This window comes from Ruegeria sp. CH8 (genome assembly GCF_056536985.1).
Genome location: NZ_JBQFQR010000008.1, coordinates 1 through 229085 on the forward strand (window position 1 = coordinate 1; position 229085 = coordinate 229085).

At 57.1% G+C, this 229085-nt stretch carries 216 protein-coding genes, 5 tRNA genes and 2 pseudogenes; 110 read left to right on the forward strand and 113 right to left on the reverse strand.

From position 1 onward, the window contains the following. Positions 1-109 precede the first annotated feature (109 nt). The 6 genes from ACR0ER_RS10635 to ACR0ER_RS10660 all read left to right on the forward strand — a co-directional run bounded on the left by ACR0ER_RS10635 (position 110) and on the right by ACR0ER_RS10660 (position 3834). Complete coding sequence (locus ACR0ER_RS10635; RefSeq protein ID WP_480769089.1) at positions 110-607, forward strand: DNA-methyltransferase; 498 nt, start codon at positions 110-112, stop codon at positions 605-607. Then, positions 604-975: a DUF5681 domain-containing protein gene (locus ACR0ER_RS10640; RefSeq protein ID WP_480768897.1), complete on the forward strand. Its 372-nt coding sequence runs from the start codon at positions 604-606 to the stop codon at positions 973-975. The genes ACR0ER_RS10635 and ACR0ER_RS10640 overlap by 4 nt, the downstream gene beginning before the upstream one ends. A gap of 4 nt (positions 976-979) precedes the next feature. Then, positions 980-1369, forward strand: a complete 390-nt coding sequence (locus ACR0ER_RS10645) for a DUF5681 domain-containing protein (RefSeq protein ID WP_480768898.1) — start codon at positions 980-982, stop codon at positions 1367-1369. A gap of 121 nt (positions 1370-1490) precedes the next feature. Next, positions 1491-1736, forward strand: coding sequence for a DUF3489 domain-containing protein (locus ACR0ER_RS10650; protein ID WP_480768899.1), 246 nt, complete (start codon positions 1491-1493; stop codon positions 1734-1736). Beyond that, positions 1733-2137 carry a DUF2924 domain-containing protein gene (locus ACR0ER_RS10655; RefSeq protein WP_480768900.1) on the forward strand — a complete coding sequence of 135 codons (405 nt, stop codon included), beginning with the start codon at positions 1733-1735 and terminating at the stop codon, positions 2135-2137. The genes ACR0ER_RS10650 and ACR0ER_RS10655 overlap by 4 nt, the downstream gene beginning before the upstream one ends. After that, the gene (locus ACR0ER_RS10660; protein ID WP_480768901.1) at positions 2134-3834 is read left to right on the forward strand and encodes a recombinase family protein; all 1701 of its coding nucleotides are present in this window, start codon (positions 2134-2136) and stop codon (positions 3832-3834) included. The genes ACR0ER_RS10655 and ACR0ER_RS10660 overlap by 4 nt, the downstream gene beginning before the upstream one ends. A gap of 351 nt (positions 3835-4185) precedes the next feature. Here the strand turns inward: ACR0ER_RS10660 and ACR0ER_RS10665 are convergent. The 40 genes from ACR0ER_RS10665 to ACR0ER_RS10860 all read right to left on the reverse strand — a co-directional run bounded on the left by ACR0ER_RS10665 (position 4186) and on the right by ACR0ER_RS10860 (position 51480). Further along, positions 4186-4275: transfer RNA gene (locus tag ACR0ER_RS10665), tRNA-Ser, on the reverse strand. 676 nt (positions 4276-4951) lie between these two features. Next, positions 4952-5530, reverse strand: a complete 579-nt coding sequence (locus ACR0ER_RS10670) for a hypothetical protein (protein ID WP_480768902.1) — start codon at positions 5528-5530, stop codon at positions 4952-4954. A 13-nt stretch (positions 5531-5543) separates the two neighbouring features. Further along, the gene (locus tag ACR0ER_RS10675; RefSeq protein ID WP_480768903.1) at positions 5544-8963 is read right to left on the reverse strand and encodes a DUF6519 domain-containing protein; all 3420 of its coding nucleotides are present in this window, start codon (positions 8961-8963) and stop codon (positions 5544-5546) included. A gap of 12 nt (positions 8964-8975) precedes the next feature. Then, positions 8976-11165: a hypothetical protein gene (locus tag ACR0ER_RS10680; protein ID WP_480768904.1), complete on the reverse strand. Its 2190-nt coding sequence runs from the start codon at positions 11163-11165 to the stop codon at positions 8976-8978. After that, positions 11162-14197, reverse strand: a complete 3036-nt coding sequence (locus tag ACR0ER_RS10685) for a baseplate J/gp47 family protein (RefSeq protein WP_480768905.1) — start codon at positions 14195-14197, stop codon at positions 11162-11164. Before ACR0ER_RS10685 ends, ACR0ER_RS10680 begins: the two co-directional genes overlap by 4 nt. Beyond that, a complete protein-coding gene (locus tag ACR0ER_RS10690) occupies positions 14194-16746 on the reverse strand; it encodes a putative baseplate assembly protein (protein ID WP_480768906.1) in 2553 nt (850 codons plus the stop codon). Before ACR0ER_RS10690 ends, ACR0ER_RS10685 begins: the two co-directional genes overlap by 4 nt. Then, positions 16743-17105 carry a GPW/gp25 family protein gene (locus tag ACR0ER_RS10695; RefSeq protein ID WP_480768907.1) on the reverse strand — a complete coding sequence of 121 codons (363 nt, stop codon included), beginning with the start codon at positions 17103-17105 and terminating at the stop codon, positions 16743-16745. The genes ACR0ER_RS10690 and ACR0ER_RS10695 overlap by 4 nt, the downstream gene beginning before the upstream one ends. A gap of 5 nt (positions 17106-17110) precedes the next feature. Next, positions 17111-17431, reverse strand: a complete 321-nt coding sequence (locus tag ACR0ER_RS10700) for a hypothetical protein (RefSeq protein ID WP_480768908.1) — start codon at positions 17429-17431, stop codon at positions 17111-17113. A 12-nt stretch (positions 17432-17443) separates the two neighbouring features. Beyond that, a complete protein-coding gene (locus ACR0ER_RS10705) occupies positions 17444-17953 on the reverse strand; it encodes a phage baseplate assembly protein V (RefSeq protein ID WP_480768909.1) in 510 nt (169 codons plus the stop codon). Beyond that, positions 17950-19080 carry a hypothetical protein gene (locus tag ACR0ER_RS10710; RefSeq protein WP_480768910.1) on the reverse strand — a complete coding sequence of 377 codons (1131 nt, stop codon included), beginning with the start codon at positions 19078-19080 and terminating at the stop codon, positions 17950-17952. The genes ACR0ER_RS10705 and ACR0ER_RS10710 overlap by 4 nt, the downstream gene beginning before the upstream one ends. Before the next feature lie 16 nt (positions 19081-19096). Next, positions 19097-19459 carry a hypothetical protein gene (locus tag ACR0ER_RS10715; protein WP_480768911.1) on the reverse strand — a complete coding sequence of 121 codons (363 nt, stop codon included), beginning with the start codon at positions 19457-19459 and terminating at the stop codon, positions 19097-19099. Further along, positions 19456-20109 (reverse strand): hypothetical protein, encoded by a 654-nt coding sequence (locus ACR0ER_RS10720; protein ID WP_480768912.1) that lies wholly within the window; start codon positions 20107-20109, stop codon positions 19456-19458. Before ACR0ER_RS10720 ends, ACR0ER_RS10715 begins: the two co-directional genes overlap by 4 nt. Then, positions 20106-21860 (reverse strand): eCIS core domain-containing protein, encoded by a 1755-nt coding sequence (locus ACR0ER_RS10725; RefSeq protein ID WP_480768913.1) that lies wholly within the window; start codon positions 21858-21860, stop codon positions 20106-20108. The genes ACR0ER_RS10720 and ACR0ER_RS10725 overlap by 4 nt, the downstream gene beginning before the upstream one ends. A 199-nt stretch (positions 21861-22059) precedes the next feature. After that, entirely contained in the window at positions 22060-22455 is a 396-nt protein-coding gene (locus ACR0ER_RS10730) for a hypothetical protein (RefSeq protein WP_480768914.1), read from the reverse strand. A 266-nt stretch (positions 22456-22721) separates the two neighbouring features. Beyond that, entirely contained in the window at positions 22722-22955 is a 234-nt protein-coding gene (locus ACR0ER_RS10735; RefSeq protein WP_480768915.1) for a hypothetical protein, read from the reverse strand. Further along, positions 22952-24838, reverse strand: coding sequence for an ATP-binding protein (locus ACR0ER_RS10740; protein ID WP_480768916.1), 1887 nt, complete (start codon positions 24836-24838; stop codon positions 22952-22954). The genes ACR0ER_RS10735 and ACR0ER_RS10740 overlap by 4 nt, the downstream gene beginning before the upstream one ends. After that, entirely contained in the window at positions 24835-26181 is a 1347-nt protein-coding gene (locus tag ACR0ER_RS10745) for a Pvc16 family protein (protein ID WP_480768917.1), read from the reverse strand. Before ACR0ER_RS10745 ends, ACR0ER_RS10740 begins: the two co-directional genes overlap by 4 nt. A 742-nt stretch (positions 26182-26923) precedes the next feature. Next, complete coding sequence (locus ACR0ER_RS10750; RefSeq protein WP_480768918.1) at positions 26924-27604, reverse strand: hypothetical protein; 681 nt, start codon at positions 27602-27604, stop codon at positions 26924-26926. 49 nt (positions 27605-27653) lie between these two features. After that, the gene (locus ACR0ER_RS10755) at positions 27654-28169 is read right to left on the reverse strand and encodes a phage tail protein (RefSeq protein ID WP_170332420.1); all 516 of its coding nucleotides are present in this window, start codon (positions 28167-28169) and stop codon (positions 27654-27656) included. 27 nt (positions 28170-28196) lie between these two features. After that, complete coding sequence (locus tag ACR0ER_RS10760) at positions 28197-30485, reverse strand: phage tail sheath family protein (RefSeq protein WP_480768919.1); 2289 nt, start codon at positions 30483-30485, stop codon at positions 28197-28199. 526 nt (positions 30486-31011) lie between these two features. Then, positions 31012-31914 carry an FAD:protein FMN transferase gene (locus ACR0ER_RS10765; RefSeq protein ID WP_480768920.1) on the reverse strand — a complete coding sequence of 301 codons (903 nt, stop codon included), beginning with the start codon at positions 31912-31914 and terminating at the stop codon, positions 31012-31014. Beyond that, on the reverse strand, positions 31911-32426 hold the full coding sequence (locus ACR0ER_RS10770) for a nitrous oxide reductase accessory protein NosL (RefSeq protein ID WP_480768921.1): 516 nt from the start codon (positions 32424-32426) through the stop codon (positions 31911-31913). Before ACR0ER_RS10770 ends, ACR0ER_RS10765 begins: the two co-directional genes overlap by 4 nt. Then, positions 32423-33244, reverse strand: coding sequence for an ABC transporter permease (locus ACR0ER_RS10775; protein ID WP_170381871.1), 822 nt, complete (start codon positions 33242-33244; stop codon positions 32423-32425). Before ACR0ER_RS10775 ends, ACR0ER_RS10770 begins: the two co-directional genes overlap by 4 nt. Continuing rightward, positions 33241-34134: an ABC transporter ATP-binding protein gene (locus ACR0ER_RS10780; RefSeq protein WP_480768922.1), complete on the reverse strand. Its 894-nt coding sequence runs from the start codon at positions 34132-34134 to the stop codon at positions 33241-33243. The genes ACR0ER_RS10775 and ACR0ER_RS10780 overlap by 4 nt, the downstream gene beginning before the upstream one ends. Continuing rightward, entirely contained in the window at positions 34124-35380 is a 1257-nt protein-coding gene (locus tag ACR0ER_RS10785) for a nitrous oxide reductase family maturation protein NosD (protein WP_480768923.1), read from the reverse strand. The genes ACR0ER_RS10780 and ACR0ER_RS10785 overlap by 11 nt, the downstream gene beginning before the upstream one ends. 3 nt (positions 35381-35383) lie before the next feature. Further along, positions 35384-37291 (reverse strand): TAT-dependent nitrous-oxide reductase, encoded by a 1908-nt coding sequence (gene nosZ / locus ACR0ER_RS10790; protein WP_480768924.1) that lies wholly within the window; start codon positions 37289-37291, stop codon positions 35384-35386. Between the two features lie 15 nt (positions 37292-37306). Next, entirely contained in the window at positions 37307-39430 is a 2124-nt protein-coding gene (locus ACR0ER_RS10795; RefSeq protein ID WP_480769090.1) for a 4Fe-4S binding protein, read from the reverse strand. Positions 39431-39474: 44 nt separating this feature from the next. Next, a complete protein-coding gene (locus tag ACR0ER_RS10800) occupies positions 39475-39939 on the reverse strand; it encodes a DUF2946 family protein (RefSeq protein ID WP_480768925.1) in 465 nt (154 codons plus the stop codon). An 89-nt stretch (positions 39940-40028) separates the two neighbouring features. Then, entirely contained in the window at positions 40029-40292 is a 264-nt protein-coding gene (locus ACR0ER_RS10805; RefSeq protein WP_480768926.1) for a hypothetical protein, read from the reverse strand. Then, the gene (locus ACR0ER_RS10810; RefSeq protein ID WP_480768927.1) at positions 40249-41802 is read right to left on the reverse strand and encodes a cytochrome D1 domain-containing protein; all 1554 of its coding nucleotides are present in this window, start codon (positions 41800-41802) and stop codon (positions 40249-40251) included. Before ACR0ER_RS10810 ends, ACR0ER_RS10805 begins: the two co-directional genes overlap by 44 nt. Then, positions 41777-42991 carry a heme d1 biosynthesis radical SAM protein NirJ gene (gene nirJ, locus ACR0ER_RS10815; RefSeq protein ID WP_480768928.1) on the reverse strand — a complete coding sequence of 405 codons (1215 nt, stop codon included), beginning with the start codon at positions 42989-42991 and terminating at the stop codon, positions 41777-41779. The genes ACR0ER_RS10810 and nirJ overlap by 26 nt, the downstream gene beginning before the upstream one ends. A 3-nt stretch (positions 42992-42994) precedes the next feature. Further along, entirely contained in the window at positions 42995-43477 is a 483-nt protein-coding gene (gene ahbB, locus ACR0ER_RS10820) for a siroheme decarboxylase subunit beta (protein ID WP_480768929.1), read from the reverse strand. After that, complete coding sequence (locus ACR0ER_RS10825) at positions 43474-43923, reverse strand: Lrp/AsnC family transcriptional regulator (RefSeq protein WP_480768930.1); 450 nt, start codon at positions 43921-43923, stop codon at positions 43474-43476. Before ACR0ER_RS10825 ends, ahbB (ACR0ER_RS10820) begins: the two co-directional genes overlap by 4 nt. Further along, entirely contained in the window at positions 43920-44909 is a 990-nt protein-coding gene (ahbB, locus tag ACR0ER_RS10830; RefSeq protein WP_480768931.1) for a siroheme decarboxylase subunit beta, read from the reverse strand. The genes ACR0ER_RS10825 and ahbB (ACR0ER_RS10830) overlap by 4 nt, the downstream gene beginning before the upstream one ends. Positions 44910-44912: 3 nt before the next feature. Continuing rightward, positions 44913-46058: a cytochrome D1 domain-containing protein gene (locus ACR0ER_RS10835; protein WP_480768932.1), complete on the reverse strand. Its 1146-nt coding sequence runs from the start codon at positions 46056-46058 to the stop codon at positions 44913-44915. Continuing rightward, positions 46055-46480, reverse strand: coding sequence for a c-type cytochrome (locus ACR0ER_RS10840; RefSeq protein ID WP_480768933.1), 426 nt, complete (start codon positions 46478-46480; stop codon positions 46055-46057). The genes ACR0ER_RS10835 and ACR0ER_RS10840 overlap by 4 nt, the downstream gene beginning before the upstream one ends. Continuing rightward, positions 46473-47234 (reverse strand): uroporphyrinogen-III C-methyltransferase, encoded by a 762-nt coding sequence (gene cobA, locus ACR0ER_RS10845; RefSeq protein ID WP_480768934.1) that lies wholly within the window; start codon positions 47232-47234, stop codon positions 46473-46475. Before cobA ends, ACR0ER_RS10840 begins: the two co-directional genes overlap by 8 nt. Positions 47235-47435: 201 nt before the next feature. Then, positions 47436-47837, reverse strand: coding sequence for a cupredoxin domain-containing protein (locus ACR0ER_RS10850; RefSeq protein WP_480768935.1), 402 nt, complete (start codon positions 47835-47837; stop codon positions 47436-47438). A 54-nt stretch (positions 47838-47891) separates the two neighbouring features. After that, positions 47892-49679, reverse strand: a complete 1788-nt coding sequence (locus tag ACR0ER_RS10855; protein ID WP_480768936.1) for a NapC/NirT family cytochrome c — start codon at positions 49677-49679, stop codon at positions 47892-47894. A gap of 124 nt (positions 49680-49803) precedes the next feature. Next, positions 49804-51480, reverse strand: coding sequence for a cytochrome D1 domain-containing protein (locus ACR0ER_RS10860; protein ID WP_170332385.1), 1677 nt, complete (start codon positions 51478-51480; stop codon positions 49804-49806). A 234-nt stretch (positions 51481-51714) separates the two neighbouring features. On the opposite strand from ACR0ER_RS10860, the gene ACR0ER_RS10865 reads away from it, so the two are divergent. The 7 genes from ACR0ER_RS10865 (at position 51715) to ACR0ER_RS10895 (ending at position 58414) form a co-directional block, all read left to right on the forward strand. Continuing rightward, complete coding sequence (locus ACR0ER_RS10865; protein WP_480768937.1) at positions 51715-52896, forward strand: NnrS family protein; 1182 nt, start codon at positions 51715-51717, stop codon at positions 52894-52896. A gap of 99 nt (positions 52897-52995) precedes the next feature. After that, on the forward strand, positions 52996-53445 hold the full coding sequence (locus ACR0ER_RS10870; protein ID WP_170332381.1) for a c-type cytochrome: 450 nt from the start codon (positions 52996-52998) through the stop codon (positions 53443-53445). A gap of 16 nt (positions 53446-53461) precedes the next feature. Next, positions 53462-54829 (forward strand): cbb3-type cytochrome c oxidase subunit I, encoded by a 1368-nt coding sequence (locus tag ACR0ER_RS10875; RefSeq protein WP_475211357.1) that lies wholly within the window; start codon positions 53462-53464, stop codon positions 54827-54829. 5 nt (positions 54830-54834) lie between these two features. Next, the gene (locus tag ACR0ER_RS10880) at positions 54835-55644 is read left to right on the forward strand and encodes an AAA family ATPase (protein WP_480768938.1); all 810 of its coding nucleotides are present in this window, start codon (positions 54835-54837) and stop codon (positions 55642-55644) included. Positions 55645-55653: 9 nt separating this feature from the next. Next, entirely contained in the window at positions 55654-57576 is a 1923-nt protein-coding gene (locus ACR0ER_RS10885; RefSeq protein WP_480768939.1) for a nitric oxide reductase activation protein NorD, read from the forward strand. After that, positions 57573-58121 carry a cytochrome c oxidase subunit 3 gene (locus ACR0ER_RS10890; protein ID WP_480768940.1) on the forward strand — a complete coding sequence of 183 codons (549 nt, stop codon included), beginning with the start codon at positions 57573-57575 and terminating at the stop codon, positions 58119-58121. Before ACR0ER_RS10885 ends, ACR0ER_RS10890 begins: the two co-directional genes overlap by 4 nt. A gap of 5 nt (positions 58122-58126) precedes the next feature. Next, complete coding sequence (locus tag ACR0ER_RS10895) at positions 58127-58414, forward strand: cytochrome C oxidase subunit IV family protein (protein ID WP_480768941.1); 288 nt, start codon at positions 58127-58129, stop codon at positions 58412-58414. 57 nt (positions 58415-58471) lie between these two features. On the opposite strand, the gene hemA is transcribed toward ACR0ER_RS10895, so the two are convergent. Beyond that, a complete protein-coding gene (hemA, locus tag ACR0ER_RS10900; RefSeq protein ID WP_480768942.1) occupies positions 58472-59695 on the reverse strand; it encodes a 5-aminolevulinate synthase in 1224 nt (407 codons plus the stop codon). Positions 59696-59873: 178 nt separating this feature from the next. Between hemA and ACR0ER_RS10905 the strand changes: the two genes are divergently transcribed. After that, complete coding sequence (locus ACR0ER_RS10905) at positions 59874-60566, forward strand: Crp/Fnr family transcriptional regulator (RefSeq protein ID WP_480768943.1); 693 nt, start codon at positions 59874-59876, stop codon at positions 60564-60566. Positions 60567-60703: 137 nt separating this feature from the next. Here ACR0ER_RS10905 and ACR0ER_RS10910 read toward each other — a convergent pair whose 3' ends face one another. The 6 genes from ACR0ER_RS10910 to ACR0ER_RS10935 are packed head-to-tail and all read right to left on the reverse strand — an operon-like array spanning position 60704 to position 65930. Further along, positions 60704-61642: an HAD-IIA family hydrolase gene (locus tag ACR0ER_RS10910; RefSeq protein ID WP_480768944.1), complete on the reverse strand. Its 939-nt coding sequence runs from the start codon at positions 61640-61642 to the stop codon at positions 60704-60706. Further along, positions 61606-62421 carry a phosphonate ABC transporter, permease protein PhnE gene (gene phnE / locus ACR0ER_RS10915; RefSeq protein WP_480768945.1) on the reverse strand — a complete coding sequence of 272 codons (816 nt, stop codon included), beginning with the start codon at positions 62419-62421 and terminating at the stop codon, positions 61606-61608. Before phnE (ACR0ER_RS10915) ends, ACR0ER_RS10910 begins: the two co-directional genes overlap by 37 nt. After that, complete coding sequence (phnE, locus tag ACR0ER_RS10920) at positions 62421-63236, reverse strand: phosphonate ABC transporter, permease protein PhnE (protein WP_170336881.1); 816 nt, start codon at positions 63234-63236, stop codon at positions 62421-62423. Before phnE (ACR0ER_RS10920) ends, phnE (ACR0ER_RS10915) begins: the two co-directional genes overlap by 1 nt. Beyond that, positions 63233-64027: a phosphonate ABC transporter ATP-binding protein gene (gene phnC / locus ACR0ER_RS10925; protein WP_170336879.1), complete on the reverse strand. Its 795-nt coding sequence runs from the start codon at positions 64025-64027 to the stop codon at positions 63233-63235. Before phnC ends, phnE (ACR0ER_RS10920) begins: the two co-directional genes overlap by 4 nt. Positions 64028-64087: 60 nt before the next feature. Beyond that, positions 64088-65062, reverse strand: coding sequence for a phosphate/phosphite/phosphonate ABC transporter substrate-binding protein (gene phnD / locus ACR0ER_RS10930; protein WP_170336878.1), 975 nt, complete (start codon positions 65060-65062; stop codon positions 64088-64090). A 58-nt stretch (positions 65063-65120) separates the two neighbouring features. Next, positions 65121-65930 (reverse strand): DeoR/GlpR family DNA-binding transcription regulator, encoded by an 810-nt coding sequence (locus ACR0ER_RS10935; RefSeq protein ID WP_480768946.1) that lies wholly within the window; start codon positions 65928-65930, stop codon positions 65121-65123. Positions 65931-66175: 245 nt separating this feature from the next. Here ACR0ER_RS10935 and ACR0ER_RS10940 point away from each other — a divergent pair, with 245 nt between their 5' ends. Genes ACR0ER_RS10940 through ACR0ER_RS10960 form a run of 5 tightly spaced genes read left to right on the forward strand, consistent with a single transcriptional unit; the run spans position 66176 to position 71574 of the window. Beyond that, positions 66176-66640 carry an NUDIX hydrolase gene (locus tag ACR0ER_RS10940; RefSeq protein WP_480768947.1) on the forward strand — a complete coding sequence of 155 codons (465 nt, stop codon included), beginning with the start codon at positions 66176-66178 and terminating at the stop codon, positions 66638-66640. A 57-nt stretch (positions 66641-66697) separates the two neighbouring features. After that, on the forward strand, positions 66698-67723 hold the full coding sequence (locus ACR0ER_RS10945) for an ABC transporter substrate-binding protein (protein ID WP_480768948.1): 1026 nt from the start codon (positions 66698-66700) through the stop codon (positions 67721-67723). Further along, positions 67724-69940 (forward strand): ABC transporter permease, encoded by a 2217-nt coding sequence (locus tag ACR0ER_RS10950; RefSeq protein ID WP_480768949.1) that lies wholly within the window; start codon positions 67724-67726, stop codon positions 69938-69940. Next, positions 69937-71007, forward strand: coding sequence for an ABC transporter ATP-binding protein (locus tag ACR0ER_RS10955; protein WP_480768950.1), 1071 nt, complete (start codon positions 69937-69939; stop codon positions 71005-71007). Before ACR0ER_RS10950 ends, ACR0ER_RS10955 begins: the two co-directional genes overlap by 4 nt. Further along, positions 71008-71574, forward strand: coding sequence for a histidine phosphatase family protein (locus ACR0ER_RS10960; protein ID WP_480768951.1), 567 nt, complete (start codon positions 71008-71010; stop codon positions 71572-71574). A 3-nt stretch (positions 71575-71577) separates the two neighbouring features. Here ACR0ER_RS10960 and ACR0ER_RS10965 read toward each other — a convergent pair whose 3' ends face one another. The 7 genes from ACR0ER_RS10965 to ACR0ER_RS10995 form a co-directional block, all read right to left on the reverse strand. Beyond that, on the reverse strand, positions 71578-72369 hold the full coding sequence (locus tag ACR0ER_RS10965; protein ID WP_480768952.1) for an inositol monophosphatase family protein: 792 nt from the start codon (positions 72367-72369) through the stop codon (positions 71578-71580). A gap of 105 nt (positions 72370-72474) precedes the next feature. Continuing rightward, on the reverse strand, positions 72475-73251 hold the full coding sequence (locus ACR0ER_RS10970) for an SDR family NAD(P)-dependent oxidoreductase (RefSeq protein ID WP_480768953.1): 777 nt from the start codon (positions 73249-73251) through the stop codon (positions 72475-72477). Between the two features lie 17 nt (positions 73252-73268). Further along, positions 73269-74027 carry an SDR family NAD(P)-dependent oxidoreductase gene (locus ACR0ER_RS10975; RefSeq protein WP_480769091.1) on the reverse strand — a complete coding sequence of 253 codons (759 nt, stop codon included), beginning with the start codon at positions 74025-74027 and terminating at the stop codon, positions 73269-73271. Positions 74028-74062: 35 nt separating this feature from the next. Then, a complete protein-coding gene (locus tag ACR0ER_RS10980; RefSeq protein ID WP_480768954.1) occupies positions 74063-74878 on the reverse strand; it encodes an ABC transporter permease in 816 nt (271 codons plus the stop codon). A 13-nt stretch (positions 74879-74891) separates the two neighbouring features. Next, positions 74892-75743 (reverse strand): ABC transporter permease, encoded by an 852-nt coding sequence (locus ACR0ER_RS10985; protein ID WP_480768955.1) that lies wholly within the window; start codon positions 75741-75743, stop codon positions 74892-74894. Between the two features lie 27 nt (positions 75744-75770). Then, the gene (locus ACR0ER_RS10990) at positions 75771-76934 is read right to left on the reverse strand and encodes an ABC transporter substrate-binding protein (protein WP_480768956.1); all 1164 of its coding nucleotides are present in this window, start codon (positions 76932-76934) and stop codon (positions 75771-75773) included. A gap of 31 nt (positions 76935-76965) precedes the next feature. After that, on the reverse strand, positions 76966-78096 hold the full coding sequence (locus tag ACR0ER_RS10995) for an ABC transporter ATP-binding protein (RefSeq protein WP_480768957.1): 1131 nt from the start codon (positions 78094-78096) through the stop codon (positions 76966-76968). A gap of 117 nt (positions 78097-78213) precedes the next feature. On the opposite strand from ACR0ER_RS10995, the gene ACR0ER_RS11000 reads away from it, so the two are divergent. Both ACR0ER_RS11000 and ACR0ER_RS11005 read left to right on the forward strand, forming a co-directional pair. After that, a complete protein-coding gene (locus ACR0ER_RS11000) occupies positions 78214-79008 on the forward strand; it encodes a LuxR C-terminal-related transcriptional regulator (RefSeq protein ID WP_480768958.1) in 795 nt (264 codons plus the stop codon). A gap of 264 nt (positions 79009-79272) precedes the next feature. Continuing rightward, a complete protein-coding gene (locus tag ACR0ER_RS11005; protein ID WP_480768959.1) occupies positions 79273-79950 on the forward strand; it encodes a histidine phosphatase family protein in 678 nt (225 codons plus the stop codon). A 199-nt stretch (positions 79951-80149) separates the two neighbouring features. Here ACR0ER_RS11005 and ACR0ER_RS11010 read toward each other — a convergent pair whose 3' ends face one another. From ACR0ER_RS11010 to ugpB, 6 genes are all read right to left on the reverse strand, one after another. After that, a complete protein-coding gene (locus ACR0ER_RS11010) occupies positions 80150-80548 on the reverse strand; it encodes an NUDIX hydrolase (protein WP_480768960.1) in 399 nt (132 codons plus the stop codon). Between the two features lie 105 nt (positions 80549-80653). Then, positions 80654-81601, reverse strand: a complete 948-nt coding sequence (locus tag ACR0ER_RS11015) for a glycerophosphodiester phosphodiesterase family protein (RefSeq protein ID WP_480768961.1) — start codon at positions 81599-81601, stop codon at positions 80654-80656. Then, positions 81601-82656 (reverse strand): sn-glycerol-3-phosphate ABC transporter ATP-binding protein UgpC, encoded by a 1056-nt coding sequence (gene ugpC / locus ACR0ER_RS11020; protein WP_480768962.1) that lies wholly within the window; start codon positions 82654-82656, stop codon positions 81601-81603. The genes ACR0ER_RS11015 and ugpC overlap by 1 nt, the downstream gene beginning before the upstream one ends. 2 nt (positions 82657-82658) lie before the next feature. Further along, the gene (gene ugpE / locus ACR0ER_RS11025; RefSeq protein ID WP_480769092.1) at positions 82659-83495 is read right to left on the reverse strand and encodes a sn-glycerol-3-phosphate ABC transporter permease UgpE; all 837 of its coding nucleotides are present in this window, start codon (positions 83493-83495) and stop codon (positions 82659-82661) included. Between the two features lie 20 nt (positions 83496-83515). After that, a complete protein-coding gene (ugpA, locus tag ACR0ER_RS11030) occupies positions 83516-84397 on the reverse strand; it encodes a sn-glycerol-3-phosphate ABC transporter permease UgpA (protein WP_480768963.1) in 882 nt (293 codons plus the stop codon). Between the two features lie 64 nt (positions 84398-84461). Beyond that, positions 84462-85769: a sn-glycerol-3-phosphate ABC transporter substrate-binding protein UgpB gene (ugpB, locus tag ACR0ER_RS11035; RefSeq protein WP_480768964.1), complete on the reverse strand. Its 1308-nt coding sequence runs from the start codon at positions 85767-85769 to the stop codon at positions 84462-84464. Positions 85770-85949: 180 nt separating this feature from the next. Here ugpB and ACR0ER_RS11040 point away from each other — a divergent pair, with 180 nt between their 5' ends. Then, positions 85950-86864 (forward strand): LysR substrate-binding domain-containing protein, encoded by a 915-nt coding sequence (locus ACR0ER_RS11040; RefSeq protein WP_170334018.1) that lies wholly within the window; start codon positions 85950-85952, stop codon positions 86862-86864. A gap of 548 nt (positions 86865-87412) precedes the next feature. Here the strand turns inward: ACR0ER_RS11040 and ACR0ER_RS11045 are convergent. The 3 genes from ACR0ER_RS11045 to ACR0ER_RS11055 form a co-directional block, all read right to left on the reverse strand. Then, positions 87413-87486: transfer RNA gene (locus ACR0ER_RS11045), tRNA-Thr, on the reverse strand. Positions 87487-88135: 649 nt separating this feature from the next. Further along, complete coding sequence (locus ACR0ER_RS11050; RefSeq protein ID WP_170816809.1) at positions 88136-90124, reverse strand: DUF1214 domain-containing protein; 1989 nt, start codon at positions 90122-90124, stop codon at positions 88136-88138. A 164-nt stretch (positions 90125-90288) separates the two neighbouring features. Beyond that, positions 90289-91800: a DUF1214 domain-containing protein gene (locus ACR0ER_RS11055; protein ID WP_480768965.1), complete on the reverse strand. Its 1512-nt coding sequence runs from the start codon at positions 91798-91800 to the stop codon at positions 90289-90291. A gap of 92 nt (positions 91801-91892) precedes the next feature. Between ACR0ER_RS11055 and ACR0ER_RS11060 the strand changes: the two genes are divergently transcribed. From ACR0ER_RS11060 to ACR0ER_RS11070, 3 genes are all read left to right on the forward strand, one after another. Further along, a complete protein-coding gene (locus ACR0ER_RS11060; RefSeq protein WP_170816810.1) occupies positions 91893-92915 on the forward strand; it encodes an AraC family transcriptional regulator in 1023 nt (340 codons plus the stop codon). A 1088-nt stretch (positions 92916-94003) separates the two neighbouring features. After that, complete coding sequence (locus tag ACR0ER_RS11065; protein ID WP_170825388.1) at positions 94004-94186, forward strand: helix-turn-helix transcriptional regulator; 183 nt, start codon at positions 94004-94006, stop codon at positions 94184-94186. Positions 94187-94295: 109 nt separating this feature from the next. Then, positions 94296-95609: a DUF5906 domain-containing protein gene (locus ACR0ER_RS11070; RefSeq protein ID WP_480768966.1), complete on the forward strand. Its 1314-nt coding sequence runs from the start codon at positions 94296-94298 to the stop codon at positions 95607-95609. Between the two features lie 49 nt (positions 95610-95658). Here the strand turns inward: ACR0ER_RS11070 and ACR0ER_RS11075 are convergent, their stop codons facing one another. Together ACR0ER_RS11075 and ACR0ER_RS11080 are read right to left on the reverse strand one after the other, a co-directional pair. After that, entirely contained in the window at positions 95659-96660 is a 1002-nt protein-coding gene (locus tag ACR0ER_RS11075; RefSeq protein WP_170825386.1) for a site-specific integrase, read from the reverse strand. 146 nt (positions 96661-96806) lie between these two features. Further along, positions 96807-96881 (reverse strand) — tRNA-Thr (locus ACR0ER_RS11080). Between the two features lie 83 nt (positions 96882-96964). Between ACR0ER_RS11080 and ACR0ER_RS11085 the strand changes: the two genes are divergently transcribed. The 16 genes from ACR0ER_RS11085 to ACR0ER_RS11160 all read left to right on the forward strand — a co-directional run bounded on the left by ACR0ER_RS11085 (position 96965) and on the right by ACR0ER_RS11160 (position 106409). Further along, a complete protein-coding gene (locus tag ACR0ER_RS11085; RefSeq protein WP_170327942.1) occupies positions 96965-97120 on the forward strand; it encodes a hypothetical protein in 156 nt (51 codons plus the stop codon). 6 nt (positions 97121-97126) lie between these two features. Next, the gene (gene murA, locus ACR0ER_RS11090; RefSeq protein WP_480768967.1) at positions 97127-98395 is read left to right on the forward strand and encodes a UDP-N-acetylglucosamine 1-carboxyvinyltransferase; all 1269 of its coding nucleotides are present in this window, start codon (positions 97127-97129) and stop codon (positions 98393-98395) included. Then, a complete protein-coding gene (locus ACR0ER_RS11095; RefSeq protein WP_480768968.1) occupies positions 98392-98868 on the forward strand; it encodes a DUF2948 family protein in 477 nt (158 codons plus the stop codon). Before murA ends, ACR0ER_RS11095 begins: the two co-directional genes overlap by 4 nt. A gap of 46 nt (positions 98869-98914) precedes the next feature. Then, a complete protein-coding gene (locus ACR0ER_RS11100; RefSeq protein ID WP_480768969.1) occupies positions 98915-99382 on the forward strand; it encodes a GNAT family N-acetyltransferase in 468 nt (155 codons plus the stop codon). Positions 99383-99435: 53 nt separating this feature from the next. Beyond that, positions 99436-100737 carry a histidinol dehydrogenase gene (gene hisD, locus ACR0ER_RS11105; RefSeq protein WP_480768970.1) on the forward strand — a complete coding sequence of 434 codons (1302 nt, stop codon included), beginning with the start codon at positions 99436-99438 and terminating at the stop codon, positions 100735-100737. A gap of 98 nt (positions 100738-100835) precedes the next feature. Then, positions 100836-101315 (forward strand): UPF0262 family protein, encoded by a 480-nt coding sequence (locus ACR0ER_RS11110; RefSeq protein ID WP_480768971.1) that lies wholly within the window; start codon positions 100836-100838, stop codon positions 101313-101315. A gap of 3 nt (positions 101316-101318) precedes the next feature. Then, on the forward strand, positions 101319-101771 hold the full coding sequence (locus ACR0ER_RS11115; RefSeq protein ID WP_170332357.1) for an arsenate-mycothiol transferase ArsC: 453 nt from the start codon (positions 101319-101321) through the stop codon (positions 101769-101771). A gap of 2 nt (positions 101772-101773) precedes the next feature. Beyond that, positions 101774-102172 carry a ketosteroid isomerase-related protein gene (locus ACR0ER_RS11120; protein WP_480768972.1) on the forward strand — a complete coding sequence of 133 codons (399 nt, stop codon included), beginning with the start codon at positions 101774-101776 and terminating at the stop codon, positions 102170-102172. Then, positions 102165-102758 carry a GNAT family N-acetyltransferase gene (locus tag ACR0ER_RS11125; protein ID WP_480768973.1) on the forward strand — a complete coding sequence of 198 codons (594 nt, stop codon included), beginning with the start codon at positions 102165-102167 and terminating at the stop codon, positions 102756-102758. Before ACR0ER_RS11120 ends, ACR0ER_RS11125 begins: the two co-directional genes overlap by 8 nt. Positions 102759-102914: 156 nt before the next feature. Next, positions 102915-103160, forward strand: a complete 246-nt coding sequence (locus ACR0ER_RS11130; protein ID WP_480768974.1) for a hypothetical protein — start codon at positions 102915-102917, stop codon at positions 103158-103160. A gap of 121 nt (positions 103161-103281) precedes the next feature. Further along, entirely contained in the window at positions 103282-104157 is an 876-nt protein-coding gene (locus ACR0ER_RS11135; RefSeq protein ID WP_480768975.1) for a carbon-nitrogen hydrolase family protein, read from the forward strand. A 91-nt stretch (positions 104158-104248) separates the two neighbouring features. Next, on the forward strand, positions 104249-104467 hold the full coding sequence (gene infA / locus ACR0ER_RS11140) for a translation initiation factor IF-1 (RefSeq protein ID WP_005978431.1): 219 nt from the start codon (positions 104249-104251) through the stop codon (positions 104465-104467). Between the two features lie 11 nt (positions 104468-104478). Further along, positions 104479-105057, forward strand: coding sequence for a Maf family protein (locus ACR0ER_RS11145; protein WP_480768976.1), 579 nt, complete (start codon positions 104479-104481; stop codon positions 105055-105057). Continuing rightward, positions 105054-106076, forward strand: a complete 1023-nt coding sequence (locus ACR0ER_RS11150; RefSeq protein WP_480768977.1) for a ribonuclease E/G — start codon at positions 105054-105056, stop codon at positions 106074-106076. Before ACR0ER_RS11145 ends, ACR0ER_RS11150 begins: the two co-directional genes overlap by 4 nt. After that, positions 106073-106255, forward strand: a complete 183-nt coding sequence (locus tag ACR0ER_RS11155) for a DNA gyrase inhibitor YacG (RefSeq protein WP_480768978.1) — start codon at positions 106073-106075, stop codon at positions 106253-106255. The genes ACR0ER_RS11150 and ACR0ER_RS11155 overlap by 4 nt, the downstream gene beginning before the upstream one ends. Before the next feature lie 79 nt (positions 106256-106334). Next, positions 106335-106409: transfer RNA gene (locus ACR0ER_RS11160), tRNA-Phe, on the forward strand. Positions 106410-106450: 41 nt separating this feature from the next. Here the strand turns inward: ACR0ER_RS11160 and ACR0ER_RS11165 are convergent. From ACR0ER_RS11165 to ACR0ER_RS11180, 4 genes are all read right to left on the reverse strand, one after another. Beyond that, complete coding sequence (locus tag ACR0ER_RS11165; protein WP_480768979.1) at positions 106451-107542, reverse strand: site-specific integrase; 1092 nt, start codon at positions 107540-107542, stop codon at positions 106451-106453. Next, positions 107539-107736 (reverse strand): hypothetical protein, encoded by a 198-nt coding sequence (locus tag ACR0ER_RS11170; RefSeq protein WP_480768980.1) that lies wholly within the window; start codon positions 107734-107736, stop codon positions 107539-107541. Before ACR0ER_RS11170 ends, ACR0ER_RS11165 begins: the two co-directional genes overlap by 4 nt. A 266-nt stretch (positions 107737-108002) precedes the next feature. Continuing rightward, a complete protein-coding gene (locus ACR0ER_RS11175) occupies positions 108003-108527 on the reverse strand; it encodes a hypothetical protein (RefSeq protein WP_480768981.1) in 525 nt (174 codons plus the stop codon). A 1096-nt stretch (positions 108528-109623) separates the two neighbouring features. Next, positions 109624-110907 (reverse strand): cytochrome-c peroxidase, encoded by a 1284-nt coding sequence (locus ACR0ER_RS11180; protein WP_480769093.1) that lies wholly within the window; start codon positions 110905-110907, stop codon positions 109624-109626. Between the two features lie 3 nt (positions 110908-110910). Here ACR0ER_RS11180 and ACR0ER_RS11185 point away from each other — a divergent pair, with 3 nt between their 5' ends. Beyond that, positions 110911-111381: a tetratricopeptide repeat protein gene (locus ACR0ER_RS11185; protein WP_480768982.1), complete on the forward strand. Its 471-nt coding sequence runs from the start codon at positions 110911-110913 to the stop codon at positions 111379-111381. A gap of 30 nt (positions 111382-111411) precedes the next feature. Here ACR0ER_RS11185 and ACR0ER_RS11190 read toward each other — a convergent pair whose 3' ends face one another. From ACR0ER_RS11190 to ACR0ER_RS11215, 6 genes are read right to left on the reverse strand one after another with little or no spacing between them, the layout of a single operon-like run. After that, the gene (locus ACR0ER_RS11190; RefSeq protein ID WP_480768983.1) at positions 111412-112473 is read right to left on the reverse strand and encodes a TRAP transporter substrate-binding protein; all 1062 of its coding nucleotides are present in this window, start codon (positions 112471-112473) and stop codon (positions 111412-111414) included. Between the two features lie 25 nt (positions 112474-112498). Beyond that, on the reverse strand, positions 112499-113788 hold the full coding sequence (locus tag ACR0ER_RS11195) for a TRAP transporter large permease (protein ID WP_170337175.1): 1290 nt from the start codon (positions 113786-113788) through the stop codon (positions 112499-112501). Beyond that, the gene (locus tag ACR0ER_RS11200; protein WP_480768984.1) at positions 113789-114376 is read right to left on the reverse strand and encodes a TRAP transporter small permease; all 588 of its coding nucleotides are present in this window, start codon (positions 114374-114376) and stop codon (positions 113789-113791) included. It lies immediately after the preceding gene. Positions 114377-114429: 53 nt separating this feature from the next. Then, on the reverse strand, positions 114430-114945 hold the full coding sequence (locus ACR0ER_RS11205; protein WP_480768985.1) for a flavin reductase family protein: 516 nt from the start codon (positions 114943-114945) through the stop codon (positions 114430-114432). Next, a complete protein-coding gene (locus ACR0ER_RS11210; RefSeq protein ID WP_480768986.1) occupies positions 114945-115835 on the reverse strand; it encodes an aldo/keto reductase in 891 nt (296 codons plus the stop codon). The genes ACR0ER_RS11205 and ACR0ER_RS11210 overlap by 1 nt, the downstream gene beginning before the upstream one ends. After that, positions 115835-116989, reverse strand: a complete 1155-nt coding sequence (locus tag ACR0ER_RS11215) for an LLM class flavin-dependent oxidoreductase (protein WP_480768987.1) — start codon at positions 116987-116989, stop codon at positions 115835-115837. Before ACR0ER_RS11215 ends, ACR0ER_RS11210 begins: the two co-directional genes overlap by 1 nt. A gap of 105 nt (positions 116990-117094) precedes the next feature. Between ACR0ER_RS11215 and ACR0ER_RS11220 the strand changes: the two genes are divergently transcribed. Beyond that, positions 117095-117805, forward strand: a complete 711-nt coding sequence (locus ACR0ER_RS11220; protein ID WP_480768988.1) for a GntR family transcriptional regulator — start codon at positions 117095-117097, stop codon at positions 117803-117805. A 12-nt stretch (positions 117806-117817) separates the two neighbouring features. Beyond that, the gene (locus ACR0ER_RS11225) at positions 117818-118915 is read left to right on the forward strand and encodes a Gfo/Idh/MocA family protein (RefSeq protein WP_480768989.1); all 1098 of its coding nucleotides are present in this window, start codon (positions 117818-117820) and stop codon (positions 118913-118915) included. Between the two features lie 638 nt (positions 118916-119553). On the opposite strand, the gene lepB is transcribed toward ACR0ER_RS11225, so the two are convergent. Beyond that, the gene (gene lepB / locus ACR0ER_RS11230; RefSeq protein ID WP_480769094.1) at positions 119554-120285 is read right to left on the reverse strand and encodes a signal peptidase I; all 732 of its coding nucleotides are present in this window, start codon (positions 120283-120285) and stop codon (positions 119554-119556) included. Positions 120286-122112: 1827 nt separating this feature from the next. On the opposite strand from lepB, the gene ACR0ER_RS11235 reads away from it, so the two are divergent. The 17 genes from ACR0ER_RS11235 to ACR0ER_RS11315 all read left to right on the forward strand — a co-directional run bounded on the left by ACR0ER_RS11235 (position 122113) and on the right by ACR0ER_RS11315 (position 135739). Beyond that, positions 122113-122544, forward strand: coding sequence for a c-type cytochrome (locus ACR0ER_RS11235; RefSeq protein ID WP_480768990.1), 432 nt, complete (start codon positions 122113-122115; stop codon positions 122542-122544). A gap of 11 nt (positions 122545-122555) precedes the next feature. Further along, entirely contained in the window at positions 122556-122897 is a 342-nt protein-coding gene (locus tag ACR0ER_RS11240; protein ID WP_480768991.1) for a copper resistance CopC family protein, read from the forward strand. A gap of 2 nt (positions 122898-122899) precedes the next feature. Beyond that, positions 122900-123766 (forward strand): copper resistance D family protein, encoded by an 867-nt coding sequence (locus ACR0ER_RS11245; RefSeq protein ID WP_480768992.1) that lies wholly within the window; start codon positions 122900-122902, stop codon positions 123764-123766. Between the two features lie 8 nt (positions 123767-123774). Further along, the gene (locus ACR0ER_RS11250; RefSeq protein WP_480768993.1) at positions 123775-125085 is read left to right on the forward strand and encodes a multicopper oxidase family protein; all 1311 of its coding nucleotides are present in this window, start codon (positions 123775-123777) and stop codon (positions 125083-125085) included. Next, positions 125082-125513 (forward strand): c-type cytochrome, encoded by a 432-nt coding sequence (locus ACR0ER_RS11255; protein ID WP_480768994.1) that lies wholly within the window; start codon positions 125082-125084, stop codon positions 125511-125513. Before ACR0ER_RS11250 ends, ACR0ER_RS11255 begins: the two co-directional genes overlap by 4 nt. A 187-nt stretch (positions 125514-125700) precedes the next feature. Continuing rightward, entirely contained in the window at positions 125701-125973 is a 273-nt protein-coding gene (locus ACR0ER_RS11260) for a metal/formaldehyde-sensitive transcriptional repressor (RefSeq protein WP_480768995.1), read from the forward strand. Between the two features lie 29 nt (positions 125974-126002). Continuing rightward, positions 126003-126965, forward strand: a complete 963-nt coding sequence (dmeF, locus tag ACR0ER_RS11265; RefSeq protein WP_480768996.1) for a CDF family Co(II)/Ni(II) efflux transporter DmeF — start codon at positions 126003-126005, stop codon at positions 126963-126965. 65 nt (positions 126966-127030) lie between these two features. Then, positions 127031-127348: a hypothetical protein gene (locus tag ACR0ER_RS11270; protein WP_480768997.1), complete on the forward strand. Its 318-nt coding sequence runs from the start codon at positions 127031-127033 to the stop codon at positions 127346-127348. 123 nt (positions 127349-127471) lie between these two features. Then, the gene (locus ACR0ER_RS11275) at positions 127472-128137 is read left to right on the forward strand and encodes a HupE/UreJ family protein (RefSeq protein ID WP_480769095.1); all 666 of its coding nucleotides are present in this window, start codon (positions 127472-127474) and stop codon (positions 128135-128137) included. A gap of 9 nt (positions 128138-128146) precedes the next feature. Continuing rightward, positions 128147-128416 carry a hypothetical protein gene (locus tag ACR0ER_RS11280; RefSeq protein ID WP_480768998.1) on the forward strand — a complete coding sequence of 90 codons (270 nt, stop codon included), beginning with the start codon at positions 128147-128149 and terminating at the stop codon, positions 128414-128416. Then, positions 128400-129374, forward strand: coding sequence for a cation efflux transmembrane domain-containing protein (locus tag ACR0ER_RS11285; RefSeq protein ID WP_480768999.1), 975 nt, complete (start codon positions 128400-128402; stop codon positions 129372-129374). The genes ACR0ER_RS11280 and ACR0ER_RS11285 overlap by 17 nt, the downstream gene beginning before the upstream one ends. 3 nt (positions 129375-129377) lie before the next feature. Next, complete coding sequence (locus tag ACR0ER_RS11290; RefSeq protein WP_480769000.1) at positions 129378-129650, forward strand: hypothetical protein; 273 nt, start codon at positions 129378-129380, stop codon at positions 129648-129650. Between the two features lie 428 nt (positions 129651-130078). Then, entirely contained in the window at positions 130079-131260 is a 1182-nt protein-coding gene (locus ACR0ER_RS11295) for a tyrosine-type recombinase/integrase (protein WP_170425057.1), read from the forward strand. A gap of 74 nt (positions 131261-131334) precedes the next feature. Continuing rightward, complete coding sequence (locus tag ACR0ER_RS11300; protein WP_480769001.1) at positions 131335-132984, forward strand: hypothetical protein; 1650 nt, start codon at positions 131335-131337, stop codon at positions 132982-132984. Positions 132985-133206: 222 nt separating this feature from the next. Next, a complete protein-coding gene (locus tag ACR0ER_RS11305) occupies positions 133207-133710 on the forward strand; it encodes a DUF6538 domain-containing protein (RefSeq protein ID WP_480769002.1) in 504 nt (167 codons plus the stop codon). Positions 133711-133924: 214 nt separating this feature from the next. Continuing rightward, positions 133925-134779: a class I SAM-dependent DNA methyltransferase gene (locus ACR0ER_RS11310; protein ID WP_480769003.1), complete on the forward strand. Its 855-nt coding sequence runs from the start codon at positions 133925-133927 to the stop codon at positions 134777-134779. A gap of 141 nt (positions 134780-134920) precedes the next feature. Further along, entirely contained in the window at positions 134921-135739 is an 819-nt protein-coding gene (locus tag ACR0ER_RS11315) for a DUF2189 domain-containing protein (RefSeq protein WP_480769004.1), read from the forward strand. 407 nt (positions 135740-136146) lie between these two features. Here ACR0ER_RS11315 and ureG read toward each other — a convergent pair whose 3' ends face one another. Genes ureG through ACR0ER_RS11355 form a run of 8 tightly spaced genes read right to left on the reverse strand, consistent with a single transcriptional unit; the run spans position 136147 to position 141237 of the window. Continuing rightward, positions 136147-136788: an urease accessory protein UreG gene (gene ureG / locus ACR0ER_RS11320; RefSeq protein WP_480769005.1), complete on the reverse strand. Its 642-nt coding sequence runs from the start codon at positions 136786-136788 to the stop codon at positions 136147-136149. Further along, positions 136785-137456, reverse strand: a complete 672-nt coding sequence (locus ACR0ER_RS11325) for an urease accessory protein UreF (protein ID WP_480769006.1) — start codon at positions 137454-137456, stop codon at positions 136785-136787. The genes ureG and ACR0ER_RS11325 overlap by 4 nt, the downstream gene beginning before the upstream one ends. Beyond that, on the reverse strand, positions 137422-137874 hold the full coding sequence (gene ureE / locus ACR0ER_RS11330; protein WP_480769007.1) for an urease accessory protein UreE: 453 nt from the start codon (positions 137872-137874) through the stop codon (positions 137422-137424). Before ureE ends, ACR0ER_RS11325 begins: the two co-directional genes overlap by 35 nt. 17 nt (positions 137875-137891) lie before the next feature. After that, positions 137892-139601 (reverse strand): urease subunit alpha, encoded by a 1710-nt coding sequence (gene ureC, locus ACR0ER_RS11335; RefSeq protein ID WP_480769008.1) that lies wholly within the window; start codon positions 139599-139601, stop codon positions 137892-137894. Continuing rightward, the gene (locus tag ACR0ER_RS11340; RefSeq protein ID WP_480769009.1) at positions 139601-139906 is read right to left on the reverse strand and encodes an urease subunit beta; all 306 of its coding nucleotides are present in this window, start codon (positions 139904-139906) and stop codon (positions 139601-139603) included. Before ACR0ER_RS11340 ends, ureC begins: the two co-directional genes overlap by 1 nt. Next, complete coding sequence (locus ACR0ER_RS11345) at positions 139903-140064, reverse strand: hypothetical protein (RefSeq protein ID WP_170332297.1); 162 nt, start codon at positions 140062-140064, stop codon at positions 139903-139905. The genes ACR0ER_RS11340 and ACR0ER_RS11345 overlap by 4 nt, the downstream gene beginning before the upstream one ends. 14 nt (positions 140065-140078) lie before the next feature. Then, the gene (locus ACR0ER_RS11350) at positions 140079-140381 is read right to left on the reverse strand and encodes an urease subunit gamma (protein ID WP_170332295.1); all 303 of its coding nucleotides are present in this window, start codon (positions 140379-140381) and stop codon (positions 140079-140081) included. 1 nt (position 140382) lies between these two features. Further along, positions 140383-141237, reverse strand: a complete 855-nt coding sequence (locus ACR0ER_RS11355) for an urease accessory protein UreD (RefSeq protein ID WP_480769010.1) — start codon at positions 141235-141237, stop codon at positions 140383-140385. Positions 141238-141597: 360 nt separating this feature from the next. Between ACR0ER_RS11355 and urtA the strand changes: the two genes are divergently transcribed. From urtA to ACR0ER_RS11405, 10 genes are all read left to right on the forward strand, one after another. Further along, positions 141598-142878: an urea ABC transporter substrate-binding protein gene (gene urtA / locus ACR0ER_RS11360; RefSeq protein ID WP_480769011.1), complete on the forward strand. Its 1281-nt coding sequence runs from the start codon at positions 141598-141600 to the stop codon at positions 142876-142878. 58 nt (positions 142879-142936) lie between these two features. Beyond that, positions 142937-144889: an urea ABC transporter permease subunit UrtB gene (gene urtB / locus ACR0ER_RS11365; RefSeq protein WP_480769012.1), complete on the forward strand. Its 1953-nt coding sequence runs from the start codon at positions 142937-142939 to the stop codon at positions 144887-144889. A gap of 3 nt (positions 144890-144892) precedes the next feature. Continuing rightward, positions 144893-146122, forward strand: coding sequence for an urea ABC transporter permease subunit UrtC (gene urtC / locus ACR0ER_RS11370; protein ID WP_480769013.1), 1230 nt, complete (start codon positions 144893-144895; stop codon positions 146120-146122). Beyond that, on the forward strand, positions 146119-146859 hold the full coding sequence (urtD, locus tag ACR0ER_RS11375) for an urea ABC transporter ATP-binding protein UrtD (protein WP_480769014.1): 741 nt from the start codon (positions 146119-146121) through the stop codon (positions 146857-146859). The genes urtC and urtD overlap by 4 nt, the downstream gene beginning before the upstream one ends. A 3-nt stretch (positions 146860-146862) precedes the next feature. Next, entirely contained in the window at positions 146863-147558 is a 696-nt protein-coding gene (gene urtE, locus ACR0ER_RS11380) for an urea ABC transporter ATP-binding subunit UrtE (RefSeq protein ID WP_480769015.1), read from the forward strand. 323 nt (positions 147559-147881) lie between these two features. Further along, on the forward strand, positions 147882-149228 hold the full coding sequence (locus tag ACR0ER_RS11385) for a substrate-binding protein (protein WP_170332282.1): 1347 nt from the start codon (positions 147882-147884) through the stop codon (positions 149226-149228). 112 nt (positions 149229-149340) lie between these two features. Further along, positions 149341-150372 carry a branched-chain amino acid ABC transporter permease gene (locus ACR0ER_RS11390; protein ID WP_170332280.1) on the forward strand — a complete coding sequence of 344 codons (1032 nt, stop codon included), beginning with the start codon at positions 149341-149343 and terminating at the stop codon, positions 150370-150372. 3 nt (positions 150373-150375) lie between these two features. Next, positions 150376-151581, forward strand: a complete 1206-nt coding sequence (locus tag ACR0ER_RS11395; protein ID WP_170332278.1) for a branched-chain amino acid ABC transporter permease — start codon at positions 150376-150378, stop codon at positions 151579-151581. A gap of 10 nt (positions 151582-151591) precedes the next feature. After that, entirely contained in the window at positions 151592-152347 is a 756-nt protein-coding gene (locus ACR0ER_RS11400) for an ABC transporter ATP-binding protein (RefSeq protein ID WP_170332276.1), read from the forward strand. A gap of 9 nt (positions 152348-152356) precedes the next feature. Beyond that, positions 152357-153112, forward strand: a complete 756-nt coding sequence (locus ACR0ER_RS11405; protein WP_170332274.1) for an ABC transporter ATP-binding protein — start codon at positions 152357-152359, stop codon at positions 153110-153112. Between the two features lie 338 nt (positions 153113-153450). On the opposite strand, the gene gph is transcribed toward ACR0ER_RS11405, so the two are convergent. Further along, positions 153451-154125, reverse strand: coding sequence for a phosphoglycolate phosphatase (gene gph / locus ACR0ER_RS11410; RefSeq protein ID WP_480769016.1), 675 nt, complete (start codon positions 154123-154125; stop codon positions 153451-153453). Between the two features lie 224 nt (positions 154126-154349). Between gph and hemP the strand changes: the two genes are divergently transcribed. After that, positions 154350-154517: a hemin uptake protein HemP gene (hemP, locus tag ACR0ER_RS11415; RefSeq protein ID WP_170332270.1), complete on the forward strand. Its 168-nt coding sequence runs from the start codon at positions 154350-154352 to the stop codon at positions 154515-154517. Beyond that, positions 154514-154990, forward strand: a complete 477-nt coding sequence (locus tag ACR0ER_RS11420; RefSeq protein WP_480769017.1) for a hypothetical protein — start codon at positions 154514-154516, stop codon at positions 154988-154990. Before hemP ends, ACR0ER_RS11420 begins: the two co-directional genes overlap by 4 nt. 50 nt (positions 154991-155040) lie before the next feature. On the opposite strand, the gene ACR0ER_RS11425 is transcribed toward ACR0ER_RS11420, so the two are convergent. The 7 genes from ACR0ER_RS11425 to ACR0ER_RS11455 form a co-directional block, all read right to left on the reverse strand. Continuing rightward, positions 155041-158106, reverse strand: a complete 3066-nt coding sequence (locus ACR0ER_RS11425; protein ID WP_480769018.1) for an aminotransferase class III-fold pyridoxal phosphate-dependent enzyme — start codon at positions 158104-158106, stop codon at positions 155041-155043. Between the two features lie 107 nt (positions 158107-158213). Then, positions 158214-159086 carry an NAD(P)-dependent oxidoreductase gene (locus ACR0ER_RS11430; protein ID WP_480769019.1) on the reverse strand — a complete coding sequence of 291 codons (873 nt, stop codon included), beginning with the start codon at positions 159084-159086 and terminating at the stop codon, positions 158214-158216. A gap of 96 nt (positions 159087-159182) precedes the next feature. Next, positions 159183-159572 (reverse strand): Cu(I)-responsive transcriptional regulator, encoded by a 390-nt coding sequence (gene cueR, locus ACR0ER_RS11435; protein WP_480769020.1) that lies wholly within the window; start codon positions 159570-159572, stop codon positions 159183-159185. After that, positions 159569-162046: a heavy metal translocating P-type ATPase gene (locus ACR0ER_RS11440; RefSeq protein ID WP_480769021.1), complete on the reverse strand. Its 2478-nt coding sequence runs from the start codon at positions 162044-162046 to the stop codon at positions 159569-159571. The genes cueR and ACR0ER_RS11440 overlap by 4 nt, the downstream gene beginning before the upstream one ends. A gap of 102 nt (positions 162047-162148) precedes the next feature. Then, positions 162149-162310 (reverse strand): hypothetical protein, encoded by a 162-nt coding sequence (locus ACR0ER_RS11445; RefSeq protein WP_480769022.1) that lies wholly within the window; start codon positions 162308-162310, stop codon positions 162149-162151. Positions 162311-162352: 42 nt separating this feature from the next. Continuing rightward, entirely contained in the window at positions 162353-162973 is a 621-nt protein-coding gene (locus tag ACR0ER_RS11450) for a pyridoxamine 5'-phosphate oxidase family protein (RefSeq protein ID WP_480769023.1), read from the reverse strand. 11 nt (positions 162974-162984) lie between these two features. Continuing rightward, positions 162985-163449: a nuclear transport factor 2 family protein gene (locus ACR0ER_RS11455; protein ID WP_480769024.1), complete on the reverse strand. Its 465-nt coding sequence runs from the start codon at positions 163447-163449 to the stop codon at positions 162985-162987. A gap of 258 nt (positions 163450-163707) precedes the next feature. Between ACR0ER_RS11455 and ACR0ER_RS11460 the strand changes: the two genes are divergently transcribed. Both ACR0ER_RS11460 and ACR0ER_RS11465 read left to right on the forward strand, forming a co-directional pair. Further along, positions 163708-164271 (forward strand): TetR/AcrR family transcriptional regulator, encoded by a 564-nt coding sequence (locus ACR0ER_RS11460; RefSeq protein ID WP_170332252.1) that lies wholly within the window; start codon positions 163708-163710, stop codon positions 164269-164271. Between the two features lie 110 nt (positions 164272-164381). Beyond that, on the forward strand, positions 164382-165539 hold the full coding sequence (locus tag ACR0ER_RS11465; RefSeq protein ID WP_480769025.1) for an acyl-CoA dehydrogenase family protein: 1158 nt from the start codon (positions 164382-164384) through the stop codon (positions 165537-165539). Positions 165540-165617: 78 nt separating this feature from the next. Here the strand turns inward: ACR0ER_RS11465 and ACR0ER_RS11470 are convergent, their stop codons facing one another. Continuing rightward, positions 165618-166517: a LysR substrate-binding domain-containing protein gene (locus ACR0ER_RS11470; RefSeq protein ID WP_480769026.1), complete on the reverse strand. Its 900-nt coding sequence runs from the start codon at positions 166515-166517 to the stop codon at positions 165618-165620. A 161-nt stretch (positions 166518-166678) separates the two neighbouring features. On the opposite strand from ACR0ER_RS11470, the gene ACR0ER_RS11475 reads away from it, so the two are divergent. From ACR0ER_RS11475 to ACR0ER_RS11510, 8 genes are all read left to right on the forward strand, one after another. Further along, complete coding sequence (locus tag ACR0ER_RS11475) at positions 166679-168871, forward strand: dehydrogenase E1 component subunit alpha/beta (protein ID WP_480769027.1); 2193 nt, start codon at positions 166679-166681, stop codon at positions 168869-168871. Continuing rightward, positions 168868-169902, forward strand: a complete 1035-nt coding sequence (locus tag ACR0ER_RS11480; RefSeq protein WP_480769028.1) for an ACP S-malonyltransferase — start codon at positions 168868-168870, stop codon at positions 169900-169902. The genes ACR0ER_RS11475 and ACR0ER_RS11480 overlap by 4 nt, the downstream gene beginning before the upstream one ends. 39 nt (positions 169903-169941) lie before the next feature. After that, entirely contained in the window at positions 169942-171213 is a 1272-nt protein-coding gene (locus tag ACR0ER_RS11485) for an NAD(P)/FAD-dependent oxidoreductase (RefSeq protein WP_480769029.1), read from the forward strand. A 254-nt stretch (positions 171214-171467) separates the two neighbouring features. Then, on the forward strand, positions 171468-174680 hold the full coding sequence (locus ACR0ER_RS11490; RefSeq protein WP_480769030.1) for a reductive dehalogenase: 3213 nt from the start codon (positions 171468-171470) through the stop codon (positions 174678-174680). 129 nt (positions 174681-174809) lie between these two features. Next, positions 174810-175676 carry an FAD binding domain-containing protein gene (locus tag ACR0ER_RS11495; protein WP_480769031.1) on the forward strand — a complete coding sequence of 289 codons (867 nt, stop codon included), beginning with the start codon at positions 174810-174812 and terminating at the stop codon, positions 175674-175676. Next, positions 175673-176152: a (2Fe-2S)-binding protein gene (locus ACR0ER_RS11500; protein WP_480769032.1), complete on the forward strand. Its 480-nt coding sequence runs from the start codon at positions 175673-175675 to the stop codon at positions 176150-176152. Before ACR0ER_RS11495 ends, ACR0ER_RS11500 begins: the two co-directional genes overlap by 4 nt. Next, the gene (locus tag ACR0ER_RS11505) at positions 176152-178407 is read left to right on the forward strand and encodes a xanthine dehydrogenase family protein molybdopterin-binding subunit (RefSeq protein WP_480769033.1); all 2256 of its coding nucleotides are present in this window, start codon (positions 176152-176154) and stop codon (positions 178405-178407) included. Before ACR0ER_RS11500 ends, ACR0ER_RS11505 begins: the two co-directional genes overlap by 1 nt. Continuing rightward, complete coding sequence (locus tag ACR0ER_RS11510) at positions 178400-178645, forward strand: MoaD/ThiS family protein (protein ID WP_480769034.1); 246 nt, start codon at positions 178400-178402, stop codon at positions 178643-178645. The genes ACR0ER_RS11505 and ACR0ER_RS11510 overlap by 8 nt, the downstream gene beginning before the upstream one ends. Here ACR0ER_RS11510 and ACR0ER_RS11515 read toward each other — a convergent pair. Continuing rightward, entirely contained in the window at positions 178642-179349 is a 708-nt protein-coding gene (locus tag ACR0ER_RS11515) for a lysophospholipid acyltransferase family protein (protein WP_480769035.1), read from the reverse strand. The two genes, ACR0ER_RS11510 and ACR0ER_RS11515, sit on opposite strands and share 4 nt — an antisense overlap. A gap of 143 nt (positions 179350-179492) precedes the next feature. On the opposite strand from ACR0ER_RS11515, the gene ACR0ER_RS11520 reads away from it, so the two are divergent. Next, positions 179493-179568, forward strand: a tRNA-Trp gene (locus ACR0ER_RS11520). A gap of 156 nt (positions 179569-179724) precedes the next feature. Here ACR0ER_RS11520 and ACR0ER_RS11525 read toward each other — a convergent pair. Next, entirely contained in the window at positions 179725-180753 is a 1029-nt protein-coding gene (locus ACR0ER_RS11525) for an alpha/beta hydrolase (RefSeq protein ID WP_480769036.1), read from the reverse strand. A 124-nt stretch (positions 180754-180877) separates the two neighbouring features. On the opposite strand from ACR0ER_RS11525, the gene lptF reads away from it, so the two are divergent. Further along, a complete protein-coding gene (lptF, locus tag ACR0ER_RS11530) occupies positions 180878-182017 on the forward strand; it encodes an LPS export ABC transporter permease LptF (protein ID WP_480769037.1) in 1140 nt (379 codons plus the stop codon). On the opposite strand, the gene ACR0ER_RS11535 is transcribed toward lptF, so the two are convergent. Then, positions 182014-182841 (reverse strand): LysR family transcriptional regulator, encoded by an 828-nt coding sequence (locus tag ACR0ER_RS11535; RefSeq protein ID WP_480769038.1) that lies wholly within the window; start codon positions 182839-182841, stop codon positions 182014-182016. The genes lptF and ACR0ER_RS11535 overlap by 4 nt on opposite strands. 101 nt (positions 182842-182942) lie before the next feature. Here ACR0ER_RS11535 and ACR0ER_RS11540 point away from each other — a divergent pair, with 101 nt between their 5' ends. Next, on the forward strand, positions 182943-183533 hold the full coding sequence (locus ACR0ER_RS11540; RefSeq protein ID WP_480769039.1) for an HD domain-containing protein: 591 nt from the start codon (positions 182943-182945) through the stop codon (positions 183531-183533). Here ACR0ER_RS11540 and speB read toward each other — a convergent pair. The 10 genes from speB to ACR0ER_RS11590 all read right to left on the reverse strand — a co-directional run bounded on the left by speB (position 183530) and on the right by ACR0ER_RS11590 (position 194608). Further along, positions 183530-184372 carry an agmatinase gene (gene speB, locus ACR0ER_RS11545; protein WP_480769040.1) on the reverse strand — a complete coding sequence of 281 codons (843 nt, stop codon included), beginning with the start codon at positions 184370-184372 and terminating at the stop codon, positions 183530-183532. The genes ACR0ER_RS11540 and speB overlap by 4 nt on opposite strands. Next, positions 184369-185538: a carboxynorspermidine decarboxylase gene (gene nspC / locus ACR0ER_RS11550; protein WP_480769041.1), complete on the reverse strand. Its 1170-nt coding sequence runs from the start codon at positions 185536-185538 to the stop codon at positions 184369-184371. Before nspC ends, speB begins: the two co-directional genes overlap by 4 nt. 108 nt (positions 185539-185646) lie before the next feature. Further along, the gene (locus ACR0ER_RS11555) at positions 185647-186870 is read right to left on the reverse strand and encodes a saccharopine dehydrogenase family protein (protein WP_480769042.1); all 1224 of its coding nucleotides are present in this window, start codon (positions 186868-186870) and stop codon (positions 185647-185649) included. Positions 186871-186892: 22 nt separating this feature from the next. Then, positions 186893-188782, reverse strand: coding sequence for a biosynthetic arginine decarboxylase (gene speA, locus ACR0ER_RS11560; protein ID WP_480769043.1), 1890 nt, complete (start codon positions 188780-188782; stop codon positions 186893-186895). A gap of 100 nt (positions 188783-188882) precedes the next feature. Further along, positions 188883-189965: a DUF1513 domain-containing protein gene (locus ACR0ER_RS11565; RefSeq protein WP_480769044.1), complete on the reverse strand. Its 1083-nt coding sequence runs from the start codon at positions 189963-189965 to the stop codon at positions 188883-188885. A gap of 3 nt (positions 189966-189968) precedes the next feature. After that, positions 189969-190979, reverse strand: coding sequence for an imelysin family protein (locus ACR0ER_RS11570; protein WP_480769045.1), 1011 nt, complete (start codon positions 190977-190979; stop codon positions 189969-189971). A gap of 3 nt (positions 190980-190982) precedes the next feature. Next, a complete protein-coding gene (locus ACR0ER_RS11575) occupies positions 190983-192524 on the reverse strand; it encodes a di-heme oxidoreductase family protein (protein WP_480769046.1) in 1542 nt (513 codons plus the stop codon). Further along, on the reverse strand, positions 192484-192969 hold the full coding sequence (gene bfr, locus ACR0ER_RS11580) for a bacterioferritin (RefSeq protein WP_480769047.1): 486 nt from the start codon (positions 192967-192969) through the stop codon (positions 192484-192486). Before bfr ends, ACR0ER_RS11575 begins: the two co-directional genes overlap by 41 nt. Further along, complete coding sequence (locus ACR0ER_RS11585) at positions 192917-193210, reverse strand: (2Fe-2S)-binding protein (RefSeq protein WP_480769096.1); 294 nt, start codon at positions 193208-193210, stop codon at positions 192917-192919. Before ACR0ER_RS11585 ends, bfr begins: the two co-directional genes overlap by 53 nt. Before the next feature lie 126 nt (positions 193211-193336). Next, complete coding sequence (locus ACR0ER_RS11590; RefSeq protein ID WP_480769048.1) at positions 193337-194608, reverse strand: imelysin family protein; 1272 nt, start codon at positions 194606-194608, stop codon at positions 193337-193339. Between the two features lie 237 nt (positions 194609-194845). Between ACR0ER_RS11590 and ACR0ER_RS11595 the strand changes: the two genes are divergently transcribed. Then, positions 194846-195379, forward strand: coding sequence for a ZrgA family zinc uptake protein (locus ACR0ER_RS11595; protein WP_480769049.1), 534 nt, complete (start codon positions 194846-194848; stop codon positions 195377-195379). Between the two features lie 294 nt (positions 195380-195673). Here ACR0ER_RS11595 and ACR0ER_RS11600 read toward each other — a convergent pair. Further along, positions 195674-196210, reverse strand: a pseudogene (locus tag ACR0ER_RS11600) (IS5 family transposase); the annotation flags it as partial. Positions 196211-196522: 312 nt separating this feature from the next. On the opposite strand from ACR0ER_RS11600, the gene ACR0ER_RS11605 reads away from it, so the two are divergent. From ACR0ER_RS11605 to ACR0ER_RS11620, 4 genes are all read left to right on the forward strand, one after another. Then, positions 196523-196921, forward strand: coding sequence for a potassium channel family protein (locus ACR0ER_RS11605; protein WP_480769050.1), 399 nt, complete (start codon positions 196523-196525; stop codon positions 196919-196921). A gap of 172 nt (positions 196922-197093) precedes the next feature. Next, positions 197094-198173, forward strand: coding sequence for an AI-2E family transporter (locus ACR0ER_RS11610; RefSeq protein ID WP_480769051.1), 1080 nt, complete (start codon positions 197094-197096; stop codon positions 198171-198173). Beyond that, positions 198170-199234 (forward strand): HlyD family secretion protein, encoded by a 1065-nt coding sequence (locus ACR0ER_RS11615; RefSeq protein ID WP_480769052.1) that lies wholly within the window; start codon positions 198170-198172, stop codon positions 199232-199234. The genes ACR0ER_RS11610 and ACR0ER_RS11615 overlap by 4 nt, the downstream gene beginning before the upstream one ends. Next, on the forward strand, positions 199224-200240 hold the full coding sequence (locus tag ACR0ER_RS11620) for a DUF2955 domain-containing protein (RefSeq protein WP_480769053.1): 1017 nt from the start codon (positions 199224-199226) through the stop codon (positions 200238-200240). Before ACR0ER_RS11615 ends, ACR0ER_RS11620 begins: the two co-directional genes overlap by 11 nt. Before the next feature lie 551 nt (positions 200241-200791). Here ACR0ER_RS11620 and ACR0ER_RS11625 read toward each other — a convergent pair. Together ACR0ER_RS11625 and ACR0ER_RS11630 are read right to left on the reverse strand one after the other, a co-directional pair. Then, the gene (locus tag ACR0ER_RS11625) at positions 200792-202147 is read right to left on the reverse strand and encodes a DUF1963 domain-containing protein (RefSeq protein WP_480769054.1); all 1356 of its coding nucleotides are present in this window, start codon (positions 202145-202147) and stop codon (positions 200792-200794) included. Positions 202148-202930: 783 nt separating this feature from the next. Next, complete coding sequence (locus ACR0ER_RS11630) at positions 202931-204844, reverse strand: DUF3604 domain-containing protein (RefSeq protein ID WP_480769055.1); 1914 nt, start codon at positions 204842-204844, stop codon at positions 202931-202933. 405 nt (positions 204845-205249) lie between these two features. Between ACR0ER_RS11630 and ACR0ER_RS11635 the strand changes: the two genes are divergently transcribed. From ACR0ER_RS11635 to ACR0ER_RS11650, 4 genes and pseudogenes are all read left to right on the forward strand, one after another. Next, positions 205250-206122: an ABC transporter ATP-binding protein gene (locus ACR0ER_RS11635; protein WP_480769056.1), complete on the forward strand. Its 873-nt coding sequence runs from the start codon at positions 205250-205252 to the stop codon at positions 206120-206122. Positions 206123-206171: 49 nt separating this feature from the next. After that, complete coding sequence (locus tag ACR0ER_RS11640) at positions 206172-207989, forward strand: SLC13 family permease (protein ID WP_480769057.1); 1818 nt, start codon at positions 206172-206174, stop codon at positions 207987-207989. Positions 207990-208300: 311 nt separating this feature from the next. Then, positions 208301-209002: pseudogene (locus tag ACR0ER_RS11645) on the forward strand (TRAP transporter large permease subunit); the annotation flags it as partial. Between the two features lie 67 nt (positions 209003-209069). Further along, entirely contained in the window at positions 209070-209648 is a 579-nt protein-coding gene (locus tag ACR0ER_RS11650; protein WP_480769058.1) for a type 2 periplasmic-binding domain-containing protein, read from the forward strand. A 334-nt stretch (positions 209649-209982) separates the two neighbouring features. Here the strand turns inward: ACR0ER_RS11650 and ACR0ER_RS11655 are convergent, their stop codons facing one another. Continuing rightward, positions 209983-211779 (reverse strand): tetratricopeptide repeat protein, encoded by a 1797-nt coding sequence (locus ACR0ER_RS11655; RefSeq protein WP_480769059.1) that lies wholly within the window; start codon positions 211777-211779, stop codon positions 209983-209985. Between the two features lie 218 nt (positions 211780-211997). Here ACR0ER_RS11655 and ACR0ER_RS11660 point away from each other — a divergent pair, with 218 nt between their 5' ends. The 6 genes from ACR0ER_RS11660 (at position 211998) to ACR0ER_RS11685 (ending at position 218198) form a co-directional block, all read left to right on the forward strand. Next, the gene (locus ACR0ER_RS11660) at positions 211998-212276 is read left to right on the forward strand and encodes a hypothetical protein (protein ID WP_480769060.1); all 279 of its coding nucleotides are present in this window, start codon (positions 211998-212000) and stop codon (positions 212274-212276) included. A 75-nt stretch (positions 212277-212351) separates the two neighbouring features. Further along, positions 212352-212945 carry a hypothetical protein gene (locus tag ACR0ER_RS11665; protein ID WP_480769061.1) on the forward strand — a complete coding sequence of 198 codons (594 nt, stop codon included), beginning with the start codon at positions 212352-212354 and terminating at the stop codon, positions 212943-212945. A 25-nt stretch (positions 212946-212970) separates the two neighbouring features. Continuing rightward, a complete protein-coding gene (gntH, locus tag ACR0ER_RS11670) occupies positions 212971-214179 on the forward strand; it encodes a guanitoxin biosynthesis MBL fold metallo-hydrolase GntH (protein WP_480769062.1) in 1209 nt (402 codons plus the stop codon). Between the two features lie 114 nt (positions 214180-214293). Beyond that, a complete protein-coding gene (locus ACR0ER_RS11675; protein WP_480769063.1) occupies positions 214294-215103 on the forward strand; it encodes a transporter family protein in 810 nt (269 codons plus the stop codon). 31 nt (positions 215104-215134) lie between these two features. Next, positions 215135-216922, forward strand: coding sequence for a hypothetical protein (locus tag ACR0ER_RS11680; RefSeq protein ID WP_480769064.1), 1788 nt, complete (start codon positions 215135-215137; stop codon positions 216920-216922). Beyond that, a complete protein-coding gene (locus ACR0ER_RS11685) occupies positions 216915-218198 on the forward strand; it encodes a HupE/UreJ family protein (protein WP_480769065.1) in 1284 nt (427 codons plus the stop codon). The genes ACR0ER_RS11680 and ACR0ER_RS11685 overlap by 8 nt, the downstream gene beginning before the upstream one ends. A 754-nt stretch (positions 218199-218952) precedes the next feature. Here the strand turns inward: ACR0ER_RS11685 and ACR0ER_RS11690 are convergent. Then, complete coding sequence (locus ACR0ER_RS11690; protein WP_480769066.1) at positions 218953-219210, reverse strand: metal-sensing transcriptional repressor; 258 nt, start codon at positions 219208-219210, stop codon at positions 218953-218955. A 91-nt stretch (positions 219211-219301) separates the two neighbouring features. Between ACR0ER_RS11690 and ACR0ER_RS11695 the strand changes: the two genes are divergently transcribed. From ACR0ER_RS11695 to ACR0ER_RS11705, 3 genes are read left to right on the forward strand one after another with little or no spacing between them, the layout of a single operon-like run. Next, complete coding sequence (locus ACR0ER_RS11695; RefSeq protein WP_480769067.1) at positions 219302-219622, forward strand: hypothetical protein; 321 nt, start codon at positions 219302-219304, stop codon at positions 219620-219622. 49 nt (positions 219623-219671) lie between these two features. Continuing rightward, positions 219672-220388 (forward strand): HupE/UreJ family protein, encoded by a 717-nt coding sequence (locus ACR0ER_RS11700; protein ID WP_480769068.1) that lies wholly within the window; start codon positions 219672-219674, stop codon positions 220386-220388. Positions 220389-220401: 13 nt separating this feature from the next. Next, positions 220402-221013: a transmembrane anchor protein gene (locus ACR0ER_RS11705; protein ID WP_480769069.1), complete on the forward strand. Its 612-nt coding sequence runs from the start codon at positions 220402-220404 to the stop codon at positions 221011-221013. 93 nt (positions 221014-221106) lie between these two features. Here ACR0ER_RS11705 and ACR0ER_RS11710 read toward each other — a convergent pair whose 3' ends face one another. Next, the gene (locus ACR0ER_RS11710) at positions 221107-221763 is read right to left on the reverse strand and encodes a GntR family transcriptional regulator (protein ID WP_480769070.1); all 657 of its coding nucleotides are present in this window, start codon (positions 221761-221763) and stop codon (positions 221107-221109) included. A gap of 138 nt (positions 221764-221901) precedes the next feature. Between ACR0ER_RS11710 and dctP the strand changes: the two genes are divergently transcribed. From dctP to ACR0ER_RS11740, 6 genes are all read left to right on the forward strand, one after another. Continuing rightward, the gene (dctP, locus tag ACR0ER_RS11715) at positions 221902-222888 is read left to right on the forward strand and encodes a TRAP transporter substrate-binding protein DctP (protein ID WP_480769071.1); all 987 of its coding nucleotides are present in this window, start codon (positions 221902-221904) and stop codon (positions 222886-222888) included. Positions 222889-222981: 93 nt separating this feature from the next. Beyond that, entirely contained in the window at positions 222982-223524 is a 543-nt protein-coding gene (locus ACR0ER_RS11720) for a TRAP transporter small permease (protein WP_480769072.1), read from the forward strand. A gap of 5 nt (positions 223525-223529) precedes the next feature. Then, positions 223530-224846: a TRAP transporter large permease gene (locus tag ACR0ER_RS11725; protein WP_480769073.1), complete on the forward strand. Its 1317-nt coding sequence runs from the start codon at positions 223530-223532 to the stop codon at positions 224844-224846. Continuing rightward, a complete protein-coding gene (locus tag ACR0ER_RS11730; RefSeq protein WP_480769074.1) occupies positions 224843-226099 on the forward strand; it encodes a malonyl-CoA decarboxylase in 1257 nt (418 codons plus the stop codon). The genes ACR0ER_RS11725 and ACR0ER_RS11730 overlap by 4 nt, the downstream gene beginning before the upstream one ends. A gap of 5 nt (positions 226100-226104) precedes the next feature. Continuing rightward, a complete protein-coding gene (locus tag ACR0ER_RS11735; protein WP_480769075.1) occupies positions 226105-227619 on the forward strand; it encodes a malonate--CoA ligase in 1515 nt (504 codons plus the stop codon). A 126-nt stretch (positions 227620-227745) separates the two neighbouring features. Then, a complete protein-coding gene (locus ACR0ER_RS11740) occupies positions 227746-228120 on the forward strand; it encodes a universal stress protein (protein ID WP_480769076.1) in 375 nt (124 codons plus the stop codon). Between the two features lie 35 nt (positions 228121-228155). Here the strand turns inward: ACR0ER_RS11740 and ACR0ER_RS11745 are convergent, their stop codons facing one another. Continuing rightward, entirely contained in the window at positions 228156-229070 is a 915-nt protein-coding gene (locus ACR0ER_RS11745) for a hypothetical protein (protein WP_480769077.1), read from the reverse strand. Between the last annotated feature and the right edge of the window lie 15 nt (positions 229071-229085).

Below are 229085 nucleotides of genomic sequence, written 5' to 3' on the forward strand. Positions count from 1 at the left end.
ACCACACCCGACCGCATCAGGCCCTCAACATGCGCCCACCAGTCCCCGAAACTCTAGTCCGAGATGGCCCAGAACAAGGGGGCTAGACACCTATTCAGAGCTGAAGAATCTGGTGGTGTGGGCCAAAACCAATGGCGGCATGGGCACTTTCTACCGTTCGCAGCACGAGCTGATCTTCGTCTACAAGGTCGGCACCGCAAAACACCTGAACACCTTTGGTCTTGGTGAAACTGGCCGCTATCGGACGAATGTCTGGGAGTATGCAGGCGTCAACAGCTTCGGCGGCAACCAGGAGGACCTGGCGCTTCATCCGACTGTCAAACCCACAGCACTTGTGGCGGATGCAATCCGCGATGTGACCCGCCGTGGCGACATCGTGCTCGACGGCTTCGGTGGTTCGGGCACCACGCTGATCGCGGCCGAACGCACGGGGCGTGTGGCCCGCCTCATTGAACTCGACCCCCTCTATTGCGATGTGATCTGTCGGCGCTTCGAGGCACAAACGGGCCAGCCAGCGCGTCTCATTGGCACCGATCAGACCTTTTCCGATGTCGTCCTCGACCGCGAAGCCGAGGCCAACACTGCGATCGTGGAGGCTGCCGAATGACGGAAGATCAGGCACCCAGTGTCGGTTATATGAGTCCGCCCGAACATACCCGGTTCAAAAAGGGTATATCCGGAAACCCTCGTGGTCGCCCGCGCAAGCAGGAAGACCTGAATACCCTGCTTGATCGGGTCCTGAAGCGCAAAGTGCGGGTGAAACACCCCGATCAAAAAATGCCAATCCGGGATGCGCTGATCTGGAGGTTGCGCGATCTGGCGCTCAAGGGCGACAAGCAAGCCCTCGCTCTGCAGCGCCGGATCATCGGCGAGTCCGGGATTGCCGACCCGAGAGTCTGTTCGCCGGAAGAGAAGAAAGAAAGAATTCTGCGTGCCTTCGAAAAGATGGGGGTCGAAGTTATTCGGGATGAATGAGAAAATGATTGACGAAGAAAAAATTGGTTATGCCAACCCGCCAAAAAACAAGCGCTGGCAAAAGGGCCAGTCGGGCAACCCCAGGGGTCGGCCGCAATCCAAGTCCGACATGATGACAGACGCTGCGCGGATCCTGACCCAGCCCGTCGACGCACGCGCGCCGGACGGTAAGACGGTCCGGTTGGACGGTATCGAAGCTGCCTATCTCGCGCTCTGCCGCAAAGGTCTCAAGGGCCACAAAACTTCGCTGATTGAAGCCATCCGGATCATGTTGGAGGTCGGCCCGGCGGTGAAGGCAAGAGAAGAAGAGCAAGAGAACAAGCGGAAGCAAATTATCGAAAAATTGGAGCGCCTGGGAGTGGAAGTTCGAGAAGACTCTGAGCTACGCGACTAGCATCTCTTCAGACTGGACTTCCCGCCCCACACGAGCGTCACTGATCCCAAGCCAGGTTGGACCCCGGGCGCATCTCGGTACGAGGGCCAGCATCCCGCTGGTTCGAAATCGAGGAATACAAATGTCCCAATCCAAATCGTCACCCACGCGCGAGACCAAAACGGCTGTCCTGCGCAAACTGCTGAAGCGTAAGACCGGTGCGGATCTTGCTGCCCTGCAATCCGCCACTGGCTGGCAGCCCCATTCCGTCAGGGCGGCACTAAGCGGGCTCAGGAAGGTGGGGTACGGCATTGATCGCGCAGATCCATCCAAACCCGGGGGCAGCACCGTCTACCGGATCACCCGCGACCCGGAGGATGCCCGGTGAGGCCCACCGTGGCTGAGATCGAAGCCATGGACCGGGCGGCGCTGATCGCCGCCTGGGACGCGGTCTTCGGCACGCCCGTCCCGAAGCGCCTCAGTAGCCCGTTCCTGCGCCGGTATCTGGCCTTTGAAATGCAGGCGAAGGAATGCGGCGGATTCCCCAAGGGGTTTGTCGGCAAGCTGGAAAAGGTGGCACGTGAAGACCGAGGCACCAGCAGCCCCAGCCTGAAGCCCGGCGGCCGACTGATCCGCGAATGGAATGGCGTGACCCATGTCGTCGATGTCGTCGACGGTGGATTCCTCTGGAACGGCAAGCGCTATGCCTCGCTATCACCGATCGCCCGTGCTATCACAGGAGCCCGCTGGTCCGGACCGCGGTTCTTCGGCCTGAAACGGTTGGCATGACCATGAGCAAACCACGGATCCGCTGCGCCATCTACACCCGCAAATCTTCCGATGAGGGACTCGACCAGGACTTCAACTCGCTCGACGCCCAGCACGAGGCTTGTACAGCCTATATCGCCAGCCAGCGGCATGAGGGCTGGGTTGCGGTTAAAACCCGCTATGACGATGGCGGCATCTCCGGCGGTACGCTCGACCGGCCCGGTCTTGAGCGCCTGCTGGCAGACATCGACGCGGGTCGCGTTCAGATGGTTGTGGTCTACAAAATCGATCGCCTGACCCGATCCCTTGCCGACTTCGCCAAGCTGGTCGAGCACTTTGATGCCGCCGGATGTTCCTTTGTCTCGGTCACCCAGGCCTTCAACACCGCTTCTTCCATGGGCCGGCTGACGCTCAATGTTCTTTTGTCCTTTGCCCAGTTTGAACGAGAAGTGACGGCTGAGCGCATCCGGGACAAAATCGCGGCCTCAAAAAAGAAGGGGCTTTGGATGGGCGGGGTACCCCCGCTGGGATACGATCCACATCCCGATCCGAAGAGCCGCGGCCTGGTCGTCAATGCTAAGGAGGCGGAGACTGTCCGGTCGATCTTCGCGCTTTATTACGACCTCGGTTGCCTGAATGCGGTCATGCGCAAAGCCAATGAGCTTGGGCTACGATCCAAGCTGCACCGTTTCAAATCCGGGCGGATCCAGGGCGGCAATCCATTCTCGCGCGGCCAGATCTATGCGCTGCTGCGCAATCCGATCTTCATTGGCAAGATCCGCCACAAGACCAAAGTCTGGGACGGTCAGCATGAGCCTATCATCGACATCACGCATTGGGATCGGGTTCAGGAAAAATTGCAGGCCGCCAGCATGCGGCCAAGATCAGCGGACGGATCCACGAAGAGTTGCCGCAAGAATGGGGCTGCTGCCCTCACCGGCAAGCTTCGGGACGAAACCGGCGACAGATTGACTCCGACACATACTCGACGGCGCGGTCGTCAGTTGCGATACTACACATCCAATCGGCTAATCTCGGGCGGGACGGATCCACAAGGTTGGCGGTTGCCCGCGGCCCAGTTGGAGCAAGCCGTCGCCGGCGTGATAGCGAAGCACATAAGAAATCTCGACCGTAGTCATCGCCTTCTTGCCAAGGCAGATCTCCAGACAGGCGATGTAATGCGCGGCAAGGCACTGGGGTTGGAGGCGCGGTTAGTGGAACGTGCTCCAGATTTAATTCGAAACCTTGTCTCTGAAGGATGCATTGGAAACGGACGCATCACGTTGAATTTGGAAGCAACTGAACTGTCGAACGAACTGGGCCTGAAGCCGGATGAGATCGATGCGACAGCGCTTCGGATCCAAGCGCCGTTTGCGCTGCGTCGGCGGGGCGTCGAGGGGAAGATTGTTGTCGGGGATCGCGAGCCCGAACCGGACCAAACCCTTCTACGTGCCTTGGCCCGGGCGCATTCCTGGACGGCAGCTCTGCTCAACGGCAAACCCTTGAGCGAGATCGCCGCCGGAACCAGCCATTCCGAATCCTACATCCGGACCCGGGCCCAGCTCGCCTTTCTTTCACCCGCGATCCAGCAAGCGATCCTTGAGGGTCGCCAACCACCAGCCCTCACCCTCGAACGGATCGTCCGCAAACCTATTCCACTCGATTGGGATCGGCAGGCAAAATTGTATGGCTTTGACCTAACTTCCGGTCATCCCTGATCCCCATGTGCACATCCCTGTTTCTGCAGAAAAGTTCCCTGTTAATTGCGAAAAAGTTCCCTGTTAAATTGCGTAGGGAAATCGCCCATAACCCATTGAAGTTAAGTCTGGATTTGAGACGCAATTTGGTCGAAAAGCACAATACTCATAAATTTTCCCTGTTAATTCCCTGTTAGCAGGGAATTTTAACCCTAACCGAAGCGCGTGATGGTGCCTCCGGAGACGACCCTGGGAAGTCGCCCTGAACAGCGGCGCAACGGTCGTCTCTCTGGGAAATGCCACAGTCCAAGCCCCCGTAAAACCGGCAGAAAACAGGGAAATAGGCATATTGCTGACAGAGACTGGGGTGGGTGGCGGAGACGAAGGGATTCGAACCCTCGAGACGGTTTCCCGCCTACTCCCTTAGCAGGGGAGCGCCTTCGACCACTCGGCCACGTCTCCGCCGACGGGTATATCCGCGCAAGCGCCGGAAATACAAGGTCAATTTCGTCCCGGCCGGATTTTTTTGCGAAACCGCCAGAACCCCTTGAAATAGCACGAAATAGCACTGATTGGCACCAGCTTCGGGCAAGATTTGGTCAATTCATTTGGCTCGGTTTCCACCGACGGGGAGTTGAATCAGCGTGGCGTCGCTTCGGCAGCGCAGCCTTACGCGACGGGATTCGTCAACATTTCCGTCCAACCCAGTTCAGACCCCGTTCCGCTCTGAAAGGAGGAGCGGTCATGAACAACGGCAATTCACAACATCAAAATTCCGGAGACAGCAGATCTGTAGTCGGGCTCCGCTGCGTTGCCAGGGCGGTCTCTCGCGCCATGGCATCCAGGCCACGGTCCTGTAGGCCTGAAACCAAGAACTCAGACATCGGGCCGGCTTCCAAATCATCCGCCTCTGTCCGACCGGCAAACGGCTTTAGAGCAGTGGCGAGATCTTAAGGGTAGCTTGGCGGCAAGAGTTCTTTCTCGACTTTTCCGGTCTCGTTGATCACGTAAATAGAAGTGCTTTCAACTGATGCATCCAATCCAACATAACACGTCATGGCCACCTCTTTTGGCTGTTCAATCACTGCAAATTATGCAGCGATTCAGCTCGATGATCGCATCTCCGCTGCACGTAGCCCTACGTCCGTCCGGTGGGTGCTGATGTCAGACGGCGGCCCGTCTGATTTGCCCCGTGTTGAGCGATTGTGTCAAACGCATCCCGGGCCGCATCCAGGGCGTCGCTTAGATCTGTCAGCCTTAGCGCTTCGGCTTCCTGCTGCTTTTTGATCTGCACAATTGCCTCATCCAGCAATTTTACAGAGTCTGTCAACTCGCGCTCAAAGATCTTCCTTGTCTCGGTTCCGCTGGCCTTTTCGAGCAAGCGCGCACGGCGTAGCTTGGCGGTTTCCTCACCCAGTTGCAGGGATATGGCGATTTGACTGAGGCGGCTCAGCGCTTCTGCAGCTGGATCGCCTATAGCCTCTCCTGCAGCGGTGGCACGCGCGGTTAGCGTCAATCCGTCGACCTGCGGCACGATTATGCGACGCCCAGCTTCCAACCCTTCGGCCTTGCTCAAAGACGGGTTGGCTGCGACCAGAGCGATTTCTGCTCGCTTCATGAGATTCTCGCCCCCCCGGCCTCTGGTGACACGGTAGAGTGAACGCGCCAAGCTGGCGATGTCGGTCTCAGTGTCGATGCGTGCGATGCGGGTGATCATGTCAAACCTCCTGTCATGCGAGGATGTTGAGTTGGTTGAACGGCGCGGGCAAGTTGCCGCCGTTAAGCTGGATCGGCTCGGCGGTGATGTTGCCCAGTGCGGTGGCATCGTTGATGCCGCCAGTGCGCACCCTGATCGAAGGGACGATCCGTCGATGAACCAGAGTGTTGGAGGCAAGGCTTACCCGGTGGCCGCCGAGTACCATCAACGGAGGAAGATTATCGAACTCGGGCCCACCCTGAGTTAGTTGGTTGTGGCTTACGTCCAGACTTAAGAGGCTGCCGTGAAAAACGGTTACCATTGGGCGTAGCAGGGCCAGATCGGCGGTAACCTGCGTCCCGGTTACGGCGACGGTCGCCTGACGGTTATCAAAGACGTGGGCGACACCATTTGCTGAAACCCGTAAGACATCCTCGCTCAGCGTGACAAAGGCGACGGCTTCCTCGTCCGTGGCGCCAAGCGAGGTTAAGTTAACGGCAGCCGGGATCGGGAGTCTGCCTCCATCGTCATCTAGTTCAGGAATGTCCTCGAAAGGCGTGCCGATTTCGATGGCTGACCAAGTCGCAAATTCCACTTGGCCACGGCGCGCCTCGATCCGGTTACCTCGAAGAGCCAGTTCGCCAAATGGATCCCGCAGCATGATGCCGATGGCGCGAACCTCGGGGTTGTCGGGTCCGATCCGAGCAATCTCGTTATCGCTGATAGTCACGCGGGCAAGCGCCTCGCCAGCGATGCCGGTATAAAGCTCGCCAGATTGGCCAAGCTCACCCACGCCTATGATCATGTTGCCTGCTACATGCACGTTTTCGGTACTGGACAGGGCAATGCCTGCAGCGCGATCATTGCTCGCCGCTCCTGCAATGTCTGCAATGTGGTTGTTGTCGATCGACAGGTGATTGATCTGCGCTTGGGGCGAGACAGCAATCCCGCCAGCGCCGCAGCGGCGGATGATGTTCTGCTTGATCAGAACCGAGCCGTGGCGCCCGGCCAGGCTGATGCCGGTCCCCCCAAGATCGGCTATGCCGGTGCTGATCACGCGCAAATCGGTTGCGGCGTCCGGTGCCAAGTTCAAAACCGTGTGAATGCCGACACCTACATCCTGGCCAGCGGTGATCTCACAGTCTTTCACCCGCACGTCGCCTGCGCCCAACACCAGGCCGAACAATCCACCGATCACCGTGGCGCCCTCGATCAATGCGCTTGCAATGGGCAAGTCGACCCAATTGACATGCATGCCGACATTCCCGGCCAAGACCAGGTTTCCGGTAAAACCCGCGCCTGCAAGATTAAAGGCAACACGATCGAAATGTACGCCGTCACGTGCCCCAAACAGGGTGCAATCACGCACCCTCATCTCAGCGAATGCGACAAAGCTTGGCTCATCAATGTCATTCGTTGTCTCATCAAAAGAAGAGCGAGAGCCAAGCCCGATTGCGGCCAAGGCCACGCAGTTTTCCACCACTGTGCCGATCTGCGCCCCGTCCAGTGCGATCGCATGGTCGGTTCTGCCTGCCGCGTCTGAGACGATAACGCCAATGCTCAGCCGCGACAGCATCAGGGCCGAGGTGTTGACGGCAGTGACGCCGTGGCTGGGTGGCAGATTGCCCAGATTGTCCTCTTCCGGCCGCACGAATAGCGTGAACCTGTCCAGTATGACATCCGTCGTATCAGCGACACGGATAGCCGCACCGTTGCCGAAATAGGCCAGTGTCGTGCCTATGCCCTGTCCCTTCAGACGAATGCCGTTTCGATCGGCAATCTCAATCGGCGATGAGAGAAAGTAGGCACCTGCCTCAAGACAGACGATGCCGCCGGGTGGATCAACCTGATTGATGGCAGCTTGAATCGTCAGTTCCCCGGAATTGTGCAACTCGGGTGTGACGCAAACTGTGCAGCCGCAGTGGTCCACCTCTTCACCACCACCCGGTTCGCCCTCGAATGTCGGTGGCCAGAAAATTCGGCAATCGTCGACGAAACCACTTGCGGGGTCGACCACCGCAAGCCGAGCATAGTGCCGTTGAGTGCCATGTGGCGGTGCATTGACCAGTTCTTCGACTTGAGTGCCGGCGGTGCGGGCAAAAAAGCTCCACCGATCCATCGCATGCGGATCACCGGGGCCGTCGGTATTCAGGGCAATCGTGATCCCCGCTTCAAGATGAACCGCAGAGCCGTCGGTCGGCATCGGGATCAGACCTTCGGTCTCTGTCTCGTCAAGGTCGATGGGGTCGTCGCCATTGTCGTATTCATAGATTCCTGTTTGATCCCAGCGGATCAGCCGGGTGTGACGCGCGGCCAACGTGTCGCTGCCAAGTCCAGTTGGGATCAGATCAGAGCCGTCTTCGCCCGTGGTGCCAACATCGGGTGAGTCGATCTCGCGGTCGAATTCGATTTGCCGGGTCAGTTCCAGTACCCGCACGATGCGAAGCATTCGACCGGAACGGTGGTCAAACTCGCGATGATCGTCGGTCAACTCTACCCAGTCGCCCTCTTTGAAAGACAGTTTTTCGTCTCGTCCGATACTGTCTACGGTGACCATGTTGGCCGGGGTGTCGATGGCTTCCACCGCAGCGACCACCGACCCATTTTCGCGGCTGAACTTTATGCGCGGCACACCGTCGTCCGTGAAGTCATGGATCTGGACGCGGTAGTGCTGGTTTTCACGCCCGACATAGCCGTCCGATGGCGGCACAATACAAGGGTCTTCGGGGGCCTCGATGTCGATTGTATCGACGCTGAGGCGCGCACTTGAGGGCTGAATAAGATCGAACCATTCCTGGATCTGGCCGTCTGGTGTTTCACAGCTTGTGCCTTGCGGGACGTCGAGCAGCCTGATTTGCCAGACAGTTTGCGTGCGCGTTGTCGTGTCGATGCCGCCAAGAGCCGGGTCGAGCAGATCGGGGTGCTGTACCGGATGCACTTCGCGATCCCAGCAGACCAGATATGCGATTTGAGGGCCCGCCGTGTTGCCGGCCGCATCTGGCTCTGGCAAGCCTTCCGCAGTCGGCCAATATGGCTGTGCGTCTAACGGTACGAAATCTCCGGCCTCTTGCGAGATCATTTCGTCCAATACGCCCTCAGGGCCGTCATCGCCCGGCCGCGCGCGATCAAAGATCGGTGGGTCAAGCCCCACGACCGGCGCGCCGTCGAACTCTGCCTGGCCAGCGCTCTCGCACAAGTAGCCGTCCAGGTAAAAGCGACCGCGCCCGTATTCCAACTCTCCGTCATCGTTGAACCGGATTTCAAAACCCTCTGGTGTCTCGATTGGAACCACCGCGCGGCCAATTGTATCGACCGTTTCGGTCCGGGTACGGCGCATGAACATCTGCACCATCTCATTCCAATCGGCGTCCAGTACGGCACGGCCTTGTTGCAAAAACACGCCGGAGAAATCATTGCGCGGGTCAAATGTATTTCTACTAGTATCGCTGCCCATCTCTATTCCTCCTTACGTTTCGTAAAACAGGCCCGCTTCGAGCCCGAAGCGCAGGTATTCCGGCAAGCGGATGCGCAGATTGGTTTCGCGTTGAGGCGCGTGCAGGTGATGCCACACGCCCATTTCACCACCATTCTCGGCGCCGTGTCGAATTTCGATCGGTGCGGCTTCGCGCAGTTGACCATAAGCCGGATGGGCCGACGTGATGGCAGTGAAAGAAGGCACCAGCCAAGTGGCAATGCGCTCGGATATCTCGGCGCTTTGAACGCTGCTAAGTGGGGCACCGCTGGCTTCTTCAGCGGCTTCGATCGCTGCATCGATGGCGAGTTGCGGTTGACAGCGATAGCGGCGTGGCACGATTGAGCCAAGCGGAACGAAGCTAAAGCGGATGCAACCCTCTTGTCGGTGCAGGACCTGAACCGGAACAGTATCGTCGGCATCGCCTGCGCGTAGGATCGAGTTTGACACCAACGGCATAACTCTCACGAAGATGTGCCCAAATACCGTCGTGCCAGCCATACTGAGGCTGCCTGCGGGGGCTCCGCCGCTACCCGAGATGGCGAAGCCATTCAAACTATCAAACGGGTCGGCCGCCGCCGCATCAATAAAGCTGTCTGTGATATCGACCGTGGTCGTGTCGCTCAGGACCAGTGGGCCGCTAATACAGTCAGTAACGTCCAACTCAGTCCCGACAGTAGTGATCTCAATACTCGCCGCACCCGGAGACACCATGCCACCGCTGGCGGAGTAGCTGTGACCGGGGATCAACGTCAGATGTCGCAGCCGAACATCTGACAGCGACTCGCCGTCGCCGTTCGGTTCCATAACCAACGGCCCGCCATCCAGCACCAGTCCGTTCAGTTCGATCCGCGAATCCGCGCCTCCGCGCAGGGTCACTTGGTCGCCACGCAGGATCGGTCGGCGACCATCCTGAGCCCGCAGGATGATCTCGGCGTCGGCTTCAGCTTCAATGGTGAGTGGGTTCGGTAAATCAAAGACTGCATTGCTGTCGATCTCGACGATGCCGCCTTGGCTGGGCAAATTGTTGAGCGCTTGCACCAATTCAGTTGCGTCCCCGGTGACCACCACCGGATCATCGCCGGGGCGCAGCACCACCTCGCGAGAGCGGTCGTATTCACCGCCGCCAATCCGGCCGGGGAAGCCACGATGCCAGGTGGCCAGAATGGGCTCGGCCTGATCCTCGGGGAAGCTGAGACGGCCCAATTCGGGATCTACACGGATCAGTGGCTCAGCGCCGCTCGGATGCGGCGTGTGGTTCCACCCCAGACCGTCATCAGATAGATCGCAGGCAATGATGTCGGTCAATGGGATCGGGTCATCGCCCTGCCAAAGCACAAAGCCGCGGTCCGGTCCGTACCACAGGGCTGGATCGGCATCGAGCATTCGCCGCGTGATTGGCAACGGCATATGTTCGGGTCGTGCCAGCGTGGTGATTGCGTCTTGCGGTAATGGAAACTGGAACAGTTGGCGCGGCGCGCCCAGCGGATCGAAAACAAACCGGCGGGCATCGCCATCTTCAGCCGGGCGCAGGGCAACGCGGCTGACGGACAGCGGTAACAACCGATACAGGTGCAATCCGATGTTGGGCAGGTGGTGGCGCCCGCCGATGCTCTTGCGGCCCGGATTGCGCTCGATTGACCGAACATCGACAGACCGGGTGACTGGGTCAAACGCGGTGCCAAGCTGTTCCATACGCGCAGGGTCGCGCAGGTTCGCGGTGACATGGTGATCAGGCCGTGCAGGTAAATGTTCGGCAATTCCGCGCGGCGACAGACGGAGATGGTTCATGTGCTGACACGTCGCAACGAGTTGGAAATACTCGACAACCTTGGCGGGCCAGCCAGTCACGTCGGCGGCAAGCTGTTCCAGAACCGCAGGCGTGCCTTTTCTCCGGCGGTAGGGGATGGTGTTGGCGGCCTCTGCGCGAGTGCCAGCCGCAGCGCCGCCGACGTTGTGTAAGGCGCGATAGCCGATCGTGCCACCGATATAGGGCACTGCCCAAGGCGCGCAGGTTTCGATAAAGGCGTTGTCGAGCAGTTGCTCGATGTTTTCCTCAAGCACTGCGCCTTCTCGCGCCAACAATGCGACGAAGGCTTGCAGTGGCCCGCCCATTTCAGCGTCACGCACCCGGGTATGTGCCGGCAACAAGGCGTAGAGAGTTTCAGGCGTGATCCGGTTCATGGCATCACCTCCAACCAGTCAAAAGGCTCGGTTGACAAAGTCAGGATTTCCGCAGGGAGCAAGCCAAGATCTGGGGCTTTGCGCCCGGGCAAGGCGACCAATCGATCATGCACCTTCTTCTGCGTTTGGTGGCCGGTGTCGCGGTAAAGCCGGTCAATGTCGACGGCGCGCACGCCTGTAACTTTGTGGGCCGAGGCTGCAACCTCGCTTAACGTCAACTCCTGCGCGAAATCGCGGGCTTCAAAGGCAAAGTCATCGCGCAGTTGCTCCTGTACATGGGCAAGAATGGTGTCCGTGTCATGGGCAGGTTCAACCGAGACCTTGAGCGCGACCCGGAAGTAGGTTGGGGCATAGGCGATTAGGTCGAACCCAACCAGCGGATCGCCAAATTCGCGATATGCCCCGAGCAGCGCTTCAAAGGTCGCGCCATCAGTGGGAAGTATAACTCCGTCGTCACCGGCAACAGTCACAACGACGCGGCGATTAACACCGTTCCAAACCCAACGGCTTTCTGCCTTGGCGATACCGGGAAAGCCCAGTGCAAAGTCACGGTAATCCGTGATCGACACGACACGGCCCAAAGTAAGTGTGTAAAGCGGTACGTTGCGCCGCGCATCCTCGGCAGCCTCCGGATCGGCGCCTCCTGTGGCGGGCAGCGGGTTAAAGGCCTCGCGCAGGCCCAGTGGCCGGTCCAGTAGCATCGCCAGTTGCCCAGCACGAAGATTGCCCGCGCGCCCCAGCCCCCGCGAAAATTGCGCGACGATGTTGTCCTGACCAGGTGATGGTCGGGCGCCGGACACGCCATCGCCAAATTCCACGATGGTCTGGCCGTCATCGGTCAGTACTGTTCGAAAAACCTGTGCCTCGGTGCCGCGATCATAAAGGTCCGGCATCTCCTGCCACTCAACACCGTCGACACGCACGCTCAGCGTGCTGTCTACACCAGTCGGGGTCGATGCCAAACGATGGGTAACTGGTGCCTGACCCAATACGAATTTCTGGAACGGTACCGCCGGGTCGCCCGCGCCAAGAATTTCAGTCGCTGCCTCTCCGTGCGCAGCCTTGGCTACGTTGCCATGAATTGCCAACGCGGCGCGGTCATAGACGTGGGTCAATGCCGCATTGAACACTAGACGAGAGCGAAACGGATTGACGTCCTCAACTCGCTCCAGAAGCGCGATTTCCGCCACCACCGGGTCGTCGGCGTAAGCCGGGACCGTCAAGAAAGCACCGGGAAGTGTTGATACAGTGCCGGTGAAGCCATCGGCGTCCTGCAGCGTCCACTGCAACAAGACCGGCAGACCGCCGCCGCTGTCCTCGGCCTCTGGATTGGCCAGATCACCAAATTCACCGAATGAGCCGGGACCGCCTCCTCCTCCGCCGCTGACATTGGCAAAATTGCCGCCACCGCCCGGACCAAAGCCGCCCCCGACTCCGTCTGTGTTGGCGGTAAAGATCTCGCCGAGCTCTGCCAGAATGATGACGAGGAAGAAGGCATTAATTATGAAAGGGATTTCCTGCACGGAAATGACGATCAGTTCATACCCAGCGGGTATCTGGCGAAGCTCGCCGCTGTCACTGGTCAAGGTGACGGTGCCTGTCGCCAGCCGTACCCGTGCACGTGGCCCGCGCAGGGCCAGGCGGTGGCCCTCGGACATATCCTCAACGCGACGATCGAGCAAAATCTCGGTACCTGTGACAAAGGTTGGGATGGCGCGTTCAGCAAAGCCCAGCGTTTCACTCGCGCCCCAAACCGAGGTGCTTCGGTAAAAGCCCTGGAAGTCCTGACCGCCATTTGGGGCGTCCGGTTGAATCGCGGTTGCCTTGCCTGAGATGGCATAGGCCGTCAGACCATCATCCCAGGCATTGAGGATACGGAACGGTGCGGCCATGCCTTGCCGCGCACTCAGCACGACCCATCCACCTGACACAAAACTTGGATAAATCGCGTCGAGAAGGAACATGCCGTTTGATATGCCGGGCTCTGAAAGCGCGTTGTAATAGGGCATGGCGAAATCCCAGTCACCGATCTGTACAGCCAGATCAGCAGGCTCGCCTGCAGGCATGTCGTCGGTCAGCGCTTCGACGAGTCCGAAAGACTCGCCGTCGGTTGCCGGTTCGATGAACCCGAAATTCTCTAACTGATCTTCTGAGAAAACTTTGGGATCCGGCGCATTGTGCCCAAACAATGAGGCGCGTTCACGCAGTACCAGCAATTGCAGACCCTCGGGCTCGATCCCGCTGAGTGCCGTGTCCCATTCGATACGGGTACGGGCACCGTCTGCCTCCGCCTCGGCAGATAACAGGCGCCGCACGTTCCAATCAGACGCGGTGTGGTCGTCCTGCCGCCCGGCACCGACAAATAGCAGGACATCGCCCTTCGCCAGAGGCGGAGTACCTTGCACCCAAGCGACGCGATCGCCGTCGCCCGGGACCACCAATTCCGTCTGACGCGGGCGCAATCTGTTCCAAGCAACGCGCGCTTCAAGCTCTTCGATTGTCTCGAACACTTGTGCTGTCTCGCCCGGGCCCGGCTGACTTTGAATACGTGTGCCCTGTGGAACAGTTAACGTTGCCACATCGGGTTCAGTCCCGGGCGGATCGTCCATCAGCAGGATCATGTCGGTTTCTGCCGCAGCGCCGGGATGCAGGCGATAGCCCACCAGCCGTGCCAATTCCCCAATTGAAAAGCGCTCGGTCGCGGTGCCGATATAAGATTCGTTGATCAGGCGTTCTTGATAAAAGCCAAGCACCTCCAGTGCTGAAGCCCACGCATCGATCAGCGCAATGGAAAAGTCGGAATCGTCTCGCGTACCCAGACCCGCAAGCGGTAGCGCCGTGTTTGAAGATAGTCCTGCCAGCATTGCCGCCTTGTGCCGTGCATGGTCGCCAGACCGGAACACGATCTTTGGAAGGTTCGGGCGGTTGCTGATCTGCAGCGGGGTCAAAGGCCGTACGCCTCCGCAACAGCCGCAAATATTAAAGGGCAGTCCAGGATCACGATGAGCGATGCGGAGCGGTAGATCGTTCATTTGCCGCCTCCCATGGTGATTTCCAGTGCGCCGCGCTCTGGGAAATTGCGGTCATTTTCAAGCTGTGCGATTTCCAGCCGACCGAATGTCAGAACGCCATCCTGCAAACCGATCCTGCTGTTCTGATCGCCACGACGACGAAACCGGGTCGCCTTGACGGAAGCGACGCCCGGCACCGCCATAACTCGGGCATAAAGTGCAGACAGATACACCGGATCAGCAAAGGTGAAGTTGTCGGGGTGGAAGAACCCCGTGCGCCCATTCGGCAGTCGCGCGGCAGACAGTTCTATCAACACTGCACGCCGCACTTCACTGGCGAAGTGGTCTGATTCAGCGCATATGAACAGACCGATCTCCAATGCAATGGGGATGGGCCCGTCAATCTCCAGATCATAGCCGGCCATGCGATAGCCATCGAGGAACGTGATCAGCGATGCCTCAAATTCCGGCGTCACGGCACGGCCACCAAACCGGTCAACGGTGACGAATACCGTGTGGCCGTGTCCGTTCCAGCGAAAGGTCGCAGCAGCGCGTTGCACATCGGGAAACCGACGCGCAATAGCGGCGTAGTCCGAGGGGGTTACTGCGCGTTCCTGTCGACGATAGGCATAGGGCGCAGCCTGACGCACCTCTTCCATGCTTTCCGGTGCGCGGCCCCCGACCGCGGGCAGTGGATTGCGCACCCAACGAATTGCTGCACCGGTCAGAGCATGGGCCAGCGCGTCGTGGCCTATGTTTCCAACCGGACCATTGCCGATGCGATAACTGGCGTGAAAAGGGACACCCGGATTGGGCCGCCGCCCGTTGCCGTCATCGCCAAAGCGAAGGACAGAACTGCCATCGCTGTGGATTTCAAGTACAGCGTGCCGCGCCTCAGGTGGGGAAGAGATTAAATCAGGTCGAAGCTGCCAGTGGTCCGGGCTGGCCAGATCGCCGCTTTGCAATGTGAGCCAAGGCAAGCGGATTGTGTTGGGCGCGTGAAGCTTGGCATAGGCTGAGGCGAAAACCGCTGCAGCGTTCGGGCTGGCCGGATTTGGGGGGCGCGCGGCGCTTTGCGTTACAGGTCCCTCATCCAATCGTGGGCGGAAACGGGGCGGAACGGGCTCTGGCTCGGGATGTTGGCAGGGGTCACAATCTTCACCCGCGCTGGGCACAAAATAAAGGTGTGGTTCTGGTACCTCGCCCAAGGGTTCATCCAAAATGGTGGCCCCGTGATCGGCAAGGATAATGTTGCCTAAAGCGCGACTGATCCCGCGTTCAACGCCGCCGCCCTGCGACGCATCCAATCGGGCAGACAGGCAAAACGGGAAGGGCAGCGCATCTTCTTCGGCCCAGCGGATCTCGGTAATCGCTTCGTTAGTCAGGTCATCGGTTAGATCGGCCTGGACTTTAGTCAGCATGACCGCGTGGCGCTTGCCAGGATCAGCATCAGCCTCGGAGCCGGTCAGCGGGCCCAGAACCTCCTCGAAGATCAGAACCTGTCCCTCTTCAAGGCTTTCAATGTTGCCCCGCAGCGTGGCCCGGGTCGCACCCTTGGGCAGACAGCATTCGTCGTTGCCCCAATCGTAAAAGCTCATCTCGGTCTGATCATCTTGGATGTCTCGCGTTTCAAGCGCTTCAAATACAAGCGGACCGAAAGCCAACGCTCGCGCCTGTTCGATCGGATCGGAAATTCCGGCATCGAATTCGCCAGTTCGCGTAATAAACCGGGTGCCCGCCGCAATGCTGGTAGAACCGTTCTCTGTCGGTGCGACTTGAACGAATACTCTGGCCGACGCGCCGTCATGCATGGCGTAGTCGACAAGTCGGGCATGGCGCCGGACCGAGGGCCGCTGCCGCGCAGTGGCCAGGTAACTTTCGGTGGCTGCCGCGTCCTGTGCATAGGACAAACGGTCGGCTGTATAGGCCAACATCTCGACGATGGTTACCCCAAGATCGGCTGGGTTGCGTTCCCGCCAATCGGGCAGCAATTGCCGCATTCGGGCCAGCATCATGCGCCTGAAGCTTTGGTAATCCTTGGCGAGGTAAGTCAGTGGCGGCGGAGGGGGCAGGTCATCATCGCAATGACAAATCGGCGCGCAATCAAAGTCGGTTGGGCACTCAACCTTGAAGGAAAAGTCAATCATCGACAGCACGCGGTCAATTCCGGCGGGCGGTTCAAATTCTGCCCCGACCAGCCGGAGCCTATAGGTGGAAAAATCTCCGGAAGACGACGTGCGTAGTACCAGCACCTGTTCAGGTTGCGTCATTGCCAACAGGAACGTGGCAAGGTCGCCCTCAGTCGCGGGGACATCGGGCGCGTCGGCGCGTGTCACCCATTCAACCTTGATACCGGTGATGCGCTCGCCACCGTCTATGGCGATTTCCTCGGGCTCCAACACTGGCGCATCGGTCAAGAAACGAACCAATATCGTACGTTGACGCGGTGTTGAGAGCGGTGCTTCGAGGTCCAGCACTTCGACAAAGTCGATGCCGTTGATGTCCGTCCCATCGTCAATGGCCTGCAATACAAGTTCTCGTCTTCTTGGGTCGCAGCAATGATAGATCACGGTGCCTCTCCCAATGTCAGGTCAACCCGGTCCGTGACACCTGTGCGCAGCAAGCGATAGATAACGGTTATCGTCAGCACAGAGTCCTCGGCATTGGCGACTACGTCTTCGACGAGGATCCGTTGACCCAAATAGGTCTGTAACGCGCCGCGGATCATGAAGCCTGCCGTTGCAGCGGCTTCGGCGCTGGCCGCGGCGAAGACGAGCTGGTTTACCCCGCCGCCAAAGTCGGGTCGGTTCACCCGCTCACCTGGGTTGGTAAGCAAAAGCTGTTCAATCAGGTTGCGAATATGCTTGGCTTCAGTGGCTTCTGCCGTCCGGTCGCGGTCGTCGAAATGATATGGAAAATCGATTAGCATCGCGCTTAGCTTCCAATCACTCGGGTCTGTGCTTGAATCGGGATCAGTGGCGTACCCGTTGGCGCGCAGGTTGTGACAGAGGTTTGCAGCGCCACCGGCACACCCGAAGCAAAAACCCGGGCCGCCGCCACTACAACAGTGCCAGTGACGCAGGGGCCGTTGCCGCCCGGCGGTACAAACCCGCACCCCGCCACGGCAAATACTGAGGCCTGCGTTACTGCAGGTTTGCCCGACAAAAGCACCCTTGTGTCCACCGGTACCGGCGTCGCCTTGCCGCCATGGCTGCAGGTGACGATTGATCCGAGGTCAAGGATAGGTCCGGGCATGTTTCGTTCCTCTTAGATTACGGTCAGGGCTCCGTTGTTTACTGTGACTGTCGGGCCGATCATCGTGATTGACGCTCCTCGGCCGTTTTGGATGTAGATGCCTGTGTCGTTAACGATGATCGACGCGCCGGTTGCGGATTTCAGCACAATGCCGCCGGTCGGGCCGGGAAGGTCGGTCACGGTAAGCCCGTTTTGTAGAGTGGTCTGCATCGTCATGGCAGAAACACCAGGCGGTGTAAGTTGATGCAAAGCGGGTAGTTCTGCGGCAGATCCGTAGTAGCATCCTGTCCAGATCGGATAGTCGGGATTGCCACGCTCAAATTCCACCCAAACACCGGCGCCGATTGGCGGAACCCCGAGGTTGCCAGTTTGAATGCCCGCAACCGGAAAGCAAGGCATCGCCCAACTGGATAGTGCAACGCCTGATACATCTGGCACCATGACCTGAATTCGCCCCGTCAGCATTGGGTCGGCATTGTTCACGACCGTAGCGCGGTATTTTCCATAATATGTCTCTGTCATGCCGGTACCGTCGCTTGTGTGGGCAAAAGCCCGCCGCGTTTCAGTGACAGCGTCTGTTTGTAGCTGCCGCGTTCCAATTGGTGGCGCACGCTGCTGACGTAGTGCAGTCCATCATACGCCCGAGATGCCCCGCGCACACCAATGACCGACCGCGCTCGAACGATGCGGCCATAACGTGTAACGTCGATCTGAGCTGTGCCAGTGACCGGGTCGCTTTTGCGGGCCGCGTGGGCAAATCCCCGGGCCAGCGCCTCGAACGGGTTCAGCCGTGCTGTGTCTTTCAGCCGGACAATTTTTGGCGGCAATGGCGGGATTGCCCCCATCGGTTTGTGAAACGGGATCGCGCCGGGGATCGGGATCGGGACGGTTGCCTTGGTGAACGGCTCTTGAATGTATACGACCGGTAATTCAACTGCGTCCTTGTTGAAACTGAACGACACAGATTCAGCGTTGGTCGGCACACCGCTTTCTATGGTAATCGCTGGTTGCGGTGTGCCAAAGCGCAGTTCAGGCCCCCAATAGGCAATGCTGGTTGCAGGCGCTGGTCCGGGTTTTAGGAAAAAGGTGTAGCCCGCTTCATCGGCCAGCGTCCGAATATAGTCGAGGTCATTTCCCTTCTGCCGCGGAATCCGGTCCGTCGGAAGCGGTGGCCCTTCGAGCGAAGGTATGACTTGAGGGATGATACCGAGCCAAGCGTATTTCGCCAGTATCAGGGCAACGCGAGCCTCGGGCGGCATGGCTGGGTAGGGGATGCCCGCAAGATCGAAATGCGCCATTGGCGCCGTAAGGTCGGTGCCACGCACAGTGAGTGTCGCCGGTTCAGAGCCAGAGCCGGGTGAAAGATCGGACGACGTGACAACGCCATTGATCAGCGGAATGGCCTGGCCACTGACCGTCGCCACCAGCGCCACGCGCAGAATTGGCAACGGTTCGATCGCCCCACTGAGCAAAAAGGCGGTTACAAGTGGAGAATCCCGATCGACCGCAAAAGACAGGTCAAAACCAGAGGGCGTTTGCCCGGAATTCTCTTCGATGGTCACCGACTGTAGCGCTTCGATCACGCCTGCTGGTGCAGGCACCGGCACGCCGGGACCGAACAACAGGGTCAGATCGATGCCTTTGATCATTTTGGTGCCACCTCGCTCATTGATCGGGCTGTGTTCCCGGCAAACCCGCTGGCAGCGTCAGGCGCAGTTCTCGTCCGACCTCTTCCAAATCCTCAGGCCACAGCACGCCATTGCCGTCGCAAAGCTGCCAAAACGCTTCTGGGTCACCGATCTCTTGCGCTGCGATATGATCGATCCGTTCGGCGTCTTTGACTTGTCGGAAAGCGCGGGTATCAAAGGCCTCGGGTGGCGGAACAATGCGGCGGCGCAAATACGCGACCTTGCGACCGTCGGGCAACACGGCTTCGACCCGTGAAATGCCGTGATATCGACTTTGGGGCGGGAAATCGGTGAGTTCGATGACACCCGCTTCGAACATCGCCTGAATCGGATTCGTCATGGCAGTCCTCCTAATCCAAGCCCGCTGAGATCCCCGCCAGAGTAACGGCTGCTAAAGCTTTCCTTCGAACGCAGATAGGCCATGAACAGCCCGGCTCCGCGATGCGCGAAACCTAGGTCGTCAACGGATAAAACGCGCAGCGACAAGCTTACTTTGGCGCGGATCGGGTTCAGAGCGGGGTCAAAGAATTCTTCGGTAATCGACAACTGTGTCAGCCGGACCGGAGCAACGCGGTTGGGCGACCAGACGAACAAGGTGAGCGGGGTTTCCGCTGGCGTGATCTCAAAACTGCCCGAGGCGGCTTGCGCGTTCTGCCGTTCCAGCTGCGCCGTGGTCGGATGCAGCATAGTCTCGAGCGCCGAGAGAACCGGGAATAGCCCCAGTTCGGTGGTTTCCGGGTTGTTGTCCGGGAATTCCAGCTGGTCTGTGGCGTCCAGCTCTGCTTCGACGGTGATGGTTTCAACGGCTGGACCCGTAAGGCGCAGCGGCTGCGAGCGGTCCGGCTCATCCGCGATGGCTTGCACTTCCAGCGACCGCGACAGCGTCTCTGCGGCGTATTGCAGTGTAATGATCCGTTCAACCTGCCCGCTGTCGGGAGATATCAACACAAGGCCTGCGCGGGTCAGCTTGGGGGAGCGGGGAGAGGTCATGGAGACACCGGAGCAATCTTCTGGACGCGCGCCGAAATTTTGGTCTCCTTTCGGGGGAGATATGCGGTGAACCAATAATACCGGATAAGGTTTGCGACGGTGTCCGAGCGAAATGGGATATGCTGCGCGAGTTGAGTCTGACCGGCTTCCAAGCCAGCCTTACGATCGACTTCATCAAGAAGCTGTAGGGATCTGGACCGTTCGTAGCCAGCACGGTCATCTGCTTTATGCCGGTTGATCAACTCGTGATACGCTGACACCAGTTGTCCGCCGATATAGCTTTCGAGCCTGGTTTTCTGCCTTACGGACAGGGCACCATATTCTCCGCCCGTCAAATATTCGTAGGTTTCCTTCTGAATCGATCGGTTCACATCGCCGAGAAACGAATGTCCTACGGCGCCTTTTCCTTCCGACGCCCGAAACTCGCGTTTCGCACGATTCTTTGATGGGTGCGCAATTCCCAGGTTGCCGTAAACCACAGCATCCTTCTTCCCGACATCAATAAGCGCGTCACGCGTTCTTGCTGCGACCGAACGGCCCTCACCGGGTGCCGTCGGCACTCCTCCCTCACTAAGGAGCGCCTTCTTGCTATCCTTTGGGAGATCCTCGTGCGCGGCTTCGCCGGTATTACAGGCAAAGAGTACAATCTTCACGTCACGTTTCAGCAGATCGCGGATCTTGGACAAGACCTTTTTCGGACTGGAACCCATTGAGACAAGGCCACAAAGCCCAGACCCCGCATGGGAAAGAAAAACAAGATTGGCGATCTTGAGATCGCCCTTAAGGGGCTCACCTCCTGTTGCGGCACGGTGGTCGTTCACCGCAGTCGTCGACACCGCAACTATATCTCGAACGATGCGGGGAAAGTCGCTTTCGGCCCCGTCAACTGAAATCCCAACCTCTAGGGATTTTGCCGTGATCCGCTCACGGTGTGACCCGATCGCACGCTCCGTCTTCGCAATTTCATGGCCACGAATCCGAAATTCGCTGTCAGAGTCTCCGTCATAAAAGACGATGGTGAGACCCGTAGACACCTGATCGCTCAGCTTTCTTCCGAGTTCGACAGAAGGGTTGGTTGTGGACGCGGCTGAGGGAGGCGCGCATTGCAGCAACTGCTGGTTCGACAAGGGCTCGGACACATGTTGCTGCACCGTATGAACCAACTCATGTGCCATCAGTCGCCGTCCCTCGGTAGAAGCAAAATCGCGGGTGCCGGGGGCAAAGGCGATATGGTTTTTCAACGTGTATGCGCGGGCGTTGATGCCGCGGACGGCAGCTCCGGCCCGGGCATTGTCATGGAGGCGTACTCTGGAAAAATCATGACCCAAGCGAGGTTCGAAATACCCGCGTTCTGCGGAGGATAGTGGCGCACCTCCGCTTGAGATTGCCGCCGCGGCCTGCGTCACTGCTGTGTTCGTCGGGCTGCCACCCGTCGACTTCAACTGAAGTTCGTCTTCTTCTTCCTCCATCCGCTGCAGCCTGGCCGGTTTCGTCTGCAACTCTTCCTCTTCCTCGGTCATACGTTGCAGTCCCGGCCTCGTCATGCCAACCGGACCGGGAGAACCCGTGGAGACGACGCGATCCGCGATGCGATCCGCCTCTTGCTCGTAGCGGTCGCCCGGTTGGTTCACCTTCAGTTTCGGCTGCACGCCAAGACGCGTCTTGGCGGCACAGGCTGGGCACTGATCCTCTACGCCTTTTGCTGATCCGCAGTCGCAGCTTCTTTGAAGCGTTGATGTTGTTTCCGCCATATATGTGTCAGCGGCGTGGTTTGAAATTGAGGCTACACGGCTCATAATGCACACCATTTTATCGGGTCGATATGCAAACCTTGGCGCGCTACTAACCGCTGGCAAAAAGCAAGCAGGGTAACGCAGAATTCATGCCAGAAATGTATGATTTGTCCTCTCATAACACGCCTTAAGCCACATAAAGTCAACTTGAAAACCATCACTTAATCCCCAAGATCACGACGCTCGGACCAGTGTTGGGGGCGGGTTCAGTTTTTGGCCCGAACGGTCGGGCGTTTTTGAATCCAGCGTCGGAAAATGCCTTAACAGTCCAGTCGAATTTCGAGACGTCTTGGATCCAAACATTCAGTTGTAATATCCCATCCTTTGCCATCACCTTGTAAGCGCCGTCGGCAGCCTTTTTCCAATCAAGGGCGTGACCTGGGAGCCGATTTGAGAAAAGGGATTTGGCCGAGCCGGGCTCGAAGAAACCGCGCGCGGTACGGGGCAGCGGCTGCTCGTCGTGTGAGAGCGCCGCCGCAGCTTGTGTCACCGCCGGATTGGTCAGGTGAGTGCTAAGCGTTTTCATCTGCAACTCGTCCTCTTCCTCAGTCATCCGCTGCAGTGTCGCTCCTGACATGCCCTCAGGACCGGGAGTTCCCGACGGGACGACGCGATCCGCATTGCGGTCCGCCTTTTGCTCAAAACGGTCTCCAGGCTGGTTCACCGTCAGCTTCGGTAGCACACCAAGACGCGTTTTGGCGGCGCAGACAGGACACTGATCCTCGAAACCTTTTGCGGTGTCGCAGGAACAAGCGCGTTGTGGCAACGTCGCGGCTTGGGTCCACGCGACCGCTTGCATTGGACTGATTGCCGACTGTTTCATCGCCTAATCCCCCGCAGCGTCGCTTTGGCGATCTGTTCTGTGGCGCTACCTGTACCGCGGTCTGTTCGGACGGTTGCTGAAGAGCGTGCACCAGCAGCACCGATCATCCCGTCTTGCGCTAACCGCGCCCGGACCTCTGTCATCAAAGCCTTGGTCAAAGCCGCCCGATCAAGCGAAGGGTCATTCGTTACGATCCGGTCAATAGTCAGGGTGACGCGGCGCGGTCTCATCGAAACACCTCCGCCTCGGTTGCGGTAAACGGTTTCTCCAGCTTGGCATATTCTCGTCGCGCCGCTCGCAACAGATGCTCAGGGCGCACCGGTGTATCCTGTGCCGCTGCGAGGAAGGTGGCATTGAGCGCGATCGAGCGGATGCTTCCCCCTGCGATCGATAGCCGTGCCAAGTGCTGTGGGTCGATGCCTTCTAACGGGGTCTCTATTGGAAAGATCTGCGCCCAGATTTCGGCCCGTGCCGCTGAATCGGGGAAGGGAAACACCACCACCTGTCGTAAGCGGCGAAGGAACGCCCGGTCTACCGCATCGCGCTGGTTTGTCGTAAGGATGGCGAGGCCGCGATACGCTTCCATCCGTTGCAGCAAATAGCTGACCTCGACATTGGCGTAGCGGTCGTGACTGTCTTTCACCTCGGAACGCTTACCAAACAGAGCATCCGCCTCGTCAAACAGCAGGATTGCACCTCCTGCCTCAGCGGCCTCGAAGATGCGTGAAAGGTTCTTCTCGGTTTCTCCTATGTACTTACTGACCACTCTGCTCAGATCGATTTGATACAGATCGAGCGCCAATTCTCCTGCTATAACCTCGGCCGCCAAAGTCTTGCCTGTACCCGACAGGCCGACAAACAGCGCCGCGGTGCCCAACCCGCGGTCGCCCTTCTTCGTCCAGCCCCAGTCGGACAACACACGCCATGAATTGCGTTGATGTGCGGCAAGGTCTTGCAGCGCGGCGCGGGTCACTGCCGGGACCACGAGGTCGTCCCAGCCAACGTGCGAAGTGATACGTTCGGCGAGCCCGTCGAGCGGCCCGCGCGAGCGGCGGCGTGCCGCTTGCCATAATGCGGCGTCTATGCGTTCCGGATCGCTGCCCTTGATCTCAGCGGCGACGCTGCGAATGGCTTGCGGTGATAACGCGAATTGCGTGGCGAGGTGATCGAGTGTGACTCTAGCGGCTTCATCTCCAAGAGCCTCCTGCCATCCTTTCCGCCGGTCGTTCCGATCAGGTTTGGGCAGGCGGACACGCAAGGTAGGTTCGCGCTCGGGCAAGCTGGCCTCAGGTGCGGAAACTGCGACCGCGCTTAACATCTGTTCTATCAAAGCTGGCAGGTTACGGCTCTGGGCCACGTCCGCTTCGGCTTCGATCATAAGAAGTGCTCTCGACAGCGCCAATTCACGGTCGAGGTAGATCGCGGTTGCATAGCGTTCAGTCCAGGCAATCGGCAGATCGGCGGCGTCCAGGCGCAGTACCTGAGCACCTGCCAGAGCTGCCGCGTGCCGAATTAATTTGCACCGCCCCTCGGCATCTCCGCCCTCGACGAGTATGGCAGGAGGCGGCCCATCAGCGGTTAGGGCAGTGGCCAGCCGTGCGGCTTCAGCTTCGTGCGTCAACGGTATTGTCTCGGCGCCGAGTAAAGGGCGTATCAACCCCTCAAGTCGTGTATCCAGACCCGGGCGGTACAACACGTAGTCCAGCACGCGTGTGTCGATGCGAAGCACCCTTTCGTACAAGGGACCGTTGCCTACAACCTCAATCATTCTCCAGCGCCGCAGCGGGGCAGAGTCGGCAAGCGCTGCCCGCACCCCAGGCCCGATTAGCCGCTCGGCAAGTCCGATGCTCAGGCCGTTTGCGGCTCCCAGACGCAGCATCGGTGGGGCGGACTTAGGTTCGGTTTCGCAAGACGTTACACAAAGAACCAGCGCGGTAGAGACGGGGTCGAGCCCAAAAATGTCCGACAGATCGACAAGGCTGGGGGCAGACGCAAGATCCAGGTCCGGCAGAGATGCGTCGCTGCTCAACGCCTCAAGACGGGCAACAACGCTTTGAGTGGCAGCGCCGATTGACGCGGCCTGATCCAGGGGAGGGCGCGGATCGCGGGTCATGTCACGGTCACAGTCTGCAGCACGGGCGGTGTTGAGCTGCGATCAATCGCCGGGCTATCGACGCCATCCACTCGCAGCCGAACTACCAAATCTGTTCCGACACCCGGACCGTCAAATGTGGCATCAACCTGATCGGTCACAGCGACCGCATTTGGCAAAACCCGCATTTCGGTGCCAGCTAAAATCGCGATCTCTTGCCCAATGCGGATTGGCGGTGAAACATCCACTGTCACCTCTGTACCACCCACACCTGCCACTGCGGTCGCGCTGATTGCTGGCGCCAATGCAAGTGGTAGACGATTGGTCACCGCTGTGCGCTGGTCGCTATCTGTCACGGTTGCGCTGATCTCATAGGCGCCGCTGCGCCAAGAGGCCGGGTCTTGCGGCGTGCCTGCCATAGCACTGCCGCCAGGCAGGGCGGTCGGCCCAGGCAGTTGTACCAACAACCGGTCCGGTCTTGCAGGGGCCTCGGGTACAAGGCGCAGTTCCGTGTCGCTTCCTGCCTCGCGAAACAGCACCTGTGCGTCACCGCTATCCAAGCCGGTGCCGGTCAGAATGACACGCCCACCAAGCCGCATCACAGGATGCGCGTCTTCAGACTCGACCGAAAGCAGCGATGGTATATTTGACGCCAGACTCGGCTCGACACTCACGCCTGGGTCGCGCCCTGTTTCCGGATCGCGCAAGCCGCCACGGGTTAAAACCGGTAAGGTCGGGCGGACCGGCAAGGCGCGCTCGATCAATACCACCGACACGTCATAGGCAACTGTTGTACGATAACTCGCCTGCAACGCCGTCCACATCTTGGACATGTCGTCCATCGACAAAGTGACGGGCGTGATCTTCAACAGCTCAATTTGATCGGCCAATTCTGCTGGTGACAATGGCCCGGTTCCGAAATCAGGCAAACCGCCCCCCAGACCGGTTAAGTCTGCAGCGGACAAAGAGGTTCGGATTGTCTCGCGTGGGACGATCTGCATCTCGTGAAACAACTGCATCGCATACCCAAGCAGCACTTCGGCGTGCAATTCCTCTCTTGCGACCGAGGTCAGGATGTAGTGCAGGTCCAGCGCCAAGGTTGGGCGCATTCGCAAGTGACCATCGCCCGTCCGCGTAGGCAGATCGGCATTGCGGAGTGCTGCATTTGGAGTGACACGATGCAGAAACAGATTCAGATGCGGTGTTTGCGTATCGGGCGTGTCAGAGACGATGCGGTCGGGCGGCTGCGCCGTCACAATGAAGTCAGTGCCCAGGACTTGTTCAACATTGCCAAAGACAAGCGCGTCATTAAGCATATCCTTCAGGATGCGTGTGACACCAGCGATGGCAAGAACATTGCTCATCCGCCGCGATCCTTCAAATAATCGGACAGAGGCGGACTTGCGCTGGCACGTTTTGGTGACTTCTGGCGCTGGGGTCGGGCTGCGGGTTGCGCTGGTGCAGTGCGGACCTCCAAACGTCCGATATGGATGTGAATGTCCGGCTCGGCAGAAGCTTGCGTTGATTGCGCAACAAGCTTGGCGGGCTCTGATGCCGAGGGAAGGAACGGGCGTGTTTCGCGCCGGTGTGGTTCTTCCGTTGACGTGTGCCGCAACTGAACCTCCCGGATGGACGCCGCTGGCTCGGGCGGTGCTGCTGGCTTGGCAGACAATGCCCTATCGGGTTCGATTGGGGCTGGAATGGGCACCTTTTCTTCAGCGTCTGATGGTTGCTTCTGCACTGACAGATACGGGCGGGGCAAACGCTGTGTTTCCTCCGAAACAGGCGGTTTCACGTGTCCGCGGACCTCGGGCGGGGCATTGTCTGGCGCCATCGCGTGTTTTTCAGTCACGGGCATAAGTTGTTGTGGTGCCGCCGTGGTATCAGTCTCGTGCTGTCCCTGTTGGCGCGGTAAGGGCGCAGGCGGACTGAGTGGTTGCCCTGTTTTCCGGGGCGATGCGGCAACCTGCTCCGTCTCTATCTCGTTCACCATCGCTGGCTGTGGTGCGGTTTCGTGAGTTGGTTCGAACAGGCTGGGTGCGCGTGGACGCAATCTGCTTTGCGCCTCACCCAAGGCTCGGTTCACCAGTCGATTGAGCGGCCCACTCATGACGCTCTCGCCAATTCTAGATAGGTTTGCCGCCGCTCAGGTCCCATGGAAAGAACGGCCTCTTCTGACCAAGAGAATGCAAGTGCCAGATCAGCGACGTCGCGCATTACGCGGCGCGCTGCGATTTCAAGCTCGAACCAGAAAAAACTGGGGATGTCTAATGCCTCGGACCACTGCGCACCGCACTCGGCGCAGGTTAGTCCCAGCGAAATCTCCGCCGCGTTTACTCGCGCGTCGATCCAAGCCGCCAGCGCCTCTTTGGCAGCTTCGGGCAGGTTGTCCGATCCCAAAAGTCTGCCTTGCAGCGCCGCTGCTGGGTCCGTCGCGTTTGTAACAGCGTCCAGATCGCGGCTTGTTACATCGCGAAGCGCAACGCCCTCCAGCGCTTTGGGCGCCTCTGGTGTTGGCAGATGTAGCATCTGGTCTAGATCAGCCGCAGGCAACTGCAGTTCCAACTGTGCGTCACAATCCGGACAATCGGTAACCAGCCCCAACGACGAGCGAAAAGTCTCTCGGTACAAAGCCAGCAGCGCCCGGTCCCGCTCGGCCAAGGGCATATCCGCGACCTCGGGCCAGCCGCAGCGCTCCAGCACCAGCATCGCGCGCTGATAGGGATAGCGCCGTTGTCCAGCCTCCCACAAATCCAAGATCGCTTTGGCGTCCATTTGGCTTTTCATCTGGCACCCATTTCGTCACCGTGTCACCCCGGGCCCGTTGTGTCGGCTGTTACCCGAACTCGGGTTCCTGCGGTTCCTGCACGTCCGTGTCGCGCAGCCAGCCCTCGTTCTCGAGCTTGATCGATTGGATCGCCACCGCATTGGCATTCGCGTCCAATTCCGGCAGCGCCTGATACTCCGAGACCCAGCAACGAAACACGCGGTAGGCAATCGCAAGCTGTCCGGCCTCGTTGTACATCTCGATCGTGATGTCGCGGCGGAAATTGGCCAGCGACACTTCGGCTCCCAAGCCGGCCTCGACATTCCAAACCCTGTTGGCCCAGGCTTCGAATTCCAGATCATGGGTGACACCGCGTTCCAGCATGATGGCTTCATAGCTTGACCGCCCAGGCGATTTGCGGCTGGTCGAACTGTCGCCTCCGACCCTGTGTTCCACGACCTCGGTGGTGCGTTTAAGCGCGCCGACCTTGCTGATCCCGGCGACAAAACGACCATCCCAGCGCACGCGGAACTTGAAGTTCTTGTAAGGATCGAAACGGGATGGATTAACGTTGAATTCAGGCATGGCGGTCTCCTTTCCGCAGCACTGGCGTTAGGACTGGCTTTGACCGGCCAGCTGTTGGATTTGGATGACAACGAACTCTGCAGGTTTCAGCGGAGCAAAGCCGACATAGATATTGACGATACCCAGATCGATGTCGGCCTGCGTTGTCGTAGAGCTGTCGCACCGCACCAGGTAGGCCTCCTGCGGGGTAGATCCCTGCAGCGCGCCTTGCCGGAACAATTGCTGCATAAAGCTGCCGACGCTTAGCCGGATTTGCGACCACAACGGTTCGTCATTCGGCTCGAACACCACAAATTGCGTCCCGCGATACAAGCTCTCTTCGATGTAAAGGGCCAGTCGGCGGACCGGTACATATTTCCATTCGCTGGCAAAGACGTCGGCACCGACCAAGGTGCGCGATCCCCAACTTACCGTGCCATAAACCGGGAAAGTGCGCAGGCAATTGACGCCCAGCGGGTTTAGCACACCGTTTTCCGGGTCGGTCATGCGATAGTCCAGCGCTTGTACGCCTCGAAGTCGCGCGTCGATACCTGCCGGGGCTTTCCAGACGCCTCGCTCGGAATCGGTGCGTGCCCACAATCCGGCAATAACGCCGGAATTGGGGAACGGTCGCAGCCGCCCTCCCTGTACCGGGTCGCCCATCATCAAACGCGGGAAATAGATCGCTGAGTTGCGATGTTTCAGCCCCGAATTGGCGGCATTATTCACCCATTCGCGGGCGTCTTCGATGTCACGGACGTTCTCATCAAGATCAATCAGGATCATCGAGCGCCGCTCTTCGGCGTAGGTGACGGCAGCGGTGAGAATATCGATCTGAGAAATATCGGGCAGGTTCAGGATGTTGAATAAATCCGCGTCCTCAAGCGCGAAAATTCCGGTCTTGTCATCCTGGTCCCCCAGATACAGGTCGAGACCAGTGACCGTGTTTGGATCAGGCTCTGTCCCGTCGGCACCGGCGCTTACCGCCGATTGTGCCGCAACGAGCGGGGGCGTTCCCATGCGGTAGGTGGCAAGGTTCGTAGTTGCGATGCTCTGATCTATTCCAAGTGGCGTAGCTGCGTCGTTTCCCACACTCCCGACAACGCGAAGGCGCATAGTCGGAGTGTCCGGGCTCGCTCTTAACGTGATGCGATCGTCAGACACCGTTGCCGTGGCGGCGCGAAACGCCGGATGATCCGTTGCGCGCAATTCGGCCTGCAGCATTGCCGCTGCGCCTGACAACGATGCCGGAGCTTCCGGGAACGCATAGTCGCTGGTCTGAGCGACCACTGTATCTGACGCATCCAGAGCTTCGACTTGAAGTTGCAGGTTCGTGTCGAAACCCGGCCCATCGAAATCGGGGCGTCTTTCTCCGACCGTTCCGGTTGGCATTGGACGTGTGTCGGCAAAAATGTCCGCCTCACGTGCGCCGCTGCCCACTGTGAGACGCAATGCGGCAGTGCCGCTGTTGATCGAAGCGGGCACGAACCGGATGGATGTGTTAGTCGCGTTTTGCGCGAGAGTTCCCTCGAGTCGACCATTATTCTCGACCATCGTGAAATCGTTGTTGCCCATGATCGTGCGAATTTCTTCCTGAATATCGCCTGCCGCAGTGGCGACGTCGGCAAGCGGGGCACCTGGATCAAAGAGATTGAATTCCTCCACCGGACCGCCATTGATCTGCACTCCGATGCGGCGCTGATTGTCCTGTAACCCGCTGACGGCGCTGTCGTCGATGGCACCACTGATCAAGGTTGCTGTGCCAGTCGTTGCGGCAATATCATTTGCGATTTCAACCATCCGGGATGCATCATTGACCGCGTCAAACGCATAATTGCTCGAGTCCGGATTCATCGACAAGTTGCGATGAACCTCCGAACGGGCCACTACCAACTGGCCGCCGGCTTCGCGCATCTCGTTGATCGTTAGGTTGAAGGTCGAGTCCGGATTCGACGTGTCGTAATCCACCAACAATTGCAGGTTGTTGCCCCAGGCGCCCTCACTGGCGGCCTGAATCTCAAGCGTCGGGTCTGTGCCCGGACTGTCCGTTGTTACCGAGGCCGCAGTCGCGTCCTCAGCTACACGAACGATCCAGGCGGTCGCGCCGCCATTCAAGAAGAAATGGTTGACCGCGTAGCTCAGTGCGCTCGACGGGTGCAATTCTCCGAAGGTTCGTTCGAAGTCGGCAAAGCTGAAAATCTGCGTCGCCTCATCCGTCGGGCCGCGCCGACTATAGCCGACAAAGGCTGCGACAGAGGTTGGCACACCCGCAATGGCCCGTGAACCGCCAGGAACCTCATCGATGTAGACACCGGGATAGGAAACCGAAACAGGCATTTTCGTCGCTCCTTCAGCTTAGGCCTTGAGGCGGTTTAAGCCCGTATGCGCCAAAGGTGGACGATCAGAATGCGCTTAATAATGCGCCTCGTCGCAGTGGCAAACCGGTAAATACGACGGAGTTAAAGTCTCAAAGCAGGTAACAAGTCTTAACTGCATCAAGTGTCCGCGAGCGTCAGATTCGTGTCAAGGTACTCGCCAGATTTGTGGCATGTGTTGGCCTAGTCGCATTCGCGCGACATGACTATAGCCTCGCACTTGCCCCACAATAGGGAAACAAACCCAGCATTCTGTCATCACAAATGCGGGTTTTTTGCACCAGACATTGCACTCTCTGGCATCCGGTCACCGGGCAAGCAGTGTGGAAGCCCAAAAAGCCCCCATCGTCTCGGCCAGAACCAATTCCGTAGTGGCCGCGAAAGTAAGGGCTTGTACGGAAAGTTGTTGCGTAAACCTATATTCCGGTTCTGGCGTTTTGGTGTGTCTTAACATCGCCTAACCAGATGGGAAAAACGCGCCCTTCTGACTAGAGATGCATTTCCACCCGGACTTCGGGAAATGCCGCAGTGACCGCGCCAATTCCTTTCTCCGGTAAGGCGCACAAAGCCGTGGACAGCCCATCGGCAATGGCCGCGCTGGGGGCTGAGACCGAGACAACATGCGCTGGGCGCACATCACCCGCAGGGTTCAGGATGTGCCCCTGTTCACCGGTTAGCATGAGGCTGCGTGCGTCCGATGTTGCGACCGCGCGGTCCCGCAGTTCGATGGACTTGTGAACGTCTCCTCCGCGCCCGGCCAGTCCGACCTGCCACGCTTGCCCGTCTCCGCGCTGTCCTAGAGCGGCGATTTCTCCCATGTTCACCAGCACGTCCCGCAAGCCATGCGCGGTCAGAAGCGCGCTGATGCGGTCGGTGATGGCGCCCTGTGCAATACCGTTCAGGGTCAGTGCCGACACACCGGGTTGGGGCAGGTGGATCATGTCCGTCCGAACGGTCACTCGAGCCCATCCGACAGAGCGCCGGGCCGCGTCGATTTCCTCTGGGTTCGCACCGGTTACAATCGCGGACCAAAGCGGTTGAATCGAAGGATCGAAGGCCCCGTCTGAGGCTTCATGTATCGCTGTGCACAGGCTGAGAACGTTCAACAGTTCGGGTGCAGGGCCGGACAGGTGGCCGTCGCGGTTCAGGCGGCTGAGTTCGGAATGGGGGCGGTACAGGCTGAAGATGTTTTCCAGCCGGTCCACCTCGGCCTCAACTGCGGCGATGATCGGCGCGGCCTGGGCATCGGTCAGCCCCTCCAGCCGCAAACTGGCCTCGGCCCCCAGCGCAACCCCGCGCCAATGGGCCGCCGGGGCGGGCTTCGCACCGGCTGGAAAGGCGGTGCAGGCGGCAGACATGGTCAGGAACCGACGGCGGGAGAGGGGGGTCATGCGGGGGTCTCCAGTCTCAGTTCCAGATCGACGGGGCCAAGAACCTCGGCCGCGGGAATTTCGGACAGCGGCATCTGCGCGCCGCCGTATTGGGTGATAAAGACATCGGCTGCGGTGGGATCGGCAAAGGGCACAACCTCGGGCGCTCCCATGCCGCCGGCAACGTTGGAGCCGACCACAAAGGTGGCTCCATCCGCCGCGATCCAGTTGGAAATGCCCGGCTGCTGCCAGTTTGGGGCAGCACCCATATCACTGACGTAAACGGCGGTGATTTCGGCATCGCGTTCGGGGCTTTTCAGATAGGCCACCATGTCGCGTACCTGCGCAAAAAACAGCGGTGCGGGATACCCTTCCAGATGGATCTGCCCTTTTGGCCCGCCATGTTCGGCGATGTTCATCTGACAGAAATAGCTGAGCGCGTCCGGGGTCAGATCAACCGGGTCGGGGGCTTCGGCCACTTCTTCCTTGCAGGCCGTCAGAGCGATCAGGGCGATCAGGGCAAGACGTTTCATGGCTCGACCCTCCGGAATGCGAGGCGGGCGAGGGCAAAGCCCAATACCGGCCAGATCAGCAGCGAGGCGGGCGCAGCCCAGACGGGCAGGGCTTGCGCGGCTCCGGTCATGCCGGATGCCATGGCGACGCCTTCGGTTGCGGCGATGTTCCACAAACGGAATGCGTCGGCCGGGTTGGCTACCATCACCCATGGAAAGACGGATTGGGTGAAGGTGCCGCCCTTGTCCATGACGACGGCTCCCAACAAGCCCAGATCATAGAGGACGACAAAAACCAGCCAGAGCCCGGCCGACAGACCTGCCGCCGCCGTAGCGCCCCGTGCCAGGGCGGACAGCAGGTAACCCAGCGCCAGAAACACGGCGCCCAACAGGATGGACGTGAGAATGAGGCGGACCAGAGCCATCAGGCTTTCCGGCCCGGCACCGCCGAAAAAGGCGGCGACTGCACCTGCGGTGCCGAAGCCGACTGTCATGGCGAAAGCCAGCGCGGCCAGATGGGCGGTGAACTTGCCCAGCAGGATTTCTCCGCGCCCGGCTGGGTAGGACAGCAGCAGTGACAGGCTGCCCCGGTCCACGTCTCCGGCGATGGCGTCGAAGGAGATCATCAGCGCCAGCAAAGGCGCGAGATAGACCGACAGGGTGGTCATCGAAGCGACCGAGACGGTCAACATATCGACGCCCAGCGTGCCGGTCGGTGCACTACCTGCGAAGGTCAGCGCCAAAGCGAATAGTACCATGATCAGCGTAGCCACCAGCAGCCAGCGGTTGCGGCGCAGGATCAGCATCTCGGTGCGGGTAATGGCGAGGAAGCGGGTCATTGCATCTCCTCCTGTGCGTAGTGGCGATAAAGGTCTTCCAGCTTGGGCGGGGTCATCTCGACATCTGCCACGGCATCGCCCAACCCGGCGATGTGGCGCAGGGCCTCCATCTTGTCATCGGGGGTGCAGAGCAGTTCTACGGACGCGCCGTTGATCCGGTTGCCGCCCAGTTCGGCGGCCAGCGCATCGGGGTTGGCACTGGCGCGCACTTTCAATCGGATCGGCAGACCGGCCAGCGCGGACAGGTTGCTCAGCGTGTCGTCGGCCACCATCCGGCCTTTGCGCATGATGGCGATGCGGTCGGTGCGGGCCTCGACCTCGGTCAGGGCGTGCGAGGCGATCAGGACGGCGGTACCCTGTGCGGCCAGTTCGTCGATGATGGCATAGAGATCCTGCCGCGAGATTGGGTCAAGGCCCGAGGTTGGTTCGTCCAGCAGTGCCACTTTCGGCTGGCCCAGCAGTACCTGCGCCAAACCCAGACGTTGCCGCATCCCCTTGGAATAAGCCCCGATCCGGCGGTCCAGTGCGTCGCTGAGGCCGACACGATCCAGTAGGCCGAGCACGTCGGCTTTGGTTCCGGAGAGTTTCGCAAACAGGGTCAGTTGCTCGCGCCCGGTCAGGGCTGGATGGAACGAGACCGCCTCGGGCAGATAGGCTGTATCCCGTCGTGCCTGTGCTGTACCGGGGGTGGTGTCACAGATCCGAATGGCTCCGCCCTGGATGGGCGTCAGGCCGAGGATGGATTTGATCAGGGTCGACTTGCCTGCGCCGTTATGGCCCAGAAGCGCAACGCGCTGACCGGGGGCTAGTGACAGGGTGATATCGTCAAGGACGCGGGTTTTCCCTCGGTCCTTGCAGACATGGTCGATAGATAGGGCCTTATCCGTCATGAGGCACCTTTTTCATTGCTTGGGTTTCAGGGGCTTGCATCAATGGGTTGCTGTCCATCACACCGCCCGGCAGCAGCGCCGGGAAGGCCGATTGCGACCAGCGCACCAGTTGCACGGCAGGGGAGCCGAGCAGCAGTTTGGCTGAGGGTTGGGTCCACAGCACATGGTCCATACTGTCATTGGGGCGATAGGGGGCATCGGCGATGCCGTTGCCATCCACATCATAGGCGGCAAAATCGGACCAGTAGTTGCCGCGCCCATCTTCGGACCACTCGACCCATTTGGTCGAGACGTATTTTACTTGTGTCCGGTTGCCGACAAAGGCGTTACCGACGATCCGGTTACGCTCGGAGCCCGCCGTAAAGTGGATGCCGATGCCGCATCCCTGGAACCAGTTGCCGGTGAAGTCGTTCTTGTTCGAATTATAGAGGAAGGTGCATTTTTCCTTGGCGCCTTTCACCACGTTGCCAGAGATGACGCTCTTGTTGGCGTAGTTCAGCATCACGCCATGTTCCCGGTCACCGATCGAGACATTGTCGGTCACGGCCACATTGGTCGAGAACATCACCGCATAGCCCAGATCGTTGCCGATCGAGATATTGTCGCTGACCACCGAGTCATCGGCATACATGTAATGCACCGCAAAGCGCAGATCGCGGAACAGGTTGCCGTTGAAGGTGTTCTTTTTTGACGAGTTCACAAAGATCCCGTCGCGGCCAAAGCGGATGTCGTTGCCTTCGACAACCGCACCCGGCGCGTTCCAGACATAGACGCCATTGCCTCGGTCATTCATCCGGCGGTCCTGCCGCCCTTCGATCCGGTTGCCGCGTACGATGCTGTCCTTGGCGCCGTGAATGTCGATGCCATAGAGATTGCCCAGCAGCACGTTATCCTCGACCACCGGCGCTTTGGCCGTTTTGGTCAGTTGGATACCACTGTCGATCCCGTCATGGCTTGAGCCCGAACCGATCACGGTTAAGCCGCGCACGGTCACGCCGGGCCCGGTCACGGTGATGACACTGCCTGCGCCTTGACCGTCGATGGTGGCCTGTCCCAGCCCGTCAAGGGTAACGGGCCGGTCCAGAATTAGTTGTTCGGTATAGGTACCGGGGCTCAGGTGGAGGGTGTCTCCATCCGCCGCCTGAGCCAGTATTTCAGTGATGGCCCCCGCCCGGTTGGGCACGTCCCAGTCCGCCGCCCAAAGGGGCGAGCCAAGCAGGAGCGGTATGAGCAGGGGCCAACGCATGGGTTACGCTCCTGCCGGTTCAACCAACATCCGGCCGCGCATTTCCATGTGCAGCGCGTGGCAGAACCACTGGCAATAGAACCAGTGCACGCCCGGACGGTCAGCAGTGAAGGTGATCGACGCGGTTGCCATTGGTCCGATCTCGAAGGCGATGCCGTAGTTACCCAGGCAGAAGCCGTGGGTCACGTCGTCCACGTCATCCAGGTTGGTGACGTAGATTGTTACCTCGTCGCCCTGTTTGACGGTGAACTTCTCAAGGCTGAAGGTCGGTGCCTGCGAGGTCATGTAGACCCGCACCTTGTTGCCATCCCGGATCGGTTCTTCGGCGCCTTCTTCCAGATCGATGCCATCGGCTTCGGCCTGTTTGCGGGCATCTTCCCAAGTCACATCGTTGCGGTCCCAAACGTTGACCGGGTTGACGATGTCGCTGCGAACGATGATCGAGTCATGCGGTTCGGCAAAGGTCGGCCCATCATGAACCACCTTCATCTCGTCGGACGAGATGTCGATCAACTGCTCGTTCTCGGGCTTCAACGGTCCTGTGTTCAGGAACCGGTCTTTCGAGAACTTGTTCATCGAAATCAGCCACTTGCCGTCGGCATCTTTGGTTTCACCCATGGAGGTCGAGTTGTGGCCCGGCTGATAATGCACGTCCACTTTCGAGATGATCGGATCCACATCCTCACCCGCATAGGCGCGGATGGCCTTATCCATGTTCCACTTCACAACCTGGCTGTCCAGGAACAGCGTGGTGAACGCGTTGCCCTGACCATCATAGGCGGTGTGAAGCGGGCCAAGACCCAGCTGCGGCTCACCCACGATGCACGACCGCGGATCGGCATCGCTTTCGAACAGGGCGTCCAGCTTGGTCACGTCCATGATCGAAACGGTCGGCGACAGCTTGCCGTTGATGCAGACGTGTTTACCGTCCGGTGCGGTGTTGATGCCGTGCGGCGAGTTCGGGATCGGGATGTAGCGGGTGTACTTCTTGTTCGATCCCTTGCGGCCGTCCAGAACTTTGACGCCCTTCAGTTCCTGATAGTCGCCAGCTTCGATACCCGCTTCGATTTCAGCAAGGTTGAAGACAACGACGTGGTCCAGCTCATTCTCGGTCATCTCGGCCAGGTTCACACCCATTTCCGAGTTGTACGAGGTCGAGTAGGCGTATTTGCCCTGATAGTCGCAGTCGGTGTTGTCGAGGTTGCCCGACACCATCACCTGCCATGCGACCTCCATCGTGTCACCGTCCAGCGCGGTGAAGATGTTCACGTATTGCGACGGATCGTCCAGCACGCTGCCGTCATTGACCAGCGGTGTTTCATCTTCGCCATTGGCAAAGACATAACCGGTGCGCGGGAATTTCTGCGGACGCAGACCGTGGATCGCCTTGGCGTTGGGGATCTCGGTGATCTTGTCGCACTTCATCACGTCGCAGCGCACGCGAGCAACGCGGGTGTTGGCCTTGTCGTTCATGAACAGATAGCGGCCGTCATAGGTGCCGTCTGTGAACGACATATGCGGGTGGTGCAGGTCGCCGTTGTCATAGGTTTTCATGCCACGCTTGGCGAGGAATTCCTTGGTTTCCGGCAACAGACCGTCGGTCATGATTTTCAGCGACTCGTTGGTCTGACCCCAACCGGTGGCCGAGCAACGGTTGAACACCGGCACCCGCATCAGTTCGCGCATGGACGGGAAGCCCAGAATGCGCAGCTCGCCGGTCTGACCCGAGGACCAGAAGCCGTAATACTCGTCCAACTCACCGGGTTCGAGGTTGTACTTGGCCGCAGCGCTGGCTTCGCGGGCGGTCATCAGGGTCGAGCCCAGACCGGTCCCGGCCAGTACGGCACCGGTGGCGGTGGCCCCCAGCATCCCGCGGCGTGTGATGTTCAGTTTGTTTTCGTTGTCCGACATGATCGTCCCTCCTTTTTAGGAAACGGTTTGCGGTTTGGCGTTCGGATGGTTCGCCGGTGGTTGTCCGAGGGGGGTCTTAGGGCTGACCGACCCTGTCTTGGCCCGCCGCTTCAGCTGGCGGATAACGACGGGACATTTGTCCTCGGACTGGTAGAGCACCTGACAATGCAGGCAGGTGACGCACTCGTTCGGGTTGATCTCACCGGTGGGGTGGATGGCCTGAACGGGGCATTCGTTGGCGCAGGTCTGACAGGGGGTGCCGCAATCCTTGTAGCGGCGCAGCCAGTCAAACATGCGGATACGGGCAGGGATCGCCAGCGCTCCGCCCAGCGGGCAGAGGTAGCGGCAGTAGAACCGTTCGATGAACAGCCCGATCCCCAGCAGCAGCAGTGCAAAGACCACAAACGGCCAGTCGCGCACGAATTTCAGGATGATCGCGGTCTTGAACGGCTCGATCTCGGCGTATTTTTCGGCCAGCGGGATCGAGACAAAGCTGATGCCGAAGAGCACGAGGAAGATCATGTATTTCGCAGGCCAAAGCCGTTCGTTCAGACCCCAGGGCAGGGTCCATTGCGGCACCTTCAGCGCGCGCGCGATCTTGTTGGTCAGTTCCTGCAGGGCGCCGAACGGGCACAGCCAGCCGCAATAGGCTCCTCGACCCCAGAACAGCAGGGCGGCGGCGACTGCGAACCACTGAATGAAGACCAGCGGATCCAGCAGGAAGGCGTCCCAGGAGAACCCGGTGCGCAGGCTGCCTGCCAACGCCATTAGGTTCACAACGCTTAGCTGTGCATTGGCGTACCAGCCGATGAAGAACAGGGTCATGGTCAGGTAGCCGATGCGGAACCAGTAGAAGACCCGCGCATTCATCGTTGCGTGGAACTGGAAGAAGAAGGTGGTCGTTAGCACCAGCAGCATGACGCCCAGAACGCCGATCTCAACGGTGCGATCTTTCCAGATACGCTGCCAAAGGGCGGCCTTGGCGGCGGCTTCACCGGTGGCGTCATCGACGACCACAGGGGCTGCGACGGGCAACAGATACTGCTCCGGCAGCTTGTAGCCCAGATCGAAGGTCAGGAAGGTTTTCTCGACCGCGCCCACGGCCCGTTGCACCAGCAGTTGCAGGCGGAACGGCTCGGTCGGGTCGAATTCTGCGTCAGCGGGGATCTTGAAGATGTCCAATTCGGTAAAGCTGGGCGCATCAGATGCTGCGACCCGCCCCAGACGGCGCTGTTGCTTGTCGAAAAAGCGTACCGAGCTGTCGCCTTGGATCAGTTGGATGCGGTCGAAAATACCGCCCCGCACATAGCCTGAGCCCTTAAAGCTGTAAGCCCCGCGCCCCAGAACCAGAATGGCCTGTTCGCCTTCGTCCAGCCATTTGGTCAGGTTCTGGTACTCGGCCTCACCCAGCAGGGATTTCCCGATCGATGGCACCGACACAAGCGCCACGTGCATGTCGATAAAGGTGTCGTCTGGCTCGCCCCGCTCGGGGCGTTTGATGGCACGCTGATCGCCGGTTGCCTCAAACGCGGCGTTGACTTGACCCACATCCAGCGTCAGTCGCCGTATCGAACCGTCACCCGAGAGGGTGGTCCAATCGTAGACCGCATTCTTGGCCATATCGACTTCGCGTTTCGGACCGTCAGCCTGCAGCGGGGACAACCCGCCCAGACCCAGAGCGCGGGACACTTTAATGCCGCCGCGCACAAGGCTGTCGTCGATCACCATGATTGTGACCGTCGCGCCCGAGATGATGTCGAGGTCATGCCCCTCGCCACCCGTTGCGGCCTCGTGTTTGAGGTCCAGGCCGGTGTAGCCTTCGGTCAGTTCGACCATGCGGGAGTTAGGGATGCCGATCAGAACGATGGGTTCCGAGTGTTTGACCAGTTTCACCCCGGTCAGAACCGCATCGTTGTCGATGGCGGCAACCACGTGGATGGGCTTGCCGGAATAGCCGGTGGTGCCCACGAAATCGGATGTCAGAAAGGCCCAGGCGACGGTCTCGCCGCCCTTCAACACCGGGGCAACGGGCACGTCATCGCGTACCGGGCCAAAGGCATCGGCACCGGGGGCCAGATCGGCGGGCTCGATTTCAGGCAGGAAGCTGGCGAGGCTGTCTGCATGGGCGCTGATCGCCATCAGGCAGGACAAGGTAAAGGCCAGCAGGAAATGGATTGCGCGACTTACGACCACAGCGCACCTCCGATTAATTGGGTGGACGCCATGGACGCGCGCAGAGCGCGTTCAGTTATTTCTTGGGCCGCGCGCGGGGGGCCCCGGGTTTCGGGCCACAGGCGTTTTACGCTGGTGACATTGACCAGATCGCGGGTTTCGCAATGTGCGGCGTGAACAAGACCGTCCCGTTGCAACACGGGCAGCTCCGGCACCGGGGCCGCTGAGGTGACGGCGCACAGGGCGCAGTCGGCGCATTTCGGACAGGGCGCGGTTGGGTTCGTGGTGTCCTCTTCAAGGTCCACCTGAACCCAGACCGCCCCTGCCTCCGAGCAGATCTCCACCCACATGCTTTCCCCGGGACTCGCCAGCGCCGGGCCAAGCAGCTGCAACAGCAGAAGGAAGATGCCCGCCACAGCACAAGCCGCGCGGGACGCGCAAACAGCTGACATGTGCAGAGGGTTGAGGGCGGGCATGGAGAATCCAACTCGGCAATCTTTCCTGAGTCGTATTGGATTCTCTCTGGGCGATACTTGACTTCGGTTAGGCCGTTGGGAAATTCAATCTACCCGTCGGCTTCATCCATAAGCCCGCGCACCCAGCGCCCGGCCAACCAGGATGCCGGCACGCCCAGAGGTATCGACCACAGGATCGCCGTGACCGGCTCTATTATGCCAAAACCGGCGCTGTTTGCGATCAGACCTGCCAGAAACAGGTTGATGGCCACGGTCAGCGCCGTGGCCGGATAAAGCAGAATGGCCAGTTTCCAGACCGGCCATTTGCCTTCAGTGGCTGGTGCCTTCTGAGAATGTGATTTTGTTCCAGACATTGTACTTCCCAGATGGTTTGCGCATTGGCAGGCGGCGGACCTCCTCCAGCGTTTGCGCATCATAGACGATCACGGCACCGTCATCTTCCCAGATCGAAACCAGCGCATGGCTGCCGTCTTTGGTGAACTCCACGTGGGCGACGGTCTTGCCGGGGGCAGGGCGCAGAGTCTTAACGATCTCAAGACTTTGCTTGTCGATCACATGCATCGCATCCTTGTTCGGCCCAAAGAACACATCGGCCCAAACGTAAGGCGAATTCTCGTGGCTGCGCATGAAGAACCCCGGTCCTTCGGTCTTGATCCGCTTGACGGTTTCCCAGGTTTCCATGTCGATCACCGACACAGTACCATCTGTCAGGTGCGGCGTGGCCATCACGGTGGTATCGCCATGTTGCCACGTGATGCCCGAGCCCAGATGTGGCATCCCCGGCAGGTCCAGATCGGCCACTTTCTGACCGATGACCAGATCGATCACCTGACCACCCTTGCCATCGCGCGATGCGCCCATGACGTATTCATAGCTTTGGTCGAAAAAGAAATCGTCCAGATAGTCGGGCGTGGTGATCTTGCGTACCGGGAAAGGGTCGGGGTTCTTGAACTGGCCCTCAATACGGAAATCGTGGCCCAAACCTGATTGCGGTGGGTTGGCGCCGTAGAAGACCTCCCAAATCTCGGGCACGTCTTTCAGCGCCAGAACAAAGCTTTCGCGCGGCGGAGCCTGATACACGGCCGAGACACGGCTGGGGACGCCCTTCTTGCTCTTAACTTCGACGACTTTGGCAACCGACAGGTCCTCGGTCGACAGCAGGGTCAGGCTGTTGGGCAGGTAATTGGCCACGGCCACCCATTTGCCATCGCCCGACATGGCAATGTTGCGGCTGTTCAGGCCCGCGCGCACGCGGCCAACCTGTTTCAGCGCCCAGATGTCGTACTTCTGCACCCAGCCATCGCGGGACATGATGAACACATAGCGGCCATCGGGGCTAAATTTTGGGCCGCCATGGACGGCAAAGGGGGTCTCGAACCGGTCCAGGACCTCGAACGTGTCACCGTCCAGCACGCTGACATGATGATCGCCGGTCTCAACTGCCAACGTGATGTTCATCGGGTCGCTATCCCAGGCGGGCGCATCGACCGGGCTGTAATCTTCATCCAGAGTACGGCTAGCCATGATATCGGCCTCGCCCCATTCGGGGTCGGTTTCCAGCGGGGATTTCAGCCACCCGGCCAGTTCCTCGATCTGTAGGGCATCCAGTTCATGCGAGAAGGCAGGCATCTGTGTGGCCGTGCGCCCTTCGGCGATCACGGCGGCCACACGCGGGCCGCGCATCCGTTTCAGCGTTTCGGGGATCAGCGCGGGGCCAACCCCGCCCAGACGGTTTTCGCCGTGGCAGGATGCGCAGTGTTCGGCATAATCGGCTGGGGCGTCGGCCCATGCAGTACCTACCAGCAGCAGCGAGCAGAATGTACCGATTTTCAGAGTGTTAAAAGAACTGATGCGCGGGGTCATGGCTTTTCCCTCGGAACGGCGTGACCTGCAGACGCTCGCCCGCATCCTCGACGCCGATTTCTTGATTTGTCAGATAACAGGCCGGATCTTCGGCCCAGGGATCGCCGGTCAGTTGCAACGCTCGAATACGGGTGTTGCCGCCGCAGACGTCCTTGAGATGACAAGCGCCGCAGCGCCCCTTCAGCGGGCGCGGGCGGGTGCGTAGCATGGCAAGCATCGGATCATCGCTGGTCCAAAGCTCGGAAAACGGTTTGGTCTTCACATTGCCAACCGTGTAGTCGGACCAATAGGTGTCGGGATGGACCCGACCCAGATTGTCGATGTTCGCAACGCCCAATCCGCTGGAATTGCCGCCCCAAGCGGCCAGATGATCACGGACATGGGCGGCTTTGTTGGCATCGAAGCGCGAACGGACCCAGTTCAGGAAATACCCCGCATCAGCGTCGTTGTTGCCGGTCACGATATCCAACGGACGCCCGCCCGAAGCCGCCTCCCACGCGCGATCCAGCAGCAGATCCAGCCCGTTGCGCGTACGCAGATGTTCGGCATCCTCGCCTCGGTTCTTGTCGCCGCGGCCAGCGTAGACAAGGTGAGACAGATAAAATTTGTCGACGCCCTCATCATCGCACAATTGCAGCAGGTCGGGCAGGTGGTGCTGCGTGCCCTCGGTCAGGCAGAACCGCAGGCCCACCTTGATGCCGCGCTTCTTGCATTCGCGCACGCCGCGCAGGGCGTCGGCAAAGGCGCCTTCAACACCACGGAACCAGTCATTCGTAGCTCCGATCCCATCCAGCGAGATGCCAACATAGTTGAATCCCACATCGGCGATCATATCGGCGGTTTCGTCGTATATCCGTGTGCCATTGGTCGACAGCGCCAGCATCGGCACCAGTTCACGCGCGCGCTTGGCAATATCAAAGAAATCAAACCGGTCCAGCGGCTCCCCACCCGAGAGGATCAGGGCAGGAACGCGAAACTGGCCCAGATCCTCAAGGGTTACCATGGCTTGCTCGTGGTTGAGCTCACCGGGGAACGCCACATCCGCCGAGACGGTGTAGCAATGGCGGCATTTCAGATTGCAGCGACGCGTCAGGTTCCAGATCACCACCGGTTTCACTGGCCCGGGGCGGCGTTTGCGCACCGGGGTCGGAGTGACGAGTTGATGCATGTATTCGGTCAGGCGGAACATGTCTCAGCCTTTCGTTTTCAGGCGCAGCCCGGTCTTTTTCAGGATGCGCGTGGAATAGAGGATATCTTTGGCCCGGCAGGCATCGCCCAGAATGGCGGTGATCTCGGCGCGCTTTTCTTCGACCTCGTCTCGGTCTGTGCCGTGGACCATGGCAAACAGGTTATAGGACCAGTCGGGTAGGGCGCGTGGGCGTTCATAACAGTGGGTTACAAAGGGCAATAAGCCGATCTGGGTGCCTAGTTCGGTTACGTGGTCGTCTTCGACATCCCACACGGTCATGCCGTTCGAGGTCATGCCCAGTTTGTAGTGATTGGGGGCAGCTGCGATGCGGCGGATCACGCCGCGCGATTTCAGGTCGGCCAGGCGGAACAGCAATGCGTCTTCGTCCATGCCAAGACGCTTGGCCACCTGCGCATAGGGCGCGGGCACCAGGGGCAGGCCGCCTTGCAGCGCCTCGATAATCTCTCTGTCTTTCGCGTCGATCATGCTGCCACCCGGAAGCCGATGAAAAATTCCTGCAGTTTGGGGAAACGGAGAACCTCGATCCCCGTTTCCCGTTCGATGGCATCGGCGGTGGCCTCGATCCCCTCGGGCGTTTCGGTGGCCAGCACGAACCACATGTTCAGCCGGTGCGTACGTTCATAATTATGGGCAACCTCGGCGTGCGCATTGACTTTGGTCAGGACAGCTTCGAAATTCTCGGGCGGAACGGCCATTGCACAGAGGCAGAACGCGCCTCCCATCGCGGCGGCGTCGAAAAACGGGCCAAAACGGGTGATGATACGCTCGTCCTTCATACGCGTGAGACGGTTCAGCAGCTCGTTTTCTGATATACCCAGCTCTGTCGCAATTGCGGCATAGGGATGGGTGGCCAGCGGCAAGTCATCCTGCATCCGGTTCAGGATTGCGCGGTCGGTTGTATCCAGCGTCATGCGGCGGCCTCTCTGGCTTGGATAAGTGCGCCGGTCTGTTTGAAGCAGCGGGTGGAGAACAGCACTTTGTGGCGCGCTCCGGCCAGTTCCGGCAGCGCAACGGCGCTAGAAAGGGTTTCCAGCGCTTCGCTGCGCGATCGGGCGTGGATCATGGAATAGAGGCGATAGGGCCAGATGTCCTCGACCGGGTTGCGTTCATAGCACAGGGTCACGCCGGGATGTGCAGCAAGGGCCGGGCCGGCTGTGCCAACCTGATCGGCGGGCATGTCCCAGACCACCATTGCATTGGCCGACCAGCCAAGCGCCCGGTGCCGCACGATGACGCCCAGACGCGAGATGATGCCCGCATTGTGCAGCGCCTCGACCCGCGTCATCACCTCCGGAGCGGGCCGATTTAGAGACTGTGCCAATTCCGCAAAGGGATCGGCGACCAGCGGCAGGCCGGAACTCAGCGCCTGCAGCAAGGAGCGATCCCCGTCCCGCATGGCTGAGCAATCCACATTGCGGGGGCCGGGCACGTTGCGGGTTTCGCCTGACATGCGGAAGCCCAGATCAACGTTGAACGGGCGCACCAGCCGCAGGTCCAGCACCCGCAGCCCGGTGCGATGGCTGATCCGCGCTAGCGTGTCATTCACATGCGCACGGTCCGGGCCGGTGGCGACGAACCACAGGTTCCAGTCATCCTCGCGTTGGTAATTGTGGTTCACGCCGGGTTCCGCGTCGATTATTGCGGCGACCTCCTCCAAACGCTCCTCGGGCGCGGCGACGGCGGCCAGAGTGCTGGCCGAAACCGCGCCGGGCGCAATTGTCGCGCCAACGCGGGTAATCCGGCCTGTTGCACGCATTCGGGTCAGGCGGTCGATGACCTCGGCCTCTTCCAGCCCAAGCAGGTAGCCCAGAACCTGAAACGGACGGTCGGTGATGGGGAAATCACGCTGGAACTCATCCAGCAGGCGGCGGTCGATCGGGTCGGTGATATGGTCCATCGGTCACAGCCCCGTTCTATGCGCACGTGCGGTAAAGAAAATGCCCGAGGGGCTGTCCGCATCAATCTCGCGCAGTTTTTCAAAGGTCTGGGTGTCGTAGACCATGACCTTGTTGGCATCGCGTACACTGATCCAGACCTCATGCCCGCGCGGCGTGAACTCCATGTGCAGTACCGCTGGACCCGGCTTGAACTCGTGGATGATCTCTTTGCTGACACTGTCGATCACTTGAATCGTGTCGTTCAGCGGGTGGGCGAAATTAACCCAAACCTGACGCCCATCAGGACGCGCCATGGCAAAGACCGGCTGACCGTGTGTTTTGGTGCGCCCGGTCTCGGTCAGCGTGTCAGAGTCGATCCACAGAACCTCGTGATGGCCAACAGCGGGCAGGACGAATTCACGCCCGGTCAGCGCCCAGCCTTCGAGGTGGGGCATCTTGTAGACGGGCATCTCTTCCTGTCCGCGCCCGTAATCGGGCAGCACACGGATTGGTTCCGGGTTTTCAGCCCACAGGTCCAGCGCGGTCAGCCCGTCCTCGCCGAACAGGCCAGTGATATAGGTGCGGCCATTGGCGGTGATCAGCGCGTCATAGGGGTTCTTGCCCATGTCGGTGATCTTGGTGATCTCGGGGGCGCCCTTGGCGAAATCGGCAATCCAGGTCTCGCCCGTATCCCACATAGTGAACACAAAGCGACGGCCTGGCGCATCGACCAGACCGATAGTTTTGCTTTCGGTCGGAATGTCGGCGACCATTTCCAGCGTCTCGGCATCAAAAACACGTACGCCGCCGGGTTCATAGTTCGACACTGCGACCAGCTTGCCATCATCCGAGATCGCGCCGCCGATGGCGTTGCCCGCCTGCACGACGCGGTTCACGACCTGGCGGGTGACGATATCGACCTTGGTCAGGCCGCCGTCACGTCCGAACACATAGGCAAAGCGTTCATCAGGCGAATAGACCAGTGAGGCATGGGACAGATCGCCCAGCCCCTCGATCCGGGCCAGCGCGGCCCGGTCGGACTGGTCCACCAACAGGACCGAGCCTTTGGCGCGTTCGATCACCAGGCCCAGATCACCGGTTGCGGTGGGTTCGGCATGTGCCGTGGTCATCATCAGGGTGGCTGCAAGGCCGAAGATGAGATGTTTCATTGTGCCTCCTGTTCCAGCAGGTAACGGGCGATCCATTCGGCCTCTTCTTCGCTGATCAGGGGCCGCCATGGGGGCATCGCGGTGTCGGGAATGCCATCGAGGATGACTCCGGTCAGGACGTCGGGGTCATAGTGTTCCAGCGTCTCGGACCGCAGATCGGGGCCAAGACCGCCTTTCAGCGACAGCCCGTGGCACGAACCGCAATCCTGATGGACAAGTCGTTTCAGCGCGTTGGGATCAATCGCATCGGCGGCAAAGGCGGATGTGGCCAGCACCACGGCGGTTGTCAGCACGGCGTGCACCGTCCAGCCCGGACGTTTGGCCGCCTTGCGAGGCAACACCCGGCCCACCCCCCGGCAAGGCGTTTGGCCCCCCGCCGGGGCCGGGCGCTGCCCCAGGCTCTTATGACCAAGCTTAGCCATGAGCCTGTTCCAACAGGTCCGCCAGCGGCTGTTCCGCATAAAGCGACACCACCTTGCCGATGATGAACAGGGTCGGCGCCTTCAGATCGGCTTTGCGTACATCTGCCGCCAGTTGATCAAGGCGGGATACCATGCGGCTTTCATCCGGCGTGGTGGCTTTGCCTACGGCCAGAACGGGGGTCGAGCCGGGCAGGTTCTCGGTCATCAGCCCCATGGCGATCTGACCGATATTGGCGACGCCCATATAGACCACCAGGGTCGAGTCGGGATCTGCCAGACGCTTCCAATCCAGATCCAGTACCTTGTTGGCCTGCCGGTGCCCGGTGACATATTGAACCGAGGTCGCCAGCCCGCGATGGGTCAGCGGCACGCCTGTCGAACAAGAAGCACCCTGTGCCGCTGTGATGCCAGGCGCGTATTCAACGGCAACACCGTGGGCCATCAGGTAGGCGGCTTCTTCCGAGCCGCGACCAAAGATCATCGGATCGCCGCCCTTCAGGCGCGCGACGGTGTGACCAGCCAAGGCTTCTTCTTTCAGGATTTCGTTGATGCGATCCTGCGGAACGGTGTGGCATTTGGGGGCTTTGCCCACCGGGATCAGCCGCGCACCGTCGGCGTGCAGGGCGAGGATGTCGTCCGAAACCAGCCGGTCATAAACAACCACATCGGCCTCTTGCAGCATACGCAAGGCGCGCAGGGTCATCAGTTCGGGGTCGCCGGGGCCGGCACCAATCAGAAAAACCTTACCGCTCATGTGCTAACTCGCTTGATCTGAATGTCTTCGGAACCCGGACCTTCCGGCAGCTTCCACGCGCGAATAGGGGACGTTGCTGGGTGAACCGGGCGTGTCATGACGGCAGGTTGGCGCAATCGAAAACCAACCTCCTTGACATAAGTTAAGGAGCGCGGGATTTGCTCCCGCGCTCCTTTGATCTTGCCTGCATTTTGCCTCGGCTCAGGGTTCGACGGTGACCATGCCGATCATGTTCTGCGTTTCCCAATGCGGGCCGCACAGGTATTCCTGCGGGCCGGGCGTAAGGAAGGTCATGTCCACTGATTCCTCGGGGAACAGCCGGTCGCTTTCGGGCTCGCTGCCGTCTTTCAGAGCAACCGAATGGCTGGTGCGTTTGTCCACGTTCACCCAGCGCACGGTGGTGCCTGCCTTTACGGTCAGCTCGCGGGGGCAGAAGTTGTACTTGTACATCAGTACCACCTCGGCGTCCTCGACAGCGGAAGTGGGCTGGCCGAACAGTTCGACATAGCGCTCTTCGGCCTCGGCGCAGATATCGGCGGTTTCATCGGCCCAGGCGGGCGCAGCCAAAAGCAGCAGCGCGGGAAGAAGGCGGTGGGGTTTCATCGTCCATGTCTCCTTTCCAAAAGGGGAAGGGGCCGGATCAACCGGCCCCTTCATTTATTGTTTAACCACGTTGATGTTAGCTGTGTCGTCGTCCAGCGCAAGGCTGGTGTTCAGCGTCACATGGTGGAACCGCGCCGCGGCAAAGTCGTCGTGGATGGCAAAGCCGACCGTGTAGGTTTTGCCAGCCTCCAGCGGCACATCACCGGGCGCGCCAGAGTTCAGCGAGCGGCTAAAGACCACCGTCCACATACCACCGGACAACTCAGCCGAGGCGGCGATCTCGCCGTCATTGACCACGCGCTGTTCCAGCAGATAGCCATTGGTAGCGCTGCCGTCCGCATAGACACGCATCAGGTCAAGATAGGTGCCATCGGCCAGATACTGTTCGATCTGCTCGGCGGTGTGCAGTTTATCCCAACCACCCATCGGCTTGCCGCGGCGGCCTTTGGTATCAACCTCGGTACGGCTTTCGCTGATGTATTTGGTCACCGTGTCCTGCGTTGCCAGACGACCCGCGACATCCCCATTGGCGGCAATCGCCTCTGCGCCCGGATCGAAGGGCATATAGGAGTTGTCGGCGTGGCACGAAGCCCAGCAGCCCACCTGATCGCCCAGTTCGATACCGGTGCCAGTGATCATCATGGCAACCTTGATCTGGTTGTCGGGGTCCATTTTGCCACCGTCCACGAAGGGCGCCGGGTTGTGACCCGCATCTGGCCATTGCAGGCGGATATACAGGTTCTCGTCGTCATGCGCCGCCTGAACGGTTGCGTCGATTACACCGCGTTTGCCGGGGATCGGCGTTGGTTCCAGATCACCACCGGCCACAATCTTGTTGCCGATCGTATCCAGTTCCTTGGCGTGACAGGTCGAGCACTGATCGCCGCCTTTAGTCAGCGGGCGGGCACCACCGTGGAACTTGCCGTTCTGCACCCATTCAAACGAAGCCTGACCGGGGTAGAACAGTTTCAAATCCGCGCTGGCCACGGCGTTCCAGTCGACATTGCCCGGGACATCGCCGCCACCGCCGCCTGCGGGCGCTGCAGTTGCTTCTCCGCTTGCATTGGCGCGCTCTTCGGCAACGGCTGCGTCAACAGCGGCTGCGATCTGGGCCTGAACGGCCTCTTGCTGAGCTGCTTTCGCGGCTTTTTCAGCTTCGGCGTCGGCGGCTTCCTGAGCCTCGATTTTGGCAAGGCTTGCAAGGTATTCCGGCGGAATCGGGCGGATGAACGCTGGGTTCGGCGCTTCAAGTTCTTCCAGATACTCCTCGTCGGCCCGGTCACGAGCGTCCGAGTGCGCAATACCCTTGTGACAGTCGATACAGGTCTGACCGATCTCCATTGCGTTCAGGTGTTGCTGACGCGCGCGGGGCTTCTGGAATTCCGGCATCATCGACTCGAAATCATGGCAGTTGCGGCATTCGCGCGAGTCGGTGGCCTTCATCCGCTCCCATTCGTTCATGGCCAGATGCACGCGCTTGGCCTCGAACTTCTCGCGGGTGTTGATGGTGCCAACCATCTTGCCATACAGCTCTTTGGACGCCTTGATCTTGCGGATGATCTTGTGAGTCCAGTCCTTGGGAACGTGGCAGTCGGAACAGACCGCGCCCACACCGGACCGGTTCACGTCATGGATCGTACCGGTGTATTCCTCATAGACGAAATCGCGCATCTCGTGGCACGAGATGCAGAAATCCTTGGTGTTGGTGGCTTCCATGGCGGTGTTGAACCCGCCCCAGAAAATAATGCCGGCGGCAAAGGCCGCGGCAATGCCGGCCACGGGCATCCCCCACAGGAAATACCGGCGCCAGATCGGTGGTTTTTTATCAGGTTCGGAGGTCATATCCGGGCTCCGTTTTGGCTTTCTTGACTGGCCCGGTGTGTCGGGCGGGCGGGTTTGGCTGAATTGTCAAACGAAGAAAGGGCGGGCGAGGGGCCCGCCCTTTCCGGTGTCGGTTATGAACCCGTCACGTGACGTGGTTCGAACGGTTGTAGACGTTGAACTTGCCGGTCGGGGCAAACAGCCCGTCGATGCGACCGATTTCTTCCAGCGTCTTGGCGTCGAAGATCACGATCTGACCGTTGGGTTCTTTCGAGTCCGACAGGTTCCATTTGGAGACCCAGACCTCGGTGCCATCCGCGTTGAACTCGAAGTGAACGGCAGCGCTGCCTTCGTCTTCGGTGATCTGGATGGTTTTCACGATCTCGCCGGTCTCTTTCGAGATGACCTGCACCGATTGCTGAATTTCAGGCTCGGGGTGCTTGGTCTGGTCTGCCCAGATGTAGTCTGAGTTCGGGTGGGTCCGTACAAACAGGCCGGGACCGTCGGTTTCGGTCTCGTAGCAGACTTTCCACGCTTGATCCGGGTGACCTTCCGGGTCGTTGCCCCAGACCGTCACGGTGCCCACACCAAGGTGAGTTGTACCGGCCACAGGACCACAGTTCGGGTCGATCCAGTTTGCGCCCGGGCCGGGGTGCGGCAGGGCAGCAGTGTCGATCAAAGCCTCAAGCTTGTGAGTCTCGGTGTCGACAACGACCATTTTGTTCGACGCGTTTGCGGCGATCTGGAAGTACCGGCCGGTCGGGTCAAAGAACCCGTCATGCAGGAACTTGGCGCTGTCGATCTTGTCGATCCGCAGATTGTCCAGATCGGTATAGTCGACCTGCCACAGCTGGCCGAGTTCTTTGACCGCAACGATCCATGTCGGTTCGTTCGGGGTTGTGTAGATGGCGGCCACGCGGGCTTCTTCCACATAGTCCCCGTCGACGTTCACACCGCGTGTGGACACGACTTTGACCGGCTCCATGGTCTGGGCATCGACGATTGCAAAGTGCGGCGGCCAGTAACCGCCACCGATGACGTATTTCCCGTCGCCGGACACGGCAACGTCGCGGGCGTCATAGGCAATCTTGACCTCGGCCACGAGCATGTTCTCGGGGTTTTGCCACAGGTCGATTTTGGTCATCTTGCCGTCGCGGCCCATGGTGTACCAGAAGCGGCCCGGGTTTTCCGGCTCTTCCAGTTTATGGTGCTCGGACGCTTTCAGAACGTGTACCGCATATCCCGTCGGGATGTGCGCCAGCACTTCTTTGGTGTCGCCGTCGATCACGGCCACCTTGCCTACGTCACGTTCGATGACGACAAAGAAGTTCTCCCAGTTGCGTCCGTGCAGCGGCTCGGTCGGGTAGTCGGCTTCTTCGACATAAACCTTGCGGGTCGCCATCATCTGTTCCAGCGACATTTCTGGCGGTTTCGGCGGCTCCATCATGATGTAAGTCGCCATGTCTTTGATTTCCTGCTCGGTCATAATGTCCGAGAAGTTGTTCATACCGCCTTCGGTACCCCAGGCGATGATCTTTTCAAGGCGTTCCTGCCCAAGTGCAAGGGTGCCGCCTTCGGTTACGGTGCCGTCGGCCGCAGTGTTTTTCCAGTGCGGTTCAAGGTTCTTACCGGTGGCACCTTTACGCAGAACGCCGTGACAGCCTGCGCATTGTTCAAAATAAAGCTGTTTGGATGATTCAAACGCTTCCTCGCTGAGGGTTGGCTCTTCGGCGAAGGCTGGTGCAGCGACGCTGCCCAGCAGCATCGCCAAACCGACCCCAAAGGCGCGGCCAGTTTTGTTGTAGCTGATTCCAAGTGACATGATCACTCTCCATTTGCGTGGTGAGGCAGGTCCAAGGTTGAGATATCGCGCGTGGGTGTTCCTTGACGAAAGTCAACGCAAGGGATGCAATTCGGGTGGGCAACTGGAAAAAATGCCAAAAAAACCTCGGAAAAATCTGAGTCTTAGGGGCATGTTTTTCGCCGTTTTGATTTTGGTTAAGTCGCCGGCCCAGTTGCGCTGCTACGACTTGGAAAACCGTCTAGGAGAGCAGCCATGCCCGCAATCGTCACCCGTGTTCTTGGTGAGGGTTTCCGTGTTTTCTTTCTGTCCGCTGGCCTCTACGGCCTGTTTGTTGGCCTGGTCTGGGGGCTATGGCTGGCGGTGCCTTACATGGCGCCGGATTATGGCATGACGCCACCGATGTGGCACGCGCATGAGATGATTTTCGGCTATGCCACTGCCGCGCTGGGCGGGTTCTTTCTGACGGCCGTGCCCAACTGGACCGGCGCGCCCGAGGCACGGGCACGCTTTATCACTCTGGCCGCCGGGTTGTGGCTGGCGGGGCGGATGGCCATGTGGTTTTCAGGGATGTTGCCACCGGTATTCGTTGCGGTAGTCGATCTGACCTTTGTGCCTGTTTTGGCGGCTAAAATCCTGACGCAACTGATCCGCCGCCCGAAACCGCAGAACATGATTTTTCTGCTGTTGCTCAGCTTGATCTGGGTCGCGGATCTGCTGACTCATCTGGAATGGATGAGGATCACGGCGGACACGTTGCAAACCGGGCTGCGCGCTGGGCTGCTGAGTCTTTGTGCGATGATCGCCATTCTGGGTGGACGCATCACGCCGGCCTTTACTCGCAATGCGATGAAACGCGAGGGCGTGCCCGAGGCGGACTGGCCGGTGTCGGTCGCTGCCTTGGATAAGGCAGGCATGATTCTGGCTCTGGTTCTGCCGCTGACTGCATTGGTGTTTAGTGCCGGGCCGGTGGCCGGGGTGGCGGCGCTGGTTTTGGGCGTGGTGCAGGTATTGCGCATGGTCCGCTGGCGCGCGCGCTGGGCGGCGCGGCAGCCGATTCTGCTGGCGCTGCATCTTGGGCTTTGGATGCTGGCGCTGGGGCTGATTCTCTGGGGCCTGTCGGTGCTGGGCCTGGGCAATGAAGTCGCCGCCCTGCACGTTCTGGGCATTGGCTGCGTCGGTGGCATGACCCTGGCGGTCATGAGCCGCGCTGCGCTGGGTCACAGTGGTCGCGCGCTGATCGCGCCTGCGCCCATGGTGGTTGCCTATGGGCTGATGGCCGTAGCCGCGCTGTCGCGCTGGGTCGGCGCCGAACTGAACGCGGGCTATGTGGTGGCGATGCTGCTGTCCGATGGCCTGTGGGTGTGCGCCTTTGCTCTTTACCTCATAGCGATGTGGCCCGCTTTGACGGGTCCTCGCGCGGCACGGGCAGGATGAATTCCATTTACTTCTGCCAGCCTTGACTTTCGTTAAGGAGACCCCATGGCCCAACCGCCATTGTGTTCAGACTAGCTAATCTGCGCAAAGGAGAGCGCAATGCGAGAAGTCATGACCAAGAGCATGGCCCGCAACATATTTTATGGCGGGTCACTGTTCTTTATCCTCATCTTCCTGGCCCTGTCGGCCCATTCCCACTGGTATATCGTGAATTCCGAGAATTCGGCAAAACTCGATGAAAGTGTGGTTCGTGGCAAACATGTCTGGGAAAAACACGCCTGTATCAACTGTCATACGATCATGGGTGAAGGTGCCTACTTTGCGCCCGAAGTCGCGAATGTAATGACCCGCTGGGGCGTCCTCGACGATCCGGAATCGGCCTTTGAGTCCCTTAAAGGCTGGATGGAGGCGCAGCCGACCGGCATTCCCGGTCGTCGGCAGATGCCACAATTCAACCTCAGCGACGAAGAACTCCGAGACCTGACCAACTTCTTGATCTGGACGGACAATATCGACGCTCAGGGCTGGCCGCCCAACGAGGCAGGCTGAGAAAGGGAACGGAGCAATGAAATACGAATCCCAAAAAATCGCCTATGCCTACTTTGCGGTGGCAATGGCCCTGTTTGCGATCCAGGTGATCGGCGGCCTGCTGGCCGGTCTGATCTATGTATTCCCAAACTTTCTGAGTGAGCTTCTGCCGTTCAACATCGTGCGGATGCTTCATACCAACTCTCTGATTGTCTGGCTGATCCTGGGCTTCTTCGGCGCCGCCTACTTCCTGATCCCGGAAGAGGCCGAACGCGAGATCCACTCGACCAAGCTGGCCTATCTGCAGCTGATCATTCTTGTGGTCGGCACATTGGGCGTGGTTGTGACCTATGTCTTCAACCTGTTCGAAGGCAACTGGCTGCTGGGTAAAGAGGGGCGCGAGTTCCTTGAACAGCCCAAATGGGTCAAGGCGGGCATCGTCGTGGCCGCGCTGATCTTCCTTTACAACGTGTCGATGACCGTTCTGAAGGGCAAGAAGACCGCCATCACCAACATCCTTCTGTTGGGGCTGTGGGGTCTGGCGCTACTGTTCCTGTTTGCCTTCTACAACCCCGGCAACCTGGCCCTGGATAAACAATACTGGTGGTATGTCGTCCACCTGTGGGTTGAAGGCGTGTGGGAACTGATCATGGCCTCGATCCTGGCCTACCTGATGCTGAAGCTGACAGGTGTGGACCGTGAGATCGTCGAAAAATGGCTCTATGTCATCGTCGCCGCCGCGCTGTTCTCGGGTATCCTTGGTACGGGCCACCACTATTACTGGATCGGTACGCCTGCGTACTGGCAGTGGATCGGTTCGATCTTCTCGAGCCTCGAAGTGATCCCGTTCTTCGCAATGATGGCCTTTGCCTTCGTCATGGTCTGGAAAGGCCGTCGTGACCACCCCAACAAGGCCGCGTTGCTGTGGTCGCTGGGCTGTGCCACGCTTGCCTTCTTTGGTGCCGGTGTCTGGGGCTTCCTGCACACGCTGCACGGGGTGAACTACTATACCCACGGCACGCAGATTACCGCGGCGCACGGTCACCTGGCCTTCTACGGTGCCTATGTCTGCCTCAACCTGGCGATCTTCAGCTATGCGATGCCGATCCTGAAAAACCGTGATCCGTACAATCAGGTGCTGAACATGGGTTCCTTCTGGCTGATGACCAGCGGCATGGTGTTCATGACCTTCGTGCTGACCTTCGGCGGAACCGTGCAAACGCACATGCAACGTGTTGTCGGTGACTACTTCATGGACGTACAGGACCAGATAGCGATCTTCTACTGGATGCGTCTTGGTTCGGGTGTCGTCGTTGTCCTTGGCGCGCTGCTGTTCATCTACTCGATCTGGGTTCCCCGGAAAGAGGTCATTGAATCCGGCGCCGCCGAAACCCCTGCGGAGTGATGGATATGGATGGCTCCATGAAACTGAATGAGGGGGCGGCAAACGCCCCCTTCTACCTGCCCCAGAGCGATGAATGCGATGTGTTCACCGCCGCCTATAACAACGACCTGCCGGTTCTGCTGAAAGGGCCGACAGGCTGCGGCAAGACCCGCTTTGTGGCTCACATGGCCGCACGCCTTGGTCGCCCGCTTTATACCGTGGCCTGCCATGATGATCTGGCCGCTGCTGATCTGATCGGACGCTATCTGCTCAAAGGCGGCGAGACCGTCTGGGTGGACGGCCCACTGACCCGCGCGGTCCGCGAAGGCGCGATCTGCTATCTCGATGAGGTGGTCGAGGCCCGCAAGGACGTGACCGTCGTGCTGCACCCGCTGACCGACGACCGGCGCATCCTGCCGATCGACCGCACCGGCGAAGAGCTTGAGGCCGCCCCCGGTTTCATGCTGGTCGCCTCGTACAACCCCGGATACCAGAATATCCTGAAAACCCTGAAACCCTCGACCCGGCAACGCTTTATCTCATTGGAATTCGACTTCCCGTCGCCCGAGATGGAAGCCGAGGTTGTCGCCCAAGAAAGCGGACTGGCGCTGGAGCGTTGCAAGCCGTTGATCCGGTTGGCGAACAAGCTGCGCGGGCTCAAGGGTCAGGATCTTGAGGAAGGCGTTTCCACCCGTCTGGTTGTCTATGCCGCGACACTGATCGCACAGGGCATGTCGACCGATCGCGCCATCCTTGCCGCAATGATCGAACCTCTGACTGATGATGAGGATATCAAACGCGGGCTCCTCGATCTTGTCACGGCTGTCTTTGGGTGAGGCCCGCCGATGGTCAGGATCGATTTTGAGCCATGGGAACCCGAAGAAACGATCGGGAAACTGTGGCACACCCTTGCCAGCCGCCTCGATGCACCTGAGGTGCATGTTGGAGCCGCGGTCGGCCTCTCAGAGGTCGCGGGGCGGTTGGCAGTCCTCTTTAGGGGGCTTGGGGGTAGTCCGGGCGTTGAATTGCGCCCGGTCTCGCCCGAGGTTTCACGCCACCGCCTGAGCTGGCGTCGCAAGTTGGCAACCGAGGTCGAGCTGATGCCGCGCGCCTCGTTCGATGGCGAGGTATTGCGCCTGCCGGATCGGTTGGCCGTTTTTCCCGCGCGCGAAGCAAACGGCGCGCTTTATGTCTGGCTGGCTGCGGCGGCAGCGCATGCCGGAACCCGAATCGACGAAGATGACCCGCTGCGTGCTGATCTGCATGCGCTGATTGCGGCGCGGGCGATGGTCGAGGCTACGCTGGAAGATGCCCCGGGTCTGCGTCCGTTGTACGTTGAGCTGTGCAAGGGGCTGCTGTACCAGCGCAGTGTTCCCGATCTGCCGCCGGCAGAGGCAGCGGTGGAAGGTATTGTCCGTCATATGCTGGGTGATCCCGATCCGTTGTCGGACCGCGCCAAGGCGTTTCTGGAGATGGACACCGAGGTCGCGGCTCCGCGTGGTTATCAGTCGTTCCGCCCGGTGCCCCTGTGGCCTGAGTTGCGCGCCGTTGGCTTTTCTGAACATACCGAGGTTGAAAACCCGGAAACCGAAGGCGACCCCGAAGAATCCGGTGAAAAGACCCACCGCGCCCGTCGCCGCAAGTCCGATCAGGCCGAGCGCAGCGACAGTTTTATCCTGCACAAGTTCGAAGCGATCCTCAGCTGGGCTGAGTTTTTGAATATCAACCGCCGGATTGACGACGATGATCCTGACAACGCCAAAAAGGCTGCGGATGATCAGGAAGAGATTGGGTTGGGTCAGATATCCAAAGCGCCGCCAACCAAGCTGAAACTGCATCTGGACCTTGCGCCCGAGGATGTGAACCGCGAGCGTTTGTCTGGTCGTATCCTCTATCCGGAATGGGATGTTCGCACCGGGCAGTATCTGCCGGACCACGTGAACGTACTGCTGTCGGATGCCGATATCCGCGAAGACGCCGCCGAGTTTGGCAAGGACCCCGCCACCGCCCGCCGTATCCGCGCCGTCAAACGCCAGTTCGAGGCCCTGCGCCCCGGCCGTGTGATGACGCGCGGCCATCTGGATGGAGATCAGCTGGATATCGAAGCCGCCGTACGGGCCGAAACCGACCGGATGGCCAGCGGCGAAGGCAATGAACGCGTTTGGATGCAATCCCGCCCTGTGGCCCGTGACCTGGCGGTGTCTATCGTGCTGGATGTCAGCCGCTCCACCGAAAGCGCCGTCACGGGCCGCGCCGTGATCGACATCGAACGCGAGGCGCTGGCCGCGCTCGCCTGGGGCCTGAACGCCTGCGGTGACGATTTTGCCATCCACGCCTTCAGTTCGCTGAAACGTCAGCGGGTCTATGTGCAGCGCTGCAAGCGGTTTGATGAGCCTATGGGCCTAACGGTCGAGCAGCGCATCGCCTCGTTGCGGCCGGGGCATTACACACGGTTGGGGGCGGCGATCCGCCATTGCTCCGCCGATCTGGCCAAGCAATCCCGCAAACGCCGCCTGCTGCTGGTTATCACCGACGGCAAGCCGAACGATCTGGATCACTACGAAGGCCGTCACGGCATCGAAGACACGCGGCAAGCTGTCCTCGAAGCCCGTCGGGCCGGGCAGTCGGTCTTTGGTGTCACCATCGACAAAACCGGCAAAAGCTGGTTCCCGCGCATGTTCGGGCAGGGCGGGTTCGCCGTTATCCCCGACCCGCACCGCCTGACGATGGCGCTGCCGCAGATCTATCGCCAACTGGTCGGCGCATGAGCGATACCTCTCTGATCGACGAGCTTCCGGGCGAGTTGCTGATGTGGGTTCTGATAATCTCGGAGTTGCTGGTCTTCGGCGCCGGGATGATCGCCTTCATGGGTGTGCGGCTGACCGACCCGGCGGGCTTTGCCGAGGCGCAGTCGTATTTGCACCGCACGGGCGCGGCGTTCAACACCGCCGTTCTTGTCACATCCGGCTATCTGGCCGCGCAGGCCCTGCACTGGCGACAAGCCGCCCGGCGCGGGGCGGCGCGTCTGGCCCTGATCGGGGCGGCCCTGCTGGGCGTGGTGTTCCTGATCATCAAAGGCACGGAATACGCCGACAAAGCGGCGCAGGGGATCAGTTTCGAAACGCATCCCTTCTTTCTGTTCTATTACCTGTTGACCGGCTTTCACGCCGCACATGTGCTGGCCGGGGTCGGTATCTTGCTGCTGGTTTCCTGGCGGGATGAACCCCGCAATATCGAAGCAGGTGCCCAGTTCTGGCATATGGTCGATCTGGTCTGGATCGTGCTGTTTCCCGTGATCTACCTGCTGGGATGAAAGCGATGCCCGTTTCTTCATCTTTTTCCAAATACTCCCGCCGGAGGCTTCCCAGCCCAATCACATGCGCCTGGCTTGCCCTGCTGGCGCTCAGCGTCGCATCCGCCTTACTGACCATGATGCCAATAGCACCGAAGCTCTTGGGCGGCGGGATTCTGATCCTCGCATTGGCCAAATCCCGCATAATCCTTGCGAAATATCTGGACCTTGCCCACAGCCCGTCCTGGCTGCGTGGCTTCACCATGGTGCTGACCGGGTTCGCGGTGGTGATCTTCGGCCTCTACCTAGTCTGAAAGAAAAAAAGCCGCCCTGTGCGGACGGCAGTTTTCCAAGCTAAGGGGCGCTTTGAGTTACTGGGCGGCCATCGGCATCCGCGCAATCTGGCATCGTTGCCAAAGGGCCGACAGCGCATTGACCAGATGGTCGATATCGGCATCAGTGTGAACCGGAGACGGCGTGATCCGCAGACGTTCGGTTCCTTTTGGAACGGTGGGATAGTTGATCGGCTGGATGTAGATGCCGAATTCTTCAAGCAGCGTGTCCGAGATGAACTTGCACTTCACCGGATCGCCGACCATCACCGGGATGATATGGCTGGGGTTAGGCAGATGTGGAATGCCCTCGGCGTCCAGACGGGCACGCACCTGCGCCACGCGGGCCTTTTGCAGATCACGTTCAGCGTTTGACTCTTTCAGGTGCCGGATCGAGGCCGCAGCTCCGGCCGCGATTGACGGGGGCAGGGCAGTGGTAAAGATGAACCCGCTGGCAAAGCTGCGCACAAAATCACACAGCGCGGCCGAAGCGGCGATATAGCCTCCGACCACTCCGAAGGCTTTGCCCAAGGTCCCTTCGATCACGGTCAGGCGATCCATAAGGCCTTCGCGTTCGGCGATGCCGCCACCGCGCGGACCATAGAGACCAACGGCGTGGACCTCGTCCAGGTAGGTCATGGCACCGTATTTGTCGGCTAGGTCGCAAATCTCCTTGATGGGGGCGATGTCGCCGTCCATGGAATAAACCGACTCAAATGCGATCTTCTTCGGAGCATCGGGGTCAGCGGCGGCCAGTTTCGCCTCAAGATCCTCAAGATCGTTGTGTTTCCAGATGACCTTCTGAGCGCGTGAGTGGCGGATGCCTTCGATCATCGAGGCGTGGTTCAAGGCATCTGAAAACACGATCAGCCCGGGAATTTTAGATGCAAGAGTACCGAGGGCGGCCCAGTTTGAAACATATCCGGATGTGAAAAGAAGGGCGGCTTCTTTTCCGTGCAGATCGGCCAGTTCGGCCTCGAGCAGCACGTGATCGTGAGTGGTACCTGATATGTTCCGTGTGCCCCCGGCACCTGCGCCGCAGCGATCCAGCGCATCGTGCATGGCTGAGATTACGGAAGGATGCTGCCCCATGCCCAAATAGTCATTCGAACACCAGATTCGTACATCCCGCTGAACCTGACCATCAGTTTGGCGGGCGTTCGGGAAAGACCCACAGCGACGTTGCAGGTCGATGAAGACGCGATAGTTTCCTTCTTCCCGCAAACTATCGAGGCTCTGGCTGAAAAATCGCTCGTAGTCCATCTTTCTGGCTCCCCGGAATACTGGCTTTGGAGTGACGTTATGCGCGTTGAGGCCGCTGCAACATGACAATTGTCAAGTTGACCCGGGAAAAGACTGGTGCGCTGGACGCAGCTTTGGCATAGCCTGAGCTTGAAGGATGTACCGGTCAGAAGATCGACTAGGGAAAAGGGGAACCTTCTTGGCTCACGAAGCGCAAAAAGCAATCGCGCGGCAATCGCTCCTGCTCAAGAGCTTGCCGGATCAGCATATCAATACGTTGCTCAGCCACGCAATCTGGCGCAGCTATGATCGCGGCGAAACGATCTTCCTGCAGGAAGAAGAGGCCAAAGCCGTTCACGTCGTGCTGGCCGGCTGGGTCAAGCTTTTCCGTATGTCGCCGACAGGGGCCGAGGCCGTGGTCAGCGTCTTTACCCGTGGTGAAAGCTTTGGCGAGGCCGTTGCGCTGAGGAATGTCCCATACCCCGTCTCTGCCGAAGCTGTGTCACCCTGCGAGATTATGCATATCCCCAGCCCGCTTCTGCTGTCGCTGATGAAAGAAGACCCTGAGATCGGCGTATCTATTTTGGCTTCGACCTTTACCCATCTGCATTCTCTGGTGGCACAGCTGGAACAACTCAAGGCCCAGACCGGCGCGCAGCGGGTGGCTGAATTTCTGCTGAACCTGTGCGATGCAGAAGCCGATGCCTGCGACGTGGAACTGCCCTATGACAAGATGCTGATTGCAGGGCGTCTGGGGATGAAACCGGAAAGCCTGAGCCGCGCCTTTTCGCGCCTCAAGACTGTTGGTGTGAAGATCAACCGCAACCACGCCGAGATTGCCGACGTTGAACGTCTGCGGGACTATGCCGAAAGCGATCCGTCGGACAAGTGATCGTCCCAGTTCAGCGTTTCGGGTCTGGTGCGGCACGACTTTGACACCTTGGCACGGCCAACAACACCCTTTCGCAACGCAGGATCACCCGACATTCGAGTTAACAGAAAGCCGTATCCAAGCGGAACGCCCTAATATCAAGGCCGGTTTACAACAAAGTTCGGTACTATCCCTGCCCTCATGATCGCTGCTTCAACATCATGCCCTGCGAAGAAACCGAATCCAGAGATGAGCGCGGAAGCTATGCCTGCATTTCGTGCACCTAGAATGTCGGTGTGCAGGCTGTCGCCAACCATCAGAACCCGGGACTTGTCGATGTGCCCCAGACGATTGAATGCAAGATCATAGATGTTGGTGAAAGGTTTTCCAAAGAACTGAGGGGTGACGCCTGTCCGGTCTGCTAGCCGGTGCGCATAAAGACCGGGCTCCTTGGAGAAACCGTACTCGCGTGGAGCGACAATGTCAGGATTGCCGACCAATACCGGACGGGGACGCTCTAGCAAAGCGGCCTCCAACATGGCTTGTCGCGTTTCATTCCAAACCGCTGACCCGATCATCAAAAAACCGTCGACGGTTTCGTAGGGCTTCGGGTCATCCTCCAGATAGGATAGTTTCAGCCCCTCAAGATCGCGGAGGCCGGCACTGGGAGTTGCCATCAATCCCCAATGCAACTCACTTTGGCCGTCTAGTTCAGACAACAATGTGGCCCGACTGGTGATCACGTCTTGTGGCACGAAGCTGTAACCAAGCCTATTGTATTTCTCTATGAGAGTTGTGTGGGGAAACCCAGCGGCATTCGACACAACCAGAACACGTTTGCCGGCGGCTTTCAGCGACCTGACCCGATCTGGTGTATCTGGGATTGCCGTATCACCAATATTGAGAACCCCGAAGGCATCGAGGAGGAACACGTCAAACTCGTGAGCTATGTCCTCCAGCGTGTCCGCCCGGCGATAGCTCACTTCAGAAGATCTGGTTTGCGGAAGGCGATGTCGTACAGCCTCGTAGGCGTCAAAAGCCTCTTGCGCAGAGAACCCGGTCAAATGATGGCTCCTCGTACTTTCGCCGAAACCCATTCGCTGATCATAACCGCGACCAGAATTACAATCAGGATCAGGCTGACTTGCGGCCAAGCCAGTACGTTGAGCGAAGCCGACAATTGCAACCCGATACCTCCGGCTCCAACCAGCCCGAGCACCGTGGATTCGCGGATGTTGATATCCCAACGGAAAACAGCAATGCCTGCAAACGCGGGTAGGATTTGCGGTACGATCCCATAAGCCATGACCTGCCAGCGTGAAGCGCCGGTTGCCGTGATTGCTTCGACCTGCGTGTGATCAATTTCCTCAATCGCTTCGTAAAGAAGCTTTGCGCAAAACCCGATTGAACGAATGGCGATTGCTATTACACCGGCGAACACTCCGGGACCAATAATCGCGATCAGAAGAAGCGCCCAGATCAACGAGTTAATGGAGCGGGTCGAGACAATGACCAATAGTGCAATCGGCCGGATGAACAGAGCGGACGGCGTGGTGTTGCGGGCAGCCAAAAAGGCGACGGGCACTGCCATACACAGGGCGATGATTGTACCCAAAGTGGCGATATTTAGCGTGTCCCAAATCGGGCGACCCAGTTGGGTGATGTACTCCCATTTAGGAGGCGTTGCCCGGGTCCAAATATCATTGGCGATACGGGGTGCGTCCCAGACGAAAAACCAAGTGGTGGATTCCGAGATCAGCTGCCAGCAGTAAACAAAGATCGCCACGCCCAGCAACCAGCCGAACCAACGAACCAAGCTCTGACCCGTTGTCCGGCGGCGCCAGATTTGCGCCTCGTCGCGTTCAAGTATCGGCATTACTGAACCCTCGCTCTAATAATCCCCGAAAGGTATTCAAGAGCCATCACGATGCCGATGATAAGAATGAGAATGGCTGCCGCAGTGTCGTATTCATATCGGTCGAATGCAGTGTTCAAAGTCGCACCAATTCCACCAGCCCCCACGAGCCCGAGGATCGCGCTTTCTCGGAAGTTGATGTCGATCCGATACATGGAAAGGCCCACAAGTCGCGGCATCACTTGCGGCTGAACTCCATAGTTGATCCATTGCGGCCAACGTGCTCCAGACGCCTTAATCGCCTCGGCCTGAACCTTGTCCATGGCTTCGATATCTTCGGCCAGCAGTTTCGAGAGAAATCCGATGGTGGCGAAGGATAGCGTCAGAAATCCGGCCAGCGGACCAAAACCGAAAATAGCCACTAACAAAATGGCGACAATGATCTCCTGTAACGCCCTACTTATCGCGACAATGCCTCGGCAAATAATGTAGATTGGCAATGGGGCGATATTGCGTGCCGCCCCTAGTCCAATCGGAATAGAAATCAAAATACCAACGACCGACGCGGCGACAGTCATTACTATACTCTCCACAAGGCCGCTCCATATATCGGTCCACCGCGAAAGAAAGTCTGGGCTGGTAAACGCAAGTACAAACGCCCATCCCCGGTCTAGCCCTTCATAGACCCGCCCCCAATCAACTTCGATGGTCATAAAGGCTGCGATCAGGTAGGCGAAAAAGCCAAGAAGCAATGCCCAGCGGAGCAATGGGTTTTTAACAAAGGCAGGCTTACGCCAGCCTTTTCCCAGCATGTCGTCTAACTCTCGATGGCTCATTCTGCAGCCTCGACATCTTCATCTTCGTCCACTTTTTCGATGGTTGCTTCCCAGTCTTCTTCCCCATAGATCTCGGTCAGCTTCTCAGGGGTAAGGCCGGTGGGAAGCCCATCATACACGATTTCGCCAAAGCGGAGTCCCACGACGCGGGGAACAAACATCTGAGCGAGTGCCACATCATGGATATTGATAATGGCTGCCAATCCGCGTTCCTGACATAACTCGGTGATTAGCCGCATTATCTGACGGCTGGTCTTTGGGTCCAGCGACGCAGTTGGCTCATCAACCAGCAACAGTTTCGGGTTTTGAATCAAGGCGCGGCAGATGCCCACCCTTTGGCGTTGACCACCCGATAGTTCATCCGCCCGTTTATCTGCCATGTGCAACAGCCCCACCCGATCGAGTAGTCGGAAGGCTTCGTCCACATCCGACTGCGGATACCGCCGCAGGAAACTGCGCCAGAACCCCACATAGCCTAGCCTGCCGGACAATACGTTTTCCATCACCGTGAGGCGTTCGACCAAAGCATATTCCTGAAAGATCATACCCATTTCGCGGCGTGCTTTCCGCAGCGCACCCGAGCCGAGTTTGGTCACGTCTACGTCATCCAGAAGGACGCCGCCGCTTGTGGGTTCGACTAAGCGGTTTACGCAACGGATCATGGTCGATTTGCCCGCGCCCGAGGGCCCAATCAACGCAAGAACCTGTCCTTTTGGAACCTCAAGATCAATCGCCTTCAGCGCCTGATCTCCGGTCTTGTATGTTTTTGTCAGCTTTTGAAGACGCAGCATGAAATGCCCCAGATTAGGGTGAACAGCAGGCCCTTTCAGGCCCGCCGGATGAGCCAAAGGTTACTGGCAGGCGTAAGAGACGCCATTTGCCGCGTCAATTTTACGAATGACGTCCCAGAATTCCTGATAGGTCATCTCGAGGAATTGGCCTTCGTTCGACTTTGAGAACTCCGCCTCCAGTGTCGTGCCTTCCCAGTCGAAATTGAAAAACGCATTGCGGATTTTCTCCTGCAACTCGGGTGTCAAGTTGTAAACGGTCCCAAACCCTGTGGTCGGGAAGGTCTGCGACTTGTAGATCGTAACGACATCATCTTCCTTGATCACATCGCGCGAGATCATCCGGGATTTAACGGAGTTCGCGATCGAAGCCGCTAGGTAGTCCTTGTTGGCGACACCTAGGATCGAGTTGTCGTGCTTGCCCGAGTAGACAGGTTCGAAATCGCGTTCGGGCTGAAGATCAAAGTCGCTCTTCAGGATCGCTGAGGGCGCTTTGAATCCCGAGTTGGATGTGGGTGATGTAAAAGCCAGTTGCTTTCCCTTGATGTCTTCAACCTTTTCGATACCCGAGCCCGGATAAGTGATGATTTCCATCTCGTAACCAAAATTACCGTCCTTCGAAGCCATGATTGTGAACGGACGGAACCCAGCGCAGTTTACCGCAAGTGGGTTGGATCCGGTGTTGAATCCCGCAATATGCAGACGTCCTGAGCGCATCGCCTCGATCTGGGCTGCGTTGTTTTGAACAGGAAAGAAGACAACGTCCTTGCCCGTTTCTGCTTTCAAATGGTCCAGAAAATCAGACCACGCGGTTTTGTATACGGCGGGGTCTTCAACCGGCGTATAAGCAAAGATCAAGGTGTCTGGATCTATTTGCTCGGAAGGATCTGTGGGGATATCCGCGATCAAATCACCGTCGGCATCACAAAAACGCTCGTCCAAGTCACCGCGTGGACAATCCTGCGCCGACGCTATTCCACTCATCGACATGAGTGCGATTGCAGAGGCCCCAAGCAATAGTTTGATATCGATCTTCATGTTTTCCTCCCAGTCATGTGCGGTGTTTTTTGTCCGCTGTTAATCAATCATTCTGTGTCTACCTGGCGACGAGAACGTCGACCTCGGCGCCCTCAATAGCGTTACGCAATTCTCCTGTTGGTTTTTTGTCGGTGACTATGGAATCCAAGTCGTTAAGGCCTCCTACTTGAGACAAGCCCTTCCGACCGAATTTCCCGGAATCAACAAGAAGGTGCCGTTTCTCGGCACGCGTCAGCATCACCCTCTTTACTGCCGCAAAGCCCCGCACTGTTTCTGAAGGACCATCCGTCGAGAAACCAGAGGAACCGATCATGCACCTGTCGACGTTGAAACGGGACAGAAATTCCAGCGTCTCGGTTCCGATAGTTGCAGACTCAGTTGCCAAGTATTCCCCTGGGCATAACAGGACTTGAGCAGCCCCATGGCCAAGGGTCATAGCTACGGGAATGGAATTGGTTATTACCGTGCAAGGGGTGCCAATATAAGCAAGTGCACGTGCCATTTCGATTGTGGTCGAGCCAGAATCGATCATAACCGTTTCACCGCTCTGGATCAGTTCTGCTGCAATGGCACCTATCCGTTCGCGTTCCTCTACCTGAGCGTTTGTTCGTTCATCCAAACCTGGATAGTGCCCTTGCGCAGCAGCTGACGCCCCCCCGTGTGCCCGCGCTATCAAGCCGTCATTCGACAGAGCATCGAAATCTCTACGTACCGTCTCGTTGGAGACGTTGAACCGCTGTGCCAGTTCGTTGATGCGAACGTGCGGGCGCAGCTTCAGCTCCAACAATATCTGTTGGCGCCGGTCGGACTTCTTTACCCGGCTCTGGCTCTTTTCAGACATTTTGCCGCGCGTTTTTGTTTTGGACATCCGACGACCCGACTAGGCTTCGAAACCTACTTTTGTGGTCTTTCGGTCATAATGCAATGTTTTTTGTTGCATAACCCTCAGAAGGTTGTGAGAATTCGATCGAATACAAGTAACTGCGAAGCGCAAAGCGAAGATGCACAGGTTGATCAAATTTAGAATACGAGCCAAGGCAAAGCGTTAACTGGCCGACTTGCCAATAAGACAGCTTCCTTTTGGTTTTTGATCGTGTGGCATTGAGGGGCGGCATGGGCGACAGCGAAACGGCAGATCAGATTGCGGCGCTTCCGATGCGCTGGGACAAGACTGGCAAGTTGCGCGTTCTTATGGTCACTTCGCGGGATACCGGCCGGTGGGTTATCCCAAAAGGATGGCTAATGGACGGCAAAAAACCATGGCACGCCGCAGAAATAGAAGCTCAAGAAGAAGCAGGCGCAGTCGGCACCATATCGAAACGGCCCATCGGTCATTTTTTCTATGATAAACGATACGAGAGGCGAAGCAGCGTGCGCTGCCGCGTTACCCTTTATCCTCTGGTCGTCGAAAAGTTGAAGCGACATTGGAAGGAAGAAGGTGAACGAACGCGTCATTGGTTCTCACCGGCAAAGGCCGCAAAATTGGTTCAAGAGAGAGACCTGTCAGATTTGCTGAATAATCTAACAGACGATCCAGAAGTCAGAATTGTCATAGAGAAACTTCGAAAGGCTGCATGAGGAAGGGCATGAAAGAACCGGGGAACCCGGTCGCATTTAGCTCAAAGGGAGGAAAAAATGAGGAAATTGACATCCACTGCGGTTGGATCGGTGATTGCCCTGGCTGCGTCACTGTCTGCGGCACACGCCGATAAGTTGACATTCTATTGTTCGGCACAGGAAGACTGGTGCCAACTCATGGCGCGAAGCTTTGAAGATGCGACGGGCATCGACGTCAACATGACCCGGAAGTCGTCAGGTGAAACTTTTGCACAAATCCGCGCCGAAAGCTCGAATCCGAAGGGAGACGTTTGGTGGGGCGGTACGGGTGATCCGCATTTGCAGGCCGCCGAAGAGGGCCTGACGATGGAATACATTTCGCCAATGCGCGACCAGCTTCATGATTGGGCGATATCCCAAGCGGAAAGCGCGGGCAACAAGACGATCGGCATCTATTCAGGCGCACTCGGCTATGGCTACAACGCCGATCTTGTTGCTGCCAATAACCTGCCCGAACCAGCTTGCTGGAAAGACCTGCTGAAGCCCGAATACAAGGGCCACGTTCAGATGGCGAACCCGAACTCATCAGGTACGGCATATACCACGCTTGCGTCGATGGTGCAGATCTTTGGCGAAGATGAAGGCTTTGAGTTCATGAAAGGTCTGCATTCGAACATCAACCAATATACCAAGTCTGGTTCTGCGCCGATCAAGGCCGCCGGTCGTGGTGAGAACACCATTGGTATCGTCTTCATGCATGACGCTGTGAAGCAGGCCGTTTCAGGATTCCCGATTAAGGTCGTCGCACCGTGCGAGGGCACAGGATACGAAATTGGCTCGATGTCGATTATTGAAGGAGCCCGCAACGAAGAAGAAGCGAAAAAGTTCTATGACTGGGCACTGTCACCCGAAGCCCAGAACCTTGCTCTTCAGGTCAACGCGTTTCAGGTACCTTCGAATAAGAGCGCGGAAACTTCGGATAGCGCGCCAGATATGAGTCAGATCAAGCTGATTGACTATGACTTCAAAAAGTATGGTTCCTCAGACGAACGGAAGCGTCTGTTGCAGAAATGGGACGAAGAGGTTTCGACTCTGCCGCAGTAAATGACTGACCGGACTTCAAAAACGACCCATCCGGTCCTGATCTTCTGGATCACGGCCGGGTGGGTCGGATTCTGCCTGTTGCCTTGGTATATGGTCGACGGTGGCCTTTGGTCGTTCGAGTGGCTTTTGGGCGGCTACCCATTCGATGAGGATTATGCCCCCGCTGCGTTTCTGATTGGACAAGGTGAAAAACTTTGGCTCGCTCCGCTCCTGATCGCACTCGCCCTGCCGCTATTGGTGTTGAAGCGCCCCAAATCTGATCCACTTTACGCCAGAATACTGATCCTGTCAGGGGCGCTTGGCTTCGGCTGGCTGATCGCTCAGGGGTTCAGCATTGGCATCAGAGGCTTCAACTTCAATTGGTTGGAGGCGATGTTTGGCGAACTCGGCGACCGTCAATTCGGAATGGGCTACGGCGCGATGATATGTGCCTCAAGTTTTCTGTTCCTGCTTACTCAGGGGATCGCGGCAAGGGGTGCCATTAACGGTGACGTCTTTGTCGTAAGCGCCATCGGTGGCGTTATTACAATTGTCACCGCTTTTGTCTTTTTTCCTATCGCAAAGATGCTTTTTGCTGCCTTCATCACCGAAGACGGCGCGTACTCCATCGCGGTATTCTTCTCGAAGTTTTTCGATGATCGACTTTGGGGTCTGGGATGTTTTCAGGGAGCGCGTTGTGGCGCCGCCTGGAATTCACTGTTCCTTGCCATTCTCGTTGGTGTCATCACTACAGTCCTGGGTCTTTGCTTTGCACTGGTCGTGACGCGCTCAGGCTTTCGCCATAAACGCGCGCTGCGGGCTCTGACCGTTCTGCCGATAATCACCCCGCCATTCGTGATCGGCCTGGCGCTGATCTTGCTTTTTGGCCTTTCTGGGTCGGTCACCCGGTTCTTTGCCGAATTGTTCGGAACGCAGCCGACACGCTGGCTTTACGGAATGCCTGGCATCCTGATCGCGCAGACACTCGCGTTCACGCCAATTGCGTTTCTTGTTCTGATAGGTGTAGTTGAAGGCGTCTCTCCGTCGATGGAAGAAGCAGCCCAAACGCTCCGCGCCAGCAGATGGCAGACATTCAAGACGGTTTCATTGCCCCTGATGCGGCCTGGTCTTGCGAACGCATTTCTTCTGGGCTTCATCGAAAGCATGGCAGACTTCGGTAACCCGCTTGTATTGGGCGGGAATTTCGACGTGCTTTCGACCGAGATATTCTTCGCCATCGTTGGCGCTCAATACGATCAGGGCAGGGCCGCGGTTCTGGCCATGGTGCTGCTGTTCTTTACTCTTTCCGCCTTTTATGCGCAGCGTGTCTGGCTGGGGAAGAAAAGCTACACAACCGTCACCGGCAAAGGGGATGCCGGCGTTCATCCTCTGATGCCAACTGGCCTTTCAGTTCCGGTACTACTCATCGCTCTGGGCTGGGCGCTGTTCACAATTGTTGTTTATGCGATGATCATTTACGGCAGTGTCGTCGAGTTGTGGGGTGTCGATAACTCGCTGACTATCAAACACTATATCACCGCATTCTCCGTACGTTTCGAAGAAGATAGCATTCGCTGGACCGGAGCCGCTTGGGACAGTTTCTGGACCACCATAACCATCGCGGCCATTGCTGCCCCGTTGACCGCCGCCGTTGGTCTGGTGACCGCTTATCTGCTGACCAGGCAAAGTTTTGCAGGCAAGAACGCTTTCGAATTTGGAACAATGTTGTCCTTCGCTATCCCCGGAACAGTGATAGGCGTCAGCTACATCCTAGCCTTCAACGTTCCGCCAATTGAAATCACGGGTACTGGTGTCATTCTCGTTGTCAGCTTCATCTTCCGTAATATGCCGGTTGGCGTTCGTGCGGGGATCGCGAGCATGTCGCAGCTTGACCGCAGCCTTGATGAATCCTCGCTGACACTTGGTGCAAACTCGTGGCAGACGTTCCGAAACGTTATCCTGCCGCTGTTGCGCCCTGCGATACTTGCTGCGCTTGTTTACAGTTTTGTCCGTGCAATGACGGCGATCTCGGCTGTCATCTTTCTGGTCAGCGCAGAGTATGACATGGCGACCAGCTACATTATCGGTCGGGTCGAGAATAACGACTATGGCCTTGCAATCGCCTATTCGACGACGCTGATCTTTGTGATGCTCGCGGCGGTCGGTTTACTGCAACTACTCGTTGGTCGGGTCCAGATTGGACGACGCACGCAACACGGAACGGAGACATCGCGATGACCGACACCAAAATCGGTTCCAAGGCCGCCCCGGTACGCTTTGAGAACGTGTCGAAAATATTCGGCAAGGACGTCGTCGCCGTCGACAACATCAACCTGCATGTCGAGGCAGGAAAACTCGTCACACTGCTTGGTCCGTCAGGCTGCGGAAAAACAACGACTCTGCGCATGATTGCCGGGTTGGAAATGGCAAGCTCGGGCAAGATCCTAATTGGTGATCGGGACGTGACCAAATTGCCCGCTACCGACCGTGACGTATCCATGGTGTTCCAGTCATACGCGCTTTTCCCTCACATGAGCGTGCTGGAAAACGTGATGTATGGCCTCACATTCTCGGGCTTTGCAAAGGATGAAGCCCGCAGCCGCGCTATGTATGGATTGGAACTGGTCGGTCTTCAGGGGTTCAACAACCGTCTTCCCTCTGAACTGTCAGGGGGCCAACAACAACGTGTTGCCGTCGCCCGCGCGCTGGTTCTTGAGCCTCAGGTTCTGCTGTTCGACGAGCCGCTGTCCAACCTCGATGCCAAGCTTCGCCGTCAGGTGCGAGAGGATATTCGGGCAATCCAGCAAGATCTTGGTTTGACAGTTGTTTACGTGACCCACGATCAGGAGGAAGCACTGGCAGTTTCGGATGAGATTGTCGTCATGCGCAACGCAGCGATCGCCCAAATCGGCACACCACGCCAGCTTTACGATGCGCCGAACGACCGTTTTGTCGCCGATTTCATAGGTGAGGCAAACCTTTTGGATTGCCAAATCGTCGATATCAATGGCGACGTGGCAACGATAGAAATCGAAGGCTACCGCCACACGCTGCCACGTCGCGGTTTGTCCGAAGGAAACGCAACCATTGCAGTGCGACCCTCACGTCTGGTTATCGGCTCAGACCAAGGCATACCAGCCAAGGTGGCCAAGGCGACCTATGTTGGCGTTCGGATGGAATACACGCTGATCGGTGCATTCGGTCAGGTTTTTGCCGTACACGATGACGTCGATGCGCCGCTTGATCCCGGCACCGAAATCAGAATGGGTTTTGCTGACAAAGGGCCCGTTCTTTTGCCGGATTAAATGCCGAAACTCATTATCGTCACAGACCCCGAGGTCTCCATCGATCCGGCCGTCCCGATAACTGAATGGGGCTTGAATGCTGTGGGTCGTAAGCGCGCTACTGAATTTGGATGCAGTGGAATCCTGTCCGACGTCACGCAGATATGGACCAGTGGCGAGCGGAAGGCCCGCGAAACAGGTGAGATTCTTTCTGCACCACGAACGCTACCCGTGAATTGCAACTTGGGTCTTGGTGAGAACGACCGCTGCGCAACCGGTTACTTGCCACTGAAAGACTTCGAAGCCACGGCCGATGCTTTCTTTGCTCAGCTGGAAAGTAGCTATCGCGGTTGGGAACTAGCGATCGAAGCACAGATACGCATTCCTCGGACAGTCACTGAGATTACCCAGTCGCGTGATGCCGGGGATCTTGCAATCGTGACGCATGGAGCAGTGGGCACATTGCTTTGGTGCGCACTCTCGAATTGTTCGATAGACCGCAAGCACGACCAACCCTCACAAGGCCATTTCTGGCAGGCTGATTTAGCTACGCTCAAGCCTAGATCACGTAGGGTCTCATTGGCATAGACGTTAAGCGTTCCAAGCATTCTCTGCGATCTCACGCAACGTCTCGAACACATCTGGTGTCCCCACGATCACGCGCCCGCCGTCTCGGATCATCGCATCGGCGTTCTGATCCTCAACAACGCCACCCGCTTCCGAGACCAGCAATTGCCCAGCCAGACAATCCCATGCATTCATGTGCTCCTCCACGTAACCCAGAAGGCGTCCGGCAGCGACGTAAGCCAATGAAAGCGCTCCGCTGGCGTTTCTGTGAAACATCGCCCCGTGCTCAATCAGATCCTTGATAACAGGTAAGACATGACGGCTCTCAATCCGGTTCGAGTATCCTACGGCCACTGTTCCGTCGTGCAACGGCACTCCTGACGCGACGCTTATCGGTGATCCATTCAGTGTCGCAGCTTCTCCGCGAGTTGCTACAAAAGTTTCATCCACGTTTGGATCGTGGATCACACCAATCTCCGTTTGGCCCTCAGTGACACCAGCCAGAACAATGGTCCATGCAGGAATACCGTTCACGAAATTCGTGGTCCCATCAATTGGATCAATAACCCAATCAAAGCCACTCTCTCCCGCTACCGCGCCATGCTCTTCACCGTATACGCCATCTTTGGGCCACGCCTCCGCGATCCTTTGACGAATGAAAGTCTCGACATTCCTGTCCGCCTCGCTAACCCAGTCTTGAGCGCCTTTTTGGTCAACGACAAGATTGACCCGATCGGTAAAGAACATTTTGGCAAGTAGCCCAGCTTCCTTACAGACTTCGGAGGCAAAGTCTCTTCGTTCTGAAAGTCGAGACATAGGTGCTCCTTTTTCGGTTGGAGAGTTGCCCAACAACATTCTAGGCCTAGCGAACGCGGAATGTTCTTCAACTACCGTTCACGGGCCGCACACAAAACTATTCGTTTAACCCTTCGCGTGCCAGCCGTTATCAACATAGGTAGCAGTTCCATTGATGAAACTTGCGTCATCTGATGCAAGAAAGACCACGGTCCTGGCCACTTCTTCCGGGTAGCAAATTCGCCCTTGTGTTGCAGCCATTCCGCTGTCCTCCCATGCCTGACCAGCGGCGTCGAGTTCGGCAATTTCCTTCAGCCCATGGGCCGTTTCAACAAATCCAGGACAGATCGCATTGCAGCGTATTCCGGCGTCGCGATACTCGGTGGAGATCGTGCGGGATAATTGCAGGACGGCGGCTTTGGACATGCAGTAAACGGACTCCAGCGCATAACCTAACTCGGCCGCGATCGACGAAGTGATGATTATCGAACCACCGCCATTGTCTGCCATCTCTTTGACGGCGCGTTTGCACACAAGAAAGGCTGATTTCACATTCAGATCCATCAACCAGTCGTATTCTTCTTCTGATGTCTCATGCAGTGATTTTACCATGATCGAGCCTGCATGGTTGAACAGCACATCATAAGAGCCAAACTCTGCCACGCTGGCTTCAAAGGCGGCATCGATGTCATCGGCTTTGGTGACGTCGCAGTGGAAGTAACTGGCTTTGCCGCCCTGATCGCGGATCATCTGAACCGTTTTCTGTCCTTCTTCATCGTTGATATCAAAGATCGAAACAGCCGCCCCTTCTTGTGCGAACAACAGCGCCGTTGCAAGCCCCATCCCTGATGCTCCACCGGTGATAACGGCGGTCTTTCCTTCCAATCTGGCGTGCCTAGTCATCAAACCCTACCTCCTTGTCAGATACACTCGCCACCGTCGATCACAAGCGCATGACCGGTCATGAAGGTTGACATGTCCGAGGCCAAAAACACGACCGCATCGGCGATTTCGCCGGATTGCGCCCACCGCCCCATGGGAATGCTATTGGCGATATAGCTTTCCAGCGCGGTCCGACCGCCCATCTGGGTTTCAAAGCCAGCATTGAACGGCGTATCGACCCAACCGGGGCAAAGTGCATTGAACCGGACATTGTCCTTGGCATAGTCCGCAGCCATCTGGCGTACCATAGCCACAACTGCGTGCTTCGTGGTGGCATAAGCAATCATTTCTCGGTCGTACTGCACACCTGAATTGGACGACGTGATGATGACGCTGCCGCCGCCCTGGGAACGCATTTGCCCAACCACCGTTCGCGCCGCCACGAAATGCGACCTTACGTTCAACCGCCAGCTTTCATCCATGCCTTCGGGGCTCACCTGTTCCAGCGTACCCTCAACCTGAATGCCCGCGTGTGAATGCAGTATGTCCAGTCGGCCAAACTTCTTGATTGTTCTACCAAGTGCGTCGACCACGGCGGTGTCATCCGTCATGTCCAGAGTAATACATTCGGCGCTCCCACCGTTCTCTGATATCGCTTGAGCGGTGGCCTCGGCCAGTTCACCGACAAGATCGGTTGCGACAACATGCGCTCCGCAGTCGGCCATGGACATGGCGCTTGCTTTTCCGATACCAGATCCCGCCCCGGTCACAAAGGCTATGCGCCCCGCAAGCGAGATCTTGTCAGTTTGTTTTTTCCTTAGCTTTACAGCTGTCATTTCTTCTTATCTCCCCTCCGTAGAAGGATTTGGGCTGTGACCAAAAGGACCAATGACGCCGCCAATACCATTGTGCCGATGGCGTTGATCTCTGGCGTGACACCACGGCGGATTGACGAAAACACGTAAATTGGAAGCGTCGTTTCGGACCCTGCGACAAAGAACGCGATGATGAAATCGTCAAAGCTAAACGTAAAACTCAACAGGAATCCGGCCAAAATTGCGGGAAAAATTAAAGGCAAAGTGACCTGTCTGAAAGTGCCGAATGGCGTGGCATAAAGGTCCGAAGATGCCTCGGTCAGGGTGGCGTCCATGCCGGAAAGCCTTGCGCGAACAATAATCACGACAAGGGCCATCGTGAACATGGTGTGCGCGGCAATCAGAGATCCCATACCCATGTTGAGCTTTGGGGGGTCGACCCCTTCGGGCCATATGGCTGCTATACCCAGATTCACGAAGTCGAAAATAGTGACAAGCGCAATCAGCGTCGCGATGCCAATAACGATGCCGGGGATCATGATCGCCACGTAGATCAACCCGTCAAAGGCCGCGCGCATCGGCCCGCGGATACCCTGCAAACCCACGGCCGCCATTGTTCCGAACAATGAGGCAAGAGTAGCAGAAACAAGTGCAACGATAAGGCTTGTTTCCAGCGCGTCCATAACAAACGGGTTGTTCAGCGCTTTGCCATACCATTGTGTGGATAAACCTTGGAGCTGGCTGGCATGGCGCCCTGCATTGAAGCTGAACAGCGCAATGACCCCGATCGGGATATAGAGGAAGAGATAAACGCATAGAGCATAAAGTCGCATCCTACCCGCCCCCTTACATCAACGATACGTCTTCACGTTGGGTATTCAGCCGCGATATCAGCCGCATGTAGATCGTCACCGAGATCAACATGATGAACACCAACGTGGCCGCCACCGCCGAGCCATAAGCCCAGTTGCGTGATTGCAGGAACAGATCGACCAGTGCATTGCCCACGAAGAACACTTTACCGCCGCCCAACAGTGCGGGGATCAGGAACTCTCCCATCAAGAGTATGAACACCAGCAAACACCCCGTAGCAACGCCCGGTACCGACAGGGGCAGAGTGACCTGCAGGAAGGTTCGTGCCGGTGTTGCGCCTAGGTCTGAGGACGCTTCGAGCAGGCGCTTGTCCAGCCGGTCGAGGCTGACGAAGATCGGAAAGACTATAAGCGGCAGGTAGCCATAGATAATGCCGATCAGGACGGCAAAAGGGGTGTTAATGAGGCGCGGCTTCCCTATCCCGAAAAGGTCGATCAATTCCGGAATACCGCGGCCACCCAAAAGGAAGATCCACGCGTAACTGCGGATCAGGATAGAGGTCCAGAACGGAACGATCACCAGAACCAGAAGGATGGTTTTCCATTTCGGGTCCGCTTTGACAGCCAGGAAATAGGCAAGCGGATAGGCTATGAGCAGGGCGGCGATTGTGCCGACAGGAGCCAGCACCATTGTGTTTTTGAACGCGGTCCAGCGCGCCGGAAGATTGGCGTATTGCTCCAGCGTCAGGGCCGGAACATAGCCCCCGGCCGGGCCACGTTCACCGAAGCTGAATATGAGAACAACCGTCAGCGGCACCACCAACATCACCAGGAACCATGTCCCGGCCGGGGCCAGCAAAAGCCAGTTGCGTGTTTTCGCAGTCATGTCGTTCTCATCTCCGGCAGTCGACTTTTAGGCGGATTTGAACCGGGCCATCAGTTCGGCGCGATTGGGATCTGTCAGCGTCACGGCCGCGCCGAACTCAAGCGCGTCGAGAAGTTCCTGAGCTGGATAAAGGATTGGATCGTTCTGCAACTCCTCGGGCAGCATGGAAGTCGATTTCGCATCTGCCGTCGGATACCCGTGTGCCAGAACCTCCCTGACGTTCACTTCGGGATCCAACAAGTAGTTGATTAGAGCGTACGCCGCATCCATGTGAGGTGCGCCTTTCGGGATGGCGTAGTAGTCGCTCCACAACTCGCCACCTTCCTTGCCGAGTATATACATGATCTCAGGCATGTCGGTGTTCAGCTGTTTCCCATCCCCGGACCAAGCCATGGCAAGCGTGGCGTCGCCGCTGCGCATAGACGGCTGAATATCCGACGAAATCGCAAACAGGTGCGGCTTGGCTTCGATCAATAGCTTTTCCGCATCGGCCAGTTCTTCCTCGTCAACCGAATTGAAGGAATAGCCAAAGTACTTCAGCGCGTTGCCAATCGTCGTCAGCTGATAATCGTGCACGATTGTACCGCCCGACAGATCGCCCATTGTCAAATCGAAAAACTCTTTCCAGGTCGACGGCGTCGGCGCACCGTTGAGTTGATCAGTATTGGCGACAAACCCGGTCGAGCCCCAGTTTTTTGGGACAGCATAGAGCTTGCCATCTACCGAGCCTGCCTCGGCATAACGCGGGTCATAGGCCGACGGGTCGTAGTTAGGCAACCGCGACGTATCAAGCGGTTCGATCAGGTCTTCGCTGACATAGGTGGTGATGGTGTAATTGGTCGGCACATACACGTCCCAGCCTGTCGCTCCAGCTTGAAGCTTGGCCAACATCTCTTCGTTCGAACCAAAAACGTTAACCTGAACATTGGCACCCGTGGCTTCGGTAAAGGCATCAAAGTTCGCGGTATCGTGGTAGTTCGGCCAGGTGGCCAGAACCACACGGTCCCCAATGTCACCGGTAGCCCAGGCCGGAACTGGTCGCAGGCCAGGCACAGCCGAACCAAGCACAGCCGTCGCCGCCCCCAATCCCGTCACACCGAGAAAGTGTCGACGTGTAACCGAACCGCGCTTATAGCGGTACAGCTCTTCCATGAATTTCTTCTTCGAGATGTGATCCGGTGATTTTGTCATGAGTATTCCCCTGTTGGCTGGATCCGTTAGGTTAGTCTCCTGAAAGGATGAGCGCTCCGCTGGCGTTCCATGACGCGTAAAGCTGTTCATCCACTTTGAACGATCCCTCGTTCAACTCTGACTGGCGAGGCGACAGCACCAGGAACTCTCCCAACGTGTCATGCCTGACCAGGTATTCGGTATGCTCTCCCAGAAAGATGCGGTTGAGGACTTTGACGGCGAGGTCTGTTTCCGCCTGAAAAGATCTGCTGAGGTGAATTTGTTCGGGCCTGACGCTCAGGCCGATAGCTTGCCCAACGTTCAGATCGAACGGGTTCTGCCCTGCAACGGTCTGGCCGGTCATTAACTGAACATCGGCTTGCTGGTTGCTCACGGCAGTAACAGTGCCTTCGAAAATGTTGGTTGTTCCAACAAACCCGGCCACATACCTGTTTGCCGGACGATCATATAGATCCTGCGGGCTGCCTACCTGCTCGATCCGGCCATCGCGCATAATGCAGATCCTGTCGCTCATCGACAGCGCTTCTTCCTGATCGTGGGTGACCAGAACAAACGTAATGCCCAGACGGCGCTGGATATTCTGCAGTTCGATCTGCATTTCCTTGCGCAACTTTCTGTCCAGTGCTGCAAGAGGCTCATCAAGTAACAGAAGTTTGGGTTCGTTCACAATCGCACGGGCCAGGGCGACACGTTGCTGCTGACCACCGGACATTTCCCAGATCCGGCGCGCCTCGTACCCTTCGAGCCGTACAATTTCCAATGCTTGTCTGACCTTCTGCGCGATCGTAGCCTTGGGTAGCCTCGGGCGTCTTTGTTTCAGGCCATACCCGATGTTCTGGGCGACGGTCAGGTGCGGAAACAGAGCGTAATGCTGAAACACCATGTTGACCGGACGCAGATGAGCATCAAGCGAGTTTACGACCTCTCCGTCCAGCAAGACATCGCCTTCGGACGGGCTTTCGAACCCCGCCAGCATTCGCAAAGCTGTTGTCTTGCCACATCCGGACGGCCCCAGAAAGGACAGGAACTCTCCTTCTGCGATCTTCAGGTTGAGATCATTGGCCGCCAACACGTCCCCAAACCTTTTGGACACGCTGCGAAGTTCAGCGACAGTGCCTGCTGCCGGTTTGTCCGTTTGCTGGCTATATTCACCGATCGCCATTTTTTCGGGACATATCCTCATTTTTGAAATACCACTTGTTTCACCCAAACGGTAAAAAGATTGTCGATTCTTGTATATATCACGAATGTGGTACTCTATTTTGAATAGGAGGCAGCCGTGACAGATTGGTTGACCGAAGCTGGCGCAATCATTGCTGCTATTGGAACAGAGGATTTTTCCAGAACCCTTTCAGATTCCCTTAAGGTAATCAGTGGGTTCGACTATACCGTCATTTTCGGTTACCTTGGATCAGCCCGCCCGATCGACCTATTTGACGATTTCCCAAAATCGAAACGGAAGATCATGGTCGAGGACTATCAGGAAGGCCCCTATCTTCTGGATCCGTTCTACCTTGCAAGCGCAAACTCAATTGATCCGGGGCTGTACCGATTACGTGATCTGGCGCCTGATCGGTTCTATCAGGGTGAGTATTTTCGAAACTACTATGTTCAGACCGGCTTGGCAGAGGAAATTTGCTATGTTGTTAACCTTCCTGACGAGGCAACCGTCTGTGTTTCCTTGATGCGGGCAAAAAAATCGTTTAGTGCCAAGAACTTCCGGGAGCTGGGGAAGGCATGGCCGGTGGTCAGTGAAACCTGCCGGCATCACTGGACCGGATTGGCCCGTGAGTTCGGGCAAAAACCCGGCAGCACGCGGCGCAAAGGGCGGGTGTTGAATGTCGAGGAAGCATTTGAAAAGTTTGACGAAGGCCTGCTTACCCCCCGCGAAAAAGAGGTCGTCGAATTTACCCTCAAGGGTCATTCCGCTGACGCCGTTGGTCGTATACTGGGTATTTCACCGGGCACGGTTCGTATCCACCGTCGGAACATATATTCCAAGCTTAGGATAAGGTCTCAGGGGGAATTGTTCTCAAGATTCATCGATGCACTATTGGGACCGGAAGAAACTTAAGACTCCGAGAAATCAGCATTTTGGCAATACTTAGAAACCGATCAGCCTATACTGGGTGAACAGATGGCTATTCTCAGCTGCGAATGACAGGTTTGTCCGCAAAGTGGTCGTTCATGCCAAATGCCGCGAACGACTGCGTTGAGCCCAAAGCGGACCAAGTGCAGCGATAAAGCACTGGACGCGAGGGTTACATGACCACGTTGTCTTACGCCATAGACTTAATCGCACAAGTCTGAAGCTTCTATTGAATTCTGGGGCCTTCGTTTGAACTGGAACTGCGTGGAAGAAAAATCAGGGTTTTCGGTTTGCTTCAGTACAGGAAGGCTTCGATACGTTTTGAACCAAAAACTCAGCCCTACTATTTTCTTGCTTCGCCATGGTGAAACCGAATGGAATTTTCAAAAACGACGTCAAGGTCGGCAGAATTCGCCCTTGACCAAGCGAGGGGTCGCTCAGGCAGTGGCGAGTGCAAAAAGACTAAGGCACCGCCTATGCAGCCGTCACCCTCTGAAGGTAATTTCAAGCCCACTTGGTCGAGCGGCACAGACGGCTTCCATCGTTGTCGAGGAACTTGGCCTACCCCCGGAAGCCATCGAGTATGAAACCAGTTTGATGGAATGCAGTTTCGGGCGATGGGAAGGCTTGGCGGAAAACGAGATCAAAAGACGATTTCCCCAAGAATGGGAGGCGCGTTGCGCTGACCGTTGGAACTGTTCCGCACCGGGCGGAGAGTCTTATGCTGACGTACATGACCGGGTTTCTGCTTGGTATTCCAGCAAGTCTTTTGAGGGGGCTGTCATAGTTGTTGGCCACGGCTTAACCCTGCGCGTCTTTCGAGGGATTTACTTGAACTTGCCCTCAGAAGAGGTTTTTGACTTGAACGAACCTCAAGATGGTTTCATCGAGTTGCGATGCGGATATTCAACCTTCGTTGAGCACTGAGGTGTCGATGTTTGGCACTTAATCCCATGATATCGGATTTCCGCTGGCTTCAAGCCTAGAAAACAATTTCTGAATGAAAGGGTTAAGTCGTTTTTTCCAGAGCAAAGTAGCTATCGACCTGAGTCTGGATAAACTACGCGGTATCGGCTCAAGGTAGCAACTCGCGGATTGATTTGTTCTTTCTAGGATTGCTTTTTAGTTAGAGGAGCAAGTCTTCCAGCTCTGGCTGTTTGAGTGCTTTCGCAGCACCCTTGGGCGAGAACCAATGCCTTTTTCTTTGGTGCCTTTCCTTCCACCGGCGCTTCACCTTATCGACGTAGAGAGGGTAGACCGTGGCTTTCACTTGGACACTGGTACCGTCGTTAAAAACCTTGGCGTACTCAAACTCACCGATCGGCTTGCGGGAAATTGTACCTTCTACCCCAGCCTCCTCCAACGCTTCAATTCCTGCCGCGCGCCAGTCTTGCTCGCGGTCCATCGGCCAGCCCTTGGGCATGATCCAGCGCCCTGTGTCACGCGACGTTATAAGGAGCACCTTGAGGCGGCCGCCGAACAATTGCAGAGGCAATGCTGCAACTTGTTTTGTACGCTGATCCACTATGGTTCTCGCCCTCCACAGTAGGTTGAAGTGATGATGTGATCGATCCTTTCCGATTGTGACTGGCAGAAACACAAAAAACGTCACGAGTTAGCGACGCAGAATTCACCCGTTTTCGATTTGCCATCCCATGCCTAAATCCGACAGATGCCTTTGAACCCGGCCGGGGTAGTCAGATACGATTGCATCCACGCGCAGGCCGATCATCCTGTCTATTTCTTCGTGCTCATTGACCGTCCAAACGGCAACACATAGGCCCAGATCTTTTGCGCGCGCCACATTTTCAGCTGTTACATCCGCGTAGTACGGGCACCAAAGCGAACCGCCAGCTTGCTTGACCAAATTTGGAATTTCATCGTGACGACCGCGAAAGTCTGGGCAAACCGCTTTCGAGGAATCCTCGCCCACTTCGTCCTCGTTTTCCGGAAGCTGCGTAAGGTAAGAAGACGGCATATCCGGAGCCTGTCGCTGGCATTCTTCTAAAAGGTTCCAATCAAAACTGTGTAAAACCGCGCGCGTAGATAGACCTTTGGCGCGAACCTCCCGAAGAACTCGCCCAACAAAGTTCTCTCGATAAATCGCATCGTTAGCCAGGTCAGGGTCCGACTTCAGTTCGAGCATCAGATAGGCATCGCTGTATTTTGGTTCGGCTACCAAGTCGAGCAAGTCTATCAGCCTTGGGACACGAACGCCGTCCAGTTGCGCCTGATCCGGGAAGCGTTGACCATAGTCAGAATGCCCGTCTAACCGTCCAATATCGAATTGCTGGATTTCGTCGAAAGTCAGAGATGAGACTTTCGGCTCCTCTCCAGAAAGAAACAGGCCATTGGCGTCGCGAAAGCCAGATGCGTGCAGACGATGATTGTGGGTAATAACCGGAACGTCATCAGCCGTCAGAACGACATCGAATTCAAGAAGCGGTACGCCAATGGACAGCGAGAAATCAAAGCCAATCATGCTGTTTTCAGGCAAAACGCCTCTTGCCCCTCGATGCCCCACAACACGGATCAAGTTGCTACCACCACGAAATGCTTCGACCTGCGGAAACGCCATTAGCCGCCCAACCTTTCCCCGGTTGATTGGTCAAATAGATGCATGTGCTCTGGGACGACCGAGAACCGCATGTTCGGATGCCGGCCTTCGATCGGGTGGACGCCCGGTAGGCTTATCGTGATCGCTCCGCCGCCTATCGCGAGTTGACCATGCAACAGAGTGTTGGCCCCTAACGGTTCCGCCATTTGAATCGTCGCTTCTAGCGGACCACTATCGTCCAACAACAGGTGCTCTGGGCGGATCCCCAGCTTCAACGCGCTATCGGGACCCGCAGATGGGCCAACTTCTATTTCACCGATCTTGACTGTCCCGTTTTCACGCCGCGCATCAAATACATTCATCGCGGGGCTGCCAATGAACTGTGCCGCGAACAGAGTTCTCGGTGTTTCGTAGACCTCTAACGGCGTCCCAATCTGCTCGGCAATGCCACCATTCATCACGATCATCCTGTCGGCCATCGTCATGGCCTCGACCTGATCGTGGGTCACATAGAGCGCCGTGATCCCCAGCTTTTCCTGGAGTTCGCGAATTTCCAGACGCATCTGAACCCGCAGCTTGGCATCGAGGTTCGAAAGTGGCTCATCAAACAGAAAAACCGCTGGCTCGCGGACAATAGCCCGACCCATCGCCACCCTCTGACGCTGGCCGCCTGATAGTTGTCTGGGTTTGCGATCCAACAAGGGTTCCAGCTGCAATAGCTTGGCGGCTTCGGTCACCTTCTGATCAATCTGCTTCTTTGGCAGCCCGGCGATTTTCAGGCCATAACCCATGTTCTGGCGCACGGACATATGTGGGTAGAGTGCGTAGTTCTGGAATACCATCGCGATATCGCGGTCCATCGGCTCTTTGTCGTTGGCCCGTTCCTCTCCGATCCGGATTTCGCCGGACGTTACAGTTTCCAGACCTGCAACCATCCGTAAAAGCGTGGATTTTCCGCAACCCGAAGGACCAACGATCACAATAAACTCACCGTCAGCAATCTTTATGTCGATGCCATGAATGACATCCGTCGGGCCAAAGCTCTTTTTGACGTTTTCCAGGGATACTGTTGCCATTATTACTTCTCGCTATCGACAAGGCCGCGGACAAAAAGCTTTTGCATAGACACCACCACGATGACCGGAGGGATCATCGCCAGAATGGAAGTCGCCATGATCGTCGGCCAATGCGCAAAATCATCGCCGGACGGGAACATCTGTTTGATCCCCATCACGATGGTATTCATTTCAGGATCAGTGGTGATAAGCAGCGGCCAGAGATATTGGTTCCACCCATAGATAAACAGGATCACGAAAAGCGCCGCGATGTTAGTCCGGCTCATCGGCACCACGATATCGATGAAGAACCGCATCGGGCGGGCACCGTCCACGCGGGCGGCTTCGGCAAGTTCATCCGGGATCGTCAAGAAAAACTGCCGGAACAGGAACGTTGCCGTGGCCGAAGCGATAAGAGGGAAGATCAACCCATAGTAGCTGTTGAGCATTCCAAACCCGGCGACAACTTCGAACGTAGGAACGATACGGACCTCGACCGGCAACATTAACGTCAGGAAGATTAGCCAAAAGAACGTTGTCCGCCCAGGAAATCGGAAATAGACAATTGCAAAGGCTGACAACAACGAAATAACAATCTTGCCCACTGCGATCCCGATGGCCATTACGAGACTGTTGAACAGCATCGTTGCCACAGGGACGTTTATGCCAGAGAACAGAGCCGCCTTGTAATTCACCCAGAATTGATCACCTGGCGCGACCGGCATGGGCGGCGAGACGATCTCGGCCTGTGTGACAGTCGAGGCGACAAAAGCCAACCAGATCGGGAAAAAGATGATCAGAACGCCGAGGATCATGAAGGCGTGGGTCAGCCATATCCCCGCGCCACGTTTCTCGACCATACCGTTCTGTTGGGTTGCCATCAGTAATGCACTCTCTTTTCCACGTACTTGAACTGGATGACGGTCAATAGGCCGACCACGATCAACAGAATGACTGACTGCGCCGAGGACGAACCTAGATCCTGTCCAACGAACCCATCTGAGAAAACTTTGTAGACCAGAATGGTCGTCGCCTGCTGCGGCCCTCCCCCGGTGATTGTGTGAATTACACCGAAGGTTTCAAAGAAGGCATAAACCACATTCACCACCAGCAGGAAGAACGCTGTCGGAGACAACAGCGGCAGAACAATGGTGAAGAACCGACGCCAGAAGCGCGCGCCGTCGATCGCGGCCGCCTCGATCACAGATTTTGGAACCGACTGCAACGCCGCGAAAAAGAACAAGAAGTTATAGCTAATGCGCCCCCAGGCTGACGCGACTACAACCAAGCCCATAGCCTCAGTGCCGTTCAAAACATGGTTCCAGTCGTAACCGAGTTGGCCGAGGTACCACGACACGACGCCAACGCGCGTGTTGAACATGAATAGCCACAGCACACCTGCGACCGCAGGAGCGACCGCATAGGGCCAGATTAGCAATGTTCGATAAACACCCGATCCTTTGATCAGGCGATCTGCGATAACTGCCAGAAACAAGGCAGGTATCATCGAACACAGTGTCACGAGCGTCGAAAACACCGCCGTTGTCACGAAAGAGGCGCGGTAGAACTTGTCACTCAGCAGGAATTCAAAGTTGCCGAGCCCCACGAATTGGGACGACAGCCCAAAAGGATCAGGTATGAACAGAGACTGCCAAACAGCCTGACCGGCGGGATAGAAAAAGAAAACAGCGGAAATGATGACCTGAGGGGCAATGAGCGCCACTGGCAAGAGCCAGCCGCGAAAGGTGACGCGTTTTTCCATCCTGAGAACCCACCGATGAAACAGAATGCGGGCCCTGAACAGGCCCGCATCGAGTTACGAATTATTAATTGGCGGACTCGAACCGGCGCAGCAGTGCGTCACCGCGTTCTTTCGCACTGTCCATCGCTTCCTGAGCGGTCTTTTCACCGGACCAGACGGCCTCGAGCTCTTCGTCGATAATGCCGCGAATCTGGTCAAACGACCCCAGACGCAGACCCTTCGAATTCGCGGTCGGTTCTTTCGCGGTCATTTGGATCACGGCAATATCGGTGCCTGGGTTTTCGTCATAGAAACCCGACGCGCGTGTTGCATCACCTGCTTCGGCCGTGATCGGAAGATAGCCGGTGTTCTGGTGCCAGGCCGCCTGAACATCTGAAGAAGAAAGGAAGCTCAGGAACTCGCCAACGCCTTTGTATGCCTCAGGGTCGTGACCCTCGAGGACCCAAAGCGACGCGCCACCAATAATGGTGTTCTGCGGTTCACTCACGACGGTTTCCCAATAGGGCAGCGGGCGCACATCAAAGTTGAACTCAGCTTCCGAGCTGATACCGGCATAACCGGCCGAGCTTTCGGTGAACAAGGCGCATTCTCCAGCCCGAAAATTCGCGCCGCCTTCGTTTCTGCGACCAGTGTAAATGAACTTGCCGTCCTTGGCCCAGTCACCCATTGCGGTCAGGTGCGCAACCTGTGTCGGGCCATTCAGCATCAACTCGGTATCCAGTCCGGCAAAACCGTTATCTTGCGAGGCGAATGGAACGTCGTGATAGGCAGACAGGTTCTCGAGGTGGATCCAGCTTTGCCATGCGGTCACCAGCGGACAGTCTTCGCCGCCTGCCTTCAGCTGCTCCAGCACGTCGCCAACTTTTTCCCAGGTCGATAGATCTGTGTCCGGATCAACGCCCGCCGCTTCGAAGGCATCTCGATTGACCCACAAAACCGGTGTGGACGAGTTGAAAGGCAGCGACAGCATGTCCCCGTCCGTGGTCGTATAGTACCCTTTTACAGCGCCGATGTATGCGTCAGGGTCAAACGACGCACCGCTCTCAGCCATCACTTCATAGACGGGTTTGATTGCACCTTCAGCCGACATCATCGTAGCCGTGCCCACTTCGAAAACCATCAGAATGTGGGGCTGCTCACCAGCGCGGAATGCGGCAATACCCGCATTCAGAGTTTCTGAGTAGTTACCTTTGTGGCTTTCGACCACAACGAACTCATCCTGACTGGCATTGAACTCCTCAACCTGCGCTTTCACAAGCTCACCCAATCGACCGGTGAAGGCATGCCAGAACTGAACTTCAGTTTGCGCCATCGCCGCCACGGGGGACAACGCAGTGGTTACGGCGAGCGCGCCGAGAAAGTGCTTTTTCATAATTCCTCCCATGCATCAGTGTTGATGCTTCGTTGAATACCGACAGCAACGCGTAATCGGCACACATGGCGATTTCCCGACGTTAACGTCACAATTTTATAATTCAAGCATTTAATTTTTGAGAAAAAAATAACATTACATTATAAACTTGCAAAGCAAACAACGAACCAGGTTCAAAGCATGAGTCAAACTTTGAGGATCCGCCAATTGGAAGCGCTCATGGCAGTTTCTACAAATGGGTCGGTCACTGCTGCAGCTACGGATCTTGGGATAAGCCAGCCTGCGGTCAGCCGACTGCTTTCTGATCTGGAAAAATCGCTTGGCTTTCAACTTTTTGATCGCCGTGAAGGTCGCTTAGTGCCTTCGCAGGAAGTGCGTTATCTGCAACCCAGCGTAGAGCGTGTTTTGGAATTGATGAAGCAAATCTCGGATGTCAGTCAGGACATAACGAAACGCAAAGCGGGACACATCCGCATCGCATGTTTGCCTGGGTTCGCCACCAGTCACCTTCCCAACGTCATCGCCAAGTTTTTAGAACATCGGCCAGGTGTAACAATGACGATCGAACCAGACAGACCGGAACGCATTCTCGAGTGGATGATCGGTGAGCAATATGATTTCGGAATCACAGATAGTTTTAACGGGCATCCGGCCGTCGAAAGCAGAGACATCGATGTCCGCACAGTTTGCGTGTTTCCTACCGGACATGAATTGGAAGAACTCTCCGAGGTGTCACCTACGGATCTTGCGAATGCCAAGATTATTCACACACGGCGCGACAGCGACTTTTTTGGGAAACTCTCAAAAGCGTTTCAAAGCGCCAACGTCAAACTCAATTCCCACATCGAAGTCAGGCAGTTCACGGCGGCTTGTGAATTAGCTGTAAAGGGTGTTGGGATTTCCGTGGTCAGCGAGTTGGACGCGGTCCAATACGCAGACAACGGATTGAGCTACCGACCGTTCAAACCGCTCTTGTCACATACGCTTTCCCTTGTGCGTCCGATTTTGAAGCAACCGTCATTGGTGACGCTAGAGTTCATCGAGCAGTTCCAAGAGAGCTTAGCCCCGTTCAAGGTAGGCAAACTCCATCACTGACTGTAGGGCGGCAAACGCCGATGTTCGCTACCAGTAAGCCGTACATTTTCGATCTTCATAGCTTGAAACCAAAACTTGAATATTTGGAATAGCCCTCGAGATCGATCTCGGATTAACAGTCAAAAACGGCGAAAAGCCGAGTGGTTCTGCAATTGAGCATGGATGATTTAGTTCCTAATCCTAAGGCACTTTAGCGCCCGCTTTGTCCGCAAAGCGGACATTAAACCAAAGTTTCCGAATGTCCGCTATTGGCTTGAAGGGGATATTCGAACCCGGAACCCTAGTTCTATTGTCTCCAACCAACGGCTAGTGGACCTACCTCAACAAAAGTAGCTTTGGAAAAAACGTCACAGAAAGTGCGAGAGGCTCGCAGGCTTGCATTCGACCTGCTGAAGGGGTGCCAAGGGGCGGGGCGTGGAGTTCGCCTGTGAAAGCAAGGTCCCGACTATGCAAGGTCAACAACGGATGTATTCTGTTAAGGCATGGTCGCCATGTGGTCGCCACTTGTTGGGCGATCTGAAAAAGCATCACGTAAATTATTGATTTTGTGGTGCTGCTGGAGAGAATTGAACTCTCGACCTCTCCCTTACCAAGGGAGTGCAACACCATATCCGTCACCAGCACAACATCACTTGCAAGACGCACAAGCTGCGATCCACCGCCACCACCAACACCCAACGCATGACGCAGAAGTGCCCATTTTGTCAGTGGGTTGAGTGTCGCATGCCGTACCATGAAGTGCAACATGCGGCATGTTCAGCAGTGCACGTGACATGCAAGGCAAACACACGATGTGATGTGCCAAACATTGTCAGAAGTGCAGTGCGGTGCAGCGGAAGTGCAGCGGAAGAACCAGAGCACCTGTGATCAATCCTTGCTGGACTTCAGCAACACTCCCCCGCCCAAACCCAAAACCCAGTTCCCTGCGCGGTGGCCCTGCAGGGGTGATGTCATGCGTCCCCCTGTATGGCTGTTATCTGATCCCACTTATCCAACCTGTCCAACATTTCTCTTTAGTTTTGTTTGAAGGCACCACGGCTAGTAACGAACTAGGCCGCCCTATTTAAAGCAAACTTCAGAGCGAGGTTGCCTAGGTCGGATAGGTTGGATCATGCTTCCACCGTCCGGCAATCTTATTGTAGGAGACATCCTAGAAGATCGGTCGGCTGTCTGCTTCGAGCCCAAAGCTGCCGGTTCTCGAGACGCCCCAATTTCTTGGAGCGTCCATATGCGCCATAAGACATTTGCTCGTCTGGTCTAAACTTCCAAGACTACTCCACGAGTTCCAAGTCACCGGGCCGCCAGCTTTTGTCGAACCACGGTTCAAGTGGGCCGTAAAGACGCATCATGACATTGAAGCTTCGTCCGGGGACCGTTTGCGCCCAGTTGTTTTCCCAACCTTCAGGCGCTTCCGGTCCGAAATAAATGCTGAAGCTACCATCATCGTTCGGCTTGATTCCGGGCCTGTTGGAGTCGATCCCTCCGGCTTGTTGGTCCGTTTCCAAGATCGAACGAGTCTGCCCACTATAGAGCATAAACGACGCAAAGTTTTTGGCAGGAACCGGCGCGGGAAGCGTTACCTTGTAGGTCTTTGAACCATCGAGGTACTCACCATCTTTGTCGCGGGCCGTCATCGCGTACACTGAACCAGTGCCGACTGGCGGGGCGGTCATGGCAGGTGTGATACCGGTAGCCATGTAGAAGAAGTACGTCCGGTCGTCGAGAATACGCGCGCCATCCTCTAGGAACAAATAGCTTTGACGCTGGAACGGCGAATTCCATTGACGATCTTCATAGAAATACACGCCCGGATCGCGTGAGGCGTATGTGATGGCACGCGCTGTTGCGTTTGCGATGGCGGCTGCTTCTTTGAAGATGCCCTTCATTCTGGCATCCGGTTCGAACGGTTCGCCTTTCTTGATGCCAATGGAAGCAAATGTCCCAACAATTTCCGGATCAAAAGCGCCGACCGGATTGTTATCCAAAGCTACATGAATCTCCTCGAAGAAGTCTTCGTTGTTGGCATGGACAGTGTTGTGCTGAACGCCGGAGATATTGATGAAATTCTCTGGTGGCGGATTATCGGCTGCGCTGAGCGGATAGATATTCAATCCGGCCTTGATCTCTGCAACTGGTCCTGTTGTGTCACCATCTGCTCCGGGGGAACGACGCAGCAGCAACCAGTGTTCATTTGTTCTTGTACGAAGTTCAAAATACCCTTCTGGCACTGCAGTTTCATCGTCGTGATGCATCAACAGGTATTTCCCGCCTTCGCCTTTGTCTGCACCAAGCGCGCCAATATCGGCGACGTAGTCGAACCCGGCATCGTCCAACAGACCCAACATGCCTGCCGGCACCTCGATGACCATCGGGCCTTCGGAGATATCAACGTTGGAACCAACGTAAATTGTCGTTGTGTTTGGCGTCAGCCAGATTGATCTGGCATCCAATAAGTTCTCTGCAATGACGACATCATTTGGTTGTGCGCCTACATCTTCATAACCTTGGAACATTCCACGCAGAGACGCGATTTTCATGCCATCAAGAAAAGCAGTAGTTGCGCGCATCAAGTCCAGATTGTCGAAGACTTTCTCAACCGTAGCTGGTGAAGGCATGCCATCGAAAAACTCAAGTGTGCCAAGTGTCTCTGTTTCCACTCTATCCGGTGTCAAAACGTTTTCAGGTACTATTGCAGCAAACTCTCTGTCGGATTGGGGAGGCAATGCGACTTGTTCGTTTGTACCCTCATTCTGTTGTATCATGTCTTCGTTCAACAAAACGAACTCCACGCGCCGGTTCAGCGCGCGTCCTTCTTCGGACAAGTTCGAGGCGACAGGCGCGATTGGACCTGCGCCCATGGCGACCAGACGTTCCGCTGCGACGTTGTAGGGTTCGCCCATCAGTGCATTGCGTACGGCCGCCGCACGGCGCTCAGCGAGGTCAATGTTGTAAGCAAAGTCACCCACCGAGTCCGTATGGCCCACGATCGCCAGTCGCATTTCAGGCAGCGTCGCCATCGCGCTGGCAACTTTGAACAACACCTCTGGGGACGTGCCGGTCAGCGCGTCACTGTCGGTCTCAAAAAAACCGCCGCTCATTGAGACGCGACCATCTTCGCGCAAAGCGGACACAACCGCTTCATCTGTCAGTTCACCGACCGCTCGTGCTCTTTCTTGGCCAAATTGTTGCGCATGAAGTGGTCCCGTAGTGACTGCGAGTGCAATCGCAATCGCTGTCATACAAGTCTTTACGTTTCTCATTTTGCTTCTCCCATTTTTGCCTTTGTGCGCTTTTCGCGACTTGGCACTTTAGTGTTTGTTTTGGAGAGACGGCGTCCCGAGGTATACACCGCCTCTCCAATTGCTGACCAATTGGTTGGTGCCAATACCGGTCAGTGTCCGAATTCAATTGCCAAAAAGTTCAGCTACTCGACCTTCTTGAGATCTCCGAGCATCCAGCCGCTTTCCAGCCAGCCCTCTTCAGGGCCGTAGAGGCGGAACAGGAGGAAGTAGGGCTCGGTGGTTGGGATCCAGTTGCTTTCCATGCCCTCTGGCGCTTCAGGCCCGAAGTAGATGTCGTAAGAACCATCTTCGTTTGCTTGCATCGTGTCGGTGTCGCGCTCTGAAAGTCCCACAGGATCGACGTTGCGGATGAAACTCTTGGTCTCCATCGAATAGACAATGACTGACCAGAAATCCTCGGCGGGTGTGTCTGCTGGCACGTTCAGCTTGTAAGTCTGATTGTGGTCATACATCTCACCTTCGCTGTCGCGCAGCCCAGTTAAGTAGAACGTCCCGCCGCCAAGTTTTTTCGGCAAATAGGTAATCCAGAAATAGCTTCCGCCCGCACGGGCATCGACAAGCACCTCGGTTTCGGTTTCGTACGGGAAACCTGCTTCAGGTTGACCCTCAGCGAAGTCCCAGATCAGCCATTGGCTTTTCATATCCCCGTTTTCATCCACCCAAAGCGGTATCATCGCCTTACCGGGTGTTACGAAGTACTTCTGCATCGAGGCATAGGCCAACAACAGCCCCTCTTCCATCGCCTGTAGCTGCTGTTCCGTTGGTTCGAACGGCTTACCTTTCTCAATGCCAAGGTCCTTAAGAAGGTTCACCATGACCTTATCTTGAGGGCGGACCGGATTGTTCTGGACGTAGTCGTTTAGGTCCTGAAAGAAGGTTTCGTTGTAATAAGGCAGCGAGTCGTAGGGTACTTCCGACGCTTCGTGATAGGTGTTTGGCGGTGGGTTATCGGCCTCCGAAAGGTAATAGACCTTGATTGTCTGCGCATATTCCGCGGCATCTGCATCTGTTCCCCCATTGGTCAGCTTTGGACGGAATGAAAATCCGTACTCATAGGTGTCAGTCTCAAACGGAAAATACCCAGCTTCGGTCAGTTCCTCGATCGACATGTCACCGTCATAGTCGGGTGGTAGCATGAGATATTTACCACCCTCTCCTTTGTCGAACCCGTCCGGACCAACATCGGCAATCGGCACGTCCCAAGCGTTCACAATCGTACCGAAGTAATTAACCTTGTCGGTTGCCGCCGGGACCTCGATCACCAACGGCCCGGGCTCAGACGTCATCGAGGCCCATGCGTAAGCTGTCACATCATTGGCCGTCAGAAACCCGTGTTTGGAGTCGAACGGTTTATTAAGGTACACAATGTCGTTGTAGTCTCCGCCCAGATCGCGGCGAATACCTTTCGGGAAATCAATCATACCAGCGGCGGGCATTCCCCAGATTGCGGTTTGTGTCGCGCGCTGGACCATAATTTTGTATTCGATGTCTTCGACCTGCGCCGAGCGCGCGAGGATGTCGCCTGTGTCGTTAAATTCCTGCGCCTCGACCTGAGCAGCGACGCTGCCGACGCAAACGGCCGCAACCAAACACTTGGTCGATAAGTTTGTGAACAATGTGCCCATCTGTTTCATTCGTGACTACTCCCTTGAGATTTTTGGGAGACTTGCACATCCGGAACGCAGATGCGTATCATTTCACGACAGATGTTTCTTTGGGGATCTCAATGACGCTACCACCGATGATTTCAGCGAAGGCGCTCGGCGCGATGCCGCAGTTTGTCTACGAGGTCGCCGGTGAAAAACGATTAGAGAAGGCCATGGAGGCCGCTGACCTTCCGCATCACTTTATCGAAGAACGGTCGGGGTACATTTCTGAGCATTCATTGGCGACATTCGTCGAGCAGGCGGCTCGATCGGCGGGCCATCAAAACATTGGCTTGCTTTGGTCTCCTTACCTAACAGTCGCAGACTACGGGCTTTGGGGAGAGTATGTCCTGTCCGCGCCTACGTTGGGAAACGCACTACGTCGCGCAACATCAGTTATGCCTTTCCACTCATCAGTTGATCGCGCATGGCTGGAAGCCTCTGGCCGACGCTCGCGCTACTGCTACAAATTCGGAATGCCGGAGCACCCCGCTTATGCTGATATAGCTTTTTCCGCGATCGGCGTTTTCCTGAGTATTTTTCGCGAGTACTTAGGGAGGGGATGGACGCCTACCGCAGTTCTCTTGGATTTTGCAAAAGTACCGAACTCGGTCGAAGTCGAGGACACATATGGGTGTCCCATAGTTTGGAACGCACCAAGGTTAGGTGTGGAATTCGAAAGCTCATTGTTTTTGGTCGAGAACAGAAGGCAATATCGTGTTCGCGGTTTTGTGACGGTTGACGATGTTGCGAGGGAACGCGTCGGTGGTCCACCTGAAACAATAGCTGGTCAGGTTGCCGCAATAGCCCGACAGCAACTCCACCACAAAGAAATCTCGGTTGACGCAACAGCTCGCGCACTCGGGCTTGGTGTTCGCACTCTTCAAAGGAAGCTAGATGAAGAAGGCGCGCAATTCCGTCGCATAGTAACCGATGTTCGCGTAAGCCGGGCGAAAGAGTTACTTTCATCGCAGTCTGGCACCATCGCCGATATTGCTACTGCGCTGGGATACGAGACCGCCAACAACTTCAGTCGTGCATTTAAGACCGCCACTGGCGTCTCGCCATCTGAGCACCGAATACTTGGGCGCGATAGGTTCTAAACCGTCTGAAAATGCTTTAGCACCACCGACGGCTTTGTCCGCTGAACGGTCGTATATCTGGACTATCTCGAACGTCCGGACTCGGCAGAAGCAGTCAATCGCAGAAAACGAACAGGAGTCACCGTGCGCCACCAAGGCGTTACTGCGTCGTTTTGGGTGTTCGTTGCAGCAACCACGCAACTCAACCAGACACAGTCCGCCAATCTAAGTGTCGCGTAGCCAACTGAACTGAGGGCACGTCCATCTGCCGGTGTTCGCGAGCGGCTTCTCGCCACCTTTGATCCAGCCATTCCGCAAGTCGTATGGCTTCGCCGTAACGTCCAGTCGCCTGTAACCACGCCGCTGCGTCTCGTAAGGACATGATGACTCGGTTGTTCGAGATGCGCTTTGCGGGCGGTCCCTTACCTCTCGCTCGAGACATTCGAAGTGTGTTTGGCTTAATCCCAGTAACCCGGCAGAATTCATGAGCGTAGATGGTGCCGTCGTATCGGATCATCTGGGTTAGCGTAGGGGCAGAAGCGATTGCAGCACCTGAGTGCCCGGCTGAACTCGGCGCGTGGCCTGTCGCTGTATCGCTGACGCTCTCTGTTCTTGGCATCTTGCCTCCTGCCTTCGAAGGCTCTGGTTGGATCTGATCAACTGGGTGCAATGGTATCATCAGTCGGCATGATTGCCATGCTTGGCCGCTAATGATCCGACATATCCAACTTATCCAACTTGAATAAGATATTGACCGATAACTATCCCTCCCATGGAGTAGTAATTCTCTTACGCAACTTCGTACTTATGTCTTCCAAGTTGGATATGTTGGATAGAAAATGGACCACAATACGCGGTAGAGGCAGACACGGTAATGCAGTGTAAGCCATTGTCCCACAACACTTTTATATTGACATCGGATGAAACATCATACACCATGAAGACACCGCACTTCAAAGTGTGAGATGCCTCTCGGGTCAGGCTCGAAGGCCATAACCGCAGGAAACTGCGAGACCAGCATGTGACACTATCGATCACTGCGGATTCACCAATAATCAGAAGCCGGGGCGAGGTGCTGTTGTATCTCCGCCGTTAGAAAGGAATTCGCCATGAACGCGAAGACTTATTCAATCGATGAATTCTGCCATGTCTTTGGTCTTAGCAGATCGTCGTTCTACCGACTGCGGAAAGCCGGATTGGGTCCGCGTGTTGCCCGGATCGGGGGCCGTGTAGTCGTTCCCGCTGCCGCTGCTGACAAATGGCTGGCTCAGTACACTGAAGCTGCAGTCTAAAAGAAACCCGCCAACTCTAGATGAGCAGCGGGTCAGGTCACGTCTGAGACAAAAGTAACCAGAAACTTCTCGCTATTCAACTTCAGTTGGCCCCGGGAAAGGGACCAAAATGGCCAAGCTTCCTGAAACCAGGGAAGAGGTTATCTTCTACATGAACCGACGGTATGCGATCGTGCCAGTAGGTGGAAAAGTCTTCATCGTCGAAATCGCGGAAGATCCAGTTCTGAGACGCAAACGAGTCAATTTCTTTAGTGAGCGCGCCTTACGCCTAAAGCTCTCAAACCGGGTTATTGAGGTGTACAGGAATGGACGCACCGAACCCGACTATGTGTCTTGGGTTGATGTCTGGCTAAACAGCGGAAATCGGCGGCAATACCGGGGCGTCGTATTCGATCCACAACATGGGCATAACAGCTTTCTTAATTTATGGTTTGGCTTCTCGGTTGAACCTAAATCCGAAGATGCGAGCAGATTTCTCTCTTTTGTGCGAGAGGTCATCTGTAGTTCTGACGAACAAGCGTATCAGTATCTCATGTCGTATTTCGCACACATGGTACAACGGCCACGTGAACTACCAGGCACGGCTATCGTCCTACTTGGAAGCCAAGGCGTAGGCAAAGGCTTTTTTATGCAGCAAATGGGTGCGCTTGTTACGAACCACTACGTCCAGATAACACAGGCAAAACACTTGACCGGAAGCTTTAATGCGCATCTGGCCAATGCGTTGCTTGTGTTCGCCGACGAGGGATCGTTCACCCGCGCATACGCGGCAAACATACTGAAGTCCCGCATCTCAGAACCAACGTTCATGATGGAACAGAAAGGGATCGACGCAGTGCCTGTGGCCAATTTTATGCGATTGGTAATTGCAAGCAATGAAGAGCATGTTATTCGCGCGCAATTTGCGGAGCGTAGATATGCTGTTTTGAGCGTGTCCGACGAAAAGCAAGGAGACACAGCCTACTTCGCCGATCTGGCTCGTTTCATGGAAGATGGTGGACGAGGGGCCCTTATGCGGGTTCTATTAGATTGGGATCTGTCGGATGTGGAAATAAGGACGGTGCCAAAAACGCGTGCGTTGGTCGAGCAAAAGATGCTCTCCATGACCGAGCTTGAGCGATGGTGGTTCGAACGTTTGCATGCTAGCGTCCTTCCGGGCTATTCCACTGGATGGCCTCGGCAGATTTCGATCCGCAGCGTTATGAATGACTTTGAAGACTTTTGTAATGGCATGCGTGCTCGTGGAAGAAGCCTCGAAACTCAGGTCGGTAAGTTCTTGAAACGCGTGGTGCCTGGAATTGAGAACACCCGACCGGGTGGAACACGCAGCTACGTCTTCCCATCGCTGGCTGAGTGTCGGGCCGCTTTCGACCGAGCGACAGGTGTTTCGTGGGATTGGCCGAACGAAGATGAAGAGAAGTAAAACTCGTCATAAAACTGGGGCGGCGCTTAACTCGCTGCCCCAGAAAATATCAAACAACGGAATGCATGTGCAGCTTCGCAACAATGTCATCGGTCTGTAGATGAACATATCGCTGAAGCATCTGCAGTGATCTGTGGCCGCTGACCTGCTGGACCTCGATCAGCGACAATCCGTGTTCAACCAACCTACTGATGGCTTCATGCCGCAAGTCATGAAATCGCAAGTCTTCGGCATGGGCGCGTCTGCGTAAGCGATCAAACCCCTGTCGCACACAGTCGCCGCTCAGTGGAAATACGCGATCATGGTTGCGCGACATTGCCAATAAGGTTTCGACGGCAACGGGCGACAAGGGCACCGTGCGAGCATGACCATTCTTGGTCTTTGGCAACAGTGCCGTGCATCGTTGCAGATCAACGTACCGCCACTCCATCGCGAGCAACTCGCCTCGACGCATGGCAGTCTCAACCGCTAGCACAAGAAGCGGACGAAGCAGCTTGTTGCGGTCTTGGTCACATGCCTGCATCAAGCGTGGCCACTCGCCAGCTTGCAGCCGTCGTTCCCTTCGATCATCAACGCGCGGTCGTTTGACCTGCTGGACAACGTTGATTGTTCCTGCCTCAAGAGAGTGGCCGACCGCACCCTGCAAAAGTGTCAACTCACGGACGACTGTACTTGAAGAGACTGCCGTCAGCCGCTGATCTCGCCATTTAGAAACTTGGGCCGCCGTCAACTCTGCAAGCCTCGCACGAGTGAATAACTCGTCACGCCGCAAGATGGCGTTGATGCTTGCCGTCTCGTTCGCGCAACTTCGATGCGATGGCACCACCTTGTCACGGAACGCAACCAGTGCGTCTGCAAGCGTGCGCGTGTCTGCTTCAACTGGCTTTGTGCTTGTCGGCTGGTGCAACTCGCCACGTTCTGCACGCATCTCGGCATCTCTGGCCCACTTAACTGCGTTGGCTCGCTTGGTGAACGACTTGCTTGCACTCTTGCCGTCCTTGCGCACCGTTGCCTGCCACTTGCCGCTTGTTCTCTTGTTGATCGTCGCCATCTCGCATCATCTCCTTTGTGCGATGAAGGGCGATCTGCGTGCAGCGATACGGCTGTCAGTGCAGCGGAGGCGCAGCGCACATACCTGTGACCAACTCCACTAAGTACGTGTAGTGCCTGCAAGTGCTTGATGTTGAGGTGATTTTATGGTGCTGCTGGAGAGAATTGAACTCTCGACCTCTCCCTTACCAAGGGAGTGCTCTACCTCTGAGCTACAGCAGCGCTGTGGGCGGGTGATTAGACTCAAACGAAACGGGGCGCAAGGGTGTCTGGACGGTTTTTTTCACCTCCTGTAGAGAAAGATCATGGCAGATAGAAATACACCCAAAAAACATGGCAAATCCGGGGATGCGCGCGAAGAGCGGCTGAAAGCGGCGCTGAAAGCGAATATGGCGCGGCGCAAGGCGCAGGCCAAGGCGCGCGCGACCCAAACCGACAAAGCCGATAAGGACGAGGGATAAGAGCAGATGGATTCGATTCTGGTGACGGGCAACGGGCCGCTGAACGGTCAGATTCCGATTGCGGGGGCCAAGAACGCGTGTCTGACGCTGATGCCCGCGACCTTGCTGAGCGAAGAACCGCTGACGCTGACCAACGCGCCGCGGCTCAGCGACATCAAGACCATGACCGCCCTGCTGCAATCTCTGGGGGCCGAGGTGTCTTCGCTGCAGGACGGGCAAGTGCTGGCGATGTCCAGTCACGACCTGACCAGTCATACGGCGGACTATGAGATCGTGCGCAAGATGCGGGCGTCGAATCTGGTTCTGGGTCCGTTGCTGGCACGGTTTGGAGAGGCCGTCGTATCGTTGCCGGGCGGGTGCGCGATTGGCGCGCGACCAATGGACCTGCATGTAGAAGGGCTCGAGGCGCTGGGCGCCGAGATTGAACTTGAGGACGGTTACCTGCACGCCAAGGCGCCCGGTGGATTGAAAGGCGCGGTGCATGAGATGCGCTTTGCCTCTGTCGGCGCGACTGAAAACATCGTCATGGCGGCCACGTTGGCCAAGGGGACCACAGTTCTGAAAAACGCCGCGCGCGAGCCCGAGATCGTGGATCTGGTCGAATGTCTGCGCAAAATGGGTGCGCAAATCTCGGGTGAGGGCACCTCGACCATCGAAATTCAGGGCGTGGATCGACTGCACGGCGCGACCCATCAGGTTGTGACCGACCGCATCGAGTTGGGCACCTACATGCTGGCCCCGGCCATCTGCGGTGGTGAGGTCGAGTTACTGGGTGGTCGGATGTCGCTGGTCGATTCCTTTGCCGAAAAGCTGGATGCCGCAGGTATCAGCGTATCGGAAACCGACAAGGGTCTGAAAGTGGCGCGCAAGAATGGGCGCGTGCGAGCCGTGGACGTGATCACCGAACCGTTCCCGGGTTTTCCAACCGACCTGCAGGCACAGATGATGGCGCTGATGTGCACGGCCGAGGGCACCTCGGTTCTGGAGGAACGTATCTTTGAGAACCGCTTCATGCACGCACCCGAACTGGTGCGTATGGGAGCGAATATCGAAGTGCACGGCGGGACGGCCACGGTGACTGGTGTGGATCAGCTCAAGGGCGCGCCGGTTATGGCGACGGATCTGCGGGCCTCGGTCTCGTTGATTCTGGCGGGGTTGGCGGCTGAAGGCGAAACAACGGTCAGCCGGGTCTATCATTTGGATCGCGGATATGAACATGTGGTGCGCAAGCTGGAAGGTGTGGGTGCCAAAATCGAACGGATCAAGGGCCAATGACAGACGCAAGTTTTCACGACGGGCGTGAGGCCCCGCTGAACCTCGGCGCCGAGGATTCAGATGACCTGCAGGTGATTTCGACTCTGACGCAGGACGCCGTTTTTCCGGTGACCGAGATGACATGGCAGCCGTCGCAGCGCCGGTTTGGCCTGCTGCTGAATCGCTTTCGCTGGGAGGACAAAGACGCCGCTACCCGCCGGGGGCGCGCATTCGAGCGTGTGCAGTCGGTGCTGGTGTTCGATTCGGTACTCGCGGTGGCCAGCCAGGGTGTCGACCGCAGCGAAAAGGACATGGTGATGTCCCTGCTGTCGGTTGATTTCGAAGCAGGCGAGGATGGTGCAGGCCAGATCATCCTAACGCTGGCAGGGGACGGCGCGATCCGTCTGACGGTTGAGGCGATTGACGCCACGCTCAAGGATGTGACGCGCCCCTATCAGGCCCCGTCGGGGCAGGCACCGCACCATCCGGAATAAGCGCGGCATATCGCAGGCGTTCTCCGGACCTCCGGCGGGGCTGGAGTTGCGTCGTGCGACCGTATTTGACGTGTTCGATCTGAGCCGAGTTCTGATCCGCTCGATCACCCAGCTTTGTCAGGCGGACCACCGGGATGACCCGCAGGCCATCGCGAAATGGACGGCGAACAAGGACCCGGTGTCGATCCGGGACTGGATCAGGGATGGAGCGCAGATTTGGGTAACCGAACGTGCAGGGCAGGTGGCTGCCGTGGGTGGCTTGCGCGAAGATGTGATCACGCTGCTTTATATCGACCCGGATCACACCGGGCATGGCATCGGGACGGCTTTGCTTCATCAACTGGAACAGGAATTGATCGTATCAGGCCACACCGAAGCCCGGCTTGAGGCGACACAAACGGCGCAGGCGTTTTATCGACGGCACGGATGGCAGGCCACCGGGCAATGCGGCGCGCGCGGTGACGTTTCTTGTTTCGCCATGCGCAAATCGCTGCATCCGGCCAAGAAGGGTTGAGGCCAGTCCTTCCCGGCGATATGTCCCGATCAAACGCCCCGGAGAGCCAGACCATGCCCGTTTTTCTCGATACCTCGTCGCCCGAGTTCGAAACTGCCTTTCAGACACTGTCGTCGGCCAAGCGAGAAGACAGCCCGGATGTGGATGCTGTCGTAGCGGACATCATTGAGGATGTGCGCAACCGGGGTGACAAGGCGGTTATTGAGCTGACGGCGAAATTCGACCGGCTGGAACTGACGCCTGACACGTTGGCCTTTTCCGCGGATGAGATTGCGGCAGCAGTCGCGCAGGTCTCGGACGCCGACCGTGCCGCGTTGGAATTGGCCGCCGAGCGCATCCGCGCCTATCACGAAAAACAGATGCCCGAGGATGTCCAATGGACCGACGCCGCCGGAGCGACCCTGGGATGGCGCTGGTCGGCGGTCTCGGCGGCGGGGCTTTATGTGCCGGGTGGTCTGGCCTCTTACCCGTCTTCAGTTCTGATGAATGCAATCCCGGCCAAGGTGTCTGGGGTCGAGCGGCTGGCTATTACGGTGCCGACACCGGACGGGCAGGTGAACCCTTTGGTCCTGCTGGCGGCGCAATTGTCGGGCGTGGATACGATCTATCGCATCGGTGGTGCGCAGGCGATTGCGGCGCTGGCCTATGGCACCGAGTCCGTCGCGCCGGTGGACAAGATCACGGGCCCCGGCAACGCCTTTGTCGCCGCCGCCAAACGCCGGGTTTTTGGCAAGGTGGGCATCGACATGATTGCGGGGCCGTCCGAAATCCTTGTTATCGCGGATAAGGATAACGATCCCGACTGGATCGCGCTGGACCTTCTCAGCCAGGCCGAGCACGACGAAAGCGCGCAGTCGATCCTGATCACCGATGATGCCGGGTTTGGGCAGGCGGTGGCAGAGGCCGTCGAGAAACGTCTGAAAACCCTGCAGCGCCGTGCCATCGCCGGGGCAAGCTGGCGCGATTTCGGCGCGGTGATCACCGTGCGCGATCTGGATGAGGCTGCAGCGCTGTCAAACCGCATCGCCCCGGAACACCTCGAGCTTTGCGTTGCGGATCCGGTCGCGCTCAGCCAGAAAACCATCCATGCTGGCGCGATCTTTCTGGGTCAATACACGCCCGAAGCCATCGGAGATTATGTCGGCGGCCCTAACCATGTGCTGCCTACGGCGCGGTCGGCTCGGTTTTCCTCCGGCCTCAGCGTGATGGATTTCCTCAAACGCACCACACTCAGCCAGATGACGCCCGAGGCACTGCGGGCCATTGGTCCCGCGGCGGAGCAACTGGCGCAGTCCGAAAGCCTCGAGGCGCATGGGTTGTCGGTGACGGCGCGGCTCAAGCGTCTGAACGGCTGATGTGGCGTGAAGGCGCAGGAATTATGGCTATCTGTGCGTTGCCGAACGAAAGACGTTGATATAGGTCTGTGCAGACCCGAAAAACTGTGACCGTTAAGATGACCCGCATTTCGCATATCGAACTTGATGACCGTAACCTGCCTCCGCCGACCCCCGAGATCGAGCAGGAGCGCAAGGTTGCCATCTATGATCTGCTGGAAGACAACAGCTTTGCGCTGCCCCAGCGCGAAGATCGGGCGATACCGGACGGTCCGTATCACGTTCAGCTGTCGATCCGCGACAAGCGGCTGGTGTTTGACGTTGCCACTGAGGCCGAGGAAAAAGCGGCCGAATTCCATCTGTCTTTGGGTCCGTTCAAACAGGTGGTCAAAGATTACTTCCAGATCTGCGAAAGCTATTTCAACGCGGTCAAGACCCTGCCGCCCAGCCAGATCGAAACCATCGACATGGCCCGGCGCGGCATCCACAACGAAGGCAGCCGCGTGCTGCAGGAGCGGTTGGAAGGAAAAGCGGATATCGACACCGACACCGCTCGCCGCCTGTTCACGCTGATCTGCGTGCTGCACTTCGGGGGCTGACGGGTGACGCCTCTGCCGCAGTCGGTTCTGTTTTGTTGCGACCACAACTCGGTCCGGTCACCGATGGCCGAAGGCATCATGAAAAAGTTCTATGGCACTGGGACCTATGTGCAATCTGCCGGCGTGCGCAACGACTTTGAAATTGACGGGTTCTGCATTTCGGTCTGCCAAGAGATCGATGTCGAGCTTTCCCGCCACAGAACGCGCTCGTTTGATGAAATGCAGGAATGGGGCGATGACCTCAGCTCCTTTGACTTGGTGGTTGCCCTGTCGCCCGCCAGCCAGCGAAAAGCGCTGGAACTGACTCGGATTTTTCACCTGGATGTCGATTATTGGCCAATAATGGACCCTACCGGGCTGGGCGAGAATCGCGAAGAGAAGTTACATCACTACCGACAGACCCGCGATCAGATCATTGGGCATCTGAAAGAACGTTGGGGCGAACCTACGGAGTGACCATGAACCAGACCGTCAAAGCATATTTTGAGGCTTTCAACGCAGGCGATGTCGATGGAATGTTGGCCTGTCTGTCCGACGACGTGGCCCATCACGTAAACGAAGGCCAGATCCGCGTCGGTAAAGAGAAATTCACCGCCTTCTGCGATCACATGAACCGCTGCTACCGCGAGAACCTGACCGATATCGTGGTGTTCGAGGCCGAAGGTGGCACCCGCGCGGCGGCCGAGTTCATCGTGAATGGGACCTATCTGGAAACCGATGAGGGCCTGCCCGAGGCGCATGGTCAGGCCTATCGTCTGCCCGCCGGGTCGTTCTTTGATCTGAAGGACGACAAGATCACCCGCGTCACCACCTTCTATAACCTTGCCGACTGGACCAAGCAGGTCTCGAATGGCTGAGGCCACCGCCGTCCGCCCCCTGACCGGAGTGGCGCTTGAAGCTGCTCTGGACGATGTGGCCCGTTTGCGGATCGAAGTGTTTCGGGCGTGGCCGTACCTGTATGACGGTGATCTGGATTATGAACGCAAGTACCTGCAGTCCTATCGCGACAGCGACAAGGCGATTGTCGTCGGCGCCTTTGATGGAGATCGCCTGATCGGGGCCTCAACCGGGGCCCCTCTGACCGATCACGCCGATGATTTCGCTGCCGCCTTTGAAGGAACCGGGCTGGATCTGTCAAAGATTTTCTACTGCGCAGAGTCAGTTCTGCTGCCAGACTATCGGGGGCAGGGTGTTGGCCACAAATTCTTCGACCTGCGCGAAGCCCACGCCCGTCGCCTCGGTTTTTCCAAATGTGCATTTTGCGGCGTTCAGCGTCCAGCGGATCATCCGATGCGGCCGGAGAGCTATCGACCACTTGATGCTTTTTGGCGCGCGCGGGGTTATGAGCCTCTGTCCGGTGCGGTAGCACAGTTTTCATGGAAGGATATCGGCGAAGAAGGGGAAACGCCCAAGCCGTTGCAATTCTGGATCAGGGATTTGTGAGTTTTACCGGTTCGCCCGACGAACAAAACGCCCCCTTTGTTGAGCGCGATTGCCATGTTCATTCGGATGGCAGCCAAATTCGTGTGACTTCCTGCCAGCTATCTTGCGAGTATCCTGTTCGTCCCCACGTTGGCTTCAAATTGATGAGGCCGATCCATGATTGATGACGAACCACAGCCCGCCGACTACTACGACACGCGCAATATCTGGACGCTTGATCCAACATCGGCTGATAAGCAAGTCCACGACAGGTTTGCCGCAGAAGTGGCCAACCTTGTGCACGTATTGGATGACAACAAGCCGATGTTGTCCCGGGACGTTTACGCGAGGTTTTTTGGCTCATTGTTGGAGATGTCTCGCGTGCTGGGAGAATATGAAGAGGGTTGGAGCCGCAGGTTGTGAGCTCCTAATGCCTCGGGAACTCATGATTGCCCAAGACGTTTCGAATTCCGGGAAATTGGCCTGTACAGTCGGTGAGGTCACCTTCTAATGTCGCGCAAGATTTTCTTGCAGGGACGTAAATATGAAAGTCGCAACCGCTGCATATGATCTCGACTGGCTCGACAGTTGGGCGCAGTACGAGGACAAGCTGGACCGCTGGGTTTCTGAGGCCGCAGTGCAAGGGGCTGAGTTGCTGGTCTTCCCCGAATACGGCGCAATGGAATTGTCTACCTTGGATGGGGCCGAAGTTGCGGGCGATCTGGAGCGTTCCATACGCGCAGTTTCGGACCGGATGGAGGCAGCGCAGACCCTGCATCAGCGCCTTGCGCAGGAATACAGAACCTACATTCTGGGCGCATCGGCTCCGGTCGTGGATGGCTCGGGTCGCCCTGTGAACCGCGCCGCGTTCTATGCGCCGGATGGCGGACAGGATCATCAGGATAAACAGATCATGACCCGGTTCGAACGCGAGGATTGGGATATCTCGCCCGGGGGGCCGCTGAAACTGTTCGACACCGCTTTGGGCAAGATCGGTGTCCTGATCTGTTACGACAGCGAGTTCCCCCTGCTAGGTCGGGCTCTGCAGGAAGCCGACTTGATCCTCGTCCCATCCTGCACCGAGGCATTGGCCGGCTACTGGCGCGTTCGTATCGGAGCGATGTCGCGTGCATTGGAAAATCAATGTGTTACGGTGATGGCCTCTCTGGTCGGCAACAACGACTGGTCAGAAGCGGTGGATATGAACACCGGTGCTGGCGGCGTTTTCGGCCCGCCCGACAAGGGCTTTCCCGCGACCGGAGTGCTGTCCGAGGGCACCCTGAACCTGCCCGGCTGGACCTATGCGGATGTCGACTTGTCGGCCATTGCAGAAGTCCGTGCCGGCGGAAATGTGCTGAACCGAACCCATTGGGAGGAGCAATCCCCCAGAGTCGATTCAGTCACAATATCCCCCCTTTAGGTGATTCCGCCCTTGAAATAAGCCGAAAATGGGCTCATTTAAGCGCACATCCCCGTGGATTCTGCGGGTGCAACGTAATGATGGAGACAACATGGCCAAGGAAGATACGCTCGAATTTCCCGGTGTCGTGAAGGAACTCCTGCCTAATGCGACGTTTCGGGTCGAGCTGGAAAACGGCCATGAGATCATCGCACATACGGCAGGCAAGATGCGCAAAAACCGCATCCGCGTTCTGGCCGGCGACAAGGTTCAGGTCGAGATGACCCCCTATGATCTGACCAAGGGTCGGATCAACTACCGCTTCAAGTAACGCCTGCCGCAATGGCGTTTATCTTAGGATCGGGCAGCCCAAGACGGCTGGACCTGCTTGTCCAGCTTGGCGTGCAGCCCGATGCCATCCGCGCCCCTGACATCGACGAAACGCCTTTGAAGGGCGAGTTGCCCGTGCCCTATTGCAGCCGCATAACGCGGGCAAAAGTGCAGGCGGTTCAAGCGGATAGCGACGATGTAACCCTCTGCGCAGATACTACTGTTGCGCTGGGCCGTCGCATTCTGGGCAAGCCCGAAGATGTGGGGCAAGCGGCTGAGTTCTTGCATGCTTTGTCCGGTCGGCGGCACCGTGTGATCACCTCGGTCGCCGTGCGGCGTGGAGATCGAGTGCTTCAGCGCGACGTGGTTTCTCAGGTCAAGGTTAAGCGCCTGTCAGACGTGGAAATTAACGCCTATCTGACCACCGAAGATTGGCAGGGCAAAGCCGGTGCATATGCCATCCAAGGCCCGGCGGGCGCGTTCATTCCCTGGATTTCCGGTTCGTTCACCGGCATTGTTGGCCTGCCCCTGTCTGAGACCGCCGCCCTTTTGCAAGGTATCGGCTATCCCCTATATCGTGAGGCATCATGAAGGGTCGCACCATCGTTCTGGACCATATCGACAACCGCGAAGCCGCTGCCTTGATGGTAGATGGCAGGCTGGACGACTTCCTGATCACCGCAGACGCCCCCGCGCCGGGCACGATCTATCGCGCCCGCGCCGACCGCCCGGTCAAAGGGCAGGGCGGCATGTTCCTGACAACCCCCGACGGCCCCGCCTTTCTGCGGCAGGTCAAGGGGCTGGCTCCCGGTGCGCTGATGCTGGTGCAGGTGACGGGTTACGCCGAGCCGGGCAAGGCGCTGCCGGTGACTGACCGCATCCTGTTCAAAAGCCGCTATGCGATTGTCACGCCTGATGCGCCGGGTTTGAACATTTCGCGCTCCATCCGTGATGAGGATGAACGCGACCGTCTGCTCGAGATCGCGCATGAAAGCATGGATGGCTGCGACTATGGCCTGATCCTGCGCTCATGCTGTGCAGGAGGGGATGCGGGTGAGATTGCCGAAGACATCAGCGCCATGCTTGGCCATGCCGATCAGGTCCTGAACGATCCGGGAACTGAGCCTGAACTGCTGCTTGAAGGGGACGGTCCGCACGTATTGGCTTGGCGCGACTGGACTGATCCGGCCGAGGTCGTGACCCAAGCCGGAGGTTTCGAGATGCAGGGCGTGCTCGACGCACTGGACGTGGTGCGCGGGATCGCCGAGCCGCTTCCGGGCGGAGGGCATCTCTTTATCCAGCCCACACGCGCGCTGGTTGCCGTGGATGTGAACACCGGGTCCGATACGTCCCTGTCCGCCGGAACCAAAGCCAATTTCGCCTGCGCCAAGACGCTGGCCCGCGCGCTGCGCGTGCGCGGCCTGGGCGGGCAAATTACGGTGGATTTGGCCCCCATGCCCAAGAAAGACCGCCGAGGCTTTGAATCGGCCCTGCGCGCCGCGTTTAAGGCGGACGGGATCGAAACCACTCTGGCTGGTTGGACCCCGTTGGGCCACTATGAACTGCAGCGCAAACGTGGCCGCATCCCTTTGACGGAGGTGCTGAAATGAGCTGTCCGATTTGCGGTGAAGATACGGTCATCAGGTTCCGCCCGTTCTGTTCCAAACGCTGTGCTGACATTGACTTGGCCAAGTGGCTGAACGGGTCCTATGCCGTTCCGTCGCAGCGCGAAGAAGACCTGGACATAGATGTCACCGAGGGCAAAACCGAGCAATCGCGCCCACATTAAAAAAATGTCAAAAAGCCTCTGGACACTGCCTGTGGCAAGTCATAGAAGGCCTCCACCCAACGATAAACATCGTTCCCGTGCCCGGGTAGCTCAGGGGTAGAGCAGTGGATTGAAAATCCTCGTGTCGGTGGTTCGATTCCGCCCCCGGGCACCATTTAAGCACTTGATTTTTATCAATATTCAATTTTGAGCCTCTCATGGTTTGACAGTTTTCTTGAAGGGTTTGACAACTCTCGATCTGCGTTCGTTCTCCTTTTCTAGTGCTTCCATCGTGATCCGGTTGCGGTCCGCGAGGTTGGCGGACCGGGAATAGTGACGGGCCATAGATGGGGTCTTTTGCCCCAGCAGGTCCGCAATCTGGCGTTCCTCAAGCCCTGCCTCGCGCGGTGTCGTGGCCACGGTATGCCGCAGCCCCGTGAATGTCAGGCCGGGTTGCACAACGCCCTCAGCTTCCAGCTTTTTCTTGAAACGGTACCAAACCGTCGAAAAGCCGTTGTAGGTCCAAGGCTTTCCGTTTGATGAGGCTAGGATGGTCACGGCGTCGTGCTTGGGCGCAGCATCCAGAGCCGCTTGCAGTGTCGGACCGATCGGAACGGCAACTTCCTGGCCCGTCTTGCCCCTGACGCCCCAGATCGTGTCGCCGTCTATCTTGCGACGGGTCAGCTTGAGCGCATCGGACGGATCAAGGCCGGTATTCATAATCAGCGCCACCGCCACTCGAACGTGCGGGGCAGCTCGATCCAGCACAACTGCGCGTTCCTCCACCGTCCAAGGCCGGTTGGCATAGGGCCGATTTTTCGGGCGCGGCTTGGGAATGACACCTGCCGCATAATCCCGGTCGATCAGACCGCGCGGAATGGCGTAGCGAAAAACTTGACTCAGGAAGGTGCGGACCATGTTTGCTCGCCACGAGCCAATCTTGCCCGCCGCTTTGTTATGGATGCCTGAAACAAGGGGCGTCGTGATTGCTGAAACAGGCGTGTCCTGGATTGGGTACAGGAAGTCAGCGCACTTGCGATAGTCGCGCTTGGTGGCGTCCGACAGATTGCCATAGTGTTCAGACTGGAAATAGGCATTGACCAGCCCGCCAAGGGTTCCCGGCTTAAGTGCTTGCACCTTCCTCGCCTCGGCAATGGCAGCAATGCGGGCGCATTCCGCAAAAAACTCAGCCGATCCTAATGGAGTCTTTTCCAGGTCGATCTTGTGACCCGTGGCGCGATGATAACAGCGCGGTTTCCCGTGCCGATCATCGAATATCTTGAAACCTCTTACCCTGACACGTGTCATTTCAACTTGCCAAGAATGACGTCCTGCGTTGCCATCTCGGCCCCTTCCTTCATTGCATCAATCCAATTGTCCAGATCGCGCTTGTCCCAAAGGACTGTGCCGGGCCGCATTTCAATTGGTTGGACGGGGCACTTTGTTTTGAAGAGCTTTGGAGGAAGTCCAGTGTAAACCGCCGCCTCAGACTGTTTCAGCATGCGTTTCTCATTAACGTTGATAGTGAGACTAGCGATAGCCACTGCTAGTGCCTCCCAAGTAGCTCGTTGTTCCATAGCGTTGACCAAGAGGTCCGTTCGGGGTCAATTTACCCCGAGGATCAATTGGCGTTTTTTTGGCCGGTTGGTTTTCTTCGACTACTTGTCGCATCATTCAGTGCCAAACTCTGATGCAATAGCCTCTATCTCACCAAACGAAATCTGGCGCTCGACGTGCATGCCTTCCATTTCAAATAGTCTTGACAGCCCTAACTGAGACCACGAGGTTGGGTTTCCTTCGAGTTCGTTTTTTTCATTTCGGTATGATGAGCCGGTGTGAAAAAAAATAATTCTAATCCGGCGTTTTTGAAAATCACATAAGCTGGTCTTTCATGGACGCTATATTTTAAGCTAAATATTGATATGTCTGAATCCACATTGACCCGATGCGACGACACGAAATCAAATAGGTAAACAAGGAAGTCTTCAGCGGTGTTTTCTCGCTTAAAATCGAGACGCTGAACTACACTTGCAGTTTCGATCTGTTCGAATTCATCATTCCGGAATTGACGGTAAATCTTAAAAGTATCGACTATTAGGTTTGGTGGGGCGCCTGTCATTAGAGCAAGCGTTAGCCTCGCCGCATCACGCGTTGTCATATCCGGTGCGTTCACGCCACGAGCTCCAGTCGTCAGAAAGCCTGCTTCACGGAGCTTCCTTGCAACAAAGTTGACCGTCGCTTGATCGATGCCAAGCGCACTTGATGTGATTTTTATGAGATGACCAGACTTCATATCCTAAATGCGCATTGCGCATATAGGATATGTCAATACACCTTTTGCCCGTCGTCAGAGTATTTTGGAGAACACAGGCTGTATCGTAGCGGAGGCTCTAGTTCGGTTTCTGTTGAAGTTTGGGCGGCAGCGGCTTGGCTCTGCAACTGCCGTAATCGGATTGTCTGCGTCTTGATCTCCTCTCTCATCTTCAGGATTTTCGCGCCGCGGCCATGATAGACGTCCGCTGGTGTCAGATTCACGAGGCTCTCGTGGTAGCGTTGGTTGTTGAGTGAGCGACGAAGGCACCGATCTGTCATTCGGGGCCGCCGGGTATGTAATAGTTTTCCAATAGCACTGGGCTTTTATGGTCTTTTATACGACTGCTTTGGGCTCGGAGCGGTCATTTAGCGAAATCTGCTCAACGTCTGCTTTGCGGACAGAGCTAACCTTCGTGCCGATGTTGTCAATCTCCGCAAACGGCCCAAAGCCGGCCTCCGGCAACAACCATCGGTGCTGTGATGCGGCCCATCAAACCGGACATTAGCCGCAGTTGCGAAGCCTGAGGGCAGATGAACTCACACAATGCGGGCAATACCGACATTTGAAACCTGTGCTCAGCAAGGTGAAATTCTACGTTTCTGAGGCCCATTAGGACACGACTGCCCACCCAGATGCGTTAGTCCTTAAACAGTTAATTGCCGAGGCTTGCCCCGCCGCAAATTGTGTACAAGATTGAAATATAGCCGACGTGCGACAAGGGCATCCTGCAAGACTGTCTTCCTGAGCAATACCAGATACATCAGCAAGCTCGTATAGCGGGTTTGTTGGTGGCTTTATCGTATCCAGGGTGGCGAAAATGACGCGGTCGAGATTGAAGTCATCTGGTACAGGAAATAAGCCACTCTTAAGAACGGCGCCCCAGATACCGATGCCGGTCTTGTCAGACTAAATTGGTTTGATGCCGTTTCAGTTGCATGTATTTTTTGTTTCGCGCCGCACCACAGAGTCTTTTTCTCTGCTGATTTTTTCATTCCCAGGTCCCCTCAAAAGGAACAACCAAGAAGGACGGCAGAATACGATTCCTCTGACCGTACCTTGCCGATGAAAGGGATGGCTAAGGAATAAATTCTTTCAGTACCCCAAACTTCAACGAACCCACGCTGGTACCTGTCAACGAATGCAGAAAAGCAACCAGGTTTTGAATTTCTAACTCCGTGAGTTGGACCGGAACAATGTCATTTTTTTTGCGTTGACGCTCCATTTCATAGTCGTCCTCCCAAACTAAGAAATCAGTTTTTTGCAACCATGGCACCTCAGGTAATGTAGCCATTTTAGGACTCCAGTTGTCTAGACTTGCCTGCGGATTTAGATGATGGCGAATGACGCTTTCAAGATTGGGGAAGGCGCCATTGTGACCGTAAGGCGCGGTCAGGGCAACGTTGCGCAACATAGGGGTGCGGAACCTATATGCATCCTCAAGGCGGTTGCTTTCACCCATGCGGCCTACATCCCGGACGAAGGGATCCCACTGCCTGGTGCGGCCCGGCCCAAAGGGCGGTAAACCCAAGGCATGGAACTTCTGATCTGACATGAGCGGTCCGGTGTGGCAGGTGGAGCAGCGTGCTTTGCCGTAGAAAAGATTCATCCCATCCAATTGAGCCGGCGAAAGGGCATTTGTGTCACCCGCGAGGTAGTAGTCAAATGGGCTGTCGGTGCTACGCCACTCTATCGCCATGAAAGCGGCCAGAGCATTGGCGATTTGCGTGATAGTGATGTCTTCAGTCGTCTCGATCTCATCAAAGGCGGCGACGATGGCCGGACCATAGCGTGGATCGGTGCGGACGCGTTTCGCCAGAATCGGCCAGCCTTTGTCAATACGATCATGCACCGCGCCTGTGACCTCATTCTCGGCCACATTGCCCGCCATTTCGAATTGTGAAGTCAGGGGAAACAGGGCCTGTGCCGCCAGCAGGGAATTCAGGCCCTCGGGCAGCCACTCCTGCGCTGGGGAATTGAAGCCGTTGCCGTAGACGTCTGAAATACTCAGCCTGCCGTCATGAAAGACGGTGTGAATTTCCTTGGCCCCAAGGTTCCATAGGCCCGGAGAGTTACGAGGAATACGTTTGCGTATTCTGTCTGCCCCGGTGCCGGGTGTGCGGTCCGGCCCCAACCCCTGTCCGCCTTCTCCTATGCCCAGTGATAGCCCGTCCGAGGTGCCGAAATCCGGGTGGTGACAATGGGCGCAGGTGATGTTGCGGTTGCCTGACAGGATCGGGTCGTAAAACAATTGATGACCGACAGCGGCCTGTTCCATATCAAAGGAGATAAAGTCATCATCGGTTAGCGGGCGCGGCAAATCCTGTGCCGCAGCGGCCCCAACCCACAAGAGAGCAACCATCCCATGCGTCAGCTTGTTTTCGCCCTTTGCGTATTTGCTTTTCCGGCTCTGGCGGAACTGGAGCAAGCGCGCGATATGATGGAAGCCGGACAGTTTGAAGCCGCGCGTGAGGAGCTTCTTCCAGCTGCGCGCTCGGGCAACGCCGAGGCAGAGGAGTTGATCGGCGTGATGTACGGGCTGGGTCTCGGGGTCGAGCAGGATTACGAACGGGCCTTTGAATGGTATCTGCGCGCCTCGATGAAGGGGCATCCGGGGGCGCAGTCGGGAGTTGGCTGGTATTATGAATTGGGTCTGGGCATGCCCGCACCGGATTTGGTGCGAGCCTATATGTGGTACACGCTCAGCGCCATTGGCGGCGACCCCGACGCGGCGATCAGCCTTGAGGAAGTGGTTAAGAAAATGTCGCCGGAGCAGATTCAAAGGGCCCATGTGCTGGTCAACGACTACAAAGGGTGGATGTACCCGTTTCGGTGATAGCCGGGCCGCAAAGCCCGACCCATACACTTAGTTCAGGTCCGCATCGCGCGAGGCGTTCACATCGGCCTCAGCCGCAGCAACCGCTTCGGTCAACGCACCAAAGATTTCGTCCCCGCGGGCGACGTTGGACTGGAACCAGTCATAAACCGGGGTTGCGGCCTCTTTGAACGCGGCCTTCTGATCGGGCGTCAGGACATAGAGATCTCCACCACCGGCGACAAAATCCTCGTAGGCCTGAATCGATTTGCGCTTAGGCGAGGCAAAGGTGGCCTGTTGCAGCGCATAGAAACCGTCGACGACGACGCGGCGCATATCCTCGGGCATCTCCTGAAACTTGGCGTTGTTCATCCACCACAGTGCGCCCATATAGGCATGGCCGTCCAGCGTGACATATTGCAGACCCGCGTCAGGGAATTTCATGCCCATAATGTCGGTGATGCCGTTCTTGGATCCCTCGACCACGCCGGTCTGGAAGCTGGTGAACAGTTCCGGCCATGGGATCGGTGTCGGCGAAGCTCCCAGAGCTTTGACCAGTTCCTGCGGCAGGTCGGCGACCACTGTACGGATTTTTAGACCTTCCATGTCGGCAGGCTCGGCGACGCGGCGCTGGGTGTTGGCGAAGTTGCGCCAGCCGCCGGTGTTGCCAATGGTCATCAGACGGATCGCGCCCCCAGAATCCTCCAGCGCCATGTTACGCATGGTGCGGGTGAAGTCACCGGACAGAACATGTTCGGCTATGCGGTCATCGGCCATCAGGTAGGGCAGGTCCAGAACCTGCACGTAAGGAAAGATGCCCGAGGCCCCGCCCGAGGTGGAGATGTAGATGTCGATGGTGCCATCGGCCACGCCTTGCAAGCATTCTGCGCCGTTGGAACACAGTTGGGTACCGATGAACAGCTCGACCTCAATCGCACCGTTCGAGGCGGCCTCGACATAGTTCTTGAAGACAATCAGGCCGTCATAATCTTCGTCATTTTCGTTGGAGTTGGCAGTAGCGCGCAGTGTGTAGTCGGCGGCTGTGGCGGCCATGGCGGACGCGGCCACAAGCGATGTGGCCACCGCCGCGGTTTTGATGAAGTTTCTGAGCATGCGTTTCCTCCCTGTGATACTCAGTTCAGTTTGCAAATCCCGTTATCCTAGGGATCGTCATGGATAGTGCGGGGATATAGGTGATCAGGAAGATCACTATGATTTCGACGGCCAGGAACGGCAGGATCGCCTTGGCGATGGTTTCAACCCGTTCGCGCGATACGGCGGCGGCGACGAACAGGACCAAGCCCATTGGCGGGGTGGCGAGGCCGACGGTCAGGTTGACGCTCATGATGATGGCGAAATGGATCGGGTCTACACCAAGGCTGGTGAAGATGGGTCCAAGGATCGGGCCAAGGATGATGATCGCAGGGCCTGCATCTAGAAACATGCCGACGATGAAAAGCAGCAGGTTGATCAGGAACAGCAGGATAAGCGGGTTTTCCGACAGGCTGAGGATCAGCGAGGCCAGTTGTTCCGGCGCATGGCTGAGACTGACAACCGTCTTGAACGCCATCGCTGCACCGACCAGCAGCAGGACGACGGCGGAGGTCATGCCTGCGTTGCTGAGAACTTCTGGCACTTCCTTCCAAGTCAATGTGCGAAGGACGAAGAAGCCGATTATGAAGGCGTAGCCCACGGCGACGGCAGCGGCCTCGGTCGGTGTGAAAATGCCGCCCAGAATGCCGCCCAGAATGATCACCGGGGTCATCAATGGGAAGAAGGCTTTCAGGCTGGCCTGACGCCGTTCGGGCCAAGTGTATTTGCGGCTGGCCACGGGGAAGTCGTACTTGTCAGCCATCAGTTTGATCATCAGCATCAGTCCGACACCGACCATCACGCCGGGCACGATGCCCGCAAGGAACAGCGCGGCGACGCTTTCGCCCATGACATAGGCGTAGATGATCATGATGCCCGAAGGTGGGATGATCGGGCCGATCACAGAACTCGCCGCTGTAATCGCAGCGGCGAATTTGCGTGTATAGCCCTGTTTTTCCATCGCCGGGATCAGCATCGACCCAAGCGCCGAGGTGTCCGCCACGGCCGACCCCGAAAGGCCCGCGAAGAGGATCGAACTCAGCACGTTGACATGCGCCAGACCGCCGCGCAGGTGGCCCATTAGGGCCTGGCTGAACTCGACCAAGCGGATTGTTATGCCACCTCGGTTCATCAACTCTCCGGCCAGCATGAAGAAGGGGATCGCCATCAGCGGGAAGCTGTCCATGCCGTTATAGACATTGCGATAGAGCAGCGTGATGTCGTTGGTCTGACCGTTGAGCCATAGCAAGATACCGGGCGCAGCCAAAAGGGCGAAAAAGACCGGCAGGCCGATCAGCAGGAAAATCAAGAAGGTGGGTAGGAACCAGATCAGCACTTATTCGGCCCCCACTGCCGCGTCGGGAATTTCAGGCAACAGGTGACCCCCGCCCAGCAGAGTGATGAAGGATCGCAGGATCAGCTCGATATTCACCGAAATCAGCAGAATGATCCCCACCAGCAACGAAGCCATCATCCAACTGCGTGGTATTCGATACCATTCGTCGAACCCGAATGAGGTGGGCACGTATAGCGCTGCGGTGGCGAATTTGCCGCCAAAACCAGTGACCTCGGACCAGCCGATATTGACCGCAACCAGCAGGACGGCGAGCGAAATCAGCAGCAGGAACAGGTTCAGCGATTGGCCGATTAAGCGCGGCAAAAAACGCTCCAGCATATCGATGGCCACAAAGCCGCCGCGGCGAAAGGCGGTGGGTGCCATCAGGCCGGTCATCCAGAGCATGCAGAACCGCGCAGCCTCATCCGGCCATGGCAGAGCATTGCCCAGCACATACCGAAAGAACACCTGGATCAGGATTGCGATCACCATGAGTGCAATCGCAACGACACCAACCGCGCGGCCCAGACGCAGCACGATTTCGTTTACGAATGCAATCGGCGCAAGCGCCGATGCCAGTCCGCCCATGCGGATCCTCCCTTGTTCAGCCGCAGGTATGTCCCGCGGTCGTCAAATCGCGCTTAGTGCTGCGCGAATTGGCCGAGTTTCCCGGCGTAAAAGGTCAGCGCGTCTCCATCCGCCATGCTGGCCTTAAGAACCTTTCCCACCACAATAACGTGATCGCCTGCATCGTGATACGCGTGCTGTTCGCATTCGAACCGCGCCAGACAGTCCGGTAGGATCGGCGTTCCGTTTTCGCACCGCTCATGCGCGATGTCGCGCAACGCAAAGGCGTCTTTCGAGCATCCGAAGCACAGCTCTGCTTGTTCCGAGGACAGCACATGCACGCTGAAATGGCGGGCTTTGTGGAAATAGGCGAAACGGCGCGAATTGCGGTCGCCCGCCCACATGATCAGGGGCGGGTCCAGTGACAGAGACGAAAAGCTGTTGGCCGTAATGCAGATCGGCCCGTCCGCGCTGTCGCAGGTGACAATGGTGACGCCGGTGGCAAAACGGCCGAAGGCGTCGCGCAGGGTGCGTGTGTCGTCCTTATGCGGAACGAAGGTGTGGGTCATGTCCTTTGAGATTGCGTTCATCATGGTACCTCATGCCCCAGCGCCGCCTCGTACAGGCGGTACCAACTTTCGCGATCCAGTTTGACTTTCAACGCGTCCGAGGCGCGCTTGATCCGGTCCAGATTGTTGGTGCCCAGAACCGGCAGGATGTTGGCCGGATGGGCCAGCAGAAAAGCCACGGCAACTGCAGCGCGATCCACGCCGAACTCGGCTGCGATTTCATCCGCGACAACACCCACAGGCGGGTTTCCGGCCATCAACAAACCGCCACCCAACGGAGACCACGCCATCAGTGGGTGGCCGTGTTGCTGGTGAAATGCCAGATCGCCGTTGGTGAAGGGGCTGATCTCACCCAGAGAAACCTCGATCTGGTTGGTGACCAGCGGCGTTTTCATCGCCGATTGCAGTAGGGACCAATCCCAAGGTCGGAAGTTCGACACGCCGATTGCGCCGACCTTGCCGCTGGCCACGACCTCGTCCAGAGCAGCTCCAGTATCATGGTGGTCCATCATGGGATCGGGACGGTGGATCAGAAGCAGATCGATATGGTCAATCGCCATTTCGGACAGCGACGTGTCAACCGATTTCAGAATGTGCGCGCGCGAAGTGTCGTAGTATTTTACTTTCGCATCCGCGTAACGGCCAACCGGCGCGATGATGTCACATTTGGTAACGATCTCCATCTTTTGGCGCAGGCTTGGGTTGATGCGCAGGGCCGCGCCCAGAACAGCCTCAGCCTCGTAGCCCCCATAGATGTCAGCCTGATCGAAGGTGGTGATACCCTGATCCAGACAAGCCTGGATTTTGGCTTCGACATGAGCCGCCGATGTGTCTGTGTCGTCGCCCAAGCGCCACATGCCATAGACAAGGCCGCTCATTTCCAGCGAGTCAGATAGTTTAACACGTTGCATCAGCGACGAACTCCGTTGCCCAGCGGTGTTGCCGGGGTATTTGAAGGAACCCTTCCGTAAGCTTCGGGAAGGGAGCAGGTTTTCAAGTTCGGCAGAACACGGCTGCCGAAATGGCGAGCTTCGTCCATGTGGGGATAGCCCGAGAAGATGAAGGCACGGATACCCATCTTCTGATATTCTTCGATCTTGGACATAACCTGATCGGTCGAACCGACCAGCGCTGCGCCACATCCCGAACGCGCACGGCCAACGCCGGTCCAGAGACCCGGTTCGACATAGCCGAAATCGTCTGCCAAGTCGCGGTTTTTGGCCTGATGCGCGACGCCCAGCGAGGTCGAATCCAGCGCCCGTTCGCGGATGGCGCGACCGTACTCGTCGTCTAGCTTCGAGACGAGGTAATCCGCGTACTCCTGGGCTTCAGCCTCTGTGTCGCGAACGATCATGTGGACGCGTAGGCCGTAGTCCAGCGTGCGGTTGTAATTCTCGGCGACCGCGTGAACGGCCTTCATGCGTTCGGCCAGTTGGTCCTTGGTTTCGGGCCACATCAGATAGACGTCACAATGTTCGCCACATAGTTCCAGCGCGGAGGGAGAATAGCCGCCGAAATAGAGTAGCGGTCCTCCAGTCTGGTATGGCTTGGCCGGATCAGTGGTCAGGCCTGAGAAGTTATAGACTTCGCCTACATGATTGATCTCATCCTGCGTCCAAGCCTGTTTCAGGATCTCTACCACTTCGCGAGAGCGCTGATAGCGGAACGCGCTGTCGGCTTTCTCACCGGGAAAATCGGATGAGATGATATTGACTGTCAAACGCCCCTTCAGCATGTGATCCAGCGTTGCAATGGTGCGGGCCAGCATGATCGGCTGCATCTCACCGCAGCGTACGGCAGCCAGCAGGTTGATCCGGTCGGTGATTGGAGCGCAGCCCGCGACAAAGCTCAGCGTGTCCTGACCAACCTGGTAGGAGGACGGGCAAAGGATGTTGCGGAACCCCTGCGCTTCGGCCTCTTTCACAATGCTCGAGCAATGCTCCCAACTCGACCGCAGGTTGCCATCGGGAACGCCAAGGAATTGGTAATCATCGGAACACAGCGCGGCAAACCAGGAAACTTCGGCCGAATTTAGATCGGGGGATGTGATGGGGACGATGCTCATTTGATTCACGCTCCGTACATCTTTGACTTTTCTCTTGCGTAGCAATCGCTTTGATGTAGATCAATAGTGTATCAATTTTTGCTGCGACTGAGTGAAGCGTCTATCGTGCTTGCATCCAACCGAAACCCAAATGCCCTGCCGGTATATATTCAGATCGCGGAACTTCTGATCCGCGACATCGCGGCTGGGCGCCTTATTGATGGCGAGCGTTTGCCGCCCGAGCGCGAGATGGCGGCGGAGTTGAATGTCTCAGTTGGAACGCTACGAAAATCGCTCTCCGAGCTAGAAAAAAAGGGGATGTTGGAGCGTATCCAAGGCTCAGGCAACTACATCCGCGAGACCGGCACACAAAAAAGCGTCTATGCAATGTTCAGGCTGGAACTACCTGAAGGGGGTGGCCTGCCACGTGCGGATATCCTGTCAGTTGACCATCTGAAGAAGCCAGTCGATCTGCCTAAATTCGGCGCTTCTGATGCCGGTTCGCGCGTGCGGCGGATGCGCTACCTGAATGATACAATCATCGCCGTCGAAGAAATTTGGCTAGACGAATCAGCGGGTCTGGTCGACCAGAGCCTACTGTCCGACTCACTCTATCGCTATTATCAGCGGCAATTGGGCTTTTGGATCGCAAGAGCCGAAGACAGAGTCTCTGTCCGGCCGCTACCGGACTGGACACCTCCTAACTTCACTAAACCAGCGGGCCAAGCGGTAGGTTACATCGAGCGGTTCAGCTGGTCGGAAAACGCCGAACCCGTTGAATTCTCAAAAACATGGTTCGACCCAGATCGGGCCAACTACGTACAACGTTTGAAGTAAAAGGAATCGCACGTGACCCGGACCATCAACTACGGGCTGATTGGATGCGGAATGATGGGGCAAGAGCACCTGCACAATATAGGATTGCTGGAAGGTACTAATGTGGCAGCAATCTTTGAGCCCGATCCAGAGATGGCAAAAGTCGCCAAGGCAATTGCGCCAACTGCAGCCATGGTTGGTTCCGTGCAAGAGCTTCTGGCGGTTGAAGAACTGGACTGCGTCGTCATTGTTAGCCCAAACCATCTTCATGTGGATCAGATTTGCGAAATCGCTGAAACACGTCCACTACCGCTTTTAGTAGAAAAGCCATTGTTTACTGACCCGCAAGACGTGGCCCGACTCGAGCAATTGGAGCGTGATTACCCCTGCCCGATTTGGGTCGCGATGGAATACCGGTACATGCCCCCTATTGCTGCTCTGATCGAAAAGGCTCAGGCGACAGGTGGTATAAAAATGTTATCGATCCGCGAGCATCGTTTTCCTTTCCTGGAAAAGGTCGGCAACTGGAACCGTTTCAACCGCAATACTGGTGGTACTTTTGTCGAAAAATGCTGCCACTTCTTCGACCTCATGCGTCTAATACTGAAATCCGACCCGGTGCGTATAACGGCAAGTGGTGGGCAGGCGGTGAACCATTTGGACGAGAGTTACGACGGTCAAACCCCAGATATTCTGGATCATGGCTATGTTCTTGTCGACTTTGCTTCGGGTGCGCGCGCGATGTTGGAACTTTGCATGTTTGCCGAAGGCTCTCGCTATCAGGAAGAAATTTCGGCCGTCGGACCAGATGCTAAGATCGAGGCGTTGGTTCCAGGACCCGGGCGCTTTTGGCAGGATCACTTGGGCGCTCCCCCTGCTCCGCGAGTAATCGTTAGTCCGCGCAATCCCAAGGGTCCCGTATCAATGGACGTTCCAGTGGACCCGAACCTGTTGGCGGCTGGGGATCACAATGGGTCGACCTACTATCAGCATAAAGGATTCTTGGCCGTGCTTCGTGGCGAAAAAGCAAAGCCGGACGTGAGTCTGAGTGACGGCAACTGGGCCGTCAGAATGGGGCAAGCAGCGCAACAGGCAATAGACACCGGCGAAACGGTATACATGGTCGATTGAATGGAACCAAAAACAAGGGTGCGTTTTGCAGCCGCTATGAGGCCCCATATTACTCGAACTTATGTCAGATATAGCCACTCGAGTGGGCAAAGGGCCATTTTTACCGACTGTGCAAGCCTGCTTTTCCGTATTCCCACTTGAATGCGCCCCTATACTTTTTGTCTTGCCTTCCCGGATGCGAATGGCCGCCTTTCATGATCGAGTGAGATGCTCTTGCGGATGCAGCTAAGTCCGCTCAGCAGTCGTTCACGCCGCGTGCAGCCGATGTCTACTTCGAGCCCACTTTGACCGATGCCGCAGTCTGTTCGAACGGAAGCTATGCCGACCTTGCAGACATTCTCGGCAGCGCGGCATTGATGGTTGTGCACGCTTGAAGTCCGATCCTGTGGAAGAAGACCGGACATTCTCGATGCTTCATTTCGACCGCAAGTCAGCAGGCGAAACGGTCTTCTGCACTGCAGAGTTTGTCGATGTCGAGAGCCTTCTCAATAACTGCGTCGATTAAAACAAGCAGGTCCACTTCATGAAGGCTCACTGCGCAACTAATGCAATCTAAGGCCGCCTTGAACAGGACACTAATGCACTCTATCGGCTCCCGATGAACTTCAATGATGCCACCTGATCATATTACATCCCTATCAGGGTATGCGTTTAAAATACCGGTCTGATCTCCAGGTCCAGAAGAACCACATCGAGCGCCCGGCGGACGAGAACATGATCCGGTCCGCCCGACCCGCGAGATTGTCGAAAGGCACGAAACCGACACCGCCTGCGCTTTGTGGAATGCGGCTGTCCGACGAGTTGTCGCAGTTGTCACCCATGAAGAAGAAATGGCCCTCGGGAACGTGATAGACGCCGGTGTTGTCCAACGCCTGATTGCCGATGTTCAGGATCGCGTAGCTGCTCCCGTTTGGCAGTGTTTCGATCTGACGCTCCTTTTGACAGATACCGCCTTGCCTGACCACGTCGTTGGCGCAGCGAGGGCGCATTCGCTGCGGGCCCAGCGGGCCGTAAGTTTCGTCAAAGGTTCCATCATCGACAAGCCCGACCGGCGCGTCGTTGATGTGCAATACACCGTCCTTCATCTGGATCCAGTCACCCGGAAGGCCTACCAGGCGCTTGATGAAATCCCGGCCGTTGACCGGGTGGCGAAAAACCACAACGTCGCCGCGTTTGGGATTAGCTTGGAACAAGCGAATCCCAGCCTGCTCTGAAATTAACGGGATCGAATGCGTCGAATATCCGTATGCAAAATCAGAAACGACGATGTAGTCCCCAATCAATAGTGTTGGCTTCATAGAACCCGCCGGAATCCAGTACGGCTTGTATGGGAAAGTTGAAAAAACCACCAACACAATCCAAAAGATCACAACGGATGGTAGAAAGTTACCAGGCGGAAAAATCGTTAGCCATCGCCAAAACCGATAATCATACCATTTTAGCCTCAGCCAAAATTCGGATTCACTATTATGGACTAATTGTTCGACATGTGATGGCGCAACATCGTGCAACGGGTGACGTTTCTCGTTTTCCCCAAACTGGAAAATCATGCCATCATGCTCAAATTCCAGCAGATCGATACCCTCATTTTCAAGGCATTTTGACACCTTGCGCCAGTGACGCTCGGTTTTTCCAGGCCGCAACCCAAACAGCCTGAGCAAAAGTCCCCTCGACTCCTGTGGCATGACAAAGAAGGTTTTGTTTGCCAACAAGGGATCAGACAGAACCTGCTTGGTCTCCCAGATCGTCGATGGCGTGTCCCCGGGAACCAGGAAAATTGCCCGCGCTCCGCGTGCCGTTTCCAAGACAAATGATCTCCACTCTTCGCTATCTTGGCTGAATTTTGCGGCTCCTACTGTTCGTTTGGTCTCGCCAATGGCGACTAACAAACCCTCTTTCGCCAAGGCTAAAGACAAGGCGCGCTCTATCGTCCACCATGTTCCGCTCAATGCCTGTTCCGTCCATGACAAATGCCTGACGCGTGTTCTCATACGCCGAGACGGTGCAAACGATCGGAGAAACAAAAAGTACGTTTCCGGGCTCAAGCTCGTAGACGCGAGCAACTGATTCATGGCGTCTTGTTTGGATCGCACCTTGAACCGGAAGACGAAAGTCACAATCACCAAGACAATCAGGACGATGAATGTCCCGGCAAGCCCCCAAACGCCCAGAACGGAATCCTCTGCTGCTCTTGAGGCAAACCACAATAGAAACATAAAAACAAAAAACAGCGAAATAGGCGCCTTTCTCCCGCTTGCTGGGGAGTAGAGGATGGCGCCTTTGTGATTTCTTCATGGGCTGACTTAATCAGAGCGAGTTCAACGCGATTGTCCAAAATACTGTGGCGATATAGGCTATTGTGCAACTCTTCTCGCCGAGGTTCAACGGTGACTGCGCTGACTGCTCGTGCATCGAAAGCTGAGTAATGTCATTCCAGGCCCATCACGGGCATTCGTTGTACGTCGCTTCAATGTCCGCTTCCAGTTAAGCGAGTGATGCTGCACATGCGAGGTACTAAATCAAGGCGTGCGGCAGCAACGCGCAGCCAGTGGATGCTCGTGATGATCGGTCGAAGGTCGGCAAAGTCCGCACAACAGCCGTTGATCACGTCGAGGCAGGCCAAAAGCCCGACAGAAGTCGGTGGATGACTGCTTCGAGCCCAAACCAACCAATGCTGCATGATGCATCAATGTCGGCTTTTCATTGACAGGGACCTAGGATAGGTTTTCAGTGTGAAGTTTGCTCGAACCATATCTGCCACACTGCTTGTTGTTTTGTTGGGCCTGATGACAGGTTTCGGCGAGCGAGCGTATGCGGTGCTGGAGAACTGCACTGGTGGGCATTGCGAACACCACCTGCATACGTCTGTAGTAGAACACCACGTTGACCATGCTTCAGTTACGCCAAGCGAAGGCTCCCAGCATGATCCAGGAAGTGCAACGAACGGAGGATGCAATCCGTTCGTGTGTAATGTTCTTGCACTCACGATGCAGAATTCCGCAACGGACCCCGACCAATCTGACACGGTATTGGCATGGCAGGTTACAAGCCTCTCGACGCTCAATGAACCGGGTAACCCTGACAGGCCACCTAACACTTAAAACAGATTTCCGACGCTGTTCACCGAGAGTGAACACGTTCCGGTGTGCTGCGAATTATTTGCGGCCTCACTCTGTTACAAACGTTAGGAGCAGTACATGAACCGAAAACATCTCCTGATCGGCGCATGCGCCGTGGTAGCCGTCGCTGCCTACATCACTCTACGCCCCGCCCCAACTGAGGAAACCGGGCAGTCGGCACCCGCTGAGGGCAAGGCGATGGTGGCAATTCAGATGCCGCCTATCGAAGGTAATGCGGCCATCGGACAACGAGTATTCGAAAGCGCGTGCGCCGCGTGCCACGGAAGCAACGCGGTCGGAGCTGAAGGCGCAGGGCCGCCGCTGATTCATGTAATCTATGAACCCAGCCATCATGCCGACGAGTCGTTTCAACGCGCTGTTGCGATGGGCGTCAGAAGCCACCACTGGCAGTTTGGCGACATGCCTCCGGTTGAAGGCTTGACCCGTGGCGACGTGGCTATGGTCATCGACTACATCCGCGAAATTCAGCGCGCTAATGGAATAAACTGAGGAACCATCTAATGAAAATGCTCACCATAGTTGCATTGATTTCCACGCTTGCCACAAGCGCTTTTGCTCATTCGAGCGTGGACACCACCACACCCGAAAACGGCGCGACAGTTTACGAAGTACCCTCTGAGATCAGCTTTAATTTCACGGATGATATTCGCCTGACAAAAGTTAACATGACCCATCAGGAGGTTCATACGGTCACGTTGGATATTGGAGACCAGACTAACTTTGGCCGCGTATTCGCGCTCCCGCTTCAAAGCATGGGCGAAGGCACCTATCGCATTGAATGGCGGGGCTTGGGTGCGGACGGACACGCCATGCAGGGCGAATTCACTTTCACTGTGGACTGACCATGCTCGATATCTGGGGAATAGGCGCAATCTTGTCCAAGCTGATGCTCTATGTCGGTATTGGTGGGGCGACTGGACTATTGATCATTCGCGCGGCTTTTGCCGCCCTTGTCTCACCTCTCTTCGATAGGATCGGTGTACAGATCGCACTGTTGGCTGGGCTTGCGCTTTTGGCCTCTGTCCTGAGCTTCATGCTGCGCGGCGCCGCCCTAACGGGCGGAGCCGATGGTATGGTCGATCCAGAAATGCTAGGTCTGTTGTGGCAGACTTCGGTCGGTGACGTTCTCGTCTATCGTATCATCGGTGCCGTATTGATCGTCATCGGAGTGTCCATTCCCCAAGTTGGACAGTGGATAGCGCTCGCAGGTGGATTGCTGTGTCTGTGGTCTTTTGTTCAGATCGGTCATGTCTCTGAACTGAAGCAACCAGGTGCCCGTTTGCTGTTGCTCCTGCACCTACTCGGCATCGCTTTCTGGATCGGAATCCTTGGGCCGTTGCGCGCCCTATCGCAACAGCCAGAAAATCTGGGCAACGCCGCCTCGTTGGGGTATCGGTTCGGACAAGTAGCTTCCATCGTAGTCCCGAGCTTGGTCTTGGCGGGACTACTTATGGCTTGGATGCTGCTAGGCGATCTGAGGGCTCTTGCGACAACTGGTTACGGGCAAACCCTGTTGATCAAGCTAGCTCTTGTAGGTGTGGTCTTGGCATTGGCAGCATTTAACAAACTCCGTTTCGTTCCCGCAATGCAAGCCGGGGATCACAAAGCCGCGCGCCATCTGGCGCGTTCCATCGAAATCGAAATTGCGGTCATTCTGTTGGTGCTTGGAGCAACCGCGACGCTCACCAGCGTTCTGACCCTACCGAATTGAGGCAATCCATGAACAGGCGAGACTTCTTGATCACAACATGTGCGGCGGCGCTGACACCGCGCATCGCTCTTGCATCAGTCCCCTTTGAACTGGTGGCACAGCCAGTCAATGCGCAAATCCTGCCCGAAGGTGATCCGGCGACCCCGATGCTTGGCTTTAACGGCAGTACACCTGGTCCGGTGCTTCGCGCCAGCCAAGGCGATACATTTGATATTCGGTTCCTGAACCAGATTGGTGAAGGTTCGGCAGTGCATTGGCACGGGCTGCGCATCGACAATGCGATGGATGGCGTGCCGGGAATGACTCAAGGCGTTGTCGAGGCTGGTGCGGAGTTCGAATATAGCTTTCGGGCACGCGACGCCGGAACATTCTGGTATCACTCGCACAATCGGTCGTGGGAACAGGTTGCCAAGGGTCTATATGGCCCGCTGATTGTTGAGGAACTAACGCCGCCCGACGTGGATCACGATCTGATTGTCATGATTGACGATTGGCGCATGACCGAAAGTGGCGAACTCGCAGACGGTTTCGAAAATAGGCACGATCAGGCGCATCAAGGGCGGCTGGGCAATTTTGCCCGCGCGCTGGTTGAGCCGGATACACCCGTCAGACGCGGTGATCGCGTACGTTTGCGGTTGATCAACGTCGCAACAGACCGGATATTCCCGATTGAGCTTGAAGGCATCGACGGCAAAATCGTTGCTTTCGACGGCATGCCACTGCCGGACCCGCAATGGGTTTCGGACCTCATTCTCGCACCGGCTCAACGCGCAGATATCATTGCTGACGTAACATCAGCTGATCAGATTGCCTTTGTCTTTCCAACGCGCGATGATCCCTACCTGCTGGGCGAAATCCCGGTTGAGGGGGCGAACACCACGCGGCAACCATCTGGAATTCCCGTACTGCCACCAAATGAGCAGAAGCAGCCGGATTTGGGCAATGCCGTGACTCTGACGCTTACCATGCACGGTGGGGCGATGAGCCGCCCCGCAAGCACGCAAACCGACATTTGGGCGTTCAACGGACAATCTGGTCTAACGGATATGCCGCTCCACAGGTTTGAAAGCGGCCAAACGGCGCGCATCCGTCTGGTGAACGACACCCGTTTCCCGCATGGCATTCATCTGCATGGGCATCATTTCTTTGAAGTCGGGGCGAACGGCAGCTTAGGTGCTTTCCGGGATACGGCGCTGGTAAATGCTGGTGAGACCCGCGAAATCGTCTGCGTGCTCGACAATCCCGGTAAATGGCTTTTGCACTGCCACATGCTGGGGCATCAGGCGGCTGGCATGAAGACATGGGTGGAGGTCTCATGAAACGCTTTCTGATCGTCGCTGCATATAGCGCCGCAACGAGTGCAAGTGCTGGCCACGAATTGGACGACCGCGATCTGACCAATGGGCAAGCGCTCTACGCTGAACAATGCGCGTCTTGTCATGGCGCCAATCTCGAAGGGCAGCCGGATTGGCAGACGCCTGACGAAAACGGCATTCTGCCTGCGCCGCCTCATGATGAGAGCGGGCATACCTGGCACCACGACAATCAGCTTCTCTTCGAATACACTCAGCTGGGAGGGGAGGCTGCGTTGGCCGCACGCGGCGTCAACGGCTTTGCGAGTGGCATGCCTAGATTTGGTGATGCCCTCACCGATGACGATATTTGGGACATTCTCGCCTACATAAGGTCCACTTGGCCTGAGCGCGTTCAGGAAATTCAGGCGGGCCGCAATCCACCGCATGATTAAGGAAGGCAGCCTTCGCAACGTGGCGGGTAGGGCATAGCGCTCACGTCGGGTTTTCGTGACAAACTCCTGATTGCATAGATCTTTGACGCGCCAAACAACCAAATTCAATCCCGTCAACCGCTGTCTGCTTAGGCTTGCCGCTTATCTTTATATAGTATAGTCCCCTATATTATATTTGGAGGATGCTATGTCCCACCTCAATCGTGACAACTCAAAGCTGCTTGCACGTCTTAGTCGGATCAAAGGCCAGGTAGAAGGTGTTGAACGGGCGTTGGAAGCAGACGCAGATTGTACTGAAGTGTTGAGGCAGATTGCCTCCATTCGCGGAGCAATGACAGGGCTTACAAACGAAGTGTTCGAAGAACATCTGCGCAATCATGTCGTTGACGCTGCCGATGGCCCTGCTCGCGAAAAGGGAGCGGAAGAAATGATCCAGATTTTGAAATCGTACTTGAAGTAGCAAGCGCGGCCACACCGAAAGGACTTGCCATGAGCAATCAAGATGTATCAGCGCTCGCCCATGAGCATGTCTTTCTTGGCGCAAACCAAGAACGCAACGAGCGCAAGGTTTGGTTGGTCATCGCTCTAACCGCCTCAATGATGGTCATCGAGATCACAGCAGGGCATTGGTTCGGGTCGATGGCGCTCATCGCTGACGGGTGGCATATGTCCACGCACGCCGGGGCGATGCTTATTGCGGTCGTGGCTTATCGCTATGCAAGGAAGAACGCCAACAACCGTAGTTTCAGCTTTGGGACAGGTAAGGTCGGTGATCTGGCTGGTTTTGCGAGCGCGGTTGTTTTGGTGCTGATCGCCCTCCTGATTGGTTGGGAAAGCGTGATGCGATTGGTCGAGCCCGTACCAATCAGCTTTAATCAAGCCATCATGGTCGCGGTGGTTGGGTTGATTGTCAACTTGGTGAGTGCATGGCTTCTGCGCGACGACCACCATCACCACCACCATCACGGACATGGGCACCATCATCACGATCACGACCACCACCACGGTCATGGTCACGGACAAGACAACAACCTGCGTGCTGCCTATCTGCACGTCTTGGCAGATGCACTGACCTCTGTTCTCGCGATTGTCGCGCTTCTGCTGGGACGTGCCTACGGGTGGTTTTGGGCTGACCCGTTAATGGGTATTGTCGGTGCTATTGTGATCTCGCGCTGGTCCTGGGGGTTGATCCGTGACACGGGCGGCGTCCTACTGGATCGTACACCAGGCGGCGGAAATCTTGAGTCGGAGGTGCGTAATGCAATTGAAAGCGACATTGACAAGATCACTGACTTGCACATCTGGCAGGTCGGCCCGGGATATTATTCAGTCATCGTCTCGGTCGCTTCAACGACTCCAAGGTCACCAGACGAATACAAGAGCTTGTTAGGTGGAATTGACCACGTGGCGCACACTACGGTAGAAGTGAACGAAATCGTGGCGGCCGCATAAAGGTTGCACCCACCGGGCAGATAGATGTGATGTAACAGGCTTGCGAGCATATTCAGAGAATTGGCTTGGCTGCCCTCTGTCTCTCGTTGGTCTTTTGGTCCGTAATGCCCTCATTCTCGCACGCACCGGCGATCTTTGAGACGATCCAAGACCATCTGGAAATGGCCGAGGATCACGGCCATTCGCATGGGGTTGAGGAAGACCTCATTTGGGCGATGCACGGCCACAGCCACGATGTGGCGGATCATGATCACAACCAGGCGTTTCTCGCCAGTGTTCCCAGCATTGCGCCTGAATTGCACGCAGGCGAGGCCTGGCGAAAGCTGACCTCTGCCGACGGCCCAACACGCCAGTTCCGAATAGACCGACCTCCGCGCGCTTGATCGGCCCCGCGCGGCTCACGCGCATCACCGATCAATCAAAATACAATGCGGAGTTACTCCATGAGAACCTTCAATGAAGGCGTCAGACGCGATTCCAAGCGTCTCGCGTTCTTCGTCCTATCCATGTTGCTGCTATCGACCAGCGCAGCCATGGCGCATGATGTTACACCCGGCGATGCTGGCTACATCCAAGAAATCTGGGGCGTGCATACCATCCCCTTCATGTATCTCGGTGCCAAACATATGGTGACGGGCTACGACCATATCCTGTTCCTTCTCGGCGTCGTCTTCTTTCTCTATCGGTCGAAAGACGTTGCGGTCTACGTGAGCCTCTTTGCCGTGGGGCACTCGATCACGATGCTCGCGGGCGTCTGGTTTGGCTGGGGCATCAGTTCATACATTGTCGATGCCATCATTGGCTTGTCCGTTGTCTACAAGGCGCTCGACAACCTTGGGGCCTATCAACGGTGGTTCGGCTTCCAACCCAACACCAAGGCAGCAACCTTTATCTTCGGTCTTTTCCACGGCACTGGCTTGGCCACGAAGATACTGGACTACCAGATCGCACCAGATGGGCTTCTGCCTAACCTTCTCGCGTTCAATGTTGGCGTCGAGATCGGTCAACTTGTTTTCGTTGCTGCAATACTGTCATGCTTCCAGCTTTTTCGCCACTTCGTGAACTCCAAACCTGCAGGTGATTTTATTCAAGTTGGGGTCGTGTACGTAATCGGCACGCTTGCAATGTACTGGTTTATCGAGCGCAATTCGTCGATATTTATAACCGCCTAGGAGGTAGTTGTGTTTGCTGGATTGCCTGAGTTGATAAGCGTCTATCCAATGATCGCATTGTTTGATGTACGGTCTAAATCTACCATGTTGCTCAACCAATTGCCGCCGCAGCGCAAAGAACAGCCGAATAAATCTACGAATTCGAAGAAGGTTCAAGCTAATGAAGCCCAAGCTTGCAACGCAGCTCGGAAGACCGCAAACCCACCTGAAGATTTAACCGCGCTGATTACCGACAACACAATCGCCTTCAGGACGAGTTCTGATGACATCCAAGCCTAACAGCAGCCAGAAAACAGAGACTTCGGCGCTGCGCGTCGGAATGTTCGGCAACCTGACAATGGGACTTGCCGGTGTGTTGGCTTCGATCCTGTCCAATTCTCAGGCACTGCTGGTAGATGGGTTGTTCTCGCTCGTCGGGTTCTTTTCGGCCATAGTCGCAATCCGGGTCGGACGTCAGGCTTTGGCCGTCCCAGATGCAGAACGGCCCTTCGGTTATGCCGCAGATGAGGCGGCATTTACGACCTTCCGATCGCTGTCTCTGTTGGGATTGGTGACATTTGCCTTCATGAATGCGGTCACCAAGATCGTGTCTTACATCGGCGGCACAACGCCGGCACCGGTCAAATTCGAGGTGGTCGGAATCTACACCGCTGTCGTCTGCCTGATTTGCGCAGCCCTCTGGTTTAACCACAATCGCAGTTGGAAAAAGACCGGTAAATCCAGCGACATTCTAAAGCTTGAAGCTCATGCCGCGGCCTTCGACGGCGCAATAACTGCGTGCGCAGGTATTGGATTTGGGATCGTGTTCTTACTTCAGGAAGGACCGTTGGCCTTTATCGCACCGATTGGGGACTCGATTATAGTAGTTGGACTTTGCCTCGTTGCATCAGGCACTTATTGGTCGGACTTCACGACGAGTCTGGGTGAGCTTGTAGGGGTCAGCGCCAACAAGGATATCGTCAAAAAGGTGCGAGATTTCGCCGAAAACACACTGTCAGTACAGGAGATCGAACTCGTAGACGTAGCAGTGCTCAAGGCTGGCCGGACGTTTTCGGTCGCAATTTTTATAGACCCCAAACCGCCGCTTGGCGGCGCCGAGGTGGATGTCCTATCGGACGCGCTTCAGACAGCTTTGTCAGCAGAATTTGCGCGCGCCGAGATTCTGGTTGTTGTCTCGGAACAGGGCCGTGCTGCGTTTGGAGATACGACAAAGGATTATGAAACAAAGAAAGACTAAAGGATGTCACAATCCGATAATCGGACAGGGCTGACAGGTGCAAGTGGAGATCGCAATGTACTGGTCTGCACCATGCTGCTTGCCAGTCTGGTCGCAGCCTGCGCATCGGCAGAGCGCACCGAAAGGGTTCCGGGAAGCTTCGCATGGTTCGAACTGGTTGCAACGTCTCCCGAGACGGTGTCAGTGTTCTACAAAACCACATTTTGCTGGCGTATGTCTCGCCCGGAAACAGAATTCGGAGCATTTCGAACCGTGGCCCGTTTATCGGCGATCTGATCTCTAGTGATCTGGTCGTAGGTAGCCCTAAGGGTTGCTAGCACCACTTTGCACTGTCAGCTTCCATAACGTCTTTAGCCCCGGTTGCGAATGCCGTCGCGCCGGGGTTTTCGTTTGCCAGTTCGGCCTCAGCCGGTTTGACACTTTCGCGGTAAGTCTTTGATGTTTCGTCGGGGTTTGACGCACCCTGGTTTTGTAAACGTTTGGTTTGCTTGAATTAGCGCCGGATTGAAAATCCTCGTGTCGGTGGTTCGATTCCGCCCCCGGGCACCACATCACTTACCCAAGCTAGAAAAATATAAGTATTCAAAGGCTTATTGGGAATCGTGATTTGTTGCTCACTCGAACCAACTGCGACGAGTGGACATTTTTGTTGCTCATTCGTTGCTCAAACGAAGAATCCGCACCTCGGAAAGGATGAGCAACAAATGCCTTTAACTACTGAAATCATTGAATCTTTTTTGCCCAAAGCGAAGCGATTTCGCAAGTCTGACGGAAAAGGGCTTTTTTTGGAGATTTCTCCAACAGGAACAAAGACTTGGAAGATCGCGTATAGGTTTCAAGGGGGCCAAAGGTCAGCCGTTCTTGGTTTGTATCCGGAGATTTCATTGGATGAAGCGCGCGCACTTACAACCAAGGCAAAGTCGACATTAAGAGCAGGATTCGATCCCTTCCCCAAACAAGAAGAGGAATCTGCTTGGGAGCCGATCAACGACACTTGGAGTGTGGTAGCGAAAGAGTTCCGAGATAAACGCGTTAAGCAGGGAATTGCTCCACTGACGCTCAAAAAAATGGAAATCATGATCCGAAAAACGCTGCCTGGTCTGGGAGAAACTGCGGTAAAGGACATTAGGCCGTTAGATCTCCTCCCTATTCTGCGGAAAGAAGAGGAAAACGGCCACTACGAAAACGCGACGAGGTTGCGGACGCTCATGGGGCAGATTTTTAGATTTGCGGTTGCTACTGGCCGAGCCGAGTTTGATCCGTCTGGCGCATTGAAAGGAGCTATTTTACCACCCGCTCCCAAACACCATGCTGGACTGACGGATAGGAGGCAAATTGGCGGCCTGCTTCGCGCAATTCGAGGTTTTGATGGAAGTCCGATTATCCAAACAGCACTTCTTGTTTTGGCTCACACGTTTGTTCGGCCCGGGGAGCTTCGCTTGGCCAAATGGGATGAGATCGAAGGCGAGGTTTGGGTTATCCCATTCGCAAGAATGAAAACAAAGCGAAAGCACATTGTTCCTTTGGCAAAACAGACACGCCAACTTCTGCACTGGTTGCGACCATACACACGAGACAGCGAGTGGATTTTTCCTCAAAGTCACGATGTGATGCGGCCAATGTCGGACGGAACAATGAATGCGGCGCTACGAAGAATGGGTTTTACATCCAGTGAACACGTGCCTCATGGTTTCCGAACAACAGCCTCAACAGTTTTAAACGAAGCGGATTGGAACTCAGATTGGATTGAAGCTCAACTATCGCATGTGCAGAAAAACAAGGTAAGAGCAGCTTACAACGCAGCGCAGTATTTGGATGGAAGACGGAAGATGATGCAATGGTGGGCAGACTGGCTAGAAGACGCTGAAGGTGACACTGGGAGATAGTCAGCAATACGTTCGGCTCATATTTCGAGGCGGACTGTGTTTTAAGGTGCTAACAATTGAGCAAGGGCGATTTAATGGAAGACAATGAATATGACGAGGAACTGAGGTGGCGCTTGGAGCTGCTAAAAGTTCAATTAGAGGAAGGAAAAGTTAGTATTGCACCGCATCTGGCTGATGATTTTGAAAGGAGTCTGACGGCAGTTACGTATCTCGAAAACGGTCTGATCGACCTCAGCACAGTCGATGGTAGAGTTCGTTCGTTGGCGCTAATGGCTGTTGTTTCGGACAATCGGGACAAGGCTAAAGAGGCAATTTCGTTAGAAGAATTGTCCAGTTTTTATTTCCGTTTGATCGATGAAAACTTTGGTTCTTTCATTCAGCAAGCTAAGGAAAAAAACCTTGATGCCCACACTTACGCGTCAATGGTGTCCGCGCAGCCAAGTGCGGTCGCGGAGATCAGCCCGCAGATTCCTAAGTTTCTCGAAGGTTTAGGTGAAATATGGGATGCTACCATTGAGTCATCTCACTACCACATTCAAGACTTGCCTGGAACAAAGGCAGTTTTCGGAGGGGACCTCTTCCCTTCCTACAAAAGTAACGTTGCCAGTAGCACTGGCTTGTACGTCGATACGATTATTCTCGACGACCCTTTTTGGCGCAGCAGGGTAATTCTGGAAAGATCATCACCTGAAACGCAAGTGTACGTTTTGCTCAAACATGCAATTAGCCTCAGCCAATATCGAGATTTGGCACTGGCAAAAGTCGATCAGCCAATAGTTGTAATTTCTCCAAATAAAGTTGCGATGGATGAGCAAGAAGCTGACCTTCTCAGGCGGATGTCCGAAGCTGACGGCTTGACACACGCGCAGATGATTTTTGGTAGAGAATTTGGAAGCGTTGAAGAGCTTTTTGCGTTCGTAAAGGACTTAGATACCCCAGAGCAGCTAGTAGCCGAAGTCGCAAACTCAGATCGGTTGCTGTTTGACACAGATTGGACAGGAACTCCAACTGAGCAATTGAAGCGCGCGCTCGATAGTGGCGAAGCGGAAATACTCGAAGCAAGGCATGCCGGTGAACTGGTGGCGCGACAATGCCTAGGTCGAATGATCCAGGCTTCGGATGTATTGCTCAGAAGCAGATACTTGTGCGGTACGCCACTGATTACCGCCCCTACGTCTTGGAAGTACTTCAATTGGAAACTCGAGTATAACTCTGCCTCAGAGGTGGGTGACGTTAAACACCTTCATATGATTCAAGGTTTGCAGAGGGCCGCAACGACGGACATGGAATGGCTGGGGAACATTCCACCGGACGCACTAATTGAGATGCGACAACAGGGAGCGTTCGATGAAATTCGAGACGTTCTTTCAAAGGGTATTGATGAAATTGCGCATTCAAATCCTGATGGATTCTTTCGTTCAAGTGATATGATTGTAGAGAACATTCAGGATGCTTTTGAACAACACCAAGAGAACATTAAGACCCTTCGGGCCAAAAAGTTGAAGTTCGCTGGCCATGACTTAGGCACGTGGATCGCCACAGGTGCGATTGAGGTAGCAGCAATCGCGACCGGAGTGCCGACGTTTGGAGCTGCTGCTTTCGCTATAAACCAAGTAGTGGATGCGCCAAAGCTCAAGGAACTTCCTGAGCGATACAGGAACTTAAAAAACGCTCATCAGGAGCTAAAGAAGTCTCCAATGGGATTATTCTTTGCGCACAAATAACGGGAGCTTGCAGATCAGGCTCCTGAGGTCCAAAGTGGCACACAGAGAAAATCTCTGTGTGCCTTCGAGATTCTGCATTGTTGCTCAATTGTTGCTCTCAAGTAGGCGTGCATGGTAACTGTTTGATCTTTCTGTGAAAGAAAGAGAGCCCCCGGGCACCACTTCCTCAGGTAAACCCTTGGTTTCACTCCAGCTTTTAACAGCAGGTTGGAGCCGTAGACCATGTCAGAGACCATTTCACCCAAGTACACCTTCGTGAAAGAGGGTGTTTTTTACTTCAGTCGCCGCATCCCCAAGGAGCTTTGCCGCTACTACTCGTCTTCTCGGATCGCATATTCCTTGCGTACTCACTCGGCAAACGTAGCGGCGACGAGAGCAAGAAGAGCGGCTGATCAACTGGATGAGTATTGGTTTCACCTGAGGTCGCAGGATACAGAACTGCCTGGAAAGCACATGTTGCGTCTTGGCGCAGCCAACTCCGCCGTAACACCAGTTGTTCTGAACGAGACTTCTGCTGCCTCTGTACTGTTGTCTGAGGCAGTCGAGATTTATCTTACACAAAAGGGCCAAGGACGCCCCGTGACGTTTCACCGGGGCGCTCAGAGAGCGTGTGGCAAAGTCTACAACTACCGAGGATCCAGAGCATATCCAACGATACCTCAAGAGGCCTCTCGGTTTGTCACAAAAAACTGGGGTGTTTCGATAGGTGACGCCGTCGCCGCTTAGTGATGTGACCCTCGCTGCCATAGCGGGGGAAGCAATCCGGGCACCATCGAAAATTGAACATGATGCAAATCCATGTCTCTCTGCCGACCTTTTTTGAGACGGCAGTTCAGGCAGCTTGACGCTTGGTTTTGGCACCGATGCGACCCGACTTGATTGCGGTTGATCTTTGCACCCTCAAGTGGAACTGTGCCGATAACAAAATGAGCAGGAAAACATGTACGAGAACGCGTTCAACAAGATCGAGCGGGACCTCCGCGCCGAAGATGGTATCGCCAACGAACTGGACTACGTAGAGCAGACATCTTGGGTTTTATTCCTCAAGTATTTGCACGATCTGGAAAGTGAGCGTCGCGACCGGGCCGAACTCGATGGCGAGGACTACGCGCCCATCATCGACGGCGACTATCGTTGGGGCAATTGGGCGGCGCCCAAGGTCAACGGAGAGTTCGACCACAACGCAGCCCGCATCGGCGATGACCTGATCAAGTTCGTCGATCAGGAGCTGTTCCCGTATCTCGCAGCCTTCCGTCAGTCCGCTACAGGCCCTCAGACGATCCAGTACAAGATCGGTGAGGTGTTCACTGAGCTGCGCAACAAGTTTCGCTCCGGGTACATCCTCAGAGACGTGTTGGAGGCCGTAGACGGCTTGTCGTTCAACACCCAAGCCCAGCGCCACGAACTCTCAGAGCTGTATGAAACCCGCATCCGTCGAATGGGTAATGCAGGTCGCAATGGAGGCGAATACTACACCCCACGTCCGCTTATTAGGGCAATGATCAAGGTAACTGACCCCAAGATTGGTGAGACGATCTACGACGGCGCTGTCGGCTCTGCTGGCTTCCTCTGTGAAGCCTACGACTACATGCGCACTGACGAACTGTCGGCTTCCGACTTCGAGACGCTGCAGACCCACACCTTCTACGGGCAGGAGAAGAAGGGTCTCGCCTACGTCATCGGCATCATGAACATGGTCCTGCATGGGATCGAGGCACCCAACCTCATCCACTCCAACACGCTCAATGAAAACGTGATGGATAAAGTTATGTTCCAACATAAAGGATCACGGTAACAAGGACAAAGCTGTTGTTCTGCCCCTTGCCCTTATGCCTCACCTGAAGCAAACTTGCATACGGGTGAGGGATGTCTGTTTCTTCGCTGGGTTTGTCGGCAAACGGAGCAGCACTGTTCCATGCGTTGGGAGAAGTGTATTATGACACCCAAGACAGCAGGTTCGATGCCGCCGGACAATCTGTCACCGCAGCAACCGGCAACACTCAAGGTCAACAAGGTGGCAGCGGGTGATATCACCGCATCGTTGAAGGCAGGGTTTTCCGACTTTCTGGCTCGACCTTTCATGAGTGGCTTCTTCGGTCTGTTTTATGCTGTTTTTGGCATCCTGTTTGTTTGGAGCCTGGTCTGGCTCGGCAAGATCTGGATGATCATACCGGCCATTATTGGCTTTCCATTGGTCGCACCTTTCGCAGCCGCAGGGCTTTATGAAATGTCCCGCCGGCTACAGAAAGGAGAGAGTTTCGGGTGGTCTGAAATCCTCAGTGTCATGGCCAATCAACGCAAGCGGGAAATGGGATGGATGGCATTCGTCACCTTGTTCATTTTCTGGGTGTGGATTTATCAGGTTCGCCTTTGGCTGGCGATCATCCTGCAGAATGCATCCTTCTCGAATTTTGATGGGTTTTTGAACACAGTTTTCTTTACACCGCAGGGCTGGACCTTCCTGGCTGTTGGCACCTGCGTAGGTGCATTTCTTTCGGCTGTCCTGTTCACGGTGACCGTCGTCGCCATGCCTATGCTGCTGGACCGGGAGACCAATTTCGTTTCTGCCATGTTGACGTCCATCCGTGTCGTCACGGAAAACCCGGTGGTCATGCTGACCTGGGCGGCGATCATTTCGGTCACCATGCTGCTGTCGATGATTCCGGCGTTTCTGGGGTTGATCTTTACTTTGCCGATCCTTGGTCATGCTACATGGCATCTGTATCAGCGGGCCGTGCCGCCGGTCGAGAGTTAATCCATCCAGCCGTTACTTTGAGCTTCTGTCTGCAATTTTCGTCCGTAGGACATTAGAGTTCAGCTTCCAGATCGTCGGGGCAGACCCCTGAGTGTATCGAATTGGGCAATTGTAACAACCAGTGACAGGCGTACATCGCCTATCCTGAGGACGGCTGGAAGTTCCGAAACCACAGGGTTTCAGAGGATACCCCTCCTTGCGGTCAGGGCAGGGGTGATCTTCTTTACGGATGAGGCGAAAAAACTCACGCCTTTCATGCACGGCTGGGCATAGCTCATGGGAAGCATCGTTTAAGGCGCGCCGTCGTTCTCCAGCCTGCCAGTAAAGCCCGCGTGTACTCGCCGCGATTAGCCGAGGCCGTGAAGCATACCGGCTACAGGGCAGAAACGAAGCGGTAGGGGTGTTTATTAGGTGGCGGTCTTTTTTATCGGCGGAATACTCAACCCTCCAATTTGCGCAAGAAGGGCTACGATGTCGTCGACGCCCTGCCTCTGCCGAAGGGACGAGAACACGAATGGTCGCCCGTTGCGCATCCGGGTGGCGTCTCTGTCCATCACCTCAAGCGAGGCGCCGACATGGGGGGCCAGGTCGGTCTTGTTAATGATCAACACATCAGATTTCGTGATCGCCGGACCGCCCTTGCGAGGGATTTCTTCGCCTGCAGCCACGTCGACCACGTAGAGTGTGACATCCGCCAGTTCCGGGCTGAACGTAGCCGACAAGTTGTCACCGCCGCTTTCGATCAAAACCACCTCCACATCCGGGTGCCGGGCCTGCATCTCGGCCACCGCCGCCAGGTTGATCGAGGCATCCTCGCGGATCGCCGTATGCGGGCAGCCACCGGTTTCCACGCCGATGATCCGGTCCTGCGGCAGAATCTGCATTCGCATCAGGGCCTCGGCATCTTCGCGGGTATAAATGTCGTTGGTGATTACCCCGACAGAAACCTTGTCACGCAGCGCCTCGGACAGGGCGGCGGTCAGAGTGGTTTTGCCTGCGCCTACCGGGCCACCGATGCCCACGCGCAGAGGGCCGTTCATGCTGCTCATGTTCGGAACATCCTTGAATATTGAGTTTCGTGTTTCATTGATGCGATGTCGGACAGGAAGGCGGTTGATCCCAACTCGTCCAGACCGATCTCAATCGCCTCTAAGGCGACGCGCTGGCACAACGGGGTCAATTTGCGGATCAGCCGTTGCCCATCGGTCTGGCCCAGTGGCACCAGCCGCGTTGCGCAGGCCACCAGATTGGCCATGAAGGCCTGAAGATACATCTGTGCCGTCAGGCCAAGTGGCAGGTCTCGGACGGCTGCGGCATGGCCGATGGCGACCGGGTAGGTCAGGTTGCCCATCTCCACCGCCCAGACGTCTGAGGTCACGCTGCAAAACGCCTCGCCCAACAGGCGGGTTTCCGTTAGCCGTTCGGACGAGGCGGAAAACGCCCGTGCTGTTCGGTCGATTTCTACCAGAGTATCAGGCGTGCAAGACCGATAGGCCGCGGCCAAAAATACGCAGTCGTTGCGCCCTGATCCATTTTCTACCACATCCCTGATCCAGTCGCCTGCATCGGCAACGCTGGTGACCGCACCGCTTTCGATGGCCCATTCCAGCCCGTGCGAATAGGCGAACCCGCCCACTGGGTAAGCGGGTGACAGCCATTGCGTCAGGGTCAGGATATCTGCGTCAGTGGGCGTGGCCATGGGTCCTGCCGTGGCCATAGGCGCCCCCTTCGGGGGTGAAGGGTTCGACAGTTTCCCGGATGTCCGCACCGAGTTTCACCAGCATGTCGCGGATGACGTGGTCGTGCTGGATCAGCAGCCGGTCAGCCTCGATCTGGCAGGGGGTGTGGCGGTTGCCGATATGCCAGGCCAGCCGCAGCAGGTTGTCTCCGGTCACCTCAAGCAGGTCTTCGGGGGCGGCGACAATCTCGACCGCGCGCCCGTCTTCCAGAACCAGCACGCCGCCATGGTCCAGCGATTTGGTTTGCGCCAAATCGACCAGAAATGCCTCTCCGTCATCGGTCGCAAGCATTTTGCGGCGCAGGAACCGCCCGTCATAGTCCAGCGAAACCTGGGCATGGGCCCGTGAGTGGTGGTGGTCGTGATAGATACGGGCGGTTTTGATCGCGGTCGTCATCGGGGCCTCCTGTAATCTCAGAACATGAAATAGCGTTGCGCCATCGGCAGCACTTCGGCGGGTTGGCAGGTCAGCAATTCACCATCGGCGCGGACTTCATAGGTTTCGGGGTCAACCTCGACATGGGGGGTTGCGTCGTTCAGCAGCAGATCGCGCTTTCCGATGTTGCGTGTGTTTTGTACGGCTAAGGTTTGCTTTGCCAACCCGAGTGTATCACCGATCCCTTCGGCTTGGGCGGCCTCGGAAACAAAAGTGATCGCCGAATGCTCGACCGAACGACCATAGGCCCCGAACATCGGCCGGCTGTAAACCGGCTGCGGTGTCGGGATTGAGGCGTTGGGGTCACCCATCTGGGCACAGGCAATGGTGCCGCCCAGCAAGACCATCTCGGGTTTCACGCCGAAAAAGGCTGGATTCCATAACACCAGATCGGCGCGCTTGCCTTCCTCGATACTGCCGATCTGATGGCTGAGGCCATGCGCAATCGCCGGGTTGATGGTGTATTTAGCAATGTACCGGCGAACCCGCATGTTGTCGTTCTCGCCGGTTTCCTCGGCCAGACGCCCACGCTGTTTCTTCATCTTGTCAGCGGTTTGCCAGGTGCGGATCAGAACTTCTCCGACGCGCCCCATGGCTTGGCTGTCGGATGCGATGATCGAGAATGCGCCCATGTCGTGCAGGATATCCTCGGCTGCAATCGTCTCGCGCCGGATGCGGCTTTCGGCAAAGGCCACATCCTCGGGGATGGACTTGTCGAGGTGGTGGCAGACCATCAGCATATCCAGATGCTCCTCAACCGTGTTCACGGTGAAAGGCCGCGTCGGGTTGGTCGAGGAGGGCAGAACGTGGTTCTCGCCACAAATCTTGATGATGTCTGGGGCGTGGCCGCCGCCTGCGCCTTCGGTGTGGAAGGCGTGAATGGTGCGGCCTTTCATGGCTTCCACGGTGTTTTCCACGAAACCGGATTCGTTCAGCGTATCCGTGTGGATCATCACCTGAACATCCATCGCATCAGCCACTGACAGGCAGCAATCGATGGCGGCAGGGGTCGTGCCCCAATCCTCGTGCAGCTTCAACGCGCAGGCCCCAGCTTTGACCTGTTCCTCCAGCGCGGCTGGTAATGAGGCATTACCCTTGCCCGCAAAGGCGAGGTTCATCGGAAAGGCATCCGCTGCCTGTAACATCCGTCCAATGTGCCAGGGACCGGGGGTGCAGGTAGTGGCCAGCGTGCCATGCGCCGGGCCGGTGCCGCCGCCCAACATGGTGGTCAGGCCGGAATGCAATGCGTCTTCGATCTGTTGCGGGCAAATGAAGTGGATATGGCTGTCGAACCCGCCTGCGGTTAGGATGCGGCCTTCGCCCGCGATCACCTCTGTCCCCGGTCCGACGATGGTATCGACACCGGATTGAGTGTCCGGGTTCCCAGCCTTGCCAATCTTGGCGATACGCCCGTCCTTCAGGCCCACATCGGCCTTGTAGATGCCCGAGTGATCAACGATCAGCGCATTGGTAATGACCGTATCCACAGCTCCCTCGGCGCGCGTCGATTGAGACTGCCCCATCCCGTCGCGGATTACTTTGCCACCGCCGAACTTTACCTCTTCACCATAGGTGGTCAGGTCGCGTTCGACCTCGATGACCAGATCGGTATCAGCCAACCGCAGCTTGTCGCCGGTGGTGGGACCGAACATGGCGGCGTAGTCTGCGCGTTTGATTGTTGCTGGCATCAGAGCGCCCCCATGACCTTTTGATTGAACCCGAAAACCTTGCGCGCGCCGCCGATCGGGATCAGCGAGACCTCGCGTTCCTGCCCCGGCTCGAACCGCACTGCGGTGCCGGGTGCGATGTCCAGACGCAACCCGTGGGCGGCGGCGCGGTCAAACTTCAATGCCGGGTTGGTTTCAGCGAAATGATAGTGCGAGCCGACCTGAACTGGACGGTCGCCGGTATTGGCGACCATCAGGGTCACCGCATTGGTGTCGGCATTCAGGGTAATCTCGTCTTCGGCCGGGAACAGCTCTCCGGGGATCATTTCGGCAGCTTTGAAATCAGGATGGTTGCCGCCAAAGCGATCACCGCCAGACCAACGCCTAACGCGGCATAGTCCGTGCCGTGGGCGTGGATGTGCGTGTCGGTGTGCGCGGCGGCGGGGCCAGCGAGGATCAGGGCAGGGAAGAGCATACGGGTCATTTCAGTGTTCCTTTTTAGCGGATGGGGTTGTGGACTGTCACCAGCTTGGTGCCATCGGGAAAGGTGGCTTCGACCTGAACCTCGTGGATCATCTCGGGCACACCTTCCATGCATTGCTCGCGGGTGATCACCTCGGCACCGGCCTGCATCATGTCGGCAACAGACCGCCCGTCACGGGCACCTTCGACCACAGCGTCGGTGATCAACGCGATTGCCTCGGGGTGGTTCAGTTTGACGCCGCGTGCCAGCCGCTTGCGCGCGACCTCAGCGGCCATGGCGACCAGCAGTTTGTCTTTTTCTCTGGGGGTCAGGTTCATGTCAGATCATCCAGCATCGGGGAAGAGTGTCGTTGTTCAGGTGCCGCAGCACCGGTATCAGCGCGCGCCGCAGCGCAAAGCTGTTTTCGGCTAGCATTCGGATCACCAGCAGATCACTTTGGATCAGCGTCGCGCCAGCGCTGTCGGGCAGCATTCGGCGGACCGGCTCCAACTGCCCCTCTGCCGTGGCCGAGGCAAAGACTACCAGTGCCATTGCCCCTGCGCCGTTCGCAATATGAGCCTTTGCAAGATGTGCGTGCAGATCGCCGGTGAATTGCATTGCATCCAGAAAAACCGGCTGCCCGCCCCGCCGGATTTCGATCCGGTCGCGCAGGCGGATATCGGTCAGCGTCTCACCCATTGCCGCGCGCCCGAAAACCAGAGGTTCAACCATCAATGCTGATGCGTCGGACTCCATCTCGATCAGCAAGCAACGCTCCAGCGCGCAGCCGTTGAACAGGATGGTTTCTTGCGGCAACCAGTTCAGCCGGGCACCGGCATCGACAGTCAGGTGATTGGTAATCTGCCCGTAAGGTCCGGGTTGGGCCTTGTAGGCGCGCTCGCAGGCTTGCGTGGTCAGGGAAAGGGTTGTGCCCTTGGCGGCGTGTCCTTGAAAGCGGAAGGTGTCTCCTCCGGTGATCCCACCTGCTGTGTTCAACAGGACGGCGTCCAGTCCGTGCTCGGCTGGGCGAGGGAACAGGCACTTGAAGGATCCCGATTGGCGAAACTCATCCAGAACCGACTGGTTGCCCAATCGCTTGGCACTTAAGCGAACCGCGCCCTTTGCACGTGGTGGTGTTACGCCCGACTTGAGCATTATGGAGGCATGATGAGTGATGGCGCACCTGCGGATCAAAGATGTCTGCCGCTTGTTTCACCGCTTTGACGTCGGAACTCTATTCTCTGACGCCGCTTTTCGGCGAATTACCTGAGGATACGATTAACTTTTAGGCGTGCGCAAAAACATCAGCCTAAAAATTAATCATATCCAGCCAGTCGCTGGATGCGGCCCGTTAACTAAATTGCTAATTTCTCTGCGATGCAGAATCCGTATGAGTGCCCGCCGCGGAGATGACCCGGGGGTGTGTGACGGCTGCGCGAATTGGACCTCGGACACAACCGCCACACGGAACGCAACAACAGTTGCGGGGATCAGGTAGAAGAAGAATGCGCCTATACGCAAGCCTTCTGCCGCGGAACCCGCCAGGAGGATTACATGAAATCTCTCAAAGCCACACTCGCCGGTTCGGCGGTTTTCGCGGCAATGGCGACAGCGGCCCTGTCGGCCGAAGACACCATCAAGGTTGGCGTGCTGCACTCGCTGTCGGGCACCATGGCGATTTCGGAAACCACGCTGAAAGACACCATGCTGATGCTGATTGACCAGCAAAACGCCAAGGGTGGCCTGCTGGGCAAGCAGCTTGAGGCCGTTGTGGTCGATCCTGCATCCGACTGGCCGCTGTTCGCCGAAAAAGCGCGTGAGCTGCTGACCGTGCACGAGGTGGACGTGATCTTCGGCAACTGGACGTCTGTTAGCCGGAAGTCAGTTCTGCCGGTCATCGAAGAGCTGAACGGTCTGCTGTTCTATCCGGTTCAGTATGAGGGTGAAGAATCCTCGAAAAACGTCTTCTACACAGGTGCAGCGCCGAACCAGCAGGCGATTCCAGCGACCGACTATTTCCTGGACGAGCTGGGCGTTGAGAAGTTCGCGCTGCTTGGCACCGACTATGTCTATCCCCGCACCACGAACAACATTCTGGAAAGCTATCTGAAGCAGAAGGGTATCTCGGATGAAGATATCTTCGTGAACTACACGCCGTTCGGCCATTCGGACTGGTCCAAGATCGTGGCGGACGTTGTTGCGCTGGGCGCGGATGGCAAGAAGGTGGGCGTGATCTCGACCATCAACGGCGACGCGAATATTGGTTTCTATAAGGAACTGGCGGCAGCAGGCGTATCGGCGGATGATATTCCGGTCGTGGCCTTCTCGGTCGGTGAGGAAGAGCTGTCCGGTCTGGATACCGCCAACCTCGTGGGTCACCTCGCGGCGTGGAACTACTTCCAGTCCGCGGACACCGAGGCCAACGCTGAATTCGTCGAGACATGGAAAGCCACCATGGGCGACGAGCGCGTAACCAACGACCCGATGGAGGCGCACTATATCGGCTTCAACATGTGGGTGAACGCCGCGACCGAGGCCGGTTCGACCGAAGTCGATGCTGTGCGCTCTGCCATGTACGGACAGGAATTCCCGAACCTGACCGGCGGTACTGCGGTCATGTTGCCGAACCACCACCTGGCGAAACCGGTTCTGATCGGTGAGATTCAGGAAGACGGTCAGTTCGACATCATCAGCGAAACCGACGTTGTGCCGGGCGACGCCTGGACCGACTTCCTGCCGGAATCGGCGGTTCTGAAATCGGATTGGAAAGATCTGGGTTGCGGTATGTACAACACCGAGACCGAGACCTGCGTTCAGACCCTGTCGAACTACTAATCCTCTCGCAAGGCGGGTGTAAGCGCCCGCCTTGCCCAAGACACTCGGGTTTCTCCACATGTTACGACTTTTCCTTGCGGGCCTCGCAATCCTGTGCGCCTGCCTGACTGCCAACGCGCAAGAGGGTGGTCTGCAACCGATCCTGCAAGAGCATCAGGAGATCATCGCCAAAAGCTCGCGCAAGACGATCAAACCAGCGATTGATGCGATTGCGGCCAGCGGTTTGCCACAGGCGCAGGTGATGCTTGAGACCTGGGCCGCCAAGAACATGTGGATGCGCAAGTCGGATGGTCAGTTCTTTGCGGGCAAGAAGGCCGAAGGGCGGTCGTATGAGCTGACCGATTTCGATACCGGAGAGGTCGTCGGTACGTTCGAGAAATCCGACCTGAAACAAATGAAACCCAACAGCGGCATCCGCGCGATGATCGGCACCGCGCTGGTGCAATTCCAGCTAATGGACCCAAGTCGCGCCAAGCGTTCGGCAGCGCTGCGTTCCATTCAGCGTGATCCCGATGGCGCTTTGCTGGAACCTCTGCGGGCCTCGATCAACGAAGAACCCGACGTCGATCTGAAAGCGCAGAAACAACGGCTCGAGCGGCTGCTGACCATCGGCTATGACGAAGATACAGCGGCGCGTGTGGCCGCGATTGAGGACATGTCGGATGATCTGGGCGTTGACGTCCGCGCGGCCCTGAACCCGCTGGTTGTGACCAAGCGGCAGGTCGCAGCCGAGGTTCCGACGGACGCCAACATCGCCACCATACTTGAGCCGGGCTCGGATGCGCTGAGCGAGGCCGACGCATACGACCTGCTGGTCACGCGTGATCTGGCCGCCCCGCACGTTTCGCCTGAAGTTATCCGCGCCGCGTTATCCGCCAATATCGACGGAGGCCGGGTCGGTGGTGTCCCGGTTGCGCAGCTGAACTCCAACGCGTCACGTGCGCAGGCCTATGCCGCACTTGCAGAGGCCGGAGTGGTTCCCGCTCTGGTCACGCAGGTCGATGTCGAGGCCGCGCTGGGCGCGCACGTGTTCTTTGAGACATATGTGGAGCCTTCACCCGAAGTAACGGCTGCCGCCGAAAAGGCGCTGGAGCAGATCGAGCTGAAGGTTGGTCTTAACCAGACACTCGACTTGACGCTGGACGCGATCTCGCTGGCGTCGATCTATTTTCTCGCTGCTATCGGCCTCGCCATCACCTTCGGCGTGATGGGCGTGATCAACATGGCCCATGGCGAGTTCATCATGATGGGTGCCTATACCGGCTATGTGGTGCAGCAGTTCATTCCCGACCATACGCTGTCGATCATCGTCGCCATCCCGATGGCCTTTGCGGTCACCTTCGCCATGGGCGTGGCAATGGAACGTTTGGTGATCCGCTGGCTCTATGCCCGTCCTCTGGAAACACTGCTGGCGACGTTTGGCATCTCAATTGCACTGCAACAGCTGGCCAAGAACATCTTTGGCACGCAAGCCCGGCCTCTGACCGCACCCGGTTGGCTGGACGGGGCGTGGGTGCTGAACGATGTGGTCTCGATCAGCTATATCCGCATCGCGATCTTCGTGCTGGCGATGATCTTTCTGGGGCTGTTCCTGTATATCATGAAACGCACACGGCTGGGGCTTGAGATGCGCGCGGTGACGCAAAACCCGCGTATGGCCGGGTCGATGGGCATCAATCCGGGGCGCGTGAATATGCTGACCTTCGGGCTGGGCTCAGGTATTGCCGGGATCGCCGGGGTTGCGATTGGTCTGTTCGCCAAGGTCACGTCCGATCTGGGCAGCGACTATATCGTCCAAAGCTTTATGACAGTGGTTGTCGGCGGTGTCGGCAATATCTGGGGTGCTTTGGCTGGGGCAGGCATGATCGGTTTCCTGCAGAAGGGGATCGAGTGGATGAACCCGTCGAACACCCTCGCGGCGCAAACCTACATGATCATCTTCATCATCATTTTCATCCAGTTCCGGCCAAGGGGCATCATCGCCCTCAAAGGCCGCGCGGCGGGGGATTGAGCCATGGAACGCAGCTTTGTTGCCAAGAACCCGTCCGTTCTGGTCTTTCTGGCCATCCTGTCGCTGTTCACCTTGGGCGTGACCGTCCTGTCCGAAGGGTTCGGGATTGGTGTAATCTCGACCAGTTTCGTCAAGACACTGGGCAAGACCTTGTGCCTGTGCCTGATCGCCGTGGCGATGGATCTGGTCTGGGGCTTCACTGGCATCCTGTCACTGGGCCACTTCGCCTTTTTCGGGCTCGGCGGCTACATGATCGGGATGTGGCTGATGTACGAACGTACCCGTCTGATCGTGGTCGAGTCGCTGTCTCAAGCCGATATCCCGCCAACATCCGCTGAGGTTGTGGACGCCATCGGCACGCAGATCTTCGGTGTGGTTGGATCGTCGGACTTCCCGCTGATCTGGGCCTTTTCTCACAGCCTAACCCTGCAACTGGTGTTGGTCGTGTTGGTGCCGGGTCTGTTGGCGCTGATCTTCGGCTGGCTTGCCTTCCGCAGTCGCGTGACAGGCGTGTACCTGTCGATCCTGACCCAAGCGATGACATTGGCGCTGGCGCTGTATTTGTTCCAGAACGACAGCGGATTGCGCGGTAATAATGGCCTGTCGGGTCTACAAAACCTGCCGGGCGTCTCCGCCTCGCAAGACGTGGTGTCGATCTGGTTCCTCTGGGCTTCGGCGCTGGCCTTGGGGTTGGGATATATGCTGGCTGCGTGGATCGTGTCGGGTAAGTTCGGCTCGGTCATCCGCGGCATCCGTGATAACGAGGCGCGGGTGCGGTTCCTTGGCTACTCGGTCGAGGTTTATAAGTTGGCCGTCTTTACCCTGACGGCCTGTATCGCGGCCATCGCGGGCGCGCTGTATTACCCTCAGGCGGGTATCATCAACCCCGAGGAAATGGCCCCCATCGCTTCGATCTATCTGGCCGTTTGGGTTGCCATCGGTGGTCGCGGTCGCCTGTACGGTGCCGTCATAGGCGCGGCGTTTGTCAGCCTTCTCAGCACATGGTTCACCGGCGGGCAGGCCCCGGACATCCCGTTAGGTTTCTACACGATCAAATGGGTCGATTGGTGGCAGGTGCTGCTGGGCGTTTCCTTTGTGCTGGTCACTCTGTTCGCACCGCAAGGGATCGGTGGACTGTTCGACCTGTGGACCAATCGCCGCCACCCGGATCGCCACGGTGCAAACCTTGGGCCGGATGACGGATCACTGCGCGAGAAGGAGGCCACCGAATGAGCACTCTGTTGGAAGTCAGCGGCGTCTCTGTCACCTTCGACGGGTTCCGTGCGATCAACAACCTGTCTTTCCAGATCGGTGAGGCCGAACTGCGTGCGGTGATAGGGCCAAACGGGGCGGGCAAGACCACCTTCATGGATATTGTCACTGGCAAGACCCGACCGGATGAGGGCCGGGTGATCTGGGGCGAGAAATCGGTCTCTTTGCTGCGGATGAGCGAGGCCAAGATCGCGCAGGCGGGTATTGGGCGGAAGTTCCAGAAACCCACCGTGTTCGAGGACCAGACCGTGCAGGAAAATCTGCTGATGGCTCTGAAGAACAAACGCGGTTGGTTGGGGGTTTTGTTCTACCGCCCCTCATCGGATGATCTGGAGAAGGTCGAAGAACTGGCCGCTGAGATCGGGTTGAAGGACGAACTGACCCGCAAGTCGGGCGAGCTCAGCCACGGTCAGAAGCAATGGCTCGAAATCGGAATGCTGCTGGCGCAAGAACCGCGTTTGTTGCTGGTTGACGAACCTGCGGCAGGCATGACCCCGCAGGAGCGTGAACACACCACCGACCTGCTGGTGCAGGCGGCAAAGACCCGCGCCGTTGTGGTCGTTGAACACGACATGGAATTCGTCCGCCGCCTGAACTGCAAGGTCACTGTGCTGCATGAAGGCGCGGTTCTGGCCGAGGGATCGCTGGACCATGTGACATCAAATCAGGACGTCATCGACGTCTATCTGGGGCGCTAGGCGATGCTGACACTAAACGATCTGACCCTGCATTACGGGCATTCGCAAATCCTCTACGGTATCTCGATGGAGGCCGCTCAGGGCGAGGTGACCTGTGTGATGGGTACCAATGGCGTCGGCAAGACCAGCCTGATCAAGGCCATCTCCGGCACCCATCCGCGTTCGGGCGGTGAGGTGGTGCTGAATGGTGAAGAACTGGGTATCCTGCCTGCGCACAAGATGGCGTGGAAAGGCGTGGCATATGTCCCGCAGGGGCGCGAGATTTTCCCGCTGCTGACCGTGCGTGAAAACCTTGAAACCGGCTTTGCCTGTCTGCCCGCCAGTGAACACTTTATCCCAGACGAGATTTTCGAACTGTTCCCGGTGCTCAAGAAAATGCAGAACCGGCGCGGTGGTGACCTGTCCGGAGGTCAGCAGCAGCAGTTAGCTATTGCTCGAGCGCTGATCACAAAGCCGCGTCTCTTGCTGCTGGACGAACCGACCGAAGGCATTCAGCCCAACATCATCCAGCAGATCGGAGAGGTGATCCGTCATTTGCGAACCCAAGGTGACATGGCCATCGTTCTGGTCGAACAGTATTTCGATTTCGCCTATGATCTCGCCGATCGGTTCGTTGTTTTGCGGCGCGGCGAAATCCTGATGTCGGGTCTCAAATCGGAGCTTTCCCGCGATCAGGTCTTGCAGGGAGTCACGGTTTAAGGTTCAGTCAGGCGGGCAGGGACGGATCATTGTGAAACTTCGGGCTGAGCGTTCGCATTTTGGCACGCTCGGCGGCAGAAATTTAGTAAAGCAAAGCATTACAAGAAAATACATATTTATAAATATCTTACGTATCATTAACCATAAATCATTAACACTTTACAGTGCTATTTTGTGCATTTGTTTACACAACATTGCTGTATTTTTAATAGGTTATTGGTGATTTTTCAGAACCGCCTCCATACTCAAATTTGCGTGAAACCGCGTTTTCGCCCGCTGGAAGAGGAGCCAGAGAGCGAAAGAAAGGGAAATGGGAGGAATTAATGACTAACAAAACTGTCACACGCCGCGGCGTGCTGAAGTCTGGTGCCGTCGCGGGTGCCGGCGTGGCCTTACCTACAATCTTTACGGCTTCGTCAGCTGCTGCATACACCAACGAACCGACAGGGTCTTCGGTGGTTCTGGGCTTTAACGTGCCCCAGACCGGGCCTTACGCGGAGGAAGGAAATGACGAACTGCTGGCGCAACAGCTGGCGGTCGAGCACCTGAACGGCGAAGGTGACGGCGGCTGCCTGAACACCTTCTCGTCCAAGGCGCTGCAAGGGAACGGCATCCTCGGCAAGAAAGTCGAGTTTGTGACCGGTGATACCCAGACCAAATCGGACGCCGCGCGAGCATCAGCCAAGTCGATGATCGAAAAAGACGGTGCGATCATGATCAACGGTGGTTCGTCTTCGGGCGTAGCCGTTGCAGTACAGGGTCTGTGCCAGGAGGCAGGCGTGATCTTCATGGCGGGTTTGACCCACGCCAACGACACGACAGGCAAGGACAAGAAGGCCAACGGCTTCCGTCATTTCTTTAACGCCTATATGTCGGGTGCCGCTTTGGCTCCGGTGCTGGCCGCCGAGATGGGCAAGGAACGCCGCGCTTACCACCTGACGGCCGACTACAACTGGGGTTGGACCCAGGAAGAGTCGATCGTCGCCTCGACCGAAGCCTTGGGATGGGAAACGGTCAACACAGTAAAGACACCACTCGCGTCAACAGACTTCTCGTCCTATATCGCTCCGGTTCTGAACTCGGGCGCGGATGTGCTGGTTCTGAACCACTATGGCGGCAACATGGTGAACTCGCTGACCAACGCAATTCAATTCGGCTTGCTCGACAAGGTGGCCAACGGCAAGGACTTCAAGATTGTTGTGCCGCTGTATTCCGAATTGATGGCCGCTGGTGCAGGCGAGAACATCAAGGGCGTGCTGGGTTCGATGAACTGGAACTGGCAACTGCAGGATGAAGGCACCAAAGCCTTCGTGAAGTCCTTCGGTGAGAAGTATGGTAAGCCGCCGTCCAATTCGGCCCAGACCTGCTATGCGCAGACACTGCTGTATGCGGATGCCTGCGAGCGTGCGGGGACCTTCAACCCCTGTGGCGTCGTCGAAGCCCTGGAAGACTTCGAGTTCGACGGGCTGGGCAATGGCCCGACTTGGTATCGCGGTGCCGACCACCAGTGCTTCAAGGATGTGCTGGTCGTGCGGGGCAACGAAAACCCGACCAACGCCTATGACACGCTTGAGATCGTCGAGATCACACCGCGCGCGCAGGTCGAATACGATCCGGAACACCCGATGTTCGCTGGCGGCGATCTCGGCCAGTGTAACCCGGGCGCATAAAGCCTTTGGCTGAAGTCTGACCGTCCATGCGGCGGTCAGACCCCTTGTGGCCGGGCAGTCGGGCCTGGTCACAACCACTCAATACACGCTGACCAACCTTAAGGTGGGGCCAATGGACGCCATCCTACTGCAAATTCTCAACGGGCTGGATAAGGGCTCGGCTTATGCGCTGATCGCGCTGGGCTTGACGCTGATTTTCGGTACGCTCGGGGTCGTGAACTTCGCCCATGGGGCGCTGTTCATGATCGGTGCCTTCTGCGCCGTGACCCTGCAGAAAGTTTTCAACCTAAGCTTCCAGACAATCGACGAAACCCAAACGGACTTTCTGGGCAATCCGTTGAAAGTGGAAACGCCTTATGTCGAGGCCTGGTTTGGCCCCGAACTGGGTGCGACAATCATCGACTGGTCGGTGCCGCTGGCCATCCTGTTCGCGATCCCGATCATGTTGCTGGTCGGCTATGTGATGGAGCGCGGGCTGATCAAACATTTCTACAAGCGCCCCCACGCGGATCAGATCCTTGTGACCTTTGGCTTGGCCATCGTGCTGCAGGAAATCGTCAAATATTTCTTCGGTGCCAACCCGATCCAGACCCCGCCGCCCGACGTGCTAAGTGGATCTGTTGATCTTGGCACCATGATCGGTTTCGATCCGAACGCGATCATCTATCCAATCTGGCGATTGGTCTATTTCGGCTTTGCCCTTGCGATTATCGGGGCCGTGTTCTCGTTCCTGCAATTCACCACCTTCGGGATGGTTGTCCGCGCCGGGATGGCGGACCGGGAAACCGTGGGCCTGCTGGGCATAAATATCGACCGCCGGTTTACCATCATGTTCGGCATAGCTGCCGCTGTCGCGGGTTTGGCCGGGGTGATGTACGGGCCGCTCAATCCACCGAATTATCACATGGGGATGGACTTTCTGGTTCTCAGCTTCGTCGTGGTTGTTGTGGGCGGCATGGGCTCATTGCCCGGAGCGGTGCTGGCGGGCTTCCTGCTAGGCATTCTGGAGAGCTTTGCCTCGACCACCTGGGCCACCACCACGATCCCAGGGATCAACCAGATCATCATCTACCTTGTCGCCATCATCGTGCTTCTGACACGCCCGCGCGGGCTGATGGGGCGCAAAGGCGTGATGGAGGACTAAGCCATGTTGGGACTAAACAAAAAAGACACCAGCCTGCTGATTATTGTCGCGCTTTTAACCCTGCTGGCGCCCTTCATCCTGAATCCATTTCCCGAAGGAAGCGCCATGGCGCAGTTCAACGCGGGATATCCGGACCTGATGCAGCGGTTCGTGATTTTTGGCATCTTTGCCATCGGGTTCAACATCCTGTTCGGCCTGACCGGGTACCTGTCCTTCGGCCACGCGGCGTTTCTGGGCGTGGGGTCTTATTCGGCTGTTTGGATGTTCAAACTGCTCAGCTATAACGTCATCCCGGCCATCGCGCTGAGTGTCGTAGTCGCTGGGGTTTTCTCACTGCTCATAGGGTTTGTCAGCTTGCGGCGGTCGGGTATCTATTTCTCGATCCTGACACTGGCGTTCGCGCAGATGAGCTTTGCGCTGGCCTATTCGGTGCTGTCGAACCCCAAGTTTAACCTGACGAATGGGGAAACCGGCCTGCAGGTCTATGCGGATGATCCGCAGATCCTGCAGGGCGCCAATGCACCGGACCTGCCGCATCTGTTCGGTTTGCCAATGCGAGCGACCTACACGATGGATGTGGGCGCGTGGAGCTTTGACTTCAACGCAGGTTACTACCTGTGCGCGGTGATCATGATGGTGGTATTCTACCTGGCGATCCGCATCTTCCGCTCGCCCTTCGGCATGATGCTGCGGGCGGTGAAGTCGAACCAGCAGCGGATGAATTATACTGGCCTGAACTCCAAGCCTTATACGCTGGCGGCCTTTGTGATCTCGGGCATGTATGCCGGTCTGGCCGGTGGCCTGATGGCTGCGATGGACCCCCTGGCAGGGGCCGAGCGGATGCAGTGGACCGCCTCGGGTGAGGTTGTTCTAATGACCATCCTTGGCGGTACTGGCACATTGATCGGCCCGGTTCTGGGTGCGGGCTTCATCAAGTATTTCGAGAACATCTTTTCGAAGATCAACGACAATGTCCTTCACAGCTGGTTCGCCTTCCTGCCGGACGGTCTGGAGGACGCGGTCGTGTTCCTGATCCACCCGTTCATCGGCAAAGGCTGGCATCTGACGCTGGGCATCCTGTTCATGCTGGTCGTGATCTATCTGCCAGGTGGCCTTGTCGAAGGCGGTCAACGTTTGCTGAACCGCTTGAAGCGCAAGAAAACAGACGCCGACGACGCACCGTCGGGCAAAACGGAACCGGCGGAGTAAGGGGCGAGACATGGCAATTCTAAGAGTTAAAGATGTCAGTAAACGCTTCGGTGGCCTCAAGGCACTGACGGATGTGAACCTCAACGTCGAGGAGAACTCGGTCCACGCCATCATCGGCCCCAACGGGGCGGGCAAGTCGACCTTGCTGAACTGTCTGGTGGGCAAGCTGATGCCGGATACCGGGTCGGTGCTGTTCGACAACAACTCGGTGCTGGGGTTGGAGCCGTTTCAGATCAACCAGATGGGAATCAGCCGCGTTTTCCAGACACCCGAGATTTTCGGTGAACTAACGGTGATGGAAAACATGCTGATACCAATCTTCGCTATGCGGGATGGTGCGTTCCGGATGCACGCCTACGAAACGATCGCCAATGAAAAGGCCATCGTGGAACAGGCCGAGGTGATGCTGGAAGAGATGAACATGGCCGACAAGCGCGAGATGCACGCCGCGTCCTTATCACGCGGCGATAAACGGCGACTTGAGATCGGTATGTGCCTTAGCCAGAACCCACGTTTGTTGCTGCTTGACGAACCCACTGCGGGCATGGCGCGGGCGGATACCAACAACACCATCGATCTGCTGAAGCAGATCAAAGAAGAGCGGAACATCACAATCGCCATTATCGAGCATGACATGCACGTAGTCTTCAGCCTCGCAGAGCGCATCACCGTTTTGGCGCAAGGCACACCGCTGGTCGAAGACATACCGGAAAACATTCGCGGGAATCCCAAGGTCCGCGAGGCCTACCTGGGCGAGGCTGCATAAGGAAAAGCTATGAACGAGAAACCTGACTTTTCGAAAAACGCCAACAAGGCCAGCACCGCCCCTGCCTTTCTTTCGGTGTGGGATATGCACTCCTATTACGGCGAAAGCTACATCGTGCAGGGCGTTGGTTTTAACGTGCATGAGGGTGAGATCCTGGCTCTGCTGGGGCGTAACGGGGCGGGTAAGACCTCGACCCTGCGATCCATCGCACGGGTGGGCGATCCTGAGGTGCGCCATGGTGAGATCTGGCTGGATCACCAGCCGCTGCACAAGATGACAAGCTATGAGGCCGCAGCTGCAGGCTTGGGGCTGGTGCCAGAAGATCGGCGGATCATCCCCGGTCTGACGGTCGAGGAAAACCTGCAACTCGCACAGATCGCTCCGCCGGTCGGTTGGTCGCTGGAACGGCTCTATGAACTGTTTCCAAGATTGGGTGAGCGCCGCAAGCAAGAGGGTGTCACCCTTTCGGGTGGCGAGCAGCAGATGTTGGCGATCGCCAGGGCACTGGCGCGGGACATAAAAGTTCTGCTGCTGGATGAACCCTATGAAGGTCTGGCGCCTGTTATTGTCGATGAGATTGAGAAAACGCTGGTTCACGTAAAGCAGCAGGGCATGACCACGATCATCGTCGAGCAGAACGCCGTACGGGCGCTGGAACTAGCGGACCGGGCGATCATTCTGGATACCGGCAGCATCGTGTTCGACGGCTCGGCGGATGAAGTGCTGCAAAATACGCAGTTGAGGGAAGAATACCTGGCGATTTAGGCCGAACAAATTCGATCAGCAACCCTTGTAGGGGCGAAAGGCGGGGTGGTTTCCACTCCGCCTTTTTCATGCATTGGAGGCCTTCGTCAGGGGCATTTCAGCTCAAAAACGGGTCAAACGCAAAAAAACACGAAAAATAAAGCTGTAATTTCAACGGCGTCTGATGACCTAAGGGAAACCCCCAATACCGGAATTGGAATCGATTCGTTATCCATAATGTATCGAACGGGTCATTACGGACGATACCACTTTTCCCCTGTGAGGGGCTGGCTTCTTACCCCCTCGGCCGGCCCCTCAGTAAACGCCCGTGACCCGTTGCGATCCCCCTGAATTAACTGTCAGGTATTCTGCTTCAGCGATTGCAGAACCTGGGTGACAAGCGTTGGCAATTCGGCGGAGTCACCATAGCTGTCGGTGTGCGGAATTTCGGCAACGGGAGACTTGCGGTAGCCTTCGGTGAACAGAAGAAACGGCACCTGCGCGCGCTGTGCAGTTTCGGCGTCCACCTCGCTGTCGCCAACAAAAAGTTGCGGACCGGCAGAGTTGACGGCGGCAAAGCTCGCCTTCAGATGGGCTGGGTCGGGCTTGCGTGTGTGCAGGCTGTCCCCACCCAGAACAGCATCGAAGTAATGCGCCAGGTTCATGGCTTCCAGCACGTGTCGTGCCGGGGCTTCGGGTTTGTTGGTGCAAACACCCAAAACGCAACCCATATCCCGCAGCTGTTCCAGCGCCTGCATCACGCCGGGATAAACAACGGTTTTGTCGCTAGCACCGGCGTTGTAATGCGTCAGAGTCTGTCGGGTCAGGTCGGCATGGCGGTCCATCGACAGGTCGAAATGCAGAATCACGCGCTCGACCAGTTTGGGCAGGCCGTTGCCCACGAATTGTTGCACTTGTTCCAGCGGCAGCGCGGCGACGTTGTTGTCATGCAACATCCTGTTGGTGGCTGCGGCAAGGTCCGCAAGGCTGTCCACCAGCGTTCCGTCCAGGTCGAACATGATTGTCGCGCTCATCGGTAGCCCCCGTCTGTTTGAAGTCCTGCACGAGACCTATCCCGCCTGATTTTACGGCGCAATCACATTGGTTTGGAGATTTTTTCAGAACTGGCTTGACATACCTGACTAAATTAATCAGATTAACTGTGAAGTGAGCAGCCAACCCCATTTCGGGTCAGCCAGATCAAGAAAAATGCGAACAGATCAAGGAATTTCGCCTGAGACCACTTGGAGTTGTCCTGATGAATATGCAGAACCCGAATCCCAGCCAATCCTACGCCGTATCCATGCTGCCCGCGCACAAGGCCGAAGACCTGACCAAAGGCGGCAACCTTGCTCATATCGAGCTGGGCGACCAGTTGTACACCTTGCGCATCACCCGCGCCGGTAAGCTGATCCTGACCAAATGAGCGTGCAATCCCCTCGGGGCGGGGCGGCCGTTGGCCGCCTTGCCGACCTGAGCCCGGTCGAAGCTGGCGCCGTGATGTATCTGCGGCTCTGGGGTGATGGCGCACAGGGGCGTTCGGACGCTGCCAGTGACTTTCAAATCGCGTTGGGTGCAGAAAGCGGTCGCGCTGCGATGATGACGCTGGACCAGTTGTGTTCGCTTTGTACGCATCACGGGCGGCGTCCGTTGATCCGTCACGGGCTGGGTTGTTCCTGTCTGGGTGCTGACGAAAACTGTTTCGCTCAGATGATCTCAGCCGCCTCAGAAGGCGACCGCGAGGATGCGATGATGATGGCCTCGCTGATTGTGCGGGCCGACTTTGCCCCCGCTTTGGCATCATTGTCCGAAGAACTTGGTCTGGCGCTGCGTCGTATGACGACGTCCGTTCCAATGCCCACGACCGGGCACCGATCCCCTGCAGCCGTGCTGCATTAAAACAGCAGGCAAGCGTTAAACCCCGGCCGCGAGAGCCGGGGTTTTTCTTGTCAGCAGCACCCGCACCCGGCGTGGTGGTGATCATGATCGCAGGCCGGGGCTGGGGTAAAATCACCCACCTCGGCCAGCACGTCCCACAGCGCCCAGAGGATCATGTCCACATCCTCGGCTTCGATGGTCAGAGGCGGGCGGATTTTCAGGATATTGTCCTTTGGCCCTTCGCTGCCGATCAGGATGCGATGATCGCGCATCCGGTTTTTGACGTGTTTGCAAATCTCAGTGCCCTCGGACCCATCGGGGTTGATCAGTTCAACGCCGAGAAACAGGCCCATACCGCGTACATCACCGACACAGCCGAAATCAGCCTCGATCTGGCGAAGGCCATTCATCAGGCGCGTGCCCATGTCACGAGCATTGTCTTGCAGGCCCTCGTCATCGACAATATCCAACACCTCTTTGCCGATCCGGCAGGACAGGGTCGAGCCGCCAAAGGTCGAGAAGAACTCGATCCCGTTGTCAAAGCTCCGGGCGATTTCTTTGGTTGTGACCAGCACGCCCAGCGGGTGCCCATTGCCGATGGGTTTGCCCAAGACAACGATGTCGGGCAGCGCGCCCTGATGTTCGAAGCCGAAATAGTAGTCGCCCAGACGTCCCAGCCCGGTCTGCACTTCGTCGGCGATGCAAACGCCGCCCGCTGCGCGGATTTTCTCATATACGGCAGGCAGGTAGCCCTTGGGTGGGATGATCTGACCACCGACCGAGGGGAAGGTCTCGGCGATGAAACCGGCCACGCCCTGACCCTTGTCTTGCAAGGCGGCAATCGCGGGGTCGACGAGGTCAGCGTATTTCCGGGCGCGGTCGCGATCGTCGCGTTTGAAGGACCCGCGATAGTCGTCGGCCACTTCGACCAGTTCGACCCAGTCGGCCTGACCGATTCCGCCGGGCTTGTTGAACTTGTAGGCGGAGATCGCCACTGCCGCGTTGGTGTTCCCGTGATAGCCGTGGTCCGGTGTCACGATCCCCTTGGCCCCGGTATGGGCGCGGGCCAGCCGCAAGGCCAGTTCGTTGGCTTCGGTGCCCGAGTTGACGAAGAAACAGACCTCGAAATGATCCGGCAGTTTCGATAACACCTTGTCGGCAAACGCCGTCTGCGCCGGGTGCAGATAGCGGGTATTCGAGTTCATCCGCTTCAATTGATCCGCTGCCACCGCTTGAATGCGTGGATGCGCGTGTCCCACATGGGGAACGTTGTTGTATGCATCCAGATAGGGGCGGCCCCACTCGTCGAACAGGTGGTGTTTCCAACCACGTACCAACATTACCGGATCGTCGTAGGTCAGGCTGAGATTACCTCCAAAATGATCGTGCCGACCCCGCAGGATCGCCTGCTTGTCGGTCGGGTGGTAGAACACCTTGTCATCCGGCAGGTTCAACATCGCCGCCGGGTTGGGGCAGATGGCGTGCCACAGTTCCAACTCATCCGGATCGGCCACACCGGGCCAGTCAGTCTGCATCCCGTCCGTGGACAAGGCCAGCTGGAAATGCACATGCGGGGCCCAGCCGCCGTTCTGGTTGGCGTCCCCCAGCCGGGCAAAGGCTGCACCCTGCGCCACCGGGTCGCCCGGTTTCAGGCGGTCGCAAACCTCGGGATCCAGATGGCCGTAGAGTGTGTAGAACGGGTCGCCCTCGGGCGTTTCGTGATGCAGGATCACCACGCCGCCATAGTCCAGATGGGCGTCGCGGTTCTCGACAGCTTCGACGCGACCGCTCATCGGCGCGTGCAGAACAGTACGGGCGGATGCAAACACGTCCACCGCAAGATGCACGGTGCGCCGATCTGAGGTCTTCCACGGCCCTTTGCGGAAGCCGGGCTCGGCATAGATCAGACGAGGTTCGTTGTAATAACCCAGCCACAGGCCCTTGCCAAATTCCTCACCCACGCGAGCGGCTTCTTCCAGCGGCATGTGGAACGGGTTCTGCGGCCAAGTTGAGTTTTCAACTGACAGCGAGCCCATGGGTACTTCGCTCAGGTCCTGTCCGAACATTTCCGCGAATTGGCCGCGATGCTCGGACAGGTAGGCATGGATGCGCTCGGCACTATTGGTGACGGGCAAGTGGCAGGCTGTGCGCAATCGGGCCGCCATCAGGTCGCCATTCACGCTTGTGTTTTCCAGGAACCGCCAGGCCGGGGTCTGACTGATGGTCACGTATGGATCGTCCGGATTTTCAGCCGCCATCAGGGTTGAGTTTACGACAGACACCGCCAGTCGCATCCGCAGCAATGGCCAGATCAAATCGACCTCATCCGCGCGCAGCCGGTTTGCTGCGTGATACCCGCGTACCATTGCCGCCAAAGCGCGCTCGGGTTTGGGGTGATCCAGAACGATATAGGCGCCCGCAATCGCCAGATCGCAAATACGCGGTGCTGCGCACATGTCGCCCAGATCGATCAGACCCGAGACGCTCTGGCGTTGTCCCAACTCACCTTCGACCAGTATGTTGTAGTCGTTGGCATCATTGTGGATCGCCTGGTTGGGCAGTCCCGACAATTGTTCGGAAATTGCATCGAACGCGCCGCAAATCTCGGACAGTAACGCGCGGCGTTCGGGATCAGAAATCACATCCAGCTTGTCGGTGACCCAACCCGCCTGCGTCAGGTCCCATTTGAAATCCGCCCGGTGCAAACCGTCATGCGAGAACCGCTCCAACGCCTTGTCCGTCGCCCCCAAAACGCGGCCCAGCTTTAGGACCAGCTCCTCGGACTTGGGTGCCGTTTTTGCATAGCACTGTCCCGGCAGGCATTCGAGTAGCCAGGCCAGCCGTATCTCTCCTTGCTGATCGGCAATCTCGGGCAGCAGCGCCCCGTTCAGGTCTGGAAATACCTGAGGGAAGGGCAGACCGGGTGCCTCGCTTTCGATGTGGGCCAGAGCCTTGACCTGAAGGTCCACGAGTTGGGCCTCGCAGCCTGCACGCATGACCTTCAGCACGTAATCCTGACCATTTGTCGCCCTGACCAAAAAGTTCAGGTCGTACTCGCCGTCCAGACGCTCCAATTTGGCGTCCAGCCCCCAATGCGTGCGCAGGGCAATTGCCCAGAATTCCGTTATGCCGCTCATACGATTTCCAGTCCCTTCGTCATCGGGGGGTCTCTTCATCTGGCTAAAATACCCTCGGGGGTGAATTGGCCCAACGGGCCAAGAGGGGGCAGACAGCCTCCTAAACCTCAGTCCAAAGCGCGCAACCGCTTGATCAACGAGGACGTATCCCACCGGCTCCCGCCCAGTTTCTGCACGTCCTTGTAGAATTGATCGACCAACGCGGTCACCGGCAGCGATGCCCCGGTCTCGTTGGCCGTCTCAAGGCAAATCCCCAGATCCTTGCGCATCCAGTCCACTGCAAAGCCGTGATCGAAATGATCGTCCAGCATGGTCTCATACCGGTTCGCCATCTGCCAGCTGCCCGCCGCACCCTGACTGATCACCTCAACAACCGATCGTCCGTCCAGTCCGGCTTTCTCGGCAAAATGCAACGCTTCGCTGAGGCCCTGAACCAGCCCTGCAATGGCGATCTGGTTGCACATTTTGGTCATCTGCCCCGCGCCACTGTCACCAATCCGGCGGCAGATTTTGGAGTAGACCTGCATGATCGGCTCGGCTGCATCATAGGCGGACTGATCACCGCCACACATGATCGAAAGCACCCCGTTTTCAGCCCCTGCCTGACCACCCGAGATCGGCGCGTCCACGAAGGCAATCCCTTGAGCCTGACCAGCCTCATATAGTTCACGGGTTACTTTAGCCGACACGGTGGTGTGGTCGACGAAAACCGCACCGTCGGTCCTGCCATGGAACGCGCCATTCTCTCCAGTGCAGACCATCCGCAGGTCATCATCGTTTCCGACGCAGGCCATCACGAACTCAGCACCTTGCGCGGCCTCTTTGGGTGTGGCCGCCATGGCGCCACCGTGTTGGCTGACCCATGCTTCGGCTTTTGCAGCGGTGCGATTGTAAACAGTCACCTCATGACCCGCCGCCTGCAGGTGGCCGGCCATTGGATAGCCCATGACGCCCAGGCCCAGAAACGCAACTTTTGCCATTTGGTGATCCTCTCTGCTATCCGGCCCCATTTTATGCAGCAGGCCGGAGTGTTGGGCAGAGACAAAGCAAAGCTGCGCCTAAAGAGCAACCCCGTGTCAGGCTTTGCCGCCCAAATCCTGCAGGATCGGACAATCTGGGCGGTCATCTCCGGCGCAGGCATCGATCAGGTGACCCAGAGTGTTGCGCATCGCGTTGAGGTCAGCGATCTTGGCCTCGATCTGCACCAGATGCGCCCGGGCGACCTTTTTGACATCGGCACTGGCGCGGGTCTCATCCTCATAAAGCGCCATCAGGGTGCGGCAATCCTCGATGGTGAAACCTAACGCGCGTGCACGGCCCAGAAAGTTCAGCTTGTGCACGTCCTGTTCGCGAAAGCGGCGATAGCCGTTGTCGTCGCGCATCGGTTTGATCAGACCGATATCCTCGTAATAACGGATTGTCTTGGCAGGCAGGCCGGTCTGGTTTGCAACATCTCCGATATTCATGGCGTGACCTTTTGCGTTTTGTGGCCTTGCGGCGTTTCCGGCAGACTGGCGCGGACGCGGCGAAGGCGCAGCGCGTTCGAGACCACAAAGACACTGGACAAGGCCATTGCCCCGGCGGCGAGGGCAGGGGACAAAAGGTGCCCGCTGAACGGGTAAAGTACTCCTGCAGCCACCGGGATCAGCAGGATGTTATAGCCAAAGGCCCAACCGAGGTTCTGGCGGATGTTGTGCATGGTGCGGCGACTGATATCAACCGCATTGGCAACGCCGCGCAGATCACCGGACATCAGCACCACATCTGCGGTTTCGATTGCCACGTCGGTGCCGGTGCCAATGGCCACGCCGATATCTGCAGCTGCCAGCGCAGGGGCATCGTTGATGCCGTCGCCGACAAAGGCCAGCGTTCCGAACTGATCCCGCAGCGCGGTGATTGCGGCCAGCTTGCCGTCCGGCAGGACCTCGGCCGTGACATGGTCGATGCCCAGCCGGTCGGCCAGAGCCTTCGCGGTGCGGGCGTTGTCTCCGGTCACCATCGCCAGTGTCACGTCCATTGCGTGTAGCCGCTGCAACGCATCCAGTGTACCGGGTTTGACCGGGTCCGAGACCGCAAGCAGCGCTGCCGCCTGTCCGTCGATGGCGGCAAACAGGGGCGTTGCGCCTTCGTTGGCACGTTGGTCGGCCTCGGCAATCAGATCAGCCAGATCGACCCCATGCTGTGCCATCAGCCGAGGCGATCCGATCAGGATGTCGCGCCCTTCGACCGTTGCCTGAACGCCCAGCCCGGTCAGAGATTGAAACTCTGACGTCAATGGCAGGTCCGACGGGCCAGCCCGGGTGATTGCGGTGGCGATCGGGTGCTCGGATTGCGCTTCGACCGCAGCGGCCAGCCGCAGGACGGTGTCGCGGTCAAAGCCGTTAACAGGGGTTACGTTTTCCAATTCGGGCCGCCCCAGCGTCAGCGTTCCGGTCTTGTCCAGCGCGATCACCTTGGCCTGTTGCAACTGCTGGAGCGCATCACCCTTGCGGAACAATACGCCCAGCTCTGCCGCGCGCCCGGTTCCCACCATGATCGAGGTCGGCGTGGCCAGACCCATGGCACAGGGGCAGGCGATGATCAGGACGGAAACTCCGGTAACCAAAGCCATCGGCAAAGCGGGCGCCGGGCCAAAGATCAGCCAGACCGCGATGGTCAGCAAAGCCACGGCAATGACCACGGGCACGAACCAGGCGGTGATCCGATCGACCAGCCCCTGAATCGGCAGCTTGGCCCCCTGTGCCTGTTCGACCATGCGGATGACTTGTGCCAGAACGGTGTCGGCCCCAACCCGAGTGGCTCGGATGCGCAACGCTCCGGTGCCGTTGACCGTACCACCAACGACCTGATCTGAAGGTGCTTTGCCGACGGGTACGGGTTCACCGGTGATCATGCTTTCATCGACGTAAGATGTGCCCTCAAGCACGTTTCCGTCGACCGGAACCCGCTCGCCGGGGCGGATTTGCAGGACATCCCCGACCGTGATCTCGGCAATCGGGCGATCGATGAAAGTGCCGTCCATTTCAACTCGTGCGGTTTTAGGCTGCAGTCCCACCAGCTTGCGGATGGCGGCGCCGGTGCGGCCCTTGGCGCGTGCCTCCATCACCCGTCCCAGCAGGATCAGGACCACGATGACCGAGGCGGCCTCGAAATAAACGTTGGCACTGCCCTGCGGCAGAAGCTGCGGCGCAAAGGTGGCGGTAACCGAAAACAGATAGGCCGCTCCCGTGCCCAAAGCGACCAGCGCGTTCATGTCCGGTGATCCACGCAGCAGCGAGGGGATGCCCTTGGTATAGAACACCCGCCCCGGACCCAGTAACAGCACCGAGGTCAGCGCGAATTGAATGAGGTGGCTGGTCTGAGTACCGATAGTCGCATGCACCCAGTGGTGAAAGGCGGGGATCATGTGGCCGCCCATCTCGAGCACGAACACGGGCAGGGCCAGCGCGGCGGCAAGCAGTGTGGCACGGATCAGCGCGTGCGCTTCCTCGGTTTTTATCTGATCTGTCGGAGTTTTGGTGCTTTCTGCTACACGGGCAGGATAGCCAGCATCTTCGGACAGCTTTGCCAGTGCCTGCGGATCGGTCGCGCCGTCAACATAGGTGATCGTGGCGCTTTCCGTGGCCAGGTTGACTTGCGCCTCGACCACGGCCGGATCGGCGGTCAGGGCGCGCTCGATCCGGGACACGCATGAGGCGCAGTTCATGCCGCCGATCTTCAGCGTCGTTTGCCGCGTCGCTGCCGGGTATCCGGCACCACTCAGCGCTTCGGTCAAGGACCCGATCTGACCGTCATAGGTGACCTGCGCGGTTTCGGTTGCAAAATTGACCGAGGCGTCGGACACCCCTGGCACGTCGCGCAGCGCGGTTTCCACCCGCCCGATGCAGGACGCGCATCCCATGCCCGAGATTTTCAGCTGAATTGTCTGTGCCGTGGCCATCCGACTCATCCTGTTGAGAGTTTCTCCCTCCAGATGGGGGTTCCAGTCACCGGAAGGTCAAGGGGGCATGGCAGATTATCGCACAATTTCCTTGGGTGGGTGTCAGCGGTCCAGAAGCTGATTCAACAGCAAGGAATCGTACATCACGGGTGGAGAACTGCGAACAGATTCCGGCGAGGCAAAGAAGGCCAGCATAAGGGCGATGAGCATCAACAGAGCACTGATCAGACAAAGGCTGGCAATATTCAATGCAGACCGCAGCATGGTGGGCTCCTTATGATTGTTGAGACCTGTCCGGTCCGGGGGTCAGGACAGTTGGGCCAGTTGCTGTTTCAGTTTTTCGTTTTCGGCCTGAAGCTGCGCCAACTGCTGCCCAAGTGCGTTCAGATGCGGGCGCAGTTCAGCTTCGGTAAAGCGCGGCGTGATATGCCTTGGGCAGTTCCAGTCCAAGGCCTCTACCTTAATGATGGCGGCACGTTCGGCAGGGGCGTCGGCGCCCTCGGGATACAGGCTGGCTGCTGCGGCTTCGCCTTCAGTGAATTCCACCCGGCCTAGTATCTTGAGGCGCCGCTGGTTGGCATAATCCATCAGGATCAGCGCGATCCGGTCGTTCCCGTCCAGATTCCCGCGCGAAATATACTGTTTGTTGCCGGATAAATCGGCGTAGCCGATGGTTTGCGGGCCCAATACCTTCAGGAAGCCGACCGGCCCGCCACGATATTGGACGTAAGGCCAGCCAGTCTCGGATACAGTCGATTGATAAAACCCGTCACGCGCTTGGATAAAGTTCTTTTCGGCCGGTCCGATTTGGTGCCCCTGTTGCGGACCGTCCTCGATAAACTTGGCGTAGGTTTTGGCCGAGCCCATTCTTTCCTGATGAGCCCGAACGGCGGGGGTAAAGGTCAATTCGGAAAAGGCGCGCGGCATGATCTATCCTCTCACAAGCCCAGGTCAGACAGACCGGGATGATCGTCAGGGCGGGGGCCTTGGGGCCAGTGAAACAGGCGGTCGGCCTCGGAAATCGGCAAGTCGTTCAACGAGGCGTGTCGCTTGGCCATTCGACCATCGTCGGCAAATTCCCAGTTTTCGTTGCCATATGACCGGAACCACTGACCGCTGTCGTCCCGCCATTCATAGGCATAGCGGACGGCAATTCTGTTACCGGAAAAAGCCCAGAGCTCTTTGATCAGCCGGTAGTCCAGCTCCTTGTTCCACTTGCGTGTCAGAAAGGCGTGGATGGATTCGTGACCGTCAAGGAACTCTGACCGGTTCCGCCACTGGCTGTCATCGGTATAGGCCAGCGTGACCGCATCAGCATCACGGCTGTTCCACGCGGTTTCAGCCATGCGAACCTTCTGAATGGCGGTTTCCAGCGTGAACGGCGGCAGAGGCGGGCGGCTCATCACATGGTCTTTCATGTCAACGCGGCCGCAATCAGCGCCAAAGTCAAAAGAACAGGAACGTATTGGGGGGCGAAAAGGCTGGCATGGCGTCTCATCTGGGTACTCCATGGTTAACAGATCGGTACATCCTTAACCCAATGTGTACCGATCGGTAAACTTTTGCAAGTCTTATTTTGGAATTTTGCGGGGCCGCTCTCGGAGGTTGTGATTTCAGCCATCGACCATTATGTACTGATCTGTACACTCAGGAGCCCGTATATGCGCCCAAACAAACGTGACGAACTGGTCCGCAAAGCCTTGCAGGTTTTTTACCGCGACGGCTTTCACGCCACCGGGATGGACAAGTTGGTGGTTGAAACGGGTGTCTCCAAAACCTCGATGTACAAGCATTTCCGTACCAAGGAGGATCTGATCCTTGCCGCGCTGCACTTACGGGATGAGAGTTTTCGCGAGGATTTCCTGAGCCGTATCAGCGAGATATCCGACACCCCGGCCGGTCAGTTGATCGCCAGCTTTGACGCATTGGGCGAGTGGTTCAGCGAGGAAGACTACCGCGGCTGCATGTTCATCAAGGCTGGGGCGGAATATCAGGAAGAGGATCACCCGATCCACAAACAGTCGGCGGAGCACAAGCAGATATTGCTGGATCACTTTACCGATCTGGCCCGCAAAGCTGGCGCGCGCGATCCGGAACACTTGGCCTGTCAGATCGTCCTGTTGCAGGAGGGCGCTATCGTTTCGGCAGTATTCCTGAAGTCCTGCGATCCGGCGCAAGATGCCAAGGCGGCAGCGCAAATTCTGCTGGACAACGCACTGGCATAAGCCGGGCCTGATCATCAAAACGACGTTGCGTTCCAGTGCCACGGGGCGGATTGGAATGCCAATTTCCTGCGGCTAGGCTTGTCATGCAAAGACGAGGGGGAGGATGTCGTATGCCGCTTTTTACCACGACTGCCGGTTGGGTTGCCGAAGAACACCAGATGTTCGCTGAAATGGCGGACCGGTTCATGGGGGAAGAACTGGCTCCTAATCTCGACCGCTGGAACGAGAACGGTGTTGTCGATCGTGATATGTGGCGCAAGGCGGGTGACATGGGATTGATGGCCGGTGCGATCCCCGAAGCTTATGGCGGAGTTGGGGGCGGCATCGGGTTTGACGCGGTGACGTTGTACGCACAGGCCTCGCACGGCGATTCCGGTTGGGGATACGCCATTCAGTCCATCGTCGTTCACTACATCAACACCTATGGCAGTGAGGATCAAAAGCGGAACTGGCTGCCGCGTCTGGCCTCGGGCGAGATGGTTGCTGCGCTGGCCATGACCGAACCCGGTACTGGTTCCGATGTGCAGTCCATTCGCACGACCGCGGACAAGGATGGCAATTCCTATCGGCTTAATGGGTCCAAGATATTCATCACCAATGGACAGTCCGCAGACCTGATCCTGGTGGCCTGCAAGACCGATAAATCTTTGGGTTCCAAGGGTGTCTCGCTGGTCGCTGTTGAGACCGAGGGCGCAGAGGGATTCCGCAAGGGGCGGAACCTCAAGAAGCTGGGCATGAAGGCCAATGACACTGCTGAATTGTTCTTTGAAGACGTCAAGGTGCCGATGACCAATCTTCTGGGTACGGAAGAGGGGCAGGGTTTCTATCAGATGATGAAACAGTTGCCGTGGGAACGTCTGACCATCGGCATCGGAGCGCTGGGCGCGATTGATTTTGCCATCGCAGAAACGGTGAAATACACGCAAGAGCGTAAAGCATTTGGCCAACGGGTGATGGATTTCCAGAACACCCGCTTCAAACTGGCCGAGTGCAAGACCAAGGCCGAAGTTCTGCGCAGCTTCGTCAATGACTGTATCGCGCGGCTTGAGGCGGGAACCTTGGATGCCGCCACCGCCTCGATGGTGAAGTACTGGGGGTCGGAAGTTCAGAACGAGGTCATGCACGAATGCCTGCAACTGTTCGGCGGCTATGGGTTCATGATGGAATACCCGATCGCCCGCCTCTACGCGGACGCGCGTGTTCAGATGATCTATGGTGGCACCAATGAGATCATGAAGGAACTTATCGCACGGTCTTTGGACACCTAGTTAAACCGCGTCTGCCTGGCCCCCTGCCGTCCGCAGGATGCAAGGCCAAAGGCCGCTCAGTGTGAAGCCGGTCAATTTTTACAGGCGCGGCGCCTGATCAATCTGGCCTTGCAGCCACGCGCGAAACGACTTCAGCGGTTCAGATTCCGCACGGGATTGCGGCCAGACAAGAAAAAAGTCCCCAAGGCTCACCCCTGGTCCGTGCCAAGCTTGTACCAGTCGGCCCGCCTTCAGGTCGGCCTCGACCAGATAGCTGGGCAGCAATGCCACGCCCAACCCGTGGATCGTGGCCTGCCCCATGGTCGAGAATTGATCGAACAGCATTCCACGAATCCCGGTAACCTCATGCCCCTGCGCGGCGAACCACTTTTCCCAGGCGTCGGGGCGCGTTTCGAGGTGCAGCAAAGGGGCTTGTGTTAGCCACCCTATGTCATCTGCAACATCGGGCAATAAATCGGGTGAGCATACCGGCAGTACGTCTTCGCGCATGATGGGCAAGTAGTTCACGCCAGCCCATTCGCGTTGGCCGAAGTGTATGGCAGCATCGAAACGTTCGGTGTCAAAGTCGAACGGCCGCAGCCGGGTATTCAGGTTTACCGTAACTTCCGGGTGGCGGCGTGCGAAATCCTGCAGACGTGGGGCTAGCCAGTGCATTCCGAAAGCAGGCAGGATCGACAGATTCAGCGACCCACCGGTTGGGTTGGCTTTCAGTTTCAGAGACGCCTGCGCAAGCTGATTGAGCGCAGTGCGCGCGACCTGAACGTATTCTTTCGCCGCAGGTGTCAGGTGCAACCGCATCTGGCTACGTTGGATCAGGTCCACACCTAATTGCTCTTCCATCGATTTGAGCTGTCGGCTGATCGCGCTTTGAGTCAGCGAGAGTTCCTCCGCGGCGGCTGAGGCACTGCCAAGGCGGTCGACGGCTTCAAGCGCCAGCAGAGAGGGGATAGAAGGCAAAAATCGACGCGGGGCTATCATATGACTAATCCTCATACCTTTCGGATGGAATATCACTGGCATTTGGGGCGCGCCAGCCCGATACACATACAGGCTTTTCTTTTGGGTGACCGGGTGAGGACCTGCGTGCTCTCCATGACAAAATCGCCCATCTAAAGAGTTGAAAGACCGGGGAACAGGCCATGGATCGCGCTCAGATCGTTCACGAAAACTTCCTGACCCGGGTTGCCAAAGGTGACTTTCCCGACGGTGCAGCACCGCGGCCAGGTCTCAGCAACACCGACGCGGTGTCGCTTTTTCGGTCTCAGGTCCTGAGCCGGGCGCTGGATCGCACCAGTCGCGCGATGCAGAAGGCGGGGCAGGGGTTCTATACCATCGGATCATCCGGGCATGAGGGGATGGCGGCTGTCGCGCACGCGTTGCGCCCTACCGATATCGCCTTTCTGCACTATCGTGATGCCGCGTTTCAAATTGCTCGGGCCGAGCAGGTGCCGGGTCAGCAGATCGCCTGGGACATGCTGCTCAGTTTTGCTTGTTCCAAAGAAGACCCGATCTCGGGCGGGCGGCATAAGGTTCTGGGCTCCAAGGCGCTGATGATCCCACCGCAGACTTCGACCATTGCCAGCCATCTGCCCAAGGCGGTTGGCGCGGCCTATAGTCTGGGCGCGGCACGGCGGCACACCCCCGAGCACCGGGAATTGCCCGAGGATGGGATTGCGATGTGTTCATTCGGGGACGCTTCGGCCAACCATTCCACGGCGCAGGGGGCGATCAACACCGCCGGGTGGACCAGCGTGCAATCGACGCCGCTGCCGCTGCTGTTTGTGTGCGAGGACAATGGCATCGGTATCTCGGTCAAAACACCGAGAGGCTGGATACAGGCGTCGATGGAGCATCGTCCGGGCATCAAGTATTTTCAGGCCAACGGGTTGGACATCTATGAGACCTTCGCCGTTGCGCAAGAGGCTGCAGATTACGTACGCACCCGTCGAAAGCCTGCCTTTTTGCATCTGAAAACCGTGCGCCTTTATGGCCATGCGGGGGCGGATGTGCCAACCACCTATCTGTCGAAGTCCGAGGTCGAATCGGACGAGGCCAATGACCCCTTGCTGCACTCTGTGCGTTTGTTGGATCAGGCGGGAGCGTTGTCGCCCGCTGAGGCGCTGAAAATCTACGAGGATACCTGCGCCCGCACGGACCGTGTAGCAGCTGAAGCAACCACTCGCCCGCATCTGGCCAATTCCGCTGAGGTGATGGCCAGCCTGATCCCTCCGAAACGTCCCTGCAAACCCACCAACGGTCCCAGTGCCGAGGCCCGGGCCAAGGCTTTTGGCGGCGACCTGCGCGCGATGGATGATCCGCAGCCCATGAGCCGCCTGATCAATTGGGCGCTTACCGATCTGATGCTGGAACATGGTGAGATCGTCTGCATGGGCGAAGACGTTGGCCGCAAGGGCGGCGTTTATGGCGTGACCCAGAAGCTGCAGCAGCGGTTCGGCCCGGACCGGGTGATCGACACGCTGCTGGACGAACAGTCCATTCTGGGGCTGGCGATTGGTATGGGGCACAACGGGTTCATCCCGATCCCCGAAATCCAATTTCTCGCCTACTTGCACAATGCCGAGGATCAGATCCGGGGCGAGGCCGCGACCCTGCCGTTTTTTTCGAACGGTCGGTTCACCAACCCGATGGTGCTGCGGATTGCGGGGTTGGGCTATCAGAAAGGGTTCGGCGGGCATTTCCACAACGATAACTCTCTGGCCGTGTTGCGTGATATTCCGGGTGTAATTATTGCCTGCCCCTCCAGCGGAGCGGATGCGGCGCAGATGCTGCGCGAATGCGTGCGATTGGCGCGGGAAGAGCAGCGCGTGGTGGTGTTTCTGGAGCCTATCGCCCTCTATCCAATGCGAGACCTGCATGAGGCGCAGGATGGCGGGTGGATGACAACCTATCCCTCACCGGATCAACGCATCGCGCTTGGTGAGGTTGGTGTGCACGGGGACGGTACCGATCTGGCTATCGTGACCTATGGCAACGGGCATTATCTGTCGAAACAGGCCCTGCCCGAATTGCAGGCCGCAGCCGTGAAGACCCGGATCATCGACATGCGCTGGCTCGCGCCGCTACCGGTCGAGGCGCTGCGCGAGGTCACCAAACCCTGCGCGCATGTTCTGGTTGTGGACGAATGCCGTCGCACCGGCAGCCAGTCCGAGGCGTTGATGACGTTCTTTGCCGAGGATAGCCCCGATACCCCAACCGCCCGCGTCGTGGCCGAAGATTGTTTCATCGCCACCGGCCCGGCATATGCTGCTCCGCTGCCGTCGAAGGACGGCATCGTTGCCGCCGCGCTCGCTTTGACCGGAGGTCGAGCATGACCCGCACTGCTGTCGTCATCTGCCCCGGGCGGGGCACCTATAACAAGCCCGAGTTGGGCTATTTGCACCGCCATCATGCGCAGCGGATGGACCTGTTTCGCAGTTTCGACGCCATCCGCGCCGATGCGGGGCAGGAGGCCGTGACCGCGCTGGATGGTGCAAGCCGTTACACAGTCAGCAAGTATTCCCGCGGAGATGTGGCCTCGCCCCTGATTTACGCCGCATCGTTAGCCGACGCGCAGACCATTGCTGAGGATATCGAGGTGGTCGCGGTCACCGGCAACTCGATGGGGTGGTATATCGCCTTGGCCGCAGGTGGTGCCCTGTCACCGCAAGACGGGTTTCGCATGGTGAACACGATGGGCACGTTGATGCAGGACCAGCTAATCGGTGGCCAATTGGTCTATCCGTTTGTGGGTGAGAACTGGGAAAACGACGCAGCCCGCAAGGCTGAACTACTGGCCGATGTGGCGCGGATCAACGCGTCCGAAGGCTGTGATCTGGCGCTGTCCATTGATCTGGGCGGAATGCTGGTTCTGGCGGGAAATGAGGCGGGGCTCAAGGCGTTTGAGGCCGCGCACCCTGGGATACAGGACCGTTTCCCGATGCGGCTTCCCAACCACGCGGCCTTTCACACCGCGTTGCAGGCCCCCGTTGCGGCCGAAGGGCGCGCCCGGTTGGGCGCCGAGATGTTTGGCCAGCCCGAACGCCCCCTGATCGATGGACGTGGCAAAATCTGGTGGCCGGGTGCGACGGATACGCAGGCGCTTCGGGATTATACGCTGGGTCATCAAGTGACCGAGGTCTACGACTTTACCCGCGCGATCCAGACCGCAGCACGTGAATTTGCACCCGACCTATTTATCGTGACGGGGCCCGGTGCGACGCTGGGCGGGGCTGTGGCCCAATCCCTGGTTCTGGCCGACTGGCGCGGCATGTCCGACAAGGCGGCGTTCCAGACGCAGCAGGACGCGCAGCCCTTTCTGATCGCCATGGGCCGCGACGATCAAAGGGCGCTTGCAACCAGCTGACCAAGCCCTGATGATCCGCACAAATTCAAGGAGCCCGGCGTGAGCGACCACAACCAGTCACTCTGGCTGAAAACCTGCCGAGAGCATGTCGAAAGCCTTCCCCTGACCGAAGATCTGACCGTTGATCTGGCTGTGATCGGTGGCGGTTATACGGGCTGTTCCGCTGCGCTGACGGCGGCGCGGGCCGGGGCGTCTGTGTGCCTGCTTGAGGCGCAGGAGATCGGCCATGGTGGCTCGGGGCGCAATGTCGGGTTGGCAAATGCCGGGTTATGGCTGCCGCCCGACGACATTCGCCAGCATCTTGGTCGTGACGCAGGGGATCGTCTGATTAACCTGCTGGCCACCGCGCCCGGCGATGTTTTTGATCTGATCGAAAAGCATGACATCAACTGCGAACCGGTGCGGAACGGTACGTTGCACTGCGCGCATTCCACTAAAGGTTTGCGAGACCTGCAGGAACGACACATGCAGCTATCCGCCAAAGGTGCTCCGGTTGAACTGCTGTCTGCCAACCAGACTGAACAGCGCACCGGCAGCGCCGCGTTCCAAGGTGCTCTGTTCGATCCGCGCGCGGGGACGATCCAGCCGCTGAGTTACGTCCGGGGCCTTGCTCGCGCTGCCGCCGAGGCCGGAGCGCATATCGCGACCCAAAGCCCGGTCCAATCCATTCAGCACAGCGACGGCGTTTGGACGCTGGAAACTGATCAAGGCACAGTGCGTGCGCAGTCGGTGATTCAGGCCACTAATGCCTATCACCAGGGGCTTCAGGCGACCGCTCCGGAATATGTGCCGGTCTATTATTTCCAGTTCGCGACCGCACCGCTGTCCGACAATCTACGCTCTAGTATCCTGCAGGGCGGAGAGGGATGCTGGGATACCGGCCTGATCATGACCTCGTTTCGCATAGACGGTGAAGGACGCCTGATCATCGGTGCGATGGGCGATCTGGGGCAAGCGGGCCGCTCCACCCACACCGCCTGGATCAGACGCAAACTGGCCGAGCTTTTCCCGCAACTGGCTGGTCAGCCGTTGATCGAGGGTTGGCACGGCCGGATCGCCATGACATCGGACCACATTCCCAAGATCACGCAGATAGGTCCTAACGCGCTGTCGGTGCATGGGTATTCCGGGCGCGGCATCGGCCCGGGCACCGTGTTTGGTCGACTTATGGCGGAAAGCCTGCTGCAGGATGATCCGTCGCTACTGCCCGTTCCGGTAATCGCTGAATACCACGAAAGTTGGACCGGCCTGCGGCGCGCCTATTTCGAAACCGGTGCGGCGTTGACCCATTTCGTCAAGGCGCGGTTCTGATCATGGTAACTCAGTCCTGCAACGCTGCGGCGACGGCCTCGATCCGGGTGCGCTACCAAGGATGGGTCGGGTTGTTGTGCGCGCAGGTGACAGGCCACGTAGATTGAGACCTTAAATGAGGACTGTCGGAAAGCCCGTGGCGACTCGCTGCCCTTACCGGCGAGATCAGTTTTGCTCGAACGATCTGTGTCTGGTCATGTATGGATTTGCAGTCCAGTAGGCATTAGGTGACAGTCATCATCAGGAGGTGCTCGATGGGGATCCGCTTTTTCTCGGATAAGAACCGACCGGTCCACATGGGCCGGTATCCTTTGGAGCGGCTGGCGCGGCAGGTGTCGACGCCTGACTTGGCTGTGGTGAAACCGATGCGGACGCTCAGCTTTCATCGCCCGGATCAGCCTGAAAGCATCGTCAACGCGATGGGTGAGTTTCAGGCGATGATGGACACCATCCGCGACGGGTTCGTAAACCCGGTGGTTTCCGACGTCCCGGACGATCCGGTTGAACGCGCCAATCATCTGAAGGCGTTTGGTTACTTCAACGATGCCTCGATGATCGGTTGTGGCCCGCTGCCGCCCGAGGCGATGCTGGCTGAACCACGACGCAACCCTGATATCGACCGTTTGGCGCATGCACTAAAGACACGGCAGACCAAGACGCTGGCATCAGGCATTGACTTGATCATGGCCGATCTAAAGGAAAGCATGGAGGCCGAGCCCAGGCCGATGGGCTCGCACCGCCATGCCATCGTTTTCCTCTACGAACACAACCGCGACCCCTCTCCCGAGGAACCCGGCGCAGACTGGATCATCGACGCGCAGGATCACCGAGCTTGCCTGTTGGCGACCGAGAACGCGGTGGTGATCGCCAACTATATCCGCCTACTGGGCTATGACGCACGGGCACATTCGGTAATGTCGTCCGAGGTCGATCTGGGCAGGCTGGCTGTTGCGGCGGGTCTGGCCTCGGTCGAGGATGGCGACATTATTGCCCCATGGCTGGGCAAGCGCTTCGGTCTGGCCACCGTGACCACCGAGATGGAAATTGCCCATGACCAGCCCCTGCAACCGATGGCGCAGCAGCCTTGGTTCCGCACTCAGGGACCTGCTTGGTGGTTGGGCGCTGGTTTTGCCAAGAACGCACTGAACCGTGACCCTTACGCTAAGCGGCGTTACGTGGACGGGGCGCATCCGTTCGAGAATCTTAAGCGGGTTGAGACGCCGACCACCTATATCGACGAAGAAAACGTCGCTCGCGTGCCCAAACGCGCCGATATGTTCGCGCGGGCGCAGTTCGGGGATATGGGCAAGCATCTGCAGGATGCGGCGAAGGGCGGCTATTACGTGCGCAAGTCCGCACCGAGTTTCGCGCAACGCCGCGCGCTGGGCGCGTTTGTTCTTCTGCAGGACGGCGACAGCGCCGATGCGACGCCGCCGACCGACGCAACGCGCAACGCTGCGAACATCAAGGCCGCGACTTATTTCCTTGGCGTGGATGCGGTGGGCCTCAGCCGGTGCCCGGACTGGGCGTGGTATTCCCATGATGCGACGGGCGAGGAGATCACTCCGCCACACGATCAAGCCATCAGCATGATCATCGATCAGGGCTATGAAACGATGGAGGGCGCAAGCGGCGATGACTGGATCAGCGTGGCCCAGTCGATGCGCGCCTATCTGCGCTTTTCCTTGCTGGGCGGAGTAGTCGCGCAGCAGATCCGCAATCTCGGCTACAAGGCCAAGGCGCATACGGTGATGGATGGCGAGGTGTTGCAGCCTCCGCTGTTGTTGCTGTCCGGCCTGGGTGAGGTCAGTCGGATCGGCGAGGTCATCCTGAACCCCTATCTCGGCCCGCGTTTAAAATCCGGCGCAGTAACGACGGATATGCCGATGGCACACGACAAGCCGATTGATTTCGGTCTTCAGACATTCTGTGAAAGCTGCAACAAATGCGCGCGCGAATGTCCTTCGGGGGCGATCACCGCCGGGCCGAAACTTATGTTCAACGGCTATGAAATCTGGAAATCCGACAGTCAGAAATGCGCCACCTACCGGGTGACCACTCCGGGCGGAGCAATGTGCGGGCGGTGTATGAAAACCTGCCCGTGGAACCTTGAAGGGATATTCAAGGAACGCCCCTTCCGCTGGGCCGCGATGAACATTCCGCAGGCAGCTCCTGTGTTGGCAAAATTGGACGATGCGGTCGGTAATGGCGGGTTGAACGACACCAAGAAATGGTGGTGGGACATCGAGTTGCAGTCGGATGGCGCGTACCGCCCAACGGAACACCCTCTGAACCGGCGCGACCTGCAAACCGATCTGGACTTGAAATACGAAGATCAGACGCTGGCCGTCTACCCCGCCTATCTGGCCCCGCATCCCTGGCCCTATCCCTTCGCTATGGACCGCGAGGTCGGAATCGCGGCCTATCAGGAAATGGTGACAGCCGAGGAATACCAAGCCCGCAAGGCTGCCGGGGACATGTCGGTCATCCACCGCTATACCATCGCTGGGGACGCACCAGTGATGCGGGTCGAACTGACGAAGGTCGACAAGATGACGGCAGACGTGACCAAATACGAGTTCTCGCCACTTAACGGTGTTCCACTGCCAGGGTGGACTGCGGGCGCGCATCTGGATGTTCTGGTCGCGCCGGAATTCCTGCGGCAGTATTCCATGTCCGGCGACCCCTCGGACCGGGCGACCTATCAGATCGGCGTGCTGCGCGAGGATGAGGGGCGCGGCGGCTCGGCCATGCTACATCGTATCTTCAACGAGGGGCGCAAGGTTTTCATCTCGAAACCGATCAATCATTTCGAGTTGGAGGAAACGGCGACCAAAACCTTCCTGATGGGCGGCGGCATCGGCATCACCCCGATGATTGCATTTGCCCACCGTTTGCACGCTTTGGGCAAACCGTTCGAGTTGCACTATTCCGCCAGCACCCGCGCGGGTGCGGGGTATATGGACGATCTGGCTGCGATGCCTTGGGCGGATCACGTGCACTATCACTTTTCGGACGAAGGCACGCGCGCTGATCTGAATGGGATCCTGTCCGGTTATCAGGACGGCTGGCATGTCTACACCTGCGGTCCGGACCGCTATATGGACGGCGTCATGCAGGCGGCGGAATGGCAGGGTTTTCCCGAGGATGCGCGGCATCTGGAGTACTTCTCGGTTCCCGAACAGCCGGAGTATGAAAATCACCCGTTCACCCTGAAGCTGGTTCGGTCGGGGCGTGAGCTGGCGGTACCTGCGGAAAAGGACGCCGCGCAGGTGTTGAATGAGGCAGGAATTCACGTGGATGTGAAATGCGCCGATGGCATCTGTGGGGTTTGCAAATGCGGCGTAGTTTCCGGCAAAATCGAACATCGCGATTTCGTTCTGTCCAACAAACAACGCGAGAGCGCTATCATACTGTGCCAAAGCCGAGCAGCGCAGCCGGACGGTGTGATCGAGATTGACCTCTGACATAAGGTCAGGAAACGACATCCGGTAACATAAAAATTGGTCGCTCCTGCCATGGACGCCGGGGGGTTGCTGCACTAACGTCCCCTGCGAACCCCAGTCTACCCTGATCAACAGGTGCGAGGTATTTTCATGGATTATCACAGCCCCGCCAGCTTTGCCGAGGCGTCGGCACTGGCTGCAAACGCGACGGGCACTACGCGGTTTCTGGCAGGCGGCACGGATGTTCTGGTGCAACTGCGCTCGGAACTGGTGACGCCTGATACGCTGATTGACATCAAGAAAATCGACGGCGTGCGTGATATCACGCGCAACGCCGATGGCAGCTGGAGGCTCGGCGTTGCCGCCACCGGTGCCGAAATGAGTGAGCATCCCGAGCTTGGTCGCGACTGGCCCGGTGTGGTTGAAGCCATGGATCTGATCGGCTCGACACAGGTACAAGGGCGCGCGACATTGACGGGCAACCTGTGCAATGGTTCTCCGGCGGCGGATTCGGTTCCGGCAATGGTGGCTGCAGGTGTGACCGTGACCGTGACTGGCTCGGACGGAGACCGCGAGGTGGCTGTCGAAGACATCCCCACGGGCCCCGGCAAAACGTCGCTGGCGAAGGGAGAGGTGATATCCTCCGTCAACATCCCCGCGCGCGGCGAGAATGGCGGTGATGCTTACCTGCGATTCATCCCGCGCACGGAAATGGACATTGCCGTGGTCGGCGTTGGCGTAAACCTGCGTCTTGACGGCGATACCATCACCGAGGCCCGGGTGTCTTTGGGCGCGGTGGCTCCTACTGTCCTGCTGGTTGAAGACTGCGCTAAAGCAATCATCGGTAGCACGCTGGATGACGCCGCGCTGGACGCTTTGGCTGCCGCCGCCTCGGCTGCCTGCAACCCGATCGACGACAAGCGCGGCACCATTGCGTTCCGCACCGAGGTCGCTGGCGTTTTGGCCAAGCGGGCCGCTAAAATCGCCTATGCCCGTGCCAAGGGAGAGCAAGCATGAGCAAACTCCACGTATCCACCACCGTGAACGGAGACACGGTTGAATACCTGTGCGATCCGCGCGAAACCCTGCTGGATTGTCTGCGCGACAAGCTGAACCTGACCGGAGCGAAAGAGGGCTGCGGCACCGGCGACTGTGGCGCGTGCTCGGTCACGGTTGATGGCCGTTTGGTCTGTTCCTGCCTGATGCTGGGCGTTGAGGCGGATGGTAGACAGATCGAAACCGTCGAAGGGATCGCCGACGGGGATGTTCTGCACCCGCTGCAGAAGAAGTTCATCGAACATGCCGCCCTTCAGTGCGGTATCTGCACCCCGGGCATTCTGGTTGCCGCCAAGTCGCTGTTGGAAAAGAACCCCAACCCGACCGAAGAGGAAACCCGGTACTGGCTGGCAGGCAACCTCTGCCGCTGCACCGGTTATGACAAGATCATTCGTGCCGTGATGGAAACGGCAGAAGAACTGCGGGAGGCTTCGTAATGGCACTCGACGATCGCAAATCTGAATTTACTTTTGTTGGCACCCGCCCGGATCGCCCGGACGGGCTAGACAAGGTGACAGGCCGCGCCAAATTCGGCGCCGATGCCTATGCGCCGGGGATGCTGCACGGGGCGATCCTGCGCTCGCCGCACGCCCATGCGCGGATCGTGAAGATCGATACCTCGAAAGCGGAGGCACATAAGGACGTCAAAGCCGTCGTAACCCGTGCAGATTTCGCCGAAGTACCGTTCAAGCCCGGTCTGGAGGGTGAGTTCTGGAACGTGCTGGAAAACGTCATGGCGGGGGAAAAGGCCTTGTATGACGGGCACGCGGTAGCAGCCGTTGCGGCCACGTCAGCCCTGGCGGCGCGCGATGCGCTCAAGCTGATTGAGGTTGAATACGAGGTTCTGCCCCACGTCACCGACGTGGACAAGGCGATGGCACCCGACGCACCCGTGATCCGCGAAGGTGCTGCGGATTATTCCGTTCCCGAAGGGATGCACCCGAACGTCGTGCGCTATCACGAAAGCGGTCATGGAGATGTTGAGGCCGGCTTTGCCGAGGCTGATCTGGTGATGGAAGACAGCTTTGCCACCGAGGCGACCCATCAGGGTTACATCGAACCGCACGCCTGTCTGGGGATGCTGGGCAATGACGGCAAAGGTGAGCTGTGGTGCACCACCCAAGGCCACTGGATCGCGCAGAAGACCTGTGCGGCTCTGCTGGGAATCGAGACCTCGCAACTGCGGGTGACCGCGTCCGAGATTGGCGGCGGCTTCGGCGGCAAGACCACTGTTTTCATCGAACCCGTGGCACTGGCGCTCAGCCGTAAGGCCAACCGCCCGGTCAAACTGGTGATGAGTCGGTCCGAGGTGTTCCGGGCGACCGGGCCGACAGCCTCGGCATCGATGGACATCAAGATCGGCATGAAGAAGGACGGCACGATCACCGCGGCGCGCGGCGACTTCCGCCTGCAGGGTGGGGCATTCCCCGGCGCTCCGGGCGACATGACGGCCATGTGTGCTTTCGCGGCGTACAACCTGACCAACGTCAAACAGATCGGCTATGACGTCATGGCCAACCGCCCGAAGCAAGCCGCCTATCGCGCGCCCGGCGCGCCGATGGGGGCCTTTGCCGTTGAGTCGGTCATCGACGAGATGTGTAAAAAGCTGGGCCTGGACCCCATCGACGTTCGCCTAAAAAACGCCGCGCACGAAGGCACTAAGGCCAGCTATGGCCCGCGTTACGAGCGCATCGGTCTGGTCGAAACGCTCGAGGCTGCCAAGGCGCATCCACATTATTCGGCTCCGTTGAAACCGGGGCAGGGGCGTGGGATTTCCTGCGGCTTCTGGTTCAACCATGGTGGCGAAACGTCGGTGTCCTTGGCCCTGTCCGAGGACGGCTCGGCACAGTTGATGGTCGGCACGCCCGATATCGGTGGTTCGCGGGCATCCATGGCGCTGATGGCGGCTGAAGTGCTGGGCATTCCCTATGAGAATATCCGTGTCACCATCGCCGACACCGCTACGCTGGGCTATAACGACGTCAGCCACGGCTCGCGCGTGACCTATGCCAGCGGTCTGGCAACCATCAAGGCAGCCAAACACGCGGTTGAGAAACTGTGTGAACGCGCGGCGGCCAGTTGGGGAATCCCAACTGACGCAGTGAAATGGGAAAACGGCTGTGCCGTGCCTTCGGGCCCAAATGCAGGTGACTTCGACCCGCGCCCGCTGGCGGATATTACCGCTCATATGGGTTCGACTGGTGGCCCGATCTCGGGCCATTTCGAGGCCACCCCCGAAGGGGCGGGCGTGTCATTCGGCACCCATATTGTTGATGCCGAGGTCGATCCGGAAACCGGGAAGACTAGCGTCACCCGCTACACGGTCATTCAGGACGCTGGCAAGGCGATCCACCCGACCTATGTGGAGGGTCAGTATCAAGGCGGTGCCGCACAAGGTATCGGCTGGGCGCTGAACGAGGAATACATCTATGGCGACGACGGTCGCCTTCAGAACTCGATCTTCCTTGACTATCGCATCCCGGTTGCCAGTGACCTGCCGATGATCGACACGGTAATCGTCGAAGTGCCCAACCCCGGCCATCCGTTCGGTGTACGTGGTGTTGGGGAAACCGGTATCGTGCCACCCTTGGCCGCTATCGCCAACGCGGTGTCCCATGCGGCGGGCGTTCGGATGAAGCAACTTCCGATGTCGCCGCCTCGCATTCTCGCGGCGCTCAAGGACAATGGTTGAGGTTCACCTCTGGTCCGGTCTCCGGTCTCTGACCGGGGGCCATCAGGTGGTGGAGGTTCAGGCCAAAACCACCGGCGAACTGTTACGGGAACTGGTTCGTCAGCACCCCCAGCTTCAGGGGCCGATTGATGCGGGCGTGTCCGTCGCTATTGACGGGCGCGTCATCGCCACCGGCTTGACCGAGCCGATCCCAGAAGGCAGCGAGGTTTACCTGATGCAGCGTCTAAGGGGCGGTTAAGCCTTAGGCGACCACGGCTCGCGGCCGACCATCCGATCGGCTTCGGCGGTGATGTCGTTCATATGCTGTTCAAGACCTTGGCGCAGGGCCTCGATCTGTTCTTCCGAGGCCTTGCGCGGCACGGTTTCCGTCCATTCACGGCACAGAAACACACCCTTGTTCCGCCAGGGGCGGGGCATCAGTAGCCGGTCCCATGTCCCCGCTTCGCTGCCATGCTGCGCGGAAAAAGTGATCCCGAACACCCGTTTGCCAGATGTACGGGCCCAGACCAAAGGCACCGTGGACAGTACCCGCTCGGGCCCGCGCGGGCCATCCGCGGCGATGCCGATGGAAATCCCCTGCTTCATCTTTCCGATCACTTCGCGCGACACCGCAATGTTGTTTGAGTGTTTGCTGGTCATGGCAATTGTGTCCATGCCGAACAGTTTCTGCACCCGACCTACCATGCTGCCTGCCCGTGCGGAGGATGTGATTGAGCAGATGCGCCCCTTGTCCAGCGGAAAGAAATAGGGCGATTGCGCCAACCGTTGATGCCAAAGCACAACGATGACCGGCTCACCCTGTTCGGCCAACTGGTCCAATTCCTCGTATCCGATACGTTGCCATTCGGTGTTGCGATTGACCAACCGGATATAGCTCGCAATCCGTCGCGCAGCCCAGTTCAAAACGGCCTCGCTGTTGGCGATTTTCTTGCGAATACTCACGGATGGGGTCCTTTATGCTGACCAAACCGTGTCTTATAGAACTCAACGCCGCGCGCAACTTGTTTGTCGAATGCATTAGTCGCGCAGAATCTGAAAAAGCCTCTTGAGTCCGCCGCGCGGCTGGCATATCTGAGGCGCACCTTAGGGGTATAGCTCAGTTGGTAGAGCGACGGTCTCCAAAACCGTAGGTCGCGGGTTCGAACCCTGCTGCCCCTGCCATTCCTCCCAATCCCGTTTCCAAGATGTTGCCTTTGCAGCGGCATAGTATTCGCGCATTGTTTAGGCGTGTTGCAGCAGCCAGCCTAACATCTGGGAATTAGCGGTGCCTGTCTGCGCACCGCATTACCACCTCGCAGACGCCGAACCGCCTGGACGTTAGGTCAACAACATCTGGTCCCCGATGTTCGTTTTATGCCGTGTAGGCATTGTTTTCGCATCCTGACCATCCAGGTTCAATGCGAGGTCTTTGTAGAAGCCTTTGCTGTCAAACCACCAGCGATGGGATCTGGTCATCGAGCGTTTTCCTTTGGGGACATCGCGCTTGTATTGTTCGTCGCAGTAGATATCCCAATGACCTTTCGAGGTCAGCTTTGGCATGCCGACTCGGCCGGCGCGTTTCCGACCGCCGTTCACTAGGCCGCCGGAGAGTGACAAAACCTTGTCCTTGCCGCTGTAATAGTTCGTGAAACGCTTGCTTCGCTTTTTCAGAACCAGATTCCCCCACGCCCCTTTTTCCAACCACGTCGCGTCTACATCGCCTGAGGCAAACATCACCTGGTCCGCTGACCAGATCTTATTGCCCGGGCCAGCAGCGTCGCCAAAATCAGAGAAGGCGCGCAGCACAACCAGAGTTCCCATGGAATGCGCGAGTATGTGGACTTTGGGTTTGGAAGGCATACCCAGAAGCGGCAGCATACCGTCTCCAACAAGGTGAGGTGCCACCGCTTTGGCGTCAGCACGGTCCCGGTCGTAAGCGTGGGGCGATCCGTCGCTGGGCCAGTCAAACGCGACGACTGCGCCCTTGAAACCGTTTGATCTGGCGCCGTTTTCAATTTTTTCCAAACGATCCAACATGTCCTTCTGGCTTGTGTTGAACCCGTGAACGTAAATTAAAACTGCGGAGTCTCCGCCCTGTTGGCGTACGAGGTTCAGCCAATCGGCCTTTTTGACAATGCTTCCCTTGCGGACACTGCCATCGGCGCTTTTCTTGGTGATGTTGACGTATCTCGTTTTCGCTGCCGGCTTCAGAGTAAATTTCTTTTTCTGTGAATTGTAAGTTCGTCGTGAAAAAAACAGTGCCATGTCATCTACTCCAACTAATCTAATCTTAGAATTCTGGCACGAATCTCCATTTCTACAAAGTTTGATGCCTGGAAAGCGCCAGTTCAGAAAATCGCCACCCACGACGCACTAGTTTCTGGCGAAGTTTTTGGCCAATTTCGGTTGGCGTGAACCGGCCAAACCCGGTTCCCTCTGTCTGCAGAATGGCATAAAGTCCGGCCCAATACGAACACGCGGATGAGGACACATGTCGCGCTTTGATGGATACTTCCTGCGGCAATTGCTGATTCTGTTCGGCTTTTTCACCCTGGTGCTGGTCGGCGTGTTCTGGATCACTCGATCTGTCAGCCTTTTTGACCGCGTAATTAGTGGCGGACAATCCGCCATGGTGTTTCTGGAATTTACCGCCTTGACCCTGCCGTCGCTGATCCGGACGGTGATGCCGATGGCTGTTTTTGCGGCCGCTGTCTATGCCACCAACCGTCTGAGCCGCGAAAGCGAGATGACGGTGATGTTGGCCACTGGCTCAAGCCCATGGCGTCTGGCGCGGGCCGTCTTTCTTTTCGGTCTGGTGGCCGGATTAATGATGGCTGCAATCAGTGTGTTCCTGCGCCCGGCCTCGATTGAGCAACTTGAACAGCGTCAGGCCGAGGTTGCTGGGGACGTCACATCGCAACTGCTGAATGAGGGCGAGTTTTTGCACCCGGCGGACGGTGTTACGGTCTATATCGGCCAGATTGATCTGGATGGCACGCTGTCAGAAGTATTTGTTTCTGACCGACGCGATGAGTTAAATCCGGTCAGCTATTCGTCAAAAACGGCGTATTTGGTCAGCAATGATACCGGCATCCACCTTGTGATGCTGGACGGGATTGCGTTGCGCTTGGATCAGCAGGGCCGAACCTTGTCCTCGACTCTGTTCGAGGATGCCTCGTACGACATATCTGAACTGACCAGTAGCAATGACATGGCCAAACGCAGTCTGGAAGCCATCCCCACGATCGAACTTTTAAAGGACCGTGATTCAATCGCTGCCGCGGAGGAATTTACCGAAGGTGAACTGATCGATGAATTGCATCAGCGGTTTTCATGGATAGCCATCTGTGTCGCCGTTGCCTTGGCCGGGTATTCGACCCTTATGCTGGGCAGCTTCTCGCGATTTGGTTTATGGCCTCAGATCTTGGGTGCCTTTACCATTCTGGTCGTGCTTGAAGGCGTGCGGGGCTTTGTGTCGCCCGTTGTAATCGACGATCCGAAGCTGTGGATGCTGCTGTACCTGCCTGCGGTTATCGGGATTGGAGTTTCGTGCCTGTTTCTGTTGGTCGCTGGACGGCCATTGATGCGAAGGCGCCACAGGGATACGCCCGCCGCGTTGTCACAGGCTTAGCCTTCTGTTCGTAGCTCGGTCAGGCAAGTGAGGATGTCATCGCTGGTAACACTGCCGCGGCGGGTCACCAGATAGAGCGGCAGCATCAGGTCCATGGATCCCGCTACCGGGGAAAGTTCCCTGGCAGTCAGGTGACTGCGTATGACGTATTCCGGGAAATAACCGGTACCACCCCGTCGAAGGACGTAGCGCAGGGCCATCATACAATTGCCCAGAAACACCGTTTGCCCTGCTGCCTGGCGTGCTGTTGAACGCACATGATCCTGATAGACTTCACCTAGTTCCAGATTGACGAAAACCGGATCGCCCTCTGTCGGAGTTTCAACCAGCATCAGACGTTCGGGGTTTAACTCATGTGACTGTATGCGCGGATCGGATGGGGTTTCATGCGTCAACGCCGCGTCCAGTACATGGGTGGCAACTGCTTCGACCATATTCAGATCGTGGTCGTAGTTCAGCGTCAGCAAAAGCTGTCCGAGGCGTTTTTCAAACCGAATGGCCAGATCAACAAGTAACGGGTCCCAGATACTAAGCTGTGCACCAAATCGCAGAGCAACCCGGTTCTGCGTTTGCGCGGGCAGGTCGTGGGACGCGAAGGTCCACAACGACAACATCTGTTCTGCATAGGGCCGAAACTGCCGCCCGAAATCGGTCAGGCTGGTACCTCCGGCGCCGCGGGTGAAAAGCGGTTTTCCAGTTTCTTCTTCTAGCAGCCGAATGCGGGCGCTGACGGCTGTCTGGGTCACGTTCAGCTTGCGTGCGGCGGCGTGGAAACCGCCGGTTTCTGCCACGCATAGAAATGTCTCGATTGCCTTGAGTTGCATATCGAAAGTATTTTTTGCTCGCTGCGATAAAATCAATTCATTTTTTTGAGTCAGCGAACTGCGTTAGCCTGACGCTAACAGATTAGCCAAAGGATCGCGCCATGCTGGACAAAAGCCACAAACCCACCTGGACCAGTTTTGAAGAAGCCACAAAAGCCGACTGGGACGCTGTCATGGAGTATGAAGAGAGCTTCAATGCCGCCCTGCCAGATCGGATTCTGGATGCAATCCGTTCGTTGGACGAAGAATGGACGCCCTACCCTGTGAACCGCTATCAACACAGCCTTCAGGCTGCGACCCGTGCGTACGAGGATGGTGCAGATGAGGAACTGGTTGTCGCGGCATTGATCCATGACACAGGCGATATCCTGTCGCCCTACAACCACGGTGAGCTGTCAGCGGCGATGATGAAACCCTATGTCAGCGAGAAAACCCACTGGATTCTCAAGCACCACTGCGTGTTTCAAGGATACTACTACAACCATCATCTGGGCGGGGACCGTAACGCGCGCGACAAGTACCGCGACAGCCCCTATTGGGAGGACTGCCGCTATTTCTGTCATGAATACGATCAGAAGGCGTTTGACCCGGACTACCCAACCAAACCGCTGGAGTTCTTTGAGCCCATGCTGCGCCGGATCCTGAACAAGGGCGAAGGGCACATGGAGCTCAATGAAACCGCAAACGATTAACAGGCGGCCATCAGGCGATAGACGATCTGAGCTGCGGTAAAGTCCCAGGCGGCATTGCCGTCCGGGGCCAGTTCAACCACGTCAAAGCCCACGCATTTGCGGCCTTTCAGGGCGTGTTCAACCAACCGCAGCGCCTGATAGTAGCCCAAGCCCCCCGGAACCGGCGTGCCGGTTGCTGGCATTTGTGACGGGTCTAACCCATCCACATCGAAGCTGACGTAAATCAGCTCGGGGAAATCCTCGGGCAGGTCGACCGCGTGGATGTTGCCGGTGACCAGTTCCTCGGCATCCACATGAAAGACATGGTTCCTCAGGCGGCTTTTGGCCTCTTCGGTGGAAAAGGCCCGAACGCCGAATTGCGCTAGTCGGATACCCTCTTCGGCCAACAGATGCATAACCGATGCGTGGGAGTGTTTCTCGCCCTGATAGGAATCGCGCAGGTCGGCATGTGCGTCAATCTGGACGATGCCAATCGGTTGGTTCAGCGCGCGCGCCACACCCATAACCGCGCCGTAGCTGAGCGAGTGTTCCCCGCCCAATGTCACAGGCACTTTGCCTGCACGTACGACGGCCTCGGTGCGCTGGGCCAGACGTTCCATGATTTCGGGAAGCGCCGCGTCGCAATCCAGTGGTGCTTCGGTGTGGATACCTTCCACGCAGGGTTCAGCGTGGCCGATGATCCGTTCCAGCTCGTTGCTGGCTTCAATGATGGCTTCGGGGCCTTTGGCCGTGCCGGACCCGTAGGACACAGTGCGCTCCAGCGGAACAGGGATCACGCGGAACCGGGCGTTTTCGGTACGCTCAAACGCCGTCAATTCGCTGTTGAGGAAAATGCTCATGAAAGTCTCTCTTTGAAGTCGTCATAGCCGAACTGTTTGATGATTTTCAGTTCGTCCGTTTCGCTGTTCCACAGGGCTATGGTGGGCAGGGGGACGCCGTTGAACGTGTTGGTCTTGACCATCGAGTAATGCGCTTGATCAAGGAAGGCAAAGCGCTGGCCGATTTCCAGCGGCTGGTTCCATGTGTAATCCCCGATCACGTCGCCCGCCAAACAGGAAGGTCCGCCCAGTCGGTAAGTGTGGCCTGCCTCGGCCTCGTCCATCAGGGCAGGGCGATAGGGGGCTTCGATCACGTCCGGCATATGACAGGTGGCCGAGATATCGGTGATGGCAAGGTTCATGCCGTTGGTGGGCAGGTCGAGAACCTCTCCGACCAGAATACCTGCGTCCAATGCGACCGCCTCGCCGGGTTCAAGATAGACATCGATGCGGTATGTCCCGCGGATGGTTTTGATGAAGGCGACCAGCCTGTCACGGTCGTAGTCGTCGCGCGTAATGTGGTGACCGCCGCCGAAATTCAGCCATTTTAGTTGGCTGAGGAACGGTTTGAGTTTCGGCTCGACAGCGGCCCATGTGCGCTGCAAGGGCTCGAACCCCTGTTCGCAGAGCGTGTGCATGTGCAGGCCGTCCACTCCGGTTAGGGTCTCGGCGGTCAGTTGGCTGACCGGCGTGCCCAGTCGCGAGCAGGGGGCGCAGGGATCGTATTTGGGGACCTCGCCTTCGGAATGTTCCGGGTTGATGCGCAGGCCGACCTGAACATTGGCGGATTGGGCCTTTGCCAGAAACCGATCCTTTTGCGCCGGAGAGTTGAAGATGATGTGGTCGGACAGCGAAAGGATTTCGTCCATGTCGGCGTCTTTGTAGCCCGCGCAGAAGGTCGCGACCTCACCTCCGTATTCCTCGCGGCCCAGACGCGCCTCGTAGATGCCGCTGGCGCAGGTGCCACCGAGATATTGGCGGATCAACGGGGCCAGGGAGAACATCGAAAACGCCTTAAGCGCGCTGAGGACATGCGCGCCGGACCGAGTGCCAATATCGGAGAGGATTGTCAGGTTCCGCTCAACAGCTTTTTCGTCGACCACGAAACACGGGGTGGGCACACGGTTGAGGTCAAAATTGCGGAAGGCTCCGGCATCACCGGCTTGTGTAGTCATCATGTCGGACATGTCCGGCGTCTCCGATTATGGGAAGGCCGGGGGCGCCGCCCGTCGCCATTGTCGCTCGGACCAATGGCGCGACAATGGCGACCCCCGGAGTATTTGGAAAAGATGAAGTCAGAATTCGACCGGGCCGTCGAGTTCATGGACCTGCCATGGCAGACCATGTTCGTTCAGCATGTCCATGAAGTCATCGGGGTCGAGTTGTTCCATGTTCCACACGCCCGGCTCTGTCCAGTTGCCTTTCAGAATCTGCGCTGCGCCGATCATCGCGGGGACGCCGGTGGTATAGCTGACGGCTTGGCTGCCAACCTCTGCGTAACACTCTTCGTGGTCGCAGATGTTGTAGATGTAGTAGGTCTTCTCGCCTGAGCCATCCTTGGCCTGACCCGTGGCGATGTCGCCGATGCAGGCCTTGCCTTTGGTTTCCGCGCCCAGATCGCCGGGATCGGGTAGCAGGGTTTTTAGGAACTGGATCGGGATGATTTCCTTGCCGTCATGCATCACTGGGTCGATGCGGGTCATGCCGACATTCTCCAGCACTTTGGCGTGAGTTATATAGGCGTCGCCGAAGGTCATCCAGAAGCGGGCGCGCTCGATCTCGGGGAAGTGAGTCGAGAGCGACTCCAGTTCCTCGTGATACATCAGGTACATGTTCTTGGGACCGATGGCGGGGAAGTCGAACTCGACCTTGTGGGTCATGGCGGGGGAGTGTTTCCACTCGCCACCTTCCCAGTGGCGGACCTCAGCCAGAACTTCGCGCAGGTTGATTTCCGGGTTGAAGTTGGTCGCGAACTCCTGATCGTTCGAGCCGCCATTAGCGTCCAGAACGTCGATTTGGCGGATAGTGTCCAGCTTGTGTTTCTTCAGCCATTTAGCGAAGACGGATGTAACGCCCGGATCGAATCCGGAACCCAGGATGGCGGTCAGGCCGGCCTCTTTGAACCGTTCTTGATAGGCCCACTGCCAGTGGTATTCGAACTTGGCCTCATCCTCGGGTTCATAGTTCGCAGTGTCGAGGTAGTGGATGCCAGCTTCAAGGCAGGCGTCCATCAGTACCAGATCCTGATAGGGCAGGGCGAGGTTCACGAGGATCTCGGCACCAGTTTCCTTAATCAGCTTGACCGTATCTTCAACCTTATAGGCGTCCAGTTCGGCTGTCGCGATATCAACACCCACGCGCTCTTTCACCGCTTTAGCGATGGTGTCGCATTTCGATTTGGTCCGGCTGGCCAGAGTGATTTCGGTGAAGATATCCGAATTCATCGCCATCTTGTGCACGGCGGCGTGGGATACGCCGCCCGCGCCGACAACCAGTGTTTTGCCACTCAAAGTTCCCATGGGGGTAATCTCCTCTCTGGGGTTATTCGTAATAGGTGTAGCCGTTGATCGAGTCGCGATAGGCGCTCATCAGGGTTTTGCGGTCCTTGGCCATCAGAGTACCGGTCGAGATCGCCTCGTCCACCATTTTGCGGAAGGCGGCGACGCAATCCTGGGGGTCAAACTCGACATAGGACAGAACCTCGGAAATCGTGTCGCCCTCTTGCTCGTGCAGCAGATCGAACCCGCCATCGGCGCGCAGGTCGATTGTGACCACGTTTGTATCGCCGAACAGGTTGTGCAAATCGCCCAGCGTTTCCTGATAGGCGCCGACGAAGAAGACGCCCATGTAGTATTCGTCGTCCTCGGGCAGAGAGTGCACCGGCAGGCTGGGCGAGACACCGTCGGCCAGAATAAACCGGTCGATCTTGCCATCGCTGTCGCAGGTGATGTCGGACAGAACCGCGCGCCGGTCCGGTGTCTGGTTCAGATTTTGCAGCGGCACAATCGGGTGCAGCTGATCAATGGCCCAGACGTCGGGCAGGGATTGAAACAGCGAGAAGTTACAGTGGTAGATGTCAGCCACTTTCTCAAGCTGGTCATCCACATCGGTTTCCATCTCGTCGCTGGCGGCCAAAGACTTGATCCGGGCCATCAGCGACAGATAAATGCGTTCCCCACGGGCCATCTGGCGTAGGTCAACATAGCCGCGGCGGAACAGGGCGCGCAGTTCGTTGCGATAGAAGTTGGCGTCGTTCCAGCATTCCTGGAGTCGGTCGCAAGAAAGATACCCCTGCACCGCCGCCAGATCCGAAAGGATATGGTGATCGTCAGCCTCGACCGCCGGGGCGGTTGCCGCGTCATAGAGTGTGCTTTCCAGCACGTTGAACACCAGCATGGACGACGTCGCCACCACCGCACGGCCGCTTTCGGTGACCAGCGTCGGGTGCGCGACTTCGGCCTCATCCATGGCATAGGCCACAGTTTCGACCACGTTGGCGCAGTATTCCTCGACCGTGTAGTTGATCGAGTTCTCAGCAGCCTTTTTCTCACCGGTATAGTCCACGCCCATGCCGCCGCCGAGGTCCAAATGGGTCAGTGGCACACCTTCACGCGTCAGTTCGGTGTAGTAGCGGCAGGCCTCGCCCACGGCGCGGCGCACGTCGTTGACGTCCTGTACCTGCGATCCAAGATGCGAATGCTGCAGCTTGAGGCAATGCAGCAGGCCAGCGCCCTTCAGCTTGTCCACGGTCGCGACCAATTGGTCAGTGTTCATGCCAAAGGCTGAACGATCACCCGAGCTTTCCTCCCACTTGCCGCTGATCTGGTTGGTCAGTTTGACCCGGACGCCGATCAGGGGTTCGATGCCCAGCTCGTTATAGACCTCGATCACCGTGTCGGCCTCTTTCGGGCTTTCCAGAACGATGACAGTGTTGAAGCCGATCTTGCGGCTGAGGATTGCCAGTTGGATGAACTCGGCATCCTTGACACCGTTGCAGACAATCAGGGCCTCGCGCGACAGGCGGTGGGCGAGGGCGATCACCAGTTCCGGTTTCGAACCGGCCTCAAGTCCGTATTCATATTTCTTGCCAAACTCGACGATCCGGTCGACGACCTGCGCCTGTTGGTTTACCTTGATCGGGAACACACCGCGATAGGTGCCCTTGTACCCAGTCCGGGCAATCGCATCGCGAAAGCTTTCGTTGATATGGGCGATCTCGTTTTCCAGATAGGAACTGATGCGCAAAAGCATCGGCGCTTTGATGCCGCGTTCGTCCAGATCGTGCAGGATGCCGGGCAGGCTGATCGCCGCCGCCTCGGGTGCCATTGGATTGCGTAGACCGATCTCGCCATCCTCCGTCACCTCGATGAGGCCCTTGCCCCATTTTTCAACCCCGTAGATAGAATGCGGTGCGTCGGGCGTCTGTTTCAATCAAGTCGGTCCTTAACGTAGGGGTGCCAGTTTAGCGCCCGCCAATACGGCAGCAGTTTGATTCGTCCAAGTGTAATCTATGCGACGGGATTTGCCGAACTTATCCGGTTGTGCGAATTGGGATCAGGTGATTGTCCCATTGGCAGTCCGATCGGGCGGAAATCTGAACCCCCAAGGATAGTGCGCCGACGATTCCGGTGCCGGCGGTGAAGACAAAGCCCATGGGCCCGGGGCCTAACCCACAGACGTCTTCCAGTGGGTGCGCGCCAACAAGCAGGCCGTCCGCGGTACTATACTGGTGCAGAGCGTTGCCACGCGGGCAGGTGATGGCAACGGTTTCGCCCTCGCCGGAAAAAGCGACGCTGCCGGCATAGCCTTGCAACGAGCTTTGCTCGGCTTCGGGGGCGGACAGAAGGTGTGGGGCTTCGCCGCGACGGTGCAGGCCCAGCAGCGGCGGATGTTGCGTCTGGTCCCCCTGCCATTGCATCGCAAACGCTACCAGACCGTCGCGCCGCACGGCCAGATGCCGGATCGAGTTCTTGTGCAGGGCTTGCGGCAGTTCCACCTGCTCAAAAGCCGTTCCGTTCAGGTCCAGATAGGACAGGCGCGGTTGCATCGTTGGCAGGTTGAGTTTGGTGCGGCCCATGTCAGGGTGGGTTTCGATGCCGCCATTGGCGATGACCAATGTCTGCCCGTCGGGCATCAGGCGCATGTCGTGCGGGCCTACGCCGCCTGAGGGGAACTCACCCATACGTCTGTAATCGGCAGCGTCCCAGATGCCGATCACGCCCTCCCCGGCCTCATAGTCGTTCTCGGTGGTGAAAAGTCGGGTGCCATCGGGCGAGAATACGCCGTGGCCATAGAAATGTCGGCCGTTGGGTGCGGTCAGCCGGGCTGTTTCACTGCCTGTTGCGCAATCAATGACCAGCGCGAAGGTTCCGGGGCGGCGGGCGAAGGCCACGGCTTGCGCCCGGAAGGGATGGGCCGCTGCCGCGTGGCCGCGTCCGGGTAGAGCGAGCGAGAACAGGATTTCTCCGCCCGTACTCAGTCCAGCCAGACGATAACTGCCATCTGGGAACAGCGCCGCTGCCAGATAATCCGGTGCGCCGACCGAGGCCCAGCCGCGCAGTGGCGTCACACTACTTGCGGCAAGTCCGGTTAGAAAACTTCGGCGGCTCGGCACGGGTCAGTCCCCATCCAATGAGTTGAACCCGGCGCTGATGCCCAATGTCGGGCCAAGCTCGGTCGAGGCGATTGCACGGATATCGTTGATCGACTGCTGTAATACCTCGACCCGGAACCGACCCGGCGGATCGGCTACGCCCGCAAGGGCCGGATCGTCCAGTGCCTGTGCGCGGGTGATGGCCTTGTCGAAGGCGCCGTCCAGGTCAACCGCTATCTCGGGGTGGTCCGCCGACAGGTGCACCGCCAGATCGCGCAGCGCGATCAGGGACAGTTCCACATGGCGCAGGGACCGATCCGAGCGCCGAGCCTCGGCGCGGTTGGGGCGGGGGCGGTCAAAGGTGCCCATTGGGCGGCCAAGGCGGGTGTCGCCGGTGAATTCCAAACCGGTGATCAGAGCCTTATACAGCTCTTGCATCGCTTCATCACCGGATCGGTAGGGGCTGTTGCCGCCCGGTTGGGTCAGCGCCATCGCAAAGCTCTCCCAATCTTCGTCCATCGCGCGGGCGTTCAGATCGATATCGGTGGCGATCGCCTGTATCAGAGCGCAACGATAGGTGCCGCTGCCCTGATCCGCAAAACGCGGGTCGTATAGCATCTGTTCCAACGCAAAGAATCCGCGTCCCGCGATTGAGGTTTCGGCAAAGGCCTCGGGGGTTTCGACGGCACTGTCCTCGGCGGCGATCAGACCGGACAGGGCCTTGGGGGTGAAGCCTTTTGTGTCCGGCCAGAATGCCAGCGCAAAGGCTCGGTCATCGGTTTCCGAGGGACCAAACCGCAAGTGGCTGACGGATATCCAGTTGTCGAACGCCGTGTGATACGCGGCGCGCAACTCGGGCGAAGTTGCGGCACAATCGGCCTGTGCCGCCTGCGTAAGCGCTCCGGTCGCGTCGGAAAGCGCGGCGAAGCCCGGTAGGACATGCTCATCGACCGTAGCGGTCAGAATTGGCCCGCGATCCTGCGCCAGCGCAGGGAAGGGCAATGTCACGGCAAGGGCAAAAGCAAGGAAACGCATGGGTCAGAGGCTTTCGAGGAAACGGATCAAGGCCTCGCGGTCTGGCTTGGGCATGGCAACAACCGTATCGCGGGCAGCCTGAGCCTCTCCACCGTGCCACAGGATGGCTTCAAGCAGGGATTGCGCGCGGCCGTCATGCAAAAACTGGGTGTGGCCTGAAACCTGCTGGGTCAGACCAACCCCCCAAAGTGGTGGTGTGCGCCATTCGCGACCCGTCGCACGGCCTTCGGGGCGGTTGTCAGCCAGACCCTCTCCCATGTCATGCAAAAGCAGGTCAGAATAGGGCCAGATCAGCTGAAAACTATGTTCGGGCCGGTCCTCCATGCGATGGGTGACAAAGGCAGGGGTATGGCAGGACACGCAACCGGTGTCGTGGAACACCTGCTTTCCGCGCAGGACCTCGGGATCATCTACATCCCGCCGCGCGGGAACGCCCAGATTGCGGCTGTAGAAGGCCACAAGGTCCATGCCAATCTGGTCAACTTCAAACACGCGGTCGTCACCATCGCCATGCGGGGCGTTCACGCAATCCGCCTGCGCGTCGGTGCAGTCGCCATAGCCCGCAGGATAGAGCGGGCTGGAAATGCCGATATCGCCCGCAAAGGCCGCAGCGGACTGCTCCATGATCGTCGGCATCCCCGCCTTGAGGCCGAACCGGCCCATCATTGGTGCATCGTATTCTTTCGACCAGACGATGTTCGGACGTCCAGAAATGCCATCTCCGTCGGCGTCATCGGGATCGGCATTTGCCAGCAGGTCCTCGACCGGGATCGCCTCAAGCAGGCCAAGGCCGATCATCTGCGGTGCCACTCGCGGGCTGAGCATGGCGTCGGGGTGCAGTGGGCCATAGCCCAGATCCGCCGCCTGATACGTCGGCTTGCGCAAGGTGACGGTTTCACCATCGGATAGGGTCACAGGGACCTCTTCATAGGTGATAACCATCCGGTATTCCGCCGGGTGGCCGGGCAGTGCCAAATCCTGCATCTGACCGCCATAGTTCGGGTCAGGCTGGGTGGCGATATAATCCTCGATCTCCTCAAAACCCTCACCGCCCGGGATCGAGACGCGCAGGAACATGGACGTCGCGTTGTCGTCGGGTCCGGCGGGCGTATGGCCGCGTCCGTCCTTGATGTGGCAGCGCTGGCAGGAGCGAGCGTTGTAGAGTGGCCCCAGCCCGTCCGACGCCAGGGTAGAAGCGGGTGAGGACACCCAAATTTTCTTGAACAGCCCGTTGCCGACCTTGAAGTCCAACTCCTGCTCAAAGCTCAAGTTGCCTGAGGGCTGCGAGAATGCATCCGCATCGGTTCGGGCGCGGACTGTCGCGGCGCCGGCGGGCAAGTCCTCAAACCGTTGCGGAGCGATGAAATCTTCCGGAGCCACAATAACATTGGTAATCCGGGCGCGCTCATCCTCGGTTCTGGGTTCAAAATTCAGGTGGAGATCCTGCAGCTCTGCTGCGAGGGGTTGGGTGGCCGCAAGGGCGACCAGCGACAGGACTGAAAGGCTATTCGCCCTCGTCCATTTTCGATGCGTTGAGTTGCGCATAATTGGCTTCGCCAATCCTTTCATACAGATCAAGCTGCGTTTCCAAGAAGTCGATATGCCCTTCTTCATCACGGAGCAATCCTTCGAACAGCGACATAGAGACGTAGTCGCCCGCCTCGCGGCAATACTCGCGCGCCTCGGCGTACAATGCGCGGGCGTCTAATTCCGCAGCCAGGTCGCATTCCAGCGTTTCCTTAGGGGTCTGGCCGATTCTCAGCGGGTCAATTTTCTGAAGGTTCGGGTGACCTTCCAGAAAAATGATACGCTCGATCAGCTTGTCCGCGTGCTCCATTTCTTCGATGGATTCTTCGCGACTTTTCTTGGCCATATGACCAAGACCCCAATCTTCCTGCAGTCGGTAATGCAACCAGTACTGGCTTACCGCAGTTAATTCATGCCGCAGGGATTTGTTGAGGTATTCTATGACCTTGGGGTCGCCCTTCATCTGATTTCTCCTGTGTGGCTCCGGCGCGCAGTGCGCGGAGTTGCATGGGTACTTCCAGATTATCGCTCGATCGCATCGTGTCTAGAAAAAGCGGCATACAGCCACCACAGTCTGCGGATTTCCCAAGAGCGTGATAGACTTTTCCGGGTGTAATTATCGCTTGTTCGTCTGACGCCCGCATCCAGTCGATGGCGGCACGGATTTCGTGGTCAGTTATGTTCGTGCAGTGACATACGATCATGGCGATTCTATGCTCGGTAGATTTCTTACTCAATTAGTAAGTTATTTTCTTTGCGTCCAGTCACAATTTAGCGTGACCAAGTAACCGGAAGCATGAAATCACCCACGCTTCCGGCCAAGGGTTGGTTTACTGGAAAACCGCGTCCGGGTTGTCCAGGCTGTCCGAACCTTCGAAATCGATCTGATCCAGTTCCAGCGCATTCACGATGCGTTCGATAGTCTTGGTCTGATCGACTAGGCCGTCAACGCCGGCCATGATCAGCAGCTCACCGCCTTCGTTGCCGCGTTCCAGCATCTGGTCATAGGCAAAACCGGCCTCGGCGGTCGATTTCAGACGACCGAGCGCCTGCATGGTTTTGGCCAGTTTGACCTTCATTTCAGCGTCCAGCGACGGATCGGAAGCGATTACCAGATCCGACAGCGACGCGCCGCTGACCGGGGTTCCATCGATACGAGTGTAGCTGCCCAGATAGACGTTCTGAACGCCCAGGCCATCGTAGTAGTGGCTGTTGTGGGTGTTGTCCGAGAAGCAATCATGCTCTTCTTCGGGATCGTTCAACATCAGGCCCAGACGCATCCGCTCACCAGCTTGCTCGCCATAGGACAGCGAACCCATGCCAGTCAGGATGGCGGTCACACCTGCGGTTTCGTCCGCAGATAGCGCGGCGCGTGCTTCGCCACCTTCCGCCCATTGTGCGGCCATCCATTCCAGATCGCTGACCAGCAGCTCCGTCGCCGCATTCAGGTACTGAGCGCGGCGATCGCAGTTGCCGCCGGTGCAGTCGTCACCCTGAACATAGTCGGTGTAAGGACGGTTGCCCGCACCTGCGCCGTGGCCGTTCATGTCCTGACCCCACAGCAGGAATTCGATGGCGTGGTAACCGGTAGCGACGTTTGCCTCGATCCCGTCTGCTTCGTGCAGGGTTTCGCCCAGCAGTTCCGGAGTGATTTCGCTAGCGTCGATGGTTTCGCCAGACAACTCAAAGCTGGGGTTGGCGATCACGTTCAGCGCGGCAAACTCGTTTTCGTCGGTCGGACCGCCGTAATTCGCGTCGACATAGTCGATCAGGCCTTCATCCAGCGGCCACGCATTCACCTTGCCTTCCCAGTCATCAACGATTGCGTTGCCGAAACGGTAGACTTCGGTCTGCTGGTAAGGTACGCGCGCGGCAACCCAAGCGGCGCGAGCCGCGTTTAGGGTGGCGTCGGACGGTTCGGCGATCAGGGCGTTAACGGCTTCTTGCAGGGTTTTGGCAGCGATCAGGCTGTCATCGTATTTGGCTTCGGCAATATTTGCATAGGTGTTCAGAACATCCGCCTTCGACGGAGCATCAGCCGCAACGGCTGCGGATGCGATGCCAAGGGTCAGTGCGCTGGTGGCGGCAAAAAATCGGGTCATGAGAGTGACACTTTCCTGTCAGAAACAAATTCACTGGCGTCGCCTTTGCGACGTGTACGGCGAGATAACTGAGTGATTTAGTCACCTATGTCAACCTGAGTTTTATAGTCGGAAAAATTCACCTAGTTCTTTTTCCTCCCCATTTTTGGTGGGGCATTGCGGTGCGACCCGAGATTGCGCCGATTTTGAAACGCATTAGTATAAACTTCGTGATTCCTTGGTAGGTGGTGCCTGTTTATGAGAAGCGTAGCTCTCGCCCTGACTCTGATCCCCACAGTCGCTTTGTCGCAGACGCAAGCCGGGATTGAGCATGAACACGGCACGGGTCGTCTGGATATCGTAGTATCAGGGGCTGAGTTTTCCTTGTCGTTGGCAGTACCCGCCGCAGATATCATTGGATTTGAGCGACCGGCGGAAACCGATGAAGATCGGACCTTGGTCGCTGGTGCTATTTCCGATCTGTCCAAACCGCTGGAATTGTTTCTAATGCCAGAAGAGGCTGCGTGCTTTACGGCGACGGCCAATGTCACTCTGTTGGCGGAAGGGTTTGGTCCGGAATCTGACGCCGCCCAGCCGACAGATCACGACCAGCACACCGAATTTCAGGCGGATTACCAGATACAATGTCAGGCGATTGAGGCGATTGAGGCAGTCCGTTTCGCCTACTTCGAACGTTTTCCAAACGCCCGGAAACTGGTTGTGCAGATCGAACAGTCCGGTGAAACTCAGGCGCACGAAGTCACGCGCTCCATGCCGACTCTTCCCTTTTAGTCAAAAGTTCCAGCGGCATTTTTGCCAGAGCCGGGCAACGCCGACCTGCTTGACGGGCAGGATAGGTTCCCCTCACTGAAAAACACAAAAGAACAGCAGAAGCCGGACTTCAATTCGCTGAGTGCCTAGAGAGAGCGGCGGTAACGGGCTGTCCGCATCGCCGAGGCGGGCGTTTTGTTCGGTGCGGCAACGAACTCTAGGTCAAGAGAGAGCCAGGTCGAGCCCTTGGATTGGTATAGGGTGGTTTGATTTAACGAGACAGGGACTGCTAGGTTCCAGACTCATTGAATTTCGGAGCCATAAGATGGCTGCAGCTGCGAACGCGATGGCCGAAAAGAATACCTTCGGGCATCGGTCGTGACGGGTTGCAAAGCGTCGCCTATCCTTCAATCGACTAAACATGATCTCAATGCGGTTGCGGCGCTTGTATCTGCGTTTGTCGTGTCGGACAGGCTTGTCACGTGACTTCCTGCCGGGGATGCATGGGCGTATCCCTCTGTCCTTCAAAGCGTCTCGGAACCAATCGGCATCGTAACCTTGATCAGCAATCATCCAATCTGCGGCTGGTAAGCTGCCCAGAAGTGCCCTGGCGCCCGTGTAGTCACTGATCCGACCGGCAGTCATGAATAGCCGGATGGGGCGACCAGAAGCATTGGGGGCGCTATGCAACTTAGTGTTCATTCCGCCCTTGGTGCGCACAATCAGACGTCCGCGCCCCTTTTTTAACCGCAGGTTCGAAGCCGTGCGATGGGCCTTCAGATACTTGCGCAGGCTCACCCGAACGAATGGCGTTCGCCTGCTCACATCGATCATGATCGCTTTGTGATCGGAATGCCGGCGGCCAGTCAAAACAAGTTACTCATCACACCTCTTGAAGTTCAGGAGCTTGAATCAGCTCGGCCCAGCTATTGAAACCAAACCAATGGGTCCAGGGCCTAGCGAACCGGGCCTTCAAATACTGAGCGACGAATTCCGGCTCAGAGCCCATTGCTGACATCTTACAAAAGGAAGAGTGCGACATTTTTATGGCGGGCCGAGGTCTGCCTGGAAGTCAGTAGCGCCGCAGCTCCGATGCTTAAGCCGGTACTTTCTACAAAGCCATCAACTCAATCCGACCATTTCCTTTGATGACGGACATGCAGAGTGCAACAACCAGCTAACCCGGTAAATTCAAAAAATGCTATATTACTATTATTAAATTGTTATGTTGGTGCCATGAACTCGCTCGCCAGAATAACAAGAGGGATAGGCGTCGCCTTTAGGGATGGTAGGGTGAAGGGCCTTCTTGCCTTCACTACAGGTATGATCCTTTGGGCGTCTGTATTCTATCATTATGTTGAAGGATGGAGTTGGCTCGATTCCATCTACTTCTCTGTTGTGACAATTTCGACCGTTGGCTTTGGGGACTTCTCTCCTGAAACGGCGGCAGGGAAGATTTTTACGATGGTATATATCATCGTTGGCCTTGGTGTTTTCGTTACTGCAGCGACCACGGTTGCGGATACAATTCTGTCTCAAGACGACGAAAAGGCGGACAAATAGACGATACGCAGCCGGACGAAAGCCGGATTCCTTCCCGGAAAAAGCCTAAACCAATGGCTCGTGCCACTGCTCGGAAAAGCCCGCCATTACAAGCTTTTATGGGGATTGTTGATAAATAATATACATATATTGTTTTTTGAGTGTAACATTTGGAAAACAATGGAGGGATGGTATGGAAAAGACACAGGACGCGAAGATTGTCGATCTCGCAATACGATTGCTTTTTCTTGGATTATTTCTCTACAGCGCTTTGGTCATGGTCGCCCCGCTGGCGAGCGTGGTGATCTGGGCGACGATCCTTTGCGTGGCGCTTTACCCGGTATTTGATTGGTTGCAGTCCAAATTGGGAGGACGAAAAAAGCTTGCGGCGACAATCTTGGTTTTGTTGGGCCTTGTGTTGACCTTAGGACCCGTCGCAACGGCAGTGTCTGGTGCTGCTGAACTGGGATCTGATTTTGCAGAGCAAGCTGACAGTGGCGAACTTAAAATTCCTCCGGCTCCGGAAGGTTTAAAGGAGCTGCCTTTGGTCGGAGACAAAATCGCAGATGTCTGGACAATGTTTGAACGCAATCTGGACGGTGCGCTTGCAAAATACGGCGCGCAAATCCTTGAGATCACCAAATCTCTCTTTGGCAAGGTATTGGGCATTGGAATAGGGTTGTTGGGACTTGCGCTTTCTGTGCTGATTATGGGCGCACTGTTCAGCCCCGGGCCGGACCTCGTACAGGGTCTTCAGCGATTTGCTAATCGTGTCTTCGCGCCGCGCGGGGGTGAGTTCGTTACGTTGGCTGGCGCTACGATCCGCAATGTCACCAAAGGCGTAATTGGTGTCGCCGCGATTCAAGCCGTCGTCGTTTGGCTGCTGTTGGTTCTGTTCGGGATTTCTTCGGCCGCCACTTTGGCCTTCATCTGCCTGATCCTCTCTATCATCCAAATTGGACCAGGTTTGGTGCTGTTGCCGGTAATCATTTACGCATGGAGCACAATGTCGGGGGGGACCGCGTTGATCTTTACCATACTGGCTGTGCCAGTGACGATCATGGACAGCTTCCTGCGCCCCGTTTTCATTTCCAAAGGCCTTGAGACACCCATGCTGGTGATCCTCATCGGAGTCCTCGGCGGCATGATGGCTTATGGTTTGATTGGTATTTTCATGGGGCCCGTTCTGTTCGCTGTCTTCTATGAGTTGTTCAAGGTCTGGATCGATGCCCCCGCTGAGGCCAACGACGCTGCTGAAGGAGCAGCGAAATGAAAAAGACGATCTGGACCACACTTGCGATCATTCTCTTTTTCCTGGTCTGGTACCTTGTCGCTGACCGAAAGACCCCGTTTACCGGAAATGCCCGAGTAAAAGCCATCGCCACCCAAATCGTTCCGCAGGTCACCGGTACGGTGACCGAGGTCCTGGTCGAAAACGGTCAGGTCGTTTCGGCAGGAGATGTTCTGGTCCGGATCGACGCCAGACCGTACGAGATTGAACGCGCCAAAGCGCAAGCCGATCTTGAAGCCGCCACACAGGAAGTGGGTGCCTCTTCGGCAGAGGTAAGTGCTGCGCAAGCCAAACTGGCCAGAGCTCAGAGTGATCTCGACACGATGCGCATACAGACCGAACGTGTGTTTGCACTCGAGAAGAAAGGGCTGATTGCCGTCTCAAAGGCCGATGATGCGCGCGGGCAACTGGCAGAGTCCGAGGCCAATTTTGAAAACGCCCAGGCAGATTTGGAAAAAGCCAAGCAAAGGCTCGGCGATGACGGAATTGAAAACCCGAAAATCCAACGTGCATTGGCTGCCTTGGCGGATGCCGAGCTTAACCTTGAATGGACAGAGCTGCGCGCTCCCGCAACTGGTGTCGTGTCCAACCTTTTGATCGCGCCGGGGACATATGCACGGTCCGGCCAAGATCTTTTGACGTTTCTGGACGCAACAGACATTTGGGTCGAGGCATATTTCACCGAAAACAACCTTGGTAGGGCGTCGGTTGGTTCTCCTGTTGATGTGGTGCTGGACATGCATCCGGGTCAAATCGTTCCGGGTGTTATTGAAAGTTTCAGTGCCGCCGTTTCACTGAGTGGTGGGGATGAGCCCGGCCAACTGGCAAGCCCGCCAAGCACCAAAGGATTTTTGCGCGAACCCGAGCGGTTCCCGGTGCGGATCGTCTTGCCCGGCTACGAGGCAGGCAATGCCGAGGATGATCTTCGCTTTCAGTTGAACGGACAGGCGGACGTGATCATGTACCTCAGCGACAATTCACTGCTAAACACGGTCGGTCGCGCCTACATTCGTTTGGTTTCGATCCTGTCCTATGCGTATTGAGGACAAGCGCTCCGTCACGCGGCTCGCGCTTGGCGTGACAGGTGTGTTTTCGTTGGGGTTGTTTCTAGGCTGGCCACTGGCCGTTGTCGGGGCAGTGTTTACTGCGCTGTTTCTTCAGGCACCCGCCGCGCTTCCTTTGGCGGCGTTTGGCAAGCTTTTCGTCTTCTCTATTGGGCTGATGTTCATTTCCTTCCTGCTTTCATCGGTATTCGCGCCATACCCCGTCGTGTTTCTCATTTTGGTGGCAATCGGAATCATTCTGTCTTTCACTTGGTCGGTTTCGGGCGCTGGAGTTTTGCCTGGTGTCATAGCCCTAATGGGGGCATTGATGATCCCGAACCTGGTGTTGCAGTCGCAAGACCTAGCTTTGGTGCTTGTGTTTTGGATCCCTATGAACCTTCTTTTTGCCGGTTTCGTATCGACACTGATGTTTGTGCTGATACCCGCTGAACCCCAAACACCTGCCGAGAAGAAAGCAGCCGCTTCGCCCGACTTTGATTCATATCGCCGGGTTGTAAGAATGTCGCTTGTCACAGTTCCCTTTGCCATTGCGTTCTTCGTGTCCGGTGCATCGGCACTTTTGGTTCTGTTTTTTGTGGCGCTTCTCAGTCAGCAACTTGCAGCAATGCCAGCGATGGGAAAAACCGTCGCCAAAGCGATGCTGACAGCGAACCTTTTAGGGGCCGCAGTGTCGATCATTTACTATGAAGTAAATGTGATTGCCCCAGTTTTTTTGACGCCTGTCCTGTTGTGCTTTTTCCTTTGCATAACGCTCGGCGCACTCGGAAAGTCGCAAGTGCCGCTCGCCGCCGCCGCCGGGTCGGCAATCACGACTACTTTGATCGTCTACGGCGGCTCAATAGCACCTTTCTCCGATGAGGCTGACGTGAAAAGCATTACGCGCGTGCTGCAAGTTGCCAGCGCCGCGATCTTTGTAATTGTCGCATATATCGTGGTAGACGAGTTTTGGCCGGAAAAGAAACAACAGGGTTCGTCAGAGGCCTGACGCAGAATGCTCAAACTCAGGTACGCGGCTGCCCCGGAAAAAAATCTGGATCTTCCCTACAACACGACCGGGCGAACTTATGGTCAACGCAACCAGGATTCTGGGCTTTGACGGTCGCGATCTGGATGTCACAAACCCGGTAGCACGGGGCGCTCTAAGCGCAGGCACGCGCCACTAACGATACCCCTGTAAGGATTCATGGTGTCCCGAAAGGGCGTCCCAATGCTAAGAAATCCGGATCGAACGAATGCCGAAATTGATGAAGGCGCATCGAATGTCGGCTATGTCCGCGACCTGCGAATTCGTTGAGCGTTGACTTTGCTCGCGCAGCAAACGGCAGGTTCGGCGGGCCGCTGCGCAGCAATCGGATACTCCTTTGGACTGCAGCGAAGGGCCGCCCTCAATGGTCAAGCGAAGTCGGACGGGAAATTTCCGCATTGGCTCCAACTCGCAACGAGCCGATTTTGACGAGCGCTGAGCGACTAACAACAGAAAGTTTTTTGAAACCCAACCGATGTAACACGATCCAGACAAATTTCACCTGGCTGGTCTCAGTTGAGAATATCACCCCAGGCTTTATCCCAGCGGCCAGCCTTCATGTCTTTTGGGTCAATGAACACACCAAGGCTTGCGACATCGCCAAACATCCAGCCCACAAGTTCACTTGACGGAATCTCCAGAAGAAAGGCGGGATTGCGAGCGCGCGAATAGATAAAGCCGCTATGCAACGGGCCTCCCATCGTGGCGCATTGGTGTTCTTGGTCAAAACGCCAAAGCCTTTCATAGCGAGCCCGCGTTGAATCGGATATGCGCTCGGGGTGTGTGCGCATCGTTTCTTGAAGCTGTATTTCGAAGACATCTCGGCTGACAGAACGCGCCCAGAACTCGTCGATTACCGAGTGTGATGTCCATTTAGTCCCGTCATCGGTTCTTTGGGGGCGGCGAACTTCAATCTGGTCGAGTTCGGCAATCAAAGCGTCCGTCGCGTCCGTGTCCAGCAAACTGTCCGGTCCCGCCACAAGCTTGCTATAGACGCCCTCCAGCGCAGCGACGGCCGCGTCGCGCGTTGCACGTTCCTGCTGATCGTTCGCAAGGCTTATCCGCAATTTCGCCTGGTCCTCTGCGTTTTCGCTCTTTTGCAGATTGCGCTCTGTGCGTTCGATGTTTCCGGCCAGAATCTTCAATGCTTGATGCGGGCCCGACAGCAGACTGGCAACAAAGCCGCGCGCGCTGATGGTATCGAATGGGCGGTAAGTCAAAGATCGCGGATCATAGTCTTTCTGGATCGCAAAGCGCTGGTTGTCATCGGACCCGACCGAGCGTCTTGTCTCCATCGACCCTTCGTGATGCCGGATGGCCACCGGAAAGCGCGGAGGATGCTGGGCAACAGGGAAACCCACGGCTGCCAGCGCCTCGCGCGCTTTTTCGCCGCTTGTACCAAAATAGAAAGAATGGGGCACGTCCGGCCAATCTCGCGCCTCAACAGGGCCGGTCAGGTGAAAGACGCGGGTGTCATCATCTAAACGCCCTTCTGACGGCATAAAGAAAGCCAGCCAGCCATCGCGTGGGCCCAATCCGCCCCAGATGCACTCGGGCAGCTCATCCAACGCGATTTGCGCGACAAACAGCATCGGGAGGCCATTGACCTCAGGCCAGGCCATGTCTGCAGGCAGCATTGGGGCACCGCCAATCCAGCTGCGGTTTCGCTCTTTGGCCCCGGGCAGCAGCGGAACCAATTTAGCGGGTGCGGCATGGTGCGCCAAATCACCTGGCTCGTGCGCCAGAACGGCCAGATTTTGTTCTATAACCTCGGCGAGAAAGGCCTTGGCTTCTTTTGCTTCGGGAGTGTCCTCAGGCTTTGCTACTGGCCTGCGAGAGCTGCTCTGCATGCCCATCAGATCATACATCGGATGACCACGCTGCGGCCGGAAAACAAGCGCTAAAATCACGAGCGGTAGGCTTTGCTGGACCAGCGTCCAGTTCCGCGGAGTTCCTTGAACACCGATTATAATCATTGTGATGCCCGCAAGCCCTACGATTGGTGCAACATATTGGATGAGCTGATAAAGACGCTGCATTTTCCATGCCCGATTTCTGATACAATATGGAACCCTAATTTCAACCACAGGGTGAAATCCAGCGAGCAACTGACCTTCTAAGGATGCCTGTTGTACATATGTCAAATGAGACGGATTTTTGCCCGGTACTTCGCTACTCAGTACGCAACAATCTCATGTTACGGTCCGCGCAAGATGAGTTCGAGAGGCTTCCGGATTGGCTCATGCTGCGAACGGCAGCAATGTGGATTCAATTGCAGAATTGAAAGACGGTACGCTAGGTCCGCTTTGGGCCGTCTGCGTGATCAACTGGTGGTGGGGCAGGGGGCCGTGCTACAACGGCCCCGAGGTCCGGATTGAGCCATTAGTTACCGATGCAGCGCGCTGCACGAATGCCGGCAATGTATAGGAAAGCAGACTTTGCAAAGCTCAGCGCCCGGTCAACAGCGGTTATAGCTACAGGTTCAAATATGCCGCGCATCTTCATCAGACCAGACGTTTGCTTCATCCACCAAATCGAGCGGCGGGCGTACTCGTGATATGGGGGCACTTCAGCCAAACGGGTTGTTTCCCAGCAATACCCTTGGGGGTCTAAGCTGACCATGAATGGTTTTGCCATGAAAACTAAGTCAACTATTCGGCGCTGTACCAAATCGGTGACGTGTAAGCACGGTCTTGGACTTCTGCTGGGACAGCTTCAGGCAACGGGATGTCATAGAATGCTGCGTCAATAGTCGTCCAACGTGGCTTTGGAATTTCGATCACTCTCACGTAATAAAATGCGTTGTTGTTCGGATCAAAATCTGGGTCTTGCCAATACGCGGCGAGTTCCACGGAGCCGATAGAGTTGCTGTATGTCGCGTTTTCAATGTCTACCGTCGAGCCCACTGGTTCACGTGCGCGACCATCCTCTCCGATTTCTCTTCCATCGGAGACGGCCACGTCAAAGATCCGCTCGTGAGTTTCGCCACTCTCGTCAATCCAGCCTTTGATGACTTGGACGCGGTCTAAGTTAGCACCATCCGGATCGCGCAGCGCACGGATCAGAAAGCTGGGGGACACCCCATCAGGCGCATTCTTCAGGTCCCCGCCCATTGGCACGCCGTTCTGATACCCGTTTGAAACAAAGTCCGACGCGTACAGATCGTCTGCATCGAAACCCCAGCCGCCAAAGATCCGGACCCGCATTCTTGGCCCGGTTGTGGCGTAGGCTTCCTTGCGCTTGATAGCGCCGTGGACTTCTTCACGCGTGTTTTCACGGGCCCATACAGCCGTGAGGCCCGCAGCCGACTCTTGGGCCGTAATAATACGCAATGCCGGGTCTTCGGCCGGGATTACATCAAAGTTGTGGCGGTTTGCCGAAGGCTCTGTGTGTTGGTACTTGCCGAAGTAGTTGTCTTCCCGCGTGGTCGGGAGCGCGGTGTGCGTGTCCGTCGTACCGTAGAAGCCGAACTTGAACGGGTTTACGCCCGTCTCTCGCTGAACCTCAAGCCCGACCTTCAAAGCAGAGCGCCCATATTCGTAGCGCAGCATTTCAGGTGTCTTAGCAACGGTGCCAGAAATGTTCGCGACGTCCCAGGTTTCGAAATCCGCGAACTCATCATCGGGTGACAAGTAGGGGTGTGTCTCCTCGTCACCCTTGATCTGGGTTACTTCGTGCATAGGCTCCCAACGAATGCGTTTGGCAGCGTATTCCGCATCCATAGGTGAACCGTCAAACTTGGTAGGCGCGAACATTATCCCGTTGGAAATGTTACCGTTATGCGGAACGGAAACGGCGCTTCCGCCGGTCTCTTCTTCGTAGGCGGCCAGATAATCCCACAACGGTTCGGGGTCTTCGCTTTCAAAGAAGGTAAACGGACGGGTGCGACTGGTCTTATCGGCGCCATCCCCAAAGATCACGACACGGTGAAGGTTGTCGCCTCGCGGTGTCGATGTCCATTCGTACCCTGCCAGCGAGGTGAAAACACCGGGTTTGTAATAATCGTCGACTGTTTCTACGATCTGTTGCCAGAGGTCGCCGTCCAAACCCAAGCCAGCCGTGGGGTCCCTACCCTCGATTGATGCGATTTCGATAATGTCGGCAAACGCCTCCATCCGACCTTCCTGCCCGGAATTGAACCTTTCATGGGTCAAGCGGCCCCAGTCGTCGGCCAAAAGTCGAGGGTCTGACGCGCGAATGGCGGTGGCAAGCCCCAACATTTCTGCGTGTTCGGTGATGGCGAGGAAATCGAGGGGCCTAATGAGTTGAACAGGCTGCCCGGTGTTTGATGTTACTCTCTCGCCTCGCGCCACGCGAAATGCGTCATGGATGTTCAACGAGGTCCCAACAAGCCCTGCGTCGAACGAGATTTCAGTGTGGAAATGCAAATCGCCGAAGAGAACCTGATCGGGATAAGACCGGTCAACAAACGGAGAATAGGTTTGCGACGGCACCACAGTATCTGGTGGGACTTCGCCTTCGAAGCCAACTACCTGCGTCCCCAGTGAAAGCGCAAAGGCGGTTGTAGCATGCAACAAAATCGTGGGTTCGAAATGAGTTCTCATGACTGCTCCCCCAAACAGTGAAACTAAGGACGCAGAGTATGAAAAAATATGCAAAAAATCAAATATACAGGTAGGTGAGGTGCGCGATCTGGCGTCCGAACTTGACGGTTGGAGTGGTGAACTTGCACAGCAGTTGGCACGGCTGCGCGAGGTCAGAGCTAGGGATCAGTGACCGTCCCTATACTCACAAAATCAAGTCAAAGCGGTTGATCTTTCAAGAATTCGCGGGTTCGAAACTCATCGCGTCTGCTGGTGGGAAACGCATTTTTTTATGCGAATGGAATAGAGTGTTACAGTGCGTTCACAACACCTGCATTGTTCAGCAAGGGTGCTGCAAGAAAGTTGGGGGAACGTGAAGTGATTGAATTTTATAGATCCATTTGGAGAACAACGGGACAGCGTCAGGTGGTCAACATCTTGCTGTCGCTGGCCATTGCCGCTCTGGCGGCGTTTCCTCTGAACTACCAAAAGGAGATCGTGAACGGTCTGACCGAAAAGAACATAAGCCCCGCAGGCTTGCTGTGGCTCGGCGTTGCAATGGGTGGAGTGATCACCCTGAGCCTCGCGCTGAAATGGGTGCTGGGTTACCTGTCGAGCGTTCTGGGCGAAGACATGATCCGCAAACTGCGCAAGCGCATTTGCAATCTGTCTCGCGAAACCCCCGCAGGGGCCGAAAAAGTTGCCTATGGTGCCAAGGCCACAATGGTGTCGGCCGAAGCCGAACAAGTGGGAAAGTTCTCTGGTAGCGCTTTGTCTGAACCCATCGTACAGGCCGGAACCCTTGTTGTGATTGTTGGGTATATTGCAGCAAATCGACCCTCTCTGGGGCTGATTGCGATCGGTATGATTATCCCTCAGGTTTTTATTGTTCTTCTCGTTCAAACACGCGTGAATTCCTTTGTGTCAGACAGAGTTCACACATTGCGCAAAGCCACCAACTGGCTTGTTGATCCTGATCGCTCAGCCGTGGAAATCACACCTAAATTTGACGAGATTTACGACACGCGCGCTCGGATATTTGTCTGGAAGCTATCTTCGAAATTTGTACTCAGCGCCATTAACGGAGCCGGAACCGTGGGGGTTCTTGTAGTGGGCGGTTGGCAGGTTCTGGAAGGCAATACGGATGTCGGCACAGTCGTCGCCGCCACCGTAGGTTTAACACGTCTTCAGGGCCCGACGCGGCAGCTGATTGCATTTTATCGACAGGTCAGCGCAACAGCTGTGAAATTTGAACTGCTGCGCGACGCAGGTGTAGATATGGCTGACGTGCCCAACTGAACTTTGCGCGGTTGGATTGCCGTCCTGTTGTACTAAAGGTTTGACAGCAATGACCAATGAGGCCGGTTTTGTCTTTGTATTGATTGCCGTCGCAGGCGCGCTGATGGCAAGCAATCGGGTTCGCTACGACTTTGTCGCTTTGATAGTGGTCATTTCACTCCCCCTGAGTGGCACGCTGACAATTGGAGAAAGCCTCTCGGGCTTTGGAAACAGCGTGGTAATTCTTGTGGCGTGCCTTCTGGTGCTGGGGGAAATGTTGGACAGAACCGGTGTGGCGCGCACTGTCGGTGACGCAATCATGCGCTATGGTGGCAGTCGGGAAACCAATCTTCTGATACTGATTATGGTAAGCACCGCCCTTTTGGGAAGCGTCATGAGTTCGACGGCAGTTGTCGCAATTTTCATTCCGATCATTTTGCGAATTTCCCAGAAGACCGGAAACGACAAGGCGCGGCTTCTAATGCCGATGTCCTATGCCGCGTTGATCAGCGGCATGCTGACCCTTATCGCCACGCCCCCAAATCTGGTCGTCAGCGATGAACTGGTTGCGCAGGGGTATCAGCCTTTGGGCTTGTTTTCCTTTTTCCTGATCGGCGCGCTCGTTCTTTTGGTTGCGGTTGTTTTCATCCTGTTTTGGGGACGATATCGATTGCAGGCTGCCACGGATGCGCAAGAAGAGGATTTAGCGACAACTGGGACAACGCTTGCGGCGATGTGGCGATCTTTTGATCTCCATGTTCAGTCTGAAATTCTCGTGGTCGCCAAGAAAGTTTCTGCGGAAGACGTCACCGAGTTGATCGGAGACCAGTCCAATATTGTGATCCGGCTGCGGTCAGGTGCAAAAGGTAGGTTAACCCCGGCGATGTTCCGTGATGGAATGGAGTTGCTACGCGGAGATCGTATCCTGGTGCGCGGGCCGGAAGAATCACTAATAGCGCTCGCGCAGAGACCCGAGTTCTCTGAACGCATCGAACATTCAAACATGATCGACGCATGCATTGATGAGATTGGGTTTTCCGATGTTTTGGTTCACCCAGAGTCCCCGTTGATTGGCAAACCCGTGAGCAATGGACTTGGCGTGGAGGCGAATGACGTCGAGGTCGTCGCGTTAGTAAGAGCGGGCGAACCTGTCGAGGATGTAACGGGGACATCTTTGCAATCTGGGGATCGGCTGTTGATCGCCGGGTCATGGGAAGCATTGGATCGAGCTGTCAAGCGGCACGACACGCTCGTGCTGCTGTCCTTTCCAAAGGAGCGGCAATCCATACCGCCCGCTGCCTCGGGGTTCTGGGCCGCTATCATTATCATGGCTGGGATGATCGCAGCGACGCTTTTTGAAATCGTTTCTATAACGACCGCTGTTCTGATGGCCGCCATTGCTGCAGTTGTGTTTCGCACTCTTACTGCCGAAGACGCCTATCGCGCGGTCAAGCTTCCAAGCCTTGTACTGATTGCGGGGATGTTGCCATTGGCGGACGCTCTGCAAGTCACCGGAGGTTCCGATCTAATCGTCGAGCAATTACTGTACCTTGTCGGCGATGCCAGCCCGCGAGCGGTTATGTCAGCCATCTTCGTTTTGACTGCTTTGCTGGGGTTAGTTCTTTCCAACACGGCCTCCGCCGTGCTTGTGGCACCCATTGCAATCTCTGCGGCTGAGGCGCTTGGAATTTCCCCCTACCCGATGGCGCTTTGCGTTCTGATTGCAGCTTCGGCGTCCTTTTCCACACCCATTTCAACCCCCGTGGTCACATTGGTTGTTGCGCCAGGAGGTTACAGTTTTTCTGATTTTCTAAAACTTGGTGTTCCGCTGACCATTCTGACCGGAATAGCAGCCGTGATTATCGCGCCGATCCTTTTCCCGTATTGACCAATAACAAAGTTATTTGTCGTCGTCTTCTTCTTTGCGACTGCGGCCCGGAGTCCTCCACCACGACATGGCCCCCCAGACCACAAGGAATACGGTAACTATGGCGCCAACTACAAATTCCATACCAAGAAGGTAACGGCACGAAAGTCGGTAAACAATGCTGAGCCTCCCCATCCGAACTGGTCCACCGCTATGTTTAGGAAGCGGAGGATCAAGAATTGCAAACAAGATCAAGCCTGCGCAGATGAAGCCGGAAGAGATTGTCTCAAAGTTACGGCAGGTTGAGGTGCTGATGGGGCAAGGCATGCCCCGGCTGGACCCGAGCAACTCTTTCGGAAAGCTGTTTCGTGACAGCGCGTGCAACCGCCATGATCTTCTTCATTGTACTGGGGGCGGCGTTTTATAATGGCTTTCTGGCCCTGACCCAGCTGCCACAAGAAGGTGCCGCATGGGTCGCGGCTAGCGGCTTGAGCCCATGGCTGATCTTGATCGTAATTCTGGTCTTCTATCTTCTGCTGGGCTGCCTGATGGATAGTCTGTCCATGATCCTTCTGACGATCCCGATCTTCTGGCCGATTATGCAGGAACTGGATTTCGGACTTGTTTCTATGGTTGAACTGCAGTCGGCAAAACTCGAAGCATTCGTCGCAAGCGGAGCTGAAGTTTCAGCGGCCCTGGTGGAAGAAGCACGGTCCATCCTTGCCAGTGGTCAGGAACTGACCCGCGAAATGACGCGCGAGCTTGGTCTTCGCGACGTTAACCAGGGGGCGCTTGGCCGAGTAAATATCGAATACACAGCAATCTGGTTCGGTATCCTCGTTCTCATCGTTGTTGAGGTCGGTCTCATCACTCCACCAGTTGAGATGAACCTCTTCGTGATCAACGCGATGGATAGGAGGACGCCAATGGTCGAGACCCATAAGGCCGTGCTCTACTTCGTGGGTTCAGATCTGATCCGCGTAGTGATCTTGGTGGCATTCCCATTCATCACATTGGCTTTGCTACCGCTGTAAGCATAAAGGACCCAATATTGAACCCCGGGCTATTTGGTTGGCTCGGGGTTCTTCTTTTTTCCGGCTCATGTCGCGTCTTGCCTCTTTTTCGGATGCGCATCCAAGAATTGACATTGAACTGGACCCGACACTCGAGATTGTCAGCTTTGCTCGCGACGAGGCTGATCTGGGCGTGGGGTTCGGAACCGTCCCGTGGAAGGGTGTGGATGCCTGGCTGCTGCATGTCGAAAATTTTGCCCCCGTTGCACACTCTGAGCGAACCCTTCCGCTCAGCGAAGCCCTGATCCGCAAACAGCGGGAACTGGCTCTGTTCGGTGACCGGCGTGCCATGGACCTGCAGTGGCGTATCCTGGAAGAAGCCGGTAACTACAGCCTGCGTCCTGGTCGGATGAATTCTTTCTCCGGGGCAAGTTGCGTACAGGGAAAGAGCCGAATGTCCGGTTCCATGACCGTCAACTTAAGCTCTTCGCACGCGCAGCTAATGCCCGAAACCCGCTCCATGTGCCGATTTCCAATCCGCCAGGCCGCATGCGCCGCGGTGGTTTTGGGAAATGATCAAATCAGCCGACTAGGCCGAGAATCCACTATTAAATCCGCTAAATTCGCTGAAAATTGCGTTCTTGCCCGACAAAAGTTGGCTTTCTAACCGGACAAGTCGCGATTCATACCGGACCGCACATAGGGGAAATCATGGCTGGGGTGGTAGGATTTTTTGTCAACATATTGAAAATTAAAAAATAAAGGAAATGGGGTCAATAGATGGTGTTCAAAAATTGGTTTGAGTCCAATATTGTGCCTCACTTTTCTACTTTTGACTTTTTGGACGTTTGGGAGCTCGCCGGTTATACGACGTGCGCGGGATCGGGCGGGAAGCTGCCATTCGCGGCATATGCAAAAGTGACCGACAATCGCCCTTAAACCGGACACAAGATCACAAATGCAGAGGTCGCCAAAACACATCCACGCAATACTGCTGGCCGTTACCGAGCGTCTGCCAGCGCTTTGGCCTTTTCGTACTCGTCCAGCAAAGGCTGCATCATTTTTGGATCATATATCACCTTTTCCAGCCACCGTCTGAGCGGAAAGGTCTCGCCTTCGGCGATCATAGCCGCAAGGCTTTCGAGAATTTCCGTTTCTTGTTCGATTTTCCCGATCGCAGCATTTCCAGCGGCTTGGTAGACCATCATATGGGGACCGAACGGCCCTTCGAGATCCAGGTTTTCCTGCAGTGTGGCCAGACTCTCTGGATAGTTTCCAGCGTGGAATTGAGAAACGCCCAGAATGTTCCTGTAGGGTCGTCGAATACTGAGGGGATCAAGGCTTAGCGCTCGCTGCAACGGTGTTATGGCCTGATCTGGCTTGCCAGCGTACAGAAGGAACATGCCCAAATAACCGTGAGCCAAACTTGAGCTCGGCTCTTGCTCGACTGCGCGTTCACCGAAATCAATTGCGGGTTGCGGATTGCCCTTCAATATTTCGAGTATACCCAAGGTCAAGAGTGCGCGAACATTTGCCTGATCCTTTTCCAATGCGCTTTCAGCATATTGTCTGATCAGATCTCGCGTTTCATCCGTGTTTGCAGCAAGTCCAAACCAAGTTCTGTGTGCTTCCGCAAATGCCAGACCGGCATAACCGTGCGGCGCGTCCGGTTCTAACCGTACAACCCGTTGCAACAAGGTGTGTGCGGCGTCAAAACGCGATGGGTCGCTTGGCGGGTGTATGATGTCCAATGCCTGCTGGTAGAGGATCCTTGCATCCCGGCGGGTCCAACGCGCATCCTCCATCCTCGTAGTCAATTCAGGGAACAATTCGATAGAGAAGGTCGAACTGATCTCGCGCGAAATCTCGGTCTGGGTTTCGAACCGGTCTGTCGTTTTATAGTCGAACCGCTTGGCCCATATTTCACCCCGGCTGTCTACTTCAACGAGGCCGATGTTTAGCCGATAGCCATCCGTCATGGTCTGTAGGCTGCCCCTAAGAACATGGGTCGCACCCAGATTGCGCCCTTCGTCAATAAGATCAATGGCTCCGTCTGACAGTTCGGCTGTCGATGCGTACGAGATCACCCGCAAGCCCTCCACCCGCGCCAGATCGGTTGTAATATCCTCGGCGATGCCTCGGGCGGCCACGGATGTAACAGCGCTGTTTCCCAATGGATTGAACGGCATCACGGCAACGACAGGTAAATCCCCCCAAAGGTTATTGTCCGTGGTCGCCTGATCGGTAGACAGGCTTTCAGTTTCGAAACTTTGGAACAGCATGAAAGCTGTCACGGCCATCAACAGCGTCAACAAAAACAACACGACCCAGTTCGGAGCCCGCCAGCCGCTTCTGCCGCGTCGGCCTGTCCGATCTGGCTTATCGGAAGGCGCCGAAGTGACATCCCGAAATTCGAACGACGGCACATAAGACCCTTTGGGAATGGTAATTGCCAAGGGATCGTTGCTTCCATCTGTCAGGTAGTAGTGTTCCATCTCGCGCCGCAAGCGTCGCGCTTCAAGGCGTACAACCGGGTCTGAGGTCGCGTCGAAATCCTCTGAACGGCCTAAAACGGAAACACCAATCGAATAGCCCTTCAGCCGATCGGCGCGCCCGGCCAATGTTTCGTCGACGATGTACTTGAGGAACGCGCGTCGGCGATCATTCGCACCAAACTGAGAACTCTCAAACATACGGTCAAGCTGTTCGTCTATGGCCGCCTGTTCCAGAGGCGGTACTGACTTCCGCTCGGATAACTGACTTTCCATCGCAGTATCTGTCGGCTGTGTTCGTTCCATCCAAACTAACCTAACGATACCCGGGTTTCTCGGGATGCGTCCAGTATTACATTCAAACAAAAGAATTTTTAAGGTTCAAAACACGTTCAGAACATGTTCGTTACCCCAGTCCGCAGACCCCGGATGTTAATCTGGTGTCTCCATGGAGTGCCTGGGCAGACAGACCGTGGAAACAGATTCTCACTGACGGCCAATGGCCTTTGACGGGAGGGGAGCAAGTGGAAAACTTTCTTGCTGCCGGATGTTCCGAATTGGTGAAGCAATCGCCCAACGATGAATTCACTATCGTGTCTTTGTCACGGAGCGATCCAAAGTTTCAGGCGATTTGCCGTGACTTGGGCGAGGCAGTGACCGCCTTCCACAGCTTTCAAGCTAAGGGAGAAAACGGGCGGGTCCGAGCGGCCGAGTACAATCAGATCTGCGAAGACCTGAGGCTCGAACTGATGGAATACGTAAGCTTGGCCAAGGTCAGACCCAAGGCACAAGGTCACCACTGAAGCGGCACGACGGTCGCCCGAACAGGCAGCTTGCCCTGCACCGTGAGCTGAATTCCAACAAGCAAGGAGACGGGAATGATTAAACGAACCTGCCAGACGCTATTTTTCGTATTTCCCATGGTTCTTGGCCTCGTGTCCATCGCCCAAGCGCAAGACGATGATGGCCAGGAGTGCAAGGCATTGTTCGTGCACAATGCCGGTTCAGTGTCGATGACCGCTGACACGATAACGATGACAGATGTCAGCCCGATCGTCACATTCTTCTGTGACAGACCGGTGCGGTATGCGGGTGTGCAAAGCATAGAGGGCTTTCTGGACATGGTGTCTGAAGGCGACGACAGCTTTGCCGAGGACCCGCCCAACGCCTTACTGACCATAGTTGCGGACGGTAAACCGCCTGTCGATGTGGTCGTGGAGTTGTCGCAACGGCCACTGAACGATCAGGGAACGATGACCTATTCCGGCGTCAAGGTCATCAAGGGTGACATACCACAATCCACAGGCCCAGGGACGCTGTTCATTGACCATTTCGGCCGACCAATGTCGCCGGGATCGGTGGCAGGCGTGCATCGCCGGCACGACCGCCGCGAGGTTCGTCACTGCGCGGCCGACAACCCCGATAACCCGAACGATCTTTGCAACTGCGGGCCCGGCCTCGTCTGCAACTGAGACAAGAGAAATGATGGAGGAGAATATGTTTTATTGCATTGGTAGAAGATTTCACAAATTGGCATTTGTCTGCACAACCTTGGCAATGTCTTTTGGCGTCGCCGCAGCTCATGCCGAAAACCTGCCGACCGGCCGGACCGCCACGCAGATCAGCGATGAAGAGTATCCGGCAAGCTATTTCCCAAATACCGAGATTCTGGGAACTGAAGAAATGCGGATCACCGCACTGGGGACTGGAATGCCGAACCAGACCAAGGCGGCTGTGTCTATATCGTTCCTCGTCGAGCTTGGAAATGGTGACGTTTTCCTATTCGATATCGGTATGGGCTCAATGGCCAATCTGTTTTCATTGCGCCCGGACTTTTCAAAGATCGACAAAGTGTTCGTCAGCCACCTGCATGTCGATCATGTCGGCGATTTTATGGGGCTGCACATCGGCAGTTGGCTGTCCGGTCGCTATACACCTTTGCGGATCTACGGCCCTACAGGGTCGACCCCGGAAATGGGCATCAAAGCTTTTGTTGAAAACAGTAAGAAAGCCTATGCTTGGGATCTGGATGGCCGAACCGGCGCATTGCCTGATGATGGCGCCAAGATTGAAGTCACCGAATTCGACTACATGCAGGAAAATGAAATTGTCTACCAAGAAAATGGTGTGACGATCCGGTCATGGCCTGCGATTCACAGTTTGGATGGATCAGTCAGTTACTCGCTGGAATGGAACGGATTGAAATATGTGTTCGGCGGCGACACCTATCCGAACAAGTGGTACGTTAAATATGCCAAGGGCGCTGATCTGGCCACTCATGAGGCATTCCTACCCCCGAAAACGCTGGCACCTTACTTTGGCTGGAGCCTCGGACAAGCCACGTATGTCTCAACACGCGTGCACACCGAACCAGCTGCTTTTGGCAAAGTTATGGCCGAGGTCAAACCGCGCCACGCTATGGGGTACCACTCCGTATTGTCGCCGGAAAACTATCAGGCGATCTTAGAGGGCATCCGTTCAACTTATGACGGTGAATTGACACTGGCCCGAGACCTGACGGTCATCAACGTGACCAAAGACAAGATCGTGGTACGAGAAGCATCGGTGGACGAATACGCGCTGCCCCCTTCCGTATCGCAAGCCTATATCGACGCGCCACGGTCCAAGGAAAAGGAACCATCCGACAAAGTTTTGGCCGGGAAATGGAAGGGTTACACCCCGCCGAAGATGCCGGATGACAAATAATCCGCACTTGGAGGGCGCGTCCCCGCCGGACGCGCCTGTAAACCCAAGTATCGCAGGTCGATACGTCTCTGATTGACTGCGTGAGGGAAAGTGTTTCAAGGAAAGAACGGATTTATGACAGCTCTTGCCAAATCCCTTTTATCCAAATCGGCTCGATCAGGCATATTGGCGTCGGTTGCTCTTAACGCTCTGGCATCGGGCCCCGCTACAGCAGATGACTCGGAGTTGGCCAAGCAGTTGTCGAACCCGCTGGCGTCGCTGGTCTCGGTTCCGTTCCAGTTCAATTACGACACCGGATACGGCAGCGAAGATGGCAATCAGACAACTTTGAACATTCAACCTGTCATACCCTTTTCCCTGACCGATAATCTGAACCTGATCACCCGGACAATCATTCCATACAAATGGCAAAACGATGTTGCCGGCGCGTCCGGGAGCAACCAGGGATTCGGCGATACGACGGTCAGCCTTTGGTTCAGCCCAACCAAATCGTCGTTTACATGGGGTGTCGGACCCATCTTCTATTTGCCGACATCCAGAAACCGTGAACTGGGCGTGGGCGAATGGGGCGGCGGGATCACTGGTGTCATACTGGTTCAGGAGGGGCCCTGGACCATCGGTGGGCTGGGTAACCATATCTGGTCATTCGAAAGCGACGACATCAATTCAACCTATCTTCAGCCCTTCCTGGCGCACACCACCAAGGACGCTTGGACTTACACGGTGAATTCCGAATCCACCTATGACTGGACCACGGACGAGTGGACCGCGCCTGTGAACCTCATGATTTCTAAGTTGGTCAGGTTTGGGGAACAGCGCGTGTCGCTGCAGGCCGGCGCGCGCTACTACCTGGCTTCTCCGGACTCCGGCCCCGATGGTTGGGGGGCTCGGCTGTCTGCGACACTTGTGTATCCGCGGAAATAAAAGGGGAGACGTTGTGCCGTTTCTTTGAAAAATGACGATATTATTATGGCATATCAAGTACTTGCTGGCGGCGCTCGCGGTTTCCATCCTCGCGACCGCCGTCGAGGGTGATGTGATCCCATACAGCGGGGCAGAAGTCGCCAAAAATATCGCTATGTTCCGAATTGAAGACGGGGGCATTCGTCTGGAACTGGAAATCTACCCCGAGGATTTGGAGGTTTTCGAACACGCCTTTCAGTTGAAGCTCGTAACGGCACCCCTTGCGACACGGGCCAAGTTTCATCAGTCACCCGGCGAGAATCCGGAAAGCCTTGTGGTCGCTCGCTCCGACGGGAAGCCGCTGCCGTTCGACGTGATACGTATGGAACACCGTCAGAGAATAGACCGGGCCTCGCCTTTTGCCGGAAAGACCGACCCCCTCACCGGAAGGCCAATCCCCGGCCCACCTGAAAATCTGGACGTTATGTATCTTGAGGTGTTCTACAGTTTCGAGGGCGCGCGGCCCGAAACTCTGAGCATTCGCCCTCCATTTGCCATTGATGGTTCGCCTGCAGCTACAATAGGGTTCATGGTTTTTGATCGCCACGTCCCAGTCACGCGGTTCAGTTTTCTGAACAAAGACATGCAACTGGCGATCAGTTGGCCCGACCCGTGGATTACGGCATTCGCGAACCCCAATCTCAATCGTCCGTCACAAAGTGGGACAACTTCATTTCTGTATGTGACGTCGCGAGAGGTACGGCATGAAGTACTCATACGGGTTCGGGAGCTCGCGCCGTGGATCAACCAAGAGTTTACGACGGGTCTAAGGCTGGAACCTGCGCTTCAGTCGCAGATTCTAACCGCCGCGTTAGAGGCGTTCAAAACCCGTAATTCGCTGAGCATATCGGGAAACGTCGTCCACCCTGCTTCTGCTCGTGGAACATTTCTGACGTTAGGAGAGCGAGGGTTTCAAGTTGTTGAAGGTAATCCAATGCTCATAGCCGATTCAACGTTTGTCGGCGTGATATTAACCTATCCGATCTCAGAGTTGCCACCTACTGCATCGATCAACTGGGAGATGTTTGATGATGCGATTCAGAAAGTCCCAATAACATTGACAGACATTGCCGGCCCGTTCTTCGCCTGGGCATCACCGGACGAACCTGTCGTCACATGGATCAACCATCTGAAACGATACAACAATCCAGAAGTCACGCCGATTCAAGCAGCGGACATCTTCCTTATACCTTTGTGGATAGTGCTGTCTGTTGCCCTGTCCGTAGGCGCAGGCGTGATTGCGTTCCGATCATCCAGGACATTGATATGGATCGGCGTTGTAGCTCTATCAGCAACATCTCTTTTTGCCGTCATCGCTTTTTCAGGGAAACACGCAATTCCGGTCCTAAACCCGATCTCTGGCCAATCTGAAACACAGATTGTGACGAATGCATTATCCCGTCTTCTGACCAACACCTATGTAGCCGCTCTCGAAGTATCTTCCGAAGAAAGGAAACTGGCGCTTGCACCGATCGTCTTAGGCCCATCGCTCTCTGATGTGGCTGCTGAGCTGGAAACCAGTTTGACGATCCGGGTGCCCGGAGGCGGGCGTGCGCAAGTCGTCGACGTCACGAATGTCGTCATTGTCGACGGCGACATAACCTGCAGAGGAAAGTTCGAAGGCGTCGTACAGTGGCGCGTCGACGCGCAGGCCGGCCATTGGGGTCATGATCACCGTCGGCGCGTGGAGTATCGCGCCCGGGTAGAGTTCCAGCCCGACCGAGGAAACTGGGCCCTGTCCGCCATCACAGTATTGGAGGCACGTTCGCCAGATGTCTGATCGTTTGCGAAATATCATGCTGGTTAGTGTAACCGCCTTTCTGATCGTCTCTGCGGTCGCGAGCCAGGCGCATTTTCTTCTGAACCTAAATGTGCGGATCTTCCATGTTGAGCACACAAATGACGGGCTCCGTATCTTTATGCGCGTACCGATGCCTTATCTTGTTGCGGACAAGGCTGGCGAACCAATCGAGGGCGGTCTTCCCTCGGCCGCACCATTTACGACCAATGCTTTTGAGGATGGCCGCGTGGTTCACTTTGTCGATCCCGCCAAAATCGCCGTAGACCCTCTTGGGCTCGGCCAAATCGCTGAAAACGATACAGTCTTAAAGACCCGGGAAACGCATGTTCCTGGTAATGTTGAATCTGTTGCGCTTCATCGTGTGGGCGAAGAGCCTGGCTTTGCAACGTTGAATGAAGCCAAACACGCTGTATCTCAAGGCTCAACCCTGAAGGACAATCCGCTTGCCTATGTCGGCGACGTGGTTGTTGATACTGTAATAAACTACAATTTCGGGTATGCACCTTCGGCCTACACCTTATCCAGCCTGCTTAATCCCGGTTTGCCAGACCAGGATATGACCGCGAACCTTATCCTGGATTACGGTGTTAGCGATCCATTGGTTTTTCGAACACGGGGACTGATGAAGGACCCGATCGAGGTCTCCAGATCCAGAATGGCGGGGATCGTTACCTTTGTCTGGGAAGGTGTGCGCCACATTCTGGAGGGCATCGACCATGTCCTGTTCGTTGTTTGCCTCGTCATCGGAGCGCACGGGTTGCATGCGCTTTTATGGCGGGTCACCGGATTTACAGTTGGTCACAGCGTTACCTTGTCGCTTGGCTTCTTCGGCTACGTGCCATCGGGCGCATGGTTTGTCCCATTCGTGGAGACGGGTATTGCTTTGTCCATAATCTATGCGGCTTTTCTGGCAGTGTTGGAGGGCGGCTCAGATATCGACTCCAACAGAAAGGTTTTTGTCATTACCGTCCTGATGGGCCTCCTTCACGGTCTCGGCTTCAGTTTCGTTTTGCACGAAATTCTGCAGGTAACGTCTCCGAATATCTGGCAGAGCCTATTGGCCTTCAACGTCGGCGTGGAAGTTGGTCAACTGGCAATTGTCCTGGTGACCTGGCCGCTTCTGTCCCTTTTTGCAAGGTTCGGCCCAACCCCGGAGATGTCGCTAAGGGTGTCTATTGCGATCGGTTGCGGAACGATTGCAAGCTGGTGGACTTTTGTGCGCGGAAAAGACTTTCTGGAGATGCTATTAAGCTAAATTTAAGATACTGACGCCAAGCAAGAACTCTCTCTGAAGTTAGTAGAACACTCATTTCCTCACGGTCAGTGTCGTTTGGATGCAGCCAATGCGAATGCTGGCAGACGTCAAAGCTGCGATCCGCACCAAAAGTGACATGAGTTTGCCAGAGCATGGAGTTTGCTTTCGACATCAATGTCCGGTTCAGGAAAGCTGCCGTGCAGCGACTTCGGAGATCGTGAAAGTCCGGAACGGGCCGTTCTTGTCACTCTATTGGGGGTGTTCCGATGGACCAGCATCCAGTCATGCACTAACAATCAATTCGGACCAGTCAGATCAAGCTGCCCAAACATATCACGAAGTCAATCACGCGTTTTTTATGTCTGCGCTCTTAAGTGGATGGAAGAAGGCGTCGATCAGGCCATGACGGCTTTCCGTTCAAAATCAGGTTCCGATTGGACCATCCTTCGTAATGAGATGCCAGTAGAACGTAGGTTCCAATTGCGATTCATTGACGGGCACGCGACCTGCATTCAGGCGCGATCTGCGGGCAATAGACCAGCCTTTGACCGGATAAGACTCACGCCCAGGGTATCACCCGAGACCCTTGCAATCATCTTCAAAAGCTGGCTGAAGCGGGCAGTCCGCGTTCATTCGAAACTTGTTGGCGTGGTATGCTCTGTGACCAAGATTGACCAAATCGAGACGATGAAGTGCCACGACTTGCGCCGCGAAAAGGTGGCGAAAGGTGCGATCTTTCAGGATGTCAAACATTTCAGAGGTACCGGGAAATGGCGCGCAACTCGTCCAGATCATGGGGACTGTCGCCACCCAAGCAATGATCCATATGGTCGTGTATCAATACCCGTTTGGCATTGGTCACGGCTTTTTCAACGGCTTGCAGTTGTTGGGCGACTTCAACGCAAGGTTTGCCATCTTCAATCATCGCAACAACAGATCGCAGATGCCCCTCGGCGCGTTTTAGCCGGGCTATGAGTGCGGGATGGCTTGCGTGAATTTGTGCTTTTGTCATATAAGCCGAGATAACCCCCGGGAGGGGATATAACAAGACCGCAGAGGCACCTGTAAGCGTGAGGGCAGTTCAGAGATATACGCGAAATGCGATGGCAGCTTTGCTTTGCCTGTCTTTGATCGTTTGGTCGCTCCAGCCTAACTCGGGCCATGCTCCGACAGTGATCGAAACCGTGCAGGAGCATTTGCAGATAATTGCAGAGCACGGGCATACTCACGGATTTGAAGAAGATTTGTTGTGGGTGATGCACGGGCACAGTCATGATGGTGCAGATCATGATCACAGCCAAATGGTTATACCGGAATCGGGCAATGCGCTTTCACTGGCCTCGCTCCCGGATGACTGGGCCTTCGACAGGGTGCCGGGCGGTCCGTTCAGGAATAACGGTATAGAACGACCTCCGCGCGTGTGACGTCGCCCCAATCGGGGTTTTCGACATCACACAACAACGGAGATCATCCATGAATCTAATCTCTCGGGGTCTGGACAGGCGCGCGACGCTCCTGCTGGCCTTCATCATAACCAATCTGGCGCTGAGCACGTCTCAGGTGCTGGCTCATAACGTCACTGAAGGCGATGCTGGTTACATCCAGGAAATCTGGGGCGTGAACATCATCCCCTTCATGTATCTTGGGGCCAAGCACATGGTCACAGGCTACGATCACATCCTGTTCCTGCTTGGCGTCGTGTTTTTTCTCTACCGAGCCAAAGATGTTGGCATCTATGTCAGCCTCTTTGCGATCGGTCACTCGACGACAATGCTGTTGGGAGTGTGGTTCGGCTGGGGCGTAAACGCCTATATCGTCGACGCCATTATCGGACTTTCAGTCGTCTACAAGGCGCTCGACAATCTCGGCGCGTTCCAGCGCTGGCTGGGGCTCCAGCCAAATACCAAAGCCGCGACGCTGATTTTTGGTCTGTTCCACGGTATGGGGCTCGCAACCAAGATTCTCGACTACGATATCGCTCCGGAAGGGCTTCTTGCCAATCTGTTGGCGTTCAACGTGGGTGTGGAACTTGGCCAGCTTACGGCCCTTGCGATCATCCTTATCGTCATGGGGTTCTGGCGCAAAAGCCCGTACTTCTTCCAGCAAGCTTACAGCGTAAACGTCATCATGATGACCCTCGGGTTCATCCTGATGGGCTATCAGATCACCGGCTATTTTGTTGCCGCGTAACGGAGTTCAGAAAATGTTCAACACAGAAAGACCAAGTCTTGAGGAACTGCCAAGCTCGGCTCAGCTTATCCGCTCGACGGTCATTGCAGGTGCTTCTGCCGCTGTGATCCTTGTTACGGTAGTATTGCCGGCCGAATATGGGATTGATCCGACTGGCGTGGGCCGTGTGCTCGGACTGCAAGAGATGGGTGAAATCAAATCGCAGCTTGCAGACGAGGCCGAAGCCGACCGCCAGCTTGAAAGCCAAGATCAGTCGAGCTTGTTGAACGATGTCCTTGGCCTCTTTATCGGTTCGGCACATGCGCAAGAGGCCGAAGTCTGGCAGGATGAAACCAGCTTTATCCTCACTCCGGGAGAGTCGGCTGAGTGGAAGCTGCTCATGGAAGAAGGCGCGACAGCTGAGTATCGTATGGTCGTGACAGGCGGTCGGGTGAACTTTGACCTGCATGGTCACGGTGGCGGGCAGTCGATCACCTATGAGAAGGGGCGCGGCTCGACCGGTGTCGAAGGCACCATTGAAGCGGCCTTTGCAGGTGAGCACGGGTGGTTTTGGCGCAACCGCGACTCGGGCGATGTATCAGTGATGGTACAGGTCCGCGGTGACTACAGCGAGATCATCGAATAAGCAAAACCGGCCGCCGCGCAGATATATTGTGCAGCGGCTTTTTTGCGCCGATCGAAGCAATTGGGGATGTCCGATAATCCGCAGCCCGCAGTGCTACTCGGGTGCGTTCTTTAGGGACGCCATCAGGTTGTGGAACTTTTCCCCCTGCACAGCGACATGTGACCGCAACGCATTTGCTGTTTCCTCGGGATTGCCATTGTCCAGAGCACGCACAATGTCTTCATGCTCGGACATCGACTTTGCCATACGGCCCCGAAAACGTAGCTGTTGCCGCCGGAAAGGTTTGAGCCGTCTGTGCAGCTTGGACGCTTCCTGTTCCAAAAATGAATTGCCGGACTGGTTATATATGATTCGATGAAACCGCTCGTTTTCCACGTAGTACGTGTCAGGGTCTCCGGCATCGACAGCCGCCTGACATCTTGTGTTGGCGTCAGTTAGCTCTTTCAATGCTTGATCTGAGATGCGCATAGCGGCAAGTCGGCCGCAAACGGCTTCGAGTTCGGCCATGACTTCGAACATCTCCATAAGCTCTACAGGGCCAGGCTGCCGGACAAAAGCACCCCTGCGCGGTATGAGGTCAACCAGCCCCGACAGGGCAAGCCGCTGAAATGCTTCTCGAAGTGGCGTTCTGGATACGCCAAATTGCTCGGCCAGTTTGACTTCATCCAGTCGGTCACCATCCGAAAATGTCCCGTCAAAGATCAGCTCTTCCAGATCCTGAGCGATGGTATCGGCAAGTCGTTGGTCCATGACGTTCTGTTTTACTCACGATCGGGTGAGAACTCAAGAAATCAGTTATTGTATACAAAAATATTGACTTGAAAAACATAACCACCCTATGCTTCTGTTCATCCCCGGCGAGCTCGGGATTGAAAAAGGGAGGAGAAAATGAAAGCCATGTTTAAAACAGCTGTAGCTGCATTGGCGCTTGCATCCGCGGGCACACTGGGTTCCGCAGAAGAACTGCGCCTATCTCATCAGTGGTCGAACAAAGACATCCGTCATCAGGTCGCACAGATCGTGGCCGATGAGGTCGCAGCGGCCGATGTCGATCTGGAAATCAAGATTTTCGGCTCGAAATCGTTGTTTAAACCGCGCGAGCAATACAAGCCGCTTAGCCGAGGGCAACTGGATATGACCGTTTTGCCGCTCAGCTATGCCGGAGGCCAACAGCCTGCCTATAACCTGACTTTGATGCCTGGTCTGGTGAAAAACCATGATCACGCTGCCCGTTTGGCCGCCTCTCCGTTCATGGAAGCGTTGGAAGAGAAGATGGCCGAAGATGACGTGATGGTGCTGGTCCACGGTTATCTGGCCGGTGGCTTCGCGGGCAAAGATAAGTGCATCACCAAGCCAGAAGACGTAGCCGGTCTACAAACCCGAGCGGCAGGCAAGTCGTTCGAACAGATGCTGGCCGGAGCTGAAGCCTCGATCGCGTCAATGGCATCTTCGGAAATCTACAACGCGATGCAGACCGGTGTTCTTCAGGCTGCCAATACCTCGTCCTCGTCCTTTGTCAGTTATCGCATCTACGAACAGGTCAGCTGCTATACCCCGGCGGGAGATGTGGCGCTGTGGTTCATGTATCAGCCGCTGCTTATGAATAAATCCACTTTCGACGGGTTGAGCGAAGATCAGCAGGCCGCACTGCTGGCCGCGTCTGAGAAGGCGCAGGCCTACTATCTGGAAGAGGCCAAGAAACAGGACGCCAACTCGGCCAAGGTGTTTGAAGAGGCTGGCGTCGAAATCGCCGAAATGACACCAGAGGATTTCGAAGCCTGGCGCGCGCTGGCGATGGAAACCTCGTACAAAGCCTTCGTGGAAGAGGTTCCTGACGGGCAAGATCTGCTGGACAAGGCTCTGGCGGTCGAGTGACCCTCCCTTGCCTGGGCGGCCCTGCTGCCGCCCGGCACCTGATCTCAGTTCTGATCTTCAGACTTAATTGCATCTCAATCACAGGAGGCGCAAATGGCTGGCCATAGCTCTGCCGTTGCTTCCCACACCGGGAACAATCCCTTTCTTCGCTTTGTCGCTGCGCTCTCAACTCTGGCCGGATGGTGTTCCGCAGGTATGATCGTCGCCGCCGTCGCCATCACCTGCCAGATGATTGTGGTGCGCTTTGTCCTGAATGGCTCGACCATCTGGCAGACCGAAGCGGTCATCTATCTGGTCATCGCCGCTACGCTGGTTGGGTTGCCTTATGTGCAGCGCCTGCGCGGGCATGTGAATGTCGACCTGATCCCGATCTCGCTGGCCCCCCGCGCGCGGTTCTTCATGGCGATCCTGACGTCGGTCCTGTCCATCGCCATCGTTTCGGTCATGCTGTTCTACGGCTATGAGTATTGGCACTTCGCGTGGGAGCGTGGCTGGAAATCCGACACCGTATGGGGTGTTCGCCTATGGATTCCCTACCTCTCTATCCCGGTCGGTTTTGGACTGCTGCTGTTGCAACTGATTGCCGACCTCATCGCCGTCCTGCTTGGCATCGATAAACCCTTTGGTCTGGAGTAAAGCCGATGGATCCCCTTCTGCTCGGCGCTATTGTCGCCATCGCCACCATCCTTGTTCTGTTCTCGGGCGTATCGGTCGCTATCGGTCTGCTGATCGTCTCGGCCGGTTTCCTGATTGTCTTCGACGGCCCACGTTCGCTGGAACTGATGCCGGAAATCCTGTTCGGTAAGCTCGATAACTTTGCTCTTCTGTCGATCCCGATGTTCATCATCATGGGGGCGTCCATTGCGTCAACGAGGGCAGGGGCGGACCTGTACGAAGCCCTTGAACGCTGGCTGACCCGTGTCCCCGGTGGGCTGGTCGTATCAAACCTTGGCGCCTGCGCCCTGTTTGCGGCCATGTCGGGCTCCTCACCCGCAACCTGTGCTGCCATCGGTAAAATGGGCATCCCCGAGATGCGCAAGCGTGGTTACCCGGATGGCGTTGCCGCCGGTTCCATCGCCGCAGGTGGTACACTTGGTATCCTGATCCCACCCTCGGTCACGATGATCGTCTATGGCATCGCCACTGAAACCTCGATTGGTCGTCTGTTCCTGGCCGGTGTGATTCCGGGCCTGATGCTGGTTGGCTTGTTCATGGCCTGGTCGCTCTATTCCACTTGGAAATCCGGCGACGCCACCCGTCTGGGCTCCGGCAGCTACACCTGGGGTGAACGGTTTGAGATCCTGCCGCGCGTGCTGCCCTTCCTCGGTATCATTCTTGGCGTGCTCTACGCCATGTATGGCGGCATAGCCACGCCGTCGGAAACGGCTGCAGTGGGTGCGTTGCTGTGCCTGATGATCGCGATGATCATCTACAAACTCTGGAACCCCAAGGACATCTGGGTCGTATTGCGTGACAGCACCAAGGAAAGCGTGATGATCCTGTTCATCATCGCCGCTGCCGGTGTGTTCTCGTACATGCTCAGCTCGCTGTTCATCACACAGGCTATTGCCGAATGGATCGGTACGCTGGACGTGAACCGTTGGCTGCTGATGGGTGCGGTCAACGTTTTCCTGCTGATCGCCGGGTTCTTCTTGCCGCCCGTCGCTGTGATCCTGATGGCCGCGCCGATCCTGCTGCCGATCATCACCACCGCCGGTTTTGACCCGATCTGGTTCGCGGTCGTTCTGACCATCAACATGGAGATCGGTCTGATCTCACCCCCGGTTGGTCTGAACCTCTACGTGATCAACGGCATCGCGCCGGACATCTCGCTGAAAACCATCCTGACCGGCTCGCTGCCCTTCGTGGCCTGCATGGTGATCGCGATTGTCCTGCTGTGCCTGTTCCCGGGTCTGGCGACATGGCTTCCTGATCTGGTGATGGGGGCAGCGGTATGACCCTGCTTGCCGATCTTCTCTCAACCGTGTTCGAGCGACGCTATCGCCGCGACAGCGCGGCGGCCTCAGATGGCCGCCCGCTGACTGAACTGGCCAACGCGTTGGTTGGGTCAGCGGGGGAGACCTCGGGTCTGGCGTTGGCAGAAGAGATTTTGACCCGTTTCGAAAAAATAGAAGATGACGAAAAGCTGGAGTTCTTCCGGTATCTCGCCACCGCCATGAATATCGATCCCGAAGCGGTGCGCTCTTCGCTTGACGCGTACGAAAATGCGCCTTCAAAAGCGACCTACCGCACTTTCGCGGCTGCAGCTGAACCCGCGCGACAGGAGATGATCCGCCGCCTGAACCGGGTACCCGGTGCCACGGGAACGCTTGTTCGGATGCGCGCCGATCTGCTGTGGTTGGGAGGTAAAGAGCCTGAGCTGCAAGCGCTGGATCTGGATTTCCGTCACCTGTTTGCCAGTTGGTTCAACCGCGGCTTTCTGGTCCTGCGCCCGATCAATTGGGAAAGCCCGGCCCATATTCTGGAGAAGATCATCGCCTACGAGGCGGTACATGCCATCGACAGTTGGGATGACCTGCGCCGCAGGTTGGAGCCCGCCGATCGGCGCTGCTTTGCCTTCTTCCACCCCTCTATGCCGAACGAGCCGCTGATCTTTGTCGAAGTTGCACTGAACAGCGGAATTCCCGGATCGGTTCAGGCCCTGCTTGCCGAGGACCGCGACCCGATGCCAGAAGAACAGGCAGATACTGCGGTGTTCTATTCGATCTCGAACTGTCAGGCGGGGCTCGCCAGCATCTCGTTCGGCAACTCGCTCATCAAGCAGGTGGCGTCAGATTTGGCTGCGGAACTGACGGGGTTGAAGACCTTTGTCACTCTCTCGCCGATTCCAGGATTGACCAAGTGGCTGTCTCAGGAAGGCATCGAGTGGGACGTCGAAGAACCCGATCAGATGAAGGCGCTGGCGGCACAATACCTGCTGAACGCCAAGGGCCGGGGCAACATGCCATTCGATCCGGTGGCGCGGTTCCACCTTGGCAATGGTGCGATGGTCCATGCGGTTCACGCCGATGCCGATACGTCGGACAAGGGGCGCGCCCAGTCCGGCGGCACCATGGTCAACTACCTCTATGACCTGGCCCGCGTTGCCCAAAACCACGAGAAATTCGCCAATTCCCGAGAGGTCATCGCCTCGCCCGAGGCCAAATCGCTTGCTGCGTCGGCCTCTCTCACCACGACACAGGAAAGGTAACCCCTATGGCCAATCCTCTCTATGACGGTTTGTTCGGCATTCATGCTGGTAAAGACACGCCTTTTTTGCACCTGCTTGACGGGACGACCGTTACGCATCACGATTTTTTGCGCACAGCCGCGCAGATCGCGCATGTCGCAACCCAACTGGGTCTGAAACCCGGTGACCGAGTTGCGGCGCAGATCGAAAAATCACCCGAAGCGCTGGCGCTCTATGCGGCCTGCGCGCAGGCAGGCCTCGTGTTTCTCCCGCTCAATACGGCCTACACGGTCGATGAATTGACATATTTTATTGAAAACAGCGGGGCTTCACTGATCGTCTGTGACGCCAAAAGCGAGGAGAAGCTCACCCCCGTCGGGGCGCAGCTGGGAGCGCAGGTGGAGACCCTGAACGCTGATGGCAGCGGCAGCCTGATAGATCAGGCCGCAGTCATGCCTGCCAGCTTTGAAACCGTTGATCGTGACGGTGATGATCTGGCGGCGTTTCTCTATACCTCGGGCACGACGGGCCGGTCAAAAGGCGCGATGTTGACCCAGAACAATCTGTTGTCGAATGCGCAGGCGCTGGTCAAAGAATGGCGCTTCACATCCGACGACGTGCTGCTGCACGCGCTGCCGATCTTTCACACTCACGGACTGTTTGTGGCGACCAACGTCACACTGGCTGCGGGCAGCAGCATCGTATTCACGCCCAAATTCGATCTGGATGAGATCATTGGACGGATGCCGCAGGCCACGACCATGATGGGCGTGCCAACCTTCTATACCCGCCTGTTGGATGATGACCGGTTCACCAAAGAGCTGGCAGCGCATATGCGCCTGTTCGTTTCAGGCTCGGCCCCGCTGCTGGCAGAAACCCATGTGCAGTTCGAAGAACGCACCGGCCATCGCATCCTTGAACGCTATGGCATGACCGAGACCAACATGAACACCTCGAACCCCTATGACGGCGACCGCCGCGCGGGCACGGTGGGCTTTCCTTTGCCCGGAGTCGAATTGCAAATCTGCGATTCAGGCGGCAACCCCCTGCCGCAGGGCGAGATCGGTGAAATCGAGGTACGCGGACCCAACGTGTTCAAGGGCTACTGGCAGATGCCCGAAAAAACCGCCGCCGAACTACGTGAGAATGGGTTCTTTATCACCGGTGATCTGGGCCGGATCGACGAGGATGGCTATGTCCATATCGTTGGCCGCAACAAGGACCTGATCATCTCGGGTGGCTATAATATCTATCCAAAGGAAATCGAGCTTTTGCTGGATGAACAGCCTGGGGTGCTGGAAAGCGCCGTGGTGGGTGTGCCGCATCCCGATTTTGGCGAAACAGTGTTGGGTGTGGTCGTCGCCGAACCAGGTGAGACCCCGAACCTTGAAGAGATGAAGATCGCGGTGTGCAACAGCCTTGCGCGTTTCAAACATCCCCGGCAGTTGATCGTGCTGGATGAACTGCCTCGCAACACTATGGGCAAAGTTCAAAAGAACATCCTGCGTGACCAATACAAGGACCTGTTCGTGGCCGCGTAAGATGACACTCCCCGGTCCGTCAGCCCTCTTCTCGACAATGCTGCGGGCCAAACTTCAACGGCCTGAAGGTACGATTGCTTTACCTTTAAGTCGTTGATTTTTAATTCTTCAGGAGCTTGAACTTAAATGTATCAAAATATCCTCGTTCCGATCTCGCTGGATGATGACCGCGACACGACGCGCTCTGTTGACGTTGCGCGTGCGCTCAATTCCGGCGATGGTCAAATCACCTTCTTGCATGTCGTCGAACATCTGCCTCAATACACGAGTAACTTGCTTCCCATTGATCATTTGGAACGTGTCAAAGCCGTCGCTTCGGAAAAGTTGACGCCTTTGTTAAATGGCTTGACGAATGCCCGGATCGAGATCGTCGAAGGTCACGCAGGCCGCGGTATCATCGACTATGCGGTATCTAACGGTGCCGAATGCACTGTGATCGCAAGCCATCAACCTGGTCTGCAGGATTATCTGCTTGGATCTACTGCGGCACGTGTTGGCTGAAAGAAAGACAGAAAGAAAACCTGAGGCGAGCCTCGTCATTGAGCATGTCTATCCAAATTTTGCGGGAAAACCTGGCTATGAAAGTCACCTGCGAGCGCCAGAAACTGTTCGACACCTTGAGGTGATGTAACAAGGCGCCGACAGAATACCTGGTTTGCCTCTGTCATCTTGTTCCAGTTTTGGAAGTACTCTGCCTCGAAGAACTCTTTTTGAACTTTTGAGAGATCAGGGTGGAACTCACTAGCGAAGCGAAAAGCCGTCTCCATGTTCTTTCTGAGAGTTCTGGCCCCGAGCGGTTTCCAATAATATTCGCCGCCCACTTCCGCATCAAAGGCGGCAAACAGATTGTCAGCCGTGGTCAATTCCGCGATGGATTGGCCACCATCCAAATCCAATCGACCAAGTTCGTCGAGACACGTGAAGTACCAGTTCAGATCGTCCCCGGCAGATTTGACGGTCTGTGGAGAAAGCGGGGCCCGACGGCGGCCTGTCAAGAGCCCTCCGTAGGGTCGACCAAGGCTCATCGTTGCCTGGTATTCTCGAATGGTTGACGTGATTTCGGTCGGTAAAGCCGACGTCACGCGATGGCTTGTGGCCTTCGGAATTTCACCAATCGTTGCTAGCAACAACGCTGGTTCGATTGTTTCCGGAAACTCATGCAGTCGATCCAGAAGACGCGCTGCTTTATGAATTGCGTTCTTGCGGCCTTGATCGTGACAATCTTTCATCCAAAGGTGCAATAGTTCAACATTCAGCTGCGCCGGCTGTACGCCCTTGCTTCTTGCCAGGCTTGTCAGAACGGTTAGGGCAATAAGTTCTGGTGTTTGGATATGAGTGCCGTTTCTACGCGGCTGGATAAGAACGGTGGTCGCTTTCTGTAGCTGCGACCAGTTGTCCTCCAGCCCGCGCAGGCGTTTTTCCTCGGCGCGTTTTCCTGACGCGCGTGACATCAGGCTCTTTGCGTT

Excerpts from the sequence above, each read along its gene's own strand:
- ACR0ER_RS11190 (WP_480768983.1), bottom strand. The coding sequence starts at position 112,473 with ATGCTCAGAAACTTCATCAAAACCGCGGCGGTGGCCACATCGCTTGTG.
- ACR0ER_RS11680 (WP_480769064.1), top strand. The coding sequence starts at position 215,135 with ATGACGATATTATTATGGCATATCAAGTACTTGCTGGCGGCGCTCGCG.
- gntH (WP_480769062.1), top strand. The coding sequence starts at position 212,971 with ATGTTTTATTGCATTGGTAGAAGATTTCACAAATTGGCATTTGTCTGC.
- ACR0ER_RS11700 (WP_480769068.1), top strand. The coding sequence starts at position 219,672 with ATGAATCTAATCTCTCGGGGTCTGGACAGGCGCGCGACGCTCCTGCTG.
- ACR0ER_RS10785 (WP_480768923.1), bottom strand. The coding sequence starts at position 35,380 with ATGCGTTGGCCCCTGCTCATACCGCTCCTGCTTGGCTCGCCCCTTTGG.
- ACR0ER_RS10795 (WP_480769090.1), bottom strand. The coding sequence starts at position 39,430 with ATGGCGATCAGCGCCCATGCAGACAGCCTCGCCAGCTTCCTGCCTGAA.
- ACR0ER_RS11170 (WP_480768980.1), bottom strand. The coding sequence starts at position 107,736 with ATGCTGAAACAGTCTGAGGCGGCGGTTTACACTGGACTTCCTCCAAAG.
- ACR0ER_RS11260 (WP_480768995.1), top strand. The coding sequence starts at position 125,701 with ATGTCCCACCTCAATCGTGACAACTCAAAGCTGCTTGCACGTCTTAGT.
- ACR0ER_RS10725 (WP_480768913.1), bottom strand. The coding sequence starts at position 21,860 with ATGGCGGAAACAACATCAACGCTTCAAAGAAGCTGCGACTGCGGATCA.
- ACR0ER_RS11615 (WP_480769052.1), top strand. The coding sequence starts at position 198,170 with ATGAAAAAGACGATCTGGACCACACTTGCGATCATTCTCTTTTTCCTG.
- ACR0ER_RS11240 (WP_480768991.1), top strand. The coding sequence starts at position 122,556 with ATGAAAATGCTCACCATAGTTGCATTGATTTCCACGCTTGCCACAAGC.
- ACR0ER_RS10775 (WP_170381871.1), bottom strand. The coding sequence starts at position 33,244 with ATGACCCGCTTCCTCGCCATTACCCGCACCGAGATGCTGATCCTGCGC.
- ACR0ER_RS10880 (WP_480768938.1), top strand. The coding sequence starts at position 54,835 with ATGGATGGCTCCATGAAACTGAATGAGGGGGCGGCAAACGCCCCCTTC.
- ACR0ER_RS11285 (WP_480768999.1), top strand. The coding sequence starts at position 128,400 with ATGACATCCAAGCCTAACAGCAGCCAGAAAACAGAGACTTCGGCGCTG.
- lptF (WP_480769037.1), top strand. The coding sequence starts at position 180,878 with ATGTCGCGCTTTGATGGATACTTCCTGCGGCAATTGCTGATTCTGTTC.
- urtC (WP_480769013.1), top strand. The coding sequence starts at position 144,893 with ATGGAACGCAGCTTTGTTGCCAAGAACCCGTCCGTTCTGGTCTTTCTG.
- ACR0ER_RS10890 (WP_480768940.1), top strand. The coding sequence starts at position 57,573 with ATGAGCGATACCTCTCTGATCGACGAGCTTCCGGGCGAGTTGCTGATG.
- ACR0ER_RS11250 (WP_480768993.1), top strand. The coding sequence starts at position 123,775 with ATGAACAGGCGAGACTTCTTGATCACAACATGTGCGGCGGCGCTGACA.
- ACR0ER_RS11610 (WP_480769051.1), top strand. The coding sequence starts at position 197,094 with ATGGAAAAGACACAGGACGCGAAGATTGTCGATCTCGCAATACGATTG.
- ACR0ER_RS11255 (WP_480768994.1), top strand. The coding sequence starts at position 125,082 with ATGAAACGCTTTCTGATCGTCGCTGCATATAGCGCCGCAACGAGTGCA.
- ACR0ER_RS10705 (WP_480768909.1), bottom strand. The coding sequence starts at position 17,953 with ATGACAGAGACATATTATGGAAAATACCGCGCTACGGTCGTGAACAAT.
- ACR0ER_RS11325 (WP_480769006.1), bottom strand. The coding sequence starts at position 137,456 with ATGGCCACGGCAGGACCCATGGCCACGCCCACTGACGCAGATATCCTG.
- ACR0ER_RS11165 (WP_480768979.1), bottom strand. The coding sequence starts at position 107,542 with ATGACACGTGTCAGGGTAAGAGGTTTCAAGATATTCGATGATCGGCAC.
- ACR0ER_RS11650 (WP_480769058.1), top strand. The coding sequence starts at position 209,070 with ATGTCGCGTCTTGCCTCTTTTTCGGATGCGCATCCAAGAATTGACATT.
- ACR0ER_RS11535 (WP_480769038.1), bottom strand. The coding sequence starts at position 182,841 with ATGCAACTCAAGGCAATCGAGACATTTCTATGCGTGGCAGAAACCGGC.
- hisD (WP_480768970.1), top strand. The coding sequence starts at position 99,436 with ATGCCCGTTTTTCTCGATACCTCGTCGCCCGAGTTCGAAACTGCCTTT.
- infA (WP_005978431.1), top strand. The coding sequence starts at position 104,249 with ATGGCCAAGGAAGATACGCTCGAATTTCCCGGTGTCGTGAAGGAACTC.
- ACR0ER_RS11665 (WP_480769061.1), top strand. The coding sequence starts at position 212,352 with ATGATTAAACGAACCTGCCAGACGCTATTTTTCGTATTTCCCATGGTT.
- phnC (WP_170336879.1), bottom strand. The coding sequence starts at position 64,027 with ATGCTGCGTCTTCAAAAGCTGACAAAAACATACAAGACCGGAGATCAG.
- cueR (WP_480769020.1), bottom strand. The coding sequence starts at position 159,572 with ATGAATATCGGAGATGTTGCAAACCAGACCGGCCTGCCTGCCAAGACA.
- ACR0ER_RS11135 (WP_480768975.1), top strand. The coding sequence starts at position 103,282 with ATGAAAGTCGCAACCGCTGCATATGATCTCGACTGGCTCGACAGTTGG.
- ACR0ER_RS11590 (WP_480769048.1), bottom strand. The coding sequence starts at position 194,608 with ATGACCCGATTTTTTGCCGCCACCAGCGCACTGACCCTTGGCATCGCA.
- phnD (WP_170336878.1), bottom strand. The coding sequence starts at position 65,062 with ATGAAGATCGATATCAAACTATTGCTTGGGGCCTCTGCAATCGCACTC.
- ACR0ER_RS11460 (WP_170332252.1), top strand. The coding sequence starts at position 163,708 with ATGCGCCCAAACAAACGTGACGAACTGGTCCGCAAAGCCTTGCAGGTT.
- ACR0ER_RS10870 (WP_170332381.1), top strand. The coding sequence starts at position 52,996 with ATGCGAGAAGTCATGACCAAGAGCATGGCCCGCAACATATTTTATGGC.
- ACR0ER_RS11275 (WP_480769095.1), top strand. The coding sequence starts at position 127,472 with ATGTTGCTGCTATCGACCAGCGCAGCCATGGCGCATGATGTTACACCC.
- ACR0ER_RS11730 (WP_480769074.1), top strand. The coding sequence starts at position 224,843 with ATGACCCTGCTTGCCGATCTTCTCTCAACCGTGTTCGAGCGACGCTAT.
- phnE (WP_480768945.1), bottom strand. The coding sequence starts at position 62,421 with ATGCCGATACTTGAACGCGACGAGGCGCAAATCTGGCGCCGCCGGACA.
- ACR0ER_RS11065 (WP_170825388.1), top strand. The coding sequence starts at position 94,004 with ATGAACGCGAAGACTTATTCAATCGATGAATTCTGCCATGTCTTTGGT.
- ACR0ER_RS11690 (WP_480769066.1), bottom strand. The coding sequence starts at position 219,210 with ATGACAAAAGCACAAATTCACGCAAGCCATCCCGCACTCATAGCCCGG.
- ACR0ER_RS10825 (WP_480768930.1), bottom strand. The coding sequence starts at position 43,923 with ATGACGCTGGATACAACCGACCGCGCAATCCTGAACCGGATGCAGGAT.
- ACR0ER_RS11420 (WP_480769017.1), top strand. The coding sequence starts at position 154,514 with ATGAGCGTGCAATCCCCTCGGGGCGGGGCGGCCGTTGGCCGCCTTGCC.
- ACR0ER_RS11050 (WP_170816809.1), bottom strand. The coding sequence starts at position 90,124 with ATGAGAAACGTAAAGACTTGTATGACAGCGATTGCGATTGCACTCGCA.
- ACR0ER_RS10955 (WP_480768950.1), top strand. The coding sequence starts at position 69,937 with ATGACCGACACCAAAATCGGTTCCAAGGCCGCCCCGGTACGCTTTGAG.
- ACR0ER_RS11055 (WP_480768965.1), bottom strand. The coding sequence starts at position 91,800 with ATGAAACAGATGGGCACATTGTTCACAAACTTATCGACCAAGTGTTTG.
- ACR0ER_RS10990 (WP_480768956.1), bottom strand. The coding sequence starts at position 76,934 with ATGACAAAATCACCGGATCACATCTCGAAGAAGAAATTCATGGAAGAG.
- urtB (WP_480769012.1), top strand. The coding sequence starts at position 142,937 with ATGTTACGACTTTTCCTTGCGGGCCTCGCAATCCTGTGCGCCTGCCTG.
- ACR0ER_RS10945 (WP_480768948.1), top strand. The coding sequence starts at position 66,698 with ATGAGGAAATTGACATCCACTGCGGTTGGATCGGTGATTGCCCTGGCT.
- ACR0ER_RS11095 (WP_480768968.1), top strand. The coding sequence starts at position 98,392 with ATGACAGACGCAAGTTTTCACGACGGGCGTGAGGCCCCGCTGAACCTC.
- ACR0ER_RS10850 (WP_480768935.1), bottom strand. The coding sequence starts at position 47,837 with ATGAAACCCCACCGCCTTCTTCCCGCGCTGCTGCTTTTGGCTGCGCCC.
- nspC (WP_480769041.1), bottom strand. The coding sequence starts at position 185,538 with ATGTCCGACATGATGACTACACAAGCCGGTGATGCCGGAGCCTTCCGC.
- ACR0ER_RS11480 (WP_480769028.1), top strand. The coding sequence starts at position 168,868 with ATGACCCGCACTGCTGTCGTCATCTGCCCCGGGCGGGGCACCTATAAC.
- ACR0ER_RS10640 (WP_480768897.1), top strand. The coding sequence starts at position 604 with ATGACGGAAGATCAGGCACCCAGTGTCGGTTATATGAGTCCGCCCGAA.
- ACR0ER_RS11710 (WP_480769070.1), bottom strand. The coding sequence starts at position 221,763 with ATGGACCAACGACTTGCCGATACCATCGCTCAGGATCTGGAAGAGCTG.
- ACR0ER_RS11685 (WP_480769065.1), top strand. The coding sequence starts at position 216,915 with ATGTCTGATCGTTTGCGAAATATCATGCTGGTTAGTGTAACCGCCTTT.
- ACR0ER_RS11735 (WP_480769075.1), top strand. The coding sequence starts at position 226,105 with ATGGCCAATCCTCTCTATGACGGTTTGTTCGGCATTCATGCTGGTAAA.
- ugpE (WP_480769092.1), bottom strand. The coding sequence starts at position 83,495 with ATGGTCGAGAAACGTGGCGCGGGGATATGGCTGACCCACGCCTTCATG.
- ACR0ER_RS10700 (WP_480768908.1), bottom strand. The coding sequence starts at position 17,431 with ATGCCCGGACCTATCCTTGACCTCGGATCAATCGTCACCTGCAGCCAT.
- urtD (WP_480769014.1), top strand. The coding sequence starts at position 146,119 with ATGAGCACTCTGTTGGAAGTCAGCGGCGTCTCTGTCACCTTCGACGGG.
- ACR0ER_RS10805 (WP_480768926.1), bottom strand. The coding sequence starts at position 40,292 with ATGTCTGGAACAAAATCACATTCTCAGAAGGCACCAGCCACTGAAGGC.
- ACR0ER_RS10965 (WP_480768952.1), bottom strand. The coding sequence starts at position 72,369 with ATGTCTCGACTTTCAGAACGAAGAGACTTTGCCTCCGAAGTCTGTAAG.
- ACR0ER_RS10840 (WP_480768933.1), bottom strand. The coding sequence starts at position 46,480 with ATGGCTAAGCTTGGTCATAAGAGCCTGGGGCAGCGCCCGGCCCCGGCG.
- ACR0ER_RS11395 (WP_170332278.1), top strand. The coding sequence starts at position 150,376 with ATGTTGGGACTAAACAAAAAAGACACCAGCCTGCTGATTATTGTCGCG.
- ACR0ER_RS11040 (WP_170334018.1), top strand. The coding sequence starts at position 85,950 with ATGAGTCAAACTTTGAGGATCCGCCAATTGGAAGCGCTCATGGCAGTT.
- ACR0ER_RS11310 (WP_480769003.1), top strand. The coding sequence starts at position 133,925 with ATGTACGAGAACGCGTTCAACAAGATCGAGCGGGACCTCCGCGCCGAA.
- ACR0ER_RS11630 (WP_480769055.1), bottom strand. The coding sequence starts at position 204,844 with ATGAGAACTCATTTCGAACCCACGATTTTGTTGCATGCTACAACCGCC.
- ACR0ER_RS10985 (WP_480768955.1), bottom strand. The coding sequence starts at position 75,743 with ATGACTGCGAAAACACGCAACTGGCTTTTGCTGGCCCCGGCCGGGACA.
- speB (WP_480769040.1), bottom strand. The coding sequence starts at position 184,372 with ATGAGCATTTTCCTCAACAGCGAATTGACGGCGTTTGAGCGTACCGAA.
- ACR0ER_RS10950 (WP_480768949.1), top strand. The coding sequence starts at position 67,724 with ATGACTGACCGGACTTCAAAAACGACCCATCCGGTCCTGATCTTCTGG.
- ACR0ER_RS11455 (WP_480769024.1), bottom strand. The coding sequence starts at position 163,449 with ATGAGCCGCCCGCCTCTGCCGCCGTTCACGCTGGAAACCGCCATTCAG.
- ACR0ER_RS11340 (WP_480769009.1), bottom strand. The coding sequence starts at position 139,906 with ATGATCCCCGGAGAGCTGTTCCCGGCCGAAGACGAGATTACCCTGAAT.
- ACR0ER_RS11350 (WP_170332295.1), bottom strand. The coding sequence starts at position 140,381 with ATGAACCTGACCCCCAGAGAAAAAGACAAACTGCTGGTCGCCATGGCC.
- ACR0ER_RS11620 (WP_480769053.1), top strand. The coding sequence starts at position 199,224 with ATGCGTATTGAGGACAAGCGCTCCGTCACGCGGCTCGCGCTTGGCGTG.
- ACR0ER_RS11155 (WP_480768978.1), top strand. The coding sequence starts at position 106,073 with ATGAGCTGTCCGATTTGCGGTGAAGATACGGTCATCAGGTTCCGCCCG.
- ACR0ER_RS11505 (WP_480769033.1), top strand. The coding sequence starts at position 176,152 with ATGGCACTCGACGATCGCAAATCTGAATTTACTTTTGTTGGCACCCGC.
- ACR0ER_RS11500 (WP_480769032.1), top strand. The coding sequence starts at position 175,673 with ATGAGCAAACTCCACGTATCCACCACCGTGAACGGAGACACGGTTGAA.
- ACR0ER_RS11555 (WP_480769042.1), bottom strand. The coding sequence starts at position 186,870 with ATGGGAACTTTGAGTGGCAAAACACTGGTTGTCGGCGCGGGCGGCGTA.
- ACR0ER_RS10660 (WP_480768901.1), top strand. The coding sequence starts at position 2,134 with ATGACCATGAGCAAACCACGGATCCGCTGCGCCATCTACACCCGCAAA.
- ACR0ER_RS11625 (WP_480769054.1), bottom strand. The coding sequence starts at position 202,147 with ATGTATGATCTGATGGGCATGCAGAGCAGCTCTCGCAGGCCAGTAGCA.
- ACR0ER_RS10895 (WP_480768941.1), top strand. The coding sequence starts at position 58,127 with ATGCCCGTTTCTTCATCTTTTTCCAAATACTCCCGCCGGAGGCTTCCC.
- urtE (WP_480769015.1), top strand. The coding sequence starts at position 146,863 with ATGCTGACACTAAACGATCTGACCCTGCATTACGGGCATTCGCAAATC.
- ACR0ER_RS11425 (WP_480769018.1), bottom strand. The coding sequence starts at position 158,106 with ATGAGCGGCATAACGGAATTCTGGGCAATTGCCCTGCGCACGCATTGG.
- ACR0ER_RS11200 (WP_480768984.1), bottom strand. The coding sequence starts at position 114,376 with ATGGGCGGACTGGCATCGGCGCTTGCGCCGATTGCATTCGTAAACGAA.
- ACR0ER_RS11405 (WP_170332274.1), top strand. The coding sequence starts at position 152,357 with ATGAACGAGAAACCTGACTTTTCGAAAAACGCCAACAAGGCCAGCACC.
- ACR0ER_RS11495 (WP_480769031.1), top strand. The coding sequence starts at position 174,810 with ATGGATTATCACAGCCCCGCCAGCTTTGCCGAGGCGTCGGCACTGGCT.
- bfr (WP_480769047.1), bottom strand. The coding sequence starts at position 192,969 with ATGAAGGGCGACCCCAAGGTCATAGAATACCTCAACAAATCCCTGCGG.
- ACR0ER_RS10800 (WP_480768925.1), bottom strand. The coding sequence starts at position 39,939 with ATGCCCGCCCTCAACCCTCTGCACATGTCAGCTGTTTGCGCGTCCCGC.
- ACR0ER_RS10765 (WP_480768920.1), bottom strand. The coding sequence starts at position 31,914 with ATGACCCCCCTCTCCCGCCGTCGGTTCCTGACCATGTCTGCCGCCTGC.
- ugpC (WP_480768962.1), bottom strand. The coding sequence starts at position 82,656 with ATGGCAACAGTATCCCTGGAAAACGTCAAAAAGAGCTTTGGCCCGACG.
- ACR0ER_RS11450 (WP_480769023.1), bottom strand. The coding sequence starts at position 162,973 with ATGCCGCGCGCCTTTTCCGAATTGACCTTTACCCCCGCCGTTCGGGCT.
- gph (WP_480769016.1), bottom strand. The coding sequence starts at position 154,125 with ATGAGCGCGACAATCATGTTCGACCTGGACGGAACGCTGGTGGACAGC.
- ACR0ER_RS11175 (WP_480768981.1), bottom strand. The coding sequence starts at position 108,527 with ATGAAGTCTGGTCATCTCATAAAAATCACATCAAGTGCGCTTGGCATC.
- dmeF (WP_480768996.1), top strand. The coding sequence starts at position 126,003 with ATGAGCAATCAAGATGTATCAGCGCTCGCCCATGAGCATGTCTTTCTT.
- ACR0ER_RS11060 (WP_170816810.1), top strand. The coding sequence starts at position 91,893 with ATGACGCTACCACCGATGATTTCAGCGAAGGCGCTCGGCGCGATGCCG.
- nosZ (WP_480768924.1), bottom strand. The coding sequence starts at position 37,291 with ATGTCGGACAACGAAAACAAACTGAACATCACACGCCGCGGGATGCTG.
- ACR0ER_RS10835 (WP_480768932.1), bottom strand. The coding sequence starts at position 46,058 with ATGAAACATCTCATCTTCGGCCTTGCAGCCACCCTGATGATGACCACG.
- ACR0ER_RS11315 (WP_480769004.1), top strand. The coding sequence starts at position 134,921 with ATGACACCCAAGACAGCAGGTTCGATGCCGCCGGACAATCTGTCACCG.
- ureE (WP_480769007.1), bottom strand. The coding sequence starts at position 137,874 with ATGACGACCGCGATCAAAACCGCCCGTATCTATCACGACCACCACCAC.
- ACR0ER_RS10810 (WP_480768927.1), bottom strand. The coding sequence starts at position 41,802 with ATGACCCCGCGCATCAGTTCTTTTAACACTCTGAAAATCGGTACATTC.
- ACR0ER_RS11490 (WP_480769030.1), top strand. The coding sequence starts at position 171,468 with ATGGGGATCCGCTTTTTCTCGGATAAGAACCGACCGGTCCACATGGGC.
- ACR0ER_RS11595 (WP_480769049.1), top strand. The coding sequence starts at position 194,846 with ATGAGAAGCGTAGCTCTCGCCCTGACTCTGATCCCCACAGTCGCTTTG.
- ugpB (WP_480768964.1), bottom strand. The coding sequence starts at position 85,769 with ATGAAAAAGCACTTTCTCGGCGCGCTCGCCGTAACCACTGCGTTGTCC.
- ugpA (WP_480768963.1), bottom strand. The coding sequence starts at position 84,397 with ATGGAAAAACGCGTCACCTTTCGCGGCTGGCTCTTGCCAGTGGCGCTC.
- ACR0ER_RS10735 (WP_480768915.1), bottom strand. The coding sequence starts at position 22,955 with ATGAGACCGCGCCGCGTCACCCTGACTATTGACCGGATCGTAACGAAT.
- murA (WP_480768967.1), top strand. The coding sequence starts at position 97,127 with ATGGATTCGATTCTGGTGACGGGCAACGGGCCGCTGAACGGTCAGATT.
- ACR0ER_RS11110 (WP_480768971.1), top strand. The coding sequence starts at position 100,836 with ATGACCCGCATTTCGCATATCGAACTTGATGACCGTAACCTGCCTCCG.
- ACR0ER_RS11430 (WP_480769019.1), bottom strand. The coding sequence starts at position 159,086 with ATGGCAAAAGTTGCGTTTCTGGGCCTGGGCGTCATGGGCTATCCAATG.
- ACR0ER_RS10650 (WP_480768899.1), top strand. The coding sequence starts at position 1,491 with ATGTCCCAATCCAAATCGTCACCCACGCGCGAGACCAAAACGGCTGTC.
- ACR0ER_RS11740 (WP_480769076.1), top strand. The coding sequence starts at position 227,746 with ATGTATCAAAATATCCTCGTTCCGATCTCGCTGGATGATGACCGCGAC.
- ACR0ER_RS10885 (WP_480768939.1), top strand. The coding sequence starts at position 55,654 with ATGGTCAGGATCGATTTTGAGCCATGGGAACCCGAAGAAACGATCGGG.
- ACR0ER_RS11205 (WP_480768985.1), bottom strand. The coding sequence starts at position 114,945 with ATGAACGCAATCTCAAAGGACATGACCCACACCTTCGTTCCGCATAAG.
- ACR0ER_RS11185 (WP_480768982.1), top strand. The coding sequence starts at position 110,911 with ATGCGTCAGCTTGTTTTCGCCCTTTGCGTATTTGCTTTTCCGGCTCTG.
- ACR0ER_RS10935 (WP_480768946.1), bottom strand. The coding sequence starts at position 65,930 with ATGTCCAAAACAAAAACGCGCGGCAAAATGTCTGAAAAGAGCCAGAGC.
- ACR0ER_RS11130 (WP_480768974.1), top strand. The coding sequence starts at position 102,915 with ATGATTGATGACGAACCACAGCCCGCCGACTACTACGACACGCGCAAT.
- ACR0ER_RS10750 (WP_480768918.1), bottom strand. The coding sequence starts at position 27,604 with ATGAAAAGCCAAATGGACGCCAAAGCGATCTTGGATTTGTGGGAGGCT.
- ACR0ER_RS10695 (WP_480768907.1), bottom strand. The coding sequence starts at position 17,105 with ATGCTAATCGATTTTCCATATCATTTCGACGACCGCGACCGGACGGCA.
- ACR0ER_RS10970 (WP_480768953.1), bottom strand. The coding sequence starts at position 73,251 with ATGACTAGGCACGCCAGATTGGAAGGAAAGACCGCCGTTATCACCGGT.
- phnE (WP_170336881.1), bottom strand. The coding sequence starts at position 63,236 with ATGAGCCATCGAGAGTTAGACGACATGCTGGGAAAAGGCTGGCGTAAG.
- ACR0ER_RS11695 (WP_480769067.1), top strand. The coding sequence starts at position 219,302 with ATGGCAGCTTTGCTTTGCCTGTCTTTGATCGTTTGGTCGCTCCAGCCT.
- ACR0ER_RS11120 (WP_480768972.1), top strand. The coding sequence starts at position 101,774 with ATGAACCAGACCGTCAAAGCATATTTTGAGGCTTTCAACGCAGGCGAT.
- ACR0ER_RS11295 (WP_170425057.1), top strand. The coding sequence starts at position 130,079 with ATGCCTTTAACTACTGAAATCATTGAATCTTTTTTGCCCAAAGCGAAG.
- ACR0ER_RS11215 (WP_480768987.1), bottom strand. The coding sequence starts at position 116,989 with ATGAGCATCGTCCCCATCACATCCCCCGATCTAAATTCGGCCGAAGTT.
- ACR0ER_RS11575 (WP_480769046.1), bottom strand. The coding sequence starts at position 192,524 with ATGCGCAACTCAACGCATCGAAAATGGACGAGGGCGAATAGCCTTTCA.
- ACR0ER_RS10710 (WP_480768910.1), bottom strand. The coding sequence starts at position 19,080 with ATGATCAAAGGCATCGATCTGACCCTGTTGTTCGGTCCCGGCGTGCCG.
- urtA (WP_480769011.1), top strand. The coding sequence starts at position 141,598 with ATGAAATCTCTCAAAGCCACACTCGCCGGTTCGGCGGTTTTCGCGGCA.
- ACR0ER_RS10940 (WP_480768947.1), top strand. The coding sequence starts at position 66,176 with ATGGGCGACAGCGAAACGGCAGATCAGATTGCGGCGCTTCCGATGCGC.
- ACR0ER_RS11300 (WP_480769001.1), top strand. The coding sequence starts at position 131,335 with ATGGAAGACAATGAATATGACGAGGAACTGAGGTGGCGCTTGGAGCTG.
- ACR0ER_RS10875 (WP_475211357.1), top strand. The coding sequence starts at position 53,462 with ATGAAATACGAATCCCAAAAAATCGCCTATGCCTACTTTGCGGTGGCA.
- ACR0ER_RS11570 (WP_480769045.1), bottom strand. The coding sequence starts at position 190,979 with ATGCGTTTCCTTGCTTTTGCCCTTGCCGTGACATTGCCCTTCCCTGCG.
- ACR0ER_RS10865 (WP_480768937.1), top strand. The coding sequence starts at position 51,715 with ATGCCCGCAATCGTCACCCGTGTTCTTGGTGAGGGTTTCCGTGTTTTC.
- ACR0ER_RS11510 (WP_480769034.1), top strand. The coding sequence starts at position 178,400 with ATGGTTGAGGTTCACCTCTGGTCCGGTCTCCGGTCTCTGACCGGGGGC.
- ACR0ER_RS10855 (WP_480768936.1), bottom strand. The coding sequence starts at position 49,679 with ATGACCTCCGAACCTGATAAAAAACCACCGATCTGGCGCCGGTATTTC.
- ACR0ER_RS11445 (WP_480769022.1), bottom strand. The coding sequence starts at position 162,310 with ATGCTGCGGTCTGCATTGAATATTGCCAGCCTTTGTCTGATCAGTGCT.
- ACR0ER_RS11150 (WP_480768977.1), top strand. The coding sequence starts at position 105,054 with ATGAAGGGTCGCACCATCGTTCTGGACCATATCGACAACCGCGAAGCC.
- ACR0ER_RS10770 (WP_480768921.1), bottom strand. The coding sequence starts at position 32,426 with ATGAAACGTCTTGCCCTGATCGCCCTGATCGCTCTGACGGCCTGCAAG.
- ACR0ER_RS11305 (WP_480769002.1), top strand. The coding sequence starts at position 133,207 with ATGTCAGAGACCATTTCACCCAAGTACACCTTCGTGAAAGAGGGTGTT.
- dctP (WP_480769071.1), top strand. The coding sequence starts at position 221,902 with ATGAAAGCCATGTTTAAAACAGCTGTAGCTGCATTGGCGCTTGCATCC.
- nirJ (WP_480768928.1), bottom strand. The coding sequence starts at position 42,991 with ATGTTCCGCCTGACCGAATACATGCATCAACTCGTCACTCCGACCCCG.
- ACR0ER_RS10780 (WP_480768922.1), bottom strand. The coding sequence starts at position 34,134 with ATGACGGATAAGGCCCTATCTATCGACCATGTCTGCAAGGACCGAGGG.
- ACR0ER_RS10995 (WP_480768957.1), bottom strand. The coding sequence starts at position 78,096 with ATGGCGATCGGTGAATATAGCCAGCAAACGGACAAACCGGCAGCAGGC.
- ACR0ER_RS11585 (WP_480769096.1), bottom strand. The coding sequence starts at position 193,210 with ATGATCGTATGTCACTGCACGAACATAACTGACCACGAAATCCGTGCC.
- ACR0ER_RS11655 (WP_480769059.1), bottom strand. The coding sequence starts at position 211,779 with ATGGAACGAACACAGCCGACAGATACTGCGATGGAAAGTCAGTTATCC.
- ACR0ER_RS11400 (WP_170332276.1), top strand. The coding sequence starts at position 151,592 with ATGGCAATTCTAAGAGTTAAAGATGTCAGTAAACGCTTCGGTGGCCTC.
- ACR0ER_RS11640 (WP_480769057.1), top strand. The coding sequence starts at position 206,172 with ATGACCAATGAGGCCGGTTTTGTCTTTGTATTGATTGCCGTCGCAGGC.
- ACR0ER_RS10675 (WP_480768903.1), bottom strand. The coding sequence starts at position 8,963 with ATGGGCAGCGATACTAGTAGAAATACATTTGACCCGCGCAATGATTTC.
- ACR0ER_RS10910 (WP_480768944.1), bottom strand. The coding sequence starts at position 61,642 with ATGGGTTTCGGCGAAAGTACGAGGAGCCATCATTTGACCGGGTTCTCT.
- hemA (WP_480768942.1), bottom strand. The coding sequence starts at position 59,695 with ATGGACTACGAGCGATTTTTCAGCCAGAGCCTCGATAGTTTGCGGGAA.
- ACR0ER_RS10680 (WP_480768904.1), bottom strand. The coding sequence starts at position 11,165 with ATGAACCGGATCACGCCTGAAACTCTCTACGCCTTGTTGCCGGCACAT.
- ACR0ER_RS11125 (WP_480768973.1), top strand. The coding sequence starts at position 102,165 with ATGGCTGAGGCCACCGCCGTCCGCCCCCTGACCGGAGTGGCGCTTGAA.
- ACR0ER_RS10645 (WP_480768898.1), top strand. The coding sequence starts at position 980 with ATGATTGACGAAGAAAAAATTGGTTATGCCAACCCGCCAAAAAACAAG.
- ureG (WP_480769005.1), bottom strand. The coding sequence starts at position 136,788 with ATGAGCAGCATGAACGGCCCTCTGCGCGTGGGCATCGGTGGCCCGGTA.
- ACR0ER_RS11390 (WP_170332280.1), top strand. The coding sequence starts at position 149,341 with ATGGACGCCATCCTACTGCAAATTCTCAACGGGCTGGATAAGGGCTCG.
- ACR0ER_RS11290 (WP_480769000.1), top strand. The coding sequence starts at position 129,378 with ATGTCACAATCCGATAATCGGACAGGGCTGACAGGTGCAAGTGGAGAT.
- ureC (WP_480769008.1), bottom strand. The coding sequence starts at position 139,601 with ATGCCAGCAACAATCAAACGCGCAGACTACGCCGCCATGTTCGGTCCC.
- ACR0ER_RS11470 (WP_480769026.1), bottom strand. The coding sequence starts at position 166,517 with ATGATAGCCCCGCGTCGATTTTTGCCTTCTATCCCCTCTCTGCTGGCG.
- ACR0ER_RS11540 (WP_480769039.1), top strand. The coding sequence starts at position 182,943 with ATGCTGGACAAAAGCCACAAACCCACCTGGACCAGTTTTGAAGAAGCC.
- ACR0ER_RS10745 (WP_480768917.1), bottom strand. The coding sequence starts at position 26,181 with ATGAGCAATGTTCTTGCCATCGCTGGTGTCACACGCATCCTGAAGGAT.
- ACR0ER_RS11180 (WP_480769093.1), bottom strand. The coding sequence starts at position 110,907 with ATGGTTGCTCTCTTGTGGGTTGGGGCCGCTGCGGCACAGGATTTGCCG.
- ACR0ER_RS10860 (WP_170332385.1), bottom strand. The coding sequence starts at position 51,480 with ATGTCACTTGGAATCAGCTACAACAAAACTGGCCGCGCCTTTGGGGTC.
- ACR0ER_RS11245 (WP_480768992.1), top strand. The coding sequence starts at position 122,900 with ATGCTCGATATCTGGGGAATAGGCGCAATCTTGTCCAAGCTGATGCTC.
- ACR0ER_RS11705 (WP_480769069.1), top strand. The coding sequence starts at position 220,402 with ATGTTCAACACAGAAAGACCAAGTCTTGAGGAACTGCCAAGCTCGGCT.
- ACR0ER_RS11210 (WP_480768986.1), bottom strand. The coding sequence starts at position 115,835 with ATGCAACGTGTTAAACTATCTGACTCGCTGGAAATGAGCGGCCTTGTC.
- ACR0ER_RS10715 (WP_480768911.1), bottom strand. The coding sequence starts at position 19,459 with ATGACGAATCCGATTCAGGCGATGTTCGAAGCGGGTGTCATCGAACTC.
- ACR0ER_RS10960 (WP_480768951.1), top strand. The coding sequence starts at position 71,008 with ATGCCGAAACTCATTATCGTCACAGACCCCGAGGTCTCCATCGATCCG.
- ACR0ER_RS11725 (WP_480769073.1), top strand. The coding sequence starts at position 223,530 with ATGGATCCCCTTCTGCTCGGCGCTATTGTCGCCATCGCCACCATCCTT.
- ACR0ER_RS11015 (WP_480768961.1), bottom strand. The coding sequence starts at position 81,601 with ATGGCGTTTCCGCAGGTCGAAGCATTTCGTGGTGGTAGCAACTTGATC.
- ACR0ER_RS10980 (WP_480768954.1), bottom strand. The coding sequence starts at position 74,878 with ATGCGACTTTATGCTCTATGCGTTTATCTCTTCCTCTATATCCCGATC.
- ACR0ER_RS10755 (WP_170332420.1), bottom strand. The coding sequence starts at position 28,169 with ATGCCTGAATTCAACGTTAATCCATCCCGTTTCGATCCTTACAAGAAC.
- ACR0ER_RS11085 (WP_170327942.1), top strand. The coding sequence starts at position 96,965 with ATGGCAGATAGAAATACACCCAAAAAACATGGCAAATCCGGGGATGCG.
- ACR0ER_RS10740 (WP_480768916.1), bottom strand. The coding sequence starts at position 24,838 with ATGACCCGCGATCCGCGCCCTCCCCTGGATCAGGCCGCGTCAATCGGC.
- ahbB (WP_480768931.1), bottom strand. The coding sequence starts at position 44,909 with ATGGACCATATCACCGACCCGATCGACCGCCGCCTGCTGGATGAGTTC.
- ahbB (WP_480768929.1), bottom strand. The coding sequence starts at position 43,477 with ATGATCGACGCGAAAGACAGAGAGATTATCGAGGCGCTGCAAGGCGGC.
- ACR0ER_RS11385 (WP_170332282.1), top strand. The coding sequence starts at position 147,882 with ATGACTAACAAAACTGTCACACGCCGCGGCGTGCTGAAGTCTGGTGCC.
- ACR0ER_RS10760 (WP_480768919.1), bottom strand. The coding sequence starts at position 30,485 with ATGCCTGTTTCGGTTTCCTATCCCGGTGTCTACATCGATGAGGTTCCT.
- ACR0ER_RS11475 (WP_480769027.1), top strand. The coding sequence starts at position 166,679 with ATGGATCGCGCTCAGATCGTTCACGAAAACTTCCTGACCCGGGTTGCC.
- ACR0ER_RS11675 (WP_480769063.1), top strand. The coding sequence starts at position 214,294 with ATGACAGCTCTTGCCAAATCCCTTTTATCCAAATCGGCTCGATCAGGC.
- hemP (WP_170332270.1), top strand. The coding sequence starts at position 154,350 with ATGAATATGCAGAACCCGAATCCCAGCCAATCCTACGCCGTATCCATG.
- ACR0ER_RS11070 (WP_480768966.1), top strand. The coding sequence starts at position 94,296 with ATGGCCAAGCTTCCTGAAACCAGGGAAGAGGTTATCTTCTACATGAAC.
- ACR0ER_RS11465 (WP_480769025.1), top strand. The coding sequence starts at position 164,382 with ATGCCGCTTTTTACCACGACTGCCGGTTGGGTTGCCGAAGAACACCAG.
- ACR0ER_RS11440 (WP_480769021.1), bottom strand. The coding sequence starts at position 162,046 with ATGGCCACGGCACAGACAATTCAGCTGAAAATCTCGGGCATGGGATGC.
- ACR0ER_RS10730 (WP_480768914.1), bottom strand. The coding sequence starts at position 22,455 with ATGACTGAGGAAGAGGACGAGTTGCAGATGAAAACGCTTAGCACTCAC.
- ACR0ER_RS11745 (WP_480769077.1), bottom strand. The coding sequence starts at position 229,070 with ATGTCACGCGCGTCAGGAAAACGCGCCGAGGAAAAACGCCTGCGCGGG.
- ACR0ER_RS11345 (WP_170332297.1), bottom strand. The coding sequence starts at position 140,064 with ATGACCCGTATGCTCTTCCCTGCCCTGATCCTCGCTGGCCCCGCCGCC.
- ACR0ER_RS10670 (WP_480768902.1), bottom strand. The coding sequence starts at position 5,530 with ATGATCACCCGCATCGCACGCATCGACACTGAGACCGACATCGCCAGC.
- ACR0ER_RS10720 (WP_480768912.1), bottom strand. The coding sequence starts at position 20,109 with ATGACCTCTCCCCGCTCCCCCAAGCTGACCCGCGCAGGCCTTGTGTTG.
- ACR0ER_RS11720 (WP_480769072.1), top strand. The coding sequence starts at position 222,982 with ATGGCTGGCCATAGCTCTGCCGTTGCTTCCCACACCGGGAACAATCCC.
- ACR0ER_RS11235 (WP_480768990.1), top strand. The coding sequence starts at position 122,113 with ATGAACCGAAAACATCTCCTGATCGGCGCATGCGCCGTGGTAGCCGTC.
- ACR0ER_RS11075 (WP_170825386.1), bottom strand. The coding sequence starts at position 96,660 with ATGGCGACGATCAACAAGAGAACAAGCGGCAAGTGGCAGGCAACGGTG.
- cobA (WP_480768934.1), bottom strand. The coding sequence starts at position 47,234 with ATGAGCGGTAAGGTTTTTCTGATTGGTGCCGGCCCCGGCGACCCCGAA.
- ACR0ER_RS10685 (WP_480768905.1), bottom strand. The coding sequence starts at position 14,197 with ATGAACGATCTACCGCTCCGCATCGCTCATCGTGATCCTGGACTGCCC.
- ACR0ER_RS11145 (WP_480768976.1), top strand. The coding sequence starts at position 104,479 with ATGGCGTTTATCTTAGGATCGGGCAGCCCAAGACGGCTGGACCTGCTT.